The 230,686-nt window shown below is 65.2% G+C and carries 203 protein-coding genes, 1 tRNA gene and 1 pseudogene (1 of these 205 running past the window's edge); 125 read left to right on the plus strand and 80 right to left on the minus strand.

The genetic code is table 11. The features are described from left to right. Nucleotides 1-543, plus strand: a pseudogene (locus G453_RS25575) (outer membrane homotrimeric porin); the annotation flags it as partial. 434 nt (nt 544-977) lie between these two features. On the opposite strand, the gene G453_RS0120245 reads toward G453_RS25575, so the two are convergent. The 9 genes from G453_RS0120245 to queF form a co-directional block, all read right to left on the minus strand. After that, nucleotides 978-1,373, minus strand: coding sequence for a hypothetical protein (locus G453_RS0120245; RefSeq protein WP_027192495.1), 396 nt, complete (start codon nt 1,371-1,373; stop codon nt 978-980). Nucleotides 1,374-1,435: 62 nt separating this feature from the next. Then, nucleotides 1,436-2,656 carry a bifunctional nucleoside/nucleotide kinase/histidine phosphatase family protein gene (locus tag G453_RS0120250; protein ID WP_027192496.1) on the minus strand — a complete coding sequence of 407 codons (1,221 nt, stop codon included), beginning with the start codon at nt 2,654-2,656 and terminating at the stop codon, nt 1,436-1,438. A 3-nt stretch (nt 2,657-2,659) separates the two neighbouring features. Further along, a complete protein-coding gene (epsC, locus tag G453_RS0120255) occupies nt 2,660-3,589 on the minus strand; it encodes a serine O-acetyltransferase EpsC (RefSeq protein WP_407635560.1) in 930 nt (309 codons plus the stop codon). Next, nucleotides 3,586-4,524: a cysteine synthase A gene (gene cysK, locus G453_RS0120260; protein ID WP_027192498.1), complete on the minus strand. Its 939-nt coding sequence runs from the start codon at nt 4,522-4,524 to the stop codon at nt 3,586-3,588. The genes epsC and cysK overlap by 4 nt, the downstream gene beginning before the upstream one ends. After that, on the minus strand, nt 4,521-5,462 hold the full coding sequence (locus G453_RS25580) for a DUF1835 domain-containing protein (RefSeq protein ID WP_051272688.1): 942 nt from the start codon (nt 5,460-5,462) through the stop codon (nt 4,521-4,523). The genes cysK and G453_RS25580 overlap by 4 nt, the downstream gene beginning before the upstream one ends. 9 nt (nt 5,463-5,471) lie before the next feature. Continuing rightward, nucleotides 5,472-6,164: a DUF1847 domain-containing protein gene (locus G453_RS0120270; protein ID WP_027192499.1), complete on the minus strand. Its 693-nt coding sequence runs from the start codon at nt 6,162-6,164 to the stop codon at nt 5,472-5,474. A gap of 355 nt (nt 6,165-6,519) precedes the next feature. Continuing rightward, on the minus strand, nt 6,520-7,704 hold the full coding sequence (gene nifS / locus G453_RS0120275) for a cysteine desulfurase NifS (RefSeq protein ID WP_027192500.1): 1,185 nt from the start codon (nt 7,702-7,704) through the stop codon (nt 6,520-6,522). A 1-nt stretch (nt 7,705) separates the two neighbouring features. Further along, on the minus strand, nt 7,706-8,548 hold the full coding sequence (nifU, locus tag G453_RS0120280; RefSeq protein ID WP_027192501.1) for a Fe-S cluster assembly protein NifU: 843 nt from the start codon (nt 8,546-8,548) through the stop codon (nt 7,706-7,708). Between the two features lie 166 nt (nt 8,549-8,714). Further along, entirely contained in the window at nt 8,715-9,131 is a 417-nt protein-coding gene (queF, locus tag G453_RS0120285) for a preQ(1) synthase (RefSeq protein WP_027192502.1), read from the minus strand. 84 nt (nt 9,132-9,215) lie between these two features. Here queF and G453_RS0120290 point away from each other — a divergent pair, with 84 nt between their 5' ends. The 4 genes from G453_RS0120290 to G453_RS28240 all read left to right on the plus strand — a co-directional run bounded on the left by G453_RS0120290 (nt 9,216) and on the right by G453_RS28240 (nt 11,542). After that, nucleotides 9,216-9,854, plus strand: a complete 639-nt coding sequence (locus G453_RS0120290; protein WP_027192503.1) for a radical SAM protein — start codon at nt 9,216-9,218, stop codon at nt 9,852-9,854. A 21-nt stretch (nt 9,855-9,875) separates the two neighbouring features. Next, the gene (queC, locus tag G453_RS0120295) at nt 9,876-10,559 is read left to right on the plus strand and encodes a 7-cyano-7-deazaguanine synthase QueC (protein WP_027192504.1); all 684 of its coding nucleotides are present in this window, start codon (nt 9,876-9,878) and stop codon (nt 10,557-10,559) included. 133 nt (nt 10,560-10,692) lie between these two features. Then, nucleotides 10,693-11,097, plus strand: a complete 405-nt coding sequence (locus G453_RS0120300) for a hypothetical protein (RefSeq protein ID WP_027192505.1) — start codon at nt 10,693-10,695, stop codon at nt 11,095-11,097. Next, on the plus strand, nt 11,087-11,542 hold the full coding sequence (locus G453_RS28240; protein ID WP_156921036.1) for a hypothetical protein: 456 nt from the start codon (nt 11,087-11,089) through the stop codon (nt 11,540-11,542). Before G453_RS0120300 ends, G453_RS28240 begins: the two co-directional genes overlap by 11 nt. A gap of 360 nt (nt 11,543-11,902) precedes the next feature. Here the strand turns inward: G453_RS28240 and G453_RS0120310 are convergent, their stop codons facing one another. From G453_RS0120310 to gluQRS, 4 genes are all read right to left on the minus strand, one after another. After that, nucleotides 11,903-12,688 (minus strand): YdcF family protein, encoded by a 786-nt coding sequence (locus tag G453_RS0120310; RefSeq protein WP_169725384.1) that lies wholly within the window; start codon nt 12,686-12,688, stop codon nt 11,903-11,905. A gap of 113 nt (nt 12,689-12,801) precedes the next feature. Next, nucleotides 12,802-13,905 (minus strand): class I SAM-dependent methyltransferase, encoded by a 1,104-nt coding sequence (locus G453_RS0120315; RefSeq protein WP_027192507.1) that lies wholly within the window; start codon nt 13,903-13,905, stop codon nt 12,802-12,804. Nucleotides 13,906-13,938: 33 nt separating this feature from the next. Further along, nucleotides 13,939-14,544: a hypothetical protein gene (locus G453_RS0120320; protein WP_027192508.1), complete on the minus strand. Its 606-nt coding sequence runs from the start codon at nt 14,542-14,544 to the stop codon at nt 13,939-13,941. Then, entirely contained in the window at nt 14,541-15,587 is a 1,047-nt protein-coding gene (gene gluQRS / locus G453_RS0120325) for a tRNA glutamyl-Q(34) synthetase GluQRS (protein ID WP_043646970.1), read from the minus strand. Before gluQRS ends, G453_RS0120320 begins: the two co-directional genes overlap by 4 nt. Nucleotides 15,588-15,632: 45 nt before the next feature. On the opposite strand from gluQRS, the gene G453_RS0120330 reads away from it, so the two are divergent. Then, nucleotides 15,633-16,196 carry a LemA family protein gene (locus G453_RS0120330; RefSeq protein WP_027192510.1) on the plus strand — a complete coding sequence of 188 codons (564 nt, stop codon included), beginning with the start codon at nt 15,633-15,635 and terminating at the stop codon, nt 16,194-16,196. A 26-nt stretch (nt 16,197-16,222) separates the two neighbouring features. Next, nucleotides 16,223-18,133 carry a DUF2207 domain-containing protein gene (locus G453_RS0120335; RefSeq protein WP_027192511.1) on the plus strand — a complete coding sequence of 637 codons (1,911 nt, stop codon included), beginning with the start codon at nt 16,223-16,225 and terminating at the stop codon, nt 18,131-18,133. Nucleotides 18,134-18,390: 257 nt separating this feature from the next. Here the strand turns inward: G453_RS0120335 and G453_RS25585 are convergent, their stop codons facing one another. The 4 genes from G453_RS25585 to miaB all read right to left on the minus strand — a co-directional run bounded on the left by G453_RS25585 (nt 18,391) and on the right by miaB (nt 21,700). Further along, nucleotides 18,391-19,155, minus strand: coding sequence for a M15 family metallopeptidase (locus G453_RS25585; RefSeq protein ID WP_169725385.1), 765 nt, complete (start codon nt 19,153-19,155; stop codon nt 18,391-18,393). Between the two features lie 67 nt (nt 19,156-19,222). Beyond that, on the minus strand, nt 19,223-19,879 hold the full coding sequence (locus tag G453_RS0120345; RefSeq protein ID WP_027192512.1) for a histidinol phosphate phosphatase domain-containing protein: 657 nt from the start codon (nt 19,877-19,879) through the stop codon (nt 19,223-19,225). 4 nt (nt 19,880-19,883) lie between these two features. Then, nucleotides 19,884-20,369 (minus strand): bifunctional nuclease family protein, encoded by a 486-nt coding sequence (locus G453_RS0120350; protein WP_027192513.1) that lies wholly within the window; start codon nt 20,367-20,369, stop codon nt 19,884-19,886. Continuing rightward, nucleotides 20,366-21,700: a tRNA (N6-isopentenyl adenosine(37)-C2)-methylthiotransferase MiaB gene (miaB, locus tag G453_RS0120355; protein ID WP_043646973.1), complete on the minus strand. Its 1,335-nt coding sequence runs from the start codon at nt 21,698-21,700 to the stop codon at nt 20,366-20,368. Before miaB ends, G453_RS0120350 begins: the two co-directional genes overlap by 4 nt. 263 nt (nt 21,701-21,963) lie before the next feature. On the opposite strand from miaB, the gene G453_RS25590 reads away from it, so the two are divergent. After that, on the plus strand, nt 21,964-24,315 hold the full coding sequence (locus G453_RS25590) for a methyl-accepting chemotaxis protein (protein ID WP_156921037.1): 2,352 nt from the start codon (nt 21,964-21,966) through the stop codon (nt 24,313-24,315). 74 nt (nt 24,316-24,389) lie between these two features. Here G453_RS25590 and G453_RS0120365 read toward each other — a convergent pair whose 3' ends face one another. From G453_RS0120365 to G453_RS0120390, 6 genes are all read right to left on the minus strand, one after another. Further along, nucleotides 24,390-25,010, minus strand: a complete 621-nt coding sequence (locus G453_RS0120365) for an adenylyl-sulfate kinase (RefSeq protein ID WP_084502628.1) — start codon at nt 25,008-25,010, stop codon at nt 24,390-24,392. Nucleotides 25,011-25,137: 127 nt separating this feature from the next. Then, nucleotides 25,138-26,367 carry a phosphotransferase family protein gene (locus tag G453_RS0120370; protein ID WP_027192516.1) on the minus strand — a complete coding sequence of 410 codons (1,230 nt, stop codon included), beginning with the start codon at nt 26,365-26,367 and terminating at the stop codon, nt 25,138-25,140. Nucleotides 26,368-26,388: 21 nt separating this feature from the next. Next, nucleotides 26,389-26,796, minus strand: coding sequence for a bacteriohemerythrin (locus tag G453_RS0120375; protein ID WP_027192517.1), 408 nt, complete (start codon nt 26,794-26,796; stop codon nt 26,389-26,391). A gap of 63 nt (nt 26,797-26,859) precedes the next feature. Further along, nucleotides 26,860-27,795: a carbohydrate kinase family protein gene (locus tag G453_RS0120380; protein ID WP_027192518.1), complete on the minus strand. Its 936-nt coding sequence runs from the start codon at nt 27,793-27,795 to the stop codon at nt 26,860-26,862. Nucleotides 27,796-27,804: 9 nt separating this feature from the next. Further along, nucleotides 27,805-28,128, minus strand: coding sequence for a divalent-cation tolerance protein CutA (gene cutA, locus G453_RS0120385; RefSeq protein ID WP_027192519.1), 324 nt, complete (start codon nt 28,126-28,128; stop codon nt 27,805-27,807). A 174-nt stretch (nt 28,129-28,302) separates the two neighbouring features. Further along, the gene (locus tag G453_RS0120390) at nt 28,303-28,590 is read right to left on the minus strand and encodes a hypothetical protein (protein WP_043646976.1); all 288 of its coding nucleotides are present in this window, start codon (nt 28,588-28,590) and stop codon (nt 28,303-28,305) included. Nucleotides 28,591-28,701: 111 nt separating this feature from the next. Here G453_RS0120390 and G453_RS0120395 point away from each other — a divergent pair, with 111 nt between their 5' ends. The 5 genes from G453_RS0120395 to G453_RS0120415 all read left to right on the plus strand — a co-directional run bounded on the left by G453_RS0120395 (nt 28,702) and on the right by G453_RS0120415 (nt 33,954). Next, nucleotides 28,702-29,352, plus strand: a complete 651-nt coding sequence (locus G453_RS0120395; RefSeq protein ID WP_027192521.1) for an endonuclease III domain-containing protein — start codon at nt 28,702-28,704, stop codon at nt 29,350-29,352. Beyond that, nucleotides 29,325-30,407 carry a murein hydrolase activator EnvC family protein gene (locus G453_RS0120400; protein ID WP_027192522.1) on the plus strand — a complete coding sequence of 361 codons (1,083 nt, stop codon included), beginning with the start codon at nt 29,325-29,327 and terminating at the stop codon, nt 30,405-30,407. The genes G453_RS0120395 and G453_RS0120400 overlap by 28 nt, the downstream gene beginning before the upstream one ends. Before the next feature lie 77 nt (nt 30,408-30,484). Further along, the gene (locus tag G453_RS0120405) at nt 30,485-31,738 is read left to right on the plus strand and encodes a S41 family peptidase (RefSeq protein WP_235731833.1); all 1,254 of its coding nucleotides are present in this window, start codon (nt 30,485-30,487) and stop codon (nt 31,736-31,738) included. 10 nt (nt 31,739-31,748) lie between these two features. Continuing rightward, the gene (locus G453_RS0120410) at nt 31,749-32,756 is read left to right on the plus strand and encodes a divergent polysaccharide deacetylase family protein (RefSeq protein WP_027192524.1); all 1,008 of its coding nucleotides are present in this window, start codon (nt 31,749-31,751) and stop codon (nt 32,754-32,756) included. 250 nt (nt 32,757-33,006) lie between these two features. Beyond that, entirely contained in the window at nt 33,007-33,954 is a 948-nt protein-coding gene (locus tag G453_RS0120415) for an ABC transporter substrate-binding protein (protein WP_027192525.1), read from the plus strand. A 129-nt stretch (nt 33,955-34,083) separates the two neighbouring features. Here the strand turns inward: G453_RS0120415 and G453_RS0120420 are convergent, their stop codons facing one another. Further along, on the minus strand, nt 34,084-35,304 hold the full coding sequence (locus G453_RS0120420; protein WP_027192526.1) for an alpha/beta hydrolase family protein: 1,221 nt from the start codon (nt 35,302-35,304) through the stop codon (nt 34,084-34,086). A 323-nt stretch (nt 35,305-35,627) separates the two neighbouring features. On the opposite strand from G453_RS0120420, the gene G453_RS0120425 reads away from it, so the two are divergent. From G453_RS0120425 to proC, 4 genes are all read left to right on the plus strand, one after another. Beyond that, a complete protein-coding gene (locus G453_RS0120425; protein WP_027192527.1) occupies nt 35,628-36,512 on the plus strand; it encodes an ABC transporter permease in 885 nt (294 codons plus the stop codon). Then, complete coding sequence (locus G453_RS0120430; RefSeq protein ID WP_027192528.1) at nt 36,512-37,306, plus strand: ABC transporter ATP-binding protein; 795 nt, start codon at nt 36,512-36,514, stop codon at nt 37,304-37,306. The genes G453_RS0120425 and G453_RS0120430 overlap by 1 nt, the downstream gene beginning before the upstream one ends. Before the next feature lie 155 nt (nt 37,307-37,461). Continuing rightward, nucleotides 37,462-37,878: a nucleoside-diphosphate kinase gene (ndk, locus tag G453_RS0120435; RefSeq protein WP_027192529.1), complete on the plus strand. Its 417-nt coding sequence runs from the start codon at nt 37,462-37,464 to the stop codon at nt 37,876-37,878. Nucleotides 37,879-37,882: 4 nt separating this feature from the next. Next, nucleotides 37,883-38,683 carry a pyrroline-5-carboxylate reductase gene (gene proC, locus G453_RS0120440; RefSeq protein WP_027192530.1) on the plus strand — a complete coding sequence of 267 codons (801 nt, stop codon included), beginning with the start codon at nt 37,883-37,885 and terminating at the stop codon, nt 38,681-38,683. 218 nt (nt 38,684-38,901) lie between these two features. Here the strand turns inward: proC and G453_RS0120445 are convergent, their stop codons facing one another. The 5 genes from G453_RS0120445 to G453_RS0120465 all read right to left on the minus strand — a co-directional run bounded on the left by G453_RS0120445 (nt 38,902) and on the right by G453_RS0120465 (nt 42,564). Next, nucleotides 38,902-39,108 carry a cold-shock protein gene (locus tag G453_RS0120445; RefSeq protein WP_027192531.1) on the minus strand — a complete coding sequence of 69 codons (207 nt, stop codon included), beginning with the start codon at nt 39,106-39,108 and terminating at the stop codon, nt 38,902-38,904. 104 nt (nt 39,109-39,212) lie between these two features. Beyond that, nucleotides 39,213-40,139, minus strand: coding sequence for an adenosylcobinamide-phosphate synthase CbiB (cbiB, locus tag G453_RS0120450; protein WP_027192532.1), 927 nt, complete (start codon nt 40,137-40,139; stop codon nt 39,213-39,215). 96 nt (nt 40,140-40,235) lie between these two features. Further along, the gene (locus G453_RS25595; protein WP_043646979.1) at nt 40,236-41,807 is read right to left on the minus strand and encodes a methyl-accepting chemotaxis protein; all 1,572 of its coding nucleotides are present in this window, start codon (nt 41,805-41,807) and stop codon (nt 40,236-40,238) included. Nucleotides 41,808-41,963: 156 nt separating this feature from the next. Further along, the gene (locus G453_RS0120460) at nt 41,964-42,446 is read right to left on the minus strand and encodes a tRNA (cytidine(34)-2'-O)-methyltransferase (protein WP_043646982.1); all 483 of its coding nucleotides are present in this window, start codon (nt 42,444-42,446) and stop codon (nt 41,964-41,966) included. Between the two features lie 42 nt (nt 42,447-42,488). After that, nucleotides 42,489-42,564 (minus strand) — tRNA-Val (locus G453_RS0120465). A gap of 173 nt (nt 42,565-42,737) precedes the next feature. On the opposite strand from G453_RS0120465, the gene rfbB reads away from it, so the two are divergent. Together rfbB and rfbD are read left to right on the plus strand one after the other, a co-directional pair. Further along, nucleotides 42,738-43,760, plus strand: coding sequence for a dTDP-glucose 4,6-dehydratase (rfbB, locus tag G453_RS0120470; RefSeq protein ID WP_027192534.1), 1,023 nt, complete (start codon nt 42,738-42,740; stop codon nt 43,758-43,760). Next, the gene (gene rfbD, locus G453_RS0120475) at nt 43,757-44,629 is read left to right on the plus strand and encodes a dTDP-4-dehydrorhamnose reductase (protein WP_027192535.1); all 873 of its coding nucleotides are present in this window, start codon (nt 43,757-43,759) and stop codon (nt 44,627-44,629) included. Before rfbB ends, rfbD begins: the two co-directional genes overlap by 4 nt. An 89-nt stretch (nt 44,630-44,718) precedes the next feature. On the opposite strand, the gene G453_RS0120480 is transcribed toward rfbD, so the two are convergent. The 4 genes from G453_RS0120480 to G453_RS0120495 all read right to left on the minus strand — a co-directional run bounded on the left by G453_RS0120480 (nt 44,719) and on the right by G453_RS0120495 (nt 51,490). After that, nucleotides 44,719-46,083: an esterase-like activity of phytase family protein gene (locus G453_RS0120480; RefSeq protein ID WP_027192536.1), complete on the minus strand. Its 1,365-nt coding sequence runs from the start codon at nt 46,081-46,083 to the stop codon at nt 44,719-44,721. 174 nt (nt 46,084-46,257) lie between these two features. Continuing rightward, nucleotides 46,258-47,640, minus strand: coding sequence for an esterase-like activity of phytase family protein (locus G453_RS0120485; RefSeq protein ID WP_027192537.1), 1,383 nt, complete (start codon nt 47,638-47,640; stop codon nt 46,258-46,260). A 24-nt stretch (nt 47,641-47,664) separates the two neighbouring features. Then, nucleotides 47,665-49,062 (minus strand): sigma-54-dependent transcriptional regulator, encoded by a 1,398-nt coding sequence (locus tag G453_RS0120490; RefSeq protein WP_027192538.1) that lies wholly within the window; start codon nt 49,060-49,062, stop codon nt 47,665-47,667. Next, nucleotides 49,049-51,490 (minus strand): c-type heme family protein, encoded by a 2,442-nt coding sequence (locus G453_RS0120495; protein WP_027192539.1) that lies wholly within the window; start codon nt 51,488-51,490, stop codon nt 49,049-49,051. Before G453_RS0120495 ends, G453_RS0120490 begins: the two co-directional genes overlap by 14 nt. A gap of 738 nt (nt 51,491-52,228) precedes the next feature. Here G453_RS0120495 and G453_RS0120500 point away from each other — a divergent pair. Further along, nucleotides 52,229-52,903 (plus strand): protein-tyrosine phosphatase family protein, encoded by a 675-nt coding sequence (locus G453_RS0120500; RefSeq protein ID WP_156921038.1) that lies wholly within the window; start codon nt 52,229-52,231, stop codon nt 52,901-52,903. Nucleotides 52,904-53,160: 257 nt separating this feature from the next. On the opposite strand, the gene G453_RS28645 is transcribed toward G453_RS0120500, so the two are convergent. Further along, complete coding sequence (locus tag G453_RS28645; RefSeq protein ID WP_051272692.1) at nt 53,161-53,481, minus strand: hypothetical protein; 321 nt, start codon at nt 53,479-53,481, stop codon at nt 53,161-53,163. Between G453_RS28645 and G453_RS0120505 the strand changes: the two genes are divergently transcribed. The 5 genes from G453_RS0120505 (at nt 53,476) to G453_RS25600 (ending at nt 60,078) form a co-directional block, all read left to right on the plus strand. Beyond that, nucleotides 53,476-54,606, plus strand: coding sequence for a histidine kinase (locus G453_RS0120505; RefSeq protein WP_205620093.1), 1,131 nt, complete (start codon nt 53,476-53,478; stop codon nt 54,604-54,606). The two genes, G453_RS28645 and G453_RS0120505, sit on opposite strands and share 6 nt — an antisense overlap. A 63-nt stretch (nt 54,607-54,669) precedes the next feature. Beyond that, nucleotides 54,670-55,710 carry a heat-inducible transcriptional repressor HrcA gene (gene hrcA, locus G453_RS0120510; RefSeq protein WP_027192542.1) on the plus strand — a complete coding sequence of 347 codons (1,041 nt, stop codon included), beginning with the start codon at nt 54,670-54,672 and terminating at the stop codon, nt 55,708-55,710. Nucleotides 55,711-55,780: 70 nt separating this feature from the next. After that, nucleotides 55,781-56,311 carry a nucleotide exchange factor GrpE gene (locus G453_RS0120515; protein WP_027192543.1) on the plus strand — a complete coding sequence of 177 codons (531 nt, stop codon included), beginning with the start codon at nt 55,781-55,783 and terminating at the stop codon, nt 56,309-56,311. A gap of 169 nt (nt 56,312-56,480) precedes the next feature. Then, nucleotides 56,481-58,391, plus strand: a complete 1,911-nt coding sequence (gene dnaK, locus G453_RS0120520) for a molecular chaperone DnaK (protein ID WP_027192544.1) — start codon at nt 56,481-56,483, stop codon at nt 58,389-58,391. A gap of 436 nt (nt 58,392-58,827) precedes the next feature. After that, nucleotides 58,828-60,078 (plus strand): PEP-CTERM sorting domain-containing protein, encoded by a 1,251-nt coding sequence (locus tag G453_RS25600; protein WP_084502632.1) that lies wholly within the window; start codon nt 58,828-58,830, stop codon nt 60,076-60,078. Nucleotides 60,079-60,179: 101 nt separating this feature from the next. Here the strand turns inward: G453_RS25600 and G453_RS0120530 are convergent, their stop codons facing one another. The 6 genes from G453_RS0120530 to G453_RS0120555 all read right to left on the minus strand — a co-directional run bounded on the left by G453_RS0120530 (nt 60,180) and on the right by G453_RS0120555 (nt 66,493). After that, the gene (locus G453_RS0120530; RefSeq protein ID WP_027192545.1) at nt 60,180-60,974 is read right to left on the minus strand and encodes a polysaccharide deacetylase family protein; all 795 of its coding nucleotides are present in this window, start codon (nt 60,972-60,974) and stop codon (nt 60,180-60,182) included. Between the two features lie 19 nt (nt 60,975-60,993). Continuing rightward, on the minus strand, nt 60,994-62,157 hold the full coding sequence (locus G453_RS0120535; RefSeq protein ID WP_027192546.1) for a glycosyltransferase family protein: 1,164 nt from the start codon (nt 62,155-62,157) through the stop codon (nt 60,994-60,996). Between the two features lie 163 nt (nt 62,158-62,320). Beyond that, a complete protein-coding gene (locus tag G453_RS0120540) occupies nt 62,321-62,911 on the minus strand; it encodes a histidine phosphatase family protein (protein WP_027192547.1) in 591 nt (196 codons plus the stop codon). Next, nucleotides 62,908-64,014 (minus strand): glycosyltransferase family 4 protein, encoded by a 1,107-nt coding sequence (locus G453_RS0120545; RefSeq protein ID WP_027192548.1) that lies wholly within the window; start codon nt 64,012-64,014, stop codon nt 62,908-62,910. Before G453_RS0120545 ends, G453_RS0120540 begins: the two co-directional genes overlap by 4 nt. After that, complete coding sequence (locus G453_RS0120550) at nt 64,011-65,231, minus strand: glycosyltransferase (RefSeq protein WP_043646989.1); 1,221 nt, start codon at nt 65,229-65,231, stop codon at nt 64,011-64,013. Before G453_RS0120550 ends, G453_RS0120545 begins: the two co-directional genes overlap by 4 nt. Before the next feature lie 65 nt (nt 65,232-65,296). Next, nucleotides 65,297-66,493, minus strand: a complete 1,197-nt coding sequence (locus G453_RS0120555; protein WP_027192550.1) for a glycosyltransferase family protein — start codon at nt 66,491-66,493, stop codon at nt 65,297-65,299. Between the two features lie 116 nt (nt 66,494-66,609). Here G453_RS0120555 and G453_RS25605 point away from each other — a divergent pair, with 116 nt between their 5' ends. Beyond that, a complete protein-coding gene (locus G453_RS25605; protein WP_051272695.1) occupies nt 66,610-67,878 on the plus strand; it encodes an HDOD domain-containing protein in 1,269 nt (422 codons plus the stop codon). Nucleotides 67,879-67,891: 13 nt separating this feature from the next. Continuing rightward, nucleotides 67,892-69,862: a putative bifunctional diguanylate cyclase/phosphodiesterase gene (locus G453_RS0120565; RefSeq protein ID WP_027192551.1), complete on the plus strand. Its 1,971-nt coding sequence runs from the start codon at nt 67,892-67,894 to the stop codon at nt 69,860-69,862. A gap of 6 nt (nt 69,863-69,868) precedes the next feature. Here G453_RS0120565 and G453_RS0120570 read toward each other — a convergent pair whose 3' ends face one another. Further along, complete coding sequence (locus G453_RS0120570) at nt 69,869-71,473, minus strand: sigma-54 dependent transcriptional regulator (protein ID WP_027192552.1); 1,605 nt, start codon at nt 71,471-71,473, stop codon at nt 69,869-69,871. Nucleotides 71,474-71,655: 182 nt separating this feature from the next. On the opposite strand from G453_RS0120570, the gene G453_RS0120575 reads away from it, so the two are divergent. The 8 genes from G453_RS0120575 (at nt 71,656) to G453_RS0120610 (ending at nt 83,925) form a co-directional block, all read left to right on the plus strand. Further along, nucleotides 71,656-72,600 carry a hypothetical protein gene (locus tag G453_RS0120575; RefSeq protein ID WP_027192553.1) on the plus strand — a complete coding sequence of 315 codons (945 nt, stop codon included), beginning with the start codon at nt 71,656-71,658 and terminating at the stop codon, nt 72,598-72,600. A 60-nt stretch (nt 72,601-72,660) separates the two neighbouring features. Continuing rightward, nucleotides 72,661-72,984 (plus strand): pyrimidine/purine nucleoside phosphorylase, encoded by a 324-nt coding sequence (ppnP, locus tag G453_RS0120580; protein WP_027192554.1) that lies wholly within the window; start codon nt 72,661-72,663, stop codon nt 72,982-72,984. Nucleotides 72,985-73,226: 242 nt separating this feature from the next. After that, nucleotides 73,227-73,874, plus strand: coding sequence for a DUF3540 domain-containing protein (locus G453_RS0120585; protein ID WP_051272696.1), 648 nt, complete (start codon nt 73,227-73,229; stop codon nt 73,872-73,874). 48 nt (nt 73,875-73,922) lie between these two features. Further along, the gene (locus G453_RS25610) at nt 73,923-76,154 is read left to right on the plus strand and encodes a type VI secretion system Vgr family protein (RefSeq protein ID WP_051272697.1); all 2,232 of its coding nucleotides are present in this window, start codon (nt 73,923-73,925) and stop codon (nt 76,152-76,154) included. A gap of 152 nt (nt 76,155-76,306) precedes the next feature. Continuing rightward, a complete protein-coding gene (locus G453_RS25615; protein ID WP_051272698.1) occupies nt 76,307-78,595 on the plus strand; it encodes a type VI secretion system Vgr family protein in 2,289 nt (762 codons plus the stop codon). Nucleotides 78,596-78,710: 115 nt separating this feature from the next. After that, entirely contained in the window at nt 78,711-82,451 is a 3,741-nt protein-coding gene (locus tag G453_RS0120600) for a DUF2169 family type VI secretion system accessory protein (RefSeq protein WP_027192556.1), read from the plus strand. 2 nt (nt 82,452-82,453) lie between these two features. Further along, nucleotides 82,454-83,512 carry a pentapeptide repeat-containing protein gene (locus G453_RS0120605; protein WP_027192557.1) on the plus strand — a complete coding sequence of 353 codons (1,059 nt, stop codon included), beginning with the start codon at nt 82,454-82,456 and terminating at the stop codon, nt 83,510-83,512. An 11-nt stretch (nt 83,513-83,523) separates the two neighbouring features. Further along, entirely contained in the window at nt 83,524-83,925 is a 402-nt protein-coding gene (locus G453_RS0120610; RefSeq protein ID WP_027192558.1) for a DUF4150 domain-containing protein, read from the plus strand. Nucleotides 83,926-84,028: 103 nt separating this feature from the next. Here G453_RS0120610 and G453_RS0120615 read toward each other — a convergent pair whose 3' ends face one another. Then, the gene (locus G453_RS0120615; protein ID WP_027192559.1) at nt 84,029-84,733 is read right to left on the minus strand and encodes a hypothetical protein; all 705 of its coding nucleotides are present in this window, start codon (nt 84,731-84,733) and stop codon (nt 84,029-84,031) included. Then, nucleotides 84,730-85,329 (minus strand): C40 family peptidase, encoded by a 600-nt coding sequence (locus G453_RS25620; RefSeq protein ID WP_051272699.1) that lies wholly within the window; start codon nt 85,327-85,329, stop codon nt 84,730-84,732. The genes G453_RS0120615 and G453_RS25620 overlap by 4 nt, the downstream gene beginning before the upstream one ends. Before the next feature lie 114 nt (nt 85,330-85,443). On the opposite strand from G453_RS25620, the gene G453_RS0120625 reads away from it, so the two are divergent. Continuing rightward, complete coding sequence (locus tag G453_RS0120625) at nt 85,444-86,226, plus strand: hypothetical protein (protein WP_027192560.1); 783 nt, start codon at nt 85,444-85,446, stop codon at nt 86,224-86,226. Between the two features lie 222 nt (nt 86,227-86,448). After that, on the plus strand, nt 86,449-86,703 hold the full coding sequence (locus G453_RS0120630; protein WP_156921041.1) for a hypothetical protein: 255 nt from the start codon (nt 86,449-86,451) through the stop codon (nt 86,701-86,703). Nucleotides 86,704-86,855: 152 nt separating this feature from the next. Here G453_RS0120630 and G453_RS0120635 read toward each other — a convergent pair whose 3' ends face one another. Continuing rightward, a complete protein-coding gene (locus G453_RS0120635) occupies nt 86,856-88,460 on the minus strand; it encodes a type VI secretion system contractile sheath domain-containing protein (protein WP_027192562.1) in 1,605 nt (534 codons plus the stop codon). A gap of 466 nt (nt 88,461-88,926) precedes the next feature. On the opposite strand from G453_RS0120635, the gene G453_RS26835 reads away from it, so the two are divergent. The 11 genes from G453_RS26835 (at nt 88,927) to G453_RS0120690 (ending at nt 102,541) form a co-directional block, all read left to right on the plus strand. After that, the gene (locus G453_RS26835; protein ID WP_084502634.1) at nt 88,927-89,685 is read left to right on the plus strand and encodes an acylneuraminate cytidylyltransferase family protein; all 759 of its coding nucleotides are present in this window, start codon (nt 88,927-88,929) and stop codon (nt 89,683-89,685) included. Then, nucleotides 89,678-91,072: a hypothetical protein gene (locus tag G453_RS0120645; protein ID WP_156921042.1), complete on the plus strand. Its 1,395-nt coding sequence runs from the start codon at nt 89,678-89,680 to the stop codon at nt 91,070-91,072. The genes G453_RS26835 and G453_RS0120645 overlap by 8 nt, the downstream gene beginning before the upstream one ends. Continuing rightward, nucleotides 91,044-92,357 carry a hypothetical protein gene (locus G453_RS0120650; RefSeq protein ID WP_027192564.1) on the plus strand — a complete coding sequence of 438 codons (1,314 nt, stop codon included), beginning with the start codon at nt 91,044-91,046 and terminating at the stop codon, nt 92,355-92,357. The genes G453_RS0120645 and G453_RS0120650 overlap by 29 nt, the downstream gene beginning before the upstream one ends. After that, a complete protein-coding gene (locus tag G453_RS0120655) occupies nt 92,354-93,886 on the plus strand; it encodes a PfkB family carbohydrate kinase (RefSeq protein ID WP_027192565.1) in 1,533 nt (510 codons plus the stop codon). The genes G453_RS0120650 and G453_RS0120655 overlap by 4 nt, the downstream gene beginning before the upstream one ends. Before the next feature lie 71 nt (nt 93,887-93,957). Then, nucleotides 93,958-94,848, plus strand: coding sequence for a hypothetical protein (locus G453_RS0120660; RefSeq protein WP_235731825.1), 891 nt, complete (start codon nt 93,958-93,960; stop codon nt 94,846-94,848). Further along, a complete protein-coding gene (locus G453_RS0120665; protein ID WP_027192567.1) occupies nt 94,845-95,918 on the plus strand; it encodes a radical SAM protein in 1,074 nt (357 codons plus the stop codon). Before G453_RS0120660 ends, G453_RS0120665 begins: the two co-directional genes overlap by 4 nt. Before the next feature lie 28 nt (nt 95,919-95,946). After that, entirely contained in the window at nt 95,947-98,175 is a 2,229-nt protein-coding gene (locus G453_RS0120670) for a B12-binding domain-containing radical SAM protein (RefSeq protein WP_027192568.1), read from the plus strand. Continuing rightward, complete coding sequence (locus G453_RS25630; protein ID WP_051272702.1) at nt 98,172-98,951, plus strand: SDR family NAD(P)-dependent oxidoreductase; 780 nt, start codon at nt 98,172-98,174, stop codon at nt 98,949-98,951. The genes G453_RS0120670 and G453_RS25630 overlap by 4 nt, the downstream gene beginning before the upstream one ends. Next, entirely contained in the window at nt 98,948-100,210 is a 1,263-nt protein-coding gene (locus tag G453_RS0120680; RefSeq protein ID WP_027192569.1) for a class I SAM-dependent methyltransferase, read from the plus strand. Before G453_RS25630 ends, G453_RS0120680 begins: the two co-directional genes overlap by 4 nt. After that, nucleotides 100,203-101,363, plus strand: a complete 1,161-nt coding sequence (locus G453_RS25635; RefSeq protein ID WP_051272704.1) for a class I SAM-dependent methyltransferase — start codon at nt 100,203-100,205, stop codon at nt 101,361-101,363. The genes G453_RS0120680 and G453_RS25635 overlap by 8 nt, the downstream gene beginning before the upstream one ends. Further along, nucleotides 101,360-102,541, plus strand: coding sequence for a TIGR04372 family glycosyltransferase (locus G453_RS0120690; RefSeq protein WP_027192570.1), 1,182 nt, complete (start codon nt 101,360-101,362; stop codon nt 102,539-102,541). Before G453_RS25635 ends, G453_RS0120690 begins: the two co-directional genes overlap by 4 nt. Nucleotides 102,542-102,641: 100 nt before the next feature. Here the strand turns inward: G453_RS0120690 and G453_RS0120695 are convergent, their stop codons facing one another. Genes G453_RS0120695 through G453_RS0120730 form a run of 8 tightly spaced genes read right to left on the minus strand, consistent with a single transcriptional unit; the run spans nt 102,642 to nt 109,601 of the window. Further along, nucleotides 102,642-103,949, minus strand: a complete 1,308-nt coding sequence (locus G453_RS0120695; protein WP_156921043.1) for a class I SAM-dependent methyltransferase — start codon at nt 103,947-103,949, stop codon at nt 102,642-102,644. Continuing rightward, nucleotides 103,946-104,476 carry a WbuC family cupin fold metalloprotein gene (locus G453_RS25640; RefSeq protein ID WP_156921044.1) on the minus strand — a complete coding sequence of 177 codons (531 nt, stop codon included), beginning with the start codon at nt 104,474-104,476 and terminating at the stop codon, nt 103,946-103,948. Before G453_RS25640 ends, G453_RS0120695 begins: the two co-directional genes overlap by 4 nt. An 8-nt stretch (nt 104,477-104,484) precedes the next feature. Further along, nucleotides 104,485-105,555, minus strand: coding sequence for a radical SAM protein (locus G453_RS0120705; protein WP_027192572.1), 1,071 nt, complete (start codon nt 105,553-105,555; stop codon nt 104,485-104,487). 7 nt (nt 105,556-105,562) lie between these two features. After that, a complete protein-coding gene (locus G453_RS0120710; protein WP_027192573.1) occupies nt 105,563-106,225 on the minus strand; it encodes a class I SAM-dependent methyltransferase in 663 nt (220 codons plus the stop codon). Next, nucleotides 106,225-107,166, minus strand: coding sequence for a transketolase family protein (locus G453_RS0120715; RefSeq protein ID WP_027192574.1), 942 nt, complete (start codon nt 107,164-107,166; stop codon nt 106,225-106,227). Before G453_RS0120715 ends, G453_RS0120710 begins: the two co-directional genes overlap by 1 nt. Next, a complete protein-coding gene (locus G453_RS0120720) occupies nt 107,159-107,986 on the minus strand; it encodes a transketolase (RefSeq protein ID WP_043646992.1) in 828 nt (275 codons plus the stop codon). Before G453_RS0120720 ends, G453_RS0120715 begins: the two co-directional genes overlap by 8 nt. Next, on the minus strand, nt 107,983-109,005 hold the full coding sequence (locus G453_RS0120725) for a phosphotransferase (RefSeq protein ID WP_027192576.1): 1,023 nt from the start codon (nt 109,003-109,005) through the stop codon (nt 107,983-107,985). The genes G453_RS0120720 and G453_RS0120725 overlap by 4 nt, the downstream gene beginning before the upstream one ends. Then, nucleotides 108,969-109,601, minus strand: a complete 633-nt coding sequence (locus G453_RS0120730; protein WP_027192577.1) for an HAD family hydrolase — start codon at nt 109,599-109,601, stop codon at nt 108,969-108,971. Before G453_RS0120730 ends, G453_RS0120725 begins: the two co-directional genes overlap by 37 nt. A gap of 46 nt (nt 109,602-109,647) precedes the next feature. On the opposite strand from G453_RS0120730, the gene G453_RS0120735 reads away from it, so the two are divergent. Genes G453_RS0120735 through G453_RS0120755 form a run of 5 tightly spaced genes read left to right on the plus strand, consistent with a single transcriptional unit; the run spans nt 109,648 to nt 114,474 of the window. After that, nucleotides 109,648-110,364, plus strand: coding sequence for an acylneuraminate cytidylyltransferase family protein (locus tag G453_RS0120735; RefSeq protein ID WP_027192578.1), 717 nt, complete (start codon nt 109,648-109,650; stop codon nt 110,362-110,364). Then, nucleotides 110,361-111,419 (plus strand): N-acetylneuraminate synthase, encoded by a 1,059-nt coding sequence (neuB, locus tag G453_RS0120740; protein WP_027192579.1) that lies wholly within the window; start codon nt 110,361-110,363, stop codon nt 111,417-111,419. Before G453_RS0120735 ends, neuB begins: the two co-directional genes overlap by 4 nt. Continuing rightward, complete coding sequence (neuC, locus tag G453_RS0120745) at nt 111,416-112,588, plus strand: UDP-N-acetylglucosamine 2-epimerase (protein ID WP_027192580.1); 1,173 nt, start codon at nt 111,416-111,418, stop codon at nt 112,586-112,588. Before neuB ends, neuC begins: the two co-directional genes overlap by 4 nt. Further along, nucleotides 112,585-113,229: a formyltransferase family protein gene (locus tag G453_RS26840; protein WP_051272707.1), complete on the plus strand. Its 645-nt coding sequence runs from the start codon at nt 112,585-112,587 to the stop codon at nt 113,227-113,229. Before neuC ends, G453_RS26840 begins: the two co-directional genes overlap by 4 nt. A gap of 48 nt (nt 113,230-113,277) precedes the next feature. Then, a complete protein-coding gene (locus G453_RS0120755; protein WP_156921045.1) occupies nt 113,278-114,474 on the plus strand; it encodes a hypothetical protein in 1,197 nt (398 codons plus the stop codon). Nucleotides 114,475-114,565: 91 nt separating this feature from the next. Here the strand turns inward: G453_RS0120755 and G453_RS0120760 are convergent, their stop codons facing one another. After that, nucleotides 114,566-115,573 carry a GDP-mannose 4,6-dehydratase gene (locus G453_RS0120760; RefSeq protein ID WP_027192582.1) on the minus strand — a complete coding sequence of 336 codons (1,008 nt, stop codon included), beginning with the start codon at nt 115,571-115,573 and terminating at the stop codon, nt 114,566-114,568. A gap of 341 nt (nt 115,574-115,914) precedes the next feature. Between G453_RS0120760 and G453_RS0120765 the strand changes: the two genes are divergently transcribed. The 3 genes from G453_RS0120765 to G453_RS0120775 are packed head-to-tail and all read left to right on the plus strand — an operon-like array spanning nt 115,915 to nt 119,042. After that, nucleotides 115,915-116,946 carry a nucleotidyltransferase family protein gene (locus G453_RS0120765; protein ID WP_027192583.1) on the plus strand — a complete coding sequence of 344 codons (1,032 nt, stop codon included), beginning with the start codon at nt 115,915-115,917 and terminating at the stop codon, nt 116,944-116,946. A 2-nt stretch (nt 116,947-116,948) separates the two neighbouring features. Continuing rightward, on the plus strand, nt 116,949-118,106 hold the full coding sequence (locus G453_RS0120770; protein WP_043646995.1) for a LegC family aminotransferase: 1,158 nt from the start codon (nt 116,949-116,951) through the stop codon (nt 118,104-118,106). A 21-nt stretch (nt 118,107-118,127) separates the two neighbouring features. Then, nucleotides 118,128-119,042, plus strand: a complete 915-nt coding sequence (locus G453_RS0120775; protein WP_027192585.1) for a radical SAM protein — start codon at nt 118,128-118,130, stop codon at nt 119,040-119,042. Here G453_RS0120775 and G453_RS0120780 read toward each other — a convergent pair. Continuing rightward, entirely contained in the window at nt 119,012-120,238 is a 1,227-nt protein-coding gene (locus tag G453_RS0120780; protein ID WP_027192586.1) for a glycosyltransferase family 4 protein, read from the minus strand. The genes G453_RS0120775 and G453_RS0120780 overlap by 31 nt on opposite strands. Nucleotides 120,239-120,245: 7 nt before the next feature. Further along, on the minus strand, nt 120,246-120,887 hold the full coding sequence (locus G453_RS29140; protein ID WP_051272710.1) for an acyltransferase: 642 nt from the start codon (nt 120,885-120,887) through the stop codon (nt 120,246-120,248). 571 nt (nt 120,888-121,458) lie between these two features. Between G453_RS29140 and G453_RS0120790 the strand changes: the two genes are divergently transcribed. From G453_RS0120790 to G453_RS25675, 10 genes are all read left to right on the plus strand, one after another. Continuing rightward, nucleotides 121,459-122,331 (plus strand): dTDP-4-dehydrorhamnose reductase family protein, encoded by an 873-nt coding sequence (locus tag G453_RS0120790; protein WP_027192587.1) that lies wholly within the window; start codon nt 121,459-121,461, stop codon nt 122,329-122,331. Next, nucleotides 122,321-123,352, plus strand: a complete 1,032-nt coding sequence (locus G453_RS0120795) for a polysaccharide biosynthesis protein (RefSeq protein ID WP_027192588.1) — start codon at nt 122,321-122,323, stop codon at nt 123,350-123,352. Before G453_RS0120790 ends, G453_RS0120795 begins: the two co-directional genes overlap by 11 nt. A gap of 20 nt (nt 123,353-123,372) precedes the next feature. After that, nucleotides 123,373-124,464 (plus strand): non-hydrolyzing UDP-N-acetylglucosamine 2-epimerase, encoded by a 1,092-nt coding sequence (gene wecB / locus G453_RS0120800; protein WP_235731834.1) that lies wholly within the window; start codon nt 123,373-123,375, stop codon nt 124,462-124,464. After that, nucleotides 124,461-125,594 (plus strand): glycosyltransferase family 2 protein, encoded by a 1,134-nt coding sequence (locus G453_RS26850; protein ID WP_051272712.1) that lies wholly within the window; start codon nt 124,461-124,463, stop codon nt 125,592-125,594. The genes wecB and G453_RS26850 overlap by 4 nt, the downstream gene beginning before the upstream one ends. A 41-nt stretch (nt 125,595-125,635) precedes the next feature. Further along, nucleotides 125,636-126,292 (plus strand): class I SAM-dependent methyltransferase, encoded by a 657-nt coding sequence (locus G453_RS28540; protein ID WP_051272714.1) that lies wholly within the window; start codon nt 125,636-125,638, stop codon nt 126,290-126,292. A gap of 134 nt (nt 126,293-126,426) precedes the next feature. Beyond that, nucleotides 126,427-128,340, plus strand: a complete 1,914-nt coding sequence (locus G453_RS26855) for a glycosyltransferase (RefSeq protein ID WP_027192590.1) — start codon at nt 126,427-126,429, stop codon at nt 128,338-128,340. Nucleotides 128,341-128,494: 154 nt separating this feature from the next. Next, nucleotides 128,495-129,391, plus strand: coding sequence for a radical SAM protein (locus G453_RS25670; protein WP_051272716.1), 897 nt, complete (start codon nt 128,495-128,497; stop codon nt 129,389-129,391). Between the two features lie 69 nt (nt 129,392-129,460). Continuing rightward, nucleotides 129,461-130,657 (plus strand): radical SAM protein, encoded by a 1,197-nt coding sequence (locus G453_RS0120825; protein ID WP_027192591.1) that lies wholly within the window; start codon nt 129,461-129,463, stop codon nt 130,655-130,657. Between the two features lie 38 nt (nt 130,658-130,695). Beyond that, nucleotides 130,696-131,745 carry a class I SAM-dependent methyltransferase gene (locus G453_RS0120830; RefSeq protein WP_027192592.1) on the plus strand — a complete coding sequence of 350 codons (1,050 nt, stop codon included), beginning with the start codon at nt 130,696-130,698 and terminating at the stop codon, nt 131,743-131,745. Between the two features lies 1 nt (nt 131,746). After that, nucleotides 131,747-132,808, plus strand: coding sequence for a glycosyltransferase family 2 protein (locus G453_RS25675; RefSeq protein WP_051272718.1), 1,062 nt, complete (start codon nt 131,747-131,749; stop codon nt 132,806-132,808). 49 nt (nt 132,809-132,857) lie between these two features. Here the strand turns inward: G453_RS25675 and G453_RS25680 are convergent, their stop codons facing one another. Together G453_RS25680 and G453_RS0120845 are read right to left on the minus strand one after the other, a co-directional pair. Next, nucleotides 132,858-133,388: a pyridoxamine 5'-phosphate oxidase family protein gene (locus G453_RS25680; protein ID WP_084502645.1), complete on the minus strand. Its 531-nt coding sequence runs from the start codon at nt 133,386-133,388 to the stop codon at nt 132,858-132,860. A gap of 42 nt (nt 133,389-133,430) precedes the next feature. Next, entirely contained in the window at nt 133,431-134,126 is a 696-nt protein-coding gene (locus G453_RS0120845) for a type 1 glutamine amidotransferase (protein ID WP_027192593.1), read from the minus strand. 103 nt (nt 134,127-134,229) lie between these two features. Here G453_RS0120845 and G453_RS0120850 point away from each other — a divergent pair, with 103 nt between their 5' ends. The 3 genes from G453_RS0120850 to G453_RS25685 all read left to right on the plus strand — a co-directional run bounded on the left by G453_RS0120850 (nt 134,230) and on the right by G453_RS25685 (nt 136,980). Beyond that, on the plus strand, nt 134,230-134,943 hold the full coding sequence (locus G453_RS0120850) for a TIGR04283 family arsenosugar biosynthesis glycosyltransferase (protein ID WP_027192594.1): 714 nt from the start codon (nt 134,230-134,232) through the stop codon (nt 134,941-134,943). Further along, complete coding sequence (arsS, locus tag G453_RS0120855; protein ID WP_027192595.1) at nt 134,940-135,881, plus strand: arsenosugar biosynthesis radical SAM (seleno)protein ArsS; 942 nt, start codon at nt 134,940-134,942, stop codon at nt 135,879-135,881. Before G453_RS0120850 ends, arsS begins: the two co-directional genes overlap by 4 nt. Nucleotides 135,882-136,194: 313 nt before the next feature. Beyond that, nucleotides 136,195-136,980 carry a TIGR04282 family arsenosugar biosynthesis glycosyltransferase gene (locus G453_RS25685; protein WP_205620094.1) on the plus strand — a complete coding sequence of 262 codons (786 nt, stop codon included), beginning with the start codon at nt 136,195-136,197 and terminating at the stop codon, nt 136,978-136,980. On the opposite strand, the gene G453_RS0120865 is transcribed toward G453_RS25685, so the two are convergent. Next, complete coding sequence (locus tag G453_RS0120865; protein ID WP_027192596.1) at nt 136,953-137,699, minus strand: DUF547 domain-containing protein; 747 nt, start codon at nt 137,697-137,699, stop codon at nt 136,953-136,955. The two genes, G453_RS25685 and G453_RS0120865, sit on opposite strands and share 28 nt — an antisense overlap. Before the next feature lie 164 nt (nt 137,700-137,863). Here G453_RS0120865 and G453_RS28255 point away from each other — a divergent pair, with 164 nt between their 5' ends. From G453_RS28255 to G453_RS28260, 4 genes are all read left to right on the plus strand, one after another. After that, nucleotides 137,864-138,358, plus strand: a complete 495-nt coding sequence (locus tag G453_RS28255; protein ID WP_156921047.1) for a hypothetical protein — start codon at nt 137,864-137,866, stop codon at nt 138,356-138,358. A 44-nt stretch (nt 138,359-138,402) separates the two neighbouring features. Continuing rightward, nucleotides 138,403-139,209 carry a hypothetical protein gene (locus G453_RS0120875; RefSeq protein WP_027192598.1) on the plus strand — a complete coding sequence of 269 codons (807 nt, stop codon included), beginning with the start codon at nt 138,403-138,405 and terminating at the stop codon, nt 139,207-139,209. A gap of 202 nt (nt 139,210-139,411) precedes the next feature. Next, nucleotides 139,412-139,924, plus strand: a complete 513-nt coding sequence (locus G453_RS0120880; RefSeq protein ID WP_027192599.1) for a hypothetical protein — start codon at nt 139,412-139,414, stop codon at nt 139,922-139,924. Between the two features lie 85 nt (nt 139,925-140,009). Continuing rightward, nucleotides 140,010-140,462 (plus strand): hypothetical protein, encoded by a 453-nt coding sequence (locus tag G453_RS28260; RefSeq protein ID WP_156921048.1) that lies wholly within the window; start codon nt 140,010-140,012, stop codon nt 140,460-140,462. Between the two features lie 259 nt (nt 140,463-140,721). Here the strand turns inward: G453_RS28260 and argJ are convergent, their stop codons facing one another. Then, entirely contained in the window at nt 140,722-141,915 is a 1,194-nt protein-coding gene (gene argJ, locus G453_RS0120890; RefSeq protein WP_027192601.1) for a bifunctional glutamate N-acetyltransferase/amino-acid acetyltransferase ArgJ, read from the minus strand. A 1-nt stretch (nt 141,916) separates the two neighbouring features. Next, on the minus strand, nt 141,917-142,798 hold the full coding sequence (gene rfbA / locus G453_RS0120895) for a glucose-1-phosphate thymidylyltransferase RfbA (protein WP_027192602.1): 882 nt from the start codon (nt 142,796-142,798) through the stop codon (nt 141,917-141,919). A 79-nt stretch (nt 142,799-142,877) separates the two neighbouring features. On the opposite strand from rfbA, the gene G453_RS0120900 reads away from it, so the two are divergent. Next, entirely contained in the window at nt 142,878-143,678 is an 801-nt protein-coding gene (locus G453_RS0120900) for a MogA/MoaB family molybdenum cofactor biosynthesis protein (RefSeq protein ID WP_027192603.1), read from the plus strand. Nucleotides 143,679-143,694: 16 nt separating this feature from the next. Here G453_RS0120900 and G453_RS0120905 read toward each other — a convergent pair whose 3' ends face one another. After that, nucleotides 143,695-145,971, minus strand: coding sequence for a PTS sugar transporter subunit IIC/EAL domain-containing protein (locus G453_RS0120905; protein WP_169725386.1), 2,277 nt, complete (start codon nt 145,969-145,971; stop codon nt 143,695-143,697). Between the two features lie 160 nt (nt 145,972-146,131). On the opposite strand from G453_RS0120905, the gene G453_RS28265 reads away from it, so the two are divergent. The 6 genes from G453_RS28265 (at nt 146,132) to tdh (ending at nt 155,954) form a co-directional block, all read left to right on the plus strand. Further along, a complete protein-coding gene (locus tag G453_RS28265; protein WP_169725387.1) occupies nt 146,132-147,379 on the plus strand; it encodes an HD-GYP domain-containing protein in 1,248 nt (415 codons plus the stop codon). Between the two features lie 43 nt (nt 147,380-147,422). Beyond that, nucleotides 147,423-150,806 (plus strand): UvrD-helicase domain-containing protein, encoded by a 3,384-nt coding sequence (locus G453_RS0120915; protein ID WP_027192605.1) that lies wholly within the window; start codon nt 147,423-147,425, stop codon nt 150,804-150,806. Between the two features lie 84 nt (nt 150,807-150,890). Further along, nucleotides 150,891-151,640: an N-acyl homoserine lactonase family protein gene (locus G453_RS0120920; protein WP_043647000.1), complete on the plus strand. Its 750-nt coding sequence runs from the start codon at nt 150,891-150,893 to the stop codon at nt 151,638-151,640. A 213-nt stretch (nt 151,641-151,853) separates the two neighbouring features. Continuing rightward, a complete protein-coding gene (locus G453_RS0120925; protein ID WP_156921051.1) occupies nt 151,854-153,497 on the plus strand; it encodes an SGNH/GDSL hydrolase family protein in 1,644 nt (547 codons plus the stop codon). Nucleotides 153,498-153,699: 202 nt separating this feature from the next. Beyond that, nucleotides 153,700-154,899, plus strand: coding sequence for a glycine C-acetyltransferase (locus G453_RS0120930; protein WP_027192608.1), 1,200 nt, complete (start codon nt 153,700-153,702; stop codon nt 154,897-154,899). 29 nt (nt 154,900-154,928) lie between these two features. Beyond that, nucleotides 154,929-155,954 carry an L-threonine 3-dehydrogenase gene (gene tdh / locus G453_RS0120935; protein ID WP_027192609.1) on the plus strand — a complete coding sequence of 342 codons (1,026 nt, stop codon included), beginning with the start codon at nt 154,929-154,931 and terminating at the stop codon, nt 155,952-155,954. A 148-nt stretch (nt 155,955-156,102) separates the two neighbouring features. On the opposite strand, the gene G453_RS0120940 is transcribed toward tdh, so the two are convergent. Further along, a complete protein-coding gene (locus G453_RS0120940; RefSeq protein WP_027192610.1) occupies nt 156,103-156,897 on the minus strand; it encodes a PEP-CTERM sorting domain-containing protein in 795 nt (264 codons plus the stop codon). A 478-nt stretch (nt 156,898-157,375) separates the two neighbouring features. On the opposite strand from G453_RS0120940, the gene G453_RS0120945 reads away from it, so the two are divergent. The 11 genes from G453_RS0120945 to G453_RS0120995 all read left to right on the plus strand — a co-directional run bounded on the left by G453_RS0120945 (nt 157,376) and on the right by G453_RS0120995 (nt 169,604). Further along, nucleotides 157,376-158,143 (plus strand): IclR family transcriptional regulator, encoded by a 768-nt coding sequence (locus G453_RS0120945; protein WP_027192611.1) that lies wholly within the window; start codon nt 157,376-157,378, stop codon nt 158,141-158,143. Between the two features lie 208 nt (nt 158,144-158,351). Beyond that, complete coding sequence (locus G453_RS0120950) at nt 158,352-159,488, plus strand: ABC transporter substrate-binding protein (RefSeq protein ID WP_027192612.1); 1,137 nt, start codon at nt 158,352-158,354, stop codon at nt 159,486-159,488. Between the two features lie 92 nt (nt 159,489-159,580). Continuing rightward, a complete protein-coding gene (locus G453_RS0120955; protein WP_027192613.1) occupies nt 159,581-160,474 on the plus strand; it encodes a branched-chain amino acid ABC transporter permease in 894 nt (297 codons plus the stop codon). Beyond that, nucleotides 160,474-161,517 carry a branched-chain amino acid ABC transporter permease gene (locus tag G453_RS0120960; RefSeq protein ID WP_027192614.1) on the plus strand — a complete coding sequence of 348 codons (1,044 nt, stop codon included), beginning with the start codon at nt 160,474-160,476 and terminating at the stop codon, nt 161,515-161,517. Before G453_RS0120955 ends, G453_RS0120960 begins: the two co-directional genes overlap by 1 nt. Next, complete coding sequence (locus G453_RS0120965; RefSeq protein ID WP_027192615.1) at nt 161,514-162,299, plus strand: ABC transporter ATP-binding protein; 786 nt, start codon at nt 161,514-161,516, stop codon at nt 162,297-162,299. Before G453_RS0120960 ends, G453_RS0120965 begins: the two co-directional genes overlap by 4 nt. Then, nucleotides 162,292-162,996, plus strand: coding sequence for an ABC transporter ATP-binding protein (locus tag G453_RS0120970; protein WP_027192616.1), 705 nt, complete (start codon nt 162,292-162,294; stop codon nt 162,994-162,996). Before G453_RS0120965 ends, G453_RS0120970 begins: the two co-directional genes overlap by 8 nt. 5 nt (nt 162,997-163,001) lie before the next feature. Continuing rightward, nucleotides 163,002-164,522: an aspartate ammonia-lyase gene (locus G453_RS25695; protein WP_084502653.1), complete on the plus strand. Its 1,521-nt coding sequence runs from the start codon at nt 163,002-163,004 to the stop codon at nt 164,520-164,522. 17 nt (nt 164,523-164,539) lie between these two features. Continuing rightward, a complete protein-coding gene (locus G453_RS0120980; RefSeq protein WP_027192617.1) occupies nt 164,540-165,025 on the plus strand; it encodes an asparaginase domain-containing protein in 486 nt (161 codons plus the stop codon). A gap of 90 nt (nt 165,026-165,115) precedes the next feature. Next, on the plus strand, nt 165,116-166,153 hold the full coding sequence (locus G453_RS0120985) for an SDR family oxidoreductase (protein WP_027192618.1): 1,038 nt from the start codon (nt 165,116-165,118) through the stop codon (nt 166,151-166,153). A 569-nt stretch (nt 166,154-166,722) separates the two neighbouring features. Continuing rightward, nucleotides 166,723-168,915: a catalase/peroxidase HPI gene (gene katG, locus G453_RS0120990; protein ID WP_027192619.1), complete on the plus strand. Its 2,193-nt coding sequence runs from the start codon at nt 166,723-166,725 to the stop codon at nt 168,913-168,915. 155 nt (nt 168,916-169,070) lie between these two features. After that, complete coding sequence (locus tag G453_RS0120995) at nt 169,071-169,604, plus strand: bacterioferritin (RefSeq protein ID WP_027192620.1); 534 nt, start codon at nt 169,071-169,073, stop codon at nt 169,602-169,604. Nucleotides 169,605-169,674: 70 nt separating this feature from the next. Here G453_RS0120995 and G453_RS0121000 read toward each other — a convergent pair whose 3' ends face one another. Continuing rightward, nucleotides 169,675-170,889 (minus strand): methyltransferase domain-containing protein, encoded by a 1,215-nt coding sequence (locus tag G453_RS0121000; RefSeq protein WP_027192621.1) that lies wholly within the window; start codon nt 170,887-170,889, stop codon nt 169,675-169,677. Between the two features lie 259 nt (nt 170,890-171,148). Between G453_RS0121000 and G453_RS0121005 the strand changes: the two genes are divergently transcribed. From G453_RS0121005 to G453_RS25705, 5 genes are all read left to right on the plus strand, one after another. Next, nucleotides 171,149-172,276 (plus strand): ABC transporter substrate-binding protein, encoded by a 1,128-nt coding sequence (locus G453_RS0121005; protein WP_027192622.1) that lies wholly within the window; start codon nt 171,149-171,151, stop codon nt 172,274-172,276. Between the two features lie 2 nt (nt 172,277-172,278). After that, nucleotides 172,279-174,327: a sensor histidine kinase gene (locus G453_RS26860; protein WP_051272731.1), complete on the plus strand. Its 2,049-nt coding sequence runs from the start codon at nt 172,279-172,281 to the stop codon at nt 174,325-174,327. Next, on the plus strand, nt 174,314-174,688 hold the full coding sequence (locus G453_RS0121015) for a response regulator (protein WP_027192623.1): 375 nt from the start codon (nt 174,314-174,316) through the stop codon (nt 174,686-174,688). Before G453_RS26860 ends, G453_RS0121015 begins: the two co-directional genes overlap by 14 nt. A 140-nt stretch (nt 174,689-174,828) precedes the next feature. Then, nucleotides 174,829-176,541, plus strand: coding sequence for an FAD-dependent oxidoreductase (locus G453_RS0121020; protein WP_027192624.1), 1,713 nt, complete (start codon nt 174,829-174,831; stop codon nt 176,539-176,541). A 290-nt stretch (nt 176,542-176,831) separates the two neighbouring features. Then, a complete protein-coding gene (locus G453_RS25705; RefSeq protein ID WP_043647004.1) occupies nt 176,832-177,047 on the plus strand; it encodes a hypothetical protein in 216 nt (71 codons plus the stop codon). A gap of 40 nt (nt 177,048-177,087) precedes the next feature. Here G453_RS25705 and G453_RS0121030 read toward each other — a convergent pair whose 3' ends face one another. From G453_RS0121030 to G453_RS0121075, 10 genes are all read right to left on the minus strand, one after another. Continuing rightward, the gene (locus G453_RS0121030; RefSeq protein WP_027192625.1) at nt 177,088-177,309 is read right to left on the minus strand and encodes an alkylphosphonate utilization protein; all 222 of its coding nucleotides are present in this window, start codon (nt 177,307-177,309) and stop codon (nt 177,088-177,090) included. Nucleotides 177,310-177,406: 97 nt separating this feature from the next. Further along, nucleotides 177,407-178,522 (minus strand): sensor histidine kinase, encoded by a 1,116-nt coding sequence (locus G453_RS0121035; RefSeq protein WP_027192626.1) that lies wholly within the window; start codon nt 178,520-178,522, stop codon nt 177,407-177,409. Nucleotides 178,523-178,745: 223 nt separating this feature from the next. Further along, nucleotides 178,746-179,189, minus strand: a complete 444-nt coding sequence (locus tag G453_RS0121040; protein WP_027192627.1) for a response regulator — start codon at nt 179,187-179,189, stop codon at nt 178,746-178,748. 45 nt (nt 179,190-179,234) lie between these two features. Further along, nucleotides 179,235-179,888, minus strand: coding sequence for a sensor histidine kinase (locus tag G453_RS0121045; RefSeq protein WP_027192628.1), 654 nt, complete (start codon nt 179,886-179,888; stop codon nt 179,235-179,237). 79 nt (nt 179,889-179,967) lie between these two features. Continuing rightward, on the minus strand, nt 179,968-180,348 hold the full coding sequence (locus tag G453_RS0121050; protein WP_407635561.1) for a response regulator: 381 nt from the start codon (nt 180,346-180,348) through the stop codon (nt 179,968-179,970). Nucleotides 180,349-180,350: 2 nt separating this feature from the next. Beyond that, nucleotides 180,351-182,081 (minus strand): sensor histidine kinase, encoded by a 1,731-nt coding sequence (locus G453_RS0121055; RefSeq protein WP_027192630.1) that lies wholly within the window; start codon nt 182,079-182,081, stop codon nt 180,351-180,353. After that, nucleotides 182,071-182,442, minus strand: a complete 372-nt coding sequence (locus G453_RS0121060; protein WP_027192631.1) for a NifB/NifX family molybdenum-iron cluster-binding protein — start codon at nt 182,440-182,442, stop codon at nt 182,071-182,073. Before G453_RS0121060 ends, G453_RS0121055 begins: the two co-directional genes overlap by 11 nt. 3 nt (nt 182,443-182,445) lie before the next feature. After that, a complete protein-coding gene (locus G453_RS25710) occupies nt 182,446-183,606 on the minus strand; it encodes a sigma 54-interacting transcriptional regulator (protein WP_051272733.1) in 1,161 nt (386 codons plus the stop codon). 108 nt (nt 183,607-183,714) lie between these two features. Next, complete coding sequence (locus G453_RS0121070; RefSeq protein WP_043647006.1) at nt 183,715-184,149, minus strand: hypothetical protein; 435 nt, start codon at nt 184,147-184,149, stop codon at nt 183,715-183,717. 27 nt (nt 184,150-184,176) lie between these two features. Continuing rightward, on the minus strand, nt 184,177-185,151 hold the full coding sequence (locus G453_RS0121075; protein WP_027192633.1) for a sulfite exporter TauE/SafE family protein: 975 nt from the start codon (nt 185,149-185,151) through the stop codon (nt 184,177-184,179). 294 nt (nt 185,152-185,445) lie between these two features. On the opposite strand from G453_RS0121075, the gene G453_RS25715 reads away from it, so the two are divergent. The 16 genes from G453_RS25715 (at nt 185,446) to G453_RS0121165 (ending at nt 208,403) form a co-directional block, all read left to right on the plus strand. Continuing rightward, on the plus strand, nt 185,446-186,477 hold the full coding sequence (locus G453_RS25715) for a sigma-54 interaction domain-containing protein (protein ID WP_235731826.1): 1,032 nt from the start codon (nt 185,446-185,448) through the stop codon (nt 186,475-186,477). A 313-nt stretch (nt 186,478-186,790) separates the two neighbouring features. Beyond that, nucleotides 186,791-188,575, plus strand: a complete 1,785-nt coding sequence (kdpA, locus tag G453_RS0121095; RefSeq protein ID WP_027192634.1) for a potassium-transporting ATPase subunit KdpA — start codon at nt 186,791-186,793, stop codon at nt 188,573-188,575. Nucleotides 188,576-188,589: 14 nt separating this feature from the next. After that, nucleotides 188,590-190,662, plus strand: coding sequence for a potassium-transporting ATPase subunit KdpB (gene kdpB, locus G453_RS0121100; RefSeq protein WP_027192635.1), 2,073 nt, complete (start codon nt 188,590-188,592; stop codon nt 190,660-190,662). 9 nt (nt 190,663-190,671) lie between these two features. Further along, entirely contained in the window at nt 190,672-191,268 is a 597-nt protein-coding gene (kdpC, locus tag G453_RS0121105) for a potassium-transporting ATPase subunit KdpC (protein ID WP_407635562.1), read from the plus strand. Between the two features lie 9 nt (nt 191,269-191,277). Continuing rightward, entirely contained in the window at nt 191,278-193,962 is a 2,685-nt protein-coding gene (locus G453_RS0121110) for a sensor histidine kinase (protein WP_027192637.1), read from the plus strand. Continuing rightward, the gene (locus tag G453_RS0121115; RefSeq protein ID WP_027192638.1) at nt 193,952-194,647 is read left to right on the plus strand and encodes a response regulator; all 696 of its coding nucleotides are present in this window, start codon (nt 193,952-193,954) and stop codon (nt 194,645-194,647) included. Before G453_RS0121110 ends, G453_RS0121115 begins: the two co-directional genes overlap by 11 nt. Nucleotides 194,648-195,549: 902 nt before the next feature. Continuing rightward, nucleotides 195,550-196,572 (plus strand): molybdopterin-binding protein, encoded by a 1,023-nt coding sequence (locus G453_RS0121120; protein ID WP_027192639.1) that lies wholly within the window; start codon nt 195,550-195,552, stop codon nt 196,570-196,572. Between the two features lie 71 nt (nt 196,573-196,643). Then, the gene (locus G453_RS0121125) at nt 196,644-199,367 is read left to right on the plus strand and encodes a molybdopterin-dependent aldehyde oxidoreductase (protein ID WP_027192640.1); all 2,724 of its coding nucleotides are present in this window, start codon (nt 196,644-196,646) and stop codon (nt 199,365-199,367) included. A gap of 74 nt (nt 199,368-199,441) precedes the next feature. Beyond that, entirely contained in the window at nt 199,442-202,012 is a 2,571-nt protein-coding gene (locus tag G453_RS25720) for a pyridine nucleotide-disulfide oxidoreductase/dicluster-binding protein (protein ID WP_043647010.1), read from the plus strand. Nucleotide 202,013: 1 nt separating this feature from the next. After that, nucleotides 202,014-202,706 (plus strand): DVU_1556 family methyltransferase, encoded by a 693-nt coding sequence (gene trsM, locus G453_RS25725; RefSeq protein WP_043647013.1) that lies wholly within the window; start codon nt 202,014-202,016, stop codon nt 202,704-202,706. Continuing rightward, nucleotides 202,703-203,152: a DVU_1555 family C-GCAxxG-C-C protein gene (locus G453_RS0121140; protein WP_027192641.1), complete on the plus strand. Its 450-nt coding sequence runs from the start codon at nt 202,703-202,705 to the stop codon at nt 203,150-203,152. The genes trsM and G453_RS0121140 overlap by 4 nt, the downstream gene beginning before the upstream one ends. Before the next feature lie 5 nt (nt 203,153-203,157). Beyond that, the gene (trsS, locus tag G453_RS0121145) at nt 203,158-204,552 is read left to right on the plus strand and encodes a radical SAM (seleno)protein TrsS (RefSeq protein ID WP_235731827.1); all 1,395 of its coding nucleotides are present in this window, start codon (nt 203,158-203,160) and stop codon (nt 204,550-204,552) included. Continuing rightward, the gene (locus tag G453_RS0121150; RefSeq protein WP_027192643.1) at nt 204,549-205,592 is read left to right on the plus strand and encodes a DVU_1553 family AMP-dependent CoA ligase; all 1,044 of its coding nucleotides are present in this window, start codon (nt 204,549-204,551) and stop codon (nt 205,590-205,592) included. The genes trsS and G453_RS0121150 overlap by 4 nt, the downstream gene beginning before the upstream one ends. Next, nucleotides 205,589-206,623 carry an XdhC family aldehyde oxidoreductase maturation factor gene (locus G453_RS0121155; protein WP_027192644.1) on the plus strand — a complete coding sequence of 345 codons (1,035 nt, stop codon included), beginning with the start codon at nt 205,589-205,591 and terminating at the stop codon, nt 206,621-206,623. The genes G453_RS0121150 and G453_RS0121155 overlap by 4 nt, the downstream gene beginning before the upstream one ends. A gap of 2 nt (nt 206,624-206,625) precedes the next feature. After that, nucleotides 206,626-207,777: a DVU_1551 family NTP transferase gene (locus G453_RS25730; RefSeq protein WP_051272734.1), complete on the plus strand. Its 1,152-nt coding sequence runs from the start codon at nt 206,626-206,628 to the stop codon at nt 207,775-207,777. After that, entirely contained in the window at nt 207,774-208,403 is a 630-nt protein-coding gene (locus G453_RS0121165) for a histidine phosphatase family protein (RefSeq protein ID WP_156921053.1), read from the plus strand. Before G453_RS25730 ends, G453_RS0121165 begins: the two co-directional genes overlap by 4 nt. Before the next feature lie 299 nt (nt 208,404-208,702). On the opposite strand, the gene G453_RS0121170 is transcribed toward G453_RS0121165, so the two are convergent. The 5 genes from G453_RS0121170 to G453_RS0121190 form a co-directional block, all read right to left on the minus strand. After that, entirely contained in the window at nt 208,703-209,785 is a 1,083-nt protein-coding gene (locus tag G453_RS0121170; RefSeq protein ID WP_027192646.1) for a tartrate dehydrogenase, read from the minus strand. An 85-nt stretch (nt 209,786-209,870) separates the two neighbouring features. Then, a complete protein-coding gene (ttdB, locus tag G453_RS0121175; protein ID WP_027192647.1) occupies nt 209,871-210,476 on the minus strand; it encodes a L(+)-tartrate dehydratase subunit beta in 606 nt (201 codons plus the stop codon). Beyond that, a complete protein-coding gene (gene ttdA, locus G453_RS0121180) occupies nt 210,473-211,369 on the minus strand; it encodes a L(+)-tartrate dehydratase subunit alpha (protein ID WP_027192648.1) in 897 nt (298 codons plus the stop codon). The genes ttdB and ttdA overlap by 4 nt, the downstream gene beginning before the upstream one ends. 58 nt (nt 211,370-211,427) lie before the next feature. Continuing rightward, nucleotides 211,428-212,357: a malate dehydrogenase gene (mdh, locus tag G453_RS0121185; protein ID WP_027192649.1), complete on the minus strand. Its 930-nt coding sequence runs from the start codon at nt 212,355-212,357 to the stop codon at nt 211,428-211,430. A gap of 136 nt (nt 212,358-212,493) precedes the next feature. Beyond that, nucleotides 212,494-213,930, minus strand: coding sequence for an anion permease (locus tag G453_RS0121190; protein WP_027192650.1), 1,437 nt, complete (start codon nt 213,928-213,930; stop codon nt 212,494-212,496). A gap of 206 nt (nt 213,931-214,136) precedes the next feature. Here G453_RS0121190 and G453_RS0121195 point away from each other — a divergent pair, with 206 nt between their 5' ends. Next, nucleotides 214,137-216,065, plus strand: a complete 1,929-nt coding sequence (locus G453_RS0121195; protein WP_043647015.1) for a sigma-54-dependent Fis family transcriptional regulator — start codon at nt 214,137-214,139, stop codon at nt 216,063-216,065. Nucleotides 216,066-216,121: 56 nt separating this feature from the next. Here G453_RS0121195 and G453_RS0121200 read toward each other — a convergent pair whose 3' ends face one another. Both G453_RS0121200 and G453_RS28545 read right to left on the minus strand, forming a co-directional pair. Then, nucleotides 216,122-216,457 carry an IscA/HesB family protein gene (locus G453_RS0121200; protein WP_027192652.1) on the minus strand — a complete coding sequence of 112 codons (336 nt, stop codon included), beginning with the start codon at nt 216,455-216,457 and terminating at the stop codon, nt 216,122-216,124. Between the two features lie 57 nt (nt 216,458-216,514). Beyond that, a complete protein-coding gene (locus tag G453_RS28545; protein WP_169725382.1) occupies nt 216,515-216,751 on the minus strand; it encodes a hypothetical protein in 237 nt (78 codons plus the stop codon). On the opposite strand from G453_RS28545, the gene G453_RS0121205 reads away from it, so the two are divergent. The 12 genes from G453_RS0121205 to G453_RS0121260 all read left to right on the plus strand — a co-directional run. Continuing rightward, on the plus strand, nt 216,734-217,729 hold the full coding sequence (locus G453_RS0121205) for an acyltransferase family protein (RefSeq protein ID WP_235731835.1): 996 nt from the start codon (nt 216,734-216,736) through the stop codon (nt 217,727-217,729). The two genes, G453_RS28545 and G453_RS0121205, sit on opposite strands and share 18 nt — an antisense overlap. A 2-nt stretch (nt 217,730-217,731) precedes the next feature. After that, nucleotides 217,732-218,796 carry a hypothetical protein gene (locus G453_RS0121210; protein WP_043647017.1) on the plus strand — a complete coding sequence of 355 codons (1,065 nt, stop codon included), beginning with the start codon at nt 217,732-217,734 and terminating at the stop codon, nt 218,794-218,796. A gap of 51 nt (nt 218,797-218,847) precedes the next feature. Beyond that, nucleotides 218,848-220,611 carry a sigma-54 interaction domain-containing protein gene (locus G453_RS0121215; protein WP_235731828.1) on the plus strand — a complete coding sequence of 588 codons (1,764 nt, stop codon included), beginning with the start codon at nt 218,848-218,850 and terminating at the stop codon, nt 220,609-220,611. Between the two features lie 415 nt (nt 220,612-221,026). Continuing rightward, a complete protein-coding gene (gene gabT / locus G453_RS0121220) occupies nt 221,027-222,352 on the plus strand; it encodes a 4-aminobutyrate--2-oxoglutarate transaminase (RefSeq protein WP_027192656.1) in 1,326 nt (441 codons plus the stop codon). 63 nt (nt 222,353-222,415) lie between these two features. Continuing rightward, entirely contained in the window at nt 222,416-223,657 is a 1,242-nt protein-coding gene (locus G453_RS0121225; RefSeq protein ID WP_027192657.1) for an ABC transporter substrate-binding protein, read from the plus strand. Nucleotides 223,658-223,729: 72 nt separating this feature from the next. Next, a complete protein-coding gene (locus G453_RS0121230) occupies nt 223,730-224,614 on the plus strand; it encodes a branched-chain amino acid ABC transporter permease (RefSeq protein WP_027192658.1) in 885 nt (294 codons plus the stop codon). Between the two features lie 9 nt (nt 224,615-224,623). Then, nucleotides 224,624-225,640 carry a branched-chain amino acid ABC transporter permease gene (locus G453_RS0121235; protein WP_027192659.1) on the plus strand — a complete coding sequence of 339 codons (1,017 nt, stop codon included), beginning with the start codon at nt 224,624-224,626 and terminating at the stop codon, nt 225,638-225,640. Then, complete coding sequence (locus tag G453_RS0121240) at nt 225,637-226,362, plus strand: ABC transporter ATP-binding protein (RefSeq protein ID WP_027192660.1); 726 nt, start codon at nt 225,637-225,639, stop codon at nt 226,360-226,362. The genes G453_RS0121235 and G453_RS0121240 overlap by 4 nt, the downstream gene beginning before the upstream one ends. Next, the gene (locus G453_RS0121245; RefSeq protein WP_027192661.1) at nt 226,349-227,059 is read left to right on the plus strand and encodes an ABC transporter ATP-binding protein; all 711 of its coding nucleotides are present in this window, start codon (nt 226,349-226,351) and stop codon (nt 227,057-227,059) included. The genes G453_RS0121240 and G453_RS0121245 overlap by 14 nt, the downstream gene beginning before the upstream one ends. A 7-nt stretch (nt 227,060-227,066) precedes the next feature. Beyond that, entirely contained in the window at nt 227,067-228,842 is a 1,776-nt protein-coding gene (locus G453_RS0121250; protein ID WP_027192662.1) for an aldehyde ferredoxin oxidoreductase family protein, read from the plus strand. A gap of 111 nt (nt 228,843-228,953) precedes the next feature. After that, entirely contained in the window at nt 228,954-229,610 is a 657-nt protein-coding gene (locus G453_RS0121255; protein WP_027192663.1) for a CBS and ACT domain-containing protein, read from the plus strand. 176 nt (nt 229,611-229,786) lie between these two features. Beyond that, on the plus strand, nt 229,787-230,686 hold the 5' portion of the coding sequence (locus tag G453_RS0121260; protein WP_027192664.1) for an NAD-dependent succinate-semialdehyde dehydrogenase. The gene runs 558 nt beyond the window's last position; only the first 900 of its 1,458 coding nucleotides appear in the window; it begins with the start codon at nt 229,787-229,789; its stop codon lies off the right edge, out of view.

Here is a 230,686-nt window from a genome sequence, read left to right on the forward strand (position 1 = left end):
GAGTACACCGGCCTCGACCTGCTGACCCCCCAGCTGACCTTCTGGTACTCCACCGGCGAAGACAGCTCCACCCGCAACGGTTCCGAGCGTATGCCTTCCGTCATGGGCTACTGGGGTCCCTCGACCTCCTTCGCCTTCGACTCCTCGCAGGCTTACACCCGCGGCTACATGGGTGTGAACCCGATCGGTTCCTGGGGCTTCGTGTTCTCCCTGAACAAGATCTCCTTCATCCAGGACCTGACCCATCGCCTGACCTTCACCTACGCTCAGGGCACCAACAACGCTCGCGCCCTGCGCGTGGCTAACGGCCTGGTCGGCGTGGGCAACTACGTCTCCATGGGTCGCGACCTGACCACCAACGAGTACGTGATGGCGATCAACTTCGACCACCAGTACAACATCTATGAGAACCTGGCTGCCATCGTTGAAGCCGGTTGGGCTCACGGCTCCTTCCAGAAGTCCGTCTGGGGACGCCGCATGGTCAACCAGGCTCAGGACGGCGACTCCTGGAAGGTCGCTTTCGGCCTGCAGTACAAGTTCTAAGAAGGTTTAGCCGGACATGCCATACGGCCGGGACGAAAGTCCCGGCCGTTTTTTTGTGCCCAATGGCCAGATGGCCCAGCCCCAACACTGCATTCCGGACTGTGCCGCCAACGCTATTTCTTGCACGTCCGCACTGATCTCAAGCTGTCGCCATCAAGTCGCCGCCCGGATATTCGGAAACCACGCCCCGAACGTTCCCACCCACCAGGGTCACACGCCTACCGCTCTCCCGGCTGACTCTGCCTTGCACCTTCCCGAGGTGATACGGCTGCCCAATGCGCCACTCAATCTAAACGGATTTCGCTGGCTCGCGAGCATGCACTTGATGCCATTATTCCGGCATCCGCCTGCCATCCAGGCAAAAGAAAAGAGGCCGGGGACGCTCCCCGGCCTCTTTCGAACTTCCGTACTACACGCTGCGAATCAAACCGATGCTACTTGTCCACATCCTGCTGGATGGATTTCAGCATCTCCTCCACCTTGGCCAGGCGCTCCTGGTACGACGCGTCCAGCTGGCCCTTGAGCATGCCCACCTTGTGGGTCACATCGCCCAACGTGTTGGACACGATGACCTTCTGGGCCATGGCCTTCGGCGCGTTCATGGCCTCCACGGCCTTGGCCTCAGCGGCGGTGATGCGCGCCTCATAGGCATTCATCTTGGCCCCGAACTTGGCCTCCACCGCAAAATACACGCCCGCAGCGGCCAAAATGGCCACCAGAGCCAGCATGATTCCCATGGTCGAAGCGGAACGACCCGGTCCCTGGGGCTCAGTGCCCTCATCGCCCTGCATCTGCCTGATGGCATCCACACGTTTCTCAAGTCCAAGCATTGTGGTCCTCCGATGGTGTGACGCCCCCCTGAGTCCTTCTATGGCACGCCATGGGGCCGTGATCAACCCATGAATTTGACCAGCTCGAAAACTTTGCGTGAATGCGTGGAAACAATGTGGAAATAGCGGTCCTGGGGGATGTAGATGTACGGGACATCCTCGGTGCGCCGGTACAGGAAGTGTGAGAGGATCATCCGGTTGACGGCCTGATGGCCCACGATGAGGATATGCTCGGCGTTGCCGGAAAGGTACAGGGCCTTCTTGACGCCCCGCTCCACGCGCTCCTTGAGGGTGCCGTAGCCTTCGCCTCCGGGATAGACGTAATTATACTTGTCGCGGGTGCGGGCTTCGTGCACCTGGGGCATGTCCTGGGCGATGCGGTCGTAGGTCATGCCTTCGCAGACGCCCGCGTCGATCTCATCGAACTCGGCCAGCTGGATCACGCGGCAGTCGGTGCGCCCGTCGCAGATCATGGAGGCCATCTGCTGGGTGCGTTTTTTGGTGCTGGTGAACACGTAAGGCAGCGGCGTCTCGCGGAAATGCCAGGCCAGGGACTGGGCCTGAACCAGCCCGCGCGCCGTGAGCTCCGAGTCGCCGCCGATGCGCATCTCCAGGTTGAAGGCCGTCTCGCCGTGGCGCACCACGTAGAGGTTGCGCACCCAGTCCGACACCAGCAGATCCCGCAGGATTCGGTAGTGCGGCAGCACGCCCTGCACGCGCTCGCGCTCGATGCGGTTGTGCAGCGTATCCAGCACCACGAAGTTCTCTTCGTCTCCAAGCGGCTGGTAGATGCGCTCGTAGTAGCGGATACGCTCCCGGAAGCTCTCTTGTGCGGCCTCGCGGGTCATGTGCGCGAAGTCCGGCATGGCGGCCTTGCGGCTGATGCTGGCTTCCACCAGCTCCGGGTCCGGATTGACGCACTCCACGAAGAAGACCGGATAATCGCGCAGGCTTTCCTTTATGGTCTGGCGACGCTTGCGCGAGACGTTGGTGGCGTCCAGCACGGCCACGTCGCCCTTGCCGGAAAGATACGTGGCCGCCCGCTCCAGGTTGATGCGCGCGATCTTCTCACGGATGGCCACCCCCTGCTCGTACTCGGGAGCGTAGAAATCGGAACAGGTGGTGTCGCTGTCCCGGCAGACCTCGCGGCGCACGTCGCCGTTGTTGAAAACTTCCACCGCCACGCCCTCCGCGCCCAGGCACTGCCTGAGCTTGGAGGAGACCGTCGACTTGCCCGACGCGGGCAACCCCACCATGGCGATGACGAGTTTTCTCTTGTCCATGCGCTATCCGCCGTTTTCCGCAGGGTTGGCCTTGAGCACCTTGGCCCCGGCAGCCACGTCAGACGTCACCCACACGTTCGCGCCGATCACCGCGCCCTTGCCCACTGTGATGCGGCCCAGCACCGTGGCCCCGGAATAGATGGTCACGTCGTCCTCCACGATGGGATGGCGGGCCAGACCCTTCACCGGGTTGCCGTTGGCGTCCTTGGGGAAGCTCTTGGCCCCGAGCGTCACGCCCTGGTAGAGGCGCACGTTATCGCCGATGATGCAGGTCTCGCCGATCACCACGCCGGTGCCGTGGTCGATGAAGAACCCTTTGCCGATCTGCGCGCCGGGGTGGATGTCTATGCCGGTGCGGGCGTGGGCCATCTCCGTTATTATGCGCGGGATGATGTCCACCCCGAGCTTGTGCAGCTCATGCGCGATGCGCTGGTGGATCAGCGCCGTTATGCTCGGGTACGAAAAGATGGTCTCGCCGGGGCTTTTGGCCGCCGGGTCGCCGTCGAAGGCGGCCTGCACGTCCAGCACCAGCTTCTCGCGGATTCCGGGCACGGAGCGCAGGAAGGCCGTGGCCTTGTCCATGGCCTGGTCCTCGCATCCGGTGCAGGCGCGGTTCTCGCCCAGGCACACGAAGCAGAAGCCGCGCTTGACCTGGTCGGCCAGCTTGCGGAACACCACGTCCAGGTGCGCCCCGGTGTGGTAGGCCAGCGTGTCCGGCGTCACTTCCGAATCGCCGTAGTAGCCCGGAAAAAGGACGGCCTTCAGCCGCTCCACCACTTCGGTGAGCGCCTCGATGGACGGCATGGGCGAATCCGTGAGCTTGCGGCAGGCGAACGCCTGATACGACGAGGGCGCGCACAGCTTGCCCACAACATCCTCGATTACGTCCCGTTCAGGGCTCAGACTGGCCAGCACATGGCGTTCGTGCTTCACTTCGTTTCCTCCATGCCTGTAAACAGGGCGGTGCTCAGATAGCGCTCGCCCGTGTCGCACACAATGAATACGATCATTTTTCCCTTGTTTTCAGGTCGCCTGCCCAGCTCCACCGCCGCGTGGCAGATGGCTCCCGAGGAGATGCCGCACAGGATGCCCTCCTCTTGCAGCATGCGCCGGGCCATTCCAATGGCCTGATCGTTGGTGACGCGGAACACCTCGTCGATCAGGTCCACCTCGAGCACCTCGGGCACGAAGCCCGCGCCGATGCCCTGGATCATGTGCGGGCCTGCCTCGCCGCCGGACAGCACGGGCGAGGCGTCCGGCTCCACGGCCACTGCCTTGAGCTCCGGCTTCCTGCCCTTGAGCACCTGGGCCACGCCGGTGAGCGTGCCGCCCGTGCCCACGCCAGCCACGAAAATATCCACCTTGCCGTCGGTGTCGTGCCAGATCTCCTCGGCCGTGGTCAGGCGGTGGGCCTCCGGGTTGGCCGGGTTGGCGAACTGCATGGGCATGAAGGCCTTGGGCAGCTCCGCCACCAGCTCACGGGCCTTCTCGATGGCGCCCCTCATGCCCTTTGAAGCCTCCGTCAGCACCAGCTGCGCGCCAAACCCCTTGAGCAGCGTGCGCCGCTCGATGCTCATGGACTCGGGCATGGTCAGCACCAGCTTGTAGCCGCGCACCGCGCACACGAAGGCCAGGCCGATTCCCGTGTTGCCGCTGGTGGGCTCCACGATAACCGTGTCGTGGTCCACGAGCCCCCGGCGCTCCGCGTCCAGGATCATGTTGCCCGCGATGCGGTCCTTCACCGAGAAACACGGGTTGGCGGACTCCAGCTTGGCCACCAGCTGCACATCCAGACCAGCGCCTATACGATTCAGCCGTACCAGGGGCGTGCCGCCCACCAGTTCCAGCATGTTGGAAGCTATTTTCATTCTATCACTCCAGGCCCGTCCAGCCGGGTCAGCGTTTCACTGTCGGGTACGTAGCGCCAGTCGTGAGAGCCATCAAGACGGACGCCGCCTATCCAACGCCCTTGGCCGCCAGCGCGCATCCAATCCGATTGACCGTTCAGCGTTCTCTCGCCGGCGCTGGTCAGCCGGACGGTCCGCTCCGGAAAAGTTCCTTCGCCCCCTGCAAGCAGCGGCTCGGGGCCGGACATGAGCCGCGAAGCCACCAGCCAGCACGGCCAGTCGCCGAAGAAGGGGCGCTCCTCCTGCCGGGACACCGCCTTGAACAGTTCCGCACCGCTCACGGCCCCGGACGAGGCCGCCTGGAGCATGGTCCGCTCCAGGCGCGACAAGCCGTCTCGCATTCCCGGATATTCCTCAAGGAGCCTGCCCAGGGCCTGTCCGGCGAAGGGCAGACCCGCGACACCCTTGGCCGCGACACGCGCAAGACCGGACGGATCGGGCGAGCAGAAAGCCACCCACGCCTCGTGCGCCGAACGCATGGTTTGGGCGCTTACGGGCGCAAGCCCCGCACGCAGGTCGTCCGCGCCAAGTCCGGAAAACCCCGCGCCACCGAACAGCTGTACACGCTCAGGCGCAGTGCCGAGTCCATAAAGCCTCGACAGCACCTCCAGCAGCTGCAACTGGTCGTACAGGTCTGCCTCGAACCACAGCGCAGCACCCTGTTCCCCCGATTCCTCAAGCAGGCGGTCGCGCTCGTCCAGCGACTCAAGCACGTCGCCGTAAGCTCCCCAGCCGCAGGAGGCGATGAAGTCCGCCCTAATCTCGCGCATCTCGCGCCCGGTGACGTCCGAGGGCACCGGGCCTTCGTGCAGCACGTCCCGCCAGGGCAGCGCTGCATCCGCCACACCCGCACGCCTGAGTTCATCCGCCGCGAAGTCGCCGCAGGTTATGTGCAGCATAGGGTCCGCCTATTCCAGAGTCTTTTTCAGGTAGCGATAATAGCCGTCGTACTGCTGCACGGCGGCCAGGGGGTTGTGCCCCAACACGCGGTCCTTCACGGCCAGCACGGTGCACGGGGCCTGGGCGTATTTCAGCACCAGCGAGTCATGCCCCACGCACAGCCCCAGCAGCACGTTGAAATCCACGTCCGAGGCATTCAGGGCCTCGGCCTGGAACACCGGGTTGCACATGGACTCGTGCGTTGCGCCGGGGTCCACCTGGTCGCAGGCCATAAGCCCCAGGTCCGACTTGGGCACGGCCCCGGCCTTGCAGGCCACGGACACCGTGTCGAAGCCGTTGGTCTCGAAAATCTCCTGGACAACGGCGGCCTCCTTGCGAAGGCCGATGCAAAAGGCCAGCCCAAGGCGCTTGTACCCCATGCGCCGCGCAAACTCCACGATCTCCACGATGCGGGGCTTCATGGGCCTGACCGCTGCGTAGCCCTGGTCGCGCCCGCCGTAGCCCTCGGATTCCTGCACGGAAGCCTGCCGGGCGAACTCCAGGTTCTCGTCGGAAAGCGTCGCCTCGGTGGCGCGCTCGGACACGTCCCGCAGCCGGATGGATGGGCAGTTGGCAGGGGCCTTGCCTTTGCCGGTGCGGCAGAAACGGACGCTCCAGTCGTAGGGGCATGCGGCGCAGGTGGGATGGTCTGGAGTGGCCATGGAATCTCACTGGACTGGAAGATTATGGCGGGGCGCTGCCCCGCACCCCGGCGGGCTCCGCCCTGCACCCGCCAGGGGGATGATCCCCCTGGACCCTCAGTTGGCTTCGCGGTCTGGTGCGGCGGCCGGGGGCTGGAGGCTGTCCCGTTCGCGGCATGCGCGGCGGGCTCGAACCGATTTGAAGACGATTCGTCGCCCGCCGCGCATGCCGCGCTCGTTACACCCTCCAGCCCCCGGCTCCCCGAAACGACATACTGCCGCGCTGGAATGCGAAGCTACGTAAAAGTTTTTGAGAGGAGGTCCCGGAGGAGAACTTTTTTCAAAAAGTTCTCCTCTGGGCCGCCGGAGGCATTTCTTAACAAGTACACGCCGGAGCTTCGCCTTCGGTCCTCTTGAAGGGCGAAATCTCCCTGAGGCGATGGATGATCTTGGGCAGCTCGGCCACCACCAGATCGACGTCGGCCTCGGTGTTGAAGCGCGACAGGCTGAACCGGATGGAGCCGTGCGCGTAGGTGAACGGCACGCCCATGGCGCGCAGCACGTGCGACGGTTCCAGCGACCCGGAGGTGCAGGCCGAGCCGGAGCTGGCGCAGACCCCGAAGGCGTCCAGCATCAGCAGGATCGATTCGCCCTCCACGAACTGGAAGGCCAGACTGGTGGTGTTGGGCAGGCGCGAATCCACCACGCCGTTGATGCGCGTGTCGGGCACGGCCTCGATCAGCTTCTTTTCCAGCTTGTCGCGCAGCGCCCGCACCACGGTGTTCTCGTGGGCCACGTTGCCCATGGCCAGCTCGCAGGCTTTGCCCAGGCCGATGATGCCGGTGGTGTTCTCGGTTCCGGCGCGGCGTCCGTGCTCCTGGTGCCCGCCCATCATGAAGGGGCGGAACTGCACGCCCTTGCGCACGAACATGGCCCCGACGCCCTTGGGGGCGTGGACCTTGTGGCCGGACACGGCCAGGAAGTCCACGGGGATGTCCTTCAGGTCGAAGGGGACCTTGCCCAGCACCTGCACGGCGTCGGTGTGCATGAGTACGCCGCGCTCCTTGGCGATCTCGGCGATCTCCTTGATGGGGAAGATGACGCCGGTCTCGTTGTTGGCGAACATCACGGAGATGAGCGCGGTGTCGTGGCGGATGGCGTCGCGCAGTTCGTCCAGGTCCAGGCGTCCCTGCTCGTCCACGCCGAGGTAGGTGGCCTCGTAGCCTTTGCGCTCCAGGTGCTTGACGAGGTTCAAGACGGCCGGATGCTCCACGCGGGTGGTGATGATGTGGCGTTTGTCCGGCTGCGAGGCCAGGGCCGAGCGGATAGCGGTGTTGTCGCCCTCGGTGCCGCAGGCGTTGAAGATGATCTCGCCGGGCTGGCAGCCGAATGAGGCGGCCACGCGCTCGCGCGCTTCGCTGATCTTGCGCCCCACCATGCCGCCGAACATGTGCATGCTGGAGGGGTTGCCGTACTGCTCGGAGAAGTAGGGCAGCATCTCCTCAAGCACCGCCGGGTCCACTTTGGTGGTGGCGTTGTTGTCCATGTAGATGACGGGCATGCTAGCGCACCTCCTCCACAACCAGATCGGGGTCCACGGCGTCGCGCAGGCGCTTTTCCACGAACTGCTTGAGCGTCAGCTGGCTGGACTTGCACGAGGAGCACGCCCCGCGCAGCTGCACCAGCACGGTCTTGCCGTCCACGTCCACCAGTTCGATGTTGCCGCCGTCCTTTTGCAGGCTGGGGCTTATCTCCTCGTCGATGATCTTGGAGATGAGCTTCATGCGCTGCAGGTTGGTGAGTCCTGCGGGACGCGCGGGCGCGACCGGTTGCAAGGGTTTCAGCACGCCCTTGGACTCGGCCAGCAGATCCGCCAGCTTGTCCAGGCACTTGCCGCAGCCGCCGCCCGCCTTGGTGAAATCGGTGATCTCCTCGACGGTCTTCAGGTTGTTCTCGGCGATGGCCTTGCGGATGGTGGTGTCTGTCACGCCGAAGCATTCGCAGACGATCTCGCCTTCCTCGTGCGGAGCCATGGGCAGGCCGCGCAGGTTGGCCACGGCGGCCTCCAGGGCCTCCTTGCCCATCACGGAGCAGTGCATCTTTTCCTTGGGCAGGCCGCCCAGGAATTCGGCGATGTCCTGGTTGGAGACGTCCATGGCCTCGTCCACGGTCTTGCCTTTGATCATCTCGGTCAGGGCGGAGGAGGACGCGATGGCGCTGGCGCAGCCGAAGGTCTGGAACTTGGCGTCCACGATGCGGTCGTTCTCGTCGACTTTCAGGTAGAGCTTCAGCGCGTCGCCGCAGGCCAGCGAGCCCACCTCGCCCACGCAGGATGCATCAGCTATTTCCCCGACATTCTTGGGGTTTATGAAGTGCTCGCGCACTTTATCGGTATATTCCCACATTGCAGTTCTCCTCGTTGGGTGTGCGCTTTAAATAGCGTCCTGACAGGATAACACCTCGCCCCGGTCTATGGAAGTGTTTCGGGAGGAAATAGCCGGAAAGTCGGGGACGTTTCCGGCGATTGCCCGTTTCGCACGCCCATTCCAGGGAGCGGACACCACAACCGGGCTAGTCCGCCTCGTAGAGGGCCTCCACCACGATGCCGATGCCGCCGCGCGGGCGGAAATTGCCCGTGACCATCATCCGGCGCGGCTTGCAGGCCGAGGACAGGTCGTCCAGGATGCGATTGGTCAGGGTTTCCATGAAGCTCGGCTCGCCCCGGTAGCTGAACAGGTACAGCTTCAGCGACTTGGACTCGATGCAGCGCTCGCCCGGCACATAGGTGATGGTTATGGTGCCGAAGTCGGGCTGGCCGGTCATGGGGCAGAGGCTGGTGAACTCCTCGGTCTCGAAGGTGATCTGGTATTCGCGCTCCGGGAAGCGGTTGGGGAAGGTTTCGATAAGCCCCGGCTCCACGCGCTCGGGGTAGGCGGTCCCGGCCTGGCCCAGGTGGGTCAGGGCGGACACGTCGTCTTGTACGCTCATTGCTTGCTCCTTGCGGCGGCATCTTTTGACACCGCGCCCCATCTGGATTAGGCTTTCGTCCATCTTGCGTCAAATGGTGGGCGGATGCCGGTAGTCGTCACGGAGATTTTTCATTCCATCCAGGGGGAGTCCTCGCACGCGGGGCGTCCCTGCACTTTCGTGCGTCTCTCGGGTTGCAACCTGCGCTGCTCCTGGTGCGACACCAGCTACTCCTGGGCTGACGGCAAGGTCATGAGCCGAAAGGACGTGATGTGGGCCGTGGCCCGGCACCGCTGCCGACTGGTGGAAATAACCGGCGGCGAGCCCCTGGCCCAGCGCGAGACGCCGCTTCTGGCCAAGAAGTTCCTGGAGCACGGCTACGAGGTGCTGGTGGAGACCAACGGCACGTTCCCCGTGGACGTGCTGGACAAACGCGTGACCGCCATCGTGGACATCAAATGCCCGTCCAGCGGCATGCACACCTCCACCGAGTGGAGCAACCTGGAGCGGCTGCGCGAAAAGGACGAGCTGAAATTCGTCATCGCTGACCGCCAGGACTTCGACTACGCCGCAGGCATCGTGCGGCGCATCCTGCCCCAGACGCGCCACATCCACTTCTCGCCCGTGCTGGCCCAGCTGCCGCCCGCCGAGTTGGTGGCCTGGATTCTCGAAGAGCGCCTGCCCATCCGCCTGGGGCTGCAACTCCACAAGCTCATCTGGGACCCCGACGCGCGCGGGGTCTGACATCATAATCGAGGTTTCATCGTGAAGAACGCCGTCGTCCTGTTCTCCGGAGGCTTGGACTCCTCCACCTGTCTGGCCATCGCCAAATCGCAGGGATACCGTGCTTATGCCTTGAGCTTCCGCTACGGACAGCGCCACGAGGTGGAGCTGGACGCCGCGCGGCGCGTGGCAAAGCATCTGGGCGCCGCCGGGCACCTGATTTTGGACGTTCCGCTGGGGAAGATCGGCGGGTCGGCGCTGACCGCCGAGATCGACGTGCCGAAAGACCGGGACGTGAGTGTGATGGAGGACGAAATCCCCGTGACCTACGTCCCAGCCAGGAACACGGTTTTCCTGTCGCTGGCGCTGGCCTGGGCCGAGGTGCTGCCCTCGGCGGACATCTTCATCGGGGTGAACGCGCTGGACTATTCAGGGTATCCTGATTGCAGGCCGGAGTTCGTGGCCGCGTTCGAGAATATGGCCAATCTGGCGATTAAAGAGGCCGTCGAGGGACGGCTGAAGATGAAGATCCACGCGCCGCTGATGCACTGGGACAAGGCGCGGATTATCCAGGAAGGCATGAAGCTGGGGGTGGATTACGGGCTGACGCACAGCTGCTACGACCCGAGCGAGGACGGGCTGGCGTGCGGGAGATGTGATTCGTGTTTGCTCAGGAAGAAGGGATTTGAAGAGGCTGGGGTGGAGGACCCGACGGGGTATTGTTAACCTATCCTACATTCGACTGGACATTGTGGTCAATTTCACACATCATTTTCTCGGGATTGCCAGCTCACCGCAACACACCGACCAATTATTCAGTTCAAATCGGGACGTATTTTTTTGCTAATACCACTGCCAGATGCAATTCTTTAACAGAACCATTACAGAACCCATCGTGGGAGGGTCCGCCAGGATTGAACCAACTGTAGGGTCATTCCAAGAAGCGTATTGCCTATACGAGGCTGACTTTTTGAGGCTGCAAAGCAACGACTCCTTGCCCATAAAAGGCGCAAAATATTCTGCGACGGTTAGCCTTGGATACTTGCTCAGTGTACTTGCCAAGTACGCCGTTAACTTCTATACGCCAAACAAATACACAATAGAACAATGGGAGTGGGCTATCCCAATTGTTGGATTTATTATTTCTTTGCTGATGTTCCTCATAAGCCTTGCCTTTCCTAGCGAAAAAAAGAAAGTCTTGAAGAAAATTCAAAAGCATTTCTCTGAAGCACCGCAAGTTACGGAGATCAGAAATGGTCGCTAAATTTTCAGATCTCCACGTTCCCGACGGATATACTCCGTTCGGCACCATTGAACTCTGTGGCAACACAATAATCAATGGCGAAATACTATTCTTAATAAACACATTCATACCACTTCTTATCGGAACTGGGAAACAACCTCGCATATGGCTATCAGGATACGCGAAGAACAACGCATATCCAATCCAGTACATCGTCGATTCCAAATCACAAGCAAACTTTGTTCACATAAAAAGAAATGCAAACAAAACAAAAGTCAAAATCGAATCAAACAACATAATCACCATCATCAAAACTTCTGCGGACAAAATAACAATTCCGCACATCGACCTGCGGCCCATTGGAATAAACATCCACGGAGACACGACTGAACTCAAGGTTTCAAATGGAACACTCCGCAAAAATAAATTCGTAAACACAAAAATAATGATCAAATTTACGGAGTAAACGACTCAGAACTCACAATCAGAAGAATGAAGAACAAGAATTAAGCGTGGACCTCCTCCAACCCCAACTACAAATTCAACAACTACCCAATTACGCAACGCAGCAGCATCTGTTGCACACATTCGAGGGAGAGAGGAAGCACCACTTTACCACCACCTCTCATCCTTTCATTCGCCTCCACCCCAGGCACTTGTATCTTCCAAAAACTCCAACACCTCCTGCTCATCCACTCCCTGGCTCGCCAGCAGCGACTGACGCCTGAACTCCTGCGCCCTGCCGAGCCGTTCAAATCCGGCACCCAAAGTTCCACCAGCCGCATGCCCGGCCTTTCTTCCTCGCGCCTTTCCATCACCATCCCCCCTACTGAAACACCCGCTTCAACTTAAACCACGCCATCCCAATCAACTCATGAGCGCACGCCCCGGACAGCACCGCCCCTGACGCCGAGGGGAACAACAAAAATTTCAGCTGCGGGTGCGTGGTGGAGATATGCGCCGTCGGCGCTGCCACCACATCCACCCCGTAGGCCTCAAACAGCATCATGGACCGGGGCATATGCAGCGCGGACGTCACCAGCAGGACCCTGTCGCCGCCGACCACCCCGGCGATGATCTTGGCCTGCTCCTCGGTATCCCTGGACTCCGGTTCCATGACGATCCGGTCCGGCGAGACTCCCAGATCACGCGCCATCTCGGCCATCACATTCGCCGCAGGCCCGCTCTCCACATAGCCGCCGCCCGATACCAGCAGCTTCGCCTCCGGGAACCGGTTGGCCAGCACCACCCCCTCCACCACGCGGTGCAGCGTGTCGCCGGAGTTGCGGCTGGTCACGGGGACGTATGTGTTGTTGGTGGACGCGCCGCTCAGCACCACGATCCACTTCGCGCCGCCGGGAACTGCGGTCTCCTTCAGCACCGGCGGATACTCGTACTCCAGCCGCCGCATGCACTCATTGGGCACGTACGGCACGGACTGGACGATCAGGAAAAGAACGCCGACCGCAGCCAGCCACTTGCCGAGCCTGACCCGCCGCCCCAGGCAGATGCACCCGACCCCGGCGGCCACAAGAATCAGCGCCAGGGAATACGGATAGATCAGCAGCGAGACTATTTTCTTGATCACGAAGAAATCAAAGGGAGAATCCATCATACCTGCCATTGCGGGAACGCCTGTTCCTGCGCGTCATTGCGTGTTCATCAGGCCATGCGGCGGACGACTCATCTTTCCAGGTGCACTCCCTGCGCTGCCGCAAGTCTCTGCTAACGGCAAAGATAGTGCGTATTGAACGGGTCCGTGGGGATCTCGCAGACTTCGACGGCATCAAACCCGGCCTCTTCCAGCATCTCCAGCGCCTTCTGCCTGCCCCACATGGTGCCAAGCCCCGCCCCGCCGTCCACCAGCCCCACCTGCATGCAGTGCATCAGGCTGACCGTATACAGGAAGGTGCCTATGGGATGATTCAGGTTCCCGGCCAGGGGCGTCTCGGCCTTGATGTCCACCATGGAGAACATGCCGCCCTCGGCCAGCACGGCCCGGACGCCGCGCAGCACCTCCAGGGGGCGGGTCTGGTCGTGCACGGAGTCGAAGGCGGTGATGTAGTCGAAGCGCCCGAACCGGCCAGCGCAGTCGGCGTCGACGGCCAGGCTCGCCGCGTCGCACACCTCGAAGCGCGCGTTCCCAAGCCCCAGGCGCGCGGCCTCGGCCCTGGCCAGCTTAACGGAAGCTTCCGAGATGTCGATGCCCAGAAACTCGCTGCGGGGAAAGGCCGCCGCCATCAGCAGCGACACCAGCCCCTCGGAGCACCCCACGTCCAGCACCCGGACGCCGCGCGCGAGCCGCCGCGCCATCTCGCCGTCGGCCACGGAGGGAACAAACACGTCAACCAGCACCTGCCGGTGTTTCGTGGCGGCCACCTGCCCCATCCAGTCCTGGAAGGACGGGTAGCGGTCGTAGGGCACGCCCGCGCCGGTGGCCATGCCCTGCTGCACCTCATCCAGGGCGCAGCGGGTCAAAAGCGGCAGCTCCTGGGTGTACACGCCGAAGTTGTCGCTCCCGGCCCGCAGGGTCAGGAAATCCGCGTGCTCGCGCGGCAGCAGGAACAGGTCCTCGCCCTGGGGCGACTCGGCAAGCTCCACCACGCCGCCGCAGACCATCACGGCCAGCCACTCGCGCACCGGGCGCTCGGCCAGCCCGGCGGCGCGCGCCACCTCGGCGCAGCTGGCGGGAGCGGCCAGCTTGTCGAGAGCCTCGAACAGCCCGGCCCGGTAGCCCAGGCACATGGCCGTGCCGAGCGCGGAGAGGTTCAGGATGTCGGTCATGCGGCCTGCGAAGGCGGCGCGCTTGTCGGCGGAGTCTGTAGTCATGGACGCTCCTCGCACCGGGTTTGGTCGGACAGGCTATTTCACAATGAATCCCAAAGCCTTGAGGTTCTTGCCCCAGACGCTCCAGTGGCCGGTCTTCATGGTCACCAGCTTGCCCTTCTCGTCGTACACTGCCTGCACGTCGGTCTCGATGGAACACTTGCGGTCATAGTTGGTGTGCGAGAGCACCAGATCCCAGTGGCCGTTTCCCAGGTCGCGGACCTTCTCCACCACGAACACGTGGCCCGTGCCCATGCGGTGCTTGGAGTTGTCCCCCAGGATGAAGATGGCGGGCGCGGCGGGCCTGGACGACACGTGCCCGTTCTGGTCCTCGCACTTGTACCAGTTGATGGGCGAAAGCTCGTAGTTGCCCCGGCAGCAGGAGTTGCCCACGCGGCAGCGCCCGTAGGGCAGGCTCTGCGGCTCACAGCGGTGGAACAGCCTGCCGTGGCTCAGCTTGTAGCAGGGTTTTGAAGGGGCATTGACGTCGATGGGCTCGCCCGTGGCCTGCGGCTTCTTCTTTTCGCTCTTTTTGGCGGCCAGCGCCACGCCGTCCTGCCCGGCCAGCACCAGCCCGAGAACCGCCGCCACCACCCAGGCCGCCCGCACGACGGACAGCCGCGACAAAAGACCCTGCATCATCCAACCACCTCCATCCAGTTGTGCTCCACCACCAGCGGCCCGGCGGGCAGCGGAGCGAAGCTGAATCCGTCCACCAGATCCTGGGGCGCAGCGCGGCGCGGCGCGTCCAGAAGCCCGGCCTTCCAGGCCAGATAACCCACGATGGCCTGAGGGGAGGCCCCGGCGTCGCGCAACTGGCCGAGATCAACGTCGCCCCGGCGCTTGGAGAGGCGCCTGCCGTCCGGGTCCACCAGCAGGGGGACGTGGGCGTAGTCCGGCGCGCGCCAGCCGAAAGTATGGAACAGGTGAATCTGACGCGCCGTGGAGCTCAAAAGGTCCGCCCCGCGCACCACCTCGGTGATCTGCTGGTTCGCGTCGTCGGCCACCACGGCCAGCTGATAGGCGTGGACGCCGTCGGAGCGGCGCAGCACGAAGTCGCCGCACTCCTCGGCCAGCTCCTGCGACTGCGGGCCGAGCACCCTGTCTGTGAACGATATGCGCACGCGGGGCACCACGAGGCGAAGCGCCGCGCCGCGCCCGCGCCCCTGGCGCGCGCTGCGCTCCTCGGGGGTGAGGCGCAGGCAGGTTCCGGCGTAGACCGGCTCGGCCTCGCCCGCGTGGGGGGCCTGGGTGACGCCGGAGTGCGGCGCGCCGTCATCGGCAACATCTCCGCTGCCTGCCCCGGCATCGGCCTGGGAAGCCTGCGCTGCGCGCAGCTCCGCGCGGGTGCAGGTGCAAGGATAGACCATCCCGCGCGCGGCCAACTCGTCCAGGCAGCGCTGGTACAGGTCGCGCCGTTCGTCCTGGGTGTAGGGGCCGTGCGGGCCGCCCACGTCCGGGCCTTCGTCCCAGTCCAGGCCAAGCCAGGAGAGGTCCTCCAGGATGTGGCGGGCGAAATGGGGCTTGCAGCGGTCCGGGTCCAGATCCTCCATGCGCAGGATCATCGCCCCGCCCCTGGAGCGCGCCGAGAGCCAGGCCAGCAGCGCGGTCCAGGCGTTGCCCAGGTGCATGCGGCCAGACGGGCTCGGAGCGAAGCGCCCCCGTATTTGACAGGACGGGTTCATGGAGTCTAGGAAGTATAGAATCTGAAATAATGAGAGGTCGTCACTATGATCACCCTTCTCGTTCTGCTGGGTGCCGCGTTGCTGCTGGGCCTGTTGGTGATGGCCCTGTACAACAGTTTGGTTCGAAGCGCCAACATGGTGCAGGAGGGACTGAGCGGCGTGGACGTGCAACTCACCCGCCGAGCCGAGCTCATACCGAACCTCGTCCAGACCGTGAAAGGCTACATGACCCACGAGCGCGAACTGGTGGAACAGATCGCCGCGCTGCACGCCAGGAGCATGGCCGCGCAGGACACCGGCGAGCGACTCCAGGCCGAGGGGCTTCTGGGGCAGGCCCTGGGCAAGGTGCTGGCCCTGGCCGAGGCCTACCCAGACCTGAAGGCCAGCGCCAACTTCACGCAGCTGCAAAGCGCCCTGGCGGAGATAGAATCCGAACTCCAGATGGCCCGGCGCTACTACAACGGCGCAGTGCGCAACCTGAACATCGCCGTGGACTCCTTCCCCTCCAACATCGTGGCCCGCATGTTCGGCTTCGGCAAGGCCGAATTCTTCGAGGCCGAAAACGACTCCAAGCGCCAGGTCCCCGTGGTGGATTTCGCCTCCAAGTGACCCGCACAGCACCAAGAGGATCGTTCATGCATCATGTCCTGACGCGCGCTCTCCTGCTGTGGGCTTTCTGCCTGGCCGTGCTCGCCCATCCGGCCCGGGCCTACGCGGAGCACGTCATCTCCTTCGATGCGGTGGTTGCGGTCCGCCAGGACGGCCTGACCGAAGTGACGGAGACCATCACCGCCCTGGTCCAGGGGCGCGACATCAGGCGCGGCATCTACCGAGACCTGCTGAAACCGCCCTTCGACTGGATCGGGGTCATGTCCGGCCAGCCCTATCAGGTGCTGGAGGTCCGGCGCGGCGTAGGCCCCGAGAACTGGCGCATGGAGGACAAGGGCGAGAGCGTGCGCATCTACCTGGGCCACAAGGATTCTTTCCTGACGCCGGGCGTCTACACATGGACGCTGCGCTATCTGGCCGCGTCGCAGGTCCGCTTCTTCGACAAATACGACGAGATCTACTGGAACTTCACCGGCAACAGCTGGAGCTTTCCCATCGAGCGCGTACGGGCCGTGTTCATCGTTCCGCCCAGAGCGAATGTCCGTCAGTTCGCCGGGTACACCGGCCCCAAGGGCGCGCAGGGCCTGGATTTCACCGTCAGGCAGGAGGGGTCGGGGCGCATCGTCTTCCAGACCACCCGAGCCCTGCAACCGGGCGAGGGGTTCACGGCGGCGGTGGCCTGGCCCAAAGGGTTCGTGGCAAGCCCGTCCGCCTGGGAGCGACTGCTGCACGCGCTCTCCGTGAACAGGTTGCTGGCCGCGTCGCTTGGGCTGTTCGCGCTGCTCATGGCCTACTATCTCGCGGCCTGGTTCAAGGTGGGGCGCGACCCCGACAAGGGGACCATCATCCCGCTCTACGCGCCGCCGCCGGACATCTCCCCGGCAGCCGCGCGCTACATCTCCCGCATGGGCTACGACGACAAGGACCTGCCCTGCACCATCGTCAGCCTGGCAGTACAGGGTCTGGTGACCATCACGGAAAAGGACAAAGGGGAATTCAGCCTGAAGCAGCGCAAGGAGCAGAAGACGGCTTCCAGGCTGGACGAGGACAGCGCCATGCGGGTTCTCTTCAAGGGCGGCTCCCCCCTGGAAGTGGAACGCTCCAACCGCACCGCGCTGAACGACGCCCAAAGCGCCCTGCGCAAGGCGCTGCGCGATTCCTACACGGGGTATCTCTTCAACCCCAACCTCGGCTGGTTCTGGCCCGGAGTGGCCATAGCGCTGGCTGCGGGCCTGTGCGCTGTGTTTTCCGGGCCGAGCACCGACCAGTCCCTGTTCATGGCGGCCTGGCTGAGCATATGGACGGCGGGCACGGTCATGCTGCTGTCGCGCGTGGCAGCCTCCTGGCACGAGGCGGTCAAAGGCCGGGGCAGCTTCATGGCCTGGGCCGGAGCCATCTTCTTCACGGCCTTTGCCACTCCCTTCGTGCTGGGCGAGTTCGCGGGACTGTTCTTCCTGGGCGCGGCCACCACGCCCCTTGCCGCCGCGATACTTTTGGCCTCCGGCAGCGCCTGCGCAACGTTCTACCATCTGCTGAAAGCCCCCACCGAGGAAGGGCGCAGGATCATGGACCAGATCGAGGGCTTCGCCCTGTACCTGGGCGTGGCCGAGGAGGAGCGCCTGAACCTCGTCAATCCGCCCGAAGAGACGTCCGAATTGTTCGAGAAGTTCCTGCCCTATGCCATGGCCCTGGGGCTTGAGCACCAGTGGGGCAAGCGCTTCGCCCAGGTGCTGGCGCGGGCCGCCCAGTCGCCCGACGGCTACACGCCGGTCTGGTATCACGGGTCCAGTTGGGACGTCTCTTCGCCCGGCGACTTCTCGCAGAGCCTGTCCAGCGGCTTCTCGTCGGCCATGGCGTCGAGTTCCGGTTCGTCTGGGAGCGGAGGCGGGGGCGGTTCCGGCGGCGGCGGCGGAGGCGGCGGTGGCGGCGGCTGGTAAGCGAGCCCGTTCCGGGCAACCCGGCGTTGGCGAGTATGGCGTTCCCAAATACGAGAGGGACTCGCAGCATTCGCAGTAGGGGAACGCCTCCGGCGGCCAAAGGGCTGCGCCCTTTGGAATCCGCAAGTATCCCAACCTGTTGCCGACTTACCCCTTTGTCCGGGCAGCGGCGGGCGATAATTTTGGGAAATCCCTAAGCAGCCAAGTTATTAGTCTGACCCGTGAAACACATGCCCATGTTCTTCACGGGTCCGGCGCTAGCGCCCCTGGGCCTTGGCGATAAGCTCCGGCCTGTACTCGAAGTGCATGATGTCGAACTCCGCCCATTTTCCGCCCCAGATGAATCCGTGCCGCTCGAACACTTCGGCCACTTCCGCCGGGAAATCCTGGCGCAGCTTCAACGGATTGTTCCCCGTGTACCAGCGCCAGTAGCCGTTTTTCTTGGCGTTCAGGTCGATGGCCGCGCCGAAGCTGTGCATGGACAACCGCTCGGTCCCGGCGATGGGCCTCCAGGCGAAGGTGCCGCTCAGCGGCAGCACGTGGCCTTTGAATCCGGGATGCGCGGCCAGCAGGGCTTCCAGGTCGCGCCCCACGGCTTCAAGCGCCTGGGCTGCGCCGTTTCGCTGGTTGAACAGCACTGTCTTGCCCAAAAAGGACACCGGCACGAGGTTGGCCTTCACCTCGGTGGCATCGTGGCCGTAGGCAGCCTTGAACAGGGCGACCACCCGGCGGCGTCCGGGATGAAAATTCGGCGCGGGTTCGGCGGTGACGCGCGAAAGCGGATAGGGCTGGGCCAGCATGTCCTCGATGTCCGGGTCGTCAAGCGCAGCCTCGGCGTCCTTGGCGCGGCCGTCGTCGTAGACGATGCGCGCGCCGTCGGAGAGCACGAGCCCGTCTGGCGTCACCGAGGCCACGGCCTGGGGAAAGAAGCGTCGGATGAGGTCCAGGTCGGAGGCCTTGTCCGCCAGGGCGGGCGCGGCCAGACAGAGTATGAATGTGAGGGAGAAAAGGAGCTTTTTCACGGGCCGCATAGTGTCATGCGGCCAGGGCGGCGTCAATTTCGGCACCTGCCGGAAGATGCGGCGGAACCTATTTGCGGGTCATGATCCGGGTGAATATGTCCTGGGAGTTCTTCTCGGCCTGCCGGTGCTCTTCCGAGGTCAGGCCAGCGCCCAGGGCGATCATGCGCCGCATGTCCTGGGAGACCAGGTCGCCCGGCGCGTGGGCGTCGTTGTTTATCACAAGCTTCGCCCCGCAGGTGCGCGCCATCACGGCCACGTGTCCGTTGGTCAGGCTGTGGCCCTTGCGGGTGGTGATCTCCAGGTGCACGCCGCGCTCGGCGGCAAGCCCGGCTTCCTCGATGGTGATGAGCCCCGGATGGGCCAGCACGTCCGCTCCGCCCTCGATGGCGGCCAGGTTCGTGCCGCGAAGCACGGGCTCCACAATGGTCTCGCCGTGCACCACCACCAGCTGGGCTCCCGCCCGGCGCGCCTCGGTGATGAGGCCTGGGATCAGCGCCGGGGGAATGTGCGTCAGTTCAACGCCCACGGCCAGGTTCACGTCCAGGTGCGGGCCGGTGTCCTCGGCGAAACGCAACAGGTTCTCGATGATGAGATACATGTTGGAGGGATCGGCGTGGTCGGTGATGGCCAGCCCCTTGTATCCGGCCTTGGCGGCGCGGCGGGCGAGTTCGGCGGGGATCAGCTCGCCGTCGGAGAACGTGGTGTGGGTGTGCAGGTCTATCATGGCTCTACATCTTGTATTTGTTGTCGCCGGGGTTGTAGCTTTCCAGGATGTCCGTCCACTTGTCGTCGCCGTCGGAGGCGATGACCGGCTTGGGCTTTCCCTCTGCCAGGGACGCGATCACGGCGGGGTCCACCAGGATGGACGCCCCGGCGCGCAGGGCCAGGGCCACGGCGTCGGAGGGCCGCGCATCGATCTGGAGGGTCTTGTCCCCCTGCTCCACGGACACGGCCGCGTAGAAGGTCCCCTCGCTCAGGTGCGTGACCGACACGGCCTTCACGGTCCCGCCCATGAGGCCGATTGTGGAGAGCAGCAGGTCGTGGGTCATGGGCCGGGGCAGCTTCACGTCGTTTAGCGTGAGCGAGATGGCCATGGCCTCCATGGCGCCGATCCATATGGGAAGGGTGAGCTTGTCCTCAAGGTCCTTGAGGATGAGCACCGGGGCCTGGGTATCTTCGTCCAGCGCGAGGCCGAACACTTTCATCTCGATCATGACGACTGCTCCCCCCACAAGGAATGCTTCTTGGCCTGGATGATGCGCACCGGGACGATGCGTCCCGTCAGGTCATGCGCGGAGGGCGCTGCGGCGAAGTTCACCACGCGCCCGGCCTCGTCGCGGCCCTTCCAGGCCGGTTCCTCGGAGTCCCGCCGGGCTCCGGGGCCTTCCACCAGCACCTGGGCCATGCTTCCTGCCAACTCGTTCAACATGGCCTGCTGCTGGTCATTTTGCAAGGCCTGAAGCTCGGCCAGACGCCAGGATTTGATGTCGTCTGGCACCTTGGGCTCCATTTTGGCCGACGCCACGCCTGGACGGTCGCTGTAGAGAAACGAAAAGGACGTCTCGAAGCGCGCGGTGCGGATAAGCTCCAGGCTGGCCCGGAAATCCGCCTCGGTCTCGCCGGGAAAACCCACGATGAAGTCCGTGCTGAGCGACAGTTCCGGCCTCGCGCCGTAAAGCGCCTCCACCTTGGAGAGATACTGCGCCAGCGTGTACTTGCGGCCCATGCGCTTAAGCACCGCGTCCGAGCCGGACTGCACCGGCAGGTGCAGGCTGGGGCTCAGGTTAGGCAGCTCGCCGAAGGCAGCGATCACGTCGTCGGCCAGATCCTTGGGGTGCGAAGTGGTGAAACGTAGGCGCGACACCCCCTCCATGGCGGCCACGGCGCGCAGGAGCTGCGGGAAGCTCATCCCGTCTCCGCCCGCGTCCAGACCGAAGCTGTTCACGTTCTGGCCAAGAAGCGTGATGTCCTTCACGCCGCTTGCGGCCAGGGCGCGGCACTCGGCCAGCACCGAGGCGCTGGAGCGCGACTTCTGGCGGCCGCGCACGTGGGGCACGATGCAGTAGGTGCAGAAGTTGTCGCAGCCCTGCATGATGTTCACGAAGGCGCGCGGGGACACGGCGGTTGCGGGCAGCGCCGGGTCGCGCTCCACGTAGGACTGGGTGAAATCCAGAAGCGACAGGCGAAGCTGCGGCTCTTCGGCCAGGCGCACCAGCGCCTGCGGGGCCTGGGAGATGCCGTCGGTGCCGAACACCAGCCTCACAAAGGGGAAGCGGTCCCACAGGCCCGCGCCCACCTGTTGGGCCACGCAGCCGCCCACGGCGCAAAAAATGGCCGGATCGCGCTCCAGATGGGCGGCCAAGCGCCCCAGCAGGCTGTAGACCTTCTGTTCGGGCTTGTCGCGCACGGAGCAGGTGTTGACGATAAAGACCTGGGCCTCGTCGGCAGGAACCTCCTGCCAGCCTAATTGGGCCATGCTGCGGCCCAGCCAGCCGGAATCGGCGGCGTTCATCTGGCATCCGAAGGTGAGGACGTGAAACTTCATCCTCATATCATACGTCATGTATGGAGAGCGGTCAAAGGGAGGGGCCGGGCCTTCGCCCTTGACAGCTGACGGGCCGGACTGCAATTGGACCGACAGGCATGGAAATTCACGCATCAGGAAATCCAGACAATGCCTGGGCACTCCATATGGCACGTACTTTTATAAAATCGTGACGAAATGATGCCGTGAATGCGCCACACCGCTCGACCAACCTTGTTAGCAACACATACAAATCCCGCTTCAACGCATTCAAGAGGATCGCAGTGAAAAACAGATTTCGCAGTATCGAGGCAGTTGTCTCATCTGTCATCGGCGTTCTGCTTCTTGTGGCCATTGTCAGCCTGGTGATTTACGTATCCAGGTCTTTCTACTCCAACACACTGAGCATCGAAACCAGGGGCATGGGCGAAGCGCGGGCAAAGCTCGCCGCAGCGACCAACGACTTCATCGACAACACCCACGGCACGGTCCAATCAATAGCCCGCCAGCCCCACGTTGCCGACGTGCTTAAGGGCGACGCCGTCCCGCTTCCGGTCATCGCGGGCCAGCTGTCCTCGCTGGTGGACACCCGCAAGGACTTGAACAGCGCCTTCATCCTGGACAAGACCGGCAAGGTGGTGGCCGGGTTCACCTCGCAGGGTGAATCCATGGCCGGGATGGACCTGTCCGGACGTGCCTACTGGAAGGACATCCTGCGCGGGCAGGACTTCATCTCCAAGACCATTTCCAAAGGCGCGACCACAGGAGCGCCGGTCTTCCTGGTGGTCGTTCCGGCGCGCGACGCGGCCGGGGCAGTCGTGGGCGGCGTGGGCATCGCTGTGAACTGGTCGCGCTTCGTGGAGAGCCATATTCTGTCGGTGAAGATCGGCAACACCGGCTACGTCTACATGCTCGACGAAAGCGGAACGGTGATCGCGCATCCGGACAAGACCAAGCAGCTCACGGACGCGAGCGGGGTGGCTCACATCAAGGACATCCTGTCGCGCAAGGAAGGCTTCATGCGGGTTGCGTCCGATGGAGCCGAAAACGTGCAGGTGTTCGGCCCCATCGAGCGCACCGGCTGGATCGCCTGCGTGAGTGAAAGCGAGGAGGAGCTCGCGGCGGAGGCCACGGCGCAGCGCAACATCTTCATCGCGGCAGGCGCGGCGCTCTACGTGCTGCTGCTGGGCATGATCCTCTATCTGGTCCGCAGGCTAGTGATAAAACCCCTGGCAGGCATCAAGGACTATACCTTCGAGGTGGCCTCGGGCAATTTCCAGGCAACGCTCAAAGGCACTTTCCATTACGAACTGAGCGAACTGGCAGACAACATCCAGCACATGACCCGCGAGCTCAAGCATAAGCTGGGCTTCGCCCAGGGAGTGCTGGACGGGCTGACCATCCCCTTCATCGTCTGCGACGCCTCGGGCAGGGTTACCCGCACCAACCATGCCATGCTGCGACTCCTGAAAAAGCCGGGGACCCCGGACGCGCACACCAGCGAGCAACTGGGCGAGTTCTTCTACGGTGACGCAGGCCGCCAGACCATCGCCAGGCGCGCCATGCAGGAGCGCAAAGCCTTCGAGGGCCAGGAGCTGAGCCTGCACTCCGGGGGTGACGTGCTGCACCTGTCCGTGGACGCCGCTCCTATCTACGACCTGGACCAGTCCCTCATCGGAGCCATCACCATCATCACGGACCTGACCGCCATCAGGGCGCAGCAGTTGCGCATAGAGGACCAGAACGCAAGCATCACCGAGGCGGCAATGGGCATGGAGGACATCTCCGAGCACGTGTCCATGGCCACGCAGGAGCTTTCGGCCCAGATCGAACAGTCCACAAACGGCGCGCAGGAGCAGTCCGTCCGCGTGGCCGAGACGGCCACGGCCATGCAGCAGATGAACGCCACGGTGCTGGAAGTCGCCCGGAACGCCTCCCAGGCCTCCGAGACCTCCGAACACGCCCGGAGCAAGGCGGTGTACGGGGCCGAGGTGGTGGGACAGGTGGTCAGCTTCATCGCGCGCATCAACGAGAGCTCCCGCACGTCCAGCACGGATATGGAGGCGCTGGGCAAGCAGGCCCAGGGCATCGGGCAGGTTCTGGGCGTCATCTCGGACATCGCGGACCAGACCAACCTGCTGGCGCTTAACGCGGCCATCGAGGCGGCACGCGCCGGAGACGCCGGGCGAGGCTTCGCCGTGGTGGCCGACGAGGTGCGAAAGCTGGCCGAAAAGACCATGACCGCCACCAAGGAAGTGGGCGAAGCCATCGAGGCCATCCAGCAGGGCACGCACAAGAACTCCCAGAACCTGGAGCTGACCGTGAAGGCCCTGGAGGAAGCCACGGGGCTTGCCGAAAAGTCCGGCGTGGCCCTCAAGGAGATCGTGGACCTGGTGGACCAGTCCACCGATCAGGTGCGCTCCATCGCCACCGCGTCGGAGCAGCAGTCCGCCACCAGCGAGGAGATCCACCGCAGCGTTGAGGACGTGAACCGGATCTCCTCCGAGACCTCGCAGGCCATGGAGCACTCCGCGCGGGCCGTGGGCGACCTGGCCGGACAGGCCCGGGAACTCAGGCGGCTGATCGCCGGGATGCGCCAGCAATCAGGCGGCGCGCAACTCTCCCTGAGCGCCTGATCACACGCCGCAAATACGAACGGGGCGGCCACAAAGACCGCCCCGCTTCATTTCCTTCTGCCGCCATTCCCGCCCTATCCCAGCCAGGCGGCGAACCGCTCCAGCACAGCGTCCCGCATGGCGTCCACGCTTAAGCTCGCGGCGTCCAGCACCAGCTCGGCCTGGGGGTCTTCCTCGAAGGGGACGTCCACGCCGATGACCTGCCCGAGACCCTCGAACTTCTGTCCCGTGGCTTTTCGCTTCATGGCCTTGGCGTAGAGCCCGGCCATGACCGTGCCGTCGGGACGGGCGCTCTCGCGCTTCATTGCGGTGGTGACGCCGCAGCGCAGGTGCACCTCGGCGAAGCGCTCGATGATGCCGCGGGCGTAGCGCCGCATGGAAAGCTGCGACCCGGAGCCGTCCATGAGCACCACCCTGCCCTCCCGCACAAGCACGGCGGCCTCGTCGGCGAACATCCGGTAGGCCTCGGCGCGTTCCCTGGCGGTGTAGATGGGACGCGGGGTGTAGTGCTTGCGGCGGTCGTCCATGCGCAGGTGCACCACGTCCAGCCCGCGCGTCTTCAGCACTTCCAGCACCGCGCCCGCCACGGTGGATTTGCCCGCGCCGGGCAGGCCGGTGAACCACAGGGCAGCCCCCGCCTTTCCGGCTTCAGGCTCGTCGTCGTCTTCCAACGCGGTATTTCCATCAATCTGCATGATACTACCATGTTCCCATTCTATCCCGCGAAGCCCATTGAGGGTCCAGGGGGATGATCCCCCTGGCGGGAGAGTCCAGAGAGGGCGGAGCCCTCTTTGGCCGCCGGAGGCATTGTCCACGGGTCAACTAATCCAAATACTTGTTAATCCCCCGCCAGTCGAACTTTTCATCCTCCAGTACCCGCTCAAGGAAACGCAGAAGACCCTCCCGCACCGGCTCGGGGTGGTGCGGATACCACTGGGGCGAGGCGATCACCAGCCCGCGAAACATGTAGAAGGGCGCGATGACCTCCAGGATTTCCTCGTCGCCGGTGCGCTCCAGATACTCTTCCCAGAATGACAGATAGAGCTTCTCGAACGCGCCTTTGAGCCTGGGCTTTCCCAACTGCCCGTAGAGCCCGAAGAGCACGAAGTTGAGGCTCATGGTGGCCACGTCGTCGGCGGGTTCCCCGTATTCGCCCCGGCTGCGGTCCAGCACGGAGAACTCGTAACGGCCGCCCTCCTCGCGCACCAGGGTGTTCCAGGGGTGGAAGTCGCCGTGCACCACGCTCAGGCGGTGGGTGTAGCGGCGCAGCTTCCAGCGCCAGTCGATGATGCGCTTCTCCAGGGCCTGGAAGCGCTCGGGGGGAAATTTGTCGTAGGGGTAGGGATAGGCGTCCACCAGCCCGAAGATGCACTCGGAGGCTCCGATCAGGTCGCGCACGCGGCGCAGGTAGAGGTCTGGGTCTTCGTATTTGGCCGAGTGGATTTCGGCGAGCCAGGCGGCGAAGCCGCGCGACAGGTCGATGTCGGCCTGGGTGGCCGCCGAAGCGCCCTCGGGAGCCCCGGAAGCGACTCCCGCTCCAGCACCCTCAGCCGAGCCATCGGAGACTGGAGCGCCGCCTGCGGCCTGGGCGTTCAAGGCAGCCTCGTCCCTGCCGATGCGCTCCAGGTGCAGGTAATAGTCCTCGCCGTCCACCAGTTCTGTCAGGCTGAAGAACTCCTTGGGCTCCACCACGGCCACCATCTGGTCGCGCGCGTCGAAATAGCCGAGCCCCAGGGGCTTGGCGTGCCGGGCTAGGCGGCCCGAGGTCTCGTGCTGGAACATGAGGATGGCGGCGCGGTCCCAGTAGAACTGATGGCCGTACTTGTCGCCGCGCATGATGGACAACACGGCGGACTGGAGCTTTCCGCCCACGGAGTACTCCACGCGAAGGGGCTTTCCGTAGCCGAACTCCTTCATGCCCTGCACGCCGTGCGAGCCGATCTCCCCCAGCCAGGAGATCCTGGCGGTGTTGCCGTAGAGTTGCGTGAGATACGCCTGGATCTTCTCGGAACTTACGCGAAGCGGGGTCTTCTCTTCGGTGCCGGTGCGCATGGGGTGCCTCCGTGGCCGATTTTATCCGTTGCCCGCCGCCAGAAAGTAGTCCTTGAGGCGCAGGTCCTCGTGCTTGATGTGGTTCACCAGCCAGCCCACCAGGAAGTTCTGGAGTTTCAGCAGCTCCCCGCTGTCCGCCGCGTCCCGGTTGGTCTCGTAGCTTGCGACCAGCGCCGCGAAGGCTGCATGGGCGCCCTGGTGCATGGCAAGCTCCGGGCAGCCGCACCGCGCGAGCAGCTTCTCCTCGGTGGCGAAGTGGTAGGTGACGTAGTTCTTGAGGCTGTCCAGCACCACGCCCAGGGCGAAGGCGTCGTCCTCCGCGCCGATCCTGTCGTGGAAGCTGTTGATGACCCGGAAGAGTTCCCGGTGCTGGGTATCGACGATCTCCACCCCGATGGCAAACGACTCGTCCCACTCGACGATGCCCATGATCGGCTCCTCTTGGCGGCGACGGCGCGGAGCCGAAGCCCCGCGCCTGTTTCCGGCAATGCTCTATTCGGCCGGGCCGAAGTTCTCTTCGTAGCGCGCCCAGAATTCAGCCTGGGTGAAGACGTGCTCCTGGGTGCCGTGCTGCTCCACGCAGTAGGCGGCGGTCACCGCGCCCATGCGCGCGGCCACGGGCAGGGATTTGCCCAGGGCCAGTCCGCGCAGAAGGCCCGAGCGGAAGGAGTCGCCCGCGCCGGTGGGGTCCTTCACGCCGGAGATCCTGGCGGCTGGGACCTTCGTCTCCACGCCCTTCTCGTTTATCACCGAGCCTTGCTCGCCCAGCGTGGTGATGAGCGTGCCCACACGGTGCAGGATGGACTCCTTGGAGAGGCCGGTGGCGTTCATGATGAGCTGGAGCTCGTAGTCGTTGGTGATCAGGTAGCTCGCGCCGGTGAGCATCTCGGCCAGCTCCTCGCCGGAGAAGGCGGTGATGTTCTGGCCGGGATCGTAGAAGAAGGGGATGCCCAGCTCCTTGAATTTGGCGCTGTAGTGCTTCATGTCGGCCAGGCATCCGGGGGCCACGATGCCCAGGGTGTCCGCCGGATCGAAGGAGTCCACGGCGAATCCGGCCTGGACCTTCATCGCGCCGGGGTTGAAGGCGGTGATCTGGTTGTCCGACTGGTCCGTGGTGATGTAGGCCCCGGCGGTGAACTCCTCGGGGACCAGCTTGATGCCCTGCATGCTCAGGCCCTGCTTGGTCAGCCAGGCGGCATAAGGCTCGAAGTCCTTGCCCGCCGAGGCGACGATCAGGGGGCTGTCGCCCAGAAGGCCCAGGGAATAGGCGATGTTGCCGGCCGTGCCGCCAAACTTCTCCTGCAGGCCCTCCAGGACGAAACAGACCGAGAGGATGTGCAGCTTGTCGGGCAGGATGTGGTCGGCGAACTTGCCGGGGAAAGTCATGATCCGGTCATAGGCCATGGACCCGAAGACGAGGATGCGCATCAAGGCTCCTTACCGTTGGGGACCGGTCTCGGCGGCGATCCAGTCCAGGAAATCGGGGTTGCCGTCCGCCACCGGCAGGGCCACTACGCAGGGAACATCGTAGGAGTGCAGCTCCTTGACCCGCTTGACGACCTTGTCCACCAGCTCGCGGCGGGTCTTGGCCACGAAGCAGGCCTCGTCTTCCTCCTGGACCGCGCCGTCCCACCAGTAGACGGAGCGCAGGCCGTCCAGCACGTTGACGCAGGCCACCAGCCGCTCGGACACCAGCGTGCGCCCGATGGACAGGGCCTCGGCTTTGTCCCTGGCGGTAACGTAGACGAACATTGCGTCCATTGGAGTGCCTTGTTTTCTGGAGGCCATGCCCGTGTGGCGTTCGCAAAACACGCTCATACTGTCTATGACCTAAACCAAGAGAACCAGTTATTTTGTTTTTGAAAAACATGCTCATGTTTTTCAAAAACGAGACACGATCCCAGGGTCCGGCACAGGGGCCAGCGCACAGCCGCCCTATTCGCAGACGGGCTTGGCTCCGGGCTGCTGGGCGGCCAGCCATTCCACCACCACGGGCTTCTCGGCGGCGGAAACGGCCGCGCCTTTGCCGATCATGCGGGTCACGGTGGCGTCCCAGGCGGCCTTGTCCTTGGCGCCGAAGCCCGCGCAGACGCGCTTGGTGTTGTGGCACTTGGAGCACGCGGCGGTCACGGTCTGGGACGCTTCCTGGGCGAAGGCCAGGCCTGCCAGGGACGCGGTGACGGCCAGCGCGGCCACTGCTGCGGTCAAGCGGGTACGTGTCATAGGATGGTCTCCTTGAAAAGGGATTTGCTAGCCTGTTCCATACACGACGCCCCGTTTTTTGCAACGCATCAAGGCTTGCCCGCAGGGCCGTGCCCCGGCTAGTACTGCGCCATGCAGCGACGCGACGTGCTTCTCGGCTATTATCAGGCCATGCTCTCGGCCAACGGTCCGCGAAACTGGTGGCCCGCAAAGACCCCCTTCGAGGTCTGCGTGGGCGCGGTGCTCACCCAGAACACCGCCTGGAAGGGCGTGGAGAAGGCCCTCTCCAACCTGGAGCGGGCCGGGGCGCTCGATCCCCGCACGCTCCACTCCCTGAGCCTGCCCGACCTGGAGCGGCTCATCCATCCGGCGGGATATTTCCGGGTGAAGGCCCGGCGGCTGCGGAACCTCCTGGACTATCTGGCGGCAAGCTGCGATTTCGACCTGGGACTGCTGGCGGAGCGCGACATGGCGGACGTGCGCGGGGAGCTGCTGGAAGTGAGCGGCATCGGCCCGGAGACGGCGGACTCCATCCTGTGTTATGCGCTCCAGATGCCGAGCTTCGTGGTGGACGCCTACACCCGGCGCATCCTCTCGCGACACGGCCTTCTGCCCGAGGACGCGGACTACGAGGAGACGCGCGACTTCTTCATGGACGTGCTGGACCCGGACCCCGCCCTCCTGGGCGACTTCCACGCCCAACTGGTGGGCGTTGGCAACCAATACTGCAAAACCCGGAATCAGCTGTGCGACACATGCCCCTTGGGTTCCTTCCTCTCCTGATCGCGGCCCTTCTGGGCCTCGCGCCGCATTCCCTGGCCCAGCCCCCGGCAAAACAGCCGCCTGCGGAGCCCACCCAGGCCGAGCGCGCGGCACGCCCCGAACTTGACAAGATCCTAAGCGACATCACTTTTCTTGAGGCGCGGCTGAAAACCCAGAAGACCCGCCAGGCCGCGCTCTCGGGCGAACTGGCCAGGCTCGCGCGGGAGCGTCAGGCTACCGAGGACGAACTGGCAGGCCTTGCCGCCCAGTTGCGTGCCCTGCTCCCCAAGCTCTGGGAGATGGACGTGCGCCTCAAAGGCATGCTGAGCGCCCCCTCCGCCCCCTGGGACGAGACGGACCGCAGCCTGAACTGGCTCGGCGCGCAGTATTCCGAGGTGCGCGGGGACCTCGCGCGCTTGAGCACGAAGAACAGCGAGCTGACCGCCAATCTGGCCAGGGAAGCAGAGCTCAAGCCAGAGGCCGACGCCCAGAACGCCCTGGTGGAAAAGACCCGTGACGCCCTCCTGGAGGCCCGCCTGAAGCTGCGGCGGGAGCTGGCCTCCGTGCGCCATGAACGCCTCGCGCCACGGGAGCAGCTGGAGCGCATCCTGGAGATCGTGGCCCAGGCCGAGCTTTCGCCAGCCATGGTCCAGGACAAGCCCCTGGACGCGGCCCAGGGGCAGCTTGCGCGCCCTGTTGCCGGGGAGGAGGTCCAGGCGTTCGACCCGGAGGCCACCCCTGCGCGAAACGGCTTGGGCTTCAGGACCGCCAGGGGAGAGGCCGTGCGCGCCGCCTACTGGGGCCGGGTGGCCTTCGCGGGAGAGATCAAGGGTCTGGGGCAGGTGGTGGTGCTGGCCCATGGGGGCGCAGCGGCCACCGTGTATGCCCATCTGGCCCGCCTGAGCGTGAAGCCGGGCCAGGATGTGACGCGTGGCGAAACACTCGGAGTTGCGGGTGAGTTCCCGGCTCCCGGTGCTTCCGGCATGTCTTTTGAATTGCGTTTCGGCTTGAAACCAAGTAACCCCAGCCGATGGTTTGTGGCCGGTCACGTGACCGTCCCGACCCCGGCATCCTGATTCATCCGCACTATTGCGGTCGGATTTTCGCTGGAGGCGATATTATGTCCCGCTTTTCCAAGGCTGGGTTGGCCGTCATGGTCGTCGCCCTGCTTCTTACTGCCGGGCTTGCCCTGGCCCAGGAGGACCGCTTCGGCCCTCTGAAACGTTTCAGCCAGGTGCTCGAGCTGGTTGAAGGCAACTACGTCAAAAGCGTGACGCGCCAGGAACTGATCGACGGCGCAATCGTGGGCATGCTGCAGCAGCTTGACCCCCATTCCAGCTTCCTGACCAAGGAAGACTTCAAGGAGATGCAGGTCAGCACCTCCGGCGAGTTCTCCGGCATCGGCATCGAAATCACCGTGGAAAACGGCCGCATCACGGTCATCTCCCCCATCGACGACACCCCCGCCGACAAGGCCGGCCTGCGCGCCGGGGACGTGATCGTGGAGATCGAAGGCCAGTCCACCCAGGACATGTCCCTGATGGACGCGGTGCAGCGCATCCGCGGCCCCAAGGGCAAGCCCGTCTCCATGACCATCGTGCACAAGGGCAGCAACAAGCCCGAGAAGCTGCGCATCGTGCGCGAAGCCATCCCCATCGTGTCCGTGAAGGCCTCCGAGGTCGAACCCGGCTACCTGCTGGTGCGCATCACCCGCTTCAACGAGAACACCACCAACGAGCTCAAAGACGCCGTGAAGAACGCCTCCAAGGCTGAAGCGCCCATCAAGGGCATCATCCTGGATCTGCGCAACAACCCCGGCGGCCTGCTCGACCAGGCCGTGAGCGTCTCCGACTTCTTCCTGTCCAAGGGCCGCATCGTCACCATCAAGGGACGGCGCGACGAGCAGCGCAAGGACTTCGAATCCAAGAAGGACGGCACCGAAGTAAGCATGCCGGTCACCGTGGTGATCAACGCCGGTTCCGCCTCCGCCTCGGAGATCGTGGCCGGTGCGCTCCAGGACAACAAGCGCGCCCTGCTGGTGGGCGACAAGACCTTCGGCAAGGGCTCCGTGCAGACCGTCATTCCCCTGAACGACGGCTCCGGCGTCAAGCTGACCACCGCCCTGTACTACACGCCCAGCGGCCGCTCCATCCAGGCCGAGGGCATCGAACCTGACTTCAAGGTGCCCCTCCAGGACCTGGACAAGGAAAAGGACCTCTTCGCCCAGGGCCATCAGGTGCGTGAGCGTGACCTGTCGCGCCACCTGGACAACCTGAGCCGCAAGAAGAAGACCACCGAGAGCGGCGATCCCAAGGTCAGGATCAAGGAGCTCATGGAGCGCGACAACCAGCTCAAGCTGGCCCTGGAACTGCTTAAGTACGCTCCCGTGACCTCGGCGGCCAACTAACCGGACCACCATGCCCAAGAAAAGCCCCGGCAAGCCCCGGCGGCGTCCCGCAAAATCCCAGCGCGGCCGGAAAGACACTCCGGCCGCGCTCGTTTTCTTTGCGGGCGTGGCCGTTGCAGCCATCATCCTGTTTTTCGGCTACGCCTTCTTCTATCTGCCGGACCAGAAGGCCCCCAAGACTCCCACCGCACAGACCAAGGCTCCGGCTCCCGCCGCCCCTGCGGCTCCGGCTCCCGGCACGCCCGCGCCTGCGCCCACTCCCGAGAAGCCTGCCGCGTCCCCGGATACGCCTCCGACGGCCCCCGCTGCCACTGCACCGGCGACACCGGCCCAGCCCGAACCGCCGCTTAAAGCCGGCAGCCCGCGCCTGACCATCGTCATCGACGACCTGGGCGGCTCCCTGGAGCAGGCCAGGGACCTTCTGGACCTGGGCCTGCCCGTCACCTTCTCCATCATGCCCAACCTCCCCCACACCAAGGACGTGGACGCCATGGCGGCCAAGGCCGGGATGGAGGTCATCCTGCACCAGCCCATGGACGCGCACGGCTCCGCGCCGCAAGCCGCCGGAACCCTGCGCACCGGCATGACCGTGCCGGAGACCGCCGCCATCCTGGCCGCGCATCTGGCCCAGGCGCCCCACGCCGTGGGCGTCAGCAATCACACCGGCTCCAAGGCCACAGAAGACGCCGTGCTCATGGCCGCAGTCATGGCCGACCTCAAGGGGCGCGGGTTGTTCTTCCTGGATTCGCTCACCTCGGCCAAGAGCGTCGCGGGCAAGGAAGCCGCGAAAGCCCAAGTGCCCACCCTTTCGCGCACCGTGTTCCTGGACAACGAGCGCGGCCAGCAGCCCACGCTGCTCATGCTGGCCCAGGCCGAGAAGGAGGCCCGCGCCAAGGGCCGCGCCGTGGCCATCGGCCACCCCTACCCCGAGACCATCGCCGCCCTGGCCGCCTGGGACATCCGGCGCGACAAGTCCATCGCCCTGGTGACCCTCTCCCGGCAGCTCAAGGGCAATTGAGGCTCGCCGAACCAACTGATTATCTCGCCTGAAACGCGCCCATGCCCGCATGATCCTGCGGGCATGGGCCGATCAGGCCGGACCTCGTCCCTTCCGCTCGACCTCGGCACTCGCCCCCCCCCAGACGCGGCGACCCTGTCCGCCACGCACCGCATGACCATACGTGTGCATTGCGCTGATACGCTCCCCCATGGTATGAATTCCCCCGCATTTGCCAGAATCTGGCGACAACAGCAGACAAGGAGCAGGCATGAAACGTTTTCTCACACTGATGGCCGCAGCCGTTCTGGCGCTCGCCGCCACCACGGCGCTGGCCCAGCAGAAGGTCGTCTCCATCACCCAGATCGTGGAGCACCCCGCCCTGGACAACGCCCGCAAGGGCTTCATGGACGGCCTGAAGGAGATGGGCGTGGACGCCAAGTTCAACGTCCACATCGCCCAGGGCAACGCCGCCACCAACGTGCAGATCGCCGGGCAGATGCTCGACGAGAAGCCCAACCTGGTGCTGGCCATCGCCACCCCCGGCGCGCAGGTCTGCGCCCAGAAGATCAAGGACATCCCCGTGGTGTTCACCGCCGTGTCCGACCCCGTGGGCGCCGGCCTGGTCAAGACCATGGAAGCCCCCGGCGGCAACCTCACCGGCATGACTGACATGCCCCCCGTGGACAAGCAGCTCGAGCTCATCAAGACCATCGTGCCCAAGGCCACCCGCATCGGCATCGTGTACAACGCGGGCGAGGCCAACTCCGTGAGCCAGGTCAACGCCGTGAAGGCCGCAGCCGCCAAGATGGGACTCACCGTTGCCGAGGCCACCGTGGCCAACTCCGGCGGCGTGTTCCAGGCCGCCAAGAGCCTCGTCGGCAAGGCGGACGCCATCTACATCGGCCTGGACAACACCGTGGTCTCCGCCTTCGAGTCCGTGGTGAAGGTCTGCGAGGAGAACAAGCTCCCCCTGTTCAGCTCCGACAACGAGTCCGTGTCCAAGGGCGCAATCGCCGCGCTGGCCATTGATTACTACGCCATGGGCAAGCAGACCGCCGCCATGGCCAAGAAGATCCTGGACGGCGCGAAGCCCGCCACCATGCCTGTTGAAAGCCTGAAGAACCTGGACGTGCACCTGAACCTGAAGGCCGCCAAGGCCCAGGGCGTCACCGTGCCGGAAGAGGTGGTGAAGAAGGCTGTGAAGAAGTTCGAGTAGATCGCCCGGTACGTACTTTATGCGGGGGGAACGGGGTCAGCCCTGTTCCCCCTTTGTTTTGTGAGTGGACTCAATACGGGCGTGGCGCTCCGCGCATTCGCCCCCGTGTTGAACGCGCTGCCGCAAGGATCAATCGACTTGCAGGGAGCGAAACCATTCCACCTGATCGGACAGCCCGAATACGAACGTTCCCCGATGATTCGCCCTGTCACCGGCAAACACGGCCTGGGACTCGGCCCCGCCGATGGCCCGCTGATACTCCACGGGAAGCGTGGCTACGTACGGGGGAACGACCTCATCGATCTTTCCGTAGTAGAAGCGCGTTTTGGTCTTGAAGCGCCAGCAGTAGGCTATGTTCTCCTGGAGCTTCGCGAAAAAACCGCCTCCGGCGATCGCTCCGAGCTCCGCGAATTGTTCCTGCACGAAGTCTTTGCTGTAAAATGGCAACTCCTTCTCCGCAGCTTCCCAGGACATCGAATTGCCGTACAATTTGCGCGCGGCCGCCAGGTACTCGGGCCTGACCGCATCCGAGCGAAGCGTCTGCGGTCCGTAATAATTCTCATACGACCCCAGTATGAGAAGAGTCACGCCTACGAGCCAGTTGACGTCCTGGGGCGATTTTGCGTTCAACCACCTCTCAAGGCAGAGATAGAGATCGTTGGGCGTACTTGCTACGCCCAAGGCGGCCACCGGGACGCCGCTGGCTTCGAGCTTCTTCAAAAACACCAGGGTGCTGTATGAGCCCTGGGACCAGCCGCTCAGGAACAGCTTGCCGAGGCCGACGCCAAGCTCGGCGCAGACCGCCTTGGCCGCGAAAAGCATGTCGAAGCAGGCCTGGGCGGTGCTGTCCTTCACGAGATAGCTGTCCGGCTCGGTGGAGACGCCCTTGCCGATGTAGTCGGCGGCGACGACAACATAGCCCTGAGCGGCGAAGCTGGCCAGCACCAGCCGGGTTTCTGCCGACTGCTCGGGAGAAGACGGCACCTCCGTTTTCGAAAACACGGTCCCATGCTGGTACGACACGACATCAAAACGATCGCCGCCCGTCTGCGGCACAGCCACAAGACCGGACGCGACAGTTCGCCGGTTATCCTTCTCCGGGATCACAGTGTCATAGGTGACTTTGTACAGCTTGACAGCGTACCGTGCAGGGGAAAAGATGGTCTTTTCTTTTGTGAATTGCTTTAAATCATTCGCCAGAATGGCGTCTAGTTGTTCAACGCCATATTCACCGATGTATTCGTATTTCACAAAATCATTCTTGCCTGGAGATTTTCCGTTTCCAGCCGAGCAATGAACAGATGAAAGCAACACGACAAGCAAACTCGACAGCACAAACACAGCACGCATAACGGTCTTCCTTGTTCTTCTTTCAATTGGATGTATCCAAGCGGCGTCATTCAATTTGCGTCGCGACGCCGAACACTCGTGCTCCAATCGCCTGGGCGCAATCCGGCTTTCTTGCCACAATCACTATATGGCAGTCCCGTCAACCACAACCGATTCCAGGGGGAATACAGCCCCGCGCGCAGGGAGACCTGGAAGTCCCGACTCTCGCCGTGCAAGACTTTTCAGGGGCGAGAAGGCGTCCCGGACTTTACAAACCCGGCTTTTCGAGGCAAAGCTCCGGGGTTTCGCGGCCAATAGCGCCATAATCTGGAGCCATCACCGACATGTCTTTTTACGCATTCATCGGCGCGCTCGAACAGGGCTTCGTCTTCGGTCTCATGGTGCTGGGGGTGTATCTCACCTTCCGCATCCTGGACTTCCCCGACCTCACCGTGGACGGCTCGCTCCCCCTGGGCGCTGCCGTGTCCTCCGTGTGCATCGGCGCGGGGATGGACCCCTACCTGTCGCTCATTCCGGCCACCCTCGCCGGGTTCTGCGCCGGTGCGGTCACGGGCCTTCTCAACACGCGCCTGAAGATTCTTCATCTGCTGTCTTCGATTCTGACCATGATCGCGCTGTATTCCATCAACATCCGCATCATGGGCAGGCCGAACTTCACGCTCCTTGGCAAGACCACGGTGCTCGACCCCCTGGCGGCGCTTGGCATGCCCTCCTGGATGGCCGCGCCCGCGCTGTTCGCGCTAATAACCATCCTGGCGGCCGTCACGCTCATCTGGTTCACCCGCACGGAGCTTGGCCAAGCCATGCTGGCCACGGGCGACAATCCGCGCATGATAACGGCGCTCGGCGTGAACACCGGCAACATGATCATTTTGGGCGTCGGCCTGTCCAACGCCATGGTGGCCCTGTGCGGCGCGCTGGTGGCCCAGAACCAGGGCTCGGCGGACGTGAACATGGGCGTGGGCACCATCGTTGCGGGGCTTGCCTCGGTTATCATCGGGGAGACGCTGTTCGGCCAGGGGAGCATCTCGCGCATGATCCTGGCGGCGGTGTTCGGCTCGGTGGCCTACCGGCTGGCCATCGCCTTCGCGCTGTCGCTCAAGGTGGGCAGCTTCTCCTTTTCGCCCAGCGACCTGAACCTCATCACCGCGCTCATCGTGGTGGTCGCACTCACCGCCCCCAGGCTCAAACGCAAGGTTGCAGGCTGATGCTGACGCTCGAAGGAATCACCAAGCGTTTCCACAAGGGCAGCATCAACGAGGTGCTGGCGCTGGACGGCGTGAATTTGAACATCCGCCAGGGCGACTTCATCACCGTGATCGGCTCCAACGGCGCGGGCAAGTCCACCACGCTGAACTGCGTGGCCGGATGCTTCTTTCCCGACAAGGGGACCATCTCGCTTCACGGCGAGAACATCACCGCATGGCCGGAACACAAGCGCGCCCGCTTCATAGGCCGCGTCTTCCAGGACCCGCTCATGGGTTCGGCGGCCTCGCTCTCCATCGAGGAGAACATGGCCCTGGCGGACCGGCGCGGCAAGGCGCGCGGACTGTCGCGCGGCGTGAAGGCCCGCGACCGCGACCGTTTCCGGGAGCTGCTCTCCCAGATCGGCCTGGGGCTGGAAGACCGCCTGAAGGACAAGGTGGGCCTGCTCTCAGGCGGACAGCGCCAGTCGCTCACCATGATCATGGCCACCATGGTGCGCCCGGACCTCTTGCTGCTGGACGAGCACACCGCCGCCCTGGACCCCAAGACCGCCGGACACGTACTGGAACTTACGGACAAGATAGTGGAATCGCAGAAGCTCACCACCCTGATGGTGACGCACAACATGAACCACGCATTGAAGCTGGGCAACCGCCTGATCATGATGCACCAGGGCCGCGTCATCCTGAACATCGAGGGCGAGGAGAAGAGCCGCTTCAGCGTGGAGGATCTGCTCGAACGCTTCTTTACCCTGAAGGGAGAAGCGTTTTCGTCGGATAAGATGCTCCTGGTGTAATAGCCGACCTGCGCGCGGGGACAGGGGTGTTTCCTGGGTGCGGGCATGATCTGGTTCCGGCGGGGCGCCGGAAAAAGCACTCTCGTGGTGGGCACGGGATGCTTTCCATCCAGGAGCGTTTGGACTGCCAACCTCTACCGAAGGAAGGTCCCCCGATGGAACTCACCCTCTGCCTCATCAAGCCCGACGCCGTGCGCCGGGACCTCACCGGCAGCATCCTGTTCATGATTCAGAAGGCCGGTCTGAAGGTCGTGGCCCTGAAGATGGTCCGCCTGGACCTCAATCAGGCGCAGGGCTTCTACCATGTGCACCGTGAGCGCCCGTTCTTCGGCGAACTCACCGAGTACATGGCTTCCGGCCCCATCGTGGCCGTGGTGCTGGCTGGCGACAACGCCATCAAGCGCTACCGCGAGCTGATGGGCGCCACCGACCCCACCCAGGCCGACGAGGGGACCATCCGCAAGGTGTTCGCGCTGTCCAAGCAGGAAAACTCCGTGCACGGCTCCGACGCCCCCGAAACCGCCGCTTTCGAGATCTCGTACTTCTTCAACGCAATGGAAATGGTAGGATAACACCATGAGCGCCACCGTCTCCTTCATCGGCACCGGAAACATGGGGACAGCCCTGATCAAGGGGCTCTCCGGCTTGGACGCCGTCCGCCTGACGGGCTTCGACCTGGACAGGGAGAAGCTCAACGCCCTGTGCGTGGAATGCACCCTCTTTGCCGCCCCGTCCGTCCGTGATGCCGTGCAGGAGGGCGACTACGTGATCATGTGCGTGAAACCGCAGCAGATGCAGGCCGTGCTCGCGCAAGTGAAGCCCGCCCTGAACGCGGACAAGTGCCTGATCTCCATCGCGGCGGGCGTGAGCCAGGAGCAGCTCTCCAGCTGGTCCGGCAACGTCTGCCCGGTGGTGCGCGTGATGCCGAACACCCCCGCTCTGGTGGGCGGAGGCGTCTCGGCCGTGTGCCTGGACGACCCCAAGCTGACCCCGCTCCAGCGGGAGATGGTGCAGACCATCTTCGCAAGCGTGGGCAGCGTGCACGTGCTGGAGGAGAAATCCTTCGACGCGTTCACCGCCGTGGCCGGAAGCGGCCCGGCCTACGTGTTCTACTTCATCGAAGCCATGGTGGAGGCCGCAGTGGCCGCCGGGCTGCCCAGGACGCAGGCTGCGGGCATCGTGGCAGAGCTGTTCTCGGGGTCGCTCAAGCTCGCAAACCAGAGCATGACCCACCCGAGCCTCCTGCGCGAAATGGTGACCTCCCCCGCCGGGACCACCATCGCGGCGCTCATGCACCTGGACCGCCAGGCCGTGCGCGCCTCCATCATCGACGCGGTGCTGGCCGCCAAGGCCCGCAGCGAGGAACTCGGCAAGTAGACGAAGTCCGCAACAGAAAAGACAGGGCCGATCCACGGGGATCGGCCCTTTTTCGTGGCTGCGCAAAACAACAAACCCCGCCGGATCGCTCCGGCGGGGTGAAATCAGGTTCTGACGCCGCTTCGGCCAGATCCCCCCGAATATGGTCGTTACGAACGTCCTGCCACTCCCTCCGCGCATGGCCGCAAGGCCAGCACCTCAGGACGTGAACGGAGTGTCTAAGCTTCCTTGAATACGTTGGTTGCCTTCATCCCGCGCTCACCCGTGACGACCTCGAAGACTACTTTCTCCCCTTCGCGCAGGGTGCGGAAACCCTCTCCCTGGATCGAGGAATAGTGGACGAAGATATCGTCCTCCCCGTCGCGAGTGATGAAACCGTAGCCCTTCTTGTCGCTAAACCATTTCACGGTACCTTCCAGTGGCATGATACTCCCCTCCTTAAGTAAGACGTCTCACCTTCTATGTGATGCTTTGCAAGCAAAACGTCAACAAAGACTCCGGTAGGGTTTCACGAAAAGACGCAAATTCCTCAGATCAGCATCATTCCCGCAAGCAATACCATTCCAATTCCAGAGGAAAGAACCAGTCTGTAAAGAATTCCGACGCTGTCAGCCGCCCAGGGTTTGCCGCGCGGCCCCATTTGCGGTTTTTGTAAAGCAACTCCAAAGTATACGGTCTCGCCTCCCATTGACGCGTCGCACAGCCAGGCGGCGGCGGCCATGGGCCACCCCGCGTTGGGGCTGGACATGGTCCTGGCGTCGGCCCGGAAATTCCGGAAAGCCTTCCGTGAATCCAGGCCCATGGCCGCACCGGCGGCCAGCAGCATGATAGCGGAGATCCTGGCGGGAACGAAGGCCAACGCATCGTCCAGGCGCGCCCCGGCCCAACCCAGATCGCGGAAACGCTCTGTCTTGTAGCCCCACATGGAGTCCATGGTGCTTGCAGTTTTATAGGCCCACAATAGTGGCGGCCCGCCAAGCACCAGATAGATAAATGGCGCAACAAAGCCGTCGCAGAAGTTCTCGCTGAGGGTTTCGGCCAAAGTGCGCCACAGTCCGGCCTCGTCCAGCACGGAGGTGTCGCGGCTGACCAGGTAGGAGAGCTCCCGGCGGGCGTCGTCCAGCCGCCCCGAGGTTATCAGGCCGGACACCGAGCGCGCCTCCCGCAGGAGCTGCCCCAGGGCCAGCCCGGCGAACGCCAGATAGATGGAGAAAAGCCAGCCCAGGCCGGGCAGGCGCACCAGCGCCAGGACCAGGACGTAGACGCAGGCGCAGAGCCCCAGCGCAACGGCCAGTCCGTAAAGGCGCTTCAGCAGGGGGGAGAGCTTTGCGGCCAGCGGCTCCAGACGCGTGAGCGCAGCCCCGATCAGACGCACAGGATGCGGCCAGCGCTGGGGATCGCCCAGTGCCAGGTCCAGGCCGAAGGCCACGGCGGGGAGAAGGGAAGTGTAGTCCATACGGCGCGGAAGATGCCCCCCGCGCGTCGGACTCGTCAAGGTGGCGTTGGGAATGGCAGCACTACATTGTCCAGCCGTCCCCGCCCCGCATCGCTTTTACGGATTCAACTCCTTGATGGCGGCCTGAAGCTCTCCGGCCAGGCGTTCCAGGGCCTCCACGCCGCCGGACGCGCCGCTCATGTCCTGGGCGGTCTCCATGGACACGCGGCGCACGTCCTCCACTGCCCGGGCGATCTCGTCGCTGGCGGCGGACTGCTGCTCGGCGGCGGCTGCGATGGAGCGCACCTGATCCGAGGTGGCAACCACCAGCTCAACGATCTTTTCCAGGGACTGGCCGGACTGCCCGGCCAGCTCCGTGGCGCGGGCCACGGCCTGGGCCGCCTGATCGGCCTCCCTGATGCTGCCTCGCACGCCCTCCTGGATGGCGTGGGTCACGTCGCCCACTTCCTTGGTGGCGTGCATGGTCTTTTCGGCGAGCTTCCTCACCTCGTCGGCCACCACGGCGAACCCGCGTCCGGCGTCTCCGGCGCGCGCGGCCTCGATGGCCGCGTTCAGGGCCAGCAGGTTGGTCTGGTCGGCGATGTCGGAGATGACTCCCATGATGCGACCGATGGCCTCGGCGCGTTCGGAAAGACCGTCCATGCTGCGTTTGAGGGTGGCGGTAAGCGTCTCCACCTGCCGGATGGCCTCAACGGCGCGTTCGACCACCGCCTCGCCCTCCTGGGCCGTGGCCTGGGCCTGCCCGGCTCGCTCCGCAGCGCTGCCGGCGTTGCGGGCCACCTCCAGCACGGTGGCGTTCATCTCCTCCATGGCGGTGGCCGTCTCCTCAGTGCGCCGACTCTGCACCTGCGCCCCCCGGCTGGCTCCATCGACCTGTGAGGCCAGCACCTGGCTGGCCTGGGACAGTCCCCCGGCGATCTGCTCCACCATGTGCACGGCGCTCACCATGGTCTCGTGCTGGCGCTCGATCTGTTCGTCCTTCAGGCGTATCTGGGTGTAGTCCAGATACATGCACATGCCGCCGCTCACGTTACCGTCCAGGTCGTGCAGGGGGGAGAGCGCCGCCTGGATGAAGCGGGTGTTGCCCTTCAGGTTCTTGAATTCCACGTCGCGAACCACGCCCTGGTTCTTCTCCATGATGTCCACGATGAGCGCCTTGCGGGTGCGGTCGCCGTAGAAGAACTCGGAGAAGAACATGCCAATGTGGTCCTCGGGCCTGCCGGAACGTTCCAGCATGTCCAGGGCCATCTGGTTGCAGAAAGTCAGGTGGCCTTTGATGTCCACGATGGCGTAGGGGATGAGCACGGCCTCGGTGAGCCCCTTCCAGTTGCCCAGGGTGAGCTTCAGCTGGTCCACCACGGTCTGGATGGGTTCCACGAGCATGACCAGTTCGGATGAATTGCCTTCCGGCAGGCGTCCCTTGAAATCCCCCTTGGCCACCCTGCCCAGAAAGTCGCCGATATCCAGCAGGTTGCGCGTTGCGCCTCCCACCAGGGCGAACGTGGCTCCGAATCCGCAGGCCAACGCCGCCAGAGCGCTCACGGCGTATGCGGCCAGCCCCTGGAGCCCGAAGACGCTCCCGGCCAGGCTCTGGAAGACCAGGGCCAGCAGGATGGAAACAGCGCAGGCGATGAAGGCTCTGGAAAAAACCGTAATGGCTGACGTCATGTAAGTCCTCGCGATATCGTGGTGGTTCGTTCAGGCCGGGTGAACCGGATGTGTGAGAAACTATACTAAGCTCTCCTGGCCTGTGAAAAGAGAAATATTACGAATCGGCAAAGAACGGGTCCGAACGGACATGATCAGGGATTGGCGGGCTCTGCCTCAGGGCTGGGCGGCGCTTCCGGGCAGGCCGCCAGTGACTTTCAGGGCTTCGTAGAGCAGCACGGAGGCGGCGTTTGCGATGTTCAGCGAGCGCACGCAGCCCCAGATGGGGATGCGCACCAGATGCGGCTGCCCTTCCAGCAGTTCATCCGGCAGGCCGGTGCTCTCGGACCCGAAGACCAGGGCGTCGCCCTTTTCGTAAGCGAAGCGGTGGTAGTCGGTCCCGATGATGCCCCGGTTGCCAGACGAGGTGAACACCAGCCGTGAGGGCGCGGCGCTTTGAAGATACGCCTGCCAGTCGGGCCAGACCGAGAGCTTCACATGGGGCCAGTAATCGAGCCCCGCTCGCTTCAGGTAGCGGTCGGTCAGCTTGAAGCCCAGGGGCTCCACCAGGTGCAGGGGGGTGTCCGTGGCCGCGCAGAGCCGGGCTATGGAGCCGGTGTTCTGGGGGATTTCGGGAGCGTGGAGAACTATGTGTATCATAAAAGAAGAAGCCCCGCTCTCGCGGGGCTTCCGGCGTTCCGGTGGTGGGCGATCGGGGATTTGAACCCCGGACTTCCACCGTGTGAAGATGGCACTCTAACCGCTGAGTTAACCGCCCGAGGGGAGGTATCTAGTGAAATACACGGACCTTGGCAAGCACTTTTTTCGCGCTCCAGCAGATTTCATTTTGCGTAGCGCGGTGGAGCGTTTTCGGGATTGATTCCGGGGCGGCTTTGAGGCAAGCAGCAGCAGGGCGAACGCCCTCCACATCTCTTCCCGGAAAGGACACCCATGCGACTGCTCGTAACTGGCGGGTGCGGATTCATCGGCACCAACTTCGTGTATATGATGCTCAGGAAGCATCCGGACATGGTCATCGTCAACCTGGACAAGCTGACCTACGCCGGAAACCGCTTCAACCTGCTGCCCATCGAGAACGAATTCGGCGGCACGCGCTACCACTTCGTCCACGGCGACATCGCCAACGCCGAGCTGGTGGCCCACATAATCACCGAGCACAAGATCGACGCGGTGGTCAACTTCGCAGCCGAGTCCCACGTGGACCGCTCCATCGCGGACTGCAACCCCTTCATCCTGACCAACGTGCTGGGCACCCAGGTGCTCCTGGACACGGCCCGCCGCCTGGGCCTGCCCAAGTTCGTGCACGTGTCCACGGACGAGGTGTACGGAACGCTCGGGCCCACCGGCAAGTTCACCGAAGAGACGCCGCTCGCGCCCAACAGCCCCTACTCGGCGTCCAAGGCCTCGGCGGACATGCTCTGCCGCGCCTTCTTCGAGACCTACGACTTCCCCGTGACCATCACCCGCTGCTCCAACAACTACGGGCCGTTCCAGTTCCCGGAGAAGCTCATCCCGCTCATGATCATGAAGGCCTCGCGCGGCGAATCGCTGCCCGTATACGGCGACGGCATGAACGTGCGCGACTGGATCTACGTCACGGACCACTGCCGGGGCGTCGAGCTGACCCTCCTCAAGGGCAAGCCCGGCCAGGCCTACAACTTCGGCGGCAACGCGGAGAAGCCCAACATCGAGGTGGTCAAGACCATCCTCTCCGCATTGGGCCAGCCCGAGACGCTCATCAACTACGTGAAGGACCGCCCCGGCCACGACCGCCGCTACGCCATGGACTACTCCATGGCCGCCCGCGAGCTGGGCTTCGAGCCTGAGTACACCTTCGAGCGCGGCATCGCCGAGACGCTTGAGTGGTACAAGTCCAACGAAGCCTGGATGGAACAGGTGCAGAGCGGCAGCTACCGCACCTTCATGGACAAATGGTACGGAGAGCGCCAGTGAAGAACCGCGTGGCGGTGCTTGGGGGCAGAACCGGACTTCTGGGCGTCCCCCTGGCCCAGGCCTTCGAGGCGGCGGGATTCGAGGTGGCCCCCGTCGGGCGCGCCGACTTCGACATCTTCGACACGGCGGCCATGGGGTCCTTCCTGGACGAGTTCCAGCCGGACTGGCTGGTGAACGCCGTGGCCTACACCGCCGTTGACAAGGCCGAGGACGAGCCCGTGGAGGCCGCCCGCGTGAACAAGTGCCTGCCCGCCCTGCTGGGCAGGCTCTGCGCCGACCGCAGCATCGGCCTGTTCCACTTCAGCACGGACTTCGTGTTCGACGGCAAGAAGAACACGCCCTACACCGAAGAGGACGCCCCCAACCCGGCCAGCGTCTACGGGCAGACCAAGCTGGACGGGGAAAAGGCGCTCACCTCGCTGAACCTGTCGCGCCTTATCATCGCCCGCGTGGCCTGGCTGTTCGGCCCGGGCAAGAAGAACTTCGTGCGCACCATCCTCAATCTGGCCAAGGACCGCGCCGAGCTGAAAGTGGTGCACGACCAGATCGGCTCGCCCTCCTGCACGCTGGACCTGGCGGGCTACGCCGTGGCCCTGGTGCAGGCCGAGGCGACGGGACTCTTCCACCTGGGCAACGCCGGACGCGCCAGTTGGTGCGAGCTGGCCAGCGAGGCCGTGGCGGCAGCCGGGTACGAATGCCAGGTGCTGCCCATCACCAGCGCCGAGTACCCGCTGAAGGCCCCGCGCCCGGCCTACTCCGTGCTGGACACCTCGAAATTCACCCAGGCCACGGGCGTCGCGCCCAGGTCCTGGCTGCAGGCGCTGCGCGAATACGTGTACGCCGAAACAGCGGACGAGAACGGCCAGTAGAGTCCCCTGACAATCATACGCCACGCAAGAAGGCCGTGGGAGCGACGCTCCCACGGCCTTTTGTTCTTCGTGTTGCGCGGCGAACGCCGTTACTTGGGCATGTACTCGGTCACCGGCTTGGGCAGGGTGAGCAGCCACATGGCGGTCTTCTCGCCGCTGGGCTTCAGGCTCATGGTCGTCTCCACCGGCTTGCCGTCCAGCGCGAGCTTTCCGTCCCGGCCAACTGTGTAGTCGTCGGGCTTGGTGACGGTCTTGCCGTTCTTGTCCTGGGCAGGCTTGTCCAGCACTGTGGCCAGCCCGAAATCGTTGTCCGAGGCCAGGGCGATGGTGCGCGCGTCCACAAGGGCCATGCCCTCGGCCTTCTCAGCCGTCCAGCCCAAGGCCACCAGATCAGCCACCAGCCACTTGCGGGCCGGGACCATGCCGCCAAGTCCCGTGGTTTCCAGAGGCAGGTCGGGCAAGGCCGAGGCTTTGGAAATGTCCACCAGATACACCAGGTTGCGCATTTTTCCGTCCCTGCCCTCGCCCTGCTCCACGATCAGGAACTGGGTGTCGGACACGGCGGTCACATCGCCGATCTTGGCGTCCGCCGTGCGCTTGTAGGCGGTCTCGTCGATGGGATAGGCCAGCATGCGGGTCTTGTCGGTGTCCGGGTCGTATTCAACCAGGCGGGTGAACGCGGCCTTGGAGTCCTTCACCTTGCCGTCGGTGTCCAGGATGGACTGCACGGCGGCCACCACCTTGCCCGACGGGGTCACAGCCACGCCTTCAGCGCCCCGGTTGGGCTGGCGCTTGGCCAGGATGGAGGGCAGGCCTGCGCCGGGAGCCAGCTTGCGCACGATCTGGCCGGTCTTGCGGTCCAGTTCCATGAGGAAGGGACCGTACTCGTCGCTCAGCCACAGGGTCCCCCGCCTGGAATCGATGGCGATGCCTTCGGGGTCGATGCCCTGCTGATCGTGTCCCAGCACCTTGAGGTTCACATCCAGAGGAGTCTCGCCGGTGGAGCCGTGTTCGCCCTTGGCGGGCGGCAGGCCGGTGACGGCCTTGCCGTCCAGGCCGCGAATGGGCGTCATTTTGACCACGCTGGCGGCGTTGCCCTTGACCTTGATGGTGGCCACGGCGGGATGGAATCCGGGCGCGGGGAACATCTTGGTGGTCAGGCCCTTGTCACCGGGGGAAGCTGCGAACTTGGGGGAATCGGCGTTGGGTCCCCGGTCGGTGACGGACAGGAACAGCAGCGAGCCGTCCTTCTCCTTGCCCGCGAAGGCCAGCCCCGAGCCGACGCCGGTGGGGAACCCCTTGGGGAAGAGTTTTTTCAGGCTGGCTGGCGCGGCCACGTAGTCGCGGGGCGAGACGGAGACATCGAACTTGCGGACCTGGGCCTGCGGTGAGTCCTGGGCGGACGCGGCGGTGCAGGTCAGCAACAGGGCCAGCAGGAGAGAGGCGAGACGCATGGAAGGCTCCTTCGTGTTGGATTTATACCCAGGTATCCGCCGCCTGTGCCAGCTCTGTTACGAGCCTGCGGGCGGTGTCGCATCCCAGGCCCCGTTCATACTGTTTACAACCCCGCGCAAGAGGACCAGTGGTTGTATTGTTGAAAAACATCGCATTCCTTTCAAATACGCGGGCTAATACTCTGCAACTTTCTTGGGCAGCACGGCCACCCACAGCCGGGGAACCTCCTGCGTGGGCCGGATGCCGATGACTGCGTTGGAAGGCTTGCCCGCGAAGGCGAGCTTGCCGCCCTCGCCCAGTTCGTACTGCGCCGCGTCCAGGACGGGCTTGCCGTCCGGTCCGGCGGAGGCCCCGGCGATCTGCCCTTCCAGGCCGAAGCCGTGCCCGCTCATGAACACCAGGGTGCGCCCGTCGGAGAGGAGCGTCATGCTCTCGGCCCGCACGCCCCTGAACCCGGCCTGATGGAGATCCAGCACCAGGGTCTTGCGGGCCATTTTCTGCCCCATCTTGCGAAGCTGGGCCTTGTCGGTGACGGCTTCCAGGGTGTTGCCCTCTTCGTTGCGCACCTTGTGGATGTTGTGGGCCTGGGTCAGGTCCGCCGAGTAGACCAGGCTGCGCGGGCGGCCTTCCTTGTCGATGCCCTGCTCCAGCACCAGCGCGCGCTTGTCGGCAAAGGCCACGATCTCGCCCGTGGCCACGCTGGCAGGGTCCGCGAAGATCTCGTCGTCGATGGGATAGGGAATCTGGCGGACCCGCTCGGTGTCCGGGTCCAATTCCACAATGCGGCTGAAGATGGCGGGCTTGCCCTGCAAGGACAAGACCCCGTGCATGATGGTGTACACCTTGCCCGTTATGCTCACGCTGACGCCGGAAAAGCCCCAGCCCGCGCGACGCGTCTCCAGGATTTCCTCCAGCCCGTCGGCGGCGGAATACATGGACATCACCCGCCCGTCGCGCGGAGAGACGCGCACCAGCGCGGGACGGTAGCCGTCCGCAATCCAGTAGACGCTGCGCTTGAAATCGTAGGCCACGCCCTGAGGGTCGATGCCGGAGGGGTCGTGCTCCAGGCGCTTGAGCTCCAGGTCCAGCGGGACCTCAGCCGGATTTGCGGGTCCGCGCGATGCGGGCGGCAGGCCGCGCAGCAGTTTGCCCTCTTCGTCCTTGAGCGGCAGCATGCCCAACACCTCGGCCTTGTCTCCGAGGATCTTCATGGTCACCAGGGTGGGGTTGAACGCGGGCAGGATGAAGATGGTCGAGGCGGCGCGCCCGTCTTTTTGCGCAACCGACGGACCTGCCAGGGTAGGCCCGCGTCCGGTGAGCGTGTGCAGCACCACGGTGCCGTCGGCCTGCACCTGGGCGCTGTTCAGGCCGAATCCCAGGCCCGGCATGAAGCCCTTGGGGAACTGGGCGGCGAGCCTGGCTGGCGGCGCGATCATCATGGAGGGCGGGAAGACCACCTCCGGCGAGCGAATTTCCGGGCTCTGGGCGCAGGCCGGAAGACAGGCCGCGATACTCCATGCGGCCAGAAGAAGGGACAATACAAGACGCAAACGCATTATGATCTCCTGAAAGGCCGCACGCTAGGCCTTGAAACCCTGAGCCTCTATACCTAGCCGCTTGAGAATCTTCTGTAAACTGGCTCGCTCCAGGCCGCTGACGCGCGCGGCCTCGGAGATGTTGCCCTTGGTGCGCCCCAGGAGCTGGTCCACGTAGGCCCTGGTGAAGGCCTCCAGGGCGTGGTTCTTGGCGTCCTGGTAGCTGCCCAGCGGGCAGGCCGAGGCCTCCACCAGCCTGCCGCCGCCGTCCACCATGCGCGCGGCCTGGGCGTCGATCACCTCGCCGGGCGAGAACACCACCAGCCGCCTGACGAAGTTCAAAAGCTCGCGCACGTTGCCCGGCCAGTCGCGCCCGGCCAGATAACCCAGCGCGTCCGGGGTCAGGCCCTTCTCCGGCAGCTTCATCTCGTTGCAGGTGCGCCGCAGGAAGTGCATGGCCAGAAGCGGCACGTCTTCTCGCCTCTCGCGCAGGGGCGGGGTCTGGATGGTCAGCACGTTCAGGCGGTAGAAGAGGTCCTCGCGGAAGGTGCGGTCCTTGATCTTCTCTTCCAGGTGCTGGTTGGTGGAGGCGATGATGCGCACGTCCACGGCCACGGTGTCGCTGCCGCCCACAGCGCGCACCTCACGCTCCTGGAGCACGCGCAAAAGCTTGGTCTGCACGTTCATGGGGATGTCGCCGATCTCGTCGAGCAGGATGGTGCCGCCCTGGGCGGCCAGGAACAGGCCCTGGTTGGCGCGCTCGGCCCCGGTGAAGGCCCCCTTCACGTGGCCGAAAAGTTCCGACTCCAGCAGCTGCTCCGGGATGGCCGGACAGTTCACGGAAATCATCGGGCTGTCGCTTCTGCCGCTGAGCTTGTGGATGGCCCGGGCCACCACCTCCTTGCCGGTTCCGGATTCGCCCTGGATGAGCACCGTGTAGTCCGATCCAGCCACGGCCCCCACGGTCTGCTTCAGGCGCACGATGCCGGGCGATTCGCCGATCAGCTCGCGCCAGGTCTCGGCCTCGGCCACGGACTCGCGCAGGCGGCGGTTCTCGGAGAGCAGGCGCGCGCGCTCCAGAGCCTTTTCCAGGGCCAGGAACAGGTCTTCCGGCTCGACGGGCTTGGTGAGGAAATCATAGGCCCCGGCCTTGAGCGCGGCCACGGCGGAGCCTACATCGCCGTGCGCCGTGAGCATGACCACCGTGAGCATGGGATCGAGCGCCAAGGCCCGCTCCAGGAGCTCCTGCCCGGAGATGCCGGGCATGCGAAGGTCCGTGAACATCAGTCCGGGACCGCGCTGCTCCAATATCGCCAGGGCCTGCGCCCCGTCGTGGGCCAGCACCACTTCCAGCGAAGGATGCCGCGACCCGATGAGCCGGGCCAGCCCCTTGGCGAAGTCCGGCTGGTCGTCCACCACAAGAATCGTCTCAGGCCGCTGCACGCCCGTCCTCCTCCCGCGCCAGCGGCAACCACACCGTGAAACGCGCTCCGTTCTCGCTCACGGCTTCCACGCCGCCGCCCATGTCGTTGGCCAGCCCGAAGACCACGGCCAACCCGAGGCCCGTGCCTTTTCCCACTTCCTTGGTAGTAAAGAAGGGATCGAAGATGCGCCCCAGATTGTCGGGCGCGATGCCCGGCCCGTTGTCCTGCACGCGCAGGTAGGCCCGCTCGCCCTCCACGCCGGTGCTCACCCGGATGCGCCCGCCGCCGGGGCTGACCGCGTCCAGGGCGTTCAGCAGCAGGTTGGAGAGTATCTGCTCCAGGGCCGTGGGGTCGGCGTTGACCGGCGGCAAGCCCTCCGGCGCGTCCACTTCCAGGGCAACCCCTTCGGCGGCGGCCTGGGCCTGAAACACCCCGGAGGTGCGCCGGACCTCGGCGGCCAGGTCGCAGGGTCCGGTGGAACCCTTCTTGGGGCGCACGAAGTCCAGCAGGTCGCGCAGCACCTTCTGGGCCTGGCGGGTGTGGCGCAGGATCACCTCGACGTCCTCGCGGCTCTCCTCCACCCCGGCGCTGGCCTTCAGGAGCTCCCCGTAAAAGAGGATCACTCCCAGCGGGTTGTTGATCTCGTGGGCCAGACCGGCGGCCAGACGGCCAACGGCCAGGAGCTTCTCGTTCTGCTGGGCCAGGTCGCGCATGCGCCGCTCGCCGGTCACCTCGCGGGCGTAGGCCACCAGCCGCCCGCTCTGCCCGCTGTATTCCGGCAGGGGATAGAGCGACGCCAGAAAGGTGCGGTCGCCCGGAAGCACCACCTCGCGCACGGACGGTCCGGCCAGCACGCCCGCATCCAGTGGCCGTCCGGACTCGATGCCCAAAGACTCGGCCAGCCGCCTCGCGCCTGCGTCGGCCCTGGCCTCGATGTTCGAAGGCCCGGCCAGCCCGCGCGACGATTCGTTGGCCAGCACCACCCGCCCCTGCCCGTCCAGCAGGGCCACCGGGTCGCCGATGCCCTCGAACACGGCGTGCAAAAGGTCCTTCTGGCGCAGAAGGTTGTCCAGGGCGTCCATGTTCTCCACCACCACGCCCAGCTGCTGCCCCACGGCCATGAGCACGTCCACGGGCAGGGGATCGGGCAGGTTGTCGGGAGGCCAGCACAGGGTCAGCATGCCCTGGGACGCGCCGGAGGTGGTCACCGGGATGGAGGCGCAGCTGCCGGAGAACACGGGCTCGCCGCGCACCGACAGGGCTTCCCAGCCCTTGGGCACGGGCGCGCATACGGACGGGTCCGGCCAGCAGTGCGCCGCTCCCAGCGCCATGGAGCTGCGGTAGGTGACGCGCTCGGCCCCGAAGCGCCTGCCCACCAGCCCCAGGCAGCGGTCCAGGATCTCGCGGCGGTCGCGGGTGTGGCTCAGGCCGTCCAAAAGGCTCACGAACAGGCCCACGTCGGCCCTGCGCGCGTCGGCCTCGCGGCTTAAGTCCGCCGTGCGCGAGGCCACCATGCCCTCCAGGTTGGAGGCGTAGGACTGGAGCTGCACCCTGGCCTGGCGCAGGCTCTCGGCGAACTGCTCCATGGAGGAGAGCATCAGCTCGATCTCGTCTCGCGAGTGGTCCATGGGATGGGGCTTGGACGCGCTGGCCGCCTCGCTTGCGGCCTCGGGGAAGTGCCGCCCCATGAGCGACAACGCCCGGCGCAGGTTGTGCACCACCAGCCGGTTGAAGAAGGCGTAGATGGCTCCGAACAGAAACAGCGCGCCCACGCTGAACATCAGCACGAACCACAGGGTCGCGCCCTGCACGCGCATCACCGTGGCCTCCATGGGCAGACGCACCACGTGCGCCCCGGCCAGCTCGCCCTCCTTGCGCCCGAAGCCGCGCTCCGGACCGAACGTCTCCACGAGTTCCTTGGGGGCCAGGGCCGGGTCGCTGTGGCAGCGCAGGCAGAAGCCCTGGTAGCGCACGGGCTGCGCCATCACCAGATACTCTTTGCCGTTCTCCTTGATGATGGCCTCGCCCCACTCGCGCGAGGGTTCGCGCTGGAAACGCTCGATGAAGGCGCGCTCCAGGCCCACGGCCTCCAGGTCCGGGCTGCGGGCGTCGATGGCCACGCGCCGGAAGCGGAACTCCTCGTTGCCCTCCTGGCCGGAGGGGGCCATGGCGGCGCGCGCCAGGGCCGTGCAGGACATGGCTTCCAGGAGGCCCTTGTCTTCGAGGAGGTTGCCGGTGATGGCCGGGCGCAGGTTGTCCTGCACGTAGGCGTGGAGCGACTCCACCCCGCGCAGGATGACCTGGGCCTTGCCGCGCGCCTCCTGCTCCAGGGTTTCGCGCAGATAGCGCTGCAACAGGGACACGAAGAACACCCCGACAAAGGCCATCATGCAGGCCAGCCCCAGGATGAACTTGGTCTGAAGGTTTCTCGGCTTGAAGATGCTCATGGCGCGGCCACAGTACTTCCCCTTGCCCCGGAGGGCAACACGCGGGGGGATGGGGGGACGCGAGGAGAGCTTAACGATCCCTGTGAAACGACTATCCCCCAAAGTAGAGGTATCCTCCCTTGCCTTACGCACTTCGGGAGGACAGGTGTCTGCTTTAAGGATTAATGAAGCGGGTCAATTTATTATCCCCACACCAGACGTGAGTGTACCATGACAAAATGTATCCTTGTGCTATCGCACCGTGCTATTCTTCACAACAAATGCCCAGGCTGCGAAAAGCGATGCAATATCCATAAAATGTACCTTCACAAGGAACATTTTTTTTGAAACAGACGGGGGAAAATGGGCCTCTGGATCAAATAACAATGAAGCGCTCACCTTACAATTTCAGATATTTCAAAGCAACCTAACGGACGTAACAATATATGGAAACAAAGGAACGAACCAGGCCATTGCATCATGGAACTCTGACGGCATAAATGTATCTGAAAAATCCCAGACTGGAAATATTATCACCTACTCCATCATGTCTAAAGTCCTTGACGACGGGAATAATCTAGCATTCTCATTGCGAGGTATCATCATTTCAGACAATTCTGCTATCCCGAGCATCTTAGCTGGGACGTGCAGATGTGTTGGCGCCAGCATACAGCAGATATCACAAGCCTTGCGCAAGTAAATCAGCAACTATAACCGCCCCAGCCCTCAACCCACTTGACGCGCCCCCCGCGCGTGTTCATGCTCCCGCTCATGTCGCGCTCTGCTCCCCCCGCGTCCGCATCCTCCTGCTGTCTGCACGACGGCTACGAGATCTTCTGGGCAACGCCGGACGTGGCCGTTGGGGCCATGCCCTGCAAGCCCGAGCATCTGGCGCTCCTCAAGGAGCAAGGGCTCGGCGCGGTGCTGAACTTGTGCGCGGAGTTCTGCGACCTGCCCGGCATCGAGAGCGAACACGGCCTGGCCGTGCACTACCTGCCCATCGACGACATGGACGTTCCCGACCCCGCCCAGCTGGACGTGGCGCTGGACTGGGTGGACGCCCGCCTGGCCGAGGGCCGCAAGGTGTTCATCCACTGCCGCTTCGGCATGGGGCGCACCGGAACGGTGCTGGCCTGCTGGCTGGCCCGGCGAGGCCTGTGCCTGACGCGGCCTTCCAGCTGCGACCCGGACGCGACACCCGCCGCAACATCTTCCGGCGTGACCACGCCCGCCGCAACCGGCGACCACGCGCCCCCAGCCCCGACCGCCTCTGGCGCTCTCACGGACGACCCCACGGAGCGCTCCGGCTGGCGGGCCAAGCCGGTATCCGCCGAGCAGCACCGCTTCGTGGAGGAATACCTCTGCCGCCTGGGCATCGCCCCGCCGGACCGCAACCTCTGGCGGCGGCTCCTGACCTGCCTGTTCGGGCGCTGACCATTTCCCAGGCCGCACTCCTGCCCGCCTTGGAGCCAGGAACCGACGACGCCCAACAACCCCGGCATCGCCGCCCGAAACGCACAAGCCACCTCGCCTCGCCCGGAGAGCCTCACAGGCCAAATGGTGCGTTCCTGAGAACGCACCCTGTAAACTCAGGTTGGCGAATCCGACAGGCGACAAATCATACCAATCAAGTCATACCGGGGAATTCCGCCTTTGCGACTTGGCGCATCACCCCATGGCATGGCACTTGCTTATATGATAGCGGGTTGGTTGTGGTTGGGGATGCCGCGAGAAGTAGAGCGCTCGCGCGCGTACCCCACTCGAGTTGAGAGCTTCCGGCCTCCGGGCTGGTCCTCTTCCTCAAAGGGCAGGACCGCGAAGGTGACGACCTTCGCGGTTCTCTCTTTTCCTCTTGCCTTTCTGAATCCCTGCTTTATCCTCCGGGACACATGTCGCCACTTGCCCAAGATATCAGTTCGGCCTGCCGATTCGAGAAGCGCCTGGACATGCGTTGTGTCATAACGCGCATCCTCGACGACGCACCCGATGCCGTCCGCGTAGCCATCATGCATTTGATGGTATCCATCAAAACAAGCCTGGACGTCCTGGTGAAGCGCCCGGAGTTTCTCAACCTGGACCGCCCGGTGCGCGACTGGCAGGAGCTCCTCACCGGGCTCACCGAGCTGCGCCTGGACCTGGACCGCATCAAGTCCTCGCGCATTGAGCGCCTGCGCCACTGCCACCCGCACTTCATCCAGCTGGAGCACCGCTTCGAGCTACTGCAGCGCGCCTACGAGCAGTCCACGCTGATGATCGAGATCATCTACGCGCTGGTCGCCGCCGGGCAGGAGTTCACCACCGCCGAGGAAGTGCTGGAGCAGTCCGGCGAGATCCTGCTGCGCGAGCTGGACGCCGACCTCTACGTGTGCCGCCTGTGCGACGACGAGGGCAGCTGGATCAACGTGGCCTCCAGCGACGCGGAAGGCAGGCAGACCCCCATTTTCGTCTGGGCCATGGAAGACTCCTTGCCCAACCATCCGGTGATGCGCGCCGTGCATGAGCGTGGCGTGTTCCACGTGCTCTCCAACGACCTGCGCGGCATGGAGCGCGGCGGCGAATCCGTGGACTGCATGGCCTACCAGGAGGGCTACCGCTCCAGGCTGGCCTTCCTGCTGCGCTCGGACTGCGAGGCCTTCGGGGTCATCATGCTCTATTCGCACAACCCCGGCTACTTCGACCGCTTCGATTCGCAGTTCCTGGCCGACACCTCCAAGATCGTCTCGCTCACCGTGGGACGCCAGCTGGAAGTCGGCAAGGACGCCCTGGCCAAAGCCGCAGGCGGCATGGCCCACGTGGGCAACAACGTGCTTGGCATCATGATGAACTACAACGCGCTGGTCATGGAGGAGCTGCAGTTCCTCTCCGGCGAGGTGAAGACCGCCCTCGGCCGCACCCTGCCCGACCGCGACGTGGAAGGCCTGGCCCGCGAGATCGAGTCGCTGCGCAAGCTGCTCATCGACCTGGACCTGGACCGCAAGATAAACTCGCTCCAGGGCGTGGCCGACGCAATCCTGCGCCTCAAGGCCGCCATCGAGAACCTCCTGTCCCAGGTGAAGAAGCCGGTGCTCATGCCCTACGTGCGCGGCCAGGAGGTCCTGGATCTGGAGCCCTCCCACGCCCTGCCGCCGGGCCACTGACCTTGACACCGGCGCGCGCCGTTGTTAGCTGTCTGGCACTCTCATAAGGCGAGTGCCAAAAGCATGCGGGAATCCCCACTCATCCAGCGCGAACTCGAAGTCCTCACGGCAATCGTGGAGGACTACATCGCCAAGGCCCAGCCCGTGGGCTCCCGCACTGTGTCCAAGGCCGGGAGCATGCGCCTCTCCCCGGCGTCCATCCGCAACACCATGGCCGACCTGACCGACAAGGGCTACCTGGAGCAGCCGCACACGTCCTCCGGGCGCGTGCCCACGGCCAAGGCCTTCCGCCTGTATCTGGACCAGGTCATGCAGCTTCGGCCCCTGCCCGTCTCCATGAAGGAGATGATGGCCTCGTCGCTTGGGCAGGCCGGGCTTGAGATCGACGACATCCTGCGCCACGCGTCGCGCGTGCTCTCCACGGCGTCGCGCCAGGTGTGCATGGTGCTGGCCCCCAGGCACTCGCTGGCCCGCTGGCGGCAGATCGATTTCGTGCTGCTGCGTCCGGGTCTGGTGATGGCCATCCTGGTGCTCCAGGGCGGGCTGGTGCAGAAGCGCGTGGTCACCGTGGCCGACGACATCGGCGCGGACGACCTGGTGCACTTCGGCAACTACCTGAACCACCATTTTCAGGACCTCACCGTCTCCGAGGTGCGCGGGCGCATCATCGCGGAGATGGCCGCCGCCAAGCGCGAGCTCTCCAATCTTACCGGGCGGGCCATGCAGCTGGCCATGGACGCCTTCTCCACCACGGACGCCCCCGAGGTGTTCGTGGAGGGCACCCTGAACATGCTCTCCCAGCCGGAATTCACCGACCTGGGCGTCATGCGCGAGGTGCTCGGCGCGCTGGAAGAGCGCACCCGCCTGCTGGAAGTGCTGGACAAGACCATGGCCGAATACCGCACCGTGGTGGTGCTTGGCGCCGAAGCCCAGGTGAGCGACCTGGCCGGATGCGGCCTGGTGTCCTCACCCTACGGAACCCAGGGCGCGCCGCTTGGCGCGGTGAGCGTCATCGGCCCCCTGCGCATGGACTACGCCGAGGTTGTCCCCCTGGTGAACTACACGGCCCAGCTCATCACGGCCATGCTGGGGCGCCACTTCTGAGCACGCCCCGGCCGTTGCGCACCGGCCCCATGACATTCCCACATTACGACGAGACTCCAAGGAGCGAACCATGACGCTTGAAAACGATACCGACAAGGCCCCCGAAGCGCCCGCCGAAGAGGCCAAGCCCCTTACTCCCGAAGAAGAGATCGCGCAGCTCAAGCGCGAGGTGGCCGCCGAGGCCGACAAGCGCCTGCGCACCCTGGCCGAGACCGACAACCTCAAGAAGCGCCTTATCCGCGAGAAAGAGGAGTTCGTGAAGTTCGCCGCCGAGGGCGTCCTGGCCGACCTGCTGCCGGTGCTGGACAACCTGGACCTGGCCCTTGCCCATGGCCGCACCGTGCCCGCCTGCAAGGACGTGGTGATGGGCGTGGACATGACCCGCAAGGTGTTCCTGGACACCCTGGCCCGCCACGGCCTGGAAGCCTGCGGCACCGTGGGCGAGGAGTTCAACCCCGAAGTGCACGAGGCCGTGGGCATGCAGCCTGCCGGACCCGGCTGCGAGGTGGCCCCCAACCACGTAATGCAGGTGATGCAGGCCGGATACCGCCTGCGCGGACGCCTGCTCCGCCCGGCCAAGGTGCTGGTCTGCCAGGGCTAAAGGCCCGTCATTGTCGATAAAAAATCGCCAGTACCCCTTTACAACCCGGAAAACCGCTTTATAGTCGGGTTCTGATGCGCCCGTCCCGACGGGCGCTTCGCACGTAGACACTCACCGGCAGCGCATGCCTCGCCGGAAGACATCATCCCCCCCAGGAGGAACGCATTCAATGGGCAAAATAATCGGTATCGACCTCGGCACTACCAACTCGTGCGTGTACGTCATGGAGGGCAAGGACCCGAAGTGCATCACCAACCCCGAAGGGGGCCGCACCACCCCGTCCATCGTCGCCTTCACCAAGGAACGGCTGGTGGGCGAGATCGCCAAGCGTCAGGCCGTGACCAACTCCGAGCGCACCATTTTCGCGGTGAAGCGCCTCATGGGCCGCTCCTTCGACACCCCCGAGGTGGCCGAATGGCTCAAGCACTGCTCCTATAAGATCGTGGCCGGCGCGGGCGGCGACGCCGCCGTTGAAGTCGACGGCAAGCGCTACTCCGCCGCCGAAATCTCGGCCATGATCCTCGGCAAGTTGAAAAGCGACGCCGAAGCCTACCTTGGCGAAACCGTCACCGAAGCGGTCATCACCGTGCCCGCCTACTTCAACGACTCCCAGCGTCAGGCCACCAAGGACGCGGGCCGCATCGCGGGCCTGGACGTCAAGCGCATCATCAACGAGCCCACCGCCGCCTCCCTGGCCTACGGGTTCGACAAGAAGGCCAACGAGAAGATCGCCGTGTTCGACCTGGGCGGCGGCACCTTCGACATCTCCATCCTGGAAGTCGGCGACAACGTCGTGGAAGTGCGCGCCACCAACGGCGACACCTTCCTTGGCGGCGAAGACTTCGACCACCGCGTCATCCAGTACCTGGTGGACGAGTTCAAGCGCGAGAACGGCATCGACCTGGCCCAGGACCGCATGGCCCTGCAGCGCCTGAAGGAAGCCGCCGAGAAGGCCAAGAAAGAGCTCTCCACCGCCATGGAGACCGAGATCAACCTGCCCTTCATCACTGCCGACGCCTCCGGGCCCAAGCACATGATGGTCAAGCTCTCGCGCGGCAAGCTCGAGAAGCTGGTGGAAGACCTGGTCGAGCGCACCGCCGGGCCGTGCAAGAAGGCCATGCAGGACGCCGGGCTCTCCGCTGGCGAGATCGACGAGGTCATCCTGGTGGGCGGCATGACCCGCATGCCCCTGGTGGCCCAGAAGGTGAAGGAGATCTTCGGCAAGGAGCCCAACCGCTCCGTGAACCCCGACGAGGTGGTGGCCATGGGCGCGGCCATCCAGGGCGGCATCCTGGCGGGCGACGTCAAGGACGTGCTGCTGCTGGACGTGACCCCGCTGTCTCTGGGCATCGAGACCCTGGGCGGCGTGTTCACCAAGCTCATCGACCGCAACACCACCATCCCCACCCGCAAGTCGCAGGTGTTCACCACGGCGGGCGACAACCAGCCCTCGGTCAGCATCCACGTCATGCAGGGCGAGCGCCCCATGGCCTCTGACAACATGACCCTGGGCCGCTTCGAGCTCACCGGCCTGCCCGCCGCCCCGCGCGGCGTGCCGCAGATCGAGGTCAGCTTCGACATCGACGCCAACGGCATCGTGAACGTGTCCGCCAAGGACACCGCCACCGGCAAGCAGCAGTCCATCCAGATCACCGCTTCCTCGGGCCTGTCCGAAGCCGAGATCCAGCGCCTGATCAAGGACGCCGAGTCCCACGCCGCCGACGACAAGAAGAAGCAGGAGACCATCGAGGCCAGAAACCACGCGGACACCCTGGTGTACACCACCGAGAAGAGCCTGCGCGACCTGGGCGACAAGGTGGACGCCGTGACCAAGGGCGAGATCGAGGCCAAGACCGAGGCCCTGAAGGAGCTCATGAAAGGTGAAGACGCCGAGGCCATCAAGAAGGCCACCGAGGAGCTCTCCCAGGTGGCGCACAAGCTGGCCGAGAAGCTCTACCAGCAGCAGGGCGCGCAGCCCGGCGGCCCCGAAGGCGGACCTGAGGCCGGACACGGCGCTCCCGGCGGCGCTGCCAAGGACGAAGACGTGGTGGACGCCGACTACACCGAAGTGAAGAAATAAGCCTCACGGCTCATTGAATACGACAAAGCCCGGCCAGGGAAATCTGGCCGGGCTTTTTTGCGCGCGTGCCTGCCGGAAGGACGGGTTGATTTGTCGAAAATCTTTACGGGACGGTGTAACCTTTACAAATTCGATTCGCGCCGATTCATCGGTTTTCTTCAGCAAGGCCCCCACGAACCACGCCAGCCAAATTATTTTTCCCTCAGACAATAAGAACAACCTACCGCAAGCGGTCCATTTCAAAAAAAATACGACGACTTTGTCGCTACTGCTAAACGCCACGTGCGACCATGTAAACAACCAACTATTGGTGCAGTTGATGCATCGCCGCCACTTAATATCCCTTTATATTCCCCGTAACATGGGAAAGTCTAGGCTGTCTATCAGGCCGAAGTATCGACGTTTGACGTGATCCTGCAAAATATGGAGGTAAATCATGTCCCTACGAAGACAACTGCTCGCCTGCCTTCTGTGTTCCATTTGTTTTATGGCTACTCCTGTGTTCAGCATTGCAGCTACCCACGCGCAGATCAACAACGCTATTTCGACTGGTTTGTCGTACCTAGCCAGCCAACAGCAGGCTGGAGGATACTGGAATTATGGAGGTTATGAGGTTTCAGCGACAGCATCAGCCGTACTCGCGATGATTGAACAGGGGAACAGCGAGTCCAGCGGCTTATATAAGAACAATGTAAAAAGTGGGTTGCAGTATATTTTCAATACTGCACAGTTCGATTCTGTAAACAAGCGAGTCTGGTGGGGGCCGGAAGATACCTACCAGACCGGCCTGGCACTTTCCACGATAGCATCCACGCAGACGCCGAACGCTATAGTGGGCAGCGGGCCGCTAGCTGGCCTGACTTATAAGCAGGTGGCCGAGAACGTAGTCAAGTATTTTGCAGAGGGACAGAACAGCCCAACAAACAACGGCGTGAGCAACATCTGGCGAGGGGGCTGGCACTATGGCTTCCGGGCTGGCGACAGTGACAACTCCACATCGCAGTGGCCTGTGGTCGGTCTCATCTTTGCGCAGACCAAGATGGGCATCCCCGTCCCCGCGAGCGTCCCCACTGAATTAAGTTACTGGACCAGCTACATCCAGGATCTCAGCGGAACACCTGCCACAAACCCGAGCCATGGCTCGTCGGGTTATCAAGCACCTCAATTCAGCTACAATGACGTTTCCAAAACCGGCGGGCTGCTGCTTGAATTCTACCTGGAAGGCAAGACCAAGAACGACCCCGTGGTCCAAGCCGCAACAGACTTCATCAACCGCAACTGGATTTCCGGCGGGACACTGGCTGGCGCGCCGTGGGACGGCAACTTCGGCCAGCCTTACGCCATGTGGTCGATATACAAGGGACTTCAGGTCATATACGGCCTTGAAGACAATACAGCTATCACCAACCTGCACGCACCCGGCGTCCTCGACCCCGGCACCACCTGGAATTGGTACCAGGATTACGCCGACTGGCTGGTGAAGAACCAAAATGCCGACGGCAGCTGGAACGGCTACTCCTATTGGACAGGCGCACTTGCCGACGGCTGGAACATCAACATGCTTCTTGCCACCCAGATCGCACCTCCCCAGCCTTCCGTTCCGGAACCTGCAACGGTGGCACTAATGGGCGTGGGCCTGGCCGGTCTGTTCGTGATTCACCGCCGCAAGCGCGACGAGAAGAAATGATGCAAGCGCCCTGAAAAAGGCGAGAGATATGAAAGCCCGGCCAGAAGGACCTGACCGGGCTTTGCATTATTGTAGCTTGAACTGCTCGCGGCAGCCCCCGTTTATCTCTCCAGCAGCGTGCCGAAATGCGCGTACTGAACGCCATTGCGGCGTCCCAGTTCGTCCAGGAGCACCTTCAGGAAACTAAGCGATACGCTCTCCATGCGCTGATGGTGCAGCATGATGCCGCACATGCCGCTGGCCAGTCCGTCGCTCAGTTCCTTCAGCATGTTGTCCAGCGAGGTGGACGGGTCCGGCTCCTTGCGGGTGTGCAGGTCCATGCGCACCGGGAAATCCGGCAGCCCTTCGGGCGCGTCCGGGCCTGCTCCCACGGTGCGCGAAATCCCCTTGAAGCCGATGGAAGGCATCGCGGCCAGGGAGTCGCCGTCGCAGCGGTTCCAGGGCGGGGTGAACACGGGGGTGAAGTCCGCGCCCAGGATGTCGCCCATGCGCTTGAAGCCTTTGGTCAGGTCCTGGCGTTTGTCGCGCGCCGGGCGGGCTTGGCCGAACTCGCGTTTCTTTGCGCCGGGAGCCTCGAAATTCATGTGCCGCCAGCCGTGCTGGCACCAGCAGAAAAGATCCGGCGCGCCTGCGGTCTTGCGAAGCGCGGCCCAACGGCTGAGCGTCAGCCACGCGGGAACCACGGCCATGCCCAGGGGGGCGTCTGCGTCCCTGAAGGCGTCGGCCATGGCGGTGAAGGCGTTGCTGGGCACGGCCACGTCGTCGGCCCGGAAAAACACGGTGGCGCGCCCGTCCGGGGCCAGGGCCAAGCCCTTGTCCACGGCCAGGGCCAGACGTTCGCGGTGATCGGAGGGCAGGTTCTGCCAGAGAGGGGAGACGTTGTTGGAGACGATCATGATTGCTCGGAGTGAAAAGTTAGCTGTTGCGCCACATGTTCGAAACGATGAGACGGGCCGATTCCCGCGCGCCGTCCAGATTCACGCCTCCCCCGGAGGCGGGCCGCCCGTTGTGCAGAAGCCCTCCCACCAGCCCGGACAGCCGGACCGGTTCGAGATCTTCCGACGACAGCACGCCCAGCGCGCCGCGCTCGCTCAGGCGAACAGCGCGCATGGACTGTTCCCTGTTCTGGGCAAATGGCCAGACCAGGGCTTTGACGCCCGAAGCGAGGACGTTCATCGTTGTGTTGTATCCGGCCAAAGACAGCGACGCATCCGCTGCAGCCAGCATATCCAGGAAATTCCCGGCGAAGCGCGACACGAAGACGTTCTCGTGCGCGCAGGAACCGGCCCGTAACCGTGAAAAGGCATGCTCGTCAAGGAAGGGGCCCGAGAAAATCTCCAGACGGGGCGGCTTTCCGGTCCACTGGAACGGATAGGCCTGCTGTGCGGCGAACAGAAGCTCGCTGCCGACCTTGCCTCCGCCAGCGCTGGCCACCACCAGTTTGTCGCCTGGGCCGAGCCCCAGATCGCGGCGCAGGCGCTCACGTGCGCCGGGTGAGGGCTGCTCGGTCACGAACCCGGTGTAGGCCACGGATACTGTCAGCTCGCCGATTCTGGGGAAGGTCTCGTCCAGCGGGAAGAGCGCCGGGTCGGAGTGCACCAGCAGGCCGTCGAACAGCGTGTTCAGGCGGCCAATGACACGGCTCTGGAACTTCTCCGGGTCGGCCTTCTCCACCAGGATGTCGCGCAGGCTGGAGAGCACCACGGGACGGCCATACGCTCCGCCCCGGATGGCCGTGAGCACGGGGAGGAGCTCGAACTCGAAGGCGCGCCTCCCGAAGGGATAGAGCTCCACCACGAACACGTCCGGGCGCTCGCGCTCGAGGATTTCGGCCAGGCGCGCGGCCCTGTCACGCTTCACGGCCTCCAGATCGTCCTCAGCCAGGATGGAGGAGAACTCCTCGTCCATGGCCAGCACGGGCAGACGCTCGTGCACGACGTGCGCGGGAAGGTCGGCGGGCACGTCCGGCCCGCCCGTGACGAACACCACCCGGTTTGGGGCCAGGGCGCGCACGATGGCCAGGGAGCGCATGTAATGGCCCAGGCCCAGCACGTGCTGGCAGTAGAAGACGATGGTCATCGGGGGATACTCCGGTGGGCGTAAGTCGTGTCGCATGCCGAAGTGTGCAATAGCATGAAAACGTCCCGCAAAACCAGAGCAAAATGGTTTTGATTACTCGGTCGCCCGGAGCGCCGGATTGGGCCAGGAGAGCGCACAGCAGGAGCGCAGGACGAACGCGCGGTCACAGGGTCTGGTTCCAGGCTTCGATCCGCAGGCAGCCGTCTCGTGCGCGCAGGACATGCAGGGCGCGCGGCGCCAGGATTTTGGGCTCGCAGGGCAGGTAGTCGCGCCCTTTGAGGGCGTAGAGCACCGCGCGCAGAACGCCCTCGTGGGTCACGACCAGCACGGACTCCCCGACGTGGCGCGCGGCTATGTCCATCAGGCAGTTCCAGGCGCGCTCCAGCACGGCCCTGCGGTCCTCGCCGCCGGGAGGGGTGAAGGCCCAGCCCAGGGCCTCCTGCGGTGCCAGGAGTCCCTGTTCGCGGAGATCGGCCACGGTGCGCCCGGTCCACTCTCCGAAGGCCTGCTCGCGAAGATCCGGCAGGGGCACGGGACCTAGCCCCAGCGGATCGCCCACAATGCGCGCTGTGTGCATGGCCCGTCCCAGCGGGCTTGAATACAGTGCGGAAAAATTGAACGGAGCAAGCGTCCCGGCCCAGGAGCGCGCCGCTTCCAACCCGTCTGGCGTCAGCGGCGAATCCTCATGCCCCTGGATGCGCCCGGCGGCGTTCCACTCGGTGCGGGCGTGCCGGATGAGCGCCAGGAGCGTCACGCGTGAGCCCCGGCCAGACGCCTCAGATGCAGGTCCACCTGCATGAAGTTGACCGCTGCGTCGTGGCGGGCGCGCACGTTCTGCATGGCCGCGCGGCCCATGGCCCTGCGCCGCTCCGGATCGTCCAGAAGGGAGACCACGGCGGCGCGGTAGGCGCTCACGTCCAGGAACGGGGTCAGGATGCCGGTTTCGCCCTGGCGCATCACTTCGGGGATGCCGCCGTTGTCGAAGGCGACGACGGGCAACCCGGCTGCCTGGGCCTCCAGGTAGACCATGCCCAGGCTCTCGCGGATGCCGGGGAAGGCGAACAGGTCGGCTGCGGAGTACACCTCGAAGAGCTTCTCGCGCGGCACCTGCCCCAGGAAGCGGCAGCGCCCGGGCAGGTCCTCCCGCGCGAGTTTTTCCAGTTCCTGGCGGGTTTCGCCGTCGCCAGCCAGCACCAGCTCGAAATCGCGCCGCAACCCGGACAGGCTGGCCAGCAGGAAGCGCAGCCCCTGGGTCTTCACGTCGTCGCGGAACATGGCCACGGACAGCACCACGGGGCGATCCCCCACGCCCCACTCGGCCCGCAGGCGCGCCCTGGCCTGCGCGTTAAAAGCGAACGCGTCGGGATCAATGCCCGGAGGCACGTAGCACAGGCGGTCATCAGGCAGCAGACGGCGCAGGTTCTCCATGTCTTCCAGCCGGTTGGAGAAGACCATGTCGGCGGCCAGCAGGCTTCGCCGGTTCAGCTCGAACCCCAGGCGGGTGGCCAGACTCTTGCGCCTCTTGGTGGAATAGATGCCCTGGAAGATGGCGTAGGGCACGCCCAGGGTCCTGGCGGCGTAGGGGCCGATGACGTCCGGGGACTTGTAGTAGGCGTGATGGGTGAGCCACACATCCGGGCGAACCCGCCAGCCGTGGGCGGCCCGGAAGGCCTCGAACGCAGCCACCGGCCACATGTACGGGCGAGAGGCCAGATTGCGGGCGCGAAACCGGCTGGGGATGGTTATCTCATGCCCCTGACCGCGCAGAAAGCGCGTCAGCCCGAGCGCGGTGGTCAGGTCGCCGCTGGGACGCGGGTGATCCAGGGGCTTGAACGGGGCGTAAAACGCTATTTTCATGACGCTCCCGGCAGATGCTTTCGGAAAATTCCGGCCAGCTCCCGCACCAGTATGCGGTTGTCGAAGCCCTCCAGCACGCGCTGGCGGGCTGCGGGCAGCACGCGCGAACGCAGCTCCCCGTCCGTGAGCAGCCGACGGGCCGCGTCAGCCAGGGCGGCGTGGTCGCCGGGCTCCACCAGCAGGCCGTGCTCCCCGCTCACGATGAGCTCCGGGATGGCCGACACCGCCGTGGACGCCACGGGGACGCCCATGGCCATGGCCTCCACCAGCACGTTGGGGATGCCGTCGCGGTCGCCGTTGGGACTCACCTCGCAACCGAGCAGAAAGAGGTCCGCCCTGTGCAGCCGCGCAAGCACCGCCTCGTGGGGCCGGGTTCCCAGCCACTCGATGCGCTCGGCGATGCCCAGGTCGCGGGCCAGGGCCTCAAGGCTTGCGCGCTCCTCGCCCGAACCGATGAGTATGTGCCTGAACTCCACGCCCTGAGCGGCCAGGGCGGCCAGGGCGCGAAACACCGTGGGCAGGCCCTTCTTGGGGGTCAGGCGGGCCACGGTGAGGATCTCGTATGGGGGCTGCGCCTTCAGCCGAAGCTCCCCCGGCTCGAACAGGGTCAGGTCGATGCCGTGGTACACCCGGTGGATAGGAGTCCCGCTGTCATTCAGGGCGTCCAGGTAGGTCTTGTTGTAGCCGGTGCAGGTGGCCACGAAGCGGGCCTTGCGGATCTTCCCGGCGAGGCTCGCCTTCTCCTGGGTGTAGATGTCCTTGGCGTGGGCCGTGAAGCTGAAGGGCAGCCCGGTGAGCGCCGAGGTGAACACCGCCACGGAGGTCGGCGAGTGAGCGAAGTGGGCGTGCAGGTGCGTGACTCCGGAACCGGGCAGCACCCTGGCCGCCAGATATCCGGCCTGGAGCAGGTGCTTGGCCGTGGCGGCCTTTCGCGTGCGGGCCAGTCTCTTGAGCATCAGGCCCAGGCCCTTCAAGTAGCGTCCGGGCTGCGCGGCAAGGCAGGCAAGGTTGGCAGAGACAAAGCGCCACACGTTGCCCGCGATGGTTTCGGGCATGTAGTCCACGCGGGCTTTTATGCGCTTGACCGACTCGTGGCTGAAGTTTTCGCGGGGGTGGCGCATGGAGAGGATGTGCACCGTGAGGCCGTTCTGCTCCAGGAGGGCTATCTCGTTGGAGATGAAGGTCTCGGAGATGCGGGGGTAGCCTTTGAGGATCATTCCGATAACAGGGCCCGAGACAGGTCCCGATGCGCCCCTGGTCACTGCGGCGAAGGACGTATTGCTCACGAATCCTGCCCCCTGAACTCCTCAAGGCGCGCGGAGATGACCTCCAGGCCGGTGAAGCGGAAGTCCGAAATGCCGTGGCAGCAGCCGCGCGGATTGTCGATGAGCGCGGTCACCTTCTCGCCCAGGGTCTCCGGGGAGAGCTCCGACCAGGGCAAAAACTCGATCAGCCCGTGGCTTTTGAACACTTCGGCCCGGATGCGCTGCTCCAGGCGCGGCTCCTCGCGCGGGACCACCAGCGACGGCTTGCACAGTGAAAGAATCTCGCAGGTGGTGTTGTAGCCGCCCATGGACACCACCACGTCTGCCAGGCCCATGAGGGCCTCCATGCGCCTGTGGAAGTGGTGGAAGCGCGCCTTCACCTTGTGGGCGCGGCGGTGGACCTCTTCCCGCATGGGCTTGGGCATGAACGGCCCCGACACCAGGATGGAGCGGAACGGCGGCTCTTCCATATTTTCGAGCATGGTCAGGTAGGCGTCCATCAGGGGGTAGCCGTCTCCGCCGCCGCCCGTGGTCACCAGCACCAGCCGCTCCTTCTTGGTGATGCTCTCCTCCTCGCGCATCTCGGCCATCTTGGCGCGCCGGGGCTGGGCGCGGGGGATGTAGCCGGTGAAGACCATCTTTTCGCTCACGGAGGGGGGAATGTCGTATTCGGCGATGGAGTCGTAGTAGTCGCGGTTTCCGTAGACCCAGATTTCCGAATAGTATTTGTCCAGCACGTCGTAGATGCCCTTCTCGCGCCATTCGCGCCGGGTGGACTCGCTGTCGTCCATGATGTCGCGAAGCCCCAGGATGGTGCGGCAGTGCGGCATGCGGCGCTTGAGCCACTTGAGCGTGGGCAGAACCTCGCGCTTGAGGCCCAGCGGGGCCTTGTCCACGATGAACAGGTGCGGCTGGAAGGCCTTGGCCGTGGCCACAATGATGTTTCGCCGGATGTTCAGGGCGTGGCGCGCCGAGAGCCTGATGGACAGGGGGAGGTATTCCTCGTTGGTCTTTTTTATCATGCCGGGGATGCGCACGAAGTCCACGCCTTCGGGGAAATCGAAACGCCCCACCAGGGGCGAGCCCGTCAGCAGCAGCACGTTCACGCCGTGGCCCCGAAGGTGGCTGGCTATGGCCATGGTTCTTCGGATATGGCCCAGGCCGTAGGTATCATGCGAATACATGAGAATATTGTAGGTGGACGCAGTGACCATGGCCCGAGACCTACCTCATTTTCGCACAGGTGGAAATCCCCTGCTTGCCATGGGGCTTAGGCTCGGGTACGTGTCAGGGAGCACGGACAAAGAGGCGTCGTCAGACCAGGAGGGGTATGGGCACGGTCTACATCGAAGACCTGCGGCCCGGCATGGTGTTGTCCGCCGATGTACGCAGCCGACAGGGCAGGCTTCTCTTCTCGGAGGGCCTTGCCCTTGATGAACTCTCCATCCAGACGTTGAAGTTCTGGGGGGTGACGGAGACCCTTGTGCTCGGGCACGACCAGGAGTCGCTCGACCGCGAGCGCATCAAGGCCCTGGACCCCGCCGTTGCCCGCCAGGCATGGGAGGAAGCCAACCTCCGCATGAAGCTTTGCGACCCCACCCACCCCACCGTACGGGAGCTCAAGCGGGTCAGCTTCATCAACCTCATCCAGAACGGCCTGCCCGCGCCGCGCCGCCACACCCCGGAAGAGCCCGCGCACGAACCGCGCAAGCGCCCCGACCTGTCTCGCCTGGCCAGCTCCACCATCAAGCTCGCCGCCCTGCCGGGCATCGTTACCCAGGCCCTCGAGGCCCTGTCCAATCCCAACGTCTCCTACAGTTACGTGGCCGAAATTATCGGCAAGGACACGGCCCTCTCGGCCAAGCTCCTCAAGCTGGTGAATTCCGCCCTCTACGCCTTCCCCGAGTCCGTGGACACCATCTCCAGGGCCGTCACCGTGGTGGGGGCCAACCGGCTGACCAGCCTGGCCCTTGGCGTGTCGCTCATCAATATTTTCGACTCCATCCCCCGCGAAGTGCTGGACATGCGTTCCTTCTGGAAGCATAGCCTGGCCTGCGGCGTGCTGGCGCGGCTGCTGGCCGTCACGGCGGGGCATCCCAACGTGGAGCGCTGCTTCGTGGCGGGCCTTCTGCACGACCTGGGGCGGCTGGTGATGCTCAAAAACCACACCGCCCACGTGGCTCAGGCCGTGGCGCTGTCCCGGCGCGAGGAGATCCCCCTGCATCAGGCCGAGCGCGAGCTCTGGGGCTTCGACCACGCCGAACTTGCCGGCAAGCTCCTCACCGTATGGAAATTCCCCGCATCCCTGGAGCGGGCCGTTGCCGAGCACCACGCCCCTGGCGACCGCGCCATCCACCAGGACGCCGCCCTGGTGCACGTGGCCGACATCATGGCCCACGCCATGGCCCTTGGCCAGAGCGGCTCCGCCCTGGCGCCGCCCCTGTCCGGCGCGGCCTGGGACAGCCTGAACATTCCCCGAAGCGCCCTGGGCGCGGCAGCGGCGCAGGGTGAACGCCAGATCGACGACATCGGACACATCCTGCTCGCGGGCAACGGCAACGGCAATGGCAATGATAAAGAAAACGACAAAGCCGTCTAAGCCGTCGCCTCCCATGGGACGTCTGGCCATCCTGGAGGAGGCCCACCGCCAGACGCTGGACGCGCTGGAGCTGGCCGCCACCATGGGCATTCCCCAGGGAGTGAAGCCGCTTGGCACCGTGGTCCAGATCCTGGAGGAGACCGCCGGACGGCTGCGCAAGCTCCTCAAGTTCAAGGCGCTGGCCTTCTTCCTGGTGCGCGAGCCCGGCGGCGAGCTGTACCTTGCCCGCTGCCATCCGCCCGGCAAGGCCCGCGACATGCAGGAGGAGATGCGCATCCTGACCGAGAGCGGCTCCGCCGCCTGGGCCCTGGAACGCAAACGCCCGGTGTTCACCTCCTCCGGCGTGTCCGACGGCCAGCTCCTGCTGCACTCCCTGACGACGGCCTCGCGCATCCGGGGCATGTTCCTGGGCCGTCTCGGCCAGGACATCAAAACGATTTCCGACGCGTCCCTGAGCCTTCTGACCATCGTGCTGCGCGGCGGGGCCTCCCTGCTGGAGGGCCTGGAGCTCTACGGGCTTTTGCGCCAGGCCAACTCCGAGCTGAAAGCCAAGGTGCGCGACCTCGAGGACTCCCAGCGTTCGCTCAAGCGCGAGATCGAGCACCGCCGCAAGGTCGAGGAGCAGCTCAAGCACATGGCCCTGCACGACCCGCTCACGGGGCTGCCCAACCGCACCCTCATGCGCGACCGCATCCAGCAGGCCATCCGCCGCTCCCAGCGCCACAACTCCGCCGCCTACGCCGTGGCCTACATGGACTTAGACAAGTTCAAGCTGGTCAACGACACCATGGGCCACGCAGTGGGCGACAAGCTGCTCATCCAGGTGGGCGAGCGCATCGTGGCCTCAGTCAGGCAGCTGGACACCGTGGCCCGTTTCGGCGGCGACGAATTCGTGATCTTCCTGGAGGAGCTCACCTTCCCCGGCGAGGCGGTGCGCGTCATGAAGCGGGTGCGCCAGGCCCTGGCGGAACCCTTCGAGATCGACGGCAACACCATCCGCATCACCGGCAGCTTCGGCCTGGTGTTCGGCCCAGTGCGCCTCCTCAACCCCGACAGCCTGATAAAGAACGCCGACACGGCCATGCACATGGCCAAGGAGGCGGGACGAAACCGCATCAAGGTCTTCACCATGAAGATGCGCGGGCTGGCCAAGATGACCGCAGGGCTGGCCACGGAGCTTCGCCGCGCCGTGAATGCCGGTCGTACGGACGTGCTGTTCTCGCCCACGCTGTCCACCACGGACCTGCGGCTCTGCGGGTTCGAGGCCGTGCCCTGCTGGCAGACCAAGGACAAGCGTGTGTTGCGCGGCGAGGAGCTCATGGATGTGGCCGAAAAGGCTGGCGTCGCCTGGGAGCTCTGGCGGCGGACCATCGAGAAGGCCCTGGTGCTTCTGCACGGCTGGCGGACGGAGAACGAAGCGTTCACGCGCCTTCTGGTGACGCTGCGGCTGGGACGCACCCAACTGCCGGAGACAGGCCTGGCGGACGCCGTGTGCGCCGCCCTGAAGACGGCCGAGCTGCCCGGCTCGGCCCTGCACCTGGAGATTCCCGAGGACACCCTGGCCGTGGGCGGGGAATCGCTCATAGAGCAGATCGCGGACCTCAAGGACTGCGGCGTCCGGCTGTGCGTGGGGGATTTCGGGGAACGGTTCTTCAGCTTCCAGGGCGGGCGGGGTTCAATTCTGGACAGCCTGTCCATGCAATCGCCAAAGTCGACGCGCCGGGGCGGGGATGCCCTGCAACCGGCGCTGGATTCGCTCAAGTTCCTGGCCAAGGCCCTGGACCTGCCCGCCGTCGAGGGCGGGGAACGCTCGGACAACGCCGAACTGCTCTCGACGCTTACCTGCCTGGGGCTTCAGCGCGACAGCCTGTCGCGCCCCGTTTCCGCCGAAGAGGTGGTGCAGCTGGTCATGCAGACGCAGCAGTGCTCCACCGGGTCGCCCGACGAGACAAAGCCTTCCGGCCCCGCTCAGACCACGGACTGATTCACGCTAGGCAGGGGGAACGTCCATCCCCAACTGACGATATTCATTCAACTTGTTGCGCAGGGTGCGCACCGAGATTCCCAGCAGTTGCGCGGCCTGGGTGCGGTTGCCCGAGGTCTGGTCCAGGCTGAGAAGTATCATCTGGCGCTCCAGCACCTCCAGGGGCACCACGCCCTGGGGCATCACGGCCAGTGCGTCGCCCGCCTCGGCTTCCAGCGGCGCCTCGCTCACAGAAGTGATCAGCTCCATGGACACGCTCGGCTCTTCCGCCATGGGGAACTCCTCCCCCTCCAGCAGAAAGTGCGACTTCATGATGGGGCCTGGGCCGGCCAGCAGCACGGCGCGCTCCATCAGGTTCTGCAACTCGCGCACGTTGCCGGGCCAGTCGTAGGACAAGAGCCAGTCGCGCGCCTCCACCGAGAAGGCCAGGTTGCCAAGCCCGTAGGCCTTGCGGAATTTCTCCACGAAAAAGGACGCCAGGGACAAGATGTCGTTGCCGCGCTCGCGAAGCGCCGGAAGCTTCAGCGGGATCACGTTCAGGCGGTAGTAGAGGTCCTGGCGGAACTTGGCCTCCTCCACGTACTGCTCCAGGCGGCGGTTGGTGGTGGCCAGCACGCGCACGTCCACCTTCACGGTCTCGGTGCCGCCCACGCGGTCGAACTCGCCCTCCTGCAACACGCGCAGGAGCTTGGCCTGGAGCCCCAGGTCCATCTCGGAAATTTCGTCCAGCAGGATGGTGCCGCCGCTGGCCAGCTCGAACTTGCCGAGCTTTCGGGCTATGGCCCCGGTGAAGGCCCCGCGCTCATGGCCGAAGAGTTCGCTCTCCAGCAGGTGTTCGGGCAGGGCGGCGCAGTTGAGCGCCACGAAGGGCTTGGCCGCCCGGTCGGAGTGGGCGTGCAGGAAGCGGGCGAACATCTCCTTGCCGGTGCCGGACTCGCCGGAGATGAGCACAGTTGCCTTGGACTTGGCCACCTGCCGGGCCAGTGTCAGCACGCGAAGCACCGCAGGGTGGCCGCCGATGATGGCGAAGCGCTCGCCGGTCACGCCCGGAGACGCGCCGCCGTGCACGACAGTTCCGGCACGCTGGGGCGTTGCGGCGGGTTTGGACGCGGGAACGACCTGACCCTGCTGTCCCTGCTGCACTTGGGCGGCCAGGGCCTGGGAGGCCAGGATCGCGTCTGCGGGAGTGGCGTCGTGGCTGCTCGCGTCCGGCTGGGCCTGGGGGCCTGACTGCGTGTCGCTCTCATCGCCAGAGTCGTCCGAAGGCAGCACGGCCTGGACCTTCTCCCACACCAGCGGCTCCAGCCAGTAGTCGCGCGCGCCCTGCTCCAGGAAGGCCTGGGCCTCCTGGGCGGAGCCGCGCTCGGTGAACACCACGATGGGGGGGAAGTCGCCGGACTCGCGGGCTGCGGCCAGCAGGTTCACGGCCTGATAGGTGCCGCCGATCTTGGCTTGGGTGAAGATCATGCACGGCCTGGACTTCTTGAGGTAGGCGAGCGCCCCGGCCAGGCTGTCCGCAATGCCGGCTTCCACGCCCGCTTCCCTGAACTTGGGAAACAGGGCGGTGATGGTGTGGGCTTGGGCCACGAAGAGGATCGACTTTTGCGGCATGAAATGCCTCTTATCCGCAAGTCAAAAGCATTTCAACGGTAGCAGGCCCTTTTTGCATGGCTTTTTCGCTGGTTAGCAAAATGCGTCCGCAGCTCGTCCCGGCGGCTCCCCAGGCGATATCTTTCTTTCCCTATTTTTACAATTTTCGTAGAATGGACCCAGAACGAAACAAGAGGCGACCCGTGACAAGCATCGAAACGAAATACGGCACGTTAGGCCCCGTGGAGCATGTGGAATACGAGGCCAACGGCCAGGCGTCCTTCTGCATTCCCGTCGGCCCTATCCATTTGGACACCCCGCTGGGCAGGCTCACCACTCAGCACACCACCGACGACATGCGCCGCCCCAAGGTGGAACCCCTGCTTTTCCACCCCAACGGCGCGCTGAAATCCATCGCCCTGGAGACGCGCACCACCGTGGACACCCCGCTCGGCCCCATGGCGGCGGAGCTCCTCAGCTTCTATCCCTGCGGCAGCCTGCGCCGGGTCTTTCCGCTCAACGGCAAGCTCTCCGGCTACTGGAGCGAGAAAGAAGAGGCCACCCTGACCGCCCCCATGACCATCGCCACCCCGGCGGGGACCATCACGGCGCTCCTGGTAGGCGTGCAGTTCTACCCAGGCGGGCAGTTGCGCAGCGTGACCCTCTGGCCGGACGAGTCCGTGGAGATCGACACCCCCATCGGACGCCAGACCGCGCGCATCGGCATGGCCTTCCACAAAAGCGGCGCGCTCCGCTCCTTCGAGCCGCAGCGCATGCTCGCCGTGCCCACGGCGCTGGGCGAGATGATGGCCTACGACCCCGACGCCCTTGGCATCCACGGCGACCTGGGCTCGCTCTCCTTCCACGAGGACGGCTCAACCGCAGGTCTCGCCACCCCCCTGAACACCCTGGAAGTGACCCTGCCGGACGGCTCCGACAGGAAATTCACCCCGGAAAAGGTGCCCAACCTGTGCGACGAGCGGGTGATGAACACCAAACCCTTGTGGATCGGCTTTTATCCGGGCAAGATATCCGTGGGCGACGAATTCCCGGAGTTCTTCCCGCTGGCCGGACATCAGTTCAAGGTGGGCAGGATGCTCCAGGACATCCTCGGCCCCATCGGCTACGCCTGCGGCTCATCAATCTGAAGCCGCCCGCTCGCCCCAAGCGCGAGCCCCCAACCCGAAAACCTCTCAAGGACGGTACGCATGAGCTCTCCCGAATTCTTCGAAAACGTCAAAGCCAAGGCCGTGGCCAACGTCTTTTTCCAGGGCAACGTGGTGAGCCACTCCATCTGGGACGCTTCCGGCGTGCGCCGCTCCCTGGGCGTGTGCCAGCCCGGCACCTACACCTTCACCACCGGCGACCCCGAGATCATGGAGATCACCGCCGGGAACGTGCGGGCCAAGGTGGACGGCGAGGACGAATGGGGCGTGTACGGTCCCGGCCAGGCCTTCCACGTTCCGGCCAACACCTCCTTCGAGATGGTGGTGGAAGACGGCGTGGCCCAGTACATCTGCACCTTCGGCTAACCAGCCCATTGCCTGCGAGCCCATAAATGGCGGAGGCCGTCCTCCGCCTTTCTCCGTCCTTCTCCGCTCGAATCCTTGATTTTTTCTGGCGACGGATCGGCTTCTCCGCTATAAGGGTCTGAATTGCTTCCCCCCGAGGGAAGCCCGGCGCTTGTCCCCGCCGCGCGGTGTGGGATCTGTGTCCGCCAAGACCCCGGCTCCCAGGCAAACGCCTGGCAGCCGACACCTCCAGGAGTTGCCGCATGCCCATGACCAGCCCCTCCCCGACAGCAGCCCCCTCCCCCAGCCTGGAATACGGGCGCGTACTTGAAGCCGCGCCGGGCGCCTTCCACGTGGAGACCTCCTTCGGCACGATCCGGGCCGTTCGTGCCGTAAGCTGCCTGGTTGAGCCGGGTCCCGGCGACAAGGTGCTCCTGTCCGTGGACATGACGGGAGGCGCGTACGTGCTCTCGGTGCTGGAGAGCGCCTCGGCCCTGACCCTGGCCGTGGACGGCGACGCCCGCTTCTGCGTGCGCGGCGGCAGCCTGACCCTGGCCGCCGACAAGGACCTGGCCCTGGCCTGCCCCGGCGAGATGGCCGCGTCCGCCGGGCAGTTGCGACTGCACGCGGGACGCGGCGAAGCCGTGATCGAGCGCGTGAGCCTTGTGGGGCGCGCCCTGAAGACGCAGTTCAAGCGCGTTTCCAGCGTGGCCAAAAGCGTGGATCAGATGTTTCGGAGCTTCACCATGCGCGCCCAGGAATCCACCCGCTTCGTGAAGGAGCACGACGAGGTGCAGGCCGGATCGCAGCGGGTGCTGGTGGAGGACCTCTGCGCCCTGCACGCCAGGAACCACTCCATGATCGCCGAGGAGCACGTGGTCATAAACGCCGACCAGATCCACATGGGCTAACGCCCGCGACGCAGGACCCCGAACAGGGACAAACGAGCCGAGGATTCCATGAACAACCAGGAAGCCCACTTCACCTTCTCGGTCTCCACCCTGGAGCCGGACACCTTCCACGTGGTGCGCTTCACGGGCGCCGAGGGCCTGTCGCGCCTGTACCAATTCGATCTGACGCTCTTGTCCGAGAACGCCTCTGTGGATTTCGGCAAGGCGCTCTCCGGCACGGCCAAGTTCACCATCAAGCGCCAGGAAGGCGGCGATCTGGTCTGGCACGGCATCCTGCGGGACTTCCAGCAGTTGCAGATGGCCGACAAGCACGTCATCTACCGGGCCGTGCTGGTGCCCAAGGCCTGGCAGCTCACCCTGACCCGGCACAATCAGATCTTCCTGGACCAGGACGTCACCCAGAACATCAGCCAGTGCCTGACCGACGGGGGGCTGTCCCAGGGGCTGGACTTTGAGCTCTCCGCGTCGCACAGCTACGACAAGCGCGAATACGTCTGTCAGTACAACGAGACCCACTTCAACTTCGCGTCCCGCTGGATGGAGCGCAACGGCTTCTATTTCTTCTTCGACCAGTCCGGCCAGCAGGAGAAGCTCGAAATCACCGACAGCCTGAACGTCCACAACCCGCACCCCGGCGGCGACACCCTGACCTACGCCGAGCAGAGCGGCCTGGACGCGGACATCGTCGGCAAGGCCGCCAAGAACTTCCGCTGCGAACAGCGCCGCCTGCCCAAGGAGGTGCTGCTGAAAGACTACAACTACCAGACCCCGAGCCTGGACATCCAGGGCAAGGCCCTGGTCAGCCAGAGCGGCTCCGGCACCGTGTACACCCACGGCGGGCACCTGCGCACCGTCTCGGAGGCCACGTCCCTGGCCGATCTGCGCGCCCAGGGCTTCAAGTGCCGCGAGCAGGTATTCTTCGGCGAATCAAACGCCCCTTTCCTGCAACCCGGCTACGTGGCCACCCTGGAGAAGCACTACCGCGACAGCTTCAACCAGAAGTACCTGCTGATAGAAGTGAAGCACGAAGGCGCGCAGGAGAGCTGGCTCGTGTCTGGCATGGGGGCGGCGGGACTTGGCGACAGGCTCTTCTACCGCAACGCTTTCGCAGCCATCCCGGCAGGCGTGCAGTTCCGCTCGGAGATCACGACCCCAAAGCCCCTGATCGACGGCGCGCTCAAGGCCGTGATCGACGCCGAAGGCTCCGGCCAGTACGCGGAGCTGGACGACCAGGGCCGCTACAAGGTCATCATGCCCTTCGACCTCTCGGGACGAAACGAAGGGCACGCCTCCACCTGGCTGCGCATGATCCAGCCCTACGCGGGCCAGAACCACGGCATGCACTTCCCGCTGCACAAGGGCACCGAGGTGGCCGTCATCCACTACGAAGGCGACCCGGACCAGCCCGTTATCGCCGGGGCCGTACCCAACCCGGAGACCCCCTCCATGGTGACCAGCGGCAACCAGACCATGGCCAACATCACCTCCGCCGGGGGCAACCTGATCCACATCCAGGACCAGCAGGGCTCGGAGCGCATCCTGCTGCACTCCACCGCCAAAGGGGACTACATCCGCATCGGCGCGCACAACGACCCGGCCAGCTTCAGCGATGTGATGAGCGAGATGGCCAACGACGGCATCAACCTGACCACGCCCCAGTGGTTCAACGTGAAGGCCGAATTCGCCAACCAGATCGTCCTGGCGGACAATACCCAGACCACCCTGGGCGTCTATTCCTGCAACGCCATCGGCGCGAACATCACCTTCATCGTGGGCATGTCCATCACCACCAACTGCGCCGTACATACCGAATTTTCCCCCGTCTGGAAGGAGATGCGAGCCAGCGTGCAGGAGGCCGCCACCCAGAAGGACCAGATCTACGCCGACCTGCTCGTGACCGTGGGGCAGCATACGACCACCATCGGCCAGCATGACCAGACCATCGGGCAACATACTGTCACCATAGGTCAGCACGACAATACCATCGGCCAGCATACGGCCACCATTGGCCAGCATGACCAGACCATCGGACAGCACACCGTAACCATCGGACAACACGACCAGACCATCGGCCAACACACGCTCACTATCGGCCAACATGACCAGACCATCGGGCAACATACGCTCACCATTGGACAGCACGACCAGACCATCGGACAGCACACCGTAACCATCGGCGAACTGGAGCAGAACGCCGGGGAGATCACCAGCATGGCTGCGGATGTCTCCAACCTGTGGGGGGTGGTCAACGTCGTGGCTGGAGAGGTCGGCTTCGTCTGAGGCCGACCGGGAACACATGGGAATTTCTACCGAATCACATCGAACGGTTCTCCTGGCCGAGAACAGGGAACTGCGTAATCCGTCCGCAATGAAGCCGCGCCACCAGGAACGCGCGGCTTCACGGCGCGCCGGAGCCCCAAGGACGTACCGCAATGACCGATGACTCCCGCCAGAAATTCAACTTCGACATCCAGGGGTTCGACAAGAACACCTTCCACGTGGTGCGCTTCACCGGCGAAGAGGGCCTCTCGGAGCTGTACCGCTTCGAGATCGTGCTCTACGCTGGCGACAAGGATGTGGACTTCGAGAAGGCCCTGACCAACACGGCCACCTTCAGCATCCTGCGCCCGCAGGGGAACATCCCCTTCCACGGCATCCTGGAGCGCTTCGAGCAACTCTCGCACTCCGGGCCGTACTCGTTCTACCGGGCCGTGCTGGTGCCCAAGGCCTGGTGGCTCACCCAGACCACCCACAACCAGATTTTCCTGAACCAGAACAACCAGCAGTTCCTCACCGCCGTGCTCAAAGACGGCGGCCTGAACCCAGGCATCGACTTCAAGATCACCCTCCAGCAGAACTACCCCACCTGGGACTACATCTGCCAGTACGGCGAGACGCACTTCGAGTTCGCGTCGCGCTGGATGGAGCGAGACGGCCTGTATTACTATTTCGAGCAGGGCGACTCCAGCGAGAAGCTGGTGATCACCGACACCCTCACCGCCCACACGCCCATGCCCCAGGGCGCGAGCTTCCGCTACTCGCCTCCCTCCACCATGCAGGCCGGTCACGGCGAGGAGGTGGTCACGGACTTCATCCTCACCCGCAGGCGCCTTCCCCAGAAGGTGCAGCTGAAGGACTACAACTACGAGACCCCCTCCCTGGAGGTTCAGGGCGAGGCATTGGTCAGCCAGAACGGGCAGGGCGTGCGCTACCTCTACGGGCTGCACTTCAAGACGGCCAGCCAGGGCAACGCCCTGGCGAAAATCCGGGCCCAGGAATACCAGTGCCGCGAGCAGCTCTTCACCGGCACCTCGGCCATCCCTTTCGTGCGCCCCGGCTACACCTTCTCCATCACCGACCACTACCGCGACAGCTACAACCAGAAATACCAGACCATCGCCTGCCGTCACGAGGGCTCCCAGGAGGGCTGGCTGGTGTCGGGCCTCGGGCTTGGCGCCGACGACGCCCACAAGGAGACGCTGTATTACCGCAACACCTTCACGGCCATTCCGGCCACGGCGCAGTTCCGGGCGGAGCTCGCCACCCAGCGCCCCAGGATCGCCGGGACGCTGAACGCCAAGGTGGATGCGGCAGGCTCCGGCCAATACGCCGAGGTGGACTCCCAGGGGCGCTACAAGGTCATCCTGCCCTTCGACCTGTCCGGCCGCAAAGACGGCCACGCCTCGGCCTGGGTGCGCATGGCCCAGCCTTACGCCGGGGCGGGCTTCGGCATGCACATGCCCCTGCACAAGGGCTGCGAGGTAATTTTAAGCTTCATCGAAGGCGACCCGGACCGCCCCCTCATCGCGGCGGCCATCCCCAACCCTGAGACCCCGAGCCCGGTGACGGACCAGACCCAGACCCAGTCGCGCATCACCACGTCGGGGGGCAACCTCATCCACTTCGAGGACAAGGAAGGCAGCCAGCGCATCCTGCTCTCCAGCCCCACCCAGCAGGCCTTCGTGCGCATCGGCTCCCACAACGACCCCGACGACGAGGAGCCGCCCACCTGGAAGTTCGACTCCCAGACCACCAGCGACTCGCTGGCCAACTGGGAATGGGCCGAAAGCCCGGACGGCCTGAAACTCTTCAGCGCGGGGCCGCTCACGGTGAAGGCCCAGGAGAGCTTCGAGGTCATCATCGGCAACAAGAACGAGATCGTGGGCGGGATCGACACATCCACGGTCCTCGGGGCGCAGATCGACACGGTGATAGGCGGGCTGGTGGAGTACCAGTTCCCCAGCAAGCTGTCCTTCTCCAGCGCAGAGGAGCACCTGAAGGGCGAGATCGAGAAGGTTTACGCGACAAAATCCGAGGTCGCAGCGGAGAAGAACGCCATCACCCTGGCCTACACCAAGCTGGTGACGGACGAGACCAAGATCGTGGCCGACAAGACCGCCTTGTGCGCCACCAAGGTTGAGTTGAACACCGCCAAGCAGGAAGTGACCGCCGAAGTGGCCCAGACCTATGCCACCAAGAACGAGATGGCCGCCCAGAAAGACACCATCGCCTTGGACTACACCCAGGCCATCGCCAACAAAACGTCCACCCTGGCCTCCAAGGAGGAGGTGCTGGCCGCCAAGAACGAGGTGGCCGGGTCGGTTGAACTGGTGCGCGGCGAGATGAACCTCCAGGCAGGGTCCATCCAGCGCATGGCCGGCGACATCACCAACATGGCTGGAGACATCACCGCACTGGCCGGGGCCGTGCAGTACATCTAGCGGCGCGTTTTTGAAAAACATGAACATGTTTTTCAAAAATAAAATAAATGGTTCTCTTGGATTGGGTTTGTACACACTATGAACGTATTTTAGAACGCCACACTGGGATCAGAGCATGAAAATTCTCAAAGAGCAGCACCACAGCCCCATGTTCCTGCCCACGGCCATCATGGGCCGGATGCGCCTGGTGTGCACCGTCATGGTCTATTTCGACCTGGACGACCCGGAGTCGCCCCTGCCGGACAAGGACATGTGGCCCCAGGTGATGAAGCTCCTGCCGCAGCCGCCGGTGCTCGATCCGGGCCTGGCCAAGCCACGCGCCGAGGTGCTGCTGGCCGGAAAGTGCTTCGCCCCGGACGGCCCAGGTCCCACGTCGCGGCAGGCCGCCCAGGTGAGCCTGACCGTGGGCGGCAAACAGAAGACCCTGAACGTCTTCGGCGACCGGCGCTGGACCATGGCCGGGGGAACCGCCGTGGGCATAAGCGACCCCGCGCCCTTCACGGAGATGCCCCTGACCTGGGAGCGGGCCTTCGGCGGCGCAACGGACGCGCGAAACCCCAAAGGCCGGGGCCTGCCCGCCAAGCCCGGAGAGGCCCCGGAACTGCTGCCCAACGTGGAATATCCGGGCCAGCTGATCAGCTCCCCGAAGGACGCGCCCGAACCGGCGTCGTTCCTGCCCCGCGACGTCATGCACCCTGAGCGCCAGAAAATTGCCGGGACCTACGACGAAGCCTGGAAAACCCAGCGCTGGCCCTACTACCCCGACGATCTGGACCCGGATTTCTTCCTGAACGGCCCGCAGGACCAGTGGGCCAAGGATTTCTTCAAGGGCGGCGAAGCCATTGAGATCGTCAACATGCACCCCAAGCGGCAGGTGATCGCCTCGCGCCTGCCGCAGTTCGCGGTTCGCCTGTTTTTGACCCGCAAGAAGGCCCCCAAAGCCCCGCCCGAAGAGGACACCTTCGAGGAGGTGACGCTTCGCCGCGACACCCTGTGGCTGTTCCCCGAGGTCGGCAAGGGCGTCATTGTCTTCCGGGGAGCCTTCGCCACCGAGCGCGACGACATGGCCGACCTGCGCTACGCCTACATGGCCACCGAGGCCATGGGCGAGACGCCCAAGGACATCTCCTGGCACCTGGAAGCCCAGAACAGGCGCGTGGCCGCCATGAAGCCGGTCAAGCCCGTGATCCCGGACGTGAACCAGAAGGTGAACCGGGAGCTGCTCAAATTCAACCGCGTCATCAAGGACATCGCCCAGACCAAGGCCCAGGCCATGGGGCTGACGCCGGTCATGCCGCGCGAACCGGCTGAGATCGGGGCAATGGGCCAACAGGCCATCGCCTCCGGGTTCGCCACCCTGGACAAGATGGAGGCCATGGCACGCCAGTTCCGGGACAAGTTCGGCTGGCGCGCGGCCCTGGACCCGGCCTCGTTCGCGTCCAAGCGGGACAAGCTCGCCCAGACTTCCCAGAAGATCGACCAGGCCACGGCCAAGGCCGCCCAGACCAAGACCCAGCTCACGGCCATGAAAGCGGACATGATAAAAGACGCAAGCGCGCGCCTGAAGGCGGCCGCCACGCCGGAGCAGCTGGGCAAGGCGGGCATAGACCCGGACAACCCGCTGCCCGAGCCGGGCTCCGGCCTTGGCCCCTGGCACGACCGGGGCTTTGATTTCGTCGTTCACAGCCGCCGAAATTTCGAGAACGACCCGGCGCTCATGGCCCGCATGCACTCCATGGGGTTCAAGAACCGGACGCTGAACGCATCCTGGTGCGGCTACAACCCGGAGCCGAAAGTGGAGAACGCCCTGGACTGGGGGTTGCCCGCAGGCGGGTTCACCCTGCCCAGGGGGCTGGTGCTGCCCCGCTTCGAGGGCAGGAAGCTCACACGCATCCTGATTGCGCCGGATTGGCCGCAGACGCCGCAGATGACGGAATCCGGGGAAGCATCCTTCCTGGTTCCCGGCTCCGCCACGGCTTCGCTGTGGCTGGCTGCGCCGGACGAGAAAGCCCCCATCGTCGTGACGGGCCTGGAGATGGAAGCCCGGCTCATGGAGCAGGAGGTGGGCGACGTGTGCCACATCCTGGCCCTGCCAAGCGTGGACGCTCCCCCGCCGCCGGACGCGGCCAAGGCCCTCAAAACCGCGCCCGCCGTGCTGGTGCTCGCGCCAGCCGGGAAGCAGGCGAGCCTGAACCCGGCAGCGCCGTACCTGAAACTCTCCGACAAGGCCCAGTGGCTCACGCTGCCCAAGGGGGCCAACGGCCTGTTGGCCAGACTGGAGCAGGTGGACCTGCGCGAACTCGTCTTCGACGCCCTGCCGCCAGCCTCAATCGGCATGCCGGAAGACGAGCCCGAACCAGCCTTCGGTCCGGCCCCGCCCAAGAAGCGCCCGGCCATGCCGGACATCGCCGGGCTGGTGCAGGCCGCAATCGGCGAGATACGTGCCTTCCACGAGGCCAGGTTCGAGCCCCTCAAGGCCACCATGAAGGACCTGGAAGCCCAGGCGCGCGAGGCCATGGCCAAGCACGGCCAGGACTACGACCGGATAATGGCCGACGCCAAGGCCGCGCCGCGCACCCCCTTCGACCAGTTGGGCGACACGATCTCCTCCGACATCCTGGCCAAGCGCGACCAGCTCAAGGCCATGGGCGCGCTGCCGCCGGACAAGGAAGCGGACATGGTCAAGGCTGCGGCCCAGGCCAAGTCCCTGGGGGCCGACTCCGAGGCCCGCTGGCAGGACGGACAGAAGCAGCTGGCCGAGGCCGCCAAGAAGATCGAGGCGGCCAAGGCCGCTCCGGGTGGTATTCCAGAAGACATGAAGGCCCAATTCAAGGCTGCGGGCATGGACATCGAGGCCATGGTGCCGCGCACGCGCCAGGAAGTCATCGACATGCACGCTGCTGGCAGGAGCCTGTCCCAGGCCGTGCTGGGAGGCGTGGACCTCTCCGGGCTCGATCTCTCCGGCGCGGACTTCACGGGCTGCCGTCTGGCCGGGACCAAGTTCATGGGCGCGCGCCTGGACGGCAGCCTGTTCGCCAAGTCCATGGCCCAGGGCGCGGATTTCAGCGGCGCGAGCCTCCAGGGCGCGCGCTTCGATCAGGCCATGCTCATCAAGACCAGCTTCAAGAAGGCCGGGCTGCAAAACGCGGACATGCGACAGGCCAGCATGAAGCAGGCGGACATGGAAGGCGCGGACCTCTCGGGCGCGAACCTGCTCATGGCCTCCTTCAACAAGGCCAATCTGTCCAAGGCCGTATTCTCCGGGGCCACGCTCAAGCTCACCGCCATCCAGGAGTGCCTGATGGCCGGGGCGGTGCTGCGCGAGACCTCCATGGAGCGGGTGCTCATCCGCAAGTGCGATCTGTCCGGCGCGGACTTCTCCGGCGCGCTGCTTGCCAGCACCCAGCTTCAGGAGTGCACCGGCTCAGGCGTCAGCTTCGCCAAGGCCACGTTCAAGAAGGGTGCCCTGGCCGACTGCGCCCTGCCCGGCTGCGACTTCACCGGAGTTCGCGCCCAGACCCTGTGCGTGCGCGGCTGCGACCTGTCCGGCTCGGATTTCCGCAAGAGCGCATTCTCAGGCTGCCGCATCGAGGGCTCGAGCCTCACGCGGGCCAACCTGCGCGGGGTCAGCGCGCGTGGCACGTCGTTTCCGGGCTCCGACCTGGAGGGTGCGGACTTGAATGGCGCGGACCTGCTGCTGGGCTCGCTCTCCAAGACGCGCATCGTGTCTGCGGATCTTCGCGGCGCGAACTGCTTCGGCGTGGATTTCCATAAGGCCGTGGTGGGGCAGACCCGCTTCGACGGCGCGAACCTCAAACTGACCGCCCTGCACCAGCGGGCCGATCTCCTGGAGTAGCCATGACCCACCAGGACATACTGGACGCCGCCCGCGACCGCCGCCCCGTCATCGGCGCGGACCTCTCGGGGCTGGACCTCGCCAGCGCGGACCTCACCGGCATCCGCTTCGAGCGCGTCAGCTTCAAGGGGGCCACTCTGGCCGGGGCCATCATCAAGGACGCCGGGTTCAAAAGCTGTGACTTCTCCGGCGCGACCCTCGACGGCTGCGACCTGACCAAGATGAACCTCTCCAAGTCCGTGTTCGCCGGGGCCAGCCTCAAGGGCGTCACCACCATGATGACGCTGCTCTCCAGTTCCGACTTCACCGGAGCCGACCTCAGCGGCGCGAAGCTCTACTGGTCCGTGGTGGAGAAGGCCAGATTCGACGGCGCGAAGCTCACCGGGGCAACGCTCGAAAAGCTCACCCTGCGCAACTCCAGCTTCGCCAAGGTGGACTTGGCCGGAGCCGTGTTCGTCAAGGCCCTGCTCACCGGCTGCGACCTGAAAGGCGTGGCCTTCAAGGACGTGCGCTTCGACAAGGCGCTGCTCACCGGCTGCGACCTGTCCGGCCAGGATTTCTCGGGGCTTACGCTCAATCAGGTGAATTTTTCGAACTCCAACATGGCCGGGGCGAAGTTCGTCAAGGCGCGGCTTGGCTACTGCCACTTCGGCAAGGCCAATCTGGAGGGCGCGGACTTCACCGGGGCGGACGGCTCCAAGTCGCTCTATCTGGGGGCCAACCTGAAGACCGCCAAGCTTAACGGGGGCACGTTCGTGAACTCGTCCTTCAGCGAGGCGAACCTTGCGGCGGCGGACCTCACGGGCGCGACGCTCTTCAAGTGCGGCTTTTCCAAGGCCGTGTGCCGGGGCGCGAAGTTCATCGGGTGCGACCTGCGCCACGCGGATTTTTCACGCACGGACTGCACGGCTGCGGACTTCACCCGCGCCGTGATGACCATGGCCAACCTGCACATGATGATTGACGAGCACGCCGTGTACGACATGACAGAGCGCGCGCTGACGCGCCCCACCAACAAAGACATGGCCGAGGCGGAAGCCTTCACACCGGTCCAGGCATAGGAGACGCAATCATGTTCGCACTGACGCTCGGAGCCGGAGTGGATTTCGCCTTCCCGGACGTGTGCCTGACGCCCATCGTGGTGCCGGTTCCCATCCCGTATCCCAACATCTCGGAGTCCATCACCACGCAGCCTGCGGCGGACAACATCACCATCGACTGCATGCCGGTGATCAACCTGATGTCCATGGGGCTGGTGAGCGAGGGGGACGAACCGGGCGTGGAGATGGGGGTGGTGTCGCACATGGAGTCGGGGATGACCGACTATACGCTGGGGTGCATTACGATTTTCATGGACGCCGCGCCCTGCCAGCGGCTGACCAGCCTGACGCGCCAGAATTGCCTCGTCGAACTGCCCAACGCCGTTGGGATGACTATTGCGCCGAGCCAGGTGACGGTGTTGACGCTGGGGTGATCGTTCCGTCTGCGAATTGAGCGTCAACGACGCGAAGCGGAAAGCCGGGTCCAGGGGGAGGCTTCTCCCCCTGGCCGCCGGAGGCATCTTCTGCCTTTCTGATTTATCTACCAGTCTTGGTCGGCGTGGGCGGCGTCTCTGAGGCCTGTTTGGCCGTAGCGGCAGCCGATTTCGGCGCTGGCTGCACGGATTGCGGCGTGTGGTCGGGCGATACGCGCGGCGTGCCTTCTGGCGTCTGCTTTTCCGGCGCGGGCGCGCCGGGGTCGTGCATTGGTTCTTCTTGTATGGCCAGCTGGTCCTGCGGCGAGAGCTGGTCCAGGGCCATGTTGCACAGCGGAGTGGGGCTTGGCAGCTCGTCGGTCACCAGGGCCTTGGCCCACAACAGGTCCGTGTCGTCCAGGCGGGCGTCGTCATAGAGCCCCCACAGGCCGGAATAGAACAGCTCGGCACGCTGCTTCAGGAAATCAGGCCGATATTGAAGGATCAAAAACGGTTGGCCGTCGTTCAACCCCACGAAGTTTCCGGCGCGGGTGACGCAGGTGGCGGTGTCGGTGCGGGTCTTTATCTTGTTCATGTCGAAGTACCCGCGCGCCTCCACGACCTTCTTGTTGTTGATGTCGTAGTAGACCGCCCAGGTGACGCGGCTGAAGTAGGAGTAGCGGTCCATGGCCTCCTGCACGGTCATGGTGGCGTCAAAGGGAAAGCGGGCCTTCTGCACCATCTGGATGTCATTTAGCGGCATGGCCTGAGCGGCGGCGGCAAGCCCCAGGACTGCGGCGAGCAGCGCTGAAAATACGAACGCCCTCACGGCCTGTTCTCCCCTGCTGCCAAAACCCGGCGAGCGCCCGCGTAGTTCTTGCTCCAGTACGCGCCGGAGAGGTCGTCCACGGCCACCTGCCCGGAGTGGCGCGAACTGTGGATGAAGCGCCCCTGCGACAAGTAAATGCCCACGTGCCCGACCCTCTCCCCTCCTCCGCCTGAACTCCCAGCGCTCCCAGACCCGAAAAACACCAGATCGCCTGGACGCAGCGCCGAGGCGGCCACGGGCGTCCCGGCCCGGAACTGCTGACCCGAGGTGCGCGGCAGGGAGGCTCCGGCCTTGGCGTAGGCCCAACTGGTGAAGCCGGAACAGTCGAACCCGGCGGGAGTCGCGCCGCCGTACACGTAGCCGCGCCCAAGCTGGGAGCTGGCCGCGCCAAGAAGCCTGCCGGAAAGCGCTGCGGGATCGGCGGCCCAGGGGCGCTCGCCGCGCAGGAGGCTCAGATAGTTGGCGATGTCCTGGGAGGTAGAGACGGGGGATTCGTGGATTCTGGCGGCGCGGTCGCGGTGCCCGGCTCCGAGCGCGGCGAAACCAGCCGCCACGACCAGGAAAAGTGCCAGCACCCATTTTGCGGCTGTGGTCATCGATTGCGCTCCCGCACCTGGAAAGAGTGTTGTCCTAGCCGTGCCGGTTGGTCTATAGCATGCTTTGAAACAAAGCAAAATCCTCTTCGCGAAACCATAAGCAAAGGCTGGGCCATGACCAAGAGCATCTGGGTGACCATCCTGGAAAAGGACGAGGAAAAGGGACGCGCCCTGTTCGAGGCGATCCACCGCTACGGCCTGGGAGTGAACGGTCACTTCTGGGTGGACGACCTGGAAAAGATGCAGTGGGCGGGAGCGTTCTCCGAAATATCCAAGCCCGAGACCGCCGTGTGGGTGGTGAAAGGGACGCCAGCCAGCTTTGCGGATGAGACCAAGCGCTACGGCCTCGCCATGTTGGCGGCCATGGTGCAGGCCATGAAGGGCCACGGCTTCCCCATCGTGCTGCTGCCTGATGGCGGCGCGCTGGACCCGGCCACGTTGCCAACGCCCTTGAAGGGCGCGATCATCGCCGCAGACGACGCGACCCTCATGCCCAAGCTGGTGGCCAAGGCCAACACCCCCGTGCCCAAGCTCGCCGTGGACTACCGCCTGGACATCCACCCGCTGCCGGGCCTGGGCCAGTGGTTCGAGATCGGCCCTGCCGAAGGTCACCAGTGGGCGGGCGCGATCTTCGGCGTGGCTGGAGAAGGATCAGAGGTGGACGCCCACGGTGCAGGCCCGCGAGGCACCGTGCCGGAAAAGGCTACGCTTGAGTACCCCATGAAGGGCGTGAAGTTCGCCATGGGCGAGAACGAGTTCACGGCCTGGGCGGTTAAGAACGCCCTGGACGACAAGAGTTCGTATTACGTGCGGGTGAAGGGCTACCCCAAGAGCGCGGCGTTCGGGTCGTTCCCCGAAGGCGACGAGGCCGAGATGTACGTGGTGAGCCTGAAATAGCCCCGGCTCGGGCTTGCAAGACCGCCAACACCGTCCGGCTGCGCCTCCCGCAGGATGCGCAGCCGGTTTCGTTTTTCCAGGGCGGCACACGCCAAGTTGGGCCGGGAGGAAACCGGAAGGGGAAATCTGGCGTCATAGACAGTATACGCTCCCGCTGTCCGGCGAAGAGGCCCAATTCCCCGCGCCCGAGACGCGACAGTGGGAATGTCCATGGAGGCTGCAATGTCCCTAGCCCGATCAAACCCCTTGCCCGCCCAGGCCGCTCCCTTGATAGAGCTGCGTTTCCTGGTCCCTCCGGCCATGGTGGAAACCGCCCGACAGGCCATGGCCCCGTACGCCAGAGCCAGCGTCCTGCCCGAAGGCTCGCCCGGCCAGCCCGCCACGGATCGCGAGCATCAACTGCCCGCCATGCCGGTCACGGGGCTGGCATTCACCGGGGTCACCCGCAAGGAACTGGAAGCCCTGCTTCGGGAGTGAGCGCCGCTCCGCCTTCATGAACCGGGCAGGCTCCTGCGCCGACCATGCATTCTTCCCGGCCTGCGCAATCTCGCGACGCCAAGGCAGGCGCAAGCACCCGGCTGCGCGCGAGCGGCCTGAACGCCCGGCCTGCGCCAAGCTGCACCGGTCCGTCACCAGCCGAAGCCGAAGGTCAGCCGTTCCCCGCCCATCACGGCGCGCGGCGGCGTGAAGGCGATGGTCACGGGGATGCGCCCGCCCTCCTTCTGACCAGGCTCCTGGCCAGCGTCCACGGTCAGGTCCGGAGGCGGAGTCTGGTCCGTCTGGTTGAAGAGATCCATCAGGGCCTGGCGCACCGCCCCGGCCGGGTCGTCCTGGGCCGAATCGGGAGCGTTCTCGCGCGCCTGAAGCAGGTGGCTCACCACGCGCCCGAAGAACAGCTGGAACACGAACGAGCCGCCGTCCAGCGCGGTCTGCCTGGGCAGCATGGCCATGTCGCGGCCGCGCGCACCCACCACCGGGGAGAACCCGGCCTCCAGAAGCTCCGCGATGCGGTTCTCGTCGAAAAGCCCCTGCGTGGCAGCAGGACCTTCGCCGCCGTCGAACACGGCAAGCTCCTCCAGATATATCGTCCGGTAGTCCGCAAGGCGCGACGGCCAGCCGTACTGGATCACGCTCTTGGCGGCCAGCGTCCCGACTGCCCAGGCCGGGGAGAGCCACAGGGGCGCGGACTCGGTGAAGGCCACCGGGCGGGCCGCATTGCCCGGACCATACGGCGCGCGCGACAGGAACGCGTTCAGCGTGAGCATGAGGCGCGACGCGCCGGGATGCTCCGCCAGCTTGCGGAACTTGGCGTACTGGGCGTCGGCGAAGGCGGCCTTCAGGTAGCCGAGCCTTGAGAGCTCGCGCCAGGACCCTACGCGGAAGAAATCAAGCGTCACCGAGGCCGCCACCGGCACCAGCAGGGTGTCCGCGAAGGCCAGCACCTGCCCCAGAAGCTCGATGCTGGCGGGCGAGTTGTCGAAGCCCTGGTCCACCAGGGCCAGATGCGGGGTATCCTGGATCAGCTGCGCGGCCAGCACGCCCAGGGCGTCGGCCAGGGTCTCCGGCGACACCGGGCACAAAAGCAGGCGCACCCGCCCGCCCTCCTTCACCCCGGCCTTGCGGGCCAGACACTCGGCCCCGCGCCAGGCCGCCTCGTAGGTGCGAAACTGCGGGTCGGCAAAGACTGCCGCCAGGGCACGCGCCAGAAGCGTCTCCGCCTGGGCCTGCCATCCGGCCAGATTGGCCCCCGTGGCCGACGCACCCCCGGCAGGCGAAGCCTGCGTGGCCACCATGGAAAGAATATCGTCGATGGCGTCGGCGTTGGCCCCGGAGCTGGCTGAGCCCTGCTCTGGCGCTGCCTGGGGCAGGGCCAGGTCAAGCTCCAGCCCGGGCCACTGGCGCCTTACGTCCGCCGCCACGGCCTGGGGCGCGGATCCTGCGCTGCGGGCCTGGGACAGGAACATCCGGCAGGCCTCCAGCTCGGCCAGATAGGGCGTGTTCTTCACCAGATTCTCCGGCCTGAACCCGGCAAGCGAGGTCACGGCCACGTCCAGGCCGCCCTGGGGACAGACGTCTCGCGGCAGTTCCACCCAGAAGCGCGGCCCGATATCGGCCAGGGCCTCGTCCAGAGTGTAGATGTCGGCCTCAGTCAGGCGCGGCTTGTACCCGCTGGCCGGGACCGGCCCGAAGGGGGCCAGGGCGAGTATGGTGTAGGGGCTGACCGATACGGACATGGGAACTCCTTGGGGGCGGATTTTGCCTTCCGTAGCACGACGCCCTCATGTTTCCCAAGCGAAAAGCGCTGATTCACCGCTCCGGGGGGGCAGGATCGATTGCTGCCGGGCCAACGGCACGAGCGTTGCATGTCTGCATTGCATAAACATGGCGCGAGCTCCCAGGGATCACCGATGACGACCGTGGACACCGCCCAGCCCCTGATGCAGGCCTCGCGTGTCGTCAAACAACCGACAGATGGGCGACGACAAGGCGACGGGCGTGACGCCATATCTGGAAGCTCTCCCTTAACTTTTTGTGATTTCGTCCGAAACACTCAGTAGGCGAATGAAAACGCATCCGAAGTATTTCGACACAAGTATTGCTAAAATCAGGGAATATTCATAAAGGCGGCAGAACTCACTGGATTTATTCATCTGAAACCAGTGCGCTCCCGCATAATCCCGGAACGGAAGGCGAAAGATCATGAGCGGCAAATCACTCTGCGAACGAATGGTGCACCCCTCGCCGGAGGAACCCGACCACCCGTTCACCCAGGCCGCCCCGCTCGACGTGTTGTGCGTGATTCCCGCCAGAGGCGGCTCCAAGGGCATCCCCAACAAAAACATTGCGGACCTCCACGGCAAGCCCCTTATCAGCTATACCATTGAGGCGGCCCGGCGCTCCCTGGCCTTTTCCAGGATCATCGTATCCACGGACAGCGAGCGCATCGCCGAAGTCGCCCGCGAACACGGCGCGGAAGTCCCCTTCATGCGTCCACGGCGGCTCTCCTCGGACCACGCCGTGTCCAGCGAAGTGGTCGACCACCTGCTGGGGGTCCTGCTCGAGCGCGAGAACTACAGACCCCAGGCCTACGCGACGCTTTACCCCACCAGCCCTTTCAGGAGGCCGGGAACCATCGCGTATCTGGTCTCGAAGCTTTCCGAAGGGTTCCTGGACGTCCTGACTGCCAAGCCTATCCCCCCTCGGACGGAATACTTCGTCCATCAGGCTGGAAGCCTCTCGCGCATGCGCCCGCAGTCCGACGACGCAGCCCTCCTGGCTCCCTTCAGACCCTACGGGTATTTTTCCGGCCACAGGCTCGACAACCAGGGCGACCGCAGACGATTCATCCACTTTCTTGAGGACAAGCTCTCGCTCGTGGACATCGACACGCCCGCCGACCTCGCCCTGGCCGAGCGCCTGATCGCGCGGGGCTTATTCCCACGAGCCTCCGATGAGTGATGACGCTCTCCCCATGCCCATCCTCATGGCCATCTTCTCCCGCGACGCAGCCGAAGCAGGCCTCTTCCTGGAGGAGATCGGGCACATTCCCCTGTTCGAGCGCGCCGTCAGGCTCATTGCGAACATCCGGGGAGGCAGGGCCATGCTGGCCACCAACCTGCCCCAGGCCGCCGCGCTCTGCGCCGAGCTTGGGATAGAGCGCATCGACCTGGACGGATGGGAGCAGGATTCGCCGCCCTACCGCGAGTCTTTGGCCGCATGGCTGGAAAAGCGGGACGCGTCCGCTCAGGCCGCCATGATAGTGGACCCGCGATACTGTTTTCTCGGGCCTGAGCTTCTTGAGCGCGCCCTGGCCCGCTTCCGGCAATCCGGCACGACCGTGCTCGTCAGCGCGGGGCCTACGCAGGACAATCCGGCGCAGGTGATGCTCGGCCTGAAGATCCTTCACACGGGCCAGATCACCTTCCTGGAGGACCGGGAAAGCTCCGGTTTCGCCTGGCTCAAGCAATTCAACGCCTCCCAGGCCCAGGTCGGTAACGAGGCCCCCTACCGCGCCACCAGGCCGTTCCCCTTCTTCTGGGACAGAGCCCCCGCCGCTGCGGACGCGGATTCGCCTCTGGCCGCGCTGTGCCACCTGGCCTATTCCCCGGGGCAGGGCTACCACATGGTAAACACGCGCAAGCTCCGCCTGCCCTACTACCAGGAAAGCGTCATAACCGCTTATTATTTCAGGGAGGACCAGAACCTCGCCAGGAGGCTGCAAAGCACCTACTGGCTGGACAGGCACCTGCCCCGCAACCTCCTGGGCCTAAGCCCCTTCGGCCCCACGTCCGGCCCCGCCGCGTTCTGCATCCAGAGCGACAATGGCCCACTCTTCTGCCTGCCCGACCGCAAGCCCTCGTCGCGCGCCGTGCTGCGCCTCTGGCCTTATCGCAAGGGTGTCATCCTCTCCGGGGACGCTCTGGAAATCGACATCGCTGAGAAGGAGAAGCTGCCCTATCCGCTCATGGGGTTCCGGTCCTTCCCGGCTTGCGCGCTCCCCCAGGACGCCCTGGAACGCTGGGACGGCTTCCTGTTCGCCCTGTTGGAACACGACAAGGACGAACCCGACCACCTGGAGCCCTTGCCCCTGCGTAATTCCCCCTACGCGTACGATCCCGCAAGGCGCGCCATGATCAACGCCTCGGGCGAACTCATTACCGGCAGGCAACAGTTCGCGCCGGTATACACCCGCAACAGCGCCTTCACGGTCTTCAGGCCGGGGCAGGCCAGGCTGGCCATTAATGCGCTCTCGCAGGAAGCTGCCGAGGCTTTCCCCATCCCGGAACGTGAATCGATCGCAGTGGAGGACTCCTTCGATGTCGAAGTGGCTCGATCCCATCTCTGATGCGCAGAACAGGTTCCTCTCCTGCCTGCTCCAGGGCGAGGAGAGCCTTTCGAGGCAGGATACCGCTGCCGCCGCCAAGGTCATCCAGGACGCCGGGCGGTTGCTGGGCTCCCTCTCCGACTTGATCTTCAGGGAGTTTCACAGCGCCGTACCCCTTGACCGGTTCTGCTCGGACGCAGCCAGCAACCCGGACAATGCACTGTATTGCCAGGAAATATTCCATGCGCAGCATCTGTCGTACTATTCCCGGCGCGAGGTTTTCCTGTCCGGGGCTCTCCAGGCCAGGCTGGACAGGCTCGTGGGGCTGCACGCCAAGGCAGTCTCAAAGGAAAAGCTCCTGTCGGGCGACGCGCCCGGAGCCCTTGAGGGCCTTGTGGAAGCGGTCCGCACGGACTCCGCGCTCTACGGCCCTCTCGAAAACGCCCTGAAGGCCCTCGCCAGTGCGGTCGATGCGGATTTCATCCGCTTCGACCTGGAGCGCGTGGTCCGCCACCCCGGCTTCAGGAACCCCTGGGGCATCGCCCTGGCCGCAGGCACGATCCTGGTGGCCGGACTGGACGGGGGAGTGGACGTTCTGGACCACTCCGGGGAACACCTGGGCCGCCATGAGATGGACCTGTTGCGCCCGGTCGGCTGCCCTTCCCCGCAGGACGAGACCGCGTTCTTCATCAATTCCGACTCGCGGCTGGTCAAGGTCAGCCCCGAAAAAGGGCTCCTGGCCCAGACAAGCCTGAGAGACATCCTGGACCTGCCTGCGCAGGCGATGTTCACCGGAGCGGCGCATCACCAAGGGCTGACGTACTGCCCCTGCCACGCCCTGGACCCCGGGATCCTTCCGGCCTGCGCCGCAGTCTGGGATGAACGGACCGGCACGGCCTCGCTCGCTCCCCTGCCGGGACAGGGCACCCCCTTCGCTTCGGCGGGCGCCCAGGGGATCAATCTCGCGGACGCCATGCATTTCACCGTCTCCCGGCTGGACGCGCCTGAGGCCCCCCTGTTCCGGTTCGACCCGCTGTTGCTGCCCATGCACGTCAAGGGCTACGCGCAAGGAGGAGGGATGCACTTCATTCACGACGCCACCACCCTGCTGGCGTTCTCAGGATCGGGCCGCCTGCGAGGGCGGATACGTCCGGGAGGCTTCATCGGACGCCTCACGGAAATTGTCGGCCTCGCCGTGAGCGAGGACGGCTCCAGGCTGTACGTCCTCGACTGGTACAACAAATGCCTGTTCATCCTTAACGCAACCATCGCCTGGGCGGGCGAATCAGCCGAAGGCCACTCATGACTACCGACAATCACAAGATGCTCGACCTGGACGACCTCGCGGCCAAGACGCGCGAGCTCAAATCCCAAGGAAAGCGGGTAATTCTCTGCCACGGCGTGTTCGACCTGCTGCATATCGGGCACATCCGCTATTTCAAGCGGGCCAGGACCCTGGGCGACGTCCTGCTGGTGACGCTCACGCCGGACCGCTACGTGGACAAAGGCCCCCAGCGCCCCGCCTTCCCGGAATCGCTGCGCCTGGAAGCCCTGGCCTCCCTGGACTGCGTGGATTTCGTCGCCGTGAACAAATGGCCCACCGCCGAGGATACTTTGCGGCTGCTGCGCCCCGACGTCTACGTCAAGGGCGCGGAGTTCAAAGACCTGGCCAGCGACCCCGCAGGCAAGATCGCCCAGGAAGCCGCCGTCTGCGAAGAGGTGGGGACCACCCTCGCCTTTGCCGAGGACATCGTTTTCAGCTCCTCGAACCTCATCAACAGGTTCTTCTCGAACCTTCCCGAGGAGATCAGGCAGTACCTCCAGCTTTTCAAGCAGCGCTACTCCCAGGAGGACATCCTCCAGACCCTGGACCGCATGGCCGACCTGAAGGTCCTGGTGGTCGGGGACACCATCATCGACGACTACCACTACTGCGAAGCCATGGGGAAATCCTCGAAGGACCCGATACTGGTCCTGAAATACGATTCCCACGATCTTTTCGCCGGGGGCGCTGCCGCAGTGGCCAACCACGTGGCGGGTTTCGCCTCGAAGGTCACGCTGCTGTCGGTGCTTGGAAGCACGGACACGCATGAGGATTTCCTACGCGCGCAACTCTCCCCCAACATCGAGCCGATCTTCCACGTCAAGGACGGGGCGTGCACCACCCTCAAGCGCCGCTTCATCGACGGCTACTCCACCAATAAGCTCTTCGAGGTCTGCTTCATGGACCCCACGCCCCTCGCGTCGGAAAAGGACCAGGCCATGGCGCAGGAGATCACCCGGCTGGCCGCCTCCCACGACCTGGTGCTCGTTTCCGACTTCGGGCACGGAGCCATCGGCCCGGCCTGCAAGGACGCCATAGCCGCCCTGCGCGTCCCGGTGGCCGTCAATACCCAGGCCAACGCGGGCAACAGGGGCTTCAACACCATAAGCCGCTACCCCGGAGCAAGCCTGGCCTGCATCGCCGAGCACGAACTGCGCCTGGAGACCCGCTCGGAGCGGGGCGCGATACGCCCGATCATGGAAAAGCTGGCCCAGGACCTCGGCCTCTCGGCCTTCGCCGTCACCAGAGGACGCCTGGGCTGCGCCCTGTACGACAGGCGCTCCGGCAGTTTCGTCACCGTCCCATCCTTCGCCACCAGGGTCACCGACCGGGTGGGGGCCGGAGACGCCTTCCTGGCCCTGGCCGCTATGTCGCACGCGTTGCAGGTCGAGCTTGAGCTTCTCGGATTCCTGGGGAGCATCATGGGCACCCTGGCCGTCAGCGTCATCGGGAACAAAAAGGCCATCGCCAAGAAAGAGGCCAGAAACTACATCATAGCGTTGCTCAAATGAACACGACACAATTCCCCGCATTCGACAGATCCCGCCTCAGGCTCAGGCCGCTGTCCGAAAGGACCCACGACATGTCCCTCGCGGAAACCATGGACCTGGAATTTCCGGGCGTCGCGGCCGAACCGTTCGCAACGGTCGGCCGGGCCATGAGGCAGGCGCGGCGCGACGGCGCTTCCGTGATCCTCATGATGGGCGCGCACGTCATCCGGGCTGGGACCCAGCGCTTCCTGATCGACCTCATGGAGCAGGGGCTCATCACCTGCCTTGCCGTCAACGGAGCCGGGGTCATCCATGACTTCGAGCTTGCGCTTGGCGGGGCCACCACAGAGAGCGTCCGGGAATACCTGCGCGACGGGCGCTTCGGCCTGTGGAACGAGACCGGGACCATAAACGACATCGTCAGCCGCGCCGCAGCGGACAACGATGGCATCGGTTCGGCCATGGGCCGCTTCATCGAAGAGGCCGGGCTCCCCCATCAGGACCTGTCGGTGCTCGCCGCCGCGCACCGCTTTGGCGTGCTCGCCACGTGCCACAGCTGCATCGGCCAGGACATCGTCCACGAGCACCCCAACTGCGACGGCGCAGCCTGGGGCAAGGCCAGCTACCTGGACTTCCTGCGCTTCGCCGCCCAGGTGGAGCGCGTGGAAGGAGGCGTCTGCCTGAACCTCGGCAGCGCGGTCATGGGGCCGGAGGTGTTCCTGAAGGCCCTGGCCATGGCCCGCAACGTGGCCGCGACCGAAGGGCGCGCCATAGACCGCTTCACCACCCTGGTCACCGATCTGGCGGACCTGCCGCCGGACTCCTCCGTCGAGCCGCCGAAGTCCGATCACCGCTACTACTTCAGGCCCTGGAAGACCCTGCTCTCGCGCAGCGTGGCCTCCGGGGGAACCAGCCACTACGCCCAGGCTCCTCATCGGGTGAGCGTGCCGCAAATCTGGGCCGCCGCGACGGGCCGCCCATGAGCGCGGACCCCTACCGCATCGACTCCCACAAGCTGCTCTTCCACCCAAGGAGAGTCGCGGACTGGCTGGAGGGCAGGCCCACCGCGCCCATCTACATGGAGATAAGCCCCAGCGGCTCCTGCAACCACCGCTGCGCCTTCTGCGGGCTGGACTTCATGGGGTACAAAAAAAGGCTGCTGCCGACGGAGCTGCTCCTCAAGCGGCAGGGCGAAATGGCGGCCCTGGGCCTTCGCAGCGTGATGTACGCCGGAGAAGGCGAACCCTTCCTCCATCCGGACATGCCCGCCATCGCCCGCTCCGCCAGGGAAGACGGCCTGGACGTGGCCTTCACCACCAACGCCTCCCGCTTCACGCGGAAAATCCTGGAAGACACGCTCCCCGCCTGCACCTGGGTCAAGGCCAGCGTCAACGCGGGGACCAGGGAAACATACGCGCGGGTGCATGGTGTGAAGCCCGCCGAGTTCACCAAAGTCCTGGAGAACCTCCGCATGGCCGCAGACATCAAGCGGCAGAGGAACCTAGACGTCACTCTCGGGCTCCAGACCATTCTGCTGCCCGAGAACGCGGCAGAGATGGAAAGCCTGGCTCTTTTCAGCCGGGAGGCCGGGCTGGACTACTTCGTGGTGAAGCCCTACTCCCAGCACCCCCAGGGCCTGTCGAAATCCTACGAGGCAGTCCGCTACGAAGAGCTCGAGGCCATGGCCGGGAAGCTGGAAGCCCTGGCCACGCCGGAGTTCTCGGTGATATTCCGCAGGGAATCCATGGCCAGGTGGAACAACGCGGACAAAAGCTATCCGCGCTGCCTGGCCACGCCGTTCTGGTCCTACCTGGATTCAGGGGGCGGCGTCTGGGGATGCAGCGTGCACCTTGGCGACGAGCGGTTCCTGCACGGCAACATCCTGAGCGAGACCATGGAGGAGATCTGGTTCGGGGAGCGCCGGGCCAGCTCCCTGAGCTTCGTGTCCCGGGAGCTGGACGCCACAGGGTGCAGGACGAACTGCCGCATGGAAATGGTCAACCGCTACCTGCACGAGCTCAGCCACCCCGGCGGCCACGTCAATTTCATCTGACATGTCCCTTCAACGGTGAGATCACGCCATGCGCAGCCTCATAGTCATACCCCGGTTCTACAATGTGTTCGGAGCCAACTACGACTTTCCGGTCGGCCTGGGCTACATCCTCGCGAGCCTCAAGACCGCCGGGCACGAGACCTTCGTGTTGAACCTGAACCAGGACCCGGCCCCCGTGGCGGAGCTGGTCGAACAGGCTCTCCTGGAATACCGGCCTGCGGCCCTGCTCACCGGCGGGCTTTCCCCGCATTTTCCCAGGATCAAGCCAATCCTGGAGACAGCCAGGAGGATTTCCCCGTCCGTGACCACCATCTGCGGGGGCGGCATCATCACGGCGGAGCCGGAACTGATGATGGAGCACCTCCCCCTGGACGTTGGGGTGATCGGCGAAGGGGAGGCCACCGTAGCCGAATTGGCGGCAGCGCTGGACAGCGGCTCGCCGCTTTCCGGCGTGGACGGCGTGATCTACCGCGACGACTCGGGAAAACCCGTGCGCAGCGCAGCGCGCGCCGCCATCAAGGACATCGACGCTATCCCCATGCCGGACTACGCCAGCCTGGACCTGCCCGCGTATTTCAAGTCCCAGGCCCAGAACGACGGCCTGATCTTCAACTACACCGAGCAGCCGCGCATGGTGCCCCTGGTGGGCAGCCGCTCCTGCCCCTACAAGTGCACGTTCTGCTTCCACCCCCTGGGACACAAATACCGCCAACGCTCCATCGACAGCCTGATGGCCGAGTCCACCCTCCTGGTGGAGCAGTACGGCGCGAACTTCCTGATGATCCAGGACGAGCTGTTCTCCACGCGCACCAACAAGGAGCGTCTGGTCGAGTTCTGCGACCGGGTGCGCAGCCTGGGCGTCAAGTGGGGGACCTCGCTGCGCGCGGACAGCGTGGACCGGGACATCCTGGCCATGTGCAAGGCCTCCGGCTGCGTGTTTCTGTCCTACGGAGTGGAGAGCGCCTCCAATGAGATTTTGCGGAGCCTGAAGAAGAAGACCACCATCGAAGAGATTGAAAACGCCCTGGAAGCCACCTACGATTCAAAGATATGCCTCGTCGGCAACATTATTTTCGGAGACCGCAGGGAAACCCCCCAGACCATCCAGGAGTCCGTGGACTGGTGGCTTTCCCACCGCAAGTACCTGCTGCGCGTCTCCTACATCGCGCCCTATCCGGGGAGCGAGCTGTACCGGCACGCCCTGCAGACCGGCGTCATCCCGGACAAGGCCTGGCTCATCCCCCAGTACCACTCCATGCGCCTGAACATGACCGGCATGGCCCATGACGAATTCTTCGGACTGGCCGACAAATGGGCTGCGCACAGCTACCGCGAAGTGCTCATTCCGGCGGAGATCACCCACGTGGAAGAGACCGGGAACGATCCGGTGAAAGGCCCCCTGCACACGCTGGAGGCCGTCTGTCCGCACTGCGGCGGCCACCCCGCATGGACAAGGCTGAACCAGCCCTGGTTCTCCATCTCCTTCGGGCACCTGACCATGGCCTGCCGGGAGTGCGGCCAGAAATTCCATACTCTGCCCCTGCCCCAGGAGCTGGCCATCCAGCAACTGCTGGATAGGCTGGACGGCAAGCCGTTCGCGGTGCTCCACCAGGAGCAGGAGTTCAATTTCCCCGCTAAGATATCCACCCGCCTCATGCGTGCGGCAACAGCCGTGGTCAGCGAGACCCCGGACACCCAGGTTCCGCCATATCTCGCTGAACGCGGGCATGGCCGCTTCACCGCTGCCGAGGCGCTGGCGGGCATGGACGTCCGGGACGTGGCCCTGCCGCTGGAAAACGGCGTCGAACCGGCGCTTCCCGTCATCAGGAGGCTTTCATCCCTGGGGCTGCGCGTGCATCCGCTGATCTGCTTCCCCGAATCGCGCCACGCCATGGCGACCATCAAGAAAGCCTACGGGGAAGCGCGGCTCGCCCAGGCAAGGAGGTATCTCGCGGTGGCCAGGAAACAGTTCCCTATTTCAGAAGAGATGGACCTGCTCTCGGTCCGGCTGGGCGACGCGGCCCGCGCCGAGCAGGGCTACCGGGACATGACGGCCCGCTGGCCGGAATACGACGCGGGCTATCTGGCCCTGGCCAGGCTGTTCATGGCGCAGGGACGTCTAGAGGAGGCGGACCGGCTGCTGCGGCTGGCCCTGGTGCGGCTTCCCGGCAACCAAGCCCTGGCGGGATTGGCCCGCGAGACGCTCGCGGCGCAGGGGGCGGGTAGGCCCGCTGCCGTGCAGGCGGGCGCGGCATGACCGCTCGCACGCTGGTGGTGGGCGGCACGCGCGGCTCCGGCCTGGCCTTCGCAAGGCTCCTGGCGGACACGGGGCGGACGGTCACGGTGCTCGGCAGGAGGCCCCCCCTGGAGGAGCTCCCGACCGGCATAGAGTACCTCCAGGCCGACCTGTCCCGCGTAGAAGAGCTGGACCGCGTCCTGAAAGACTTCACCGCGCAACGCGGCCCTGTCTCGTATCTGGCGTTTTTCCAGAGATTTCGTGGCGACGGCGACAGCTGGACCTCGGAAATCGACATCACCCTGGACAGCACCCGGCGGGTCATGGACGCCCTGGACGGCGCATTCGCCCCGGAGGGAGACAAGGCCGTCCTGCTGGTGGGCTCTCCCGCCGCGACGCTGATCGCGGGGGAACAGCCCCTGGGCTACCATGTGGCCAAGGCGGGCCTGGTCCAGATGGCCAGGTACTACGCCGTGGCCCTGGGGCGCAGGGGAATTCGGGTGAACTGCCTCTCTCCGGGGGCAGTGCTCAAGCGGGAATCCGAGGCCTTCTACCTGTCCAACCGGGAGCTGCTGGACCTCTACGCGCAGATCGTCCCCCTGGGCCGCATGGGCCACGCCGAGGAGATCGCCCGCGCGGCCCTTTTCCTGCTGAGCCCCGAATCGTCGTACATCACCGGCCAGAACATCGTCGCGGACGGCGGCCTCTCGCTCCTGTGGCAGGAAGGCCTCGCCCGCAGAATCTCCGCACTCGAACATCCCGGGGACTCCCTGGGAAACCAGAAGGGACGCACGTGAACCACGTCAGCTTCATCCGCCGCGATTGCAGGCTCTGCGGCAGCTCCAACCTGGAAGGCTGCCTGGAACTGGCCTCCACCCCCCTGGCCGACGACTACAGGTCTCCGGATATGCTGGAGATCCCCCAGCCGCTGCTCCCGCTGCGGCTCATGCTCTGCCGCGACTGCGGCTTCAGCCAGCTCGAGCACGTGGTGCCCTCCGAAGGCATCTACCGGGACTACATCTACCGCACGGCCAGCTCGCTGGGCCTGTCCAGCCACTTCGGGCGCTACGCCAGGGACGTGGCGCAACAGCTGTCCCTCGCGCCCGGGGGCCTGGCCGTGGACCTGGGCAGCAACGACGGCGCGCTGTTGGCGGCCTTCAAGGAGCTCGGCCTGCGGGTCCTTGGCTGCGAACCGGCCACAGCCATCGCGCGCGACGCGACGGAGCGGGGCCTGGAGACCTGGCCCGAGTTCTTCGGCCCGGACATCGCACGGGAGATCGTCAGCCGCAAAGGGCGGGCCAGCGTGGTCACCTGCAACAACCTCTACGCCAACATCGACGACCTCAAGTCCATGACCGCCGCCGTGCTGTCCATTCTGGAGCAGGACGGCGTCTTCGTGTTCGAGAGCTTCTACATGGGCTCGATGATGCGCAACATGGTGTTCGATTTCATCTACCACGAGCACCTCTCCTACTTCACGATCGCGCCGCTGAAGGAGTTCTTCGCGAAAAACGGCATGGAGCTCCTGGACGTCCAGCCCGTGTCCACCAAGGGCGGGTCCATCCGCTGTTTCGTGCAGCCCAAAGGAGGCAAAAGGCCGGTGTCGGCACGCGTCGATGAATTCATCCAGGCCGAAAAACGGGACGGACTCCAGACCATGGCCGCCTTCACTGACTTCGCGGCCAGGATAGACTCGGCCCGCAAGACCCTGGCGGACAAGCTCGACACGCTTGGCGGCCCCCTCGCGGCGTACGGCGCGTCCGCCACCACCACCACGCTCGCCTATCATTTCGATCTGCTGTCTCGCATCGACTACTTTGTGGACGAAAACGAGGACAAGATTGGCCTTGTGAGCCCTGGCGCGCACATCCCGGTGCTGGCCCCGGAAGCGCTCCTGGAACGCAGGCCGGAGCACGTGCTCGTCGCGGCGTGGCGCTACTGGGAACCCATCGCCAGGAAGAACGCCCGCTACCTGCGCGAGGGGGGCGCGTTCATCATCCCCCTGCCCGAGTTGCGCATCGTCACGGGAGCCGACCTGGAGGGCCTGCATGCCTGATAACGCAGCAGCCCGGCCCCGCAGACCCTTCGTGGACTTTTACGGAGAGCACGCGGTGTCCCCCGTGGCCCAGGACATCTCGGACCTGGAAAAGCACCTGCGCAGGCGCAACGCCCTGTACATGCACCTTGGCCTCCCCCCGGCCTGGGTCCGCAACCTGAGCGTCATCGAGTTCGGACCCGGCGGCGGGCACAACGCCCTGCACACCCTGAGGCTTGGCCCCAGACGCTACGTGCTGGTGGACGCCAACCCCGCAGGGCTGGCCTCGGTTCAGCAGCTGCTGGCCGCAGGCATCGAATCGGGAGTGGTGGAGATCGCCCGGAGCCTCATCGAGGAATACGACAGCGCCGAGCGCTTCGATCTGGTGCTGTGCGAGGGGGTGATCCCCGGCCAGCTCGATCCCTCGGCGTTTCTCAGGCGCGTGGCACGCTTCGCCAGGCCCGGAGGCGTGGTGGTGGCCACTTGCGCGGACAGCGTCTCCTATTGCCCGGAGATTCTGCGCAGGGTCATGGCGGACCTCATCGCGCCGCCCACGCTGCCCATGGAGCAGCGCCTGTCTGCCCTGCTCCCGGTCTTCTCGCCGCACCTGGCGACCCTGGAGGGCATGAGTAGGCCGCACGAGGACTGGATCATCGACAACCTGCTCCAGCCGCTCATCGGCAAGTACTTCTCCATCCTGGAGGCCATCGAGGCCCTGCATCCGGAGTTCGACATCCACGGATCCTCGCCGCGCTTCATCACGGACTGGCGCTGGTACAAGTCGCTGCACGCCGACCCGCCGCAGTTCAACCACGCCGCCGCCCTGGCCTGCATGGCCTCCATGCACAACTTCCTGGACCACTCCATCCTGACGGCCCCACGCGATCCGCAGAGCAACAGGCCCATGATGGAAACCTGCGACGCGATCTTCGAGGCGTACCTGGGCTTCCAGAACAGCGCCGACCCGAGCGCCGCCACCGGCATTCTCGCCCTGACCCGCACCCTCTGCGGGCACGTTTGGGAGTTTTCCGAGTCCACCGCCGGGGCCTTCGAGGACTTCGCCCGCTGGCTGGAGACATTCCTCGACACCGGCAGGAACATCGACCACGGACGGTTCGCGCCGCTGTTCGGGCGCGGGCAGCAGTACCTCTCCTTCATCCGGTGCGGGCAGTGACTCCGGGGAATATCCTGCGCCAGGCCGCACGCGCCGCAGAGCATGCGCTCTTCGTGGCCCTGGCCCTGTTGATGCGGCTTGTCCGGCCCCTGGCGTTGGTCCGCGTCGGCAAGGTCGCCACGGGGCGCATCGGCCACTTCGCGGCGGACTGTGAGCTCTACCTCTGCCAGCGCGAGCTGGGGCTCGCCCCGAAGCGGTGCATCGACCTCTTCCATCCGGAGGAGTTCGTCTCCAACCAGGCCCTGCTGGCCATGCTGCGCAGGAATATGACCATCCATCCGCTGTTCAGGAAGCTCGACGAGGCCAACCGGACCCTGCCGGGCTGGGAGCGGCACACGGTGGACATCTTCCGCAAATCGCGCGACGTGGAGTGCCTGCTCTCGCGCACCACCGCGCGCACCTCCTTCACGCAAGAAGAGGAGGCGCGGGGCCGCCAGACCCTCCGGAAGCTCGGCGTGCCGCACGACAGCCCCTTCATTGCGCTCTACGGCAGGGACAGCGCGTACCTTGCCTCCACGTTCCCCTCGTGGGACTGGAGCTACCACGACTACCGGGACATGGACGTGGCCGACTTCAAGCCCTGCGCAGCCGCGCTGGCGCAGGAAGGCTATCACGTGGTCCGCATGGGTTCGCAGGTGAAGGAGCCCCTGGAGCATGAATCGCCGAAGGTGGTCGATTACGCCACCTCCGGGCATCGCGACGAGTTCGCGGACATCTACCTGAGCGCCAAATGCCGCTTCTTCATCGGCGTGCCGGGGGGGATCGTCGCTCTGCCCATGATCCACCGGGTCCCGACGCTCTACGTGAACTTCATCCCGCTGGAATACATCCAGGCCTGGAACCCCTACGACATGTTCATCCCCAAGAAGCTCTGGTGCGAGAAAAAAGAGCGCTTGCTCACCTTCGGGGAGATTCTCGGTTCAGGGCTGGGCAGGCAGCTCATGTCCCAGGCCTACGTCGGAAACGGCGTCCGCGTCGTTAACAACACCCCGGAAGAGCTGCGCGACGCCGCCCTGGAGATGGATCAACGCATGAAGGGGAGCTGGGAGGACACGCTGGAGGATAAGGAGATGCAACGGGCTTTCTGGGGTCTCTTCAAGGCCAGCGAACTGAACGCCTGCTTCAACGCCCGCATCGCGTCGTCATTTCTGAGGGCCAACACTGAGCTTGTCCGCTAGCGTCGCGTCCCTGAAAAACAGGATCATGTTCTTCAGGGACAAGCTTATTCTCGACGCCTTATCCGCACAGCACCTGCGCGTTCATGGCGAGTCCGCGACATTAAGACGGCCTGTCCTTTTGCCATGCTTCGACCGCAACTTCCGCCCTGTCCAGGGCGGCGTGGAAATCCGCCGGGGAAAGAACCGACAGGCTCACGTAGGGCGTTTGCAGCGTCTCGGCCAGCCGCGCCTGCACCGTAGCCTCGTTCTCGTTGTTCACGGCAAGCAGGACCAGGGACCTGCCCCCGCGCTGCCTGAGCCAGTCCAGGGGAAGGATGGGAACTGCGCCGTACGGCATGAACTTGCCCTGGCGTTGCGGCTGGTCGTCGATGACTGCTTCCACCAGTCCGGCGAGGTCGAAGCCTCCCAGGAGGGTGGCTCCCCGGCATCCCGCGCCGTAGAGGGCCACGGCGGCGCCCTTCTCCTTGGCGCGCGCCAGCAGCGCCTTGAGGCGCGCCGCGTAGAGCGCGGCCCTTGTGCCGAACTGCCTGGCCAGGGCAACGCTTTCCGGGTCGGAGTACGAGGCGTGAGCGCTGCCTGAGCCGCTGCCGGACGACAACACGTCTGCACGGCCCAGAGCTTCTCCGGACTCGTGGCCGGGTGTGGTGCTGTTTTTCCTGGCCAGCACGGTCAGGGCCGTGCCGCTGAAATTGAAATTGCGTTCCTCGACCAACCCGAAGCCGTTGGCCTCCAGCAGGGCGCGCAGCGTGCGCCGGGTGAAGTACGTGATGTGCTCCTCCCACATGCAGCTGGCGTCCCCCATGCTAAAAGCCGGTTCGGAGTCCGGCACGTCCAGCAGCAGCTCGGCTCCCGGCTCCAGCAGGGAGGCCACGCAGGCGAGAAAGGCGTGGGGGTCCTCCACGTGCTCCAGCACCTGGCGCGCCGCCACGGCTTTGAAAAGGCCATGCGTGCCAACCAGCGTCCGGCAGAGCTTTGCATCGAGCATGCTCCGGTACACCCGGTGCCCGCGCCGCTCCGCTTCGTTCGCTGCAACGGGGTTGGGCTCCACCCCCACCAGATCCGCGCACCCGCGCCGCCTCAGTTCGTCCAGGAACAGGCCATCGTTGCAGGCAATCTCAACAACCGGCCCCGCCATGGCACCGGTCGAGAGCATGGCCGCCTCATCCGCGCCGTGTGGCTGAGGCTTCCAGGAACTGAAGCAGTAGTTGTAGTCCAGGTAGAGCTTTTCGGGCGGGACAGGGTCCAGTATCTGGGAGAGGCCGCAATCCAGGCAGACGTGCAGCGCCAGGGGATGCACCAGGGCCACGGGCTCCTCCGGGCTGGAGAGAAGGGCGTGCGCCACGGGCAACCGCCCCAGGTCCAGGACTTCCTCGAAACGCTCCCCCCGGCACAATCTGCATGTTTTCACGCGGCCCCCCGCTCCTTGATACTTGTGATGAGTTGCCCGACGAACGCCTTCGCCCCGGCCTCGTCGTCCGCGCCTGGAGCCCAAGCCGGAACGACCATGTTCCCGGCGCGGAACGGACCGGTGACGGCTTCCTGAAACACGAACACGTCCGATTCAAAAATAAGGCTGTGGCAGACGCCAGCCGGAATCCGGCAGGAGAACGCCCGCCCCGTGCCCGGCTCGCCCAGAGGCAAAACGTCCGAGACCCCGCCCTGCCCGTCGAACACCACAAGGCTGGCCGCCCCGGAGACCACCTGCAGCGACTCGTCCTTGTCCACATGGAAATGGGGCGGCACGTACACGTCCGCCAGGTGCGCGATGAGCATCCCGTGCAGCAGGCTCTCCGGGCCGGGATGAAAACAGACCCGGCACCGGCCCGACCCGTTGGCCCTGGCCTGCTCCACCAGAAAGTCCACCATGCGCCCGTCCGCCGCGCCAAGGCCGCTTTCGGCGTAATAGACCTGCGGGTTCACCATCCTGAGGTTCACGGCGCTCCTCACACGAAGGCCAGATGGTCCCGGTCGGCTTCCAGGAACTCCAGCACGAGGCTGTTCTTGCCGTTGGCCACGCAGTGGTGCGAGCAATGGCGTGAGGGGTCTATCGTGAAGAACTTGTCCTTCCCGTCCATCCAGAAGTCCCGGAAACGCCTCTCCCTGATGGAGCCCAGAAGTCCGCAGCCGAGGTTGTAGGCCTTGTCCTGGCAGGAATAGACGTTCAGGTCCGCCCCGACCACGGTGAGCAACTGCAGGTACGGACACCACGTGTAGGGTTTGGTGAACTTCTCGTCCAGCAGGTGGTAGCTGTCGAATATCTCGAAATCCGGCCCGGCCAGCTCGTTTTTGGCGCGCTCGGCCTGGAGCTTCACCTCGGTGAGGATGGGGGCGTGGTAGGCGTTGTTCTCTGCCGCGTCGTTGCTGATGATGCAGGGGCCGTACTTCACGGAATCCACCCCCACGTCCCGCAGCCTAGCGGTCAGGTCGTAAATATAGGGCGCGTTGTCCTTGTCGATCACCAGGCTCACCCCCAGGAAACAGGAGCCCCCGAGGCGCTTGAAGGCCTCCATGTTCGCGAGCACCTTAGCGAACTCGTTGCGGCCCACCCCCCGGTAGGCCGCGTAGCTGTCCGCGTCCCAGCCGTCCATGGAGACCCGCAGCCACGACCCATGTTCGGCGAGGGCCTCGGCGGCTTCGCCGCGCAGCAGCGCGCCGTTGGTCAGGGAGGCGGTCTTCACGCCCCCGGCGGCCAGCCCGCGCACGCACTCCGCCAGATGGGGCCAGCAGAAGGGGTCGCCCCCTCCGGAAAAGGTCACGGCCTTGACCCCCATGCTGGTAAAGTCTTCGACCAGTTCCAGCATCTTCCCGCGCGAGACCGTGGCCCTGGGGTCCATGTCCTGGCCCAGTTGCAGGTTCGCCGCGCGGTAGGCGCAGTAGCGGCAGTTGTGGGAGCAGACGTTGGTCGGCTTGAACCGTATGTGCAGGGGCGCGTGGACCTGACCTGATTCGCGCGGCAACGCCCCCACTACGTCGGGAAAATGGAAGGCCTTGAGTTTCGTGTATTTGATGGCCATGGCAACCTTACTCGAAGTAGATGAATTCGTAATCGCCGCGATATCCGCTCTGGCCGAAGAACCATACCCAGTCCTCCGGGGCCATGAACGTCTCGCAGGTCAATGCCCAGCACTGGAGGTTGGTCAGCTCCGCCTCGTCGCGGAAACTCTCCAGCACCACATACCCGTCCCGCGCGACCCGCGACAATTCGCCGAGCGCGCCGTGCGCCGTGCGCGGGGGGAGGTTGAAAAGCGTCATGACCGACAGGGCCAGGTCGAACTCCCCGTCCCGGTACGGCAGCGGCTGGGCGGCGTCGTGCAGGCGCAGCGAGTCCCTGATCTCCGGCTTGGCGTTTTCCAGGGCGTAGGACGAGACGTCCAGACCGGCCAGGCGCGCCCCCGGCAGCAGGAGGCTCAATTCGTAGAGCAGGTAGCCCTTGCCGCACCCCACGTCGAGCACGCCGGAACCGACGTGGAGCCCGTAGCGCTCCACCAGCGCCCTGGCCACGGGAGCCCAGCGGCCATCGTAGGAGTGGCCGCCGTACCCGAAGCGGCGGTCGCCGTCCCAGTAGTCCTGCCCGTAGCGCTTGGCCACGCGCATGCACTCGGGCTTTTCTGGAGACATGCGCTCCAGATAGTTGCGCCGGGTGCGGGTGTGCAGCGGGGTGACGATGGAGACCAGTTCGCCCATCAGGACCTCCTGGCGCGCGGGCCGGACAGTAGCGCCCGGGCCGCTTCCGCCGCGCGGGCGGGCGTAAGCCCGAAATGCTCCAGCAGCTCGTCCTGGGAGCCGTAATGCCCGGACGGCTCGTCGGGAAGCCCCATGCGATGAAGCGCGGGGGGAATGAACTGCGCTTCGGCCAGGAGCTCCGCCACCGCCCCGCCCAGACCGCCCGAGAGAACGCCTTCCTCGATTGAGACCACGGCCCGCGCCCGGCTGGCCGCGTCGAGGATGGCCTCCCGGTCCAGGGGTTTCACCGTGTGGCAGTGCAGCACGGTTGCGCTCACGCCGCCGCCCGCCAGCATGTCCGCCGCGTCCAGGGCGATGCGCGCGGCGATCCCGGTGGTGACGAAGAGGACCTCGCCGCCCTCGCGCAGCATGCTGGCCTTGCCGTACTGCGCAGGAGCGGCCAGCGTGCTGACGACCCTGTCCCCCCCCTTGGCCAGGCGGATGTAGACTGGCCCGTCCTGGTCGAGTGTCTGGGGCATGAGGGCGCGCATCTGCTGCGCGTCGCACGGCGCCAGGATGCTGAGCCCCGGCAGGGAGCGCAGGCTGGACAGGTCCTCCACGGCCATGTGCGTGGGGCCGAGGGGGGAATAGACGAGCCCGCCCCCGCTGCCGATCAGGCGGACCTTGGCCTTGTGCAGGCAGAGGTCCAGGTAGATCTGCTCGAAGGCGCGCCGCGCCAGGAAGACCCCTATGGTGTTGAGGTAGACGACGCGCCCCTCCATGGCCAGCCCGGCGGCCATGCCCAGCAAGGCCTGCTCGCTTATGCCTTCCATCAGGAACCGCCCGGGCATCTCGGCGCGCATGGCGTCCAGGGACCCCGCGCCCAGGTCGGAGCCGATGAACATGACGCGCTCGTCGGCCTTGGCCAGCTCATGAACCATTTCCAGGCAGGCCTTACGCATGACATTTCTCCATGGCCTCGGCGAGGGACGCGCACTGCTGGTCGTCGAGCCTGCTCTTGTGGTGCCAGGCGGGGTTGTTCTCCGCCGGGGGGATGCCGCAGCCCTTCACAGTGCGGCAGATGAGTGCACTGGGGCGTCCGGCGTCGAACGGCAGGGCGGCGAAGGCGCTCTCCAGGGCGGGGACGTCGTGTCCGTCCACCTCGCGGACGCGGAACCCGAAGGCTTCCCACTTGGCGGCCAGCGGCTCCAGCGGGCAGACCTCCTCCACCGGGCCGTAGGACTGCTGGGAATTGGCGTCCACCACCACGCAGAGGTTGGAGAGCCCATGCTTGGCGGCGTGCAGCGCGGCCTCCCACACGGAGCCCTCCTGGCATTCGCCGTCCCCCATCACCACGAAAACCCGCTGGGAAAGACCGGCCAGCCTGGCGTGAAGCGCCATGCCCAGCCCAAGGGGCAGGCCGTGCCCCAGGCTGCCGGTGTAGGCCTCCACGCCTGGCACCTTGGGATCGGGGTGGCCTCCGAGAATCCCGTCGAAGCGGCAGAAACGCTCAAGCTCGCTCTTGGGGAAGAATCCTTTGTCCGCAAGAAGCACGAACAGCGCCAGGCAGCCGTGCCCCTTGGACAGGATCATCCTGTCGCGTCCCGCCCACCTGGGCAGGGCCGGGTCGTAACGCAGCACGCCGTCGTAGAGCACGCGCAGGATCTCCATCAGCGACAAAGACGGTCCCACGTGCCCCCTTCCCGCACAGGCCAGCGTGCCCAGCAGCACGCGACGCAGTTCCAGGGAGCGGGCATCCAGGCGGATTGGTTCGGCGCTCACTCGAAGTCTCCTTCAGATATCCCCTGGCGGGCCAGGGCGAGCATGTTCCTGGCCGCGTCCAGGCGGACGGCGGCGATGCCGGGGTCCGCGTGATGGCCGGGCAGGAACGGATTGAGCATGATGGCGCACCAGGCAAGGGCAGCCACCGGGTATAGCGCGGCGAGCCTGCCCGCCAGGCCGGGATCGCCCTGCGCGTAGAGGCGCACGGTCCGCTTCACGAAATCCGTCCGCTGGGCGGGGCGCATGCGGTTTCCGGGGTGCAGCAGCACGTCGCACAGCATCTTGGCCGGGTCGTCGCGCCCGAAATATTCGAAGTCGAGAAAACAGACTGACCCGTCCGTCCTGACCAGGGCGTTATGAAATCCCAGGTCCGACGGGCTGAGCGTCCAGGGTCCGGCGACCGGCTCGCCCTGCGCGAACGCCTTCAGGGCGGGGACCAGCTCGGCGCGCACGAACCGGAGCATGTCTCCGTGGTCGCTCCGCTCGGCCTCGACCTCCAGCAGTGCCTGGAACCTCAGGGCTGTGCCGCGCGAGAGCGGCCCCCAGCCGGGGCAGGCGTCGGGACAGTCCTCCCAGGCCTCCCCGGTCTCCCGCAGGACCGAAGCGGACGCCGGAGGCAGGCAGGCCGCGCCCTCCAGACGCGAATAGCCCCGGAGCCTCTCCAGGAAGGCGAGCATCTCGTCCAGGTGCGCCTCTCCCGGCTGGTGCACGGGCTCACCGAGGACGTACTCATAGATGCCGACCTGGGCCTCGTCGTCCCTGGCCACCGGCCTGGGCACTGCCGTCTCGCCGCGCGCCTCCAGGAAGCCCAGGGCGGAAAACTCCACATCCAGGCGGCTTCGGCCTTCCGCAGTGGGCGCGGGATACACCTTGGCCGCCAGCCGTTCCCCTCCGGCAAGGGACAGCAGGAAGACGCGGCTGTTGCCGCCGTTTCCCGCCGCTGCAACAGACGCGCCGGATAGCCCCAGGCGGGTAAGCGCCATCAGAAGGTTGGATTCTGCCCGGTCAGCCGACACCATACGTCTCTCCAGGAGCCCGCCCGGCCAACCCCTGCCGGGGTGATGACCGTGCCGGTTTGGTCATACAAAATCCGGGCCACTCCTTCCGGAAAGCATTCGTGACCCAACACTTCAGGAAGGTCGTCAAGAAAGTGGGTGGGGTTGAGGGCTGCAATGCGCGCGAGCTTCTCCTGCCGGGTCTGCTCGAAAAAAACGCTGCCTGGGTCCAGCGGACCGCCAGGATGCAGGAGGTTCTTCGCCTCCAGGCAGGTCATGGCCGCCTCCCGCAGGTCCACATGCCCGAACGGGTGGTGGGCGTGCCGGGTCTTGTGGCTCACCACCGCCAGCCGCGCCCCGGACGCCGCGAGCGCCTCCAGGCACTGCCTGGCCTGGGGAGCCACCTCGGCCTCCTGGATACGCTCGCCGTAGACCTCGGCCTGGAGTTCGCGCCAGAGGCTCTCGCCATCGGGAAGCGCCCGCACCACGCGGCGGACAGCGTTCTTGTCCGCCGCCACATCCGGGGAGACGAGCCCCTTTTCCAGCGCCAGGGTCCGGAAAAGGCTGCCGTACAGGATGAGCGTGTTGTCCAGGTCCGAGGCCAGAAACAGAGGGAGCATGCCTTGTCAACCGTTCCTTTTTGAGGGTAGTTGATGCTGCATAAAAATGCAGACCGAACAAACATTTCGCGGCCGGGTCGTCGCAGTCGTCACCGCCAGGGGGGGCTCCAAGGGCGTGCCCGGGAAAAATCTGCGCCTCCTGCGGGGCAGGCCGCTCATAGACTGGACCGTGGCGGCGGCGCTCGGGAGCGCCTCCCTCGCCCGGACCATCGTCTCCACCGACTGTGAAGCCATCGCCGGCGCGGCGCGTGAAGCCGGGGCGGAGGTTCCCTTCATACGCCCGCCGCACCTGGCCACGGACACGGCCACCCAGCTGGAGGTGATCCGCCATGCCCTGGGCTGGCTGGCCGGACATGGTGAGTGCCCCGAATACGTGCTCACGCTCCAACCCACCTCCCCGCTACGCACCTCGCAGGACATCGACGCCGCCGTAGGGCTGGCCCTGTCGCACCGGGCGCGGGCCGTGGTCGGAGTCGCCCCGGTCCAGCATCACCCAAGCCTCATGCGCACCCTCGGTCCAGACGGCGGCCTGAGCCCCTATCTGGCCGACCCGGCGCACAACTCCAGACGCCAGGACCACGAGGCGCTGTATGCGATCAACGGAGCCATCTACGTGAACCGCTGCGCGGACCTGCTCGAGTCCGGCCAGTTCAGCCCGGCTGGCGCGCTGGCGTACGTGATGCCTGCGGAACGCTCTATAGACATTGACGAAGCCTGGCAATTCCAGGTGGCCGAAGCACTTCTGACCGGAGTCGCGCCATGACCGCCTCCACCGTGGACTTGCGCCGCGTCGGTGAACCCGGCCAGCCCTGCCTGATCATCGCGGAGGCGGGCGTCAACCACAACGGCGACATGGCCCTGGCCCTGAAGCTGGTGGACGCCGCCCGCCAGGCAGGCGCGGACGCGGTCAAGTTCCAGACTTTCAAGGCCTCGCTTTTGGCCTCGCGCAGTGCCCCCAAGGCAGCCTACCAGCTGCGCTCCACGGACGCTGGCGAGTCCCAGCAGGCCATGCTCGAGCGCCTCCAACTCTCCCGCGCGGACCACCTGCCGCTCATGGAGCGCTGCCACGCAGCCGGGATGGCCTTCCTGTCCTCGCCCTTCGACCTGGAAAGCCTCGCCCTGCTCGATTCGCTGGGCCTACCCGCCCTCAAGATACCCTCCGGCGAGATCACTAATCCGGAATTTCTCAAAGCCGCCGCCCGGCTGGGCAAACCCATCATCCTCTCCACCGGCATGTCCTGGCTGGGGGAGGTAGAGGCTGCCGTCCGGGCCATCGAGGACGCAGGAAACCCGCCACTGGTGCTGCTGCATTGCGTCAGCGCCTACCCATCCGACCCCGCCGACTCCAACCTGCGGGCCATGGAGACCCTGGCCAGGGCTTTCGGCAAGCCGGTGGGCTGGTCGGACCACACCATGGGCATCGAGACGTCCCTGGCCGCTGTGGCGCTCGGAGCCTGCGTGGTGGAAAAGCATTTCACGCTGGACTGCTCCATGCCCGGCCCGGACCACAGGGCCTCGCTCGAACCCGACGGACTGGCCGCCCTGGTGCGGGGGGTGCGCATCGTGGAGTCCGCGTTGGGCGACGGCCTCAAACGCCCGGCCCGGTCCGAGGCCGACACGGCCCGCGTGGCCCGCAAAAGCCTTACCGCCGCCCGGGACATCCGCGCGGGAGAGGCGCTGTCCGGGGCCATGGTGCTGGTCAGGCGTCCAGGCGACGGCTTGTCGCCCTCCTCCCTGGAGCTTCTGCTTGGCCGCCGCGCCGCCCAGGACATCCCGGAGGGGAGCCTCCTCAGCCTGGACCACTTCACCAAGCCATGAGGGCCATCGGCGTCCTTACCGGAGCGCGGGCCGACTACTCCATCTACCGCCCCATCCTGGCCGCAATGGCTGCGGACCCAAGGCTTCGCCCCCTGCTTTTCGTCACCGGAATGCACCTCTCCCCCGAGCACGGCATGACCGTCTCCGAGATCGAGGCGGACGGGTACGCCATCGCCGAGAGGATCGAATGCCTGCAAGGCTCGGATTCGCCCGGCGCGGTCGCCCAGGCCATGGGGCGCGCCCTCTCGGGCATGGCCCGAGCGCTTGAGCGCCACCGGCCAGACCTGCTTCTTGTGCTGGGGGACCGCTTCGAGATGTTCGCCGGGGCCTCGGCGGCGGTGCCGCTGTCCATCCCCCTGGCCCACGTCCACGGCGGCGAGGTGACCTACGGGGCCATGGACGAGAGCTTCCGCCACGCTATCACCAAGCTCTCCCACCTGCATTTTGCCAGCACCGCACGCTACGCCGAGCGCATCCTCCAGATGGGCGAGGAGCCCTGGCGGATCAAGGCTTGCGGCGCGCCTGCGCTGGACGGCCTGCTGTCCATGGAGCTTCCCGGAGCGGACGAGCTCTCCGCCGAGATCGGGTTCGACTGCCGCCGCCCGTTCCTGCTGGTCACATTTCATCCCGCCACCCGCGACCCTCAAGATGCGGCGTCCCAGGCCGATATGTTTTTCAGCGCCCTGGCCCAGGCCAGGCTCCCCGTGCTGGCGACCGCGCCCAACGCCGACCCCGGCGGACGCGCGGCCCGGCGCGCCCTGGAGAAATTCGCCACGGACAACCCCGACGTCATGATCATCGACCACCTGGGGGCCAGGCGATACGCCGCCTGCATGCGCTGCGCCGCAGCCATGGCCGGGAACTCCTCCAGCGGGATTATCGAGGCGGCCTCGTTCGAGCTGCCCGTGGTAAACGTCGGCTCGCGCCAGGAGGGCAGGATCAGGGCAGCCAACGTGCTGGACGCGCCGCTTGAGCCCACGGCCATGAGCAGCGCCTTGTCGCGAGCCCTGGCCCCGGAGTTCCGCGCCAGCCTCAAAGGACTGGTAAATCCCTACGGCCAGGGGAAGGCCTCGGCGACCATAGTGGAAACCCTGGCTACGGTCGATCTCGGTCCGGGGCTTCTGCGCAAACTGTTTCACGACCTGCACCAGGGAGACCACAACCAGTGAAGCCGATCCTGCTGACCAAAACCACCCTCTGGTGCCGCGCGGCCTCGGAGTTTTTCCTGGCCCTGCGCCCCGACGCCATGGTGTTCGCGGGGGAAAACGGCGACCCCATGCCCGAGGCGTTGCGCGAGACGTCCATGATCGTCTCCTTCCTGAGCCCCTGGATCGTGCCAGCCAGTGCGCTGGAGGCCTGCGCCGGACCTGCCGTGAATTTCCACCCCGCACCGCCGGAGTATCCCGGCATCGGCTGCTACAACTTCGCCCTGTACGACGCCGCCCCGCTCTACGGAGCCACCTGCCACCACATGTCCCCTGTGCCCGACACGGGAAGGCTCGTGGCGGTGCGCCGCTTCCCCATGTACCCGACGGACACCGTGAGCCTGCTGAAAGAGCGCACCATGGTGCACCTTCTGGCCCTGTTCTACGAAATCGCCGCCCTGCTGGCCCAGGGCGCGCCCCTGCCCGAGTGCGCCGAGACCTGGACGCGCAAGCCCTACCTGCGCCGCGAGTTGGACGAACTGGGCCGCGTCACCCCGGACATGTATCCGGACGAGATCAGACGCCGGGTCGCGGCCATGCGCTTCCCCGGCGCGCCGGGAGCCTTCCTGGAGCTGGCCGGGGTGCGCTTCGAGGCCGCCGGTTGAGGCCGGGCTATCGCCAATTTCCCAAACAATCCGAACACACAGGCAGTCATGTCGACCCATCGCCTCATTCACATGTTTCATCCCGGCAACGCACTCGGAGCCATGTGCTCTGTGGAGAGGCTGGCCCGACAGGCGGGCGCGACCCCTGGCCCGGCTCCCACCGTGCTGCTCCATTTTCCCTTCGTGCCCACGTCCCAGCTGGAAATCATGGCGGACATCATCGCCGCCCTCACCGCGTCCAAGGGCTGGGCGCGGCCGAGGATTCTCCAGGCAGACGAGATGAACGCCATCCTCGGCGCGCAGGGAGCGGAGTCCCCGCAGGCGGCCGAGCGCCTGCGCGACTGGCTGGGCGGCCCCCCCCCCCAGGAGATCCACTACGTGCACACCGTGGTGGCCAAGGCGGCGGAACTCTCCATGAGGGCCTACCCGGAAGCCAGGAGAGTCTCCTTCGGAGACGCCCTGGGCATCCTGCACAACGATGGCTACCACCTGGCCCAGTACGCCGGGCTCTCCCTGGCCGAGCGCGAGGCCGCCGGACGCGCCCACGCGCGCCTCACCGCGACCGGAGCGCTTCCCCAGGCCACAACCGTGGCCTGCCTGCTCCCCTCGGACCAGAAAGGCGACTTCGTGCCGGGCAAGGAACTTCTGGTCGTTCCCAGGGACATGGCCCGCGCCATCATCGACGGCAGTGCGGAAGAACTGGCGGAACTCCAAGCGTACTCCCAGGCCTTGCTGGAGCGCCTGCCCGCTCCCAGGTTTCTCTTCCTGACGGAAAACATCGTGGAGGCCAGCTACTCCACCTTCGAGAACGCAGTGGCCCTTCAGGAGGAGATGATCAGGCGGCACGCGCCTCCCGGTTCGTCCATCATCATCAAGGCCCATCCCCTGAGCACCCTGGATGTGCATGGAGAGCTGGCTCGGCGTCTGGCCGGGGACTATTCGGCCGAGGTGCTGGACGAGGTGGCCGGGCGGTACCCGGTGGAGTTCATGAAAAGCCTGGTGGAGGCCTGCCAGCCCCTGTGCTGGTCCTACGGCACGCTCAGCCTGTCCTATCTGTACGGAAAGACGCCGCTGCACGTCATCGACGACGGCCTGATCCGGCGCTACATGGACCCGGCCCGCTGGGAATCCATGCGCAACTCCATGCGCCTGATCCTCGAGCCCCTGGACAACCTCCGCACGTGGGACGGCGCGAGCCCGCTGTGGTCGGGAACGTATGAGACGCCGGAGACCGGGCAGCAATAGCCACCCAGCCAGTTTCCCCGGCTCGCCGGAAAGCGGCGCGGGTGCGCCCCCTGCCGCTGGCGGAGCGGGGCATGGGCGCAAAGCCCCGGTGCTACACGGCGTAGATTGAGGTCTTGATGAAGTCCGGGTGGGCGGCGATGAATTCTGCCACCCTGGCAAGCCCCTGCTCCAGGCTCACCGTGGGCCGCCAGTTCAGCTTTTCCCCGGCCAGGGTGTTGTCGCATACCAGGGTGAGCACCTCGCTGGCCTGGGGGCGCACGCGCGACGGGTCCAGGCGCACCGGCTTGCCGCAACCCAGCAGACGCAGGACCGCTTCCACGATGTCCCCTATGCTGGACACGCTGCCGCCGCCCACGTTGATGATCTCTCCCAGGCAGTCGGCGGTGGCCGCCGCCAGAAAACCCGCCACGGTATCCTCCACGAAGGTCATGTCGCGGATGGGGTCCAGGGAGCCCAGGCGGATTTCCGGTTCGAAAAGTGCCTGGCTGATGATGGTCGGGATGACCGCCCTGGCCGACTGGCGGGGGCCGTAGGCGTTGAAGGGGCGCACGGTGACCACGGGAAGCCCGAACGAGCGGTGGTAGCTTTCCGCGAGCTTGTCCGCCGCGATCTTGCTGGCCGAATACGGGGATTGCCCCTGCAGGGGGTGCGCTTCGTTTATCGGCGTGTACAGCGCGGTTCCGTACACCTCGGAGGTGGAGGTGTGGACCACCCGCTCCACCCCGTGGACGCGCGCCGCCTCGAAGATGTTGCAGCTGCCTTCGATGTTGGTCCTGATGTAGCTCTTGGGGGCGGCGTAGGAGTACGGTATGCCTATCAAGGCCGCCAGATGGAAGACGATCTCCTTGCCCTTCACCTGGCGGTGCACGAAATCCTGGTCCTCCACATTGCCGGCAACCACCGTGAGCCCCGCCCTGGCGTCTTTCGGGAGGAATTCCAGGTTTCCCCACCCGCTCTGGGAGCTGTAGCGGATCATGGCCGTCACTTCCGCCCCGGAGGCGATCAGCGCCTGGCACAGATGGCTTCCGATGAAGCCACCGGCCCCGGTCAGCAGGATTTTCTTGCCGGAAAGACTGGAGGTCGATGCGTGATCGTTCATTGGTTTCATCCGGAGCAAGTGTTTGTGGGAATCAATCGGAGGAGTTCACTTCCCCTGATATATTTACCATATGCTTCGTCGGGTGTCGAACCACGAGGACGGCCTGGATCAGGACTAACTCCCGGCGACGGAAATCTGACGGGGCACGCCCCGGCCAGCGCCCCTGGCGCGCAGTCGCGCCGTCTGCAACCGGGATAGGGTACCCTCGCAATCATGGAGTATTTATTGCATTAATTCCGGCGCAGTCGGCGCGCTGCCCTCGATTGACAGCCCGACAAACACTCTGGTAGCCCTAGGACACTAAAATGTTTAGTCATCCGCCAACTTCCGCAAAGGACAGAATGGATCTCGCCCGTTTCCTCCTGCCGGAAAACAGCTCCCTCCTGGACGCCATGAAGGCCATCGACGGCAACACCCAGGAGGTGGTTTTCGCCCACGACGCGCAGGGCCGGGTAAGCGGCCTCATCACCGACGGCGACATCCGCCGGGGACTCATCCGCGGGCTGGGCCTTGACGCCCCCGTCCAGGAAGTGATGACCAGGGACTTCCACAAGGTCGCGCCCGGAACCGGCCGGGCGTTGGTCCTCGACCTCATGCGGGCCATCCAGATTCGCCACGTCCCGGTGATCGGCGCGGACGGCAGCCTGTGCGGAATCCACTTCCTGCGCGACCTCCTGGGGGTCCAGGAGCGCAGCAACGTCGCCGTCATCATGGCCGGAGGCAAGGGCGTGCGCCTGCGACCGATCACCCGGAACCTCCCCAAGCCGCTGGTCCAGGTCGCCGGACGCCCCATCATCGAAAGGCTGGTGCTCCATCTGGTAAGCCACGGCATCAGGAAGATTTATCTTTCGATCAACTATCTGGGCTCGATGATTCAGGACCATTTCCAGAATGGAAACCGCTTCGGGTGCTCCATCGAGTACCTCGTGGAGGAGCGCGAACTCGGCACCGGCGGCGCTCTCGCGCTGCTGCCAGAGCGGCCTGCGCACCCTCTCCTGGTACTCAACGGCGACCTGCTCACCCAGGCCGACATCGGACGCCTGCTGGACTTTCACCAGGACCAGCAGGTGAAGGCCACCCTGGCCGTCACCGGCTACCGGCACGTGGTGCCCTACGGCGTGGCCGACGTGAAAAACGGCAGGCTCGAGCGGCTGGTGGAGAAGCCCAGCCTGGACTTCCAGGTGAACTCGGGGATCTACGTGCTGGACCCCTCGCTCATCGACATGATCGAACCCGGCGTGGATTACCCCATGACCAGGCTGATCGACGCGTGCCTGGAAAAGTCGCTTGGCGTGGGCGTGTTCCCGCTCGAGGACGAATGGCGCGACATCGGGAGCTTCAACGAACTTTTCGCCGCCAGGACGGGTGAGTGAGCATGACCATCGACAGCATCCTGGAGCGGATCGAGCGAGTGCTCGCCGGGTTCCCGAGGCCGGTGGCCCTGCACGAACCCCTCCTGGGAGAGGCGGAGCGGGAGGCCGTGGCCCGATGCGTGGAATCCGGCTGGGTCTCCTACCTCGGCCCGGATGTGGAGCGCCTGGAGCGGCGGCTGGAGGAAATACACGGGGGCGGCCACGCCGTGGCCACGGCCAGCGGGACGGCTGCCCTGCACCTGGCCCTGGTCCTGGTCGGCGTCCAGCCGGGCGACGAAGTCCTCATGCCACCCCTCACCTTCGCGGCCACGGCGAACGCCGCCGTGTACGCAGGAGCGACGCCCCATTTCGTGGACATCGAGCCCCGCTCGCTCGGCGCATGCCCCGAACGGCTGGAGCGCCATCTGGCCCGGACCGTCGAGACCGTCTCCGGACAGGCGCGCAACAAGGCCACGGGCAGGCGCGTTGCGGCCCTGGTGGCCGTGCACGTGTTCGGCCATCCGGCCATGACCAAGGAATTGGAAGATGTGTGCCGACGCTTCGGTATCATCCTGGTTGAGGACGCGGCGGAGTCCCTGGGCAGTCTTCAGGACGGCGTCCCGGTGGGGCGGCGCGGCGCGGCCTCGGCCCTGAGCTTCAACGGCAACAAGATCGTCACGGCGGGGGGCGGCGGCGCGCTCCTGTGCCCCGACGCAAAATCCGCCGCCCTGGCGCGCCACCTGGCCACCACGGCCAAGGCCCCGCACCCCTGGAAGCTCGGGCATGACCGCCTGGGCTTCAACTACCGCATGCCCAACCTCAACGCGTCCCTGGCCCTGGCCCAGCTCGGCCGCCTGGACGAATTCCTGGCCCGCAAGCGGACCCTGGCCTCCCGCTACGCCGAGGCCTTCGCCGGTCTCGAAGGAGCGCGCGTCCTGGCCGAACCGCCCGGCTCGCGCAGCAACTACTGGCTGAACACGATCCTCCTGGAGGACAGCCTGCTTCCGGTACGGGACGAGCTTTTCGGGAAGATCCGCGAGGCCGGGATACTGATCCGCCCCGCCTGGGAGCTCGTAAGCTCCCTGCCCCACTTCGCCCATTGCCCCCGCTCCGGCCTGGAGGTCAGCCAGGACATGCAGCCGCGAGTGGTCAACCTGCCGAGCAGCGCGGCACTGGCCTGAGGCCGACAAAGCGAGCCCGCCATGATCGAAGCCCTGTACGTCGAGACGTCGTCCCTGTGCAATCTGTCCTGCGTCTATTGCTACCGGACAGGGCGGGACTACTCCTCCAAGAACCGCAACATGCCGCTTGGCCTGTTCAAGAAGATCGTCGCAGACTGCGTTCGGGAACGCGAAGCCCTGTTCAGCGAGAGAAAACCGGACATTTTCCTGCACAGCTACGGCGAACCGACCCTGAACCCCCACCTTGAGGAGATGGTCGCCACGGCCTGCGGCGCGCAGATCTTCGGCCAGATACGCTTCGTCTCCAATCTCCTGGCGCTCGCCCCGGAAAGGTACCGTGCATTTTTCGATGCGGGTTTGACCGGCCTGTACTTCTCCCTGGACAGCCTGGACCCCGGCCATGTCAGCGCGACAAGGCGGGGCACCGACCTGCAGCGACTGCTCGAATCCGTCACGGTCCTGGCCGGTGACTACGCGGACAAGCTGTGCCCGATATCGGTGCTGACCACCGTCAACAAGGACGAACTGCCCCGTGTGGGAGAGTTCCTGCACGGGCTTGGCATGCGCACCTGGAACATCCAACTGCTCAACACGCGAAAAGGACGCTTCGGGCTGGACAGGGACGTCGTGTCCCGCCTGAAAGACGAACTCCTGCGCAGATTCTCCGGGATGACCATCAATTTCGAGGAAGAGTCGATCATGGCCTGCCGCCAGCCCTTCACCACGCTGGAGATCAACGCCATGGGGTATCTGACCCCGTGCTGCTCCATGACCAACCACGACGTGACCCACTTCGGCAACGTGGCTGAGGCCAGCCTGGCCGAACTCTGCTTCGGCGAAGCCTACGTGGCGTTCCGGGAAGAGTTCAGGACGCGCCAGCCCAAGGCCTGCGCGAACTGCCCCTACTATCTGGCCCGCGCGGCCAGCCCTTCGTAATAGCTCAGCATCTTCTCTCTGGTCCTCGCCCTGTCGAAAAGCAGGGGCGCTTTCTCCATGTTGGTCCGGGCCATGCGGTCGACCAGGGCGTCGTCGTTCATGGCGCGCACCAGGGCGTCCGCGATTTCATCCGGATAGAGGTTGCGCGCGAACAGGATGTTCTCCTCGTCCAGGTGGGCGGTGATGGGCGCAAGGGGCGAGACCACGGGCACGGTCCCCATGGCCATGGCCTCGGCCAACACGTTGGGCATCCCGTCGGACAGGGTCGGGGCGAGCATCACCCGGGACGAAGCCAGGGATTGCAGCAATTCGGGCCTGTCTATGCGCCCTTCCAGGGTGCAGTTGCGGCGTATCCCGTCGGGCAGTGCCGCGAACCACAGGCGGATGTCCTCCTGGCTCATGGCGGTCATGCGTACGGTGCAGGGCGCGATGCGCTCCCAGCACAGCTTCAGGGCCTCGAACACCGGATAGGCCGTGGACTGGGCGCAGTTGTAGGCCTTGGGCCAGAGAATCCTGCGCTCCCTCCTGGAGGGCGCATCCCGGACGAGCCCGCGCAGTTCGGCTGCGTCCACTCCCCCCGTGGCCAGCACCGGCCCCACCGGTGCGGTTCGGGCTTCGGTCAGGCCGAGCGAGCGGGCCACCTCGATGTTGTAGGCGTTGTCGCTGAAATAGCCGTCGCAGGTGTGCAGGATTTCCAGGATGCGGGGGCGGTGTTCGTCCAGGAGGCGGTCCATGGTCAGGTCTGGCCCCCAGTCCTGGACCACCCACTTGCCCACAGGCCCCGCTACGAAGTTCTTGCGCACATGAAGCAGGAAATACGAGGCGTAGCGGATGCCGATCGTCTGGATGACGTCGGGTTTCCACTCGGCGAGTATCCTGCCCAGCCACCGTCCGGCGATGTTGCCCTGGCCCAGCGTGCCGAAACGGGCGACAAAACGGCGCAACTCCTGCCCCGCGCAGTTCCCCGGATAGAGGTTGACGCGACTGCCGGGCGTGATCCCCGGTACGGGCGGGCACTGGCTGACGTAGGTGGTCACGGGCCAGTCGTCGGGCGGGGAGCCCGTGGGCATGGAGAACAGCCTGACATCGAAACCGGACCCCTTGAAGAGGTCGATCCAGTTGCGGGCGTGCGAGCTTTCGCCGCGACCGATGAAGAGAATGCGGGGAGGCGCGCCGCCTGCGCTGCTGGCCGTCATGCGCGGCTTATCCGCCGTGGCCGTCGGCGGGCGCTGCGGGCCGCGACCGTTCCAGCGGCTTGAGGGGCTTGGCCGGATTGCCTCCGCAGGCCGTCCAGGCGGGCATGTCCTTGGTCACGACGCTGCCCGGCGCGATGATCGCGCCCTCGCCGATGGTCACGCCCTTGAGGATGATGGCGTTGAACCCGATCCAGACCTTGGAGCCGATGACCACGGGCTTCATGGTGACCTTGGACCAGTCCTGCGACTGGCCGATGGCCCGGCCGCCGGAGGCGATGTAGTCCTCGAAGCACAGGCGGACGTCGTCCTTGCGCTCCTCCCAGTAGAGCGAGTGGTGGTCGGAATCGATGATATTGATGTTCCAGGACATCAGGACGTCGTCGCCGACGATGATTTCCCTGGCGCAGTCGAAGTTGACGTTCCCCAACTGGCAGCGCGCGCCAACCGTTATCCTGGCCCTGGGCTGAATGAAATTGAAGACCGAATAGATGTGCGACTGTTCGCCGATGGTGATATTGACGAAGTCCGGCTCTGGTTCCTCAAGATAATTGATGTTCGAATGCGACGTGACGAGGCTGGTATCATGCACGCGGGCGTGCTGCTTGTACTTTCGCCAATTGTTGTGGTCAGGCGCTCCAAAAACGAACATTCACCCCTCCTTGCTTCACGGGCGCGCAGGCCTCGCGCCCCTGTGAGCGCTCCTACCATGCAAAGATCATTCTTTTTTCGGATAATGCCAAAACGAAAGCGTGTAAAGAATCAAACCCGCGCACATGCGCGCCAGGCCCAACGCTGGACATCGCCACCAGGCCCCGCTAAAATCAAAAAAAGCCGCCAATCCCCTTGAAGAGCACGCCATTTTCCTGACAGAATAACCAGCGGCCCGGACACCTCCGGCACCCCCCGCCTGGGCGCGCGTATCCGGGACGCCTCTGTTTGCACGATAAATGCATGTCGCGTGCGCCCGGATATCGCCAGAACTGGCCCAGTCCTGGCCCAATTCTGGCCAACTCTCTGGAGGATGCGGCGTTTTCAGGGCGCGGCAAGCTGACGGACAGGCCTGAAAGCCTAAGCGACGCGCCGGAAAACGCGATTGACCGAGTCGGCTTCGGCGCGACCTGGAGCCTTAAGCGGCCCCACGTCCCGACCGATAGGCCTGAGAGCGCACGAGGCGGCCTCCGCCACGAAAAAGACCGGCCTGGAGCCGGAGGAAGTGTCCCATGAGGATAATGGTGCTTGGCGCCAGCGGCATGCTGGGCCACCAGCTGGTCCGCCAACTCTGCGCCCGCCACAGGGTGCTGGGCGTCCTGCGCCGGGAGCTTGGCTCTTACGCGGCCCACGGGCTCTTCACCCCGGACAACGCGGCTGGCGGCGTGGACATCCGACGCCCCGAGACGCTTGTCCCGGTGATGGACTCGTTCGGGCCGGAGGTGGTGGTCAACGCGGCGGGCCTGGTCAAGCAGCGCCCCGACGCCTCGGACACGCTGGCCTGCTTGGAGGCCAATGCGGTCTTCCCGCACAGGCTGGCCCGGCTCTGCCAGCAGGCCAAGGCCCGGCTCATCCATTTCAGCACGGACTGCGTGTTCTCCGGCGGCTCCGGACCCATCCCGGACGACGCCCCGCACGACGCCCGCGACGTCTACGGGCGCACCAAGTCCCTCGGTGAGGTGACCGGGCCTGGGTGCCTGACCCTGCGCACGTCCATGATCGGCCTGGAGATCGAAAACCGGCGCGGCCTGGTGGAGTGGTTCCTGGCCCAGCGCGGCGTGGTGCGCGGGTACACCAGGGCGTTCTTCTCGGGCCTCACCACCCTGGAGCTGTCGCGGGTGGTGGAGATGCTCCTCGACGCGCCCGGCGAACTCCACGGCGCCTACAATCTGAGCGCCGCGCCCATCAGCAAGCATGCCCTGCTGGCCCGGCTCGGCGAACTGGCCGGACATCCGGCCATCCTGGTGGAAGACGACTCCCTGGCCGTGGACCGCTCCCTGGACTCGTCGCGGTTCCAGAGGGATTTCGGATACGCTCCCCCGTCCTGGGAGGAGATGCTCCTTGAGTTGGCACAACAGATAAGGACCCATCATCATGTTCTTTGAAGGCAAGACCGTTCTGGTCACCGGCGGCACCGGCTCCATGGGCTCCACCCTGGTCAAGCGCATCCTCGGCGGCGAACGCGGCTGTCCGCGCAAGCTCATCGTGTTCTCGCGCGACGAGGCCAAGCAGCACGACATGCGCATGAACTACCTGAACCGCACCGTGGGCACGGACGAGACCATCTACTCGAACTTCGCCCGGGTGCTGGAATTCCGCATCGGCGACGTGCGCGACTACGGCGACGTCTGCTCGGCGGTGCGCGACGCGGACATCGTGATAAGCGCCGCCGCGCTCAAGCAGGTGCCAACCTGTGAATATTTCCCGGAGCAGGCCGTGCTCACCAACTGCACGGGGGCGGCCAACATCGTCCGGGCCATCCGCGACAACGGCTACCCGGTGCAGACGGTCATGGGCATCTCCACGGACAAGGCCGCCAAGCCCGTAAACGTGATGGGCATGACCAAGGCCATCCAGGAGCGCATCTTCACTACGGCCAACATCGTGGCCCCGTCCTGCCGGTTCGTGTGCGTGCGCTACGGCAACGTGCTGGCCTCGCGCGGGTCGGTGATCCCGCTGTTCCTCAAGCAGATCGAATGCGGCGGGCCGCTGACCCTCACCAGCCCGGACATGACGCGCTTCCTGCTGTCGCTGGACGCCGCCGTGGACACCGTGTTCGCCGCCTTCGAGCGGGCCTTGCCCGGCGAGATCTTCGTGCCCAAGATCCCTTCGGCCAACATCAAGGTGCTGGTCGAAGAACTGCTGGCCGGACGCGACCTGAAGATCCAGGTCACCGGCATCCGCCCCGGTGAGAAGATCCACGAGATCCTCGTCTCCGAGGAGGAAGGCCCGCGCACCGTGGACCTGGGCGACTACTACGCCATGGGTCCCATGCTCCCCGAGCTCGCCCCGGAACGTCCCGGACTCGAGCGCCTGGGCGGCGAGTACAACTCGCGCGACGCCGTCATGGACAGGGCGGACACCAGGGCCTTCCTCGCGGCCAACGGGTTCGCCTGGAAAGGCTGAGAGGAGCTCCCGTGAAGATCATGACCATCCTGGGCACCAGGCCGGAGATCATCCGCCTGAGCCGCCTGATACCCACCCTGGACGGACTTTGCGACCACGTCCTGGTGCACACCGGGCAGAACCACGACGCCAGGCTCTCGGACATCTTTTTCCAGGAGCTTGGCGTGCGCCCTCCCGATCACCATCTGGGCATCGCGGGGAGCACTCCGGGCGAGCGCATCGGCCAGATCATCGCCGGATGCGAACGGCTGTTTCTGGAGGAGCGCCCGGACAGGCTGCTCATCCTGGGCGACACGGACAGCGGGCTGTCCGCACTGCCCGCCAAGCGCCTGGGAATCCCGGTTTACCACATGGAGGCGGGCAACCGCTGCCACGACGACCGCGTGCCCGAAGAGGTGAACCGGCGGGTGATCGACCACGTGAGCGACATGCTGCTGCCCTACACCGAAGGCAGCCGCAGAAACCTGCTGCGAGAAGGCGTCCACCCCGCGCGGGTCCTGGTCACGGGGAACCCCATCCGCGAGGTGCTGGAGCACTACATGGACAAGGCCCAGGAGTCGCATGCCGTGGAGGACCTGGGGCTCACCTCCGGGGGCTACGTGCTGGTCACCGCGCACCGGGCCGAAAACGTGGATGTGCCGGAGCGGCTCTCAAGCCTCGCCCAGGCCCTGGACGCGGTGCAGCGCGAGCTGGGCCTGCCGGTGCTGGTGAGCACCCATCCGCGCACGGCGGCCATGCTCACGCGCCACGGCGTCGCCCTGGACAATCCCAGCGTGCGCTTCCTTGAGCCCTTCGGCTTTTTCGATTTCATCAGCCTCCAGTCCCAGGCCGCGCTGGTGCTCACGGACAGCGGCACGGTGCAGGAGGAGTGCTGCCTGCTGGGCGTGCCCGCCGTCACCCTGCGCGACACCACCGAGCGCCCCGAGACCCTGGAATGCGGGAGCAACGTCCTCTCGGGCGTGGAACCCGGCAAGGTGCTGGCCTGCGTCCGGGCGGCCATGACCCTGAACCGGGAATGGCAGCCGCCTGCCGAATACCTGTCGCAAAACGTCAGCTCGGTCGTGGCCCGCATCATCCTGGGCATGCCCCCGGCAGCCGGAGGCGCAGCATGAGCCGCACCCCGCACTTTTCCATCATGGTGCCCACCTACAATCAGGCGGGCTATCTGGTAGCGGCGCTAAACAGCCTGATCGCCCAGAACGACCCGGACTGGGAGGCCGTGGTGGTGGACGACGGCTCCACCGACGACACCCCCCAGGTGCTGGAGGCCTGCCAGTTCAAGGACCCGCGCATCCGGGCCATCCGGCAGGAGAACGGCGGCACCGCCGCCGCCCTGAACACCGCCCTGGCGAACTGCCGGGGAACCTGGGTGGGCTGGCTCTCCTCCGACGACCTCTTCGAGCCGGACAAGCTCGCGATCCACCGCCAAGCCATGGCCGAGCATCCCGACATCCGCTTCTTCCACACCCACTTCTACCATCTGGAGGAAGACACCGGCATGAAGACCGCCCCGGAGCACTGGCGGCCCATCCCGGAGCCGGGCCTCCAGGTGGCGCGGTTCTTCTCCGGAAACTACGTCTCGGGCATCACCATCTGCGTGGAGCGCCAGGCCATGCTGGCCGCCGCACCCTTCCGCGCAGACCTGCGCCACGCCCAGGACTTCGGCCTGTGGGTGGCGCTGTCCCAGGCGCACCGCTCGCACTTCATCGACCGGCGCACGGCCGTCATGCGCTGGCACGCCTCCCAGACCACCAACGCCTTCCCTGTGGCCGGGCTCTACGACTCGGCCTGGGCCTTGATCGACTTCCTGAACGCGAACCGGTTCGAGGCGCTGTTCCCGGCCCTGGACCTTCTCGACCCGACGCAGGCCCGGACCGCAGTCGACGAGACCCTGGCCATATGCCTGAGTCCGGCCTCGTTTCTCTACCAGCTGGGCTACACCCCGGCCATGATGGAGCGGCTTCTGGAGTGGATGCAGGCCCCGGAAGGCGGAGCCTCCAGGGAGCAGGCGCGCGCCCAAATCAACGAGGCCGTGGGGACCCGCGCCTTCGAGGACGCCCCGGACCAGGTGAAGGCCATCTTCCGCCGGGTCCTGGCCCACGAAGGGGCCTTCGCCTATGCCCCGCACTCCGTGGTGGACTTCATCCGCCGCACCATCGCCTCGCCCGTCACCGACGCCAGGAAGCGGCGCAATCTGGTCCGCTACCTGGACAAGAAAAAGGGCGAATGGAAAAGCCTCTAACCACCACGCATGTCAGCGAAGAAATTCAGGAGCAAGGGCGCATGGAACAGTCTCTGAAAAGCAACGTCGAGATGTGGAAGATCCTTCAGGAGCGCGACTATTTCGCCACCCACCCCTGCTATCGGCAGGAAGACGGGTCCCTGCTCACGAAAGCCTCCGACGACCAGATCATCGAGCGCTTCATGGACCTTGCGGCCAAGAAGCGCGTGGCGGTGATCGGCTGCGGCTACGGGCGCGACGTGGCGGTGATCGCCCCCAAGGTCGGGCACGTCTGGGGCATCGACGTAAGCGAGCTCATCCTGGGCAAGGCCGTGGCCTACCTGCGCGAGCGCGGCTGCGACAACTTCACCCCCGTGCTGGCCGAGCGCTGGAAGGAGGACCTGCCGGGCGGGCTGGATCTGGTGTACAGCTGCATCGTCTTCCAGCACCTCACCCGCGAACTGGTGCGCGACTACATCCTGAACATTCCCGGAAAGCTCGCCCCGCACGGCGAGGTGCTCTGCCAGTTCGCGGACATGGAGTACGGCACCCGCGACGCCGGGCTCGAACACCCTCACGAACCCAGCGTGCGCTGGAACCGCCAGGACATCGAAGCGCTCGTGGCCGAGTCGGGACTCAATCTGTACGCCCTGGAGCGCCAGCCCATCGAGGGCCACGGCGACTGGTGGTGGGCTCATTTCGGCCCTGCTGCGCGCTAGTGTCTCGTTGTAGAAAAACATGAACATGTTTTTCTACAACAAAACAACTGGTTCTCTTGGGTCGAATTCATACGGCGTATGAACGTATTTTGCGAACGCCACACAAGAAAGACGGACGAAGCAGGCCTGCCCCCATGCGCATCGTTCATGTGAACACCCAGGACGTGGCGGGAGGCGCGGCCAAGGTTGCCCGCCTGCTGGCCCTGCGCGAGCGCGAGGCCGGCCACGACGCCGTGCTGCTGGTGGCCAGGCGGCACGGGCGCGGGGCCTTCGTCTCGCGCTTCGACCCGGCCCCGGACCCGCTGCTGCGTCCTTTCGCCGAGGAGTGCGGCCTCCAGTACCTGCACTTCCAGGGCTGCTTCGGCCTGCCGGAGCGCGAGCCCATGGCCTCGGCGGACTTGGTCCACCTGCACAACCTGCACTACGACTTCTTCAACCCCCTGGCCCTGGCCGCCATCTCGCGGGCCAAACCCTGCCTGTGGACCCTGCACGACCTGCACCCGCTCACCGGCTTCTGCAACTATCCCGTGGACTGCGCAGGCTGGCTCTCAGGCTGCACGGACTGCGAACGAGCCCGCATGAACGCCCCGGACCCTCAATGCGACGGGAGCCTGGTCACCCCGGCCAGACGCCGGGGCACGGCGCTGACCCATCGGGCCAAGGCCCTGGTCTACGCGCACTCCCGGCTGACCCTGGCCTGCCCGTCCCGGTGGGTGAAGGAGCAGGTGGAGCGCTCCATCCTGGCCGGGCATCCGGCCCAGGTCATCCCCAACGGCATCGAGACGGACGTGTTCGTCCCCGGAGACCGTGCTGCCGCGCGCCGCGAACTGGGCATTCCGCAGGACGTCCCGGTGGTGGGGGCCGTGGCCGCTTACGGCGTGTTCGACAATCCCATCAAGGGCGGCCCGCTGATCCTGGAGGCCATGCGGCGGGTGTGGAACGAGCGCCCGGAGACCATTTTCCTGAACGTGGGCGGCTTCGGCCACGGGCCGGATGCGCGCGTGGTCAACCTGCCCTTCGTGGAGAACCCGGCGACCCTGGCCAGGGCCTACGCGGCCATGGACGTGTTCACCCACGCCTCCCTGGCCGAGACCTTCTGCCTGGTGGCCGCCGAGGCCATGTCCTGCGGCGTCCCCGTGGCCGCTCAGGAGCTCGGGCCGCTGCCCGAGGTGGTCCGCCAGGGACGCGACGGCCTGCTCTCCCCGCCGGGCGACGCCCCCGCCCTGGCTGCGAACATCACGCGGCTTTTGGGCGACGCGCCCCTGCGCCTAAGCCTGGGCCAGAGCGGTCGGAAGCGCGCCCTGGAGGAGTTCGGGCTGGACCTCATGGTGCGGCGCTACATCGAGCTTTCCCGGCAGGTGATCGAAGAGCGGCGCGGCTTACCCGGCATCGTGGCTCCTCTGCCGCCCGCCGGACTGCCCGCCCTGGCCAGGACATCCGCCCTCCTGAAGGCCGAGGGGATTTCAGACAAGGCCCGCACCAGCCAGGAGCTCGTCCGGGACTTCGTTCAAGAACAACCCGAGGAGCTCAGGCCACATTTCGAGGCCGTGGCGCAAAAATCCCGCGACATCGCGCGGGTGTTCGAGCTTCGGGGTCTGGGACGGCTGGAAGACTCCCTGGCCGTGATCGACTCGCTGAACGCCGCGTGGCCGCAGGACACGGCCCTGTGGCGCACCCGTGGGGTCACGCTCGGCCTCATGGGACGCCGGGACGAGGCCATGGAGGCTTTCCGGGTCTGCCTGGAGGCGCACCCGCCCCAGTCCGACGCGCTCCTGAACGTCTGCGACATGTGGCGCGCCGCCGGGGACCAGGCCAAAGCCCTTGAGGCCCTGGATGCTTTTGCCGCCGTGGACCCGTATCTGCGCGGCTTCAACTGGCGGAAGGGGCTTCTGCTCCAGGACGCAGGAGACCACCGGGGCGCGGCGCGGGCCTTCCTGCGCGAGCTGCGGCTCCACGGTTCGCCCGAAGCGCGCGGCCCGCTGGCCCACAGCCTGGAGGCCCTGGGGAAGCCGCTGCTGGCGCAGTGCCTGGGCCAGGACCCGGCGTGACCCGCACGATCCGCTTATCAGGCCTGCCCGTGAAACCAAACCGGTCGGCGAGCGACTGCCGCCCCGAAAAACGCCCCTGGTCATGGCCCAATCCGCGCCCCTGGCCTTTGGGCATGGGAATTGCTAGTCTTTGCGCATTCCAGGGGGAGGTCGTATGATACCGCTTTACCAGATGAAGATCATCCAGATCGACATCACCAACGCCTGCGTGAACAAGTGCTCCAACTGCACCCGGCTCATCGGCCATCACCGCAAGCCCTTTTTCATGGAGTTCGACTTCTTCAAGAAGGCCGTGGACTCCCTGGTGGATTTCCCCGGCATGGTGGGCACCATCGGCGGCGAGCCCCTGCTGCACCCGGAATTCGAGAAGTTCGCCCGCTACCTGGAGCGTCAGATTCCCGACAAGAAGCGCCGGGGATTGTGGTCCACCATCCCCGAGCAGTTCAGCGCCAGATATGGCGAGCTCATCAAGCAAGTGTACGGCAACCTCTTCCTGAACGACCACACCATCGACGCCATCCTGCACCAGCCCGTGCTGGTGGCCGCCCAGGAAGCCGTGCCCGATCCGGCCAAGATGTGGAGCCTCATCGACAACTGCTGGGTGCAGACCTACTGGTCCGCCACCATCACCCCTAAGGGGGCCTTCTTTTGCGAGGTGGCCGGAGCCCTGGACATGCTCTTCGACGGCCCCGGCGGCTGGCCCGTCGAGCCGGGCTGGTGGAAGCGCGAGCCGGGCGAATTCGGCGAACAGAAGGAGCGCTGGTGCCCGCGTTGCGGCTGCGCCGTGCCCCTGCCCAGGCGCAAGTCCACCCAGGAGGTGGACGACGTGAGCGCGGGCAACCTCGCGGAGCTGACCCGCATCGCCTCCCCCAAGGTGAAGAAGAACCGGGTGGAGGTGTTCGACGGCAAGTCCATGCCCGAGGACTGGAACCCGCACCCCAACTGGTACATGTCCGAGGTGGAGGAAGAGGCCCAGTACCGCAAGCGCATCGCCGACCGCCTGAGCGGGACGGACCCCGCCTGCCCCGATGACGGGCAGGAATGCGCCTAGGCCGCGTTTTCACGATTTGACGGCCAGAGTCCGGCCCGGACCAAACAGATTTTTGCAAAGGATCGACGCATGCCTGCAAACGGCAAGGGATTTTCCACCACCACCCGGCGCGTTCTCACCCGCAGGGGCGTCCTGTGGCTCGGCCAGACCTGCAACCTGCGCTGCCACTTCTGCTATTTCCAGAACCGGATAAGCTCCGCCGAGCACCCGGACCACCCCTTCATGAGCCTCGACAAAGCCAAGGGCATCTGCTCCACCCTGCGCGGCCACTATGGCAACACGGCCATCGACATCCAGGGCGGCGAGCCCACCATCCACCCGGACATCAACGCCCTGGTGGCCCACTGCCGCGAGATCGGCCTTCTGCCCACGCTCATCACCAACGCCCTGGTGCTGGACAAGCGCGAGCGCTGCCAGGCCCTCGTGGACGCGGGGCTTCGCGACCTTCTGGTCTCGGTGCACGGCCTGCGCGAGGACTACGACCGCGCCGTGGGCCTGCCCGGAGGCCACGTCCGCCAGATGAAGGCCCTGGACAACCTGGTGGCCCTGGGTATCCCCTTCCGCTTCAATTGCGTGCTGGCCAAGTCCGTGCTGGGCCATCTCGCGGAGATCTCGCGGCTGGCCGTGGAAACCGGGGCCAGAGTCGTGAACTTCATCGCCTTCAACCCGTTTGAGGACCAGCAGAAAAACGCCCGCTCCGGCGCGGACGTGCCCCGCTACACCGACGTGCGCGGCCCCCTGGTGGAGGCGCTGGACTACCTGGAACTGCACGGCGTGGAGGCCAACGTGCGCTACCTGCCCCTGTGCCAGGTTCCCGAGCGCCATCGCAAGAGCTTCTACAACTTCCAGCAGCTCCCCTACGACCTGCACGAGTGGGACTACGCCTCCTGGTCCTGGACCGGGCGCAACCCGCAGCGCAGGCGTGACGGCGACCTGGAAGAGCCCGTGTCCCTGCGGTGGGCCAACTCGCGCTCCAAGATGTTCGGCTACGAGGGCTACCTTGAGGCCCCCTCGGTGAGCCCGGAGGACGAATACCGCCACAGCGCGTATATCCGCGCCCGCGAGCATTGCGGCTACAAGTTCGCCCCGGCCTGCGAAGCCTGCGGCCTGAAGGGAATCTGCGACGGCTTCCACGGCGACTACGCCTCCCTGCACGGCGCGGACGAAGCCCGGACGCAGGACATTCCCCTGGTGGAAGACCCGAAGTTCTACATCTCCCGTCAGGTGAAGATCGTGGAAGATGAAGACGCCGACTGGGCTGGCTGAAACCCGATCCCGGCCAACTGAACGGAGACCAAGACATCATGCCCAGCTACCGGCAAATCCTCGACGCGCCCTGCATCCTGCACCAGGACGAGAAGACGCTCCTCGGCCTGTGCGCGGCCATGCTCACCCCCGGTTCCACCATCGTGGAGGTGGGCACCTACACGGGCGGCTCGGCCCGGATACTCCAGGCGGCCTGCAAAGGGACCTGCGCCCTGCACAGCATCGACATCGCCGACCATGTGAATCCGCGCATCGTCTCCAAGGATAGCTTCCAGCATTTCCTGGGCGATTCGCGAGCCTTCGCTGACTGTTTCCAGGGACGCATCGACCTGGCCTTCATCGACGGTGACCACTCTTTCCAGGGCGCGCTCACGGATTACGAAAACCTCCGCCCGCTGCTTGCCCCGCAGGCGGTGGTGCTCTTCCACGACGTGGACTTCGATCACATCGGGGTCAAGGTGTTCTGCGACACCCTGGTGCGCACCGGCTGCCTGCGCGACGTGGTCCAGGCGTCCCGGATGCTGGCCGGAACCCACGTTCCCGCTGCGCCCATGCCCACGGCCGCCGACTACGCCGAAACCATCCGCCTCCAGGCGCTGACCTACGCCGCCGAACAGTACCAGGGCGTCTGCCGGTGCGAGGAAAGCCAGGCCTCCCGCCCTGTTTTCCCGCTCCCCCAGGACAGGTCCCGCATCCGCTTCATCGGGCGCGGCTGCCTCGGCTGGCTGGTGAGCCGCCTGTTCGACCTGGAGTGGGCGTCTTTCATCGATTCCTGGCAGGCCGATGACCCCGATTGCAGTTACTACGTGTGCAGCTACTCCAAGGGAGCCATCGAAGGCACCCTCATACACCAGAAGGGTATCTCCCCCTCCCGGATCATCTTCGTGAGCCCCGTTCAGGCGTCCTTGGCCATCCTGGACGACCTGCTGCTGGCAGGCGGCGTGAAAACTGCCAAAACGGCCACCTCGGAGATGGAGCAGGCCATAGTCCCCTCGGCGTTCATGGCTCTGCCCCCGGACATGCTCCAGCGTCTGCACGCCTCCGGCTACCTCCACCAGTTCTTCACCTCTTTCTTCTTCAAGGGCTGACATGACCCCTGCCGCCACCATACCGCTCACGCCCGCCCTGGCCGATTCGCGCCTGGACCGGGCTGGAATAGAAAAGCCCCTGGTGTCCGTCATCGTCACCAGCTTCAACTACGCCCCCTACGTGCTGGACTGCCTGCGCTCGGTGGCCCGCCAGGCCTACCCCCACTGGGAGTGCATCGTGGTGGATGACTGCTCCACGGACGACAGCCCCGCCCTCATCCAGGCCTTCGTGGACTCGCCCGAAGCCGGTGGGCGCTTCGCCTTTGCGCGCCACGAGGCCAACGGCGGCCAGATGGAGGGGTTCAAGACCGGGCTGGCCCAGGCCAAGGGCGTGTTCGCGGTGCTTCTGGACGCCGACGACGTGCTGCTGGAGGACTTCCTGGAGGTGCACCTGCACACCCACCTGGGCAGGTTGCCCGTGGCCTTCACCAGCTCCAACCAGTACCAGATAGACGGCCTGGGGCGCATCGTGTCAGGCGAGCACCTGGACCACCACTCCAAGGGCGCCTACCGATACGTTCGCAAGACCACCTTCCAGCGCGGCTTCTGGATCTGGGCCACGGCCAGCTCCATGATGTTCCGGGTGGAGACCCTGCGGCTCATCCTGGAGAACCAGCCGCGCTCGTTCCGCATCTGCGCGGACTACTACATCGCGCACTTCGCCAACCTGATCGGCTATTCGCTGCTCATCCCCACCATCCACGGTTGCTACCGCCGCCACGGGGAGAACAATTTCGGCTCCAACCCGGTGCTGGGGGCCATCAACTCCGTGGGCTGCATGACCAAGCACCCCCCGCACGCCGAGTTCCGCCAGGCCATCATCGACCACATGCTGGGCAACAAGGCGCGCTTCAAGCCCATCCTTGGACGAAAGGACTTCGTGACCATGCTCTTCCGGGTGGGAACCTGGGAGGAGATACGCGAGGCGGCCCGCAAGCACCCCGACGTGCTGCCCGGACCGGAATGGAAGCTGCGGCTGCGCTACTGGCTTTTCAGGCTCTCGCGCCTGAAGCTGAACAGGACCCCCTGGCCGCAGAGGCTGGAGGCGGTCGATCCGTCCTGATGTTCGAAGGCCCGGAAAGGCGCGTTCGCGTCATTCCGGGCCGTTTTCGCTAATCGCCCGGCGCGATGATGGTTTCGCTACCACCCACGCTGTCCACCACGAAAACCGGCTCGTCGCCCTGCCAGGGGGGGTTCGACTTCCCAGTCATCTCCTCGATGTCCACGCGCACCACGCAGGTGACCGCCAGGACCTTCTCGTCGTATTTGCCGGTGGGGCCGCCCAGGTGTCCCATGATGAGGTCCAGTCCGCGCTGCTTCTCCGCCGGGTCCTCCACGACCACGGCGCGCCCCGTGCCCACCACGGACTTGAAGTGCGCGGTGTAGTCGCAGGCCTTGGTCTGGCGCACCAGCGAGTAGGACACCACCGCGTCGAAGCTCACCCGGTCGCAGGCGCGCAGGCAGTCGGCCTTTTTCCCCTTGTGGGAGCTGTGGAAATACAGCGCGCGGTTCTCGTACCCGAAGCTCACCGGCACCACGTACGGCGACGCGCCGTCCCACATGGCCAGATGCACGTACTCGGCCCGTCGCAACAGGGCCTCCACCAGTTTGAAATCCTTTATCTCGCGGTCGGACTTACGCACAAAAACGCTCCTTGCGATTATTCTTTCAGCCCCGATTGATACTCAGATATCGCGCGCCATGTTGTCCAGAAGGCGGGTCAGCATGGCCTCCAGACCCTCCAGGTGCTTGAGCCCCGCCCTCATCTCTTCCGGGGTCTGCACAAACTGCCCCTCGACCAGGTCGGCGGCCCCGTGTTCGATCAGCTGCTCCATGCTCTGGGCCGTGGTCTCGAAATGAAACTGCAACCCCACCAGCTTCGCGCCCACGGCGAAGGCCTGCTGCGCGCAGGCGTCGCTCTCTGCCAGCAGCGAGGCCCCGCGCGGCACGGAGAAGGTCTCGCCGTGCCAGTGAAAGGCCGTGAACTCCTTCGGGATGCCCGCAAACGCCGGGTTGGCCGCGCCCCAGGGCGTCAGCCGCACCGGATGCCAGCCTATCTCGCGCTGGTTGTTGCTGCCCACCTGCCCGCCCAGAATCTGCGAGAGCATCTGCGCGCCCAGGCACACGCCAAGCACGCTCCTGCCCCTGGCCACGGCCTGCTTCAGGCACTCCTTCTCCTGGGCCAGCCACGGGAACTCCAGCTCGTCGTGGACGCTCATGGGGCCGCCCATCACCGTCAGCAGATCGTACTCGTGCGGGTCGGGCAGCGGGTCGTTCGCCCAGATCCGCGTGCGTGCAAGCTCATGACCGCGTTTGGCCGCCCAGACCGCTATCCCCGCCGGGTCCTCGAAAGGAACATGTTCGATGGATTGGATACGCATGGTATGACTCCTGCCTCCGTGGTGGCTTTCTTTGACGGATTCGTCAAGGTCCGCACGGGATGCGCTTTACCGGGACCGCCCCGGCTGGTATAGACCGTTTCGCATGTCCCCATCCTTCTCCGTAATCGTTCCGGTCCTCGGCGAAGAGGATCTGGTGAACCGCGTGGTGGATCACATCCGCACCGTGGGCTACGGTCGCCGGGTGGAGATACTGGTGGCCGACGGCCATCCGCAGCGCACCACCCTGGCCGCGCTGGACCGCCCCGGCGTGCTGGCCGTGCCCGCACCGCGCGGACGCGCCCGCCAGATGAACGCCGCGGCCCGCAAGGCATCCGGAGACGTGCTGGTCTTCCTGCACGCGGACAGCACGCTGCCCGCCGGAGCCTTCGAGGCCATGGAAGCCGTTCTTTCCGACCCCGCGCGCGTCGGCGGGGCCTTCGACCTGGCCATTCGCTCCACCCGTTTCTCGCTTCGCCTGATCGCCTGGGCCGCCACCCTGCGCTCGCGCCTGACGCGCACCCCCTACGGCGACCAGGCCGTGTTCCTCACCCGCACGGCCTTCCAGGCCCTGGGCGGCTACGCCGACCTGCCCGTGCTGGAGGACGTTGACCTCATGCGCCGCCTGCGCCGCGCCGGGATGCGCATCGGCTTCGCCAAAGGCCGCGCCGTCACCTCGCCGCGCCGCTGGGAATCCGAAGGCGTCTGGCGGCGCACCTTCATCAACTGGGCCATCATCATCCTGTACATCCTGGGCGTCCCGCCCGAGCGCCTTGCGCCGCTGCACCGGACGCGCCCCCATACGGAGGAATCATCATGAACGTGTTCGACGAACTTGCCGGGGGCGACCTCGCCGCCACCGGGCTGGACGTGCTCCAGGTGAACGTGGGCCTCAAGTGCAACCTGTCCTGCTCGCATTGCCATCTGGAAGCAGGCCCCTCGCGTAGCGAGCTCATGGACGCCGCCACCCTGGACGCCATCGCCGCCACCGCCGAGGCCGTGCGCCCCCGCGTGGTGGACATCACCGGAGGTTCGCCGGAGTTCAACCCGCATCTCCCGGCCTTCCTGCGCCGTCTGCACGCCGCAGGCCTCCCCCTTCAGGTGCGCTCCAATCTGGCCATCCTCATGGAGCCCGGTTTCGAGCACTTCTTCGATCTTTACTCCTCCCTTGGCATCGACCTCGTGGCCTCGCTGCCCTGCTATCTTCAGGAGAACGTTGACCCCATGCGCGGCCCCGGCGTGCACGCCAAGGTCATCGCCGCCATGCGCCGCCTGAACGCCCTTGGTTATACCCAACCCGAAGGCCCGCGCCTGGACCTCGTGTTCAACCATCCCCTCGGGCCTTATCTCCCCCCCGCCCAGAAAGGCCTGGAGGACGCCTACCGCGCCGAGTTGGCCAAGCACGGCGTCATCTTCTCCAACCTGTTGACCATCACCAACATGCCCCTGGGACGCTATCTCGAAGAGCTCGAAGCCAAGGGTCAGGCCGACGGCTACTGGCAGCTGTTGCGCGATACATTCAACCCCGACACCCTCCCCGGCCTCATGTGCCGCAAGCAGGTGAACATCGGCTGGGACGGCACGCTCTACGACTGCGACTTCAACCAGGCGCTTGGCCTCAAGATCAACCACGGCGCGCCCGACCACATCCGCGATTTCGACCAGCAAGCGCTGGCCGCGCGCGTCATCGTCACCGGGCCGCACTGTCTCGGCTGCACTGCCGGGGCCGGGTCCAGCTGCGCAGGGACCTTGGCGTGAGGAGGAGAACTGGGACTCCGTCCCAGACCCTGGCAGGGCTCCGCCCTGCACCCGCCAGGGGGATGATCCCCCTGGACCCTCAGTGTGCTTCGCATACGTGTGGGCAAGCTTTGGCCGGTGTTGGGGGTTGTCACGGACGCGCCATGCGCGGCGGGCGACGAATCGTCTTCAAATCGGTTCAAGCCCGCCGCGCATGGCGTGGATGGGACAACCCCCAGCGCCGGACCAATCGAAGCTTTGCGCGCTGGGACGCATAGCTGCTTATACGTTTTTGAAGGAGAATCCAGAGGGGACAACTTTTCAGGAAGAAATGTTGGACGCTGCAAAGCAGCGCCCAAAGGGCGAAGGCCAGGACGGCCCGAGTCACACGAATTTCCAAAAAGCTTCCTCTCTGGCCGCCGAAGGCGATCTTGCACCCATGACAAACAAAATCTGCCTGCTCTTCATGCTGCGCGCGCCGCTGCACGGCAAAGTCAAAACCCGGCTGGCCCGCGAGGTCGGCCACGATGCGGCGCTCGCGCTGTACAAGGCGTTCGTCGAGGACATGCTGGACAGCCTGGACGGCTGCGGCGCGGATATCGCGTTCTTTGTGGAGCCGGGAGAGGGCATCGGAGAAATGCGGGCGTGGCTGGGCGACGGGCGTGTGTACGTGCCGCAGTGCCATGGCAACCTGGGCGACAGGATGCGCGCTGCGTTCGAGTGGGCGTTTGGCGCGGAGTATACGGCTGCGGCCTGCATCGGGTCGGACATCGCCGTGCTGTCGCATTGGCACGCGAAATCACTGGTGCGGCTTATGCGGTCGGAACCGGCCCTGATCGGCCCAAGCCCTGACGGCGGCTATTGGACCATTGGATTCGGCAGAAAGAGCTATTTGCCGCAGGCGTTCGAGAGCATGCCCTGGAGCACGCCGGAGCTGTTCGGGATAACCATGGGCGTCATGCAGCCGCTGCAACCGGCGACGTTGCCGGAACTGGCGGACATCGACACACTGGAAGATTTGCGTGCGTTGGTGCGGGCGCGTCCGGCGGGAGTCGCCCGGAGGACGCTGGCAGTGGCCGGGGCGCTGCTCGGTCAGGAACCGTTCAAAGACCAGTCGTAGGGAAGATACTTCAATTTGACCTTGCCGCCGTGTGCGGCAAGAGCGTCTCGGAGGGCGGGGTCCGCGTGGCGCGCTACGAACGCGATCACCCCGTCCGCCCCGCCGAAATCCGCCTCGAACCAATCGAAAATTGCACTCACGAAGAGCGTGTCCCCCGTGAGACGCGCCCGGTCAGGCGTTCGCACGAAGGCCCGCGCGGCCCGGTCCAGCTGTTCGTCCAGGCGAGCGGCTTCGTAGGGCTCGGGCAAGAGCGGCGGACAGCCCTTGGACGCGCAGTTGATGGCTGCGTGGAGCCTTGGGTCCTTGAACTGCTTGCGCAGGATCTCGTGCTCCAGCGCGTCCAAGGTGATGGTCCCGGCGCAGGTGCGCACCACGGGAAGCTTCCAGGGCGAGCCGAACAGGCCGCCGATGTCCCGGATGGAGGCCACGGGGAAATGGTCCAGGATGAGCCTTATGGTCGCGGCGTTGTAGAGGTTGATGTACGCGGCGAAGCGCTCGCGCTCGGGGAGCGATGGCAGGTCGGCGGCGGCCAGCTGCGCCAGATAGGCGTCGAGCCTGGATGGGTCGGCCTTGAGGCCGGTATAGTCCACGATGCCGTTGTGAACGTGCTTGGCGAGCACCTGCGCGAAGAGGGCGCTGTCCACCGGCTGCGCTTGGGCGGGTGCTGCGGCCAGGAGGAGACAGGTTGCTAAGGTCGAGAGCAGTAGTTTGGGTATCATGGGGGCATCCTCGCTGATCTTGCCTGCCCAGACAACACAAGATCCACAATAATCCAGATTGCTCCCCACATAGCGCTATGTGGGTTGATGCATTTTCTTTTCTGGAGAGAATGCCTGGTTATCGACTCGCCGTGGCGGGTCAAAATCACCAGGAGATTCTTACAATGCACCATCGAACAACCGGAAACAACGCAACTCACACCGCATTTCCTCCTCTGAAGGCCGTACTCTCTGACCTTTTCCAAGACCAAGGACTGACAGCACACTTCAACGGGGCCAACCACCGCCAATCGTTCGTCGCGCCTCTTGGCCCTGCGCCTGCTGATCACGCCCGGCGAAGGGTGTGGGAAATCCTGCGCGCTCTCGAACCCGAAATGCTCAGGCGCTTTCTGCCCGCATTCCATCTGGAACAGAAACACAAGCGCGACCAGGTAAGACGCCGCAAACTCGACCATCTGCGCCGTACAGACCCCCTCTTTGAGCGCTCCATGCACATTCTGGAATGGATTCTTCCCAAGCTGTCCAAAGCTGCCGTCAGAGCCCTCGAACAGGGCCTTGCGGCACATCCTCATGCGTTCGTCAGGTTTTACGCTTCGCTTCGCAAGCTGGCCGAGGATGTGGAACTCACTCTTCACGCGCCCAATCACAGCGGAAAATGAACTGAGGCGACAAGCCTTCAAATCACCCACTAAAGGAGACTAACATGGGATTTTTCGGCAACACATCCTCCAACGATGACGACCTGTTCGGTTCGCATCCCGGTGCGGCAGGGCCGAGCCTTTTCACCGATCCTGGCAAGTTCACCGGTGTCCTGAACGCTTACAAACCGCTTTACCAGCAGACGCTGGCAACAGACGGCGATCCGGTCCAGGGCATGGCCCAGGCGAAGATGGTGAATATGAGCGGTGGAGGGCAGAGCAGCGGCGGTACGCTTTCGAATGCAGCCGAGGAAGAGCCATTTGGCAAAAACGACAGAATCAGGGAGAAGAAACGGCAGTTGGAGCAAGGGACCGTGCGGGAAAGCGAAGCTGGGCCGATGAATGAACCTTATGATCCTGAAAGCGTGGCGGTACGCGGAAGGGGCGGTTCTCAATTGTCGCCGGAGTTGAAGGATAGGCTCCGGTCAGAGTTGAATGATACCAGGTTCAAAGACATGGACCTCGACTCTCTCAAGCTCTATCGGGGGAAAACGCCTTGGTACATGCCCGGTGACAAACAAGCGATCACCTTGGAGAATCACATTTACCATAATGATCCGAATTTCGACCCGGAGAACAACCCTAAGCACTTTAACATACTCAAAGAAGAAGCGATTCATTCCGGGCAATTCCAGGACAATATGACACGTCCAGGATATTTGCTTGAGGGCCTTCTCAAAGGGTATGAAGACAGCAAATGGGAAGACGAGGCCCAAAGAATTGCTGGAACTGGTCGTTATGCACAAGTTCCACCTACAACCAATGAGACACCGCAGCGGCAGCCCGTCGAAGAGAAGGATCTCACCGAGTAACTGAGTAGCGACAGAGATACCACCAAGCCCCTAAACAGTCCTGGCCAGAAGCATGTGCCTGGCCAGGACGCTCGACATTTGAAGTCCGTCAGACTTGACGCGCAACGCGGCAATATATAAAATTCGCATAAAATATATAAATAGTATGCACGCTTTGGCGGCAACAATTCAACCGAGATGTCCCCCAGACAACGGAATGCTTATGAAAAAATCAAACGCGATTATATTACTCGTATTCGTCACATTCGCAACCATCTCCAGCGGATGTTTTCTATATTCAGCAAGCTACAAAAACCTTGACCCAAGGTGCAAAGGCTGGGTCAAGCAATACTATGCAGAATACGACAGAAGCAAGGAGTTCATACTGTCTATCCCAGACGCCGAAACACGTTACAGTTACTATATATGCATCAACAGAATAACGGCAACATTTGCTATTGGCGACGACGTCTTCAACGACATTCCAACCCCAACGATTAAAATGCTGAAGGAAAAACTCCCAACATGCAAAGGAAGCTGGGAATACTGGAAATCATTCGGCATTATTTATGAACTACACTTTTCTGGATCATATAATGTTTCGAAAGACGAGGAGATGATTTCAATCATGAAAAACAGCGTCTCAAGAATCACAAGTGAAATTTTCAAAGAAGACGCAGAAAAAATGATCAGATACATAACAAGCTCCGGGACCCAGAAGACCGTGAACAAATGAGACAGCGACAATTCAACAACGAAAATACCAGAAAATCTGGAACAAACACGATGAATGTTCGTATGACACTATAATCACCTTATCAATGACCATGACAACACTTCACGGCTGTTTCTGGCACCATGTCGATTATAGCAAATTTGACAATCGGTGTAAGCAATGGACTACACAGCATACGCTTGAAAAAGACGAAGCTGGATATATTCAAACAGTATTCCCCGACATTGAATCGCGATATTCTTATTATATGTGCATAAACATTACCACCGGCTCAATGTCAGTTTTCCCACCAGTGCTCTATGACAAACCAGAAGAGTCGATTGAGTTTTTGAAGCGAAAAATTATATCAAACACAGAAGACATGGAAACCTGGTTAATAGTCGACATTCTCAAAGACATGCAAGCCAGCAAGATTTACAACGTCAAAGGCGACTATGAACTGACAAGAATCATAACACACAAAATTACCACCATGAAAGACAAGGATTGGGCGCGAATGACAGAAGCCAAGCTTAACTTTATGATACTAAAGAAATAGCACTTAACATCGTAGCGACAGAGCAAACATCGGTGAATGTCGGCGCACTCCATTGACCGCCTCTCCACCCCGCCAACACAAAAGGGGAAGCGCGATCTCTCGCGCTTCCCCTTAATCTTTCGCACTATTCCAACACACCCGCTCCATCCCGCGAAGCCCATAGCCGGGTCCAGGGGAGGCTTCTCCCCTGGCGGGTCAAGGGCAGAGCCCTTGCGGGTCCGGGCGGTGCCCGGTTCGGTCTTACTCCGGCCTCTCTCCCCTACGACCTGTAATCCGCGTTGACCTTCACGTACTCGTAGCCCAGGTCAGCGGCCAGCAGCAGGTACTCGCCGTTTCCGGCTCCCAGGTCGATGTCCACGGCGATCTCGCTGCGGCGCATGTGCGGGGCCAGCAGGCTGTCCAGGTCTCCGGCCACGGGCTGTCCGTTCAGGAATACCGGAATCTGCCCGATAGACACGCTCACGTTCTCCGGCTCGAACTGCGCGCCGGAGCGCCCCACGGCGGCCACGATGCGGCCCCAGTTGGCGTCGCGCCCGAACATGGCGGTCTTGACCAGGGGCGAATGCCCCACGGCGCGGGCGCAGAGCTCGGCGTCCATGTGGTCTTCCGCGCCGGTGACGTGCACGCGGATGATCTTGGTGCCGCCCTCGGCGTCCTCCACGATCATGTAGGCCAGTGCCTGGCAGAGTTCGTTCATGGCTGCGCCAAGCACGGCAAGCTCGTCCTCGGAGTGGACGTCCACGCCGGACGCGCCGTTGGCCATGGCCAGCACGCAGTCGTTGGTGGAGGTGTCGCCGTCCACGGTGATGGCGTTGAAGCTGGCGTCCACGGCGGCGGCCAGCATCTCCTGCCACTGGGCGGGCTCCACCTTGGCGTCGCAGGCCACGAAGCCGAGCATGGTGGCCATGTTGGGGCAGATCATGCCCGCGCCCTTGGCGATGCCCACGAGGCGGATTTCGCGCCCGTCGATCTCGACGGAGCCCCAGGCGATCTTGGTGAAGGCGTCGGTGGTCTTGATGGCCTTGGCGGCGTCCAGGGGACCGGCCTGCCCGAGCTTGGCGGCAAGGGCCGGGACTTCGGCGCGCCACAGGTCCATCTTGAGCTGCGGCCCGATGACGCCCGTGGAGGCGGGCAGGATCTCGCCTGCGGAGATTCCCAGGCGCTCGGCCACCAGCTCGAGGGTCTCGCGGCAGTTGGCCTCGCCCTCGGCTCCGGTGCAGGCGTTGGCCTGCCCAGCATTCACCAGGAAGGCCCGGATGCTTTCGGAATTATCCAGGTTCTCGCGGGCCACCAGCACGGGCGCGGCCTGGAACAGGTTCTTGGTGAACACGCCCGCTCCGGCTGCGGGCCGGTCGGAGACGATGAGCGCCAGGTCGTCGCGGCCCTGGTAGCGGAAGCCCGCGTCGTGGGTGGCGAAGGAAAATCCTTTGGGAACGGGTACGGTTTTTTCCATGTTACTGCTCTCCCCTGGCTTCGCGCACGACTTCCATGAGGTACTGGCCGTACGAGTTCTTGAGCATGTCCTGGGCCAGATGCTCCAGGTCGGCGTCGGAAATGTAGCCCATGCGGAAGGCGATCTCCTCCAGGCAGGAGACCTTGAGCCCCTGGCGGTCCTGGATGGCCTGCACGAAGCTGGCCGCGTGGTGCAGCGACTCGTGGGTGCCGGTGTCCAGCCAGGCGAAGCCGCGTCCCAGGAACTCCACCTTGAGCTGGCCGCGCTTCAGGTACTCGTTGTTCACGTCGGTGATCTCGAGTTCGCCGCGCGGCGAGGGCTTCAGGTTCTTGGAGATCTCCACCACCTGGTTGTCGTAGAAGTACAGGCCGGTCACGGCGTACTTGCTCTTGGGCTTGGAGGGCTTCTCCTCGATGGAGATGACGTTCTTGTCCTGGTCGAACTCCACCACGCCGTAGCGTTCGGGGTCGCGGACCTTGTAGCCGAAGACCACGCCGCCCTGGTCCAGCTGGGCGCAGCGTTGCAGCACCTTGGCCATGCCCTGGCCGTAGAAGATGTTGTCGCCAAGCACCAGGCAGACCTTGTCGCCCGCGATGAACTCCTCGCCCAGGATGAAGGCCTGGGCCAGCCCCTCGGGCTTGGGCTGCACCTTGTACTGGATATTGAGGCCAAGCCACGAGCCGTCGCCCAGCATCTCCTCGAAACGGGGAAGGTCCACGGGGGTGGAGATGATCATGATTTCCCGCACGCCCGCCAGCATGAGCACGGACAGGGGGTAGTAGATCATGGGCTTGTCGTAGACGGGCAGGAGCTGCTTGCTGACGACTCTGGTGATGGGGTAGAGTCTCGTGCCTGAGCCGCCGGCCAGGATGATGCCTTTCATGCATGTCCTCGTTTGTGTTTTCTTAAAGAAGTTTTGTGGCCCATGCCCGCCAAATTTGCAACCGTCAAGGTGGTTTCTCATGAGAGAGTCGGTTCTTCTCGCCATTGCCCAGGATACGACCATATTTCCGGGCCAGCGCGTGTTCATGGCATCGGGCGCTCCGTCGGGCGGCCTGTCCCCCGTGCTTCCCGCAGTGGGGGAGCTGCCGATGCTCGGCGTCGGGGCGTATCTTGGCCGCATGAGCGACACCCCCATGTTCCAGGTGGCGGGCCGCATGCGCTGGGCGGAAGGGGGCGCGTCCCCGGCCATGGACGTCATCATGGCCGACGCCCTGGAAGAGGTGTTCCTGCCTGCCGGCGCGTCGACCTTCTCCGCCTGGACCGGCGGCTTCAGCCTGGCCTGGGTGACGCTCTCGGACAAGGGCGCGGCGGGACTGCGGGATGATTCGTCCGGGCCGCTGATCGGCGACATGGTGGCGGCGGAGCTCGGCCTGTCGGTGATCCAGGGGCACATCCTGCCTGACGATACGCGCCGCCTGAAGGCCCTGCTGACCGATCTTGCCCTGACCCAGCGCTTCGACATCGTGGTGACCACCGGCGGCACCGGGGTCGGCCCGCGCGACATCACGCCGGAGGCCACCATGGCGGTGCTGGAAAAGCGCCTGCCCGGCTTCGAGACGGCCATGGCCCTTGCGGGGATTCAGTCCACGCCGCGCGCGGTGATCTCGCGCGCCATGGCGGGATTTCTGGGGAACTGCCTGATTGTGAACCTGCCCGGCTCGCCCAAGGGCGTCCGCGAGACGCTGGCCGCCGTGCTGCCCGCCATGGAGCACGCCATCGAGAAGTGCCAGGGCGACCAGGGGGACTGCGGGACGATATAGGGTTCAGACTACGCGTTCAGGCGGTGTGCGGCGTAGCCTTGTCCTGGGCCAGGATGTACTCCAGGCACTTCTCGCCCGAGAGGGACCTGCTGAAATATAAGCCCTGGAACACCGTGCACCCCATGGCCCGGAAGCGCAGGTACTGCTCCAGGGTCTCGACCCCTTCCACCACCAGGGTGTAGCCCATCCTGGCGCTCAGGTTGACGATGCTTGCGATGATGTGCCCGTTGACCCCGTTGGGCGAGTCCATGGTCAGGGAGCGGTCCAGCTTGAGGACGTCCACCGGGAACTGCCGCAGGTAGCGCAGCGAGGCATGCCCCATGCCGAAATCGTCGATGGCCACCCGCACACCCGATTCCCGCAGGCGGCGCAGGGTGGCCAGGGTGCGCGCGTCCGGCAGGAGCGCCACCGATTCGGTGATCTCAAGCTCCAGCACGCCGGGGCCGAGGCCGTTGGCGGCCAGAACAGACTCCACCTTTTGCGCCAGCTGCGCCTCCTGGAACTGCCGGGGCGACATGTTCACGGACATCACGACCCCCTCTCCGGCCAGCACGCTCCAGGCCGAGCGCTGGGCGCAGGCCTCCTTCAGGACCCACAGGCCGAGCCGGTCGATAACGCCCGCGTCCTCGGCCAGGGCCACCGTGACCGGGGGCGGGATGAGCCCGTGCACCGGATGCCTCCAGCGCAGCAGCGCCTCCACGCCCACCACCCGCAGGCCCCCGCCCGCAAGCTGCGCCCCAAGCTGCGGCTGATACTCCAGGAACAGCTGAGAGTCCCTGTCCAGGGCGTCCAGCAGGTCGTCGGCCAGAGTCTTGGCCAGCCTGCCCTCGGCGCCGGGCCGGTCCAGGCATTTGCAGCCCCGAAGCCCCATGTCGCCGCCGCAGGCCGTGCGGGCCAGCAGCCCGAGCGCCTCGCGGTAGCTGCGCTCGTGCACCCGGTCGGCCAGGGCCACGAAAGGCAGGTACACCAGCGTGCCCAGCATCAGATTGAAGGCCTGCATGGCCACGCCCGCCATGGACCCGGTGGTCGCGTAGCCGCTCAGGAACACGGGCGCGGTCCAGGAGGTGGCCGCGATGGTCCGGGGAACCAGGTCCAGCACAGTGGCCGCGTAGGCGCACAGCGTCTGGATAAGCGGCGCGGCCAGGAAGGCCACGGCGTAGACCGGATTGAACACCAGGGGGAGGCCGAAGAGAATGGGCTCGTTGACGTTGCACAGTGCCGGAGCCAGCGCGAACAGGCACAGCTTGCGGCTGCCGCCGTCCCTGCCCCTGAGAAGGATGGCCGCGATGAGGCACAACGTGCTGCCTGAACCGCCGATCATGGCGAAGGCGTCCAGGAACGGCTTGGTGACGACGAAAGGCGGGACCAGCCCGGCGGCTGCCGCGCCCATGTTGTCCAGGGCCGCGGGGACCAGGATGGAGTGTTCCACCTGATACAGGATGTTGGGGCCGTGCGCGCCGAAGAACCAGAACACCTGCGCCAGGCCCGTGTAAGCCAGACCCTGGGCGAGGCCGTCGCCTTCCCCCTGGAACATGTCCACCAGCACCGCCTGGGCCACGGCGTTCAGGTTGGCAGCCCCGGACAGGTCCAGCCCGATGCGCGCCAGGCCGAACAGGAAGATGACGATCATGCCAGCGGGCATTGCCGTCAGCACGTCGTGGACCACGGGGTCCTGCCCGGCGGCGGAGAGCGGCAGGCGCAGCCAGCGCGACCGGGCCAACCGCAGGAACAGTTCGCCGCTCACTGCCGCGACCAGGAGCGCCACCAAAAGCCCCCTGTCCAACGACATGAAATCGCGCAAGGCCGAGACGTCCGAGGGCGCAGTGATGACGAAGAAACAGGAGAGGACGATGGTCGCGGACATCCCGGCGCTCACGTGGCGGGCGGGAAAACGCTGGTTGCTGAGGGAGGCCAGACTGTAGCCGAAAGAGCACAGCACCGCCAGGGACGCGATGCCGAACGAGCCCCGGATGAGGTTGTCGCAAAGGGTGCGCCAGTGGACGCCAAACAGGCCGTCCAGCCCTGTCTGCAACGAGGGGAAGGGAAAATCCCGAACCAGGAGCGCCACGGACCCTGCCATGACCAGCGGCAGGACCAAGGTCAGCCCGCGCTGTATCGCCAGGAAAAACGGGCGTTCCCCCAGCGCCGAGGCCATTTCCGCCATCTGCTGATTGAAAAGCCCGGACCACCGGCCGCTCCGGCTCCGCTCCTGCCCGTTCTCCACTGCCGTCTCCAGGCCGTATCGTCTTGATTTGCGCGACGCGACGCACAAAAGCGATGCGTCGGTGGGCATTCTCCATGCTCGAAATACGTCCGGGAGGCAATCTATTCCACCACCGTCGGGATGCAGCCTATATGCGTCGCCTTCTTGATATGCCGCGCAACCGCATGCTTGCCATGGGCGCACCAAAATGTTTAGTCTGTCCGAGTTGTACCGGAGTAATGATGTGAGCATGCGGCTTTTCGACATGGTCGGGTGTTTGTCCAGCGCCATGGACCTGGTCAGCCCGGAGGTGGCGGGGCACCATCTGCGCGTGGGGGCCATAGCCTCCAGACTGGCCGAGGTGGCCGGGCTTCCTGGCCGCGAATGCGCGGACCTTGCCCTGGCGGGCATGCTCCACGACATCGGCGCATTTTCCCTCAAGGGCCGCATCGACGCCCTGTCCTTCGAATCCGACGACCAGACCCACCCCGAAATCGGCTACCGCCTGCTGCGCGCCTACCCGGAGTTCAGCCGCGCCGCCGACATGGTCCGCTCGCACCACTGCCTGTGGAGCAAGACCGGCCAGCGCCCGCCGGTGCTGACGCCGGAGCTCGAACTGGGGAACCTCCTCTGTCTGGCCGACCGGGTGGACACGCTCCTGCCGCGCGCGCCTGGAAAAGGCTTCGACCGCGACGTCCTGCTGAGAAAAATCCGCTCCGCCTCGGGGCGCATGTTCAACCCCTGGTGGGTGGAAGCCCTGGAGACCCTGGCCGGGCCTGACGGGTTTCTGGAAAAGACCGCCTCCAGCTCCGCCAGCCACGGCTGCCTGGCAGTTCCCGATGAGCACAACCCGGAGCTTTCGGGCCGCGAGGTCTCCCGCCTAGCCCGCTTGTTCAGCCAGGTGATCGACTTCCGCTGCCGGTTCACCGCCACCCACTCGCGCGGGGTGGCCGCCACCACCATGCTCCTGGCCCGCGAGCTGCACCTTGGCGGCGATGAACGCGACTGCCTGGAAGTGGCCAGCGAACTGCACGACCTGGGCAAGCTGGGCGTTCCGGCGGAGATCATCATGAAGCCAGCCGCTCTGAGCAGGGACGAGATGATCACCATGCAGCGCCACGCCGAACACGGCTACCACGCCCTCTCCGGCCCCACCGGGCTTGCGGGCGTGGCCAAGCTGGTGGTGGAGCACCACGAGCGCCTGGACGGCCAGGGCTACCCCTACGGCAGGCATGCCTCCCAGATCAGCCTGCCGTCGCGCGTGCTGGCCGTTTCCGACGTGTTCACCGCCCTGGGCGAGGACCGCCCCTACCGGCCCGGCATGGAAATCTCGCGCATCGTCTCGATCCTGGAGGATCAGGCGGATCGTTACATCCTGGACCCCGACGTGGTGAGCCTCATCTCCGCGCGCCGCCACGACCTGGACGCCGCGCGCCGCCACGCCCAGGCCCAGGCCCTGGCCGACTTCGATCGCTTCACCTCGGGTATTGCCCCCTAGGGCCGAAGACGCTAGGTTGCCCCAAGCAGGAAAGCGGGGCGACATGGATCAATACCGGGCCGACCTCCACGTTCACTCGAAATACTCGCGAGCCACCAGCAAGGGCCTGACCCCCAGGCATCTGGCCGCATGGGCCAGGGCCAAGGGGCTGGACGTGGTGGCCACGGGAGACTTCACCCATCCCCAATGGCTGGAGGATCTCAAAGCCCAGCTCGTCCCGGACGGCGAAGGGCTCCTGCGCCTGGCAGACCCCCAGGGCCTGGAGCCGGAAATCCCCTGGCTTACCGGATATCCCCTGCCCGGCCACGCCAAGTTCATCCTCTCCGCCGAAATAAGCTCCATCTACAAACGGGGCGGCAAGGTCCGCAAAGTCCACAACCTGGTCTACGCGCCGTCCTTCGAGGCCGCCGAGAAGCTCAACGCCAAACTCGCGCGCGTGGGCAACCTGGCCTCGGACGGGCGCCCCATCCTGGGCCTGGACAGCCGCCACCTGCTGGAGATGGTCCTGGAGACCGACCCGCTGGCCTTTCTGGTTCCGGCGCATATCTGGACGCCCTGGTTCTCCATCTTCGGCTCGAAATCCGGCTTCGATTCGGTGGAGGAGTGCTTCGGCAGCCTCTCTTCGCATATTTTCGCCCTGGAAACCGGCCTTTCATCCGATCCGGACATGAACTGGCTGGTCTCCAGCCTGGACCGCTACCGCCTGATCTCCAACTCCGACGCCCACTCCGGCGAGAAGCTCGGGCGCGAGGCCAACCTCTTTTCCGGCCCGGTGTCCTATGAGGGCATCTACCGGGCGCTGCGCGGCGAGGGCGTGGGGCACGATTTCCTGGGCACGGTGGAGTTCTTCCCCGAAGAGGGCAAATACCACCTGGACGGCCACCTGGACTGCGGCGTGGTCATGGACCCGCACGAGACCAAGGCCAAGCGCGGCGTCTGCCCGGTGTGCGGCAAGCCCCTCACCGTGGGCGTCCTGCACCGGGTGATGGACCTTGCCGACCGGGAGCAGCCCGTGAAGCCCCAGGGTGCGCCGGGATTCGTGTCGCTCATCCCGCTGAACGAAGTGCTGGGCGAAATCTACGGGGTCGGGCCGACCTCCAAGAAGGTCAAGGCCCACATGGCCCGGCTGCTGTCGCGCCTGGGGCCGGAGTTGCACATCCTGTCGGATGCGCCGCTTGAGGATCTGGCCAAGGATTCTCCCATATTGGCCGAGGCGGTGTCGCGCATGCGCCAGGGCAAGGTGTTCCGCCAGCCCGGCTTCGACGGCCAGTACGGGCGCATCCGGGTTTTCAGCCCGGACGAGCTGGCCCGGCTGGTGCGAGGAACGGCTCTGGTCAGCCCGCCCAATACCGGAAGCGGCGACGTGCCGGGAGACCCGGTTCAGCCGGGCGCGGTCCGGACCCCGGATGAGGCCCGCGCCGGGGAAGCCGCCGCTGTCCGGAGCCTCAAGAATCCCACGACACCCAGCCCGCCTCCCCCATCCATGAACGAACGCCAGCGCCACGCCGCCACCGCCACCGACCAGCGCCTGCTGGTGCTGGCCGGACCCGGCACCGGCAAGACCCATACGCTCATCGCGCGCATCCGCCATCTGCTGGAAGGCGTGAACACCGGCGACAGGCCCAGGCCCGGCGCGGACCCCGCGTCGCTTTTGGTGGTTACCTTCACCCGCCGCGCGGCCCAGGAGCTCAAGGACCGCCTGGACGGCGTGCCCGTGCGCGCGGACACGCTGCACGCCCTGGCACACGAATACTGGACCGAAGCCTACGGAGAAAAACCGGTGCTCCTGTCCGACGAGGCCGCGCGCAGACTGTTCGCCGAGGTCAACCCGGAGCTGACCGGCCCCAGGCTCAAGCAGGCCTGGCAGCAGCTGACCATCGACCGCGAGCGCATGCGCCGCCGCCCCCTGCCCGTGTGGCCCAAGGCTCCGGGCCAGCCCAAGCCCGCCCTGGAGGCGTCTGCCCTGGTCCAGGCCGATCCGCCCGGAGGCGCGTCTGGCCTCACGGCTGGCGACCGTCCGGCGAGCGCGGCCATGGACGCTGTCGGCGCAGCGCCCCTTACCCAGGCGTCCGGCCACCCTGGTGGCCACCCCGGCGGCCAGACCGGAGGCCCCACGGGCGGGCTCACGCTCGAAGACCACGCCTCGCGCTACGCCAAGCAGAAGGCTTCCTGGAATCTGGCCGACTACACCGACCTGCTGGAGTTCTGGCTGGAGAAGATCGAATCCGGCATCTATGAGAATGGGTTCAAGCACGTGCTGGCCGACGAAGTGCAGGACCTCTCGCCTCTGCAACTTGCCATCATCCGCGCCCTGGCCGACGGGCAGTCGCGCTCCTTCTTCGGCATCGGCGACCCCAACCAGTCCATCTACGGCTTCCGTGGCGCGGTCACGGACGTGGCCCGCGAGCTCCAGGGCTTCTGGCGCGACCTGTCCGTGGTGGCCCTGGAAGAGAACTACCGCTCCACCCAGCCCATCCTCGACCTGGCACACGGCCTGTTCCCGAATTCGCGCAAGCTCCTGGCCATGCGCCCAGTGTCCCAGTCCGGACGGGGCGAAATCATGGAATTTACCGCTCCGCAAGCCCTGCGCGAGGTCTCCTGGATGGCCGAAAAGATCAGGCAGCTCCTGGGGCCGACCTCCAGCACCCTCAGCCGGGGCAAGCACCACGACCTCTCCCCCGGCGACATCGCTATCCTGGTGCGCTTCCGGGGGTTGATGGAGCCCATCCAGAAGGTGCTGACGCGCTTTGGCGTGCCCTGCTCCGTGCCCGAGTCCGAGGCCTTCTGGGCGGACTCGCGGGTGAAGGCCATCCTGAACGCCGCCGGGAGATTCCTGGGCATGGCCGGGATGGAGGGCGCGCTCACCCTGGCCTGCCCGGACCGGGTGCTGGCCAAGGGGCCGAAAGAGATCGCCTTCTACCTGCGCGACGTCGCGCCCTTCGACCACCTCTTCTGGCAAAGCCCGGAGTTCGGCCAGCTGGTGGACGCCTACGCCAAGCACGGCGGCTGGGCCGGGCTCCTGAGCCACGTCAACGCCCAGAGCGAGCTGGAACTGGTGGGACGGCGCGCCGAGAAGGTGCGCATCATGACCCTGCACGCCTCCAAGGGGCTGGAGTTCGAGGTGGTGTTCATGCCCGCCCTGGAGGACGGCATCCTGCCCTTTGCCGGGATGGGCATGCTGACGGGGAAACTCTCGGCCTCCGAGACCCCGCCCGACGAGCGCGAGGAGGAGCGCCTGTTCTACGTGGGCCTGACGCGCGCCAGGACCCGCCTGTACCTGAGCCACGCCGAGAAGCGCGAGCTCTACGGTCGGCTTTTGATGCTCAAGCCCTCGCGCCTTTTGAAAAAGCTCGACCTGCACGCGGCCAGCCGCTCGCACCTGGTGGCCAGGACCGTGCGCAAGGAAGAACAGCTGGGTCTTATCTAATTCCTCCTATTCCGGTCGGGCTTGCCACACACTCCCGCAATGGCTATCTGCTCCCCACAGATCACGATCATCCCTGGAGAATTTATGAGCGCCACCTACAAAATCCACCCCATCGTGGCGGGTTCCAAGCGTTTCGACAAAGGCTTCATGACTTACCAGCAGCAGATGGGCACCCCCTACGTCATCCCGCTGTACGCCTGGCTGATCCTGGGCGGCGACAAGAAGATCCTGGTGGACACGGGCGAATTGCGCCCCATCGTCACCCCGGACCGCGAGGAGTTCATCGGAGGCAAGATCGAGACCATCGAGGAGGGCCTGGCCCGCTTCGGCCTGACCCCGGCGGACATCGACATCGTCATCCACACCCACTTGCACCGCGACCACTGCGAGAACGACTACAAGTTCGAGAACGCGAAGATCTACGTGCACGAGAAGGAACTGGAGATCTGCCACGACCCGCACCCCATGGACTACCGCTACCAGGAGGACTTCATCCTGGACGTTGAGGAAAACGGGCAGATCGTGGCGCTGACCGAGGACACCGAAGTGGTCCCTGGCGTGAGAATGATCCACACCCCGGCCCACACCGAGGGCGGCATGAGCGTGATGGTGGACACCGAGAAGGGCAAGGCGCTCATCACCTCCTTCTGCTGCATCATGGACAACTTCTACCCGCCCAAGGAAGTGAAGGGGCTCGGGATGGAGGTCATTCCGCCGTCCACCTGCCTGGACGTGAAAGAAGCCTACGACATCGTGCTCAAATGCCGGGACATGGCCGACATCATCATCCCCCTGCACGAGCCGAGTTTCGCCAAAGGCGACCCCATCGGATAGCTGAAAACTGCGGTGAGGACGGGGTGGCGCTAAAAGAACAGGGCGCTGTGCCATCACGAAGGGCACAGCGCCTGTGCCATGCCAGGCTCATGCGAAGACCGCTGTGCCGGGCATCAACTCGAATTGCGGCCTCAACAACCCGGCAGCCCTGCCAGGAAAATACCAACCCCAGGCAGCCGCCAATCTTTCCGGATTCGCATGATTTGCACGACAATGTATTCAAAAACAGTCGCCAAGACCACAATCTTTGTTTTTATCACGATAATTAATACACTTCTCATTGCAGAAGTGTACTCATGGTTTGTTTTTCAAGGATTTATCGCTGCGCCAGCCACCCCCACGCAAAACCAGAACAATTCGAGTCCGGCTTTTGGCAGCGCGTATGAACTTGATGAGAAATTGGGGTACAGACTTAAATCGAAATCTTCCAGCCTTGAAGGAGAAGTCCAATACGCCAACAAGACGTACTCGATGAATAAAGCTCCAGGAACTCTTCGAATAATATGCGTCGGCGGATCGACGACCATCGGGATTGACAACCCCAAGCTATCGTATCCAGCGATATTGCAAGACATGTTCACCTTCGCACTGGCCAACTGCGATATAAAAGTGGAAGTGATCAACGCAGGAGCAATGGGGTATAACAGCTGGCACACCAAACTCCGTGCGGAAAAAGAACTCGATATCCTTGATCCTGACTTGTACATTGTCATGGATGGCACAAACGACGTCATTGCAGCAGCAGCGATCGAGAACATCGAAGATGCGATAAAGCAACGAAACATCCTTACGCGCCAGATAAGTCTCAACGCAAAGCCAACCGCGACGAGCAGCCCCTACCTCAGACACGACTCATCATTGCTTCTTGACCGCCTGAACGACATAGGACTCGTCAAAACCATCAGAACCCACGTTGATGCCTTCTTCTCTGCAGACATTCTGGATCAAAAAATGAAGGCGTTTGGCTTCTCCGAGAATATTTCCGAGTTCATTGTCGAGCGTAAAAGCAAGGGGATCGACGTCGCCCTTGTGAACTATGGATGGATTGCCAGCGACAACCTCAACGCAACCAGAAAGAACATTCCTTTCAAATACAACATCCCACTCTTTCAATTCGGACGGTCATATATTCGGAAATCACTGTCCGGCATATCGCAAAAACTCGACACGCCACTCATCGACATGCAGCCATGGACGGACGCGCTGCTCCAGCAAGCTCCCCTCGCATACAGAATATTCGTCGATGAACTTCACTATACTCAGTTCTTCAACTATTTTATCGCACGCGAAATTTTCGAGAAGTTAAGAACCCACCCCCGCCTCGCAAAACACGCTGCACAATGCCAGATCCCATCCCCTCCAGACATGGATAAGGAGTTTTCCTACTGCATCGGGTGGGGAGAATACTACTCTGGATTCGGACTCCCGACACAATCGTCACATGCTGTCCAGACATACGACACCGAGTGGCATAACCTGATGTATCTTGACGAGACCCATGACGACTCCGGAAAAGGGACCTCATACAAGATTATCTCTCGAAGTGACATTGAAAGCGACGGAACTTTAGAAGTATCCATCGCCTCTGACAGTTGTGATGGCCATACTGACTATTTCCCCAGGATTTTTTCCAACGAAGGCATGGTCGTCGTGGAACAATTCACCGGTGGGACGTGGAAAAAAATATCTGAACTCGTCAACTACAAGAGCACAGGGGAATGGTCTCCGATTGGCTCACGATACTATTTCGATTGTCACGCAGCTGATGGTCCTCAACGCATTCGCATCAAACTATCCGGGAAGGCGCAACTGTTCAGCTACCAAGACAACATACTTTTCCATACGCAACTACCATGACGCGGTGCGCTGGGCGGCAATAGTTCTTTTCGTCCACGGCCCCGTCCGACCCACGCTTCACATCGGGCGATAATTTTCAAAACGGACTGAACACCCTCCCTTCCCCCCCTTGCCTGAGCGCCCCGCCTGGAGTAGTTGCCTGCGCTTCCACAGAGGGCTATGAACGCCGATCATCCGGCAGAGCCCCAAAAAGGAGTCCACCATGCGTGAACGGTTCCTGTCCCATCTGCGCCAGACACTCGACCAGATCCGCGCCGACGGCTTCCAGAAATCCGAACGCGTCATCGACAGCCCCCAGTCGTCCACCATCCACCTCTCCCAGGGTGCGGACGTGCTGAACTTCTGCGCCAACAACTACCTTGGGCTGGCCGACGACCCGCGCCTTATCCAGGCAGCCAAGGAGGGGCTTGACCGCTTCGGCTTCGGCATGGCCTCGGTGCGCTTCATCTGCGGCACCCAGACCATCCACAAGCAGCTTGAAAGCGCCCTCTCGGCCTTCCTGGGCACCGAGGACACCATCCTCTACTCCAGCTGCTTCGACGCCAACGGCGGCCTGTTCGAGACGCTCCTCTCCGCCGAGGACGCCATCATTTCCGACTCGCTGAACCACGCCTCCATCATCGACGGCGTGCGCCTGTGCAAGGCCAAGCGCTTCCGCTACTTAAACAACGACATGGCCGACCTGGAGGCCAAGCTGAAAGAGGCCGACGCTGAGGGCGCGCGCTTCAAGCTGATCGCCACCGACGGAGTGTTCTCCATGGACGGCATCATCGCCGACCTGAAGGGCGTGTGCGACCTGGCCGACAAGTACGGCGCGCTGGTCATGGTGGACGACTCCCACGCTGTGGGCTTCGTGGGCGACAAGGGCCGCGGCTCCCACGAGCACTGCGGCGTGCTGGACCGGGTGGACATCCTCACCGGGACGCTCGGCAAGGCCATGGGCGGCGCGTCCGGCGGCTATACGTCAGGCCGCAGGGAGATCGTTGACCTTCTGCGCCAGCGCTCGCGGCCGTACCTCTTTTCCAACTCGCTGGCTCCGTCCATCGCCGCAGCGTCGGTTGCCGTGCTGGGCCTCCTGGACAGCGCCGAGGGAGCAGCCCTGCGAGCCAAAGTCCGCGACAACGCCGCCCGTTTCCGCGCTGCCATGCAGGCCCACGGCTTCACCCTGGCGGGCAGAGACCACCCCATCATCCCGGTGATGCTTGGCGACGCCGTGCTGGCCGGGCGCATGGCCGAGGAACTGCTGAAGGAAGGCATCTACGTGATCGGCTTCTCCTACCCCGTGGTGCCCAAGGGCGCGGCCCGCATCCGCACCCAGATGAGCGCCGCGCACACTCCCGAACAGATCGACCGCGCCGTGGCCGCCTTCGCCAAGGTGGGCAAGGCCCTGGGCGCGATCTAACCCGAAACGCAAACGACACGGACACCCATATGAAAGCACTGGCTAAAACCCACGCCGGACCGGGCCTCGAGCTGATCGACGTCCCCATGCCGGAGGTCGGGCACAACGACGTCCTGATCAAGATCAAGAAGACCGCCATCTGCGGCACGGACGTCCACATCTGGAAATGGGACGACTGGGCGCAGAAAACCATCCCCGTGCCCATGCACGTGGGCCACGAATACGTGGGCGAGATCGTGCAGCTCGGCCAGGAGGTGCGCGGCTTCGAGATCGGCGACCGCGTGTCCGGCGAGGGCCACATCACCTGCGGCTTCTGCCGCAACTGCCGCGCCGGGCGCAGGCACCTGTGCCGCAACACCTTCGGCGTGGGCGTGAACCGCCCGGGCTCCTTCGCCGAGTACCTGTCCATCCCGGCCTTCAACGCCTTCAAGATCCCAGACGACATCTCCGACGACCTGGCCTCCGTGTTCGACCCCTTCGGCAACGCCGTGCACACCGCCCTGTCCTTCGATCTAGTGGGCGAGGACGTGCTGATCACCGGAGCCGGGCCGATCGGCATCATGGCCGTGGCCATCTGCCGACACGTGGGCGCGCGCCATGTGGTGATCACCGACGTGAACGACTACCGCCTGGACCTGGCCCGCACCATGGGAGCGACCCGCGCCGTGAACGTCTCGCGCGAAAACCTGAAGGACGTCATGGCTGATCTGCGCATGACCGAGGGCTTCGACGTGGGCCTGGAGATGTCCGGCGCGCCCCAGGCCTTCGTGGCCATGCTCGAGAGCATGAACCACGGAGCGAAGGTGGCGCTCCTGGGGATTCCGCCCGCGAACACCTGCATCGACTGGAACCACGTCATCTTCAAGGGACTGGAAATAAAGGGCATCTACGGACGCGAGATGTTCGAGACCTGGTACAAGATGGTGGCCATGCTGCAAAGCGGGCTGGACATCTCGACAATCGTCACCCACAGGTTCCCCATCGAGGAGTACCAGAAGGGCTTCGACGCCATGATCAGCGGCCAGAGCGGCAAGGTGATCCTGGACTGGGCCTAGCTGAAACAACTGCGCTTCGCCGTTGCCATCTCAGGCGGGCGGACCGGCATGGTCCGCCCGCCTTTTTGCGTGGACGCGCAATGCGCTTCAAAATAGAAAAGGCCCCGCCGGAGCGGGGCCGTGCACTCATGGAAGATGGCAGGAGAGCCTAGTTGCCCTTCTGGGAGCGCCTGCGCATGAAGACCGCGCCGAGAACGCCTACGCCCATGAGGATCATGGTGCCGGGTTCGGGGGTGGCGGTGGGGGCGGGGGTGTTGGACCAGCGGGCTTCGTAGTTGTTGGCAACCAGGCTGCCAAGGGCTGGATCGAAGAAGTTGTAGGCCTGCATGATAGCCGCACTGAACCCGATTGTATTGGCAATCGTTGTGTCGGTGTACACCAGGGAGCCGTTGATGCTGAATTCAAACGAAGTGCCGGTGAACAGGATGGCGAAGCTCGTCCAGTCGTCGTAGCTCACCGACGTAGCAAGATCGACCCAACCACCTGCAACATCACCGTCGTACACACGATAGCGGGCAGCACCGCCATAGTTGGTGAAACCGATGATGGGATAACCAGAGACAGCAGAACCGTCTGTCATTACGCCCCACATATCGGACCGCACCGTGCCCTTACTTGCATCGGCCCAGCTTTCCTCAATCCAAAGATCGGCCGACAGAACGGACCCTATCCCGCCCGTCAAAGCATAATTCATGCCCTGGGTATTATAGAACATGCTCTGGTAGGCACCCGGCCTGGCGGAAATGCCCTGAGCCCGGTTGATACCGATTTCCAGGACGTTGTCGCGGCCCTGGAAGGTGCCGATATTCGCAAAGGTATTCGGCTGATACCGGTCAGTCACCCAGCCGTTCGGAACATCGGCGAAATCGGGCATGATCGAATTCGCAAAACCTGCCACAGGCAGCAACATCAACACGAACAGAAGAGAAATTGCCTTTTTCATAGTACCCCTTTTGTATTGTCCCAGGCTCATGCCTGTATTTGATTTCGCGTTCGGTTAGCAAAATCGATGCCTACGTGTAACCTATCCAAATCATCCAGCATTCTTGCGGGTCGGCATATGCTTTTCGGAACAATTCCTTCTCGCCAGCCAGACATGCTTGTAAACATTCCCGACAGTTACATGTAAAGATTCCCATCCAGACAACCCGCTGTCCTTCCTTTCCAAAGCAAGCCCTCAAGCGCCTGCGCATTCCGGAGCGAACCGCGCCTTCACGCCCTCTCTCAGGAGGCCAGGGCTCATTCCGGGCAGGCAATCCATTCACAGAATTGTAAATTTTATTACTGTTGACAAAGAAACTCTGAAAGCATAATTCGTTCCTGCCAGACGCGAATCGTTTCGCCCACAGGAACGCAAACACCTCGCCATTCGCGCCTGGCCACCCGCATCGACACCAACTATCGGATTCAGGAGCTTCCCAGTGAAGGGCAAGGACAACGCCTCGGAAACTCTGGCCAAAGGCCTGCGAATCCTGGACATTTTCGGCGTCGGGGACGAGGGCTTCACCTTGAGCCAGATCGCGGGCCGCGTGAGCCTCAATAAAACTTCCGTCTACCGCTACGTGAACACCTTCCGCGAGCTCGGCTACCTGCGCCGCGACGAGCGCACCGGCCTGTACCACCTGGGCGTGCGCGCGCTCTCGCTTGCCCATGCCATCATGGAAAAGAGCGAGATGATAAAGCAGGTGAAGCCCTTCGTAGAGGAGGCCTTCCGCAAGCACGGCGTCCACGTGGACGTGGGCGTGGTGGCTGGCGACGCCATCTACCTCATATACCGCCACGAATCGCGTGACACCTCTGTGTTCCGCTCCTTCAGCTATTCATCCGCCCTGCACTACCTGGCCACCGGCAAGGCCGCCATGGCCTTCATGGACCCCACGGAGCTGCGCCAGCTGCTGGACCGCCTGGAGCTGGCCCCCAAGACGGACAAGACCATCGTGGACAAGGACGCCCTGCTGGCCGAGCTGGAAAAAGCCCACGAACAGGGTTACTCCGTGAACAACGAGGAGTTCGTGCCCGGCCTCATCGCCATCGGCGCGCCGCTCTTCTCGCTTCGCACGGGCAAGGTGGTGGGCGGCGTCAGCTTCGACTCCACCACAGACCAGTACTCAATGAAGGAATTCGAGACCCGCTTCGCCCCCTATCTGGTGGAGCTGGCCAAAAAGATTTCGGCGGTGGTGACCCTCTAGGGCCGCCCCGAGTAGCGACAACAGCGTTTCCAAGTCCGCACGCTCAAGCCCTGCTCTCCGCTTCGAGGCGGCCTGGGCGGGAGGGTGCGGCGTCAGGCAGACGGAGGCGGGCCGCGAGGCCTTCTCCCGGTATTCGGATCGGACCATCTTGCACCCGCTCCGGGCGGTCTTCGCGCCGGAGTCAACGCACAACGTGGAGGAAACTTGAATGAAACGGATTCTGGCCCTGTGCTTGGCAATGATGTTTGGCTTCGCCTCCCTGGCGATTGCCGCGGATGACACCGTCCGCATCGGCGTGTTCCTTCCCCTGACCGGCCAGAACGCCTTCGGCGGCCAGCTGGAGCTTGAGGGCGTGCAGATGGCCCACAAGGAAGCCGGAACCGTGCTCGGCAAGAAGGTCGAGCTGTTCGTGGTGGACAACAAGTCCGACAAGGTCGAGTCGGCCAACGCCACCAAGCGCCTGATCGAGAAGGAAAAAGTCCAGGCCATCATCGGCACCTACGGCTCCTCCCTGGCCATGGCCGGCGGCGAAGTCTCCGAGAAAGCCGGCGTGCCCCAGGTCGGCACCAGCTGCACCAACCCCCTGGTGACCCAGGGCAAGAAGTACATCTTCCGCGTGTGCTTCATCGACCCCCTGCAGGGCGCCGGCGCGGCCACCTACGCCGCCCGCACCCTGAAGGCCAAGAAGGCCGCCATGCTGGTGGACGTCGCCAACGACTACTCCGTGGGCCTGTCCAACTTCTTCAAGAAGTCCTTCACCAAGCTGGGCGGCACCGTGGTCGCCACCCTGAACTACCAGTCCGGCGACCAGGACTTCACCGCGCAGCTCACCAAGATCATCTCCGAGAAGCCCGACGTCCTGTTCATCCCCTCCTACTTCGCCGAAGGCGCTGTCATCATGAAGCAGGCCAAGGAGCTGGGCGCCACCTTCAAGATCCTGGGCGGCGACGCCATGGACAACCCCGAGATCACCAAGATCGGCGGCAACGCCGTCGAGGGCTTCGTCCACACCACCTTCCCCTATGATCCTTCCATGGCCAACATGAACGCTGCGGCCAAGAAGTTCACCGACGACTGGAAGAAGACCCACCCCGCCGACAAAGAGCCCAACGTGAACGCGGCCCTGGGTTACGACGCCTACATGATCATCATCGACGCCATCAAGCGCGCCGGAAAGTACGACTCCGAGTCCATCACCAAGGCCCTGGCCGAGACCAAGGACTTTGTGGGCGTGACCGGTTCCACCACCATCAACGAGACCCATGACGCGGTGAAGCCCATCGGCCTCATCACCATCAAGGACGGCAAGAAGGTCTACGTGGGCGAAGTCGCTCCCGAGCTGTAAGCCGAAGCGAGCCCCGAGCCGTTGACGACCATCCGGGCGGGGAGGACATACGTCCTCCCCGCCCACTCACGGCACCACAAAAGGACTTTCTCATGAATTTCGAAACGTTCATCCAGCACGCGCTCAACAGCCTCACCCTGGGAAGCCTCTACGCGCTCGTCGCAATCGGCTACACCATGGTCTACGGCATCCTGCGCCTGATCAACTTCGCCCACAGCGAAATCTTCATGCTGGGCGCTTATTTCGTCTTCTGGGGCACCACCCTCTTCGCCCTGCCCTGGCCACTGGCAATTGCCCTGTCAATCGCCTTCACGGCGGGCCTTGGCATCATGGTGGACCGCATCGCCTACCGTCCTCTGCGGGACGCTCCCCGAATTTCCGCGCTGATAAGCTCCATCGGCGTGTCCTTCTTCCTGCAGAACGTGGCCATCGTGTTCTTCCAGGCCATCCCCCGCGCGGTGTACCGCCCCGAATGGCTGGAGAACCCTATCATCATGGGCAACGTGCGGGTGCTTCCCATCACGCTGTTCGTGCCGGTGCTCTCGGTGCTCCTTATGCTGGGGCTTGTGTACATCGTGTACCGCACCAAGACGGGCCTGGGCATGCGCGCCATCAGCAAGGACATCGAGACCAGCTACCTGATGGGCGTTCCGGTCAACCGGGTCATCGCCATCACCTTCGGCATCGGCTCGGCCCTGGCCGCAGCCAGCGGCATCATGTGGGCGCTTAGGTACCCGCAGCTCCAGCCCATCATGGGCGCGGTGCCGGGCTTCAAGGCCTTCATCGCGGCGGTGTTCGGCGGCATCGGCTCCATCCAGGGAGCGGTGGTCGGCGGCGTCACCCTGGGGTTCATCGAGATCATGACCGTGGCCTTCTTCCCTGACCTGGCGGGCTACCGAGACGCCTTCGCCTTCGTCCTATTGATCGCCATCCTGCTGGTGAAGCCCACCGGACTCTTCGGAGCCAAAGCGGAGGAGAAGGTCTGATGAACCGCATCACCACTATTCTTTTGAACATTCTGGCGGCTGGCGTCGTGGCCCTGTTCCTGTGGTGGGCCGAGGCCAACCTGGACGGCTACAAGATCCAGATCCTGAACCTCATCGCGGTCAACATCATCCTGGCCCTGTCCTTGAACCTGATCTACGGGTTCACGGGCATGTTCAGCCTGGGCCACGCCGGGTTCATGGCCATCGGCGCGTACGTCTGCGCCATCCTGATCATGAGTCCCGAGCAGAAAGAGATGCTCTTCATCATCGAGGACGCCTACGGCTGGGTGCAGGCCGCCCACGCCCCGTTCCTGGTGGCGGTGTTCGCGGGCGGGCTGGTGGCGGCGCTGTTCGGGCTTGTCGTTGGCATGCCGCTTCTGAAGCTTGGCGACGACTACCTGGGCATCGCCACCCTGGGTTTCGCCGAGATCGTACGCGTGGTGGCCACCAACCTGACCGGCATCACCAACGGCGCGCTCGGGTTCAAGGGCATCCCGGCCTACTCCAACCTGTGGTGGAACTTCGGCTGGTGCGCGTTCAGCCTTTTCGTGATCGTGCGGCTGCTCAAGTGCAACACCGGCAACGTGCTCAAGGCCATCCGCGACGACGAGATCGCCTCCAAGGCCATGGGCATCGACGCCTTCCGCTACAAGCTCCTGTCCTTCACGGTGGGCTCTTTCTTCGCGGGCATCGGCGGCGCGCTGCTGGCCAGCCTCCTGACCACCATCGACCCCAAGATGTTCCTGTTCACCCTGACCTTCAACGTGCTCATGATCGTGGTCACGGGCGGCCTGGGGTCCATCACCGGCTCGGTGCTGGCGGGCGTCGGCATCACGGTGCTGCTGGAGTGGCTGCGCGTGGTGGAGAACCCCCTGAGCTTCGGCGGCTTCGAGATCGCGGGCATCCCCGGCATGCGCATGGTGGTCTTCTCCCTGGCGCTCATCGTGATCATCCTCTTTAGGCGCGAGGGCCTCATGGGCATGCGCGAATTCAGCTGGCAGGCCGTGTTTGGCCGCCTGGGCAAGGGAGGCAACGCCAAATGAGTGCCGAGACCATCCTGGAAGTATCGGGACTGACCATGCGCTTTGGCGGCCTGACCGCCGTGGACGACTTCAGCGCCACGCTGAAAAAGGGCACCATCTCCGGGCTCATCGGCCCCAACGGCGCGGGCAAGACCACCTGCTTCAACATGATCACCGGGTTCTACAAACCCACGTCCGGGCGCTCGGTGTACCGGGGGGTGGAGCTCACGGGCCAGCCGCCCTACAAGGTCTGCAAGGCGGGCATCGCGCGCACCTTCCAGAACATCCGCCTCTTCGGCAACGAGACCGTGCTTGAGAACGTGATGATCGGCTGCCACCTGCGCCAGAAGACCAACTGGCTCCAGTCCGTGTTCATGCTGCCCGCAGCCCTGAAGGAAGACCGGGCCATCCGTCAGCGTTCGCTTGAGCTGCTGGACGTGGTGGGCCTCGCCCACCTGGAGAACGAGCAGGCCAACAGCCTGCCCTACGGCGCGCAACGCAGGCTGGAGATCGCCCGCGCCCTGGCCACCACGCCGGGGCTCATCCTGCTGGACGAACCCGCCGCCGGCATGAACCCCCAGGAAACCCAGGACCTCATCGCCTTCATCCGCACCATCCGCGACCGTTTCGGCCTGACGGTGCTGCTCATCGAGCACGACATGAAGCTGGTCATGGAGATCTGCGAGCACATGTGGGTGCTGGACTACGGCGTCACCATCGCCCAGGGCGCGCCGGAGGAGATCAAGTCCAACCCCAAGGTCATCGAGGCCTATCTTGGAGAGGAGTGCGTCACCGATGCTTAAGCTCACGGACCTGCACGTCCACTACGGCGGCATCCACGCCCTGAAGGGCGTGTCCATGGAAGTGCCCCAGGGCAAGATCGTCACCCTGATCGGGGCCAACGGCGCGGGCAAGTCCAGCACGCTGCGCGCCATCGCCGGGCTCATCAAGAACAAGAAGGGCCAGATCACCTACAACGGCAAGGACCTGACCACGGCCACGCCCGTGGACATCGTCAAGTCCGGCATCGTCATGTCGCCGGAAGGCCGTCGCATCTTCGGCCACCTCTCGGTGTTCGAGAACCTGATGCTCGGGGCCTACAGCCGCAATGACAAGGACGGCATCGCCAAGGACCTGGAGTGGGTGTTCGAGCTGTTCCCGCGCATGCGCGAGCGCCGCGAGCAGAAGGGCGGCACGCTGTCGGGCGGCGAACAGCAGATGCTGGCCGTGGGACGGGCGCTCATGAGCGCGCCGGAAGTGGTCATGCTGGACGAGCCGAGCCTGGGCCTTGCCCCCTTGCTGGTGCGCGACGTGTTCGAGATCATCAAAACCATCAACGAGCGCGGCATGACCGTGCTGCTGGTGGAGCAGAACGCCTTCGCGGCCCTCAAGGTGGCCCACTACGCCTACGTCCTGGAGACCGGAACCATCGTGCTGCAGGGAACCGGCAGCGAGCTGGCCGCCGACAAGCGGGTCTGCGAGGCCTACCTGGGAGGTTGATCCGCATGGACGTCTCGCCCAAGACCATCCGCCAGTACCGCCTGGAGTCCGATTCCCTGGGCGAGGTGCGCGTTCCGGCCAACTCCCTCTACGGGGTGCAGACCCAGCGCGCCATCGACAACTTCCCCATCACCGGGGTGCGCATCTCGCACTACCCGGAGTTCGTGAAGGCCCTGGCGGCCATCAAGAAAGCCGCCGCAATGGCCAACGAGCGCATGGGCATGCTGGACGCCCCGCGCTCCAAGGCCATCCGCGAGGCCTGCGACCTGATCATGGCGGGCAAGCACCGGGGGCATTTTCGCGTGGACGTGATCCAGGGCGGGGCGGGCACCTCCAGCAACATGAACGCCAACGAGGTCATCGCCAACCTGGCCCTGGAGCTCATGGGCCACTCGCGCGGGGACTACGCCTTCCTGCACCCCAACAACCACGTCAACCTCTCCCAGTCCACCAACGACGTCTACCCCTCGGCCATCCGCCTGACCCTGGTCATCATGGGACAGGCCCTGCACAAGGCCATGGGCAGGCTGGCCAAGGCCCTGGAGGACAAGGGCGTGGAATTCGCCCACGTCATCAAGATCGGGCGCACACAGCTTCAGGACGCCGTGCCCATGACGCTGGGCCAGGAGTTTCGGGCCTGGGCGCTCATGGTACGCGAGGACCGGCAGCGCCTGCTGGAGGCGCTTGACCTGGTGCGCGAGATCAACCTCGGCGGCACGGCCATCGGCACGGGCATCAACGCCCCGCCGGAGTACGCGCCGCTGGTGGTGGCGCTTCTGAACCAGGTCAGCGGACAGGGCATGATCCTGGCCGAGAACCTGGTGGAGGCCACCCAGGACGCCGGGGCCTACGTGCAGTTCTCCGGAGTTTTGAAACGTACGGCAGTGAAGCTCTCCAAGATCTGCAACGACCTGCGCCTGCTGTCTTCGGGTCCGCGCTGCGGCCTGGGCGAGATCCGCCTGCCCAAGATGGCTCCGGGCTCGTCCATCATGCCCGGCAAGGTGAACCCCATCATCCCCGAGGTGGTCAACCAGATCGCCTTCCAGGTGATCGGCTCCGACCTCACCGTGACCATGGCCGCCGAGGCCGGACAGCTTGAACTGAACGCCATGGAGCCTGTGCTGGCCCACAACCTGTTCAACTCCCTGCTGCTTCTGCGCCGGGGCTGCGTGGTGCTGGCCGACAAGTGCGTCAAAGGCATCGAGGCCGACGAGGAGCGCTGTCGGCAGAACGTTGAGCAGAGCCTGGGGCTGGCCACGGCCCTGTGCCCCTACGTGGGCTACGACGCCGCCTCCAGGATCGCCCAGCACGCCGCGCGCGAGGGACTGAGCGTCCGCGACGCCGCCCGCGCCATCCTGGGATGGGACGAAAGCCGCCTGACCGAAGTGCTGAACCCCGAAAGCATGCTGACGCCGGTTGAGCCCAAGCGCGAATTCGTGTGCTTCACGGCTGACCGCCCCGACGTCTCACTGGACGCCCCTGCCGGGGAATGCCCGGACAACGGCGGCGCGCCGGACACCCACTAGACCAGCAAGGACTGCGTGTGAATCTCTCCATCTACACCATGGGTGGCACCATCGACAAAGTCTACTTCGACGACCTCTCGGACTACGTGGTGGGCGAGCCCCAGGCGGGCGAAATCCTGAAAGAGGCCCAGGCGGCCATCAGCTTCACGGTGAACGAGGTCCTGCGCAAGGACAGCCTGCACCTCACGGATGAAGACCGCCAGTTGCTGCGCGAGCGCGTGGCCGCAGACCCCGAGCGCTTCATCCTCATCACCCACGGCACGGACAGCATGGTCCAGAGCGCCCAGGTGCTGAAGGGCATCGCCGACAAGGTCATCGTGTTCACCGGCGCCATGAGCCCGGCCCGCTTCAAGGGCTCGGACGCGTCGTTCAACGTGGGCTGCGCCGTGGGCGCGGTGCAGTCGCTGCCGCCGGGCGTGTACATCTGCATGAGCGGGCAGGTGTTCGAGGCGGGCACGGTGCGCAAGAACCGCGCGGCGGGCCGTTTCGAGAGCCTGGGCTGATTCTGCCGATTTCACCGCAAGGGGCGGTTTGCTTCGGGCTTCTTCTTGTGTAGGGTAAGGCGTAGTGCGTCCATACTCGACATCAAGGAGATGACCGTGTTCGACAAAGCCGCCCTTTCTCTGCAAAACTCCCCCGCCCGTTGGCTGGTGACCGGCGTGGCCGGATTCATCGGCTCCAACATACTGGAAAAGCTCCTGAGCCTGGGACAGACCGTCACCGGCCTGGACAACTACTGCACCGGCTACAAGGCCAACCTGGAGTCGGTCCGGGCCAGCGTCGGCGACAAAGCCTGGGCCAACTTCCGCATGGTGGAAGGCGACATCACCGATCCGGCGGCCTGCCGCGAAGCCTGCACCGGCGTGCAGTACGTGCTGCATCAGGCGGCCCTGGGCAGCGTCCCCCGCTCCATCGAGGACCCCATCACCTCCGACCGCGTCAACGTGGGCGGTTTCGTGAACATGCTGACTGCCGCCAAGGAAGCCAAGGTGAAGCGCTTCGTGTACGCGTCCTCCAGCTCCGTCTACGGCGACCACCCGGTGCTGCCCAAGGTGGAGGAGCAGATAGGCAACCAGCTCTCGCCCTACGCGGTGACCAAGCTCACCAACGAGCTCTACGCCAACGTGTTCGGGACCTGCTACGGCCTTCAGGCCATCGGGCTTCGCTACTTCAACATCTTCGGCCCCCGCCAGGACCCCGACGGGGCCTACGCCGCCGTCATCCCCAAATGGTTCGACGCGCTGCTTCGCGGCGACACCGTGTACGTGAACGGCGACGGCGAGACCAGCCGCGACTTCTGCTTCGTGGAGAACGCCGTGCGGGCCAACATGCTGGCCGCCGTCTCCCAGCACCCCGAGGCTCACGGCAAGGCCTACAACGTGGCCTGCGGGACGCGCACCACGCTGAACGAGCTCTACGTCCTGCTGCGCGACCTGGCCGCCACCAAGAACCCCGAAGCCGCCAAGGCCAAGCCCGTCTACCGGGAAGAGCGCGCGGGCGACGTGCGCCACTCCCTGGCCAACATCACCCGCGCCAGGACGCTCCTGGGCTACGAGCCGCTCATCCAGATCAAGGAAGGCCTGGACATGGCCGCCAGCTGGTACTTCGAACTGGCTGCGCGGAGCGCCTGATCGCGCGCCCTCAGAAAGCATGCTCAAATGCCTCCCCATCCAACCGGATGGGGAGGCATTTTCATTTCTGGCTTCCCACCTCCCCCGCCCCGGAACATGAAATATTGTTCATCATGAGCGCTTTCCAGCACAAAACTGTCACTCCAACATACCGGAATGATTCGATGAAGACATCCATTTCGCGTCATCTGGTTCAGTGGCCGTGTTCTCATCACCTCAGTTCTCATGCTAAAATTGTTGTCATGGAGAACCATTTTCCGTAGATAAGAGTTATTCCTAAGGCCGTTTGTCCGGGCCGCACCGGATGGACGTCGTCAGCGTGTCGTCCCCACGGTAGAGCACAGTTATTACGATGATGGCTTTGTGAATGTGCTTATTATCCCTGGGACAAGTGATTTATATTCCAGGGACGCAAATCCAGAAGGTCATGTACGCCAGAAGGAATCAGCCGGAACCAGTGCTGAATCCCTGCCTTGCTGGCGTAACGGCATGGCCGCAGCACCAGAGGATCGGGCTCATGGCATTCAGGACGACAATGAAACAATGTGCAAACTCAGGGAGGAAACCGTATGAGCGATGAGAGCAAGTGTCCGGTAACAGGCAGGACCGGCAGGCAGGTGGCCGGCGGCGGCACTTCCAACCGTGACTGGTGGCCGAACCAGTTGAACTTGCACATCCTGCACCAGCACTCCTGCAAGTCCAACCCCATGGGCAAGGACTTCAACTACGCCGAGGAGTTCAAGAAGCTCGACATCGAGGCCGTGAAGAAGGACCTCTTCGCGCTGATGACCGACTCGCAGGACTGGTGGCCCGCAGACTACGGCCATTACGGCCCCCTGTTCATCCGGATGGCCTGGCACAGCGCCGGAACCTACCGCACCGGCGACGGACGCGGCGGCGCAGGCTCCGGCAGCCAGCGCCTCGCCCCCCTGAACAGCTGGCCGGACAACGTCAACCTGGACAAGGCCCGCAGGCTGCTTTGGCCCATCAAGCAGAAATACGGCAAACAGATCTCCTGGGCCGACCTCATGGTCCTCGCGGGAACCTGCGCCATCGAATCCATGGGGCTTAAGCCCTTCGGCTTCGGCGGCGGGCGCGTGGACGTCTGGGAGCCGGAGGAGGACATCTACTGGGGCGCGGAGGACACCTGGCTTGGCGACAAGCGCTACGAGGGAGACCGGCAGCTCGACAACCCGCTGGCAGCCGTGCAGATGGGCCTCATCTACGTGAACCCGGAAGGTCCCAACGGCAATCCCGACCCTGTGGCTTCGGGCCGCGACGTCCGCGAAACCTTCGCCCGCATGGCCATGAACGACGAGGAGACCGTCGCGCTGGTGGCGGGCGGCCACACCTTCGGCAAGTGCCATGGCGCGGGCGACACCAAGCATGTGGGGCGCGAGCCGGAAGGGGCCGGGCTTGAGGAGCAGGGGCTCGGCTGGAAGAGCAGCTTCGGCAGCGGCAAGGGCGACGACACCATCGGCAGCGGCATCGAGGGAGCCTGGAAAGCCAACCCCACAACCTGGGACATGGGGTATCTGAAGACCCTGTTCAAGTACGAGTTCGAATTGGTGAAGAGCCCGGCCGGAGCCAACCAGTGGCTGGCCAAGGACGTGGCCCCCGAGGACATGGTGGAGGGCGCGCACGACAAGTCCAAAAGGCTTCGCCCCATGATGACCACGGCGGACCTCTCCCTGAAGTTCGACCCGATCTATGAGCCTATCGCGCGCAATTACCTGAGCAATCCCGAAAAACTGGCCAACGACTTTGCCCGAGCCTGGTTCAAGCTGACCCACCGCGACATGGGGCCGCGCTCGCGCTATCTTGGCCCCCTGGTTCCCCAGGAAGCCCTCATCTGGCAGGACCCCGTACCCCCGGTGGACCACGCGCTGATCAACGAAAGGGACGTCGCCACCCTCAAGGCAAAGATCCTGGCTTCGGGCCTGTCCGTCTCCCAGCTGGTCTCCACCGCCTGGGCTTCGGCGTCCACGTTCCGCGGCTCGGACAAGCGCGGCGGAGCCAACGGGGCGCGCATCCGCCTGGCCCCGCAGAAGGACTGGGCGGTCAACCAGCCCGAGCAGCTGGCCACGGTGCTCGCCGCCCTCGAGGCCATCCAGAAGGAGTTCAACGGCGCGCAGTCCGGCGGCAAGAAGGTCTCCCTGGCCGACCTGATCGTCCTGGGCGGCTGCGCTGGCGTGGAAAAAGCGGCCAAGGCCGCCGGGCTCGACGTGACCGTCCCGTTCTCGCCGGGGCGCACGGACGCCTCGCAGGAGCAGACTGACGCCGAGTCATTCTCGGTGCTTGAGCCCAAGGCGGACGGATTCAGGAACTACCTCAAGGCCAAATACTCCGTGTCGGCGGAGGAGCTGATGGTGGACCGCGCGCAGCTCCTGACGCTGACCGCGCCCGAAATGACGGTGCTGGTGGGTGGCTTGCGCGTGCTTGGGGCCAACTTCGGGCAGTCCCCGCACGGCGTCTTCACCAAGCGGCCCGAGACCCTGACCAATGACTTTTTCGTGAACCTGCTGGACATGCGCACCCAGTGGAAGGCCACCCCGGACGAAAACCTGTTCGAGGGGACTGACCGCGCCACGGGCGAGCCCAAGTGGACCGGCACGCGCATCGACCTGGTCTTCGGCGCGAACTCCCAGCTGCGGGCCATCGCGGAAGTCTACGGATGCGGCGATTCCCAGGAGAAGTTCGTTGGCGACTTCGTGGCGGCGTGGGTCAAGGTGATGAACCTGGACCGCTTCGATCTCGCCTGATGGTTCGCATGGCAATCTGAGCGATCAGGCTTGGGTTTGCCGCAGGATTGATGTATCCAGTTCTTCAAATCAAACCCTCACGCCCCGCGCGCCACCACTATCCGTGGGGCACGTGGGGCGTGGGACGCTTCCACAAAGCGACAAGGAGCACGACAATGGCCGACAGGCAGGCACGCAAGGACAAGGTGATCGAGGTTCTGAACAAGGCTCGCGGCATGGAACTCTACGCCATCACCCAGTACATGAACCAGCACTACAACCTGGACAACCTGGACTACGGCGAACTGGCCATGAACATGAAGCTCATCGCCATCGACGAGATGCGTCACGCCGAAATGTTCGCCGAGCGCATCAAGGAACTGGGCGGCGAGCCCGCCACCAGCGCGCTGGGCACGGTGCAGAAGGGCCAGGACGTCCGCGCCATCTACCCCTTCGACAGCAGCGTGGAAGACGAGACCGTGGACCAGTACAACCAGTTCCTGAACATCTGCCGCGAGGCGGGCGACAGCATCAGCGCCAAGCTCTTCGACGCCATCATCGAAGAGGAACAGGCCCACTTCAACTACTTCGACAACGTGGACGGCCACATCAAGACCCTGGGCGACACCTACCTGTCCAAGATCGCCGGGACCCCCTCCTCCACCGGCGGGACCACCAAGGGTTTCGCGCTGCCCGGCGCAGGCGCGTAGCGCAGACGGATAAACGGCCCGGCGCGTGACATACCGCGCCGGACCGTTTCCATCCCGCGTTCCCCCTGCTTCAGCTCTTGCGTATGCCCCCCACCACGTACACCGGGTCGCTGGTCCAGGTCTGGCGGATGTGCGGATCATCCACGGGCCGCCACCAGTTGCGGGCGCTGAAGGTCCACAGGTCCGCGTAATCACCGCTCGCCAGCAGGTACTCCAGAACCAGCCCCATGCGCTCGAACTCGTGCAGGTCCAGCCACAGGGGCGTGGCCTTGGTGGGGAACCAGCGGTTGGAAAACCCGAACAGCAACTGCCCGCCGGGCCGCAGCACCCGCGCGCACTCCCGCACGATCCCGGCGGGGTCCAGCAGGTACTCGACCGACAGGCTGCACACCACCGCGTCAAACCCCGCGTCCGCGAAGGGCATCACGCCATCCCGGTTCAGGTCCTGCACCACGCGCGCGGACAAGAGCGGGTTGGCCGCGAGCTCTTCCATGTTCATGCCAAGGCCCGTCACGTCCAGATCCGCGTCCAGCGGCAGGTGCGACTGCACCGAGGACATCAGGTCCAGCACGCGCGCCCCTCGGGGAATGCGCGATGCGTACTGCTGCGTGAGAATTGCGGACGCCTGGGCGTCGACGTGCCCGATGAGGCGCGGCCTGGCGTAGAACCGGGCGTCGTCCTCGTTGTCCAGGCGGGCCTCCCCGTCCGGGGGCGTGAAGTCCGTGGGGGCGAAGTCTGCCCGCCGGGCCTGCATGCCGGGACCGAAGCAGCAGATCTCCTCCAGCCAGTCCGAGAGCCTGCCCCCGGTGTCGGATTTCTTCTCCGCCACGTTCAGCACCGTGGCGTCCAGCCGAAACGGCCTGCCCGCCAGGGGGTGGTTGAGGTCCAGCACGAACCGGCCATCCCTGGCGTCGAGGACGCGCGCCGGACGCGCGTCCTGGGGGAATATTCCCGGCAGCGACCCGAACAGCCCGCGCGGATAGTGGCGTCCGTCCCTGGGGGACACCGTCCGCCCGGCCACGGTCGGGGGGGTGAAGCACCGGTGCGGAACCTCCTGCACCAGGGCGTCCTGGCGGTCCGGCAAGGCCTGCCCGGCGGCGTAGGATACTCCGGCGGATTCACCCGCGACCAGTCCGGTCAGGGCGTCCTTCAATCCGGGCGGGAGGATGTCCCGCCAGAGGTTCATCTTGCGGGCCAGGAACCGCTCCTCATGGAACGCCTCCCGACTCTGCCAGGTCAGGGAAAAGTCAACGGTGGCCAGGGTTTGATCGCTTACACGGGGCATGCTCTCCTTCTTGCTCACCCTGAATTGGGTTCAAAGTGTTGAATGATGCTTGGCGCGTAGACTGAAAATGGTAATTCGGGTTATCATGATGTCAAATGCGGAGTTCCCCCATTTTCCGCTTCCGGATTGTCAACATGCCTAAACTGAAGTAGGCGTATTGCAGTTTCCGGTTGAATAACATCAGGCGTTTACGGAAGCGTCCAGTGCCTTTGCCCGGACGCCGTTCGAAGAGTCCATCTGGCCCAGAGGCGGCGCAATCATGAGGAAAAGGGCGATTCTGATCGTCATGCTGCTCGCGGCAGGCGCGCTCGTCCTGACGTGCCAGAGACAAAGGCCTCTCGTGCTCGGTTTTGCCGGGCAGCTCACCGGGACCTTCTCCGACCTGGGTGTCCAGGGGAGAAACGGGGCGACCCTGGCCGTGGAAGAGATCAATCAGGCGGGGGGCGTGGCGGGCAGGCAGCTGAAGCTGTTGGCCGTGGATGACGGCAACACCCCTGACGCCGCCCTGGCCGGGGACGAGAGCCTCCTGGACGCAGGAGCCGTGGCCATCATCGGCCACATGACCAGCTCCCAGACCATGGCGGTGCTGCCCATGGCGGAATCGCGCGGCGCGCTGCTGGTCTCCCCCACCACGGCAACCCCTACGCTCACGGCCAAAAAGGACCTGTTCTTCCGCCTGATTCCGGACAACTCCAGCTGGGCCGCCGCGCTGGCGGAGTTCGCCCTGAAGTCCCGCCGGATCGAACGCGTCTACGTCCTGGGCGACAGCGACAATACCGCCTACACCGCAAGCTTCAACAAAGCCTTCGTTCAGCGATTCCAAGCTCTTGGCGGCATGATCAGCGCAGCCAGGGAGTTCTCCTCCAAAGCCAGGCCGGACTGGAAGGCCCTGGTGGAGGATGCGGCCTCGTCCGGAGCCCAGGCAGTGGTGCTTACCGCCTCGGCCAGGGACGTTGCCGAGTTTGCCAAGGCCCGCGCGCTGGCCAGGGTGGACATGCACATCCTCTGCCCCACCTGGCCCTACACCCGCGAGATTCTCGTGGCGGGCGGAGAGAGCGTGGAAGGCATCATCTTCGCCACCAGCTACACCGAAGAGAACGACACTCCGCGTTTCAAGAGCTTCCAGCACCGCTACCAGGCACGCTTCGGCTGGGAGCCCAATTTCGCTGCGGCATACTCCTACGAAGCCGTGCTGCTCCTGGCCAAGGCCCTGGAGATCACCGGCGGGAAGCGCCGGGGCCTTGAGGACGCGCTGACATCCACGGGGACAATACAGGGCGTCATCGGCGATTTCAGCCTGGACCAGTACGGCGACGTCTCGCGCGGCACCTTCCTGGTGACCATCGAGCAGGGCCGGTTCAAGACCGTGCGCAAGCCCGGGGAATAGCCATGCCCTCCAGATCCATCGCCAGCATCATCTCCCGGACCCTCATCCAGCGCACGCTCATCCCGGCGGTGGTCTGTCTGGCGCTGCTGGCCGCCATGCAGGGCATCAAGCAGAAAGACGCCGTGGAGACCAAAAACCAGGATTTCGCCCAGACCCTGGCCCTCTACGCCGATTCCTACATGGACGGGGCCTACCGTTCCCTGGAGCATTTCGCCGATGCCCCTCCTTCGGGCACGGGCGTCCCCCTGTCGATGCGCCTGGCGGACATGCTCTCCGTGATGCCCTCCATGGACCGCCTGATCCTGACCGACGCCCAGAACACCATCCTGTCCGCCGAGCCTGCCGGACCGCGCGGCCTGGATTTCCCCATCCGCTTCGACAACGCGCACGGCCGCAGATATCTGCTGTCGCGCCCCATTCCCTCCCCGCTGACGGGCATTCTCACCGTGTTCATCGGCGTTCGGCGAAACACCGGAGGCGTGCTGGCCGGAGAACTGAACCTGTTTGAACTGACCAACCACATCCAGGCCCTTTCGCGCAACTGGGCAGGAGAGGTCATCCTCTGCGACGCCTTCGGCAACCTGGTGTCCCACCCGGATCCGTCCCTGGTGGCCACCCAGACCAACATCGGGGATTCCCCGCTGTTCAAGGCCGCCAGGCAGGGAGAAGCGACCCTCATCTACCGTGAGAACGACGACTTCTTCCTGGGCGCGCATGCCGTCATACCGGGCCTTGGCTGGCTGGTGCTTGTGCGCACCCCGGCGGCCGGAGCCATGGCTCCGGCCCTGGCTCCCGTGGCCGTGGCCGCCGTGGTGATGGCGTCGGTCTTCATATTTCTTACCCTGATGCTGCGCCGCGAACTGGACAAACGCATCTCAAGCCCCATGGCCCAGGCGGCCACCCGCCTGGACCGCCTGCCGCGCAACGCCTCCTACAGGCCAATACCCGACCCGCCCTTTGCAGAGCTGGGGCGTTTCGAGGCGGCCGTTGCGGACATGACCGACCGCATCGCCTCCGGCGAGGCCCACCTGCGCGAAAGCGAGCGCCGCTTCCGGGCCATTTTCGAGCAGGCCGCCGTGGGGTTGGTGCAGTGCACGCCCCAGGGCAACTTCCTGCGCGCCAACAAGCGCTTCACCCAGATCTGCGGCTATACCCCCCAGGACCTCTCCGGCATGAACCTGCTTAAGTTCAGCCTCCCCGAGGACAGGGAGGACGACGCGGACAACATGCGCCTTGTGCTCTCCGGGCATCTGCCCTCCTTCGACATGGACAAGCGCCTGCTCGCGAAGGACGGCCAACAGGTGTGGGTTCACCTCACTGCCTCTGCGGTGCGCGACGACGCAGGCGATGTGCGCTCCATCATCGTGGTGGTGGAGGACATCAGCGCCCGCAGGAACGCGGAAAAGGCCGTGAGCGATTCGCTGCGCGAAAAGGAGATCCTGCTGCGCGAAATCCACCACCGGGTGAAGAACAACCTGCAGATCATCTCAAGCCTGCTCTACCTCCAGAGCGACCACGTGAACGACCCCGAAGCCCTGACCATGTTCCTGGAGAGCCGCAACCGCATCGCCTCCATGGCCCTGGTCCACGAGGAACTCTACCGCTCCGACGACCTCTCCGGCGTCAACATCCGCGAATACGCCCTGAAGCTCGTCCCCCGGCTGGTGGCCGCCTTCCACTCCGGCAAGGGCATCCAGTGCGCGGTGGAGGCGGACGACGTCTGCCTGGTGATCGGCCAGGCCATCCCCTTCGGGCTCATAATCAACGAGCTGGTCACCAACGCCGCCAAGCACGCCTTCAAGGGACGCCCCTCCGGCACCATTTCCGTGGTCATACACGGGGTTGACGGCAGGCTCCAGGCGAGGGTATCTGATGATGGCGTCGGGCTTCCACCGGATTTTGACCCAGCCAGCACGTCCACCCTGGGGATGCAGCTCGTGGTCCAGCTCACGCGCCAGTTGCGCGGCGAGTTGATTCATGGAGACAGCCAAGGAACGTCGTTCACCCTCAGCTTTCCCGTGACGGAGGCCCATTCGCATGAGTCCAGCTAAAGTCATGATCGTCGAGGACGAAGTCATTGCAGCCATGGCCACGGCCCGCATGCTCAAGAAGCTCGGCTTCGACGTGTGCGGCAACGTCACCTCCGGGGAGGAAGCCCTGCTGGCCTTCGACGGTGAATGCCCCGACATCATCATCATGGACATCCGCCTGGACGGCGAACTGGACGGCATCGAGACCACCAGGCAGCTGAAGCTGCGCCGCGACGTCCCCGTCATCTTCGTGACCGCCTACTCCGACGACTCCACCCGCACCCGCGCCGAGGCCACCAAGCCCCTGGCCTTCATCAACAAGCCCCTGGACATCAGCCAGTTGGAGCACATCCTCTCCAACCTGAGCATCGGCGGCAAGTAACGCCCTTTCGCCGCGCAGCCGGGAGTGCGGCAACCGCCCTGAACCGTTTCAGAAATCCTGTCCCGAACCTGGGGGCAAACCTTGGCTTGCCTGTCCAAGTGGCGTACATATCCCTGCACCACTTTCGAGGAGACACGCCCATGCCCCAACACGTCGTCATAATCGGCGCGGTGGCCCTCGGCCCCAAGGCCGCCTGCCGCTTCAAGCGCCTTGTCCCGGACGCGAAAGTCACCATGATCGACCGCGACGCCATCGTGTCCTACGGCGGCTGCGGCATCCCCTATTTCATCTCCGGCGACGTGTCCGACCTGAAAGAGCTGCGCACCACCAGCTTCAAGCTGGTGCGCGACGAGAAATTCTTCCACGACTGCAAGGACATCGACGTCCTCACCCGCACCGAGGCCCTGCGCATAGACCGCGAGGCAAAGCGCGTGCACGTGCGCAACCTGGACACCGGCGCGCTCTCGGAGATTCCCTACGACAAGCTGGTCATCGCCACCGGAGCCGCGCCCCGCAGGCTGAACATCCCTGGCGAAGACCTGCCCGGCGTGCACGCCGTGGCCAACCTGCACGACGCCACCGCCGTCAAGGACATGATCAGCTCAGGTTCGGCCGGGCGCGCCGTGGTGGTGGGTTCGGGCTTCATAGGCCTGGAAGTGGCCGAGGCCCTGGCGGACATGTGGGGGCTGGAGGTGGCCGTGGTGGAGCTCATGGACCACGTGCTGCCCCGTAACATAAGCCCCTCCCTGGCCCGCATGGCGGAGCACCATCTGGCCGAGAAAGGCGTGGAGCTATACTTCGGGGAGAAGGTCCTGGCCGTGGAGGGCGACGGCAAGGCTCAGCGCGTGGTCACGGACAAGCGCACCCTGGAGGCCGAGCTAGTGATCCTCGCAGCTGGCGTGGTCCCAAGCGGAGAGCTGGCCCGCGAGGCCGGGCTTGCGGTCTCCCCGCGCGGAGGCGTGCTGGTGGACGAGTTCATGCGCACCTCCGACCCGGACATCTACTCCGGCGGCGACTGCGCCGAGATCAAGAACGTGGTGACCGGCGGCACAATGCATCTGCCCCTGGGCTCCATGGCCAACCGCCAGGGCCGGGTGATCGGCACGAACCTGGCCGGAGGCGAAGCGACGTTCCCCGGCGCCGTGGGCTCGTTTGCCATGAAGCTCTTCGAGCGAAACGTGGCCGGGGCCGGGCTCACCCCGGAGCAGGCCGCGCAGGCCGGGTTCGACGCGCTGTCCGCCCTGGTCATCCAGTTCGACCGCGCCCACTTCTTCCCCGGCAAGGACCTGATGACCCTGGAAGTCACCGTGGACAAGAAGACCCGCGCCGTGCTGGGGATACAGGGGTTCGGGTCGGCGGGCGACGCCCTGGTGGGCCGCGTCGGGGCTGTGGCGGCGCTCATGCAGAAGGGTTGCACGGCGGATGACCTCTCCGTGCTCGAGTACCCCTACTCGCCGCCCTTCTCCTCGGCCATGGACATCGTGAACACTGTTGGCACCGTGGCCGAGAACATGCTGGCCGGAATGAACCAGGGCGTCTCGCCGGAAGAATTCGGGCGGCTCTTCGAACAGAAGGGCGAGGCCTGCTTCTTCCTGGACTGCCGCGAACAGGACAACGCCGCCCCCTACCTGGAACGACACCCCGGCGTCTGGCACAACATCCCCCAGGGGCAGCTGCGCGAACGCCTGGGTGAGATCCCCAGGGACAAGGCCGTGGTGCTGGTGTGCAACACGGGCATCCGCTCCTACGAGGCGCAGATCACGCTTGAGCAGGCCGGTTTCAAGGACGTCCTGAACCTGCACGGCGGCATGGCCGCGCTGAAGCAGAGCGGGGAGGACCCCAACGCGGAGTGATGCGTCTGGAAGATGGAAGAGCAATAGCCTCCGGCGGCCAAAGGGCTACGCCCTCTGGACACCCGCACCGCTCCGCGTCGTTTGTGGACAGTTCGGCATGCGGCGCGGATTTGTGAAGCGCAGCGTAGAGGCGGCAAGAACGTCTGCCTCCGGCGGCCAAAGGGGCAAGCCCCTTTGGAATCCTGTACCGCTTCGCGCCGTTCGCCGAAAGCCACGAAGAATACTGCGAGAATCCCGCTGTATCATGGACATGAAGCCCGGGATGATTTCGAAGGGGCTGAGGAGAAGGCATGACGCTCTGGCGCAACAAAAAGAACGGAAAGCCGTATCGCGTGCTGCACCACGCCGTTGACTGCACCAACGCCCGCGACGGGCAGGCTGTCGTTGTTTATTGCCCCGAAGAGAGGCCAGACTTCATCTGCGTGCGCGAAAAGGCCGAGTTCGAGGCCAAGTTTGTCCGGGTGGAAGATTCTGAATTCCGAGTACAAGAGAAGGCCCCCGGCTGACGCCGGGGGCCTTCTCTGTCTAATCGACGGGAGCGGGAATCTAGGCCTTCTTCAGGAAGCAGGTCTTCAGCACCAGCCCCTTGACCTTCTCGGCGTTGCACTCGATCTCGCCCTCGTTGTCGGTGAGCCGGATATTCTTGATGAGCGTGCCGCGCTTGAGCGTGGCGGACGTTCCCTTGACCTTCAGGTCCTTTGTCAGCGTGACGCTGTCGCCGTCTTTCAGCAGCGTGCCGTTGCTGTCCTTGACTTTTATCTCGTCCATGCGTGCTTCCTCGTAAATGGGGCAAAATTGTGGAGGCCCACCCCTTAGACCAGGGCGGCAGGCTTTGCAACGGCGCGTGATGCGTGGAAGCCGGGCGTCAGCCGTTTGCCGGGGTGACGGATGGAGACGCGGGCAGGGTGACCAGGAACGTGGCCCCCGGACGCGCCGAGCGCGCATGCTCCACGGAGCCGCCCAGGGACTTCATGACCCCGTGGCAGATGGACAGCCCGAGCCCGGAGCCTTTACCCACCTCTTTCGTGGAGAAGAACGGCTCGAAAATACGCTCAGCCAGGGAGTCGTCCACGCCTGGGCCGGTGTCGGACACCTCGATGCCTACGGTCGCCGGAGCGGCGTTCCGGACGCGAACCGTAAGCGTGCCGCCGGTAGCGGCCATGGCGTCCAGGGCGTTGTCCGCCAGACGCCCGACCACCTGCTCGATCTCGGCCCTGGGCAGGCGCACCAGGGCAACTGAGGGGTCGAACTCGGTCTTGATTTCCACATGAAGGCTACCGGCGCGCTCCCGCACCAGCTCCAAGGCGGAGGCCACGGCCTGCCGCGGGTCGAAATCCACGGTCCTGGGGTCCACGCGCCCCCCAAGGCTCATGAGCTTGGACACGATGTCCCGGCAGCGCCTGCCCTGGGCCACGATGGCCGCAAGTTCGGCCTGCACTTCAGCCAGGCCCGCGCAGGCGGCGAACTCCGGTTCCTCCAGGAGGTCCCCGGCCCAGCCCGCCTTCTGCATCATGATGTTCACCGGATTGTTGATCTCGTGGGCCACGCCCTCGGCCAGCCTGCCAAGCGCCGCAAGCTTGCCCGTCTCGATCATGCGCAGGCTCTCCTCCTGGTTCAGCCTGCGCTCCCCGGCCCGCACCAGCACCCGCACCAGCTGGTCGAAATTCACGGGCTTCACCAGATAGTCCGCAGCGCCGAGCTTCATACCCCGCACCGCCGTGGCCACGTCCGACTGCCCCGTGAGCATCACCACCTGGACCAGCGGCCAGCGCTCCTTGATCTCGCCAAGCACCTCCAGGCCGCTGCGGTCCGGGAGATTCACGTCCAGCACCACCGCCGCCGGGGCCTCGCTCTCCACGAGCCCTATCCCCTGGGCGGCGTCCACGGCCCACAGCACGGGGAAGTCCCGCGCCAGGAGGCGCTCGGCCAGCAGCCGGACGAAATCGAGCTCATCGTCGATGAGCAGGGTCTTGGGACGCATGGTCCCCTCCCGGTTGGCGTGTCGCCTTGGCGGTGCGCCAGCTCAAATACCTGTCGGACGCCGGATTCGCGCGGCCCGCACGCAGTGTCCTGCGCCCGCCGTCTCGCTTCAGCCGTACTCCCGGCCAAGCCCCGGCCGCCGCCTGCCGCGCCCGGCAATGGGGGCGGACAGGCTACAGGCCAAAGACTTCCCCCGCCCGCGTGTGGGCCGGGGTTGCCGCAACTTACTCGTCCATCACCTTGCGGGCGGTGTCGAAATCGCCCTCTTCGGCCATGGCCGCGATCACCATGGCGTCTTCGATGCGCTCGCGGTAGGCCTTCTTCACGGTACCCAGCAGCTCGTCGATGTCGATGGGCTTCTTGTGGTAGTGGAACGCGCCCAGCTTGCGGGCTTCTTCCTCGTCCAGGTCGGTGCCGTGGCCGGTGAGGATGATGATCTGCACCTTGGGGTTGGTGGCGCGGACCTTGCGCAGGACCTCCATGCCGTCGATGCCGGGCATGCGCAGGTCAAGGACCATGACGTCGGGCTCGTGGGTCTTGACCACGTCCAGCGCAGCTTCGCCGGAGTAGACCACCTTGGAAGGCACATCGCGCATTTTCATGCGCTCGGCCAGGGTGTTGACGAAATTCTCCTCATCGTCCACGAGAAGCAGCTTGATCTTGTTCATATCCGTCTCCTTGCAACGTTCGGCGCGCACGCGCCCGCCACTCGATTACGCCTCTCGCCCGGCCTTTCGGAAAGCCAGGCGCACCCCGCCTTCAAGAGCCTCGGCCGCCAGCAGGCCAGGCTTGTCGCCTGTCAGTGACTTGGCCAGGGACTGGGCCTCCCCGGCATCAAGCGCCTGACACAAAATATCCACATACACCCGGTCGCCGTCCTCGCCCGGCTCAAGCCGGACGTTGCCCTGTTCCCGGCACCGCCAGGTCACGCCCAGGAGCGCCGCCTCCAGGACCACCAGCACCTCGATCTGCGACGGTTCGGCCAGCACCGCAGCGGGAGCCTGCCCCACTTCCAGGGTCAGCTTGTGCTTCTTGGCTATGCGCCCCGAAAGCTGCACCAGGAGCCGTACCGAGAAGTTCAGGTCCGAGCCGTCCTGCCCCTCGTCCGGGGAATGCGCCAGGTGGCTCAGGTGCTCGCACATGTCCTGGCCCCGGGCCACCGAGGACTGCACCTGCGCGATGATCTCCTCGAACTTGTCGTTGTACTTGAACTTGGGCCGAAGCCCCATGGACTTGAGCGACTCCTTGCGCGCAAGGGACAGATAGTCGCCAAGAAGCCCGGATGCCTGCTGGATGGTGGCCAGCACGTTGCACAGATCGTGGCTGAGCGTGGCGGCCATCCGGCCCATGAATCGCGCTTTGTCCATTGTCACTCCTGGCATCCTGCCAGCCGCCAGCCTGCTCGGCGGGATGTCGGCTCCGGTTGCCTCCGGTTCGTACACATGCCTAGGCCTTGCCCGCCGCCACGGCCTCGCCAATCTTGGCGGTGAGGTCGTCGATGGACAGGGGTTTGATCATGTAATCGAACGCGCCAAGCTTCATGCCGTCCATGCCGTCCTTGGTGGCGCCCTGCCCGGTGAGCAGGATCACCTGCACGGCGGGATGGCGCTCCCGGATGAGCTTCAAGACGTCCAGCCCCTTGAGGCCTGGCATGAACATGTCCAGCACCACCACGTCCGGGGGCGTCTCGTCTATCATGCGCAGTCCGGTTTCACCGTTCAGGGCCACGCGGCAGGTCAGCCCGCGCAACTCCAGACGCTCGCTCAGGGTGTGGACGAACTCTTCCTCGTCGTCCACGAGCAGGATGTTCCAGTCCTTCATGGTCATGATTACTGAGCCTCCACGGCGGCGGAGGGCGGAGCCATAACCGGCAGGACCACCGTGAAGGTGGACCCCACCTGCTCCTGGCTGCTGACCGAGACCTCGCCGCCGAGACGTTTGATGATGCCGTAGGTGATGGACAGACCAAGCCCGGTGCCCTTGCCGCGCTTGGTGGTGAAGAACGGCTCGAAGATGCACTTCATGGTGTCGTCCGACATGCCGCAGCCGTTGTCCTGGATGGAAAAGCCCACGTGCTGCTCGTCCTGGTTCCAGCTTTTCACCGTGATGGTTCCCTGGTCGGGGATGGCGGCCAGGGCGTTGTTCAGGATGTTCAGGATCACCTGCTGCAACTGCCCCCGGTCGGACTCGATGCGCCCGAGCTCAGGCTCCAGGTCCAGGGTAAGGCTCACGCTGCGGTGCTCGGCCTCGCGCGCCAGGAAGCTGGCCGTCTCGGTGATCACCTCGTTTAAGCTGAGCCCCTCGATCTTCACATCCATGCGCCGGGCGAAGCCGAGCATGCGGTGGGTGATGCCCCGGCAGCGTTCCACGGCCTTTATGATGGCCTCCACCTGGGAGAAGAACTTGACGCGGCCCGGGAAGTCCTCCTGAAGGGTCAGGAGATCCTTGAGCAGCCCGGCCTTCTCGTTGATGATGGCCAGGGGGTTGTTGATCTCGTGGGCCACGCCTGCGGCCAGGCGTCCGATGGAGGAGAGCTTCTGGGCGTGCTCCACCTGCCGGAAGGCCAGGGCGCGCCGCTCCTCGGACTCGCGCATGCGGTTGACCAGCATGCCCGTGAAGCGCGACACCACGAAGAAGATGGCCATCACCCCCACCAGGAAGACCAGCAGCAGGTCCCCGCGCAGGTTGTACCAGGCGTTTATCGCGCCCAGGCGCGGCTTGGCGGCCATCAGGATGAAATCCGTGTTGGGGAAATAGGCGTACGTCAGGTACAGCTCGCGCCCCTGGGGATCGGTGATGGGGATGACCTGCGGCTCGAAGGTGACCGGCGGCAGCGGCAGCGGGCAGGGCTTGAGCACGTCCCCGTAAAAGTATGAGCTGGTCTGGAGCACGCCCTTGCGGTTCACCATGAAGGCGTCCGAGCCGGGTTCGAGCCCCATGGCCGCGATGATCTTGTCGAACTGCCGGGTGTCCAGCGTGGCGCGAAGCACCCAGGACTCGCCGGACTCCGAGGTGTGCTGCATGGCGATGACCACGTGGGGCAGGTTCCTAAAGCCCAGGAACACGTCGGAGATGTACTTGCCGCTGGCGCGCACCTGGGCGAACCAGTCCTGGCTGGAGTAGTCGCGGTTCTTCAGGTCGTAGGGGCCTACGTAGCTCACCTGCCTGCCGTGGGCGTCGATGAGGCCAAGGTCCACGAACCCCTCGAATTCCTTGCGCATCACCCGGAAGATGCGCCCCAGGTTGCGCTCGTCGGACAGATCCTGGAAGCTGTAGGCCTGGGCGATGAACCCCACGGTGGAGGCGCGCTCGGCCAGGAAGAGGTCGATGGTGTTGCGGGTCTTGCCGAGCAGCACGCGCAGCGGGTTCTGCACCTCGCGGGCCATGGTGGTCTGGAACTCGCTGAAGTTGATGACCGCCATGAGCAGGAGCGGCACCAGCGTCACCACGGCCATGAGCCCCACGATCTTGTACTTCAGCAGATTGTAGCGCTCGGGCGAGATGGCGTCGTCGCTGGTGTGAAGGTCCCGGAAGTGCCGGGTGAAGATGTCACCGAGCATGGTCTTCCTCCCTGTCGAAGAGGATGTCGCCGGACTGGAGCGCGCCTTGCGCATAGCGCTCCAGCACGTCGCGGGCCGGGCCTGCCACGTTGTCCAGCACCTCCACCCGCTTCCAGCGCAGGTAGTGGTAGTACTCCTCTTCTATACCGCCGCAGATGAGCACGTCCACGTCCTTTCGCAGGATCAGGTCGCACAGGCCGTCCGCCGAAGGGTGCGGCAGGAGGAAATCCTCGGTCTTGATCTCGCCCACATCGCCGTCGCCGTCCTGGATGACGTCGGCCAGCAGGGCCTCGGCCGCCAGATCGAACCGGGGAGCCACCTCGTCCTTGAAAAGCGGGATGAGCACGCGCAGGGTCCGCATGGCCTAGCTCCTCTCCCCGGCGGCGCGCGGCAGCTGCTTGAGCAGGTGCGCGGGCAGGCAGGCGGGCGGGATGGCGGATTTGTGGCAGACCATGACCGCGAACTCCACGATGTTGCGCAGCTCCCGCACGTTTCCGGGGTAGTCGTGCTCCAGGAGCAATGCCCTGGCCTTGGGAGTGAACCCATGCACTTTCTTGCGGAACTTCCCCGCGAACAGTTCCAGGAAGTGCGTCAGCAGAAATTCGATGTCTTCTGGCCGTTCGCGCAGCGGGGGCAGGTCCAGGCGCAGGGCTCCCAGGCGGTAGGCCAGGTCCTGTCGCAGCTTGCCCGCGCGCACCAGCGCCTCCGGGGACGTGGGCGACGAGGCGATGATCTTGGCCTGCGAGCGCACCGGAGTCTGCATTCCGGCGGGCAGGATAGTCCCCTCGTCCACGAAGCGCACCAGCCGGGCCTGCAAGGCCTCGGGCAGCTCCCCAACGTCGGAGAGGTACACCGAGCCCGCTCCCGCCCGTTGGAACGCTCCCAAGGCTATCCCCCCGGACGTCTGCTTGCGGCCGAACAGCTCGGCCTCCAGCGTCTCCGGGGGCATGGGGCCGCAGTTCACGCGCACGAACGGTTCGCGCGAGCGCGGCGACACCTTGTGGATGGCCTCGGCCACGGCGTCCTTGCCGGTTCCGGTCTCGCCGATGACGATGACCGGGTCGTCGGCCTGGGCCATGGCCGGGATCAGGCGCATGATGCGCTCCATCACCGGGCTCTTGCCCACCAGCTTGCCGATGCCTCCCGGCTCTTCCAGGCGGCGCTCCAGGTCCCTGACGGCGCTCAGGTCCTCCACCAGATCGATGCGGTAAAGGTCCTGCCCCTTTGTGTCGCGCACGGGGATGACGCTTATGCGCACCGGGATCTTGCGGCGGTGACGGTTTATGATCTCCGTGTCCGCCGGGCCCTGCACCGGGCAGTGCCGATGGCACAGCCCGGAGCGCAGCACGTGCCGACAGGGCACGCCCCGGACTTCCTCGCGGGCAAAGCCCGTCAGCCGCTCGAGCGCAGCGTTCAGCGTCACGACCCGGCCCTCCCGGTCCAGGACGGCCACGCCAAGCGGCAGGCCGTCCAGGATGGCCGGGAAGTCGAGGGAAGCGAGGATGCCGGGGGGCACGAATGTCATGATGTACGTTCTCCTAGCGTTGGTACTTCGGGTAGAAGGTGCGCCCGGTCGCCGGGCGCGTCGCTAGAATCATTGTGTTCACGGTTAAATACAAGTCCAATTACGCGTTTAGTGCGCGCCGCCGCCAACGATTCCCGAAGCGGCCAGGCTCAGCACCAGCACTTCCAGGAAGGCCAGCAGCGCGAAGACCTTGTCGCCCTTCTTCAGGAAGGCCGGGATGAGCGGAATGTAGGCGATGATGGTCAGGCCCGCCAGCAGCACGATGCCCGCGAAGTTCAGGAAGTCGCCCTTGCCCATGAGCACGAGCCAGCCCCAGCCGGTGGGGACGTTGCCCTGCGACAGGTAGGTGCCAACGGGCTGCGACCACAGCACCGTGACCTTCTCCAGGGGGATGTGGGGGGTCATGATGCCCGCCACGTAAAGGATATAGGTCACCGCCATGAGGGCCAGGCCGCCCCAGCAGCCCCAGAAGAGGATGTCGGCGTAGAGGATCTGTTCGCGAGGCGTCTCGATGGGCGCACCAACGGTTTTGTTGTCAGCCATGACTAGTCTCCTTAGCTCGTCGAAAAATTAGAAGCCCAGGCCCTTCATGAACGCCTTGCCGCCAGAGAACAGCAGCACGCCGATGACCATGTAGCGGATGAACTTGGGTTTGGCCTTGGCCAGCAGCTTAACACCCGCGAACGAGCCGAACATCAGGCCGATGACCGAAGGAATGGCCATGAGCGGGATGACGCAGCCCTGGTTCAGGTAGACCCAGGCGGCGGAGGTGTCGGTGATGGACAGGAGGAACTTGGAGGTGCCAACGGCCACCTTGAGGGGCGCGCCCATCATCAGGTTGAGCACCGGGACGTTGGCCCAGCCAGCGCCCAGGCCGAACATGCCGGCCATGACGCCGATGATGATGAACATCAGCAGGCCCGGCAGGGTGCGGTGGGTCTTCCAGTTGACGGTCTCGCCGGAGGAGGCGTCGAAGTAGGAACCGTTCATGCCCAGGGCCAGGCCGATGGCGTCCTGCTTGGTGACCACGGGGTAGGCCGTGTTCTTGGAGACCAGCAGCAGCACCGCGATGAACAGGATGGTGCCGCCCAGGCACAGCTGGATGACGTTGGTGGGCAGCGCCAGGCCGATCATGGCGCCCACGATGGCGCAGGCGCTGGCGATGAGCGCCACGGGCAGGGCCAGGCGCAGGCTGGCCAGGTTTCTCTTCAGAAGACCAGGGCCTGCGGCCAGCGCTCCGGCCAGGGCCACCAGGAGGCCCGCGCCGCGCACGAAGTCCAGATGGAACGGGAAGAATCCGCTGACCAGGGGCACGAACAGCACGCCGCCGCCAACGCCCGCCAGCACCGCGATGATGCCCAGGATGAAACAGAAGAACAGAAGAATTGTAGGCCACATCCACCAGGGCCCTTCAGGCGCGCCTGCCGCCTGGGCGGCCTCCACCATGGCCTTGCCGCCGTCCAGGGATGCGGCATAGGCGAACGCCCCCCCCAACAGGCCCAGAGCCACCATTACCATTCCGATTCGCAACCAGCTCGATTTCATGTTCGCACGCTCTCCCTTGCTTCCAGATTCAGAAAGGACCGTCCGGCGAAAACGTCGGCGGCACGCCCCCACGCTTGTTCTTTCCTGCACAATCAAGAAGCGTACCAGGATGAAACCCGCATGGATCAACGGTTTGCGGGCACCGCTTCGCGCCAGAACGGCAAGAATCTGCCGGAAGCGGCAAATTATTGCCGCAGGGGTCTTCACATTTTTGAAGCGAGAACGTATCTGAAGGGTGTGAGGCCGGGATAATCCAGCGAATTCGAGCAGAACCGGACGGGAATGGGCGACTATATGAAAAACGGCAAAAATTTGCCGCTTCGGCTGGACCTGGACGACCTCCCAGAGGAAGGCGGCGGCGTCACCGCCGTGCTCATCGGGTCCAGATCCATGCGCGAAGCGCACCAGCTGGCCTCCCAGGTGGCCACGTCGGACGCCCCCGTGCTGCTCCAGGGCGAGTCCGGAACAGGCAAGGAACTGTTTGCCCGCCTCATTCACGCCATGTCCAACCGCCGGGAGAAACCCTTCGTCCCGGTGAACTGCGGCGTGCTGCGCGACGAATTATTCGCGGATAAATTTTTCGGGCACGAGGCAGGGGCCTTCACCGGCGCGTCCAAGCAGCAGAAGGGCAGCTTCGAGTTGGCCGGGGCCGGGACGCTGTTCCTGGACGAGGTGGGCGAAATCCCCCCCAACAACCAGGTGGACTTCCTGCGGGTGCTGGAGCAGCGCACATTCCGGCGTCTGGGCGGCGAGAAGGAGCTGCCCTTCGAGGCCCGCATTGTGGCCGCCACCAACCGCAACTTCCTGGAGATGGTCAAGGCCGGGCAGTTCCGGGCGGACCTCTACTACCGGCTGAACGTGGTGCCGGTGTTCCTGCCGCCGCTCAGGCAGCGCCGCGAGGACATCCCCATCCTGGCCGGGCACTTCCTGGAGCACTTCGGACTGCGCTACCACAAGCACGGCATGAGCCTCTCGCCCGAGGCCCTGGCGGTGCTGAGCAGCTACGCCTGGCCGGGCAACGCCCGCGAGCTGCGAAACCTGATCGAGCGCCTCGTGCTGGTGCACCCCGAGGGGGTCATCGAGGCCCAGGATCTCCCGGTGGAGGTGCAGCCTGGCTCCGCCGTGCAGGTGGAGGAGGCCGGACCCGACAGTCTGCTCCTGGACGCAGCCGTGCGCGACGCCGAGATACGGGCCATCATAAGGGCCTTCCGGCACACGCGCGGCAACCGTGCCAAGACCGCCGACGTGCTGGGGATCTCCCCGCGCACCCTTCGCCACAAGGTGAAGGAGTACTCGCTCAGCCTGGCGCGCTACTCCAAGGGCTGAGCACGCCCCACCCGCTGTTCCCGACAACATGGCCGCCGCTCCGGGCGGCTACACTCTTTTTATCTCCCGCCCCCGACTCTTTACACCATTTTTACACCCGCCTGATTACATATGCCCCATCGACACTCATCGGAGGTTGCGATGGACATTCTCTTTGTTTCGCTCACCCTGGCCCTGGTCTTCGGCCTGTTCGGCCTGATCGGGCTGCTCGGCAATCTGGAAAGGAAATAACCATGGACAGCCTGGCCCTCACCCTTGCCGCCGTCCTGTTCGTGTACCTGCTGGCGGCGCTGTGCAAACCGGAGTGGTTCGAATGAACGTCAACAGCCTGTTTCACCTCGTGTTCTTCATCGTGCTGCTGCTGGCGGCGTCCTGGCCGCTGGGCCTGTACATTGCCCGCGTCTACCAGGACCAGCCCTGCGGCCTGGACCGCGCGCTCGGCCTCGTGGAGCGCCTGCTGTACCGCCTGTGCGGCGTGGACGCCCGCCAGGAGATGGACTGGAAGGCCTACGCCCTGTCCATGGTGGGCCTGAACGCCCTGGGCCTCCTGGCGGTCTACGCCCTCCAGCGGCTTCAGGGCGCTCTGCCCCTGAACCCGGCTGATCTTTCGGCGGTGGACCCCTTCGTGGCCTTCAACACCGCCGTGAGCTTCGCCACCAACACCAACTGGCAGGCCTACGGCGGCGAGACCACCATGAGCTACCTCACGCAGATGCTTGCGCTCACGGTGCAGAACTTCCTGTCCGCCGCCACGGGCATGGCCGTGATGGCCGCCCTGATCCGTGGCCTTGCCCGGCGCGAGACCGACAGGCTGGGCAATTTCTGGCGCGACGTGACCCGCTCGGTGCTCTACGTCCTGCTGCCCCTGTCCATCGTGCTGAGCCTTGCGCTCATGTGGCAGGGCGTGCCCCAGACCCTGGAAGGCCCGGCTGCCGCCGCGTTCCTGGAGCCTGCCAGCTACGACAAGCCCGTGCTGGATGAAACGGGCAAGCCGGTCCTGGACGAGTCAGGCACCCCCAGGACGGAACCGGCCACGCAGGCGCAGCAGAGCATCGCCCGCGGCCCCGTGGCCTCCCAGGTGGCCATCAAACAGCTGGGCACCAACGGCGGCGGCTACTACAACGTCAACTCCGCCCACCCGCTGGAGAACCCCACGCCGCTCACCAACCTGCTGGAGATGCTGGCCATTCTGCTGATACCGGCAGCGCTTTGCCACACGTTCGGGGTGATGGTCGGCGACAAGCGGCAAGGTTTTGCCGTTCTGGCCGCCATGACCATCCTGTTCGCCGGGTTCGCGCTGCTGACGCTCCAGGCCGAATCCGCCCTCAACCCGACGCTTGCGGGCCTGGGCATGGAGTCCGCCCCCAGCCTGGAGGGCAAGGAGCTGCGCTTCGGCGTGGCCGGGTCCGCCCTGTGGGCCGCCGTCACCACTGCCGCGTCCAATGGTTCGGTGAACTCCATGCACGACAGCTTCACGCCCCTTGGCGGCATGTGGCCGATGCTGCTCATGCAGCTTGGCGAGGTGGTCTACGGCGGCGTTGGCTCCGGACTGTACGGCATGCTGGTCTTCGCCGTGGTGGCCGTGTTCGTGGCCGGACTCATGGTCGGGCGCACGCCGGAGTACCTGGGCAAGAAGATCGAACCCTTCGAGACCAAGATGGCGGCGCTCATCATCCTCATCCCGCCCTTCCTGTGCCTGATGGGCACGGCCCTGGCCGCCGTGGCCGGTCCGGCGGACGCCCTGTCCAACCCAGGCCCCCACGGGTTCAGCCAGATGCTCTACGCGTTCTCCTCCATGGGCAACAACAACGGCAGCGCCTTCGCCGGGCTCACCGCCTCCTCGCCCTTCTGGACCATCGCGGGCGCAGTGGCCATGTTCGTGTCGCGCTATTGGCTCATCATCCCGGTGCTGGCCCTGGCCGGGTCCATGGCGGGCAAGAAGCGGCTGCAGGAAGGACCCGGCACCCTGCCGACGCACGGCCCGGTCTTCGTGGGACTGCTCATGGCCGTGGTGCTGGTGGTTGGCGCGCTCACCTTCGTGCCTGCTCTGGCGCTCGGCCCCGTGGCGGAACATCTGGCCCTGTACCAGTTGAAATAACGAGGTTTATTCAGATGTCCAAAGATAAGAAAAAACGCCCCCTGTTCGATGCGGCCATCGTGCGCCAGGCGCTTAGCGACTGCGTACGAAAGCTCTCCCCGGCCCGACAGGCCCGCAACCCTGTGATGTTCACGGTCTACGTGGGCAGCATCCTGACCACGCTGCTGGCCGTGCAGGCCTATCTGGGAAAGGGCGAGGCCCCCTTCGGGTTCGTGGCCTCCGTGTCCGCGTGGCTGTGGGCCACGGTGCTCTTCGCCAACTTCGCCGAGGCCATGGCCGAGGGCCGTGGCAAGGCCCAGGCAGCGGCCCTTCGCGGCCTGCGCCAGGACGTGGCCGCCCGGAAGCTCGTGCACCCGCGCCGCGATTCGCCTTTCGCCACCGTTCCCGCCAAGACCCTGCACCGGGGCGACCTGGTGCTGGTGGAAGCGGGCGACACCATCCCCTCCGACGGCGAAATAGTGGAAGGCATCGCCTCCGTGGACGAGTCGGCAATAACCGGGGAGAGCGCCCCGGTGATCCGCGAGGCGGGCGGCGACCGCAGCGCCGTCACCGGCGGGACGCGGCTCCTCTCGGACTGGCTGGTGGTCAAGGTAGCCGCCGAATCCGGCGAAACCTTCCTGGACCGCATGATCTCCCTGGTGGAGGGCGCCAAGCGCCGCAAGACCCCCAACGAGATCGCCCTGAACATCCTGCTGGCCTCGCTGACCCTCATCTTCCTGGTGGTCTGCGTCACGCTTCGGCCCATGTCGGCCTTTGCCGTGGCGCTCTCCGGCCAGGGCCAGGCCGTGACCATCACCGCCCTGGCCGCGCTCTTCGTGTGCCTGGCCCCCACCACCATCGGGGGGCTTCTCTCGGCCATCGGCATCGCGGGCATGGACCGCCTCATCCAGGCGGGCGTCATCGCCACCTCGGGCCGGGCCGTGGAGGCCGCCGGGGACGTGGACGTGCTGCTCCTGGACAAGACCGGCACCATCACCCTGGGCAACCGGCAGGCCTCGGCCTTCCTGCCTGTTCCGGGCGTTGACGAGCGCGAACTTGCCGAGGCGGCCCAGCTGGCCTCGCTGGCAGACGAGACGCCCGAGGGCCGCTCCATCGTGGTGCTGGCCAAGGAGCGCTTCGGCATTCGCGGGCGCGACCTGCACGAACTGGGGGCAACCTTCGTGCCCTTCACCGCCCAGACCCGCCTGTCGGGCGTGAACCTGCCGGAGCGCCTGATCCGCAAAGGCGCGCCGGACGCCATAAAAGCCCTGGCCGAGCACTCCGGCCAGCGCATCCCCAAGGAGATCGACCTCTTTATCCACGACATCGCCAAATCCGGCGGCACGCCTCTGCTGGTGTCCGAGAACGGCAGGCCGCTGGGGGCCATATGGCTCAAAGACATCGTGAAGGGGGGCATCCGCGAGCGGTTCGCCGAGCTTCGCTCCATGGGCATCAAGACCATCATGGTCACCGGCGACAACTCGCTCACCGCTGCGGCCATCGCGGCGGAGGCGGGCGTGGACGACTTTCTGGCCGAGGCCACACCGGAAGCCAAGCTGGCGCGCATCCGCCAGTACCAGGCCGAGGGCAAGATGGTGGCCATGACCGGCGACGGCACCAACGACGCCCCGGCCCTGGCCCAGGCCGACGTGGGCGTGGCCATGAACTCCGGCACCCAGGCCGCCAAGGAGGCCGGGAACATGGTGGACCTGGACTCCAACCCCACCAAGCTGCTGGAAGTGGTGGCCATCGGCAAGCAATTGCTCATGACGCGAGGCTCGCTGACCACCTTCAGCATATCAAACGACATCGCCAAGTACTTCGCCATCATCCCGGCGGTGTTCGCGGGCATCTACCCGCAGCTTGGGGTTTTGGACGTGATGGGGCTCACCACGCCCAAGTCGGCCGTGCTGTCCGCCGTGGTGTTCAACGCGCTGATCATCGTGGTGCTGATCCCCCTGGCGCTCAAGGGCGTGAAGTACGTGCCCGCCCCGGCTGCCCTGGCCCTGCGGCGCAATCTGCTCATCTACGGGCTGGGGGGGCTGCTTGTGCCTTTTGCGGGAATCAAGCTCATAGACGTCATCATCTCCGCCCTTGGCTGGGCGTAGGAGTTTGCCATGTTCAGGATCTTCATGACCCAGTTGAAACCGGCGGCGCTCATGCTCTTCTGGATGGCGCTCTTGACCGGGTTGGCCTATCCCCTGGCCATGACCGGCACCGGAAAAGTGCTGTTCCCGGTTCAGGCCTCGGGCAGCCTGATCGCGGGCCAGTCCGGCCCTTCAGGATATGCAGGATCAACTCTCATCGGCCAGGGCTTCGATTCGCCCCGGCACTTCTGGGGCAGGCCCTCGGCCACCTCGCCGCACGCCTACAACGCCGGGGCCTCCTCCGGCTCCAACCTGGGACCGTCCAACCCCGCCCTGGCCGAGGCCGTGGCAGAGCGCGCCGCCAGGCTCAAGGCCGAACACGGCGACGCCCCCATTCCCATGGACCTGGTCACGGCGTCGGGCAGCGGCCTGGACCCGCACATAAGCCCGCAGGCCGCCGCCTACCAGATCGACCGGGTGGCCACGGCCCGGAAACTCTCCCGCGACAGCGTTGCGTCCCTGATCGCGAAGCACACCCAGGGTCCCCTGTGGGGATTCTGGGGCGAGCCGCGCGTGAACGTGCTTACGCTCAATCTTGCCCTGGATGCCTTGGCCGACAAGGAGTAGGACGAAAGCATGCGAGACGAGGATCAACGCCCGGACCCCGACGCCCTGCTGGCCATGGTCAGGCGCGAGGAGGAAGGCAGACGCAGGGGCCAGCTGAGGATATTCCTCGGCATGGCCCCGGGCGTGGGCAAGACCTACGCCATGCTGGAGGCCGCGCGCGCCAAGATGGCCGAAGGGCTGGACCTGCTGGCGGGGATCGTCGAGACCCACGGGCGCGAGGAGACCGAGGCGCTGCTCTACGAGATGCCCTCCCTGCCCCGCAAACAGATCGACTACAAGGGCCACCCGCTCGAAGAGTTCGACCTGGACGAGGCCCTGTCCCGGCGTCCCGCGCTCATCCTGGTGGACGAACTGGCCCACACGAACGTGCCGGGCTCGCGCCATCCCAAGCGCTGGCAGGACGTGGAGGAGCTTTTGGAGAATGGCCTGAACGTCTGGACCACCCTGAACGTGCAGCACCTGGAGAGCTTGAACGACATCGTGGCCCAGATAACCGGGGTGCGCGTGCGCGAGACCGTGCCCGACGCCGTGCTCGAGCGCGCCGAATCGGTCATCCTGGTGGACCTGCCCCCGGAGGATCTGCGCCAGCGCCTGAGCGAGGGCAAGGTCTACCTGCCCAGGCAGGCCGAGTGGGCCGGGGAGAACTTCTTCCGCTCCGGCAACCTGAGCGCGCTTCGCGAGTTGGCGCTGCGCTCCACGGCCAACCGCGTGAACACCGAAGTGCTGGTGTACCGCCAGGGGCACTCCATCCAGACCACCTGGCCCACGGCGGAGCGCATCCTGGTGTGCGTGGGGCCCTCGCCCACCTCGGCCACGCTGGTGCGCGCCGCGAAGCGCCTGGCCGACGGCCTGCACGCGCCCTGGCACGCCCTGTACATCCAGCAGCAGCCCCAGGGGGAGCTGACCGAGAGGGCGCTTGCCAACCTGAGCCTGGCCCGGGAACTGGGCGCGCTGACCCACGTGCTGGCGGGCGGGGACGTGGCGCGGCTCATTGTCGGCTTCGCCAGGCAGCACAACGTCACCCGTATCGTGGTGGGCAAACCCCTGCGCCGACGCTTCACAGACCTGCTGCGGGGCAGCCCCGTGGACCAGCTGGTGCGCCTCTCCGAGGAAATAGACGTCCACGTCATCAAGGGGCAGGACACGGGCACGCCGCGCGCGGCCAAACCCCAAGCGCGCCCCAGGCACCGCCTGAAGGACTACGCCGCCGCCCTGGGCGTGGTGGCGGCCTCCACGGCGGCCTGTTTCGCCATGTTCCCGTATTTCGAGCTGGCCAACCTTATCATGGTCTATCTGATGGGGGTCATGGCCGTGGCGTTCTGGCTGCCCCGGCGAGCCTCCGCCCTGGCTTCGGGGCTTAGCGTGCTGGCCTTCGATTTCTGCTTCGTGCCGCCGCGCTTCAGCTTCGCGGTGACGGACGTGGCCTATCTGGTCACGTTCCTGGTCATGTTCCTGGTGGCCCTGGTCATCAGCGGCATGGCCTCGCGCATCAAGGCCCAGGCGGACAGCGCAGGCCAGCTGGAGCGCCAGGCCTCGGAGCTGAGCGGGCTCTCCCGGCATCTGGCCGCCAACCGGGGCACGGCCAAGCTGGTTCAGGTGGCCAGGAACCACATCGCCGCCGTGTTCGGCTGCAAGACCTTCGTGCTGCTGCCCTCTGGCTCCGGCAAGCTGGAGACGGCCTTCATGCCAAGCGACGAGGAGCTCATCTCCAGCAAGGACCACGGCGTGGCCCAGTGGGTCTTCGACAACGCCAATCCCGCCGGGCTGTCCACCCAGACCCTGGCGGATTCCGAGATCCTTTTCCTGCCGCTCCCCGGCGCAGACGAGGTGCTGGGGGTCATCGGGCTGAAACCCCAGGACGAGGAAGCCCGCGACGGCCTGCTGCTGCCGGATCGGCGGCGACTGCTGGACGCCTTCGTGCATCAGGCCGCCATGGCCCTGGACGTGGACCGGCTGGAGGAAAAGGCCAAGGCCACCCTCATGGAGGCCGAGCGCGAGAAGCTGCGCTCCGCCCTGCTCTCCACGGTGACCCACGACTTCAAGACCCCCCTGGCGGCCATCTCCGGCTCCGCCGAGAGCCTCATGGCCCTGGGAGAATCCGCCAGCCCCGAGGTCCGGCGCGCCCTGGAGGAGAACATCGCCGCCGAGGCCTCGCGCCTGGAGCGGCTGGCGGACAACCTGCTGCGCATCGCGGCGCTTGAGTCCGGGGCCGTGGTGCCGGAGCTCAAGCCCGTGCCGCTGGAGGAGGTCATCGGCAGTTCGCTCGCGCGGCTGGAGTCCACCCTGGCTGAGCACCCCGTGCGGGTGGACGTTCCCCCGGACATGCCGCCCATCCCCATGGACGAGGTGCTCATGGAGCAGGTGTTCCTGAATCTTCTGGAGAACGCCGCCAAGTACACTCCGGCGGGGACCGCCATCGCCATCCTGGCCGACGTGCGGCGCGGTGAAGCCGTGATCGAGGTGCGCGACAACGGGCCGGGGCTTCCTCCCGGCGACCACGACAGGCTGTTCGAGCGGTATCAGCGAGGCGACAGGCGGGATGCCGGACACGCCGCCGAAGGCTACGGCCTGGGTCTGGCCATCTGCAAAGCCGTGATCAAGGCCCACGGCGGAAGCATCACCGCGCGCGACAACGCCCCCACCGGGGCGCGCTTCACCATGACCCTCCCTCTCCATGACGGCCATGACCAGTAACAAGACAGCCACCATCCTGGTGGTGGACGACGAGGCGGCAATCCTGCGCTTCCTGAAGCCGTTCCTCCAGGCCGAGGGGTACGCCGTGCTCGAGGCGCGCACCGGGCGCGAGGCGCTGGCCCTGGCGTCGTCCCACGAACCGGAGGTCATCCTGCTGGACCTGGGCCTTCCGGATATGGACGGCCAGGAGATCATCCAGGCGCTGCCGCCCTGGAGCCGGTCGCGGGTGATCGTGGTGTCGGCGCGCGGCAGGGAGCAGGACAAGGTCTCCGCCCTGGACCTGGGCGCGAGCGACTACCTCACCAAGCCCTTCAGCCTGGCCGAGCTTGCGGCCAGGATACGGGCGCTTCTGCGGCGCGGGGCCACGGCGGATGCTCCGCCTCCGGCCAATTACCAGTTCGGGGACCTGTCCATCGACATCGAGGCACACGTGGTGCGCCTTGGCAGCGAGGAGGCGCACCTGACCCCCACGGAGTTCAAGATGCTGGCATTCCTGGCGCGCCACGCGGGCAAGGTGGTCACGCACGGGCAGCTCCTCAAGGAGGTCTGGGGCAAACACAGCCAGGGGCAGGAGCACTACGTGCGCATCCACGTCCACAAGCTGCGCCAGAAGATCGAGCCAGATCCGGCCCGCCCCAGGCACCTGCACACGGAAACGGGCGTCGGGTACCGGTTCAAGGAGTAATCGTGGCGCTTGCGCCCGCAACCAGCCTGCCCCGCCCTGATTGCGACCCGGCCTGAAACCCTGTGGGCACGCCAGCCCGCACGAACCGTGCGTCGGCATCTACTCGGGCAGCGACCGGTTCATCGGCCCGCGATCACCGGAGATATTCCGACTGTTTCCTGCGCTTCAAGCGGACCTTGCGGCTGAATGCACCGCTGACGTATCCTTTTGACCCAATCGCCCCTGCATGATGGTTCCTTTTTTCACGGTGCACGCAACGCCCTGAAATCGGGGCTTTTGCCCCGTTTCTCCGGGACGGCATACCCGCTTCGCCGCGCCCTGTGCGCACGAATGAGCCAACTCCTCCTCGCCAGCTTGACGCTACCCCTGACAACACACTGAAATATCGTGCCTTTTAATTTGGCGCATTCCTTGCTCTTCTATTTTAATGCAGTATACATGTTAATTTTAACATAACACGGAAAATTCACTGTTGCGATGAATAATTTCACCAATGACCCTACGCACAAGCTCTCACCAGGAGCACCAATGCAGCCGCCTCACAGCGCGTCCGCGCGAGTGATGCATGCTGTATTCCGCGATTTGTCTTCAGGTTTTGCACTGCAACGCGCCATTCATCTTCTTTAAATTCCATACCGTATAAGGGTGATTTTTGTTTGCTTGACTTCACTTCAATCCAAAGCGATGCCCTGAACTATGTCGAATTTGATATATATCGTGACTGACAGAACAGCCGCCGCGCCAGCGCCGCTTTCCTTGCGAAGCTGGCGTGAGGCAGAGCCAGCCCCGTCTGCCCTCATCCCGACGCAGGTTTGCGCACTTTCGCGCGCCGTACGCGCCGCGTCTCCCCTTTTCCGCCCCCTTATCTGGCAAGGAGCCCCCCCATGCGCATGATGAAAGGCATGAAAGCCATCCCCGTCCAGGAAGCCGTGGGAACGGTCCTGGGCCACGACATCACCCGCATCGTGCCCGGAAAGGAAAAAGGCACGGCCTACCGCAAGGGCCACGTCATCACCCGCGAGGACATCCCCGGCCTTCTCACCGTGGGCAAGGAGCACATCTTCGTCTTCGACCTGACCCTGGGCCTGGTCCACGAGGACGACGCGGCCACCCGGCTGGCCGAAGGCGCGCGGGGCCGGGGCCTCGCGCTCTCCGCGCCCTCCGAGGGCAAGGTGACGCTCACGGCTGCGCACACGGGGCTTCTGAAGATCGACGTGCCCCGTCTGACCCGGCTCAACTCCATCGAGGACATCGTGTTCGTCACGGCCCACTCCAACCAGCAGGTGCGCTCCGGGCAGCCCGTGGCCGGAACCCGCGTGGTGCCGCTGGTGATCGAGGAGGAGAAGCTCCAGCGCGCCGAGCTGGTGCTGGAAGGTGGGCCGCTCATTGAGGTCAAGCCCTTCCGGCAGGCCCGCGTGGGCATGGTCACCACGGGCAGCGAGGTGTTCTCCGGGCGCATACAAGACGGGTTCGGCCCGGTGGTGCGCCGCAAGTTCGAGGACCTGGGCAGCCAGGTGCTGCGCCAGATCATCGTAAGCGACGAGATCCCCCTGTGCGTGTCCGCCATCCGGGAGCTTCTGGCCCAGGGCGCGGACATGATCGTGGTCACGGGAGGCATGTCCGTGGACCCCGACGACCAGACGCCCGCCTCCATCCGCGAGGCCGGGGGCAAGGTGATCGGCTACGGCGCGCCTGTGCTGCCCGGAGCCATGTTCCTTTTGGCCATGATCGGCGACGTGCCCGTGCTCGGGCTGCCGGGGTGCGTCATGTACCACAAGGCCAGCATCTTCGACCTCATCGTCCCCAGGCTCCTGGCCGGGGAGGCCGTGAGCGCACCAGACATCGCGGCGCTTGGACACGGCGGGCTGTGCATGGCCTGCCCCGAGTGCCGCTACCCTATTTGTCCGTTCGGAAAAGGCCAATGATCCCGGCGCGCTGAGCCGTAGCCGGGCCTTATGCGACCAAGACTTCAACCGATGCGAGAAGGAGGCAGGGAATGATCAAGCGGAGCCTTATCATCAACGGCAAACCCCAGATCGTGGTGGTGGACCAGGACGAGACCCTGGCCAACGTGCTGCGCGGCCAGCTCAAACTCACCGGCACCAAGGTCGGCTGCGGCGAGGGCCAGTGCGGCGCGTGCAACGTGATCGTGAACGGCAAGCTCACGCGCTCCTGCGTCACCAAGATGAAGCGCGTGGCCGACGGCGCCGAGATCTTCACCATCGAAGGCCTGGGGCAGCCCGGCAACCTGCACCCCCTGCAGCTGGCCTGGATGGTTCACGGCGCGGCGCAGTGCGGCTTCTGCTCGCCCGGTTTCATCGTCTCCGCCAAGGCCCTGCTGGACGTGAACGCCAACCCCACCCGCGAGGAAGTGCGCGAGTGGTTCCAGAAGAACCGCAACGCCTGCCGCTGCACCGGCTACAAGCCCCTGGTGGACGCGGTCATGGACGCGGCCAAGGTGCTGCAGGGCAAGCTGAAGATGTCCGACCTGGCCTACAAGCTGCCCGCTGACGGGCGCATCTGGGGCACCAAATTCCCCCGCCCCAGCGCCGAGGCCAAGGTCACCGGCACCTGCGACTACGGCGCGGACCTGGGCGTGAAGATGCCCGAAGGCACCCTGAAGCTGGCGCTGGTGCAGGCTACCGTCTCGCACGCCAACATCAAGTCCATCGACACCTCCGAAGCCCTCACGATGCCCGGCGTGCACAGCGTGCTCACCCACAAGGACGTCAAGGGCAAGAACCGCATCACCGGCCTCATCACCTTCCCCACCAACAAGGGCGACGGCTGGGACCGCCCCATCCTGTGCGACGAGAAGGTCTTCCAGTACGGCGACGCCATCGCCATCGTCTGCGCGGACACCGAGAAGCAGGCCAAGGCCGCAGCGGCCAAGGTCAAGGTTGTTCTCGAAGAGCTGCCCGCCTACATGAGCGCCCCGGCGGCCATGGCCGACGACGCCATCGAGATCCACCCCGGCACGCCCAACGTGTACTTCGTCCAGAAGATCGTCAAAGGCGACGACACCAAGCCGGTGTTCGACAAGGCCCCCGTGGTGGTGGAGGACGACTTCTACGTGGGACGCCAGCCCCACCTGCCCATCGAGCCGGACGTAGGCTTCGCCTTCGTGAACGACGAGGGCAAGCTGGTGATCCACTCCAAGTCCATCGGCCTGCACCTGCACCTGTACATGATCGCGCCCGGCCTTGGCGTCGAGGCGGACAAGCTGGTCATGGTGCAGAACCCCGCCGGTGGCACCTTCGGCTACAAGTTCAGCCCCACCATGGAGGCCCTTGTGGGCGTTGCCGCCCTGGCCACCGGCCGCCCGGTGTTTTTGTGCTACGACTACCACCAGCAGCAGACCTACACCGGCAAGCGCTCGCCCTTCTTCATGAACGTGCGCCTGGCCGCCGGGAAAGACGGCAAGCTCCTGGGCATGGAGTCCGACTGGACCGTGGACCACGGCCCCTACTCCGAGTTCGGCGACCTCTTGACCCTGCGCGGCGCGCAGTTCATCGGCGCGGGCTACGCCATCCCCAGCATCCGGGGTGAGGGGCGCACCGTTTGCACCAACCACGCCTGGGGTTCGGCCTTCCGTGGATACGGCTCGCCCCAGAGCGAGTTCGCTTCGGAAGTGCTCATGGACGAGCTGGCCGAGAAGCTCGGCATGGATCCCCTGGAGCTGCGCTACCTCAACTGCTACCGCAAGGGCGACACCACCCCCAACGGCCAGGAGCCCGAGGTGCTGAGCCTGCCCGAGATGATCGACATCCTGCGCCCCAAGTACGAGGCCGCAAAAGCCAAGGCCAAGAAGAACTCTACCGCCGAGATCAAGCGCGGCGTGGGCATCTCCCTTGGCGTGTACGGCGCGGGCCTCGACGGCCCCGACGCTTCCGAGGCCTATGTGGAGCTCAACTCCGACAACACCATCACCATCTTCAACACCTGGGAAGACCACGGCCAGGGCGCGGACATGGGCTCGCTCGGCACCGCGCACGAGGCCCTGCGCCCCATGGGCGTGAAGCCTGAGCAGATCAGGCTGGTGATGAACGACACCAGTGTCGCCCCCAACTCCGGCCCGGCGGGCGGCAGCCGCTCCCAGGTGATGGTGGGCAAGGCCATCATCGCGGGCTGCGAGCTCCTGATGGCGGCCATGCGCAAGGCCGACAAGACCTATCGCACCTTTGATGAGATGGTGGCCGAGAAGATCCCCACCAAGTACACCGGCCAGTGGACCGCCCCGGCCACCCACTGCGACACCAACGGCGTGGGCAACCCCTTCAGCTGCTACATGTACGGCATGTTCATGTCCGAAGTGGCCGTGGAAGTAGCCACCGGCAAGACCACCGTGGAGAAGATGACCCTGGTGGCCGACGTCGGCACCCTGTGCAACAAGCTCGTGGTGGACGGCCAGATGTACGGCGGCCTGGCCCAGGGCATCGGCCTGGCCCTCACCGAGGACTTCGAGGATTTGAAGAAGCACTCCACCCTGGTGGGCGCGGGCTTCCCCTACACCCAGCAGATCCCCGACGACATGGAGCTGATCTACGTGGAGACCCCGCGCGAGCACGGCCCCCACGGCGCGTCGGGCACGGGCGAGCTGCCGCTCACCTGCCCCCACGCGGCGGTGATAAACGCCATCTACAACGCCTGCGGCGTGCGCATCACCAAGCTCCCGGCCCTGCCGGAGAAGGTGCTGGCGGGACTTCAGGCCGCGAAGTAAACTGACGACGCAACAAACCTGAACGAGGGAGCGGGCGGCATTTCGCGCCCGCTCCCTCACCATATGGAAGACGCATGGAACAGCAGGAACTGCGCGAGTGGGAAAGCCGTTGCATCCAGGAGGAGCCGCCCTATTGCCAGGCGGCCTGCCCCATCCACGTGGACGCGCGCGCCTTCATGGAGCTGATGAAGGCCGGGAACGCGGACGCGGCCCGCAAGATCCTCGAAAAGACCATGCCCCTGCCCTCGGTGCTGGGGGCCATCTGCGACCACCCCTGCGAAGCAGTCTGCAAGCGCGGCCAGGCAGGCGAGCCCGTGGCCATCGGGGCGCTTGAGCGGGCCTGCCTGCGCCTTGGCAGGCCGGGGCCAAAGCCCCTGGTGCTGCCTTCCAAAGGCAAACAGGCTGCCGTGCTGGGAGCCGGGCTTGCTGCCCTGACCTGCGCCTGGGACCTTGTCCGCAAGGGCTACGGCGTCACTGTGTTCACGCCTGACCAGCGCGCGGGCGGACGTCTGTGCGGCCTGCCGGAAAGCCTGCTGCCAGCGGCGGACCTGGCCCGCGAGGTCGCCCGTCTGGAAGCCATGGGGGTGGCGCTTCGCACCGGGCAGGAATACACCCCGGAATTTCTCGAATCGGCGCAGGCCGGTTTCGACGCCGTGTTCGCCGAATACGGCGCGCCTCTTTGTCCCGAAAGCCGGGGCGACGTGGACCCCGTGACCCTCGCCTGCGCGGTTTCGGCCAGTGAGGCCGGTGAATCTCCCCAGTCCGGTTCCGGGCAGGAACGCACCGGGAAAGCTGCCGTGTTCTGCGGCGGCTGGCCCGGCCCGGACGGGGCGTTCTCGCCCATCGGCGAGGCCACGGACGCCAGACGCGCCGCCGCCTCCATGGACCGCCACATGTCCGGCGCGTCGCTGACCGCCTCGCGCGAGAAGGAAGGCCCCATCCCCACGCGGCTGTACACCTCGCTCAAGGGCGTTGAACCAAGCGCCAGGGTCGCCCCCGCAGACGTTTCCGGCGTATTGGATGCCTCGGAAGCATCAAGCGAGGCCGCGCGCTGCCTGAACTGTCAGTGCCTGGAGTGCGTCAAGGTCTGCGCCTACCTGGAGCACTACAAGGGCTACCCCAAGAAGTACGCCCGCCAGATCTACAACAACGCGGCCATCGTCCAGGGCGTGCATCAGGCCAACACCATGATCAACTCGTGCAGCCTGTGCGGCCTGTGCACCGAGGTCTGCCCGGAACGCTTCTCCATGGCCGAGTTCTGCCTGACCGCCCGGCGAGACATGGTGGAGCGCGGCAAGATGCCCCCCTCGGCCCACGAATTCGCCCTAGAGGACATGGCTGCGGGCAACGGCCCGGCCTTCGAGCTTTCACGCAACCAGCCGGGCGCGTCGCAGAGCGCGTATGCCTTCTTCCCCGGCTGCCAGCTTGCGGCCTCGCACCCGCACCACGTGGCCTCGGCCTACGATTTTCTGCGCGCGCATCTTACGGGCGGGGTGGGGCTCCTGATGCGCTGCTGCGGCGTCCCGGCAAAGTGGGCCGGGCGCGCCGACCTGTTCGACGCGTCCCTGCACGAACTGCGCGCCCGCTGGAAGGAGCTTGGCTCCCCGCAGGTGATCGCGGCCTGCGCCTCCTGTCTGGCGGTGTTCAGGGAGCACGCCCCGGAGTTCAAGACCCGCTCTCTCTGGGAGGCGCTGGCGGAAACGGGCCTGCCCGTGCTCACCGGAGAGCGCCCCCCCGGCCCCGTGGCCGTGCACGACCCCTGCTCGCTCCGCCACGACCAACCAACGCGTGAGGCCGTACGAAACGCCCTGCGCACCCTGGACATCCCCTTCCAGGAGCTTCCCCTCTCGGGCCAGTTCACCGAGTGCTGCGGCTACGGCGGCCTTATGGGGAACGTGAATCCCGCGCTGTCGCGCGAAGTCGCGCGGCGGCGCGGGGCCGAAACGGCCCTGGACATGGCTGCCTCCTGCTCCATGTGCCGCGACCGGCTGGCCGCCGAGGGCAAGCGGGTCTGGCACGCGCTGGACTTCGTTTTCCCCGGCCCGGCCATGGACCCGGCGGCCAAAGGCCCCGGCTTCTCCCAGCGCCACGAGAACCGCGCCCGCCTGAAGGCAACGCTCCTGCGCGACGTCTGGGGCGAAGACGCCGCGCCCCACGCACACGGGCTGGACGTCTCCTATGCGCCCGGCGTATTGGAATCCATGGAGGACCGGCGTATCCTGCAAGAAGACGTGGAAGCGGTGCTGGTCGAGACGCTCCGCACGGGCCGCAGGATGGTCGACCGGGAGTCCGGGCGCTTCCTGGCCAGTTTCAGGCCCCGGCGCGTGAACTATTGGGTTGAGTATTTCCAGGAGGGCGACCGGATAACGGTGTCGCGGGCCTGGTGCCACCGCATGGAGCTGGCCGGGCCAACGGGAACAGCCTCGGACGTGCCCAGCACCCAGCATGTGTACATGCCCGAGAGCGGAGACTGGGCCTGCGCCTGCGGGGCGGAGCTGGTCCCCGGCCCTGTGGTGGCCGGATACCTGGGCAGCGCCTTCACCATTACGCTGCTCACCTGCGCCGATTGCGCGCTGGAGCTGGTTCCCGAGGGGCTGGCCCTGGGCAAGATGGCCGAGGTGGAGCAGCTTCTGGAGGACAAATAACATGGACCCTGCCCCCCGAGTTCCACCAATCCCACTCTTCGAGCGCGAGGCGTTCCGGGACGTTGCCGGGCTGGCCCTGCGTCCCGGCGGAACAGCGCTCACGGAAGTGGCGCTGGAGCACTGCGTTCTCGCGCCGGGGGCGCTGGTGGCGGACATCGGTTGCGGGCGCGGCGCCAGCCTGCCGCTGCTGACCCGACGGGGGCTCGCTCCCGTGGGCCTGGACCCCTCGCCGCACCTGCTGGCCGAGGCCCGCAGGCACGACGACAAAGCCGCGCTGGTGCAGGCCACGGCGGAGGCCGTCCCGTTTCGCGCCGGCACATTCGCGGCGGTGCTGTGCGAGTGCGTGCTCTCCATCACCCGCGATCCGCGCACGGCCCTGGGGGAGATGCACCGCATCCTGGCTCCGGGCGGGCTCCTGGTGCTGACCGACCTCTACCTGCGCGACCCTGTGGACAATCAAGCCCCGCGCACGGCTGGCTGCGCGGCAGGGGCCGTGCCGCGCCATGTGGTGGAAGAGCGCCTGCACGCGGCCGGATTTTTCATGCGCGTGTTCGAGGACCACAGCAGGCTGCTGGCCGAGCTGGCCGGGCGGCTCCTGTTCGCGGGCTTCGACAGCTCCGAGCTGGGGCTTGGCTGCACCTCCTGCGGCAGGCCCGGCTATTTCCTGTGCATCGCCCAAACGGAGGCCCTGTGAGCGAGTACCTTCTGGACATCCTGCCCCTGGCGGCCAAGGGCTACTGTTGCAGCCAGATGCTGGGGCTCCTGGCCCTTCAGGCCCAGGGGACCGAGAACCCCGGCCTGGTGCGGGCGCTTGGCGGCCTGTGCCACGGCATGGGCCAGTGCGGGCAGACCTGCGGCGTGCTGACCGGCGGGGCCTGCGTGCTCTCGCTGTATCTGGGCAAGGGCGCGGACGACGAGACGCCCTCGGACAAGGCAGATCTGGCCGTGTCCGAGTTCGTGGACTGGTTCACGGAGCGCACCAGTGAGTACGGCGGCACCTCATGCGCGGACATCCTGGGCGAATGCCCGGACGGCAAACCGGACATGAGCCGCTGCGCACAGCTGATCGGCGAGGCCTGGGCGCAGATCCTGACAATCCTGACCGGGCTCGGCGTGGACCCGTCCGAGGCCAGGGAGTAGGCGGCGTGCCCGAAGAGTCTTGCGGCGGGCATTTGGGAGACACCCAGAGCCTCTGCCCGGTCTGCCTGAAACGCCTGCCCGCGCGGCGCGTGCCCGATGGCGATACGGTCCGGCTTACGCGCACCTGCCCGGAGCACGGCGAGTTCCGCGAGCCGGTCTGGGTCGGGGAGCCCGCCATGAAATCCTGGCGGCGGCCCAAGAGGCCGTCGCCGCCCAACCCCGGCGGCGCGGCAGGCAAGGGCTGTCCGTACGACTGCGGCCTGTGTCCGCAGCACGCCCAGCACACCTGCACCGCCCTGGTGGAGCTCACCGCGCGCTGCGACCTGGGCTGCCCGGTCTGCTTCGCCTCGTCCGGCGAGACCCTGTCGCCTGAACCGGACGCGGACGAGCTTGGGCGCAGGTTCCGGGAGCTGCGGACCAGGGCAGGTTCATGCAACCTTCAGCTTTCCGGCGGCGAGCCCACGGTGCGCGCTGATCTGGAAGACATCGTGCGCGTGGCCGTCAAGGCCGGGTTCGCCTTCGTGCAGCTGAACACCAACGGGCTTCGCCTGGGCCGCGAGGAAGGCTTCGCCGAGCGTCTGGCCGGAGCTGGCCTGTCGTCGGTATTCCTGCAATTCGACGGCTCGGACGCGGCCTGCGCGGCTCTTCGCGGTCGCCCACTGCTGGCCGAGAAGATGGCCGCCGTCAAAGCTTGCGAAAAGGCCGGACTCGGCGTGGTGCTGGTGCCCACCCTGGCGCGCGGCATCAACGACGACGAGTGCGGGGACATCCTCAGGCTGGCGCTCTCGCTCGGGCCGACCGTTCGCGGAGTGCACTTCCAGCCCATGGCCGCTTTTGGCCGTCATCCCGGCCAAGAGACTGGCCAAGGCTTGGAGCGCGGCCTGCACGGCCCCACCTTGCCGGAGGTGCTCACGTCTCTGGTGTCCCAGTCCGGCGGGCTATTGAAGATTTCGGATTTCCATCCCCCCGGCTGCGAGCACTCGCTCTGCTCGTTCTCCGGCACGTTCCTGCGCCAGGACGATGGCGGATTGTCGCCCGTTTCCGGAGGCGGATGCTGCGATCCGGCTCCCACGGGCCTCATCCCCACGGCCTTGGAAGGCGCGCTCAAGTCCCGCGCCTTCACGGCCCGGCAGTGGTCCGCCCCGGCGAATAATCCGGCTCCCGGAGCCCTGGTTGACGACTTCGACCGCTTCCTGGCCCAATCCGGCACGCGAAACCGCTTCTCCATCTCCTGCATGGCCTTCCAGGACGCCTGGACCATCGACCTGGAGCGCGCGCAAGGCTGTTGCATCCACGTGCTGGCCCCGGACGGCGCGCTGGTACCCTTCTGCCTGTACAACCTGACCTCGGCCACCGGGCGCACCTTGCACCGGGGCAACCATGGGAGTGTCGTCTTATGATGCGCTGCTCCCTGGATGCCTGGGTGTCCCTGGCCACCGGCGTGCCCGGCCCGGACCCGCAGGCCCTGGGCCAATGGCAGGCCCAGCGCCTGCACGCCCTGGCGCGGTGGGCCAGGACCAGAAGCCCCTTCTACGCGGAGCATCTACCGGACTTGGCCGATAGCCCTGGCGGCGTCGCGGCCCTGCCGTTCCTCACGCCGGACCACTTGCGCGAACATTCCGAGCGCATGCTCTGCGTGTCGCAGGGCGACGTGGACCGCGTGGTGACCCTGAACACCTCCGGCACCTCGGGCAAGCCCAAGCGCCTGTTCTTCACCGGTCGCGAGCTCGAAGACACGCTCGACTTCTTCCGGGTGGGGATGGCCTCCTTCACCGCGCCCGGCGACGTGGTGCTCATCCTGCTGCCGGGGCGCAGGGAGGACGGCGCGGCCATGCTCCTGGCCCGCGCGCTCTCGGAAATCGGGGTGCGCCCGGTGCTCGCGCCACACCCCTGCGCGCCGCAGGAGGCCGCGCGGCTCATCTCGCAGGAGGCCGTCACCTGCCTGGCCGCGCTGCCCTCGCAACTTCGCGCCTTGCTTACGCTTTCCCAGGGCGGGCCTGCCTGGCCAAGAGCGCTGGACAGGGCGCTTCTTTCCGGCGAGCCGGTGACCCCGGAGCTTCGCCGCAGGGCGGACGAGGCGGGCATCGAAATCTACGCCCACTACGGCCTCACCGAGACCTGCTTCGGCGGCGGCGTGGAGTGCGGCGCGCACCACGGCTACCACCTGCGCGAAGCGGACCTGCTGGTGGAAATCGTGAATCCGGTCACGGGGCGGGCCGTGGCCCTTGGGCGCGAAGGCGAAGTGGTGATAAGCACGCTCTCGCGCCGGGGCATGCCGCTTCTGCGCTACCGCACCGGGGACATGGCACGCATGCTGCCCGGCCCCTGCCCCTGCGGCAGCCCGCTTCGGCGGCTTGGACCCATCACAGGACGCATACAGACAACCGGGGACACCGTGCAGGTGTTCATCCCCGATAAAGGAACGGCAAACGGACTATGATCGACCTCCTCAAGACTCTTGGCCTCTGGCTCGCCGAGGGAACGCCCGTGGCCGCCGCCACCATCGTGACCCACGAAGGCTCCACGCCGCGTTCTGCGGGCAGCAAGATGATCGTCAGACAGGGCGGCGCAATGCACGGCACTGTTGGCGGCGGGCTGGTGGAAGCCCACGTGCTGGAGGCCGCCGCGCGCCTGCTGGCTGACGACGCCGACCCCAAGGCCTGGGGCGTGATCGATTTCGACCTGACCGGCGAGCTGGCCGCCGGAGCGGACATGGTCTGCGGCGGCAAGCTGCGCGTGTTCCTGGAGCGCATCGAGCCGGGCGACCAGGGCGATCTTTACGCCGGGCTGCAAAAACGCCTGGAGCGCGGCGAACGCACCCTGCTGGCCGTGCCCATGGACGGCGGGCCGCGCACGCTGCTGCCCTTTCGCGGCCCCGCCGTAGGGGCTGCGCTGCCGGAGGCCCTCATGGAAAGCGCGCGGGCCGCAGGGCGGGACATCCGCGCCCCGGTGGTGTTTACGGCCCTGGAGCAGCGCTGGTTCCTGGAGCCCTGGTCCGGCCCCTCGCCGCTCTTCATCGCGGGCGCAGGCCATGTGTCGCGCCCCACTGCCCAGATGGCGGCCATGACCGGCTTCAAGGTGACCGTGATGGACGACCGCCCCGAATTCGCCAATTGGGAGCGCTTCCCCCACGCGCACGAGATCGCCACGGGCGACATGCGCTCCTGCCTGTCCGGCCTGGACATCGGCCCGGAAACGTCCATAGTCATCGTCACGCGCGGGCACGTGGACGACGCGGACGTGCTGGCCCAGTCGCTGCGCACCCAGGCAGGCTACATCGGCATGATCGGCAGCCGCCGCAAGCGCGACGCCGTGTACGCCAAGCTTAAGGGCCTGGGCTTCACGGACGCTGATTTCGCGCGCGTGCACTGCCCCATCGGGCTGGACATCGGGGCGGAGACCCCGGAGGAGATCGCCGTGAGCATCGTTGCGGAACTTATACAGGCCAGAGCCTCGCGGGAGGACACATAACCGTGCGCATAGCCGCGCTGGTGCCCGCTGCGGGCTTTTCCTCGCGCATGGACGGCTTCAAGCCGCTCATGGCGCTACGTGACTCCACGGTGCTTGGCTGGGTGACGCGCACCCTGCGCAAGGCGGGCATCGAGGACATCCTGGTGGTGGCCGGACACAAGGCCCCCGAGGTGCTGGCCGAAACGGCCCGGCTGTCCATCAACTGCGTCATCAACCGCGAGTTCGAGCGCGGCATGTTCTCGTCCGTACTGGCGGGCATCGAGGCCCTGCCCCAGGGCATCGACGCCGTGCTGGTGCTGCCGGTGGACATCCCCCTGGTGCGCTCCCAGACCATCCGCGTGCTGGCCGACCTCTTCGGCGACTATCCCATCCTCTACCCCACCTTTCGGGGCGAGCGCGGCCACCCGCCGTTCATCGCGGCCAGCTGCCTGCCCTTCATCTCGGCCTGGAGCGGCGAAAACGGCCTGCGCGGGGCTCTTCTGGAGCTGGAAAAGCGCATCGGCGCGGACGAACTGCCCGTGGCCGACCAGAACATCCTCTTCGACCTGGACACCCCCCAGGACTACCGCGAAGCCCTGCGCCGCCTGCGCGTGCAGGGACGCCGCACCCCCGAGGAGGCCCGCGCCCTGCTGGACATCCACTGTGTGAACGAGCGCGGTCTGGCCCACGCCGAGGCAGTGTCGCGCATCGCCGTGGCCCTGGCCACCGCCCTGAACGACGCCCTGGGCTGGCCCCTGGACGTGGAGCTGGTCCAGAGCGCGGCGCTTTTGCACGACATCGCCAAGAAGCGCAAGAATCACGAAGTTATGGGCGCGCGCCTGCTGGACTCCGCCGGGTTCACGGACGAGGCGCGCATCGTGGAGGCCCACCGCGACCTGAGCATCCCGGACACGGCCCGGATAACCGAGCGCGAGGTGGTCTATCTGGCGGACAAGCTGGTGTCCGGGGACAGGGTGGTGAGCATCCGCAGGCGCTTCCAGGAGAAGCTCGAGCGCTTCGGCCGCGATCCCCAGGCCCGCGAGGCCATCACGGGACGCCGGGACCGGGCGCTGGCCATGATGGCGCGCGTGGAGCGCGAAGCGCGCCTGCCGGTCAGGACCATCCTGGAGCGGGCCGGACTGTATTATCCTGCGGAAGAGCCCGCCGGGCCGTGAACCTGACCGTCTACCTCCTGCGCCACGGCCAGACCATCCCAGAGACGCCCTGGCGTTTCCTGGGCCAGCGCGATGTACCGCTCTCCGACGCGGGGCGCGCCCAGGCCGCAGCATGGCGCGACGCGCTTTCGGGCGTGGACTTCGCCGGGGCTTGCTGCTCGGATCTTGCGCGCTGCCGGGACACGGCGGCCATCATCCTGGAAGGCCGGGAACTCACGGCCACGCCAGTGGCCGAGCTTCGCGAGATATCACTGGGAGAGTGGGACGGCCTGAGCGTCGCGGACGTGAAGAGCCGCTACCCCGGCCTGTATGAGGAGCGCGGGGCGGATATCGCCGGGTTTCGGCCTCCCGGCGGCGAGAGCTTTGCCGATCTCTCAGGCCGGGCCTGGACCGCGCTGGGAACTATTCTGGCAACTGCCGAAACCGGGGACAATCCGGAGGCCAACCTGCTGGTGGTGGCCCACGCCGGGGTGAACCGGACCATCATGGCCCGCGTGCTGGGCATGCCCCTGGAGAACCTTTTCAGGCTGGACCAGGACCACGGCTGCCTGAACATCCTGCGCTTCGGCTCTAGCGAGCCGCGCCTCGTTCGCGCCAACCTCGCTCCTGGAACGCTTCCCGGTTAAGGGCGGCGGGCCATTGCCCGCCGCCTGTTTCCTGATTCACTCAAGTCGCGTTGTGTCGCGCCCTCCCGGCTTCCCCACGCACTGCGTCGGTTCAGCCAAAGAGAACCATTGGGTTTATCGTTCGTAAAACATGAGTCTTCTGCAAAACTCCCCGGCCAGCCGCTACGAATGCACTCTCTGCACGTAAGGGCATCACCCTACTGGGGATTCCAAAGGGCGCAGCCCGTTGGCCGCCGGAGGCTTCTCCCACTGCAAGTGACCTCAAAACCTTACATCTTCTCAAACTCTTCACAGTCGTGTTACTGGTCTGCTGCCAGCTCCCTCAGCTTCTCGATCAGGGCGTCGGCCACCTGGGTGGTGGTGGCCGTGCCGCCAAGGTCGGGCGTCAGTCTTTTCCCCTCGGCGGTGACAGCGCTAATGGCTTTCTCGATCAGGGCCCCGGCGCGCTTCTCGCCCAGGAAATCCAGCATCATGGCGCCGCTCCAGGCCATGGCGATGGGGTTGGCGATGCCCTTGCCGTAGATGTCCGGGGCCGAGCCGTGCACCGGCTCGAACATGGACGGATAGCGGCGCTCGGGGTCGATGTTGCCGCTGGCCGACAACCCCAGGCTGCCGGTGATGGCCCCGCCGATGTCGGTGAGGATGTCGCCGAAGAGGTTTGAGGCCACCACCACGTCCAGCGATTCGGGCTTCAGCACGAAACGCGCGGCCATGGCGTCCACCAGCACCCGCTCGGTTTTCACGTCCGGGTATTCCGTGGCCACCTCGTCGAAGATCTGGTCCCAGAAGGTCAACGTGTGCTTCTGGGCGTTGGACTTGGTGGCGTGGGACAGGAGCTTGCGGGGACGCGAGCGGGCCAGCTCGAAGGCGTAGCGGATCACGCGCTCCACGCCAGCGCGGGTGAACACGGAGGTCTCCACGGCAAGCTCCATGGGCTGTCCGGGGTGCATGCGCCCGCCAGCGCCCGCATACTCGCCCTCGGTGTTCTCGCGCACCGTGATGAAATTGATGTCTCCGGGCTTCTTGCCGGCAAGCGGCGTGGGCACGCCGGGCAGCAGGGTGGTGGGGCGCAGGCAGATGTACTGGTCGAAGCCCAGGCGGATTTTTATCAGGAGCCCGTGCAGGGACACGTCGTCCGGCACGAGTTCCGGGTAGCCCACCGCGCCGAAGTAGATGGCGTCGAAGGGCCGCAGGATCTCCAGGCCGTTCTCGGGCATCATTTCGTTGTACTCGGTGTAGTATTCGCATCCCCAGGGGAAGTACTCGTAGGCCAGCTTGAAGCCGCAGGCCTCGGCGGCGGCGTTCAGCACGCGCACGCCCTCGGGAGCCAGCTCCTTGCCGATGCCGTCGCCGGGAATCACCGCGATATTGTACTGTTTCACGTCGTCTCTCCTTGCCGGATCGCCCGATCCGGCTTTCGTCGCCATGCGCGGACGCAGGCGCGGTTGCCGGTCCCGGAAGCCCGGACTATTTTATGAACCGCACCTGGCGGCTGATTTCTTCGATGATGGGGCCTTTCTTCGCATTGAACCCGGCCTTGTTGGCCTCGAACAGGTTGTTGCCCTGGGCGTCGATGGAGATGATCAGCGGGCCGAACTCCTTGACGCGAGACACCCACAAGGCCTCGGGCATGCCCAGGTCCAGCCACTCCACCCGCTCGATCTCCTCCACTTCCACGGCGGCCAGCACGGCGCAGCCGCCGGGAAACACGGCGTGCACGGCCTTGTGCTTCTTGCAGGCCTCGGCGGTGTCCGCGCCCATGCCGCCCTTGCCGATGATGAGCTTCACCCCGGTCTGCTCGATGAAGTCCTTCTCGAAGCGTTCCATGCGCATGCTGGTGGTGGGGCCGATGGAGATCATCTTCCAGCCGTCGCCGTCCTTGGCCACGATAGGCCCGGCGTGGAAGATGGCCAGGCCATGCAAGTCCACGGGGAGCTCGCGCCCAAGCTCGATGAGCCTGCGGTGGCCCACGTCGCGGCAGGTGACCAGCAGGCCGTCCAGGTACACCACGTCTCCCGCTTTCAGCGACTCGATGTCCTCGTTGGAAATGGGTGTGGTCAGGACCTTTTTCACAGCACGGCCTCCTTGTGCGACAGAATTTCGTAAGACAGGTCCGGGGCGATGCGGATGGTCCCGCGCCGGTGAGCCCAGCAGCCCACGGACACGCCCACGCCGATGGTGGAGGGGTGCCTGGCCGAGGATTCTATGTGCACGCCGAGCACCGTGGAGTTTCCGGACAGGCCCTGGGGGCCGAGCCCCACTTCATTCAGGCCCTTTTCCAGCAGGAGCTCCATCTCGGCGGCCTGGGGATTGGGATGGCGCGTGCCGATGGGGCGCAGGATGGCCTTCTTGGAGAGCATGGCCGCCGTCTCAACCGAAGTTGACACGCCGACGCCAACCAGCAGCGGAGGACAGGCGTTCACGCCGTAGGAGGTGATGACGTCGAACACGAACTGCACGATGCCCTCGTACCCTGCCGCAGGCATGAGCACCTTGGCCGCGCCGGGCAGGCTGCACCCGCCGCCAGCCATGTACACCTCGATGGTCGCGCCGTCGCCCGGCACGATGTCCCACTCGATCCAGGGCACGCGGGTGCCGGTGTTGTCGCCGGTGTTCTTCTCCACGAAGGTCTCCACCGCGTTGTGGCGAAGCGGCGCTTCGCGGGTGGCTTCGCGCACCGCGTCGCCCAGGATCTCGCGCAATTCGCCCAGCAGCGGGAACGAGGCTCCCGCCGTGATGAAGTACTGGATCACGCCTGTGTCCTGGCAGCAGGGGCGGTCCAGCCGGTCGGCGGCTTCGAGGTTCTCGAACATGGAGTCGTATACAACCCGCGACAGCGGACTTTGCTCGCCTTCCCGGAGCTGGGCCAGCTTGTCCAGCACGTCCTGGGGAAGCCGCTTCCCCACGTAGCCGGTGAATCTGGCCATGATGTCCGTCAGGGACCGTTGGGCCTCGCGCTTGTCCATTCGCAAGCTCCTTCTTTCGTCTCTCTTGTAGTGTTCGTAAACTGCGTGAGGGATACGCTCAGCAGGCCTCGCCGATGAGGGCCAGCTGGGTCTTTATCTTCTCGGCGCTTTTCACCAGGGCCTGGCGCTCCTGGTCCGTGAGCTCGATCTCCCGGACCTCCTCCACGCCGTTGGCTCCCAGCTTCACCGGGACGCCCACGAACGCGCCGGTTATGCCGTATTCGCCGTTCAGGTAGGCGGCGCAGGGCAGTATCTTCTTCTTGTCCATGACCACTGCGGCCACCATCTGGATCACCGCCGAGGCCGGGGCGTAAAACGCGCTGGTCTGCATCAGGCGGATGATCTCCGCTCCGCCGTCGCGCGTGCGCGCGATGAGCTCGTCCAGCTTCTCCTGCGGCATGAGCTCCGTCACCGGCACGCCCGCCACCGTGGAGTAGCGCGGCACGGGGATCATGTCCTCGCCGTGCTCGCCCAGCACCATGGCCTGCACGTTCTCCACCGAGACATTCAGCTCCTTGGAGATGAAGTACTGGAAGCGGCAGGCGTCCAGGATTCCCGCCATGCCCGTGACGCGCGTGCGCGGGATCTGCCCCGCGCGCATGGCCACGTGGCACATGACGTTCAGCGGATTGCTGACGATGATGTAGAAGGCGTAGGGGCTGTACTGGGCGGCGCGGCTCACGCAGTCGCGCACGATGTCCGCGTTGATCTTCAGGAGATCGTCGCGGGTCATGCCTTCCTTGCGCCGGGCTCCTGCCGTGATGATCACGATTTCCGAGTTGCGCGACTGCTCCAGGTCGTCGCCGGAGACGCACACCGGCTCCAGGAGGTCCACCGGGCTCGCCTCCAGGATGTCCAGGGCGATGCCCTCGGACTTGCCGGGGTTTCGGTCCACCAGCACGACCTTCTTGCAGAGCTTTCGCTCGATGAGCCTGCGGGTGACCGCGCCACCGACGTTGCCTGCCCCGAAAACGGTGATCTTGCTCATGTCTGTATCCTCACTGTGAGTGCACGTTCAAACGTGGACGCCTTTTCCGGAAAACCATGAATAGTGAATTCAGCACCATTTGCCATGGTTTTCTTCGTGCACCGGACTCGATCCCGCTGTGCATTCCCAACACGCGTTACTTGGGCGTGATCATCATGAGGTACGGGAAATCCACGCCAACCAGCAGGCCTATGAAGATAACCCCGAAGATGAAGCCCAGGGTCCAGAACTCCTTGCGAGTTATGTAGCCGCATCCGTAGTACACCGGGCTCGGGCCGGTGGCGTAGGGGGTCAGGATGCCCATGAGGCCAAGCGTCGCGCAGATCAGGATGGAGAAGGGCTTCATGGGGATGCCGGGGATGCTCATGGCCGTGGCCAGGAACACGGGCAAAAGCGCCGTGGTGTGGGCGGTCAGGCTCGCGAACATGTAATGGATGAAGAAGAACAGCAGAATCAGCGCGATCATGACCGTGGTCACCGAGAACCCGGACATGGCCCCGGCGGCCAGCGCCGCGAACCACTTCAGGAAGCCAACCTTGCCCAGGCCGTCGGCCAGGGCCACCAGGGTGGCGAACCAGCACAGCACGTTCCAGGCGGTCTTGTGGCTGGTGATGTCCTCCCAGGTGACCACCTTGGTCAGAATCATCAGCGACAGGGCCATGAGCGCCACGATGGTGGCGTCGAACATCTTGTTGCCGAAGATCCACAACACCAGGGCGAACACGGCAAGCCCGGCCATGGTGAGCTCCTTGGCCGTGATGGAGCCCATCTTGGCAAGCTCGGCGGCCGCCCACTTGGGCGCGTCCTCGCTGCGTTTGATCTCGGGCGGATAGATCACGTAGACCAGATACGGCAAGGCCACGAACATGATGATGCAGGCCGGGGCCAGGGACACGAACCACTCGTTCCAGCCGATGGTCAGCTTGGTGGTCTTCTCCAGGAGCGACAGGGCCAGCAGGTTCGGGGCCAGGGCCGTCAGGAACATGGTGCTGGTGACGCAGGTGGTGGCCAGCGCGGTCCACATCAGGTAGCCGCCGATCTTGCGAGCGCCGCTCTCGGGCGTGGAGCCGTACAGGGGCGGGATGTTCTTGATGATGGGGAAGATCACGCCGCCGCTGCGCGCGGTGTTGGACGGCGTGAACGGGGCCAGGGCCAGATCCGCCAGGGCCACCGCGTAGCCCAGGCCCAGGGTGCTCTTGCCGAGCTTTTTGATGAGCACCAGGGAGATGCGCTTGCCGAGCCCGGTCTTCTCGTAGCCCATGGCGAACATGAAGGCCACGAAGATGAGCCAGACCGTCCCGTTGGAGAAGCCGGACAGCGCCCAGCGCACAGCGTCCGCCGTGGTGGGGGCCTTGTCGGCCACTGCGGGCACCAGGTTCAGCGCCGCCGCAAGCGTGACGCCCATGAGCCCGGCTGCCGCAGCGGGGATGGGCTCCAGCACCAGCGCGGCGATCACGGCCGTGAACAGCGCGAAGTACTGCCAGGCGTAGGGTTGCAGCCCCTGAGGCGTTGGAATGAGCCAGATTCCGATTCCGATGGCCAGCGGCACGATGGCCTTCCAGTCGAGTTTCATTCGCTGCTCCTTTGCGGTTGGCTCCCCGGCGCTTCCCGCCGGAGAAGTGTCCACCACTCCCCGTCCGTCCTCCCTGAGCTGAGCAGAAATCGTTCCAAATATAACTTACCAATATTACAGTATGTTGCACTATGATGTTGCACGCTTGAAACAAGTATGATTCATTATGTTTCATCACGTTTCAGACTGTCGCACGCGAGGCCCTCATGAGCACCATCGCTTTCATCGCCCTGAACGAGTCCATGCTGGACTGCGCGCGCGCAATCCTCAAAGGCGAGCACGACGACGTCATCCTCACCGAAGGACTCATGGCCGGGGCCATCAAGGCGGCCCGCAGCCTCTGCGCCCAGGGGGTGGAGGTGGTCATCTCGCGCGGGGCCACGGCGCGAGGCGTCCAGGACGCCCTGCCCGACCTCTCCGTGGTGGACATCTCCACATCCAGCCTGGACCTGCTCACCGCCATCCACCGGGCCAAGGCCCGCGCCAGCCGCATCGCCGTGGTGGCCTTCCCGCCCATGTCCGACGGCGCGCGCGAGATCGGCCGCATGCTTGGCGTGGACGTGGGCATTTACGAATGGTCCAGGGAGGAGGACATCAGCGCGGCGGTGGTGCGGGCCAGGGACGACGGGGCGGAAATCGTGGTGGGTGGCTACATCATGGCGCTCTTCGCCCAGCAGCTGGGCGTGCCCTGCCAGCCCGTGGAGAGCAGCCCCCAGTCCATCCTGGCCGCCGTGCGCGAGGCCAAGCGCATCGCCCACGGCAGGAACGTGGAGAAGGCCAAGAGCTCGCTGATGCGGGCGGTGCTGACCTCCACGGACAACGGCATCGTGGCCGTGGACAGGCGCGGCGTGGTCACGGTGTTCAACCCGGTGGCGGGAAGGCTCCTGCGCATGACCGAGGCCGACGCCCTGGGCCGGAACATCTCGGAGGTGTGGCCCAAGTCGGGCCTGAGCCGCGTGCTGGCCACGGGCAAAGCCGAGACCGGACAGATCGAGCGGGTGTTCGACCAGGAGATCATGTGCAGCAAGCTGGCCGTCACCGTGCACGGGGAGACCGTGGGCGCGGTGGCCACGGTGCACGACGTGCGCCAGATCCAGAAGATGGAGGCCACCGTGCGAAAACGCATCCTGGCCTCGGGCCACGTGGCCACCTCGCGCTTCGAGGACATACGCGGCCAGAGCCAGGCCCTGGCCCAGGCCATCGCCATGGGGCGGGACTACGCGCGCACCTCGGCCACGGTGCTCATCCACGGCGAGACCGGCACCGGCAAGGAGCTCTTCGCCCAGAGCATCCACACGGCGAGCGCGCGCGGCGAGGGGCCGTTCGTGGCCGTGAACTGCGCGGCGCTGCCCGGCCAGCTGCTGGAAAGCGAACTGTTCGGCTACATGCCCGGCGCATTCACCGGAGCCAGCCAAAAGGGCAAGGCGGGGCTCTTCGAGCTGGCCCACGGCGGAACGATCTTTCTGGACGAGATCGCCGAGATGGACCTGCCCACCCAGGGCAGGCTCCTGCGCGTGGTGCAGGAGCGCAAGGTGATGCGCCTGGGCAGCGACCAGATGATTCCGGTGAACGTGCGCGTGGTGGCGGCCACCAACAAGGACCTGGGCAGGCTGGTGGCCGAGGGGAGCTTCCGCGACGACCTGTTCTACAGGCTGAACGTGCTGCGCCTGCGCCTGCCGCCCCTGTGCCGCAGGCGCGAAGACATCCCAGGCCTGGCCGCGCATTTCCTGGACCAGGCTTGCGGCAGGCCCGGCCGCTACGCCCTGGACGAGGATGCGCTGGCCACGCTGTGCGAGCATCCCTGGCCGGGCAACGTGCGGGAGTTGCAGAACGTCATGGCCCGCGTGGCCGCCACGCACCGGGAGCGGGTGGTGTCCGGCAGGCTCATCCGCTCGCTGCTGGACGCCACGCCCTCCGTCCCGGCGGGCAGCCCGCCCCAGAGCCACGGGCCGTCAGGAGGGGGCCTGCCTCCCAGGCTGGCCCCGTCCTGCCCGCCGCAGCTCCAGGCATTGGGCGACGGGGAGCTGGAACGCATCCGCGAGGCCCTGGACAGGACCAACGGCAGGATCGGCGAGGCCGCGAAATCCCTGGGGATCAGCCGCTCCACCCTGTGGCGCAGGATGCGCTCCCGGTGAGCGGTGAATTGGAAGGAAGAGGGGCGGTCAGGCGACCGCCCCACTCAGGAAAGCCGTTAGCCGCAGCAGGAACCCGTAGAGCAGGAGCCTGTCGAACAGGAACCGGTGGAGCATCCGCCCTTGGGCAGCTCCAGGCTGGATAGGACCTGGAACCCCATGTAGCTCAGGTCCACGGTGAGGGGTTTGGCCTTGCCCATGAGGTCGCTCTCCACCAGGAAGGTGTAGCCCTCCACCTCGAAGCTGTCGTCGCCGTCTTTCAGTTCATCCATGGCAAGGGCAAGGCGCGGTCCCGCGCAGCCGCCCTCGGACAGGTAAATGCGGATGGCCGCCCTGGGTTTGTCGGAAAAAAACGAATCAAGCTGTTTCTTTGCAGCGTCGGTCACTGTGAACATCACCGCCCCCACTATTTGGATTTTCTATGCACAGTATTTATATTTATGTGGGCCTCGTCAAATGGGAAGTATCAATGCCTTGCCCATGGATTTTCGCAACAATCTGATAGCGACTGCGACTGCTTCCCCTACGGCGGGGCGTCCATGTCGCGTTTCCCGGCCCCAGTGGACGGGCAGCAGGGTTTTGGATAGGCTCATGTCGGCATGAATTCTTTCTTCCTCCTCGACAAGAGACGTTACCCCGCTCTGGATGGACTGCGCGCCGTCGCCACGGTAATGATCTTCAACGTCCATTTCTTCGCCCAGTTCAGCGAATCAGACTACTTCCTGAATTCTGGATCTCTCGTATTTCATATGATCCGCACACTTCACTCCGGAAGCCTTGGTGTGGACATCTTGTTCCTGCTGAGCGGGTGCCTTACCTATCTGTCCTTTTCCAGAACCGGGAACATCCCTGTCCACACCTTCATGACGCACCGGTTCAAGCGGCTCCTCCCGGTCATTCTTGTTGTCAACCTTCCGGCCCTGTGCTGGGGTGCGGACTCCGTGAGCTGGCGTCAGCTCGTGGACAACATATTTTTCTTCAAGTTTTTCCCGGACACAACGCTGGTCAGCTACATCACCTGGGCGCTGATCTACGAGATGTGGTTCTATGTTTTCTTTTGCGCAGTATTCATACTTCCGCAACGCTGGGCCTTTTCCAGAGGATGGGCATACTTCTGGACAATAAACGCCCTTCTCATGGCAAACATCCTGTATTTCAACACTCTCAGGCCGTACAACGACCCTCGATTCCTCGACTTCATGGTCGGCATCCTGCTCACGCGCCTGCTGCTGGATACGCGCCTCCACGGCTGGCTCGACCGGCTGGCCAGCCTGCTCTGGCTTCCGGGAGCATTGGCCATCCTCGCCGCCTGCTGGCTGTGGTCCACCGACTCATTCCACGCCGTCATGGGGTCTTCCACGCCCTCCCGCCTGGGTTTCCACCTGCTGTTCGCCGCAGCGACGGCGGCGCTGTTCTGGCGTCTGCTCCGGCCCGGCGCAGCCACCGCGCTCCTGTCCTTCGCGCCGCTGCGCGTGGTCGGGGTCGTCAGCTACTCTCTGTTCATGACCCACGCCCAGTGGGGCCTGCCCATCAGCAACGGGTTCCTCGGGGGCATTGCCTCGTTCCCCGGAGTCCTCGGCGCGTGGAGCGTATCCTTTGGCCTAAGCCTGTTGCTGGCCACCCTGCTGTTCACCCTGCTGGAACGCCCCTACTTCGTGAAACCGTGACCATGGAACACCAACACCGCATGCCGGGCCTTGACGCCTGGCGGGGCCTCGGGGTCTTTTTTCTCTTCAACCTGCTGTTTTTCGGAAATTTCTCCGCCGAGATGCAGGCCTGGGCCGCCGGTGCAGGCCTCCTGGAGAAAATCGCCGGACGGGTTGCGGACCTGCTGTTTTCAAGCGGCGTCCTGGGGTTCGACATGCTGTTCATGGTGTCCGGCGTCCTCATCTTTCGCAAAGCCTCGTGCGACGACACCCGGCCCCTGAGCCTGGCCACCGGGCTGTACGCCCGGCTGCTGCCCTGGCTCGCAGTCACAGGGATCCCCTTCCTGGCCTACAGGGCCATTTCCCCGGAGGATTATTTCCGGAGCCTCCTGCTGCTCGACCCCATGAACGTCCCCTCCCCTTTTCTGCGCGCGTTCGCGCAGCACAATGCCTTTCTGCTGTTTTACGCGTTGGCGGCGCTGTGGCTGCTCCTGGCCAGACGGGCCAGGATTTCCCTCGCCTGGGGCTGGGCGGCCGGAGCAGCCGCGATGGCCGCGTTCACAGTCCAGGACTTGCCCTGGTTTCCGGTCAACGGGCATTTCCTGTCCTTTTTCTGGGGTGTCGGCGTGGCCTGGCTCGCCAGCCGGTGGAAAGGGTCCACGCGTCTTCCCGGCTGGGCGGGAGCGGCACTGCTCATGGCTGCCGCGCTCTGGTGCAGAAAGCTCAGCGCCGCACGCGGCGACGACCTGTATTTCCTGATGGACGGGCACGACTGGGCGTCGCTGGCCAGTGCGCTCCAGGTGCAGGCGATCCTGGCCGCCGCGCTGGCCTGCTCGCTGGCGAGGGGGGGCTTCTGGCAGGCCGCAGTTCCCGTTCGGGCGCTGGGCAGGGCCTCCAACAGTTTCTTCATGGCCATGCTGCTGTGGAGCTTCACCCTGACCAGGGCCTATTCCGGCCTGTTTCCCGGCCAGATCGCATCCGCTGCCTTCCTGTACGCGGCAACCCTCGCGATGACCCTGGCCCTGGCCTTCCTGCTGGCCCCGTTTCTTGAAAAAGCCCCGCTCATGCGAAAATCCGCAGTCCGCTGACGCTCACCTCGGCCCTGCCGGGCCAGACTCATTGCGGATTCATACAATTTCGTGCATTTTCCGCGTATGGGACACACCAAGGAGACACCCCGGCCAGGACCTGCCCCTGAAAACCCTGGGGCCGACGACATCCTTCAGTCCCTGGGTCACGCCGTTCTTGCCGTGGACTCACAGTGCCGCGTCGTCTCGGTCAACGCGCACGCCGGGCGGCTTCTCGAGCTCGACCCGGACCGCCATGGCTGCCAGCCCCTGCCTGACTCCCTGTCCGATATCCGCCAGGTGCTGCACGTCTGCCTGGACGGCGCTCCCCCAGCCTCTCCAGCCACGATGGACATCTCCGGACGGCAACTGCGGGTGGAAGCCTGCCCGGTGATCCGCGAGGGGCGCATCATCGGGGCCGCCGCCACGCTGGCCGAAACAGCCCCGGCCCAGCTCTCCGCGCCCGAAATTCCCCTGCGCGCGGTACTGGACTCGGTGTCCGAGGGCATCTGGATCTGTGACGGAAACGGGGTCATCCTGGACATCAACCGCGAATCCCAGCGCCTGAACTCCGTCGAAGCGGCGGCATACATCGGCAGGAGCATCAGCTGCATCATCGAAGAGGGGCTGGTGGACCACTCCGTCACCCTGGACGTGCTGCGCTACAAGCGCCAGTCCAGCATCATCCAGCGCATCACCAAGACCGGAAAGCAGCTCCTGGTCACCGGTTCGCCGGTGTTCGACGAGAGCGGCGGCATCTCCATGGTGGTGGTCAACGAGCGCGATGTGACCGAGCTGAACACCCTGCGCGAGGGGTTGCAGAACGCCCGCAAGGTGGAGGAAAAATACCGCAGCGAGCTGGCTGAGCTCTCCATGCTGGAGCTTCGCCAGAAGGACCTGGTGGCGGACAGCCCGGCCATGCGCCACGCCCTGCTGGCGCTTCTGAAGCTTGCCCACGCCAACGCCTCGCGCATCCTGATCCTTGGCGAATCCGGCACGGGCAAGGGCCTTCTGGCCAAGTTCGTCCACCAGAACAGCCCGCGCGCCAAGAAGCCCTTCATCCCCATCAACTGCCCGGCGGTGCCGGAAAACCTCTTCGAGGCCGAGCTCTTCGGCTACGAGAAGGGGGCCTTCACCGGAGCGCTGAAGCAGGGCAAGGCCGGGCTCATCGAGCTGGCCAAGGGCGGCACCCTGTTCCTGGACGAAGTGGGCGACATCCCCTACCCCGTCCAGGCAAAACTTCTGAAATATCTTGATGATTACGAGCTGAGGCGGCTTGGCGGGGCGCAGTCGCAGATCGTGGAGTGCGGCGTGGTGGCCGCCACCAACTGCGACCTGGACCGTCTGGTTGAGCAGAAGCGCTTCCGCAAGGACCTGTACTACCGTCTGAACACCTTCATCGTGCGTATCGCGCCGCTGCGCGAGCGCCGCGAGGACATCTTCGGGCTGGCGGAGTTCTACCTGGCCAACTTCAACGCCAGCCACGGCAAGTCCAAGCGGCTGTCCCCCAGGGCCGTGCGCCTGCTGGAATCCTACGAGTATCCGGGCAACGTGCGCGAACTGGTGGGCATCATCCAGAAGGCCTTCGTCATGGGTGAGGGCGACGACCTGACCGAGGCCCTGGAAGAGGCCATGGGCGTGTCGCCGTCTTCGGGGCTCATCGCGCCGGGCGGCTCGCCGCGCTCGCTGACCGAGACCACCGACCAGGCCACCCTGCGCATCCTCAGACAGGCTGCGGCCCGCTGCCGGACCACGCGGGAGATGGCGGCCTACCTGGGGGTGAGCCAGTCCACGGTGGTTCGCAAGCTGGCCAAATACGGCATGGCCCTGGATTGATTCAGAACTGAATCAGAACGCGCTTTCATTGTCGTAGACTTTGCCTGCAACCGGACGAGACCACAACAACATCTCTATAAAATTGGTTTTAATTTTTCACAGAGCGATCTTTCTCAAATCGAGGCTCCACCCGGGAGCGCCCGAAAGCCCATAATTACCGTTTTTGTTAATATTCTTGTGATTCACAACTGAATCACCACCATCTATCGATAACTATTCATGTTTCTCCCAGCATTGATTCATAGGTGCATCAAACCGGGCACCCGCACGAACTCAACGAACACGTAACCACATGAAATAACTCAACCAGACGCCCCAACTCCCTCTGGCCTGCTTCTTGCTCAATAAATTGACCTTTTCGTAAAAAGGCGCGGCTTGGGCAAAGCCTGACAACATCCTGCCATGAGGGACACCCGTGGGACAAAAGAACTGCACCTCCACTGAACTTCAGGAACTTCGCGACCGGTACGTGCCCAAAGGGCCGTTCAACGCCACCCGCTACCTGGCGGCCTCCGCCAATGGCGCGTCCATCGTGGACATGGACGGACGCGAACTCATCGACTTCGCGGGCGGAATCGGCGTGGTCAACGTGGGCCACTGCCACCCCAAGGTCGTGGCCGCCATCAAGGAACAGGCCGAGAAGTTCATCCACACCTGCTTCCACATCGTCATGTACGAGCCCTACATCAAGCTGGCCAAAAAGCTGTGCGACATGGCTCCTGGCGACTTCGAGAAAATGGCCCTGTTCGCCAACTCCGGGGCCGAGGCCGTGGAGAACGCGGTGAAGATCGCCCGCAGCGCCACCAAGCGCCAGGGCGTCATCGCCTTCGAGAACGGCTTCCACGGCCGCACGCTCCTGACCATGACCCTCACCAGCAAGGTGAAGCCCTACAAGTTCGGCTTCGGACCCTTCGCCCCCGAAGTCTACCGCATGCCCTACGCCTACTGCTACCGCTGTCCCATCGGCCTTGAGCGCACCACCTGCGGCGCTGCCTGCGCGGATCTTCTCAAGGACTTCTTCATCGGCCACGCCGCCGCCGAGAACATCGCGGCCCTGGTGATCGAGCCGGTGCTGGGCGAGGGCGGCTTCGTCTGCCCGCCCACCGAGTATTTCGTCAAGCTGGCCGCCATCTGCAAGGAGAACGGCATCGTGTTCGTGGCCGACGAGGTGCAGACCGGCTTCGGACGCACCGGCACGTACTTCGCCATGGAACACCACGGCGTGGTTCCGGACCTGACCACCGTGGCCAAGAGCCTGGCGGGCGGCATGCCCCTGTCCGGCGTGGTGGGTCGGCGCGAAATCATGGACGCCCCCCAGGTGGGCGGCACCGGCGGCACCTACGGCGGCAACCCCATCTCGTGCAGCGCGGCCCTGGCCGTGATCGAGGCCTTCGAGGAGGACAAGCTCCTTCAGAAGGCCCAGAAGCTCGGCGACACCATCCAGAAGCGCTTCGCCTCCTGGATGGAAAAATACGAGATCATCGGCGAGGAGCGCGGGGTCGGCCCCATGCGCGCCCTGGAGCTGGTCACGGACCGCAAGACCAAGACCCCGGCCACCACGCAGGCCAAGGCCCTGGCCAAGTTCTGCGTGGACAAGGGGCTTCTGCTCCTGTCCTGCGGCGCGCACGGCAACGTGATCCGCACCCTGATGCCCCTGGTCATTACCGACGACCAGCTCGAACGCGGCCTCGCGATCATGGAGGAGGGCCTGCGCGAGCTCTCCGAAGGACGTTTGAAATAGCGGATAATCGAACTGACCCGGCACTTGGCAACACGCGAAAACGTCAACCGTTGGGAGTCTGGCATGAACAAGTCACTTGGCAAAAAGCTTGTGGGATTGGCCCTTTCGGCCCTGGTCACCGTGTCCTTCGCTGTTCCGGCCTCGGCGCAGAAGGCCATCAAGATCGGCAACGTTGAACCCCTGTCCGGCCCGTCCGCCTCGGTGGGCGTGCAGGGCAAGCAGGCCCGCGAGATGGCCGTGGAAGAGATCAACGCGGCCGGCGGCATCAAGTCCATGGGCGGCGCCAAGCTGGAGCTGGTCTACGCGGACTCCAAGTCCGACCCCACCGTGGGCGTCTCCGAGACCGAGCGCCTCATCAACACGGAAAAAGTCAACATCATGACCGGCTGCTGGAACTCCGCAGTCACCTACCCGGCCACCCAGACCGCCGAACGCTACGGCGTGCCCTTCGTGGTGCCCGTTGCCGTGCGCGACACCATCACCGAGCGCGGCTTCAAGTACGTGTTCCGCATCGCCGCCAAGGACTCCTGGTGGGTGCGCGACCAGTTCCGCTTCCTGAAGGACATGCAGGAGGAAACCGGCCAGAAGATGAAGACCATCGCCTTCGTGTTCGAGAACGGCGACTGGGGCACCGGTTTCGCCGAGAAGTGGCGCACCCTGGCCAAGCAGGACGGCTACGAGATCGTGCTGGACGAGCCCTACCCCAGCACCGCCACCGACCTGACCCCGGTGGTCACCAAGCTCAAATCCGCCAAGCCCGACGTGGTGATGCTGGTGTCCAACGCGGCTGACGCCATCCTGCTCACCAACACCATGACCGAGATGAAGGTCACCCCCAAGGTGGTCCTGGCCAGCGGCGGCGGCCACGCCGACCCCAAGTTCCTGGAGAACGTGGGCAAGAACGCCCTGTACCTCTTCGACGAGGTCGAGTGGAACACCGACGTCAACAAGCCCGGCGCCAAGGAAACCAACGCCAAGTTCAAGGCCAAGTACGGCTACGACCTGACCGGCGAGTCCGTTGACGCCTACGCCGCCATGTACGTGATCGCCGACGCCCTGGAGCGCGCCGCCTCCACCGATCCCAAGAAGGTGCGCGACGCCCTGGCCGCCACCAAGCTGACCACCGGCCCGGCCATGATCGTCTCCTACGACGGCGTGGAGTTTGACGAGAACGGCCAGAACAAGAACGCCGGCATCGTCATCGCCCAGATCGCCGAGATCGACGGCAAGCTCGACCGCGTCACCGTGTGGCCCAAGTCCGCGCGCCGCGCCGGGTACAAGCCCGTCTTCCCCGCAGGCAAATAATCCCTCCAACGCCGCTCCCCCCGGCAGCCCCGGCGGCTGTCCGGGGGGAGCACCAACCACCGGAGACGACTCATGACCGCGGTGATACAGGCGGTGCTTAACGGCACAATGATGGGTTCCATGTACGGGCTGACCGCCCTGGGCCTCACCCTGATTTTCGGGGTGATGAAGGTGGTCAACTTCGCGCACGGGTCCCTGCTGATGGTAGGCATGTTCGCCGCCTACTGGCTGATAAAGCTCACGGGGATGCATCCGTATTTCGCGCTTTTCATCGTTCCCCCGTTCCTCTTCTTCTTCGGCTACTTCATGCAGGACCTGGTCATAAAACCCGTGTTCAAGGCCGAGCAGCAGGTCCGCGAACCGCTCACGGTCATCATCGTCACCACGGGCGTGTGGTACGTGCTGGACAACCTGGCGCTCATGCTGTTCGGCGCGGAATACCGCACCGTGCGCACGGCCATTTCCGGCACATCCTTCATGCTGGGCGAGGTCATCGTCTCCATTCCGAAATTTTCCGGCTTCGTGGTGGCAGTAGCCACTGCAGTGGGTCTCGCGCTCTTCATGAAGAAGACCCGCACCGGCAAGGCCCTCCAGGCCACCAGCCTGGACCGCGAGGCCGCCAACCTGATGGGCATCGACCAGTACCGCATCTACAACCTGGCCTTCGGCATCGGCACGGCCATCGCGGGCATCGCGGGCTGCGTCATCATCCCCTTCTACTACGTCTACCCCTCCGTGGGCGTGGTCTTCGACATCCGGGCCTTCATCATCGTGGTGCTGGGTGGGCTTGGCAGCATCAAGGGCGCGATGCTCGGCGGCATCATCGTGGGGCTCATCGAGTCGGTGTTCTCGCAGTACATCACCTCCACCTGGACCGAGGCCATCATCTACGCCATCTTCCTGGTGATCCTCTTCGTCAAACCCTCCGGCTTTTTCGGCCATAAACAGGACTGGTAGGAGGCGCACGTGAGCCGGAAACAACTGGATTTGGCGCTTCTCGGCCTGGCAGCCGTGGTGAGCTTCGCCCTGCCGCTGGCCATCGAGAGCCCGACGTATTTGCAGATCCTCATTCTGCTGTTCTTCTACGCCTACCTCACCACATCCTGGAACCTGGTGGGCGGCTTCGCGGGCGTGTTGCCCCTCGGACACTCGGTGTTCGTGGGCATCGGAGCCTACACCTCCACCATCTTGAGCCTCCAGTACGGCATCTCGCCCTGGATCGGCATGCTGGTGGGCGGGGCGCTGGCCGCGCTGGTGGGCGTCATGATCGGCAAACCCACCTTCCGCATGCGCGGGGCCTACTTCGCCCTGTGCACCATCGCCTTCGCCGAGGGCATCCGGGTGATGATCGAGAACCTCGACGCCATCGGCCCCTTCAAGCTGAACGGACCACGGGGACTCCTGATCCCCCTCAAGGGCGACTCTTTCTGGAACTACCAGTTCATGCACAAGGAGCCCTACTACTACATCATCCTGTTCATGCTGATCCTGGTGCTGGCGCTGACCTGGTTCATCTCCAAGTCGCGCATGGGCTACTACCTCGCCGCAGGCGGCGACGAGCCCGAGGCGGCCCAGGCCCTGGGCGTCAACGTGGCCCGCTACAAGCTGATCGCCATGGCCATGAGCAGCTTCCTCACGGCGCTGGCCGGGACCTTCTACGCCCAGCTCATGCTCTACTTCTACCCCAAGGGGCTCATGGGCCTGGACCTGTCCTTCGAGATCGCCTTCATCGCCCTCATCGGCGGGCGCGGCACCATCGCCGGGCCGCTCATCGGCGCGCTTGCGCTTCGCCCGCTTAACGAGTTCACCCGCATTTATCTCAGCGACCAGCTGCCCGGCCTGCACCTGGTGATCTTCGGCCTGATCCTCATCATGGTCATGCTGTTCCAGCCAAAGGGGCTCACCCCGCCGCTGGCCAAGCTCTACGACCGGCTGGCCAACAGGATCACCGGGGACAAGGCTGCCGAAGGAGCGAGCAAATGAACATCCTGGAAGTCACCGGACTGACCAAGCACTTCGGCGGCCTGACCGCCATCCACGACCTGGACCTGCACATCGCAAAGGGCGAGATCCTGGGGCTCATCGGCCCCAACGGCGCGGGCAAGTCCACCATGTTCAACTGCGTGGCCGGGGTGTTCCCGCCCTCCACGGGCGACATCCGCTTCAAGGGCCAGAGCATCGCCGGGCAGAAACCCTGGGACCTGTGCCGCCTTGGCCTTGCGCGCACCTTCCAGATCGTGAAGCCCTTCGCCTCCAAGTCCGTGCTGTACAACGTGATGGTGGGGGCCTTCCTGCGCACCGGGTCCACCCGCAAGGCGCGCGACAAGGCCATGGAGGTGCTGACCACGCTCCAGTTGGACCACCGCGCGAACCAGCTCTCCAGCAACCTGACCATCGCCGACCGCAAGCGCCTGGAGATCGCCAAGGCTCTGGCCACGGACCCGGAGCTTTTGCTGCTGGACGAGGTGATGGCCGGGCTGCGCCCCACCGAGGTGGACGAGATGATCTCCATCATAAAGAAGCTGCGGGACTCGGGCGTCACCGTGTTCGTCATCGAGCACATCATGCGCGCGGTCATGGCCCTGTCGGACAGGGTGGTGGTCATCCACTTCGGCGAGAAGATCGCCGAGGGCAAGCCCGAAGACGTCACCAAGGACGAGAACGTCATCAGGGCCTATCTCGGGAGGGAATATGGCGCTGCTTAGCGTGGAGAACATAAACGTCGCCTACGGGGACGTGCAGATCATTCACGACCTCTCGCTCACGGTGAACGAGGGCGAGGTGGTGAGCATCATCGGCGGCAACGGCGCAGGCAAGTCCACGCTCCTGAAAACCCTCTCGGGGCTCCTCCAGCCCAGCAGCGGCGTGATCCGCTTCAAGGGCGAGGAGATCCAGACCTACCCGCCCGAGCGCATCGTGGACCGGGGCATCGTGCATGTTCCCGAGGGCAGAAGGCTCTTTTCGCTCATGAGCGTGGCCGACAACCTGGAGATCGGGGCCTACACCCTGCGCGCCCACAAGGTCCGCGACAAGACGCTGCGCAAGGTCTACGACCTCCTGCCCCGCCTGCGCGAGCGCCAGGAGCAGACCGCCATGACCCTCTCCGGCGGCGAGCAGCAGATGGTGGCCATCGGGCGCGGGCTCATGGCCCTGCCGGGGCTTCTGATGCTGGACGAGCCCTCGCTTGGCCTGGCGCCCATCCTGGTCAAATCCATCTTCGACACCCTGCGGGTGATCGCGGACACGGGCACCACGGTGCTCTTGGTGGAGCAGGACGTGAACCATTCGCTCAGCCTCTCGGACCGTGGCTACGTGCTGGAGCACGGCCGCGTGGCCCTGGAAGGCCCGGCCAAGGAGCTCATGGACAACAAACACATCAAATCCGCCTATCTGGGCATGTAGGGACCCCATGCACGGTTTCCACGGCAGAATACTCACTGTCGATGTGACGAATCGCACCTTCGCCATCGAACCCCTGGCCCCGGACGTTCCCGACACGGTGCTTGGCGGCAAGGGGCTGGCCACGCGCCTTCTCCTGGAGCGCAACCCCGCCGGGACCGACCCGCTCGGCCCCGAGAACCGGCTCATCTTCGCCACCGGTCCCCTGTGCGGCGGTGCGGCCTGGGGGGCCAGCCGCTACGGCGTGTTCACCAAGTCCCCCCAGACCGGCTTCTACGCCGAGTCCTACTCCGGCGGCCGCGCGCCCGAAGCCGTGGACTCCGCCGGGTTCGACGCCGTGGTGATCGAAGGGGCTTCGCAGACGCCCCTGGCCCTGACCATCCACCCGGACGGCTGCCTGTTCCATGACGCGTCCGCCCTGTGGGGCCTGGACGTGTACGCCGCCGAGGACGCGGCCCGCGAGGCCTTCGCCATCGACAAGCCGGGTTACGGCAAGCCGGGCGTCACGGTCATCGGGCCTGCGGGCGAGAATCTGGTGCGCTTCGCCATGATCGCCAACGACCGCTGGCGCTGCGCCGGGCGGGCTGGCGTGGGCGCGGTGCTCGGTTCCAAGAAGGTGAAGGCCGTGGTGTTCCAGGGCGACCGCAAGCGCGTGCCCTTCGATGCCAAGGGCCTGCGCGAGTACTCCGCCGCTTTCGCCAAGGCCGGGGTGCAGAACAAGGGCGTGCAGGCCTACAAGAGCCAGGGCACCACCATGATGGTGGCCCTCATGAACACGGCAGGGGCCTTCCCCGCCAAGTACTGGACCCAGGGCAGCTGCGAGCATTGGCCGAACCTCTCCGGCGAGACCTTCCACCGCGAGCATCAGGTGGAACCCCACGCCTGCCTGAAGTGCTTCATGGCCTGCGGGCGCATGGCCACGCTCAAGAAGGGTCGCCACGCCGGGCTCACGTTGGAAGGCCCGGAGTACGAGACCATCTACGCCTTCGGCGGGCTGTGCATGGTGGAGGACATGGGCGAGGTGGTTTATCTCAACGACCTCTGCGACCGCCTGGGCATGGACACCATCACCGCCGGCAACCTCTGCGCCTTCGCCATCGAGGCCGCATCGCGCGGCAAGGTGGACCTCGCCATCGGCTACAACGACGTGGACGCCATCGCCCGGCTGATCGAGGACATCGCGGCCCGGCGCGGCGTCGGGGAGATCCTGTCGCAGGGCATCGTCGCCGCCGCAAAAGCCTGGGGGCTGGAGGACCTGGCCGTGCACGTGAAGGGCATGGAGCCCGCCGGGTACGACCCGCGCGTGCTCAAGGGCATGGGCTTGGCCTACGCCACCTCCGACCGGGGGGCCTGCCACCTGCGCACCACCTTCTACAAGCCGGAACTGGCCGGATTCATCCCTGCCGACGCCATCGAAGGCAAGGCCGCCATGCTCATCGACTACGAGGACCGGCTGAACATCTTCGACACCCTTATCCTGTGCCGCTTCTTCCGGGACCTGTACACCTGGGAGGAGCTGGAAAAGGTGATCCATCTGGCCACGGGGCTCGACGCCTCCAAGGAGGCCCTGAAGCGCCGGGCGGCAACCGTGTCGGACATGACCCGCACCTTCAACCTGCGCGAGGGCCTGACCCCGGCGGATGACCGCCTGCCAAAGCGGCTGCACCGAGAGCCCCTGCCCGACGGCAGGGTGCTGACCGAGGAGGAGCTTACGTTCATGACCGGCGAATACTACAGGCTTCGCGGCTGGAGCCCGGAGGGACGCCCGCCCGGTTACGCCGGATAGGGCGCACGCCGACGCACGGACGGCCTGCGGGGACGCAACACGAGACGCCCGGCCCGTATCGCATGCGGGGCGGACATACGGCCTGAAACTCCATCAGCTAAGGAGCTGGATATGCTTGTGGGCGACTGGATGCTTCGCGATGTGGTCACCGTCACCGGGGACACCACCATGATTAAGGCCGGACGGATCATGCTTCAGCGCAACATCCGCCGCCTGCCCGTGGTGGACGCAACCGGACGCCTGAAGGGCATCGTCACCGAGCGCGACATCAAGGCGGCGTCGCCCTCCAAGGCCACGTCCCTGGACATCTACGAGATGACGCACCTGCTCTCCGAGATCAAGGTGCGAGACATCATGACCCCCGACCCCCTGCGCATCACCGCCGAGACCACCGTGGAGCGCGCCGCAGCCCTCATGCGCGACAACAAGGTGGGCGGCCTGCCCGTGGTCTACGGCGAGGACCGCGTGGTGGGCATCATCACCGACACGGACATCTTCCGCCTGTTCACCCTGGTGAGCGGCGTGGATCAGGGCGGCATCCAGCTGGCGGCCCGGCTCCCCGTGGACAAGGGCTGCCTGAAAAGCCTCATCGACGACCTTCGCTCACAGGACGCGCGCATCGTGAGCATCCTCTCCCACCTGGACACGGCGGACGAAACCATGCGCAACGTCTACATCCGCATCCGCCCCGTGACCGAGGCAGACGAATACCGCATCAAAAGCGCCATCAAAGCCAAGCATCACCTGCTGTACTGGGTCAAGGACTGATCGTCTGGATTGGAAAACGCGAATATGTTTTTCAAAGCATAATATTTTATTCTTTGTGCGAGCAATTTCAATCATGTAAGATCCGTCGATAGTGCGTCTTCAGGCGAATAAGAGCGTTTTCCGGGCGCTGCACAGAGTGATGCGCTGACAGCAGAACGCCAATGCAAGGAGTAGTTATGCGCCCAGACGATCTGAAACTCTGGAAGAACCATTGCTACATCGACGGCATGTGGAGCCCGGCCCTGAACGGCGAGACCATCGAGGTCACGGACCCGGCCACCGGCAGGACCCTGGGCACCGTCCCCAGGTGCGCCACAAAGGAAACCTCCGTGGCCGTCTCCTCCGCCGCCAGGGCCATGGCCGCCTGGAAGGCCCTCACCGCCCTGGAGCGGGGCAAATACCTGCACCGCATGCACGGGCTCATCATGGACAACCTGGATGAGCTGGCCGCCATCCTCACCCTGGAGCAGGGCAAGCCCCTGGCGGAGTCCAAAGGCGAGATCATTCAGGGCGCCTCGTACTTCCCCTGGTTCGCCGAGGAAGCCCGCCGCGCCTATGGCCAGGTGATCCCCACGCCCGACCCCGGTAAGCGCCCCATCACCATCCGCCAGCCCGTAGGCGTGGTGGGCATCATCACCCCCTGGAACTTCCCCTTCGCCATGATCCCGCGCAAGGCCGCCCCGGCCCTGGCCGCGGGATGCGCCGTGGTGATAAAGCCCGCCTCCCAGACGCCCTACTGCGCCCTGGCCATGGCCGCCCTGGCCGAGGAAGCGGGCGTCCCCCCCGGCGTGTTCAACGTGATCACCGGGGACTCCTCCAAGATCGGCGCGGAATTGACCGCAGACCCCAGGGTGCGCAAGCTGAGCTTCACCGGCTCCACCGCCGTGGGCAAGAAGCTCATGGCCCAGTGCGCCGCCACCATGAAGCGCCTGTCCCTGGAGCTTGGGGGCAACGCGCCGCTCATCGTGTTCGACGACGCGGACCTGGACCGCGCCGTGGACGGCGCACTCGGCTCCAAGTTCCGAAACTGCGGGCAGACCTGCATCTGCGCCAACCGCATCCTGGTGCAGGACGGC

It is taken from the genome of Fundidesulfovibrio putealis DSM 16056, from assembly GCF_000429325.1.
GTDB classification, from domain to species: Bacteria; Desulfobacterota; Desulfovibrionia; order Desulfovibrionales; family Desulfovibrionaceae; genus Fundidesulfovibrio; species Fundidesulfovibrio putealis.

Excerpts from the sequence above, each read along its gene's own strand:
- G453_RS0120245 (WP_027192495.1), bottom strand. The coding sequence starts at position 1,373 with ATGCTTGGACTTGAGAAACGTGTGGATGCCATCAGGCAGATGCAGGGC.
- G453_RS0120250 (WP_027192496.1), bottom strand. The coding sequence starts at position 2,656 with ATGGACAAGAGAAAACTCGTCATCGCCATGGTGGGGTTGCCCGCGTCG.
- cysK (WP_027192498.1), bottom strand. The coding sequence starts at position 4,524 with ATGAAAATAGCTTCCAACATGCTGGAACTGGTGGGCGGCACGCCCCTG.
- G453_RS25580 (WP_051272688.1), bottom strand. The coding sequence starts at position 5,462 with ATGCTGCACATAACCTGCGGCGACTTCGCGGCGGATGAACTCAGGCGT.
- G453_RS0120270 (WP_027192499.1), bottom strand. The coding sequence starts at position 6,164 with ATGGCCACTCCAGACCATCCCACCTGCGCCGCATGCCCCTACGACTGG.
- nifS (WP_027192500.1), bottom strand. The coding sequence starts at position 7,704 with ATGCCCGTCATCTACATGGACAACAACGCCACCACCAAAGTGGACCCG.
- nifU (WP_027192501.1), bottom strand. The coding sequence starts at position 8,548 with ATGTGGGAATATACCGATAAAGTGCGCGAGCACTTCATAAACCCCAAG.
- queF (WP_027192502.1), bottom strand. The coding sequence starts at position 9,131 with ATGAGCGTACAAGACGACGTGTCCGCCCTGACCCACCTGGGCCAGGCC.
- G453_RS0120290 (WP_027192503.1), top strand. The coding sequence starts at position 9,216 with ATGCCGGTAGTCGTCACGGAGATTTTTCATTCCATCCAGGGGGAGTCC.
- G453_RS0120300 (WP_027192505.1), top strand. The coding sequence starts at position 10,693 with ATGCAATTCTTTAACAGAACCATTACAGAACCCATCGTGGGAGGGTCC.
- G453_RS28240 (WP_156921036.1), top strand. The coding sequence starts at position 11,087 with ATGGTCGCTAAATTTTCAGATCTCCACGTTCCCGACGGATATACTCCG.
- G453_RS0120310 (WP_169725384.1), bottom strand. The coding sequence starts at position 12,688 with ATGGATTCTCCCTTTGATTTCTTCGTGATCAAGAAAATAGTCTCGCTG.
- G453_RS0120315 (WP_027192507.1), bottom strand. The coding sequence starts at position 13,905 with ATGACTACAGACTCCGCCGACAAGCGCGCCGCCTTCGCAGGCCGCATG.
- G453_RS0120320 (WP_027192508.1), bottom strand. The coding sequence starts at position 14,544 with ATGATGCAGGGTCTTTTGTCGCGGCTGTCCGTCGTGCGGGCGGCCTGG.
- gluQRS (WP_043646970.1), bottom strand. The coding sequence starts at position 15,587 with ATGAACCCGTCCTGTCAAATACGGGGGCGCTTCGCTCCGAGCCCGTCT.
- G453_RS0120330 (WP_027192510.1), top strand. The coding sequence starts at position 15,633 with ATGATCACCCTTCTCGTTCTGCTGGGTGCCGCGTTGCTGCTGGGCCTG.
- G453_RS0120335 (WP_027192511.1), top strand. The coding sequence starts at position 16,223 with ATGCATCATGTCCTGACGCGCGCTCTCCTGCTGTGGGCTTTCTGCCTG.
- G453_RS0120345 (WP_027192512.1), bottom strand. The coding sequence starts at position 19,879 with ATGATAGACCTGCACACCCACACCACGTTCTCCGACGGCGAGCTGATC.
- G453_RS0120350 (WP_027192513.1), bottom strand. The coding sequence starts at position 20,369 with ATGATCGAGATGAAAGTGTTCGGCCTCGCGCTGGACGAAGATACCCAG.
- miaB (WP_043646973.1), bottom strand. The coding sequence starts at position 21,700 with ATGAAGTTTCACGTCCTCACCTTCGGATGCCAGATGAACGCCGCCGAT.
- G453_RS0120365 (WP_084502628.1), bottom strand. The coding sequence starts at position 25,010 with ATGCAGATTGATGGAAATACCGCGTTGGAAGACGACGACGAGCCTGAA.
- G453_RS0120370 (WP_027192516.1), bottom strand. The coding sequence starts at position 26,367 with ATGCGCACCGGCACCGAAGAGAAGACCCCGCTTCGCGTAAGTTCCGAG.
- G453_RS0120375 (WP_027192517.1), bottom strand. The coding sequence starts at position 26,796 with ATGGGCATCGTCGAGTGGGACGAGTCGTTTGCCATCGGGGTGGAGATC.
- G453_RS0120380 (WP_027192518.1), bottom strand. The coding sequence starts at position 27,795 with ATGCGCATCCTCGTCTTCGGGTCCATGGCCTATGACCGGATCATGACT.
- cutA (WP_027192519.1), bottom strand. The coding sequence starts at position 28,128 with ATGGACGCAATGTTCGTCTACGTTACCGCCAGGGACAAAGCCGAGGCC.
- G453_RS0120390 (WP_043646976.1), bottom strand. The coding sequence starts at position 28,590 with ATGACACGTACCCGCTTGACCGCAGCAGTGGCCGCGCTGGCCGTCACC.
- G453_RS0120395 (WP_027192521.1), top strand. The coding sequence starts at position 28,702 with ATGCAGCGACGCGACGTGCTTCTCGGCTATTATCAGGCCATGCTCTCG.
- G453_RS0120400 (WP_027192522.1), top strand. The coding sequence starts at position 29,325 with ATGCCCCTTGGGTTCCTTCCTCTCCTGATCGCGGCCCTTCTGGGCCTC.
- G453_RS0120405 (WP_235731833.1), top strand. The coding sequence starts at position 30,485 with ATGGTCGTCGCCCTGCTTCTTACTGCCGGGCTTGCCCTGGCCCAGGAG.
- G453_RS0120410 (WP_027192524.1), top strand. The coding sequence starts at position 31,749 with ATGCCCAAGAAAAGCCCCGGCAAGCCCCGGCGGCGTCCCGCAAAATCC.
- G453_RS0120415 (WP_027192525.1), top strand. The coding sequence starts at position 33,007 with ATGAAACGTTTTCTCACACTGATGGCCGCAGCCGTTCTGGCGCTCGCC.
- G453_RS0120420 (WP_027192526.1), bottom strand. The coding sequence starts at position 35,304 with ATGCGTGCTGTGTTTGTGCTGTCGAGTTTGCTTGTCGTGTTGCTTTCA.
- G453_RS0120425 (WP_027192527.1), top strand. The coding sequence starts at position 35,628 with ATGTCTTTTTACGCATTCATCGGCGCGCTCGAACAGGGCTTCGTCTTC.
- G453_RS0120430 (WP_027192528.1), top strand. The coding sequence starts at position 36,512 with ATGCTGACGCTCGAAGGAATCACCAAGCGTTTCCACAAGGGCAGCATC.
- ndk (WP_027192529.1), top strand. The coding sequence starts at position 37,462 with ATGGAACTCACCCTCTGCCTCATCAAGCCCGACGCCGTGCGCCGGGAC.
- proC (WP_027192530.1), top strand. The coding sequence starts at position 37,883 with ATGAGCGCCACCGTCTCCTTCATCGGCACCGGAAACATGGGGACAGCC.
- G453_RS0120445 (WP_027192531.1), bottom strand. The coding sequence starts at position 39,108 with ATGCCACTGGAAGGTACCGTGAAATGGTTTAGCGACAAGAAGGGCTAC.
- cbiB (WP_027192532.1), bottom strand. The coding sequence starts at position 40,139 with ATGGACTACACTTCCCTTCTCCCCGCCGTGGCCTTCGGCCTGGACCTG.
- G453_RS25595 (WP_043646979.1), bottom strand. The coding sequence starts at position 41,807 with ATGACGTCAGCCATTACGGTTTTTTCCAGAGCCTTCATCGCCTGCGCT.
- G453_RS0120460 (WP_043646982.1), bottom strand. The coding sequence starts at position 42,446 with ATGATACACATAGTTCTCCACGCTCCCGAAATCCCCCAGAACACCGGC.
- rfbB (WP_027192534.1), top strand. The coding sequence starts at position 42,738 with ATGCGACTGCTCGTAACTGGCGGGTGCGGATTCATCGGCACCAACTTC.
- G453_RS0120480 (WP_027192536.1), bottom strand. The coding sequence starts at position 46,083 with ATGCGTCTCGCCTCTCTCCTGCTGGCCCTGTTGCTGACCTGCACCGCC.
- G453_RS0120485 (WP_027192537.1), bottom strand. The coding sequence starts at position 47,640 with ATGCGTTTGCGTCTTGTATTGTCCCTTCTTCTGGCCGCATGGAGTATC.
- G453_RS0120495 (WP_027192539.1), bottom strand. The coding sequence starts at position 51,490 with ATGAGCATCTTCAAGCCGAGAAACCTTCAGACCAAGTTCATCCTGGGG.
- G453_RS0120500 (WP_156921038.1), top strand. The coding sequence starts at position 52,229 with ATGCTCCCGCTCATGTCGCGCTCTGCTCCCCCCGCGTCCGCATCCTCC.
- G453_RS0120505 (WP_205620093.1), top strand. The coding sequence starts at position 53,476 with ATGCATTTGATGGTATCCATCAAAACAAGCCTGGACGTCCTGGTGAAG.
- G453_RS28645 (WP_051272692.1), bottom strand. The coding sequence starts at position 53,481 with ATGCATGATGGCTACGCGGACGGCATCGGGTGCGTCGTCGAGGATGCG.
- hrcA (WP_027192542.1), top strand. The coding sequence starts at position 54,670 with ATGCGGGAATCCCCACTCATCCAGCGCGAACTCGAAGTCCTCACGGCA.
- G453_RS0120515 (WP_027192543.1), top strand. The coding sequence starts at position 55,781 with ATGACGCTTGAAAACGATACCGACAAGGCCCCCGAAGCGCCCGCCGAA.
- dnaK (WP_027192544.1), top strand. The coding sequence starts at position 56,481 with ATGGGCAAAATAATCGGTATCGACCTCGGCACTACCAACTCGTGCGTG.
- G453_RS25600 (WP_084502632.1), top strand. The coding sequence starts at position 58,828 with ATGTCCCTACGAAGACAACTGCTCGCCTGCCTTCTGTGTTCCATTTGT.
- G453_RS0120530 (WP_027192545.1), bottom strand. The coding sequence starts at position 60,974 with ATGATCGTCTCCAACAACGTCTCCCCTCTCTGGCAGAACCTGCCCTCC.
- G453_RS0120535 (WP_027192546.1), bottom strand. The coding sequence starts at position 62,157 with ATGACCATCGTCTTCTACTGCCAGCACGTGCTGGGCCTGGGCCATTAC.
- G453_RS0120545 (WP_027192548.1), bottom strand. The coding sequence starts at position 64,014 with ATGAAAATAGCGTTTTACGCCCCGTTCAAGCCCCTGGATCACCCGCGT.
- G453_RS0120550 (WP_043646989.1), bottom strand. The coding sequence starts at position 65,231 with ATGATCCTCAAAGGCTACCCCCGCATCTCCGAGACCTTCATCTCCAAC.
- G453_RS0120555 (WP_027192550.1), bottom strand. The coding sequence starts at position 66,493 with ATGGTCACTGCGTCCACCTACAATATTCTCATGTATTCGCATGATACC.
- G453_RS25605 (WP_051272695.1), top strand. The coding sequence starts at position 66,610 with ATGGGCACGGTCTACATCGAAGACCTGCGGCCCGGCATGGTGTTGTCC.
- G453_RS0120565 (WP_027192551.1), top strand. The coding sequence starts at position 67,892 with ATGGGACGTCTGGCCATCCTGGAGGAGGCCCACCGCCAGACGCTGGAC.
- G453_RS0120570 (WP_027192552.1), bottom strand. The coding sequence starts at position 71,473 with ATGCCGCAAAAGTCGATCCTCTTCGTGGCCCAAGCCCACACCATCACC.
- ppnP (WP_027192554.1), top strand. The coding sequence starts at position 72,661 with ATGAGCTCTCCCGAATTCTTCGAAAACGTCAAAGCCAAGGCCGTGGCC.
- G453_RS0120585 (WP_051272696.1), top strand. The coding sequence starts at position 73,227 with ATGCCCATGACCAGCCCCTCCCCGACAGCAGCCCCCTCCCCCAGCCTG.
- G453_RS25610 (WP_051272697.1), top strand. The coding sequence starts at position 73,923 with ATGAACAACCAGGAAGCCCACTTCACCTTCTCGGTCTCCACCCTGGAG.
- G453_RS25615 (WP_051272698.1), top strand. The coding sequence starts at position 76,307 with ATGACCGATGACTCCCGCCAGAAATTCAACTTCGACATCCAGGGGTTC.
- G453_RS0120600 (WP_027192556.1), top strand. The coding sequence starts at position 78,711 with ATGAAAATTCTCAAAGAGCAGCACCACAGCCCCATGTTCCTGCCCACG.
- G453_RS0120605 (WP_027192557.1), top strand. The coding sequence starts at position 82,454 with ATGACCCACCAGGACATACTGGACGCCGCCCGCGACCGCCGCCCCGTC.
- G453_RS0120610 (WP_027192558.1), top strand. The coding sequence starts at position 83,524 with ATGTTCGCACTGACGCTCGGAGCCGGAGTGGATTTCGCCTTCCCGGAC.
- G453_RS25620 (WP_051272699.1), bottom strand. The coding sequence starts at position 85,329 with ATGACCACAGCCGCAAAATGGGTGCTGGCACTTTTCCTGGTCGTGGCG.
- G453_RS0120625 (WP_027192560.1), top strand. The coding sequence starts at position 85,444 with ATGACCAAGAGCATCTGGGTGACCATCCTGGAAAAGGACGAGGAAAAG.
- G453_RS0120630 (WP_156921041.1), top strand. The coding sequence starts at position 86,449 with ATGTCCCTAGCCCGATCAAACCCCTTGCCCGCCCAGGCCGCTCCCTTG.
- G453_RS0120635 (WP_027192562.1), bottom strand. The coding sequence starts at position 88,460 with ATGTCCGTATCGGTCAGCCCCTACACCATACTCGCCCTGGCCCCCTTC.
- G453_RS26835 (WP_084502634.1), top strand. The coding sequence starts at position 88,927 with ATGAGCGGCAAATCACTCTGCGAACGAATGGTGCACCCCTCGCCGGAG.
- G453_RS0120645 (WP_156921042.1), top strand. The coding sequence starts at position 89,678 with ATGAGTGATGACGCTCTCCCCATGCCCATCCTCATGGCCATCTTCTCC.
- G453_RS0120650 (WP_027192564.1), top strand. The coding sequence starts at position 91,044 with ATGTCGAAGTGGCTCGATCCCATCTCTGATGCGCAGAACAGGTTCCTC.
- G453_RS0120655 (WP_027192565.1), top strand. The coding sequence starts at position 92,354 with ATGACTACCGACAATCACAAGATGCTCGACCTGGACGACCTCGCGGCC.
- G453_RS0120660 (WP_235731825.1), top strand. The coding sequence starts at position 93,958 with ATGTCCCTCGCGGAAACCATGGACCTGGAATTTCCGGGCGTCGCGGCC.
- G453_RS0120665 (WP_027192567.1), top strand. The coding sequence starts at position 94,845 with ATGAGCGCGGACCCCTACCGCATCGACTCCCACAAGCTGCTCTTCCAC.
- G453_RS0120670 (WP_027192568.1), top strand. The coding sequence starts at position 95,947 with ATGCGCAGCCTCATAGTCATACCCCGGTTCTACAATGTGTTCGGAGCC.
- G453_RS25630 (WP_051272702.1), top strand. The coding sequence starts at position 98,172 with ATGACCGCTCGCACGCTGGTGGTGGGCGGCACGCGCGGCTCCGGCCTG.
- G453_RS25635 (WP_051272704.1), top strand. The coding sequence starts at position 100,203 with ATGCCTGATAACGCAGCAGCCCGGCCCCGCAGACCCTTCGTGGACTTT.
- G453_RS0120705 (WP_027192572.1), bottom strand. The coding sequence starts at position 105,555 with ATGGCCATCAAATACACGAAACTCAAGGCCTTCCATTTTCCCGACGTA.
- G453_RS0120710 (WP_027192573.1), bottom strand. The coding sequence starts at position 106,225 with ATGGGCGAACTGGTCTCCATCGTCACCCCGCTGCACACCCGCACCCGG.
- G453_RS0120715 (WP_027192574.1), bottom strand. The coding sequence starts at position 107,166 with ATGCGTAAGGCCTGCCTGGAAATGGTTCATGAGCTGGCCAAGGCCGAC.
- G453_RS0120725 (WP_027192576.1), bottom strand. The coding sequence starts at position 109,005 with ATGGTGTCGGCTGACCGGGCAGAATCCAACCTTCTGATGGCGCTTACC.
- G453_RS0120730 (WP_027192577.1), bottom strand. The coding sequence starts at position 109,601 with ATGCTCCCTCTGTTTCTGGCCTCGGACCTGGACAACACGCTCATCCTG.
- G453_RS0120735 (WP_027192578.1), top strand. The coding sequence starts at position 109,648 with ATGCAGACCGAACAAACATTTCGCGGCCGGGTCGTCGCAGTCGTCACC.
- neuB (WP_027192579.1), top strand. The coding sequence starts at position 110,361 with ATGACCGCCTCCACCGTGGACTTGCGCCGCGTCGGTGAACCCGGCCAG.
- neuC (WP_027192580.1), top strand. The coding sequence starts at position 111,416 with ATGAGGGCCATCGGCGTCCTTACCGGAGCGCGGGCCGACTACTCCATC.
- G453_RS0120755 (WP_156921045.1), top strand. The coding sequence starts at position 113,278 with ATGTCGACCCATCGCCTCATTCACATGTTTCATCCCGGCAACGCACTC.
- G453_RS0120760 (WP_027192582.1), bottom strand. The coding sequence starts at position 115,573 with ATGAACGATCACGCATCGACCTCCAGTCTTTCCGGCAAGAAAATCCTG.
- G453_RS0120765 (WP_027192583.1), top strand. The coding sequence starts at position 115,915 with ATGGATCTCGCCCGTTTCCTCCTGCCGGAAAACAGCTCCCTCCTGGAC.
- G453_RS0120770 (WP_043646995.1), top strand. The coding sequence starts at position 116,949 with ATGACCATCGACAGCATCCTGGAGCGGATCGAGCGAGTGCTCGCCGGG.
- G453_RS0120775 (WP_027192585.1), top strand. The coding sequence starts at position 118,128 with ATGATCGAAGCCCTGTACGTCGAGACGTCGTCCCTGTGCAATCTGTCC.
- G453_RS0120780 (WP_027192586.1), bottom strand. The coding sequence starts at position 120,238 with ATGACGGCCAGCAGCGCAGGCGGCGCGCCTCCCCGCATTCTCTTCATC.
- G453_RS29140 (WP_051272710.1), bottom strand. The coding sequence starts at position 120,887 with ATGTTCGTTTTTGGAGCGCCTGACCACAACAATTGGCGAAAGTACAAG.
- G453_RS0120790 (WP_027192587.1), top strand. The coding sequence starts at position 121,459 with ATGAGGATAATGGTGCTTGGCGCCAGCGGCATGCTGGGCCACCAGCTG.
- G453_RS0120795 (WP_027192588.1), top strand. The coding sequence starts at position 122,321 with ATGTTCTTTGAAGGCAAGACCGTTCTGGTCACCGGCGGCACCGGCTCC.
- wecB (WP_235731834.1), top strand. The coding sequence starts at position 123,373 with ATGACCATCCTGGGCACCAGGCCGGAGATCATCCGCCTGAGCCGCCTG.
- G453_RS26850 (WP_051272712.1), top strand. The coding sequence starts at position 124,461 with ATGAGCCGCACCCCGCACTTTTCCATCATGGTGCCCACCTACAATCAG.
- G453_RS28540 (WP_051272714.1), top strand. The coding sequence starts at position 125,636 with ATGGAACAGTCTCTGAAAAGCAACGTCGAGATGTGGAAGATCCTTCAG.
- G453_RS26855 (WP_027192590.1), top strand. The coding sequence starts at position 126,427 with ATGCGCATCGTTCATGTGAACACCCAGGACGTGGCGGGAGGCGCGGCC.
- G453_RS25670 (WP_051272716.1), top strand. The coding sequence starts at position 128,495 with ATGATACCGCTTTACCAGATGAAGATCATCCAGATCGACATCACCAAC.
- G453_RS0120825 (WP_027192591.1), top strand. The coding sequence starts at position 129,461 with ATGCCTGCAAACGGCAAGGGATTTTCCACCACCACCCGGCGCGTTCTC.
- G453_RS0120830 (WP_027192592.1), top strand. The coding sequence starts at position 130,696 with ATGCCCAGCTACCGGCAAATCCTCGACGCGCCCTGCATCCTGCACCAG.
- G453_RS25675 (WP_051272718.1), top strand. The coding sequence starts at position 131,747 with ATGACCCCTGCCGCCACCATACCGCTCACGCCCGCCCTGGCCGATTCG.
- G453_RS0120845 (WP_027192593.1), bottom strand. The coding sequence starts at position 134,126 with ATGCGTATCCAATCCATCGAACATGTTCCTTTCGAGGACCCGGCGGGG.
- G453_RS0120850 (WP_027192594.1), top strand. The coding sequence starts at position 134,230 with ATGTCCCCATCCTTCTCCGTAATCGTTCCGGTCCTCGGCGAAGAGGAT.
- arsS (WP_027192595.1), top strand. The coding sequence starts at position 134,940 with ATGAACGTGTTCGACGAACTTGCCGGGGGCGACCTCGCCGCCACCGGG.
- G453_RS0120865 (WP_027192596.1), bottom strand. The coding sequence starts at position 137,699 with ATGATACCCAAACTACTGCTCTCGACCTTAGCAACCTGTCTCCTCCTG.
- G453_RS28255 (WP_156921047.1), top strand. The coding sequence starts at position 137,864 with ATGCACCATCGAACAACCGGAAACAACGCAACTCACACCGCATTTCCT.
- G453_RS0120875 (WP_027192598.1), top strand. The coding sequence starts at position 138,403 with ATGGGATTTTTCGGCAACACATCCTCCAACGATGACGACCTGTTCGGT.
- G453_RS0120880 (WP_027192599.1), top strand. The coding sequence starts at position 139,412 with ATGAAAAAATCAAACGCGATTATATTACTCGTATTCGTCACATTCGCA.
- G453_RS28260 (WP_156921048.1), top strand. The coding sequence starts at position 140,010 with ATGACCATGACAACACTTCACGGCTGTTTCTGGCACCATGTCGATTAT.
- argJ (WP_027192601.1), bottom strand. The coding sequence starts at position 141,915 with ATGGAAAAAACCGTACCCGTTCCCAAAGGATTTTCCTTCGCCACCCAC.
- rfbA (WP_027192602.1), bottom strand. The coding sequence starts at position 142,798 with ATGAAAGGCATCATCCTGGCCGGCGGCTCAGGCACGAGACTCTACCCC.
- G453_RS0120900 (WP_027192603.1), top strand. The coding sequence starts at position 142,878 with ATGAGAGAGTCGGTTCTTCTCGCCATTGCCCAGGATACGACCATATTT.
- G453_RS0120905 (WP_169725386.1), bottom strand. The coding sequence starts at position 145,971 with ATGCCCACCGACGCATCGCTTTTGTGCGTCGCGTCGCGCAAATCAAGA.
- G453_RS28265 (WP_169725387.1), top strand. The coding sequence starts at position 146,132 with ATGCGGCTTTTCGACATGGTCGGGTGTTTGTCCAGCGCCATGGACCTG.
- G453_RS0120915 (WP_027192605.1), top strand. The coding sequence starts at position 147,423 with ATGGATCAATACCGGGCCGACCTCCACGTTCACTCGAAATACTCGCGA.
- G453_RS0120920 (WP_043647000.1), top strand. The coding sequence starts at position 150,891 with ATGAGCGCCACCTACAAAATCCACCCCATCGTGGCGGGTTCCAAGCGT.
- G453_RS0120925 (WP_156921051.1), top strand. The coding sequence starts at position 151,854 with ATGTATTCAAAAACAGTCGCCAAGACCACAATCTTTGTTTTTATCACG.
- G453_RS0120930 (WP_027192608.1), top strand. The coding sequence starts at position 153,700 with ATGCGTGAACGGTTCCTGTCCCATCTGCGCCAGACACTCGACCAGATC.
- tdh (WP_027192609.1), top strand. The coding sequence starts at position 154,929 with ATGAAAGCACTGGCTAAAACCCACGCCGGACCGGGCCTCGAGCTGATC.
- G453_RS0120940 (WP_027192610.1), bottom strand. The coding sequence starts at position 156,897 with ATGAAAAAGGCAATTTCTCTTCTGTTCGTGTTGATGTTGCTGCCTGTG.
- G453_RS0120950 (WP_027192612.1), top strand. The coding sequence starts at position 158,352 with ATGAAACGGATTCTGGCCCTGTGCTTGGCAATGATGTTTGGCTTCGCC.
- G453_RS0120955 (WP_027192613.1), top strand. The coding sequence starts at position 159,581 with ATGAATTTCGAAACGTTCATCCAGCACGCGCTCAACAGCCTCACCCTG.
- G453_RS0120960 (WP_027192614.1), top strand. The coding sequence starts at position 160,474 with ATGAACCGCATCACCACTATTCTTTTGAACATTCTGGCGGCTGGCGTC.
- G453_RS0120965 (WP_027192615.1), top strand. The coding sequence starts at position 161,514 with ATGAGTGCCGAGACCATCCTGGAAGTATCGGGACTGACCATGCGCTTT.
- G453_RS0120970 (WP_027192616.1), top strand. The coding sequence starts at position 162,292 with ATGCTTAAGCTCACGGACCTGCACGTCCACTACGGCGGCATCCACGCC.
- G453_RS25695 (WP_084502653.1), top strand. The coding sequence starts at position 163,002 with ATGGACGTCTCGCCCAAGACCATCCGCCAGTACCGCCTGGAGTCCGAT.
- G453_RS0120985 (WP_027192618.1), top strand. The coding sequence starts at position 165,116 with ATGACCGTGTTCGACAAAGCCGCCCTTTCTCTGCAAAACTCCCCCGCC.
- katG (WP_027192619.1), top strand. The coding sequence starts at position 166,723 with ATGAGCGATGAGAGCAAGTGTCCGGTAACAGGCAGGACCGGCAGGCAG.
- G453_RS0120995 (WP_027192620.1), top strand. The coding sequence starts at position 169,071 with ATGGCCGACAGGCAGGCACGCAAGGACAAGGTGATCGAGGTTCTGAAC.
- G453_RS0121000 (WP_027192621.1), bottom strand. The coding sequence starts at position 170,889 with ATGCCCCGTGTAAGCGATCAAACCCTGGCCACCGTTGACTTTTCCCTG.
- G453_RS0121005 (WP_027192622.1), top strand. The coding sequence starts at position 171,149 with ATGAGGAAAAGGGCGATTCTGATCGTCATGCTGCTCGCGGCAGGCGCG.
- G453_RS26860 (WP_051272731.1), top strand. The coding sequence starts at position 172,279 with ATGCCCTCCAGATCCATCGCCAGCATCATCTCCCGGACCCTCATCCAG.
- G453_RS0121015 (WP_027192623.1), top strand. The coding sequence starts at position 174,314 with ATGAGTCCAGCTAAAGTCATGATCGTCGAGGACGAAGTCATTGCAGCC.
- G453_RS0121020 (WP_027192624.1), top strand. The coding sequence starts at position 174,829 with ATGCCCCAACACGTCGTCATAATCGGCGCGGTGGCCCTCGGCCCCAAG.
- G453_RS25705 (WP_043647004.1), top strand. The coding sequence starts at position 176,832 with ATGACGCTCTGGCGCAACAAAAAGAACGGAAAGCCGTATCGCGTGCTG.
- G453_RS0121030 (WP_027192625.1), bottom strand. The coding sequence starts at position 177,309 with ATGGACGAGATAAAAGTCAAGGACAGCAACGGCACGCTGCTGAAAGAC.
- G453_RS0121035 (WP_027192626.1), bottom strand. The coding sequence starts at position 178,522 with ATGCGTCCCAAGACCCTGCTCATCGACGATGAGCTCGATTTCGTCCGG.
- G453_RS0121040 (WP_027192627.1), bottom strand. The coding sequence starts at position 179,189 with ATGAACAAGATCAAGCTGCTTCTCGTGGACGATGAGGAGAATTTCGTC.
- G453_RS0121045 (WP_027192628.1), bottom strand. The coding sequence starts at position 179,888 with ATGGACAAAGCGCGATTCATGGGCCGGATGGCCGCCACGCTCAGCCAC.
- G453_RS0121050 (WP_407635561.1), bottom strand. The coding sequence starts at position 180,348 with ATGACCATGAAGGACTGGAACATCCTGCTCGTGGACGACGAGGAAGAG.
- G453_RS0121055 (WP_027192630.1), bottom strand. The coding sequence starts at position 182,081 with ATGCTCGGTGACATCTTCACCCGGCACTTCCGGGACCTTCACACCAGC.
- G453_RS0121060 (WP_027192631.1), bottom strand. The coding sequence starts at position 182,442 with ATGCGGACCCTGCGCGTGCTCATCCCGCTTTTCAAGGACGAGGTGGCT.
- G453_RS25710 (WP_051272733.1), bottom strand. The coding sequence starts at position 183,606 with ATGACATTCGTGCCCCCCGGCATCCTCGCTTCCCTCGACTTCCCGGCC.
- G453_RS0121070 (WP_043647006.1), bottom strand. The coding sequence starts at position 184,149 with ATGGCTGACAACAAAACCGTTGGTGCGCCCATCGAGACGCCTCGCGAA.
- G453_RS0121075 (WP_027192633.1), bottom strand. The coding sequence starts at position 185,151 with ATGAAATCGAGCTGGTTGCGAATCGGAATGGTAATGGTGGCTCTGGGC.
- G453_RS25715 (WP_235731826.1), top strand. The coding sequence starts at position 185,446 with ATGAAAAACGGCAAAAATTTGCCGCTTCGGCTGGACCTGGACGACCTC.
- kdpA (WP_027192634.1), top strand. The coding sequence starts at position 186,791 with ATGAACGTCAACAGCCTGTTTCACCTCGTGTTCTTCATCGTGCTGCTG.
- kdpB (WP_027192635.1), top strand. The coding sequence starts at position 188,590 with ATGTCCAAAGATAAGAAAAAACGCCCCCTGTTCGATGCGGCCATCGTG.
- kdpC (WP_407635562.1), top strand. The coding sequence starts at position 190,672 with ATGTTCAGGATCTTCATGACCCAGTTGAAACCGGCGGCGCTCATGCTC.
- G453_RS0121110 (WP_027192637.1), top strand. The coding sequence starts at position 191,278 with ATGCGAGACGAGGATCAACGCCCGGACCCCGACGCCCTGCTGGCCATG.
- G453_RS0121115 (WP_027192638.1), top strand. The coding sequence starts at position 193,952 with ATGACCAGTAACAAGACAGCCACCATCCTGGTGGTGGACGACGAGGCG.
- G453_RS0121120 (WP_027192639.1), top strand. The coding sequence starts at position 195,550 with ATGAAAGCCATCCCCGTCCAGGAAGCCGTGGGAACGGTCCTGGGCCAC.
- G453_RS0121125 (WP_027192640.1), top strand. The coding sequence starts at position 196,644 with ATGATCAAGCGGAGCCTTATCATCAACGGCAAACCCCAGATCGTGGTG.
- G453_RS25720 (WP_043647010.1), top strand. The coding sequence starts at position 199,442 with ATGGAACAGCAGGAACTGCGCGAGTGGGAAAGCCGTTGCATCCAGGAG.
- trsM (WP_043647013.1), top strand. The coding sequence starts at position 202,014 with ATGGACCCTGCCCCCCGAGTTCCACCAATCCCACTCTTCGAGCGCGAG.
- G453_RS0121150 (WP_027192643.1), top strand. The coding sequence starts at position 204,549 with ATGATGCGCTGCTCCCTGGATGCCTGGGTGTCCCTGGCCACCGGCGTG.
- G453_RS0121155 (WP_027192644.1), top strand. The coding sequence starts at position 205,589 with ATGATCGACCTCCTCAAGACTCTTGGCCTCTGGCTCGCCGAGGGAACG.
- ttdA (WP_027192648.1), bottom strand. The coding sequence starts at position 211,369 with ATGGACAAGCGCGAGGCCCAACGGTCCCTGACGGACATCATGGCCAGA.
- mdh (WP_027192649.1), bottom strand. The coding sequence starts at position 212,357 with ATGAGCAAGATCACCGTTTTCGGGGCAGGCAACGTCGGTGGCGCGGTC.
- G453_RS0121190 (WP_027192650.1), bottom strand. The coding sequence starts at position 213,930 with ATGAAACTCGACTGGAAGGCCATCGTGCCGCTGGCCATCGGAATCGGA.
- G453_RS0121195 (WP_043647015.1), top strand. The coding sequence starts at position 214,137 with ATGAGCACCATCGCTTTCATCGCCCTGAACGAGTCCATGCTGGACTGC.
- G453_RS0121200 (WP_027192652.1), bottom strand. The coding sequence starts at position 216,457 with ATGTTCACAGTGACCGACGCTGCAAAGAAACAGCTTGATTCGTTTTTT.
- G453_RS0121205 (WP_235731835.1), top strand. The coding sequence starts at position 216,734 with ATGATCTTCAACGTCCATTTCTTCGCCCAGTTCAGCGAATCAGACTAC.
- G453_RS28545 (WP_169725382.1), bottom strand. The coding sequence starts at position 216,751 with ATGGACGTTGAAGATCATTACCGTGGCGACGGCGCGCAGTCCATCCAG.
- G453_RS0121210 (WP_043647017.1), top strand. The coding sequence starts at position 217,732 with ATGGAACACCAACACCGCATGCCGGGCCTTGACGCCTGGCGGGGCCTC.
- G453_RS0121225 (WP_027192657.1), top strand. The coding sequence starts at position 222,416 with ATGAACAAGTCACTTGGCAAAAAGCTTGTGGGATTGGCCCTTTCGGCC.
- G453_RS0121230 (WP_027192658.1), top strand. The coding sequence starts at position 223,730 with ATGACCGCGGTGATACAGGCGGTGCTTAACGGCACAATGATGGGTTCC.
- G453_RS0121240 (WP_027192660.1), top strand. The coding sequence starts at position 225,637 with ATGAACATCCTGGAAGTCACCGGACTGACCAAGCACTTCGGCGGCCTG.
- G453_RS0121245 (WP_027192661.1), top strand. The coding sequence starts at position 226,349 with ATGGCGCTGCTTAGCGTGGAGAACATAAACGTCGCCTACGGGGACGTG.
- G453_RS0121250 (WP_027192662.1), top strand. The coding sequence starts at position 227,067 with ATGCACGGTTTCCACGGCAGAATACTCACTGTCGATGTGACGAATCGC.
- G453_RS0121255 (WP_027192663.1), top strand. The coding sequence starts at position 228,954 with ATGCTTGTGGGCGACTGGATGCTTCGCGATGTGGTCACCGTCACCGGG.